This window comes from Kribbella sp. NPDC049584, from assembly GCF_040675555.1.
Classification (GTDB): Bacteria; Actinomycetota; Actinomycetes; order Propionibacteriales; family Kribbellaceae; genus Kribbella.
Map to the genome: position 1 here is coordinate 770,809 of NZ_JBFAPF010000002.1, position 226,346 is coordinate 997,154.

The 226,346-nt window shown below is 68.4% G+C and carries 220 protein-coding genes, 1 pseudogene and 1 riboswitch (1 of these 222 running past the window's edge); of the genes and pseudogenes, 121 read left to right on the forward strand and 100 right to left on the reverse strand.

Going from position 1 to position 226,346, the window contains the following annotated elements; all coding sequences use genetic code 11:
- The coding region (locus tag AB0J62_RS10390) for an NTP transferase domain-containing protein (RefSeq protein ID WP_363866963.1) at positions 1-396 on the forward strand (396 nt) is incomplete at its 5' end.
- A gap of 32 nt (positions 397-428) precedes the next feature.
- On the opposite strand, the gene AB0J62_RS10395 is transcribed toward AB0J62_RS10390, so the two are convergent.
- From AB0J62_RS10395 to AB0J62_RS10410, 4 genes are read right to left on the reverse strand one after another with little or no spacing between them, the layout of a single operon-like run.
- On the reverse strand, positions 429-770 hold the full coding sequence (locus AB0J62_RS10395) for an NUDIX domain-containing protein (RefSeq protein WP_363866966.1): 342 nt from the start codon (positions 768-770) through the stop codon (positions 429-431).
- Positions 771-773: 3 nt separating this feature from the next.
- Positions 774-923, reverse strand: a complete 150-nt coding sequence (locus AB0J62_RS10400) for a hypothetical protein (protein WP_363866969.1) — start codon at positions 921-923, stop codon at positions 774-776.
- The gene (gene nfi / locus AB0J62_RS10405; protein WP_363866972.1) at positions 916-1,572 is read right to left on the reverse strand and encodes a deoxyribonuclease V; all 657 of its coding nucleotides are present in this window, start codon (positions 1,570-1,572) and stop codon (positions 916-918) included. The genes AB0J62_RS10400 and nfi overlap by 8 nt, the downstream gene beginning before the upstream one ends.
- Positions 1,569-1,964: a VOC family protein gene (locus tag AB0J62_RS10410; RefSeq protein ID WP_363866975.1), complete on the reverse strand. Its 396-nt coding sequence runs from the start codon at positions 1,962-1,964 to the stop codon at positions 1,569-1,571. The genes nfi and AB0J62_RS10410 overlap by 4 nt, the downstream gene beginning before the upstream one ends.
- A gap of 64 nt (positions 1,965-2,028) precedes the next feature.
- Between AB0J62_RS10410 and AB0J62_RS10415 the strand changes: the two genes are divergently transcribed.
- The 6 genes from AB0J62_RS10415 to AB0J62_RS10440 all read left to right on the forward strand — a co-directional run bounded on the left by AB0J62_RS10415 (position 2,029) and on the right by AB0J62_RS10440 (position 7,332).
- Positions 2,029-3,123, forward strand: coding sequence for a glycerate kinase (locus tag AB0J62_RS10415; protein WP_363866978.1), 1,095 nt, complete (start codon positions 2,029-2,031; stop codon positions 3,121-3,123).
- A gap of 157 nt (positions 3,124-3,280) precedes the next feature.
- Entirely contained in the window at positions 3,281-3,637 is a 357-nt protein-coding gene (locus AB0J62_RS10420) for an iron-sulfur cluster assembly accessory protein (protein WP_130446795.1), read from the forward strand.
- A gap of 114 nt (positions 3,638-3,751) precedes the next feature.
- Positions 3,752-4,393 carry an ABC transporter permease gene (locus tag AB0J62_RS10425; protein ID WP_363866983.1) on the forward strand — a complete coding sequence of 214 codons (642 nt, stop codon included), beginning with the start codon at positions 3,752-3,754 and terminating at the stop codon, positions 4,391-4,393.
- Positions 4,386-5,555 (forward strand): ABC transporter ATP-binding protein, encoded by a 1,170-nt coding sequence (locus AB0J62_RS10430; protein ID WP_363866986.1) that lies wholly within the window; start codon positions 4,386-4,388, stop codon positions 5,553-5,555. The genes AB0J62_RS10425 and AB0J62_RS10430 overlap by 8 nt, the downstream gene beginning before the upstream one ends.
- Entirely contained in the window at positions 5,552-6,364 is an 813-nt protein-coding gene (locus AB0J62_RS10435; protein WP_363866989.1) for an ABC transporter permease, read from the forward strand. Before AB0J62_RS10430 ends, AB0J62_RS10435 begins: the two co-directional genes overlap by 4 nt.
- Positions 6,361-7,332, forward strand: coding sequence for a glycine betaine ABC transporter substrate-binding protein (locus tag AB0J62_RS10440; RefSeq protein ID WP_363866992.1), 972 nt, complete (start codon positions 6,361-6,363; stop codon positions 7,330-7,332). Before AB0J62_RS10435 ends, AB0J62_RS10440 begins: the two co-directional genes overlap by 4 nt.
- Here AB0J62_RS10440 and AB0J62_RS10445 read toward each other — a convergent pair.
- Entirely contained in the window at positions 7,319-8,767 is a 1,449-nt protein-coding gene (locus AB0J62_RS10445) for a DHA2 family efflux MFS transporter permease subunit (RefSeq protein WP_363866995.1), read from the reverse strand. The genes AB0J62_RS10440 and AB0J62_RS10445 overlap by 14 nt on opposite strands.
- Before the next feature lie 89 nt (positions 8,768-8,856).
- Here AB0J62_RS10445 and AB0J62_RS10450 point away from each other — a divergent pair, with 89 nt between their 5' ends.
- Complete coding sequence (locus AB0J62_RS10450) at positions 8,857-9,576, forward strand: TetR/AcrR family transcriptional regulator (RefSeq protein WP_363866999.1); 720 nt, start codon at positions 8,857-8,859, stop codon at positions 9,574-9,576.
- On the opposite strand, the gene AB0J62_RS10455 is transcribed toward AB0J62_RS10450, so the two are convergent.
- The 10 genes from AB0J62_RS10455 to AB0J62_RS10500 all read right to left on the reverse strand — a co-directional run bounded on the left by AB0J62_RS10455 (position 9,569) and on the right by AB0J62_RS10500 (position 22,077).
- Complete coding sequence (locus AB0J62_RS10455) at positions 9,569-10,381, reverse strand: MerR family transcriptional regulator (RefSeq protein WP_363867002.1); 813 nt, start codon at positions 10,379-10,381, stop codon at positions 9,569-9,571. The genes AB0J62_RS10450 and AB0J62_RS10455 overlap by 8 nt on opposite strands.
- A gap of 9 nt (positions 10,382-10,390) precedes the next feature.
- Positions 10,391-11,677, reverse strand: coding sequence for an amidase family protein (locus AB0J62_RS10460; protein WP_363867005.1), 1,287 nt, complete (start codon positions 11,675-11,677; stop codon positions 10,391-10,393).
- Between the two features lie 160 nt (positions 11,678-11,837).
- The gene (locus AB0J62_RS10465) at positions 11,838-13,016 is read right to left on the reverse strand and encodes a M20 family metallopeptidase (protein ID WP_363867008.1); all 1,179 of its coding nucleotides are present in this window, start codon (positions 13,014-13,016) and stop codon (positions 11,838-11,840) included.
- 17 nt (positions 13,017-13,033) lie between these two features.
- Positions 13,034-14,611, reverse strand: a complete 1,578-nt coding sequence (atzF, locus tag AB0J62_RS10470; protein ID WP_363867011.1) for an allophanate hydrolase — start codon at positions 14,609-14,611, stop codon at positions 13,034-13,036.
- Positions 14,608-16,560: a 5-oxoprolinase/urea amidolyase family protein gene (locus AB0J62_RS10475; protein WP_363867014.1), complete on the reverse strand. Its 1,953-nt coding sequence runs from the start codon at positions 16,558-16,560 to the stop codon at positions 14,608-14,610. The genes atzF and AB0J62_RS10475 overlap by 4 nt, the downstream gene beginning before the upstream one ends.
- A gap of 2 nt (positions 16,561-16,562) precedes the next feature.
- Positions 16,563-17,180, reverse strand: a complete 618-nt coding sequence (locus tag AB0J62_RS10480) for an urea amidolyase associated protein UAAP2 (protein ID WP_363867017.1) — start codon at positions 17,178-17,180, stop codon at positions 16,563-16,565.
- Positions 17,177-17,782, reverse strand: a complete 606-nt coding sequence (locus AB0J62_RS10485) for a DUF1989 domain-containing protein (protein WP_363867020.1) — start codon at positions 17,780-17,782, stop codon at positions 17,177-17,179. Before AB0J62_RS10485 ends, AB0J62_RS10480 begins: the two co-directional genes overlap by 4 nt.
- On the reverse strand, positions 17,779-19,362 hold the full coding sequence (locus AB0J62_RS10490; RefSeq protein ID WP_363867023.1) for an amino acid permease: 1,584 nt from the start codon (positions 19,360-19,362) through the stop codon (positions 17,779-17,781). Before AB0J62_RS10490 ends, AB0J62_RS10485 begins: the two co-directional genes overlap by 4 nt.
- Before the next feature lie 54 nt (positions 19,363-19,416).
- Positions 19,417-19,531, reverse strand: a riboswitch (guanidine-I (ykkC/yxkD leader).
- Between the two features lie 135 nt (positions 19,532-19,666).
- A complete protein-coding gene (locus AB0J62_RS10495; protein ID WP_363867026.1) occupies positions 19,667-20,605 on the reverse strand; it encodes an NAD(P)-dependent oxidoreductase in 939 nt (312 codons plus the stop codon).
- Between the two features lie 71 nt (positions 20,606-20,676).
- Entirely contained in the window at positions 20,677-22,077 is a 1,401-nt protein-coding gene (locus AB0J62_RS10500) for a serine hydrolase (protein WP_363867029.1), read from the reverse strand.
- Between the two features lie 36 nt (positions 22,078-22,113).
- Here AB0J62_RS10500 and AB0J62_RS10505 point away from each other — a divergent pair, with 36 nt between their 5' ends.
- Positions 22,114-23,010, forward strand: coding sequence for a diacylglycerol kinase family protein (locus tag AB0J62_RS10505; protein ID WP_363867032.1), 897 nt, complete (start codon positions 22,114-22,116; stop codon positions 23,008-23,010).
- On the opposite strand, the gene sigJ is transcribed toward AB0J62_RS10505, so the two are convergent.
- Positions 22,984-23,877, reverse strand: coding sequence for an RNA polymerase sigma factor SigJ (gene sigJ, locus AB0J62_RS10510; RefSeq protein WP_363867035.1), 894 nt, complete (start codon positions 23,875-23,877; stop codon positions 22,984-22,986). The two genes, AB0J62_RS10505 and sigJ, sit on opposite strands and share 27 nt — an antisense overlap.
- A gap of 86 nt (positions 23,878-23,963) precedes the next feature.
- On the opposite strand from sigJ, the gene AB0J62_RS10515 reads away from it, so the two are divergent.
- A complete protein-coding gene (locus AB0J62_RS10515) occupies positions 23,964-24,332 on the forward strand; it encodes a DoxX family protein (RefSeq protein WP_363867038.1) in 369 nt (122 codons plus the stop codon).
- Here AB0J62_RS10515 and pulA read toward each other — a convergent pair.
- The 5 genes from pulA to AB0J62_RS10540 form a co-directional block, all read right to left on the reverse strand.
- The gene (gene pulA / locus AB0J62_RS10520; protein ID WP_363867042.1) at positions 24,329-29,980 is read right to left on the reverse strand and encodes a pullulanase-type alpha-1,6-glucosidase; all 5,652 of its coding nucleotides are present in this window, start codon (positions 29,978-29,980) and stop codon (positions 24,329-24,331) included. The genes AB0J62_RS10515 and pulA overlap by 4 nt on opposite strands.
- A 73-nt stretch (positions 29,981-30,053) precedes the next feature.
- Positions 30,054-30,776, reverse strand: coding sequence for a Sir2 family NAD-dependent protein deacetylase (locus tag AB0J62_RS10525; protein WP_363867045.1), 723 nt, complete (start codon positions 30,774-30,776; stop codon positions 30,054-30,056).
- Positions 30,777-30,786: 10 nt separating this feature from the next.
- Entirely contained in the window at positions 30,787-31,362 is a 576-nt protein-coding gene (locus AB0J62_RS10530) for a GNAT family protein (protein WP_363867048.1), read from the reverse strand.
- 10 nt (positions 31,363-31,372) lie between these two features.
- A complete protein-coding gene (locus tag AB0J62_RS10535) occupies positions 31,373-31,585 on the reverse strand; it encodes a sulfurtransferase TusA family protein (protein ID WP_363867051.1) in 213 nt (70 codons plus the stop codon).
- Positions 31,582-32,697, reverse strand: coding sequence for an aminotransferase class V-fold PLP-dependent enzyme (locus tag AB0J62_RS10540; RefSeq protein ID WP_363867054.1), 1,116 nt, complete (start codon positions 32,695-32,697; stop codon positions 31,582-31,584). The genes AB0J62_RS10535 and AB0J62_RS10540 overlap by 4 nt, the downstream gene beginning before the upstream one ends.
- 94 nt (positions 32,698-32,791) lie before the next feature.
- On the opposite strand from AB0J62_RS10540, the gene coxB reads away from it, so the two are divergent.
- The 4 genes from coxB (at position 32,792) to AB0J62_RS10560 (ending at position 37,302) form a co-directional block, all read left to right on the forward strand.
- A complete protein-coding gene (coxB, locus tag AB0J62_RS10545) occupies positions 32,792-33,679 on the forward strand; it encodes a cytochrome c oxidase subunit II (RefSeq protein WP_363867057.1) in 888 nt (295 codons plus the stop codon).
- Entirely contained in the window at positions 33,676-35,448 is a 1,773-nt protein-coding gene (gene ctaD / locus AB0J62_RS10550; RefSeq protein ID WP_363867060.1) for a cytochrome c oxidase subunit I, read from the forward strand. Before coxB ends, ctaD begins: the two co-directional genes overlap by 4 nt.
- The gene (locus AB0J62_RS10555) at positions 35,445-35,840 is read left to right on the forward strand and encodes a cytochrome c oxidase subunit 4 (RefSeq protein WP_134098077.1); all 396 of its coding nucleotides are present in this window, start codon (positions 35,445-35,447) and stop codon (positions 35,838-35,840) included. The genes ctaD and AB0J62_RS10555 overlap by 4 nt, the downstream gene beginning before the upstream one ends.
- A gap of 220 nt (positions 35,841-36,060) precedes the next feature.
- Positions 36,061-37,302, forward strand: coding sequence for an Ig-like domain-containing protein (locus AB0J62_RS10560; protein ID WP_363867064.1), 1,242 nt, complete (start codon positions 36,061-36,063; stop codon positions 37,300-37,302).
- 1,457 nt (positions 37,303-38,759) lie between these two features.
- Here AB0J62_RS10560 and AB0J62_RS10565 read toward each other — a convergent pair.
- The 3 genes from AB0J62_RS10565 to AB0J62_RS10575 form a co-directional block, all read right to left on the reverse strand.
- A complete protein-coding gene (locus AB0J62_RS10565; protein ID WP_363867067.1) occupies positions 38,760-40,274 on the reverse strand; it encodes a DUF222 domain-containing protein in 1,515 nt (504 codons plus the stop codon).
- Between the two features lie 744 nt (positions 40,275-41,018).
- Positions 41,019-41,657 (reverse strand): hypothetical protein, encoded by a 639-nt coding sequence (locus AB0J62_RS10570; RefSeq protein WP_363867070.1) that lies wholly within the window; start codon positions 41,655-41,657, stop codon positions 41,019-41,021.
- Between the two features lie 38 nt (positions 41,658-41,695).
- Entirely contained in the window at positions 41,696-42,526 is an 831-nt protein-coding gene (locus AB0J62_RS10575; RefSeq protein ID WP_363867073.1) for an alpha/beta hydrolase, read from the reverse strand.
- Positions 42,527-42,567: 41 nt separating this feature from the next.
- Here AB0J62_RS10575 and AB0J62_RS10580 point away from each other — a divergent pair, with 41 nt between their 5' ends.
- Positions 42,568-43,032, forward strand: coding sequence for a MarR family transcriptional regulator (locus tag AB0J62_RS10580; protein WP_363867076.1), 465 nt, complete (start codon positions 42,568-42,570; stop codon positions 43,030-43,032).
- A gap of 45 nt (positions 43,033-43,077) precedes the next feature.
- Here the strand turns inward: AB0J62_RS10580 and AB0J62_RS10585 are convergent, their stop codons facing one another.
- Genes AB0J62_RS10585 through AB0J62_RS10600 form a run of 4 tightly spaced genes read right to left on the reverse strand, consistent with a single transcriptional unit; the run spans position 43,078 to position 47,324 of the window.
- Positions 43,078-44,751 carry a cytochrome bc complex cytochrome b subunit gene (locus tag AB0J62_RS10585; protein ID WP_363867079.1) on the reverse strand — a complete coding sequence of 558 codons (1,674 nt, stop codon included), beginning with the start codon at positions 44,749-44,751 and terminating at the stop codon, positions 43,078-43,080.
- Entirely contained in the window at positions 44,748-45,803 is a 1,056-nt protein-coding gene (locus AB0J62_RS10590; RefSeq protein ID WP_363867082.1) for a Rieske 2Fe-2S domain-containing protein, read from the reverse strand. Before AB0J62_RS10590 ends, AB0J62_RS10585 begins: the two co-directional genes overlap by 4 nt.
- Positions 45,796-46,665: a cytochrome c gene (locus AB0J62_RS10595; protein WP_363867086.1), complete on the reverse strand. Its 870-nt coding sequence runs from the start codon at positions 46,663-46,665 to the stop codon at positions 45,796-45,798. Before AB0J62_RS10595 ends, AB0J62_RS10590 begins: the two co-directional genes overlap by 8 nt.
- Positions 46,662-47,324, reverse strand: coding sequence for a heme-copper oxidase subunit III (locus AB0J62_RS10600; protein WP_134098092.1), 663 nt, complete (start codon positions 47,322-47,324; stop codon positions 46,662-46,664). Before AB0J62_RS10600 ends, AB0J62_RS10595 begins: the two co-directional genes overlap by 4 nt.
- Before the next feature lie 82 nt (positions 47,325-47,406).
- On the opposite strand from AB0J62_RS10600, the gene AB0J62_RS10605 reads away from it, so the two are divergent.
- From AB0J62_RS10605 to trpD, 3 genes are read left to right on the forward strand one after another with little or no spacing between them, the layout of a single operon-like run.
- Positions 47,407-48,324, forward strand: coding sequence for a cytochrome c oxidase assembly protein (locus AB0J62_RS10605; RefSeq protein ID WP_363867091.1), 918 nt, complete (start codon positions 47,407-47,409; stop codon positions 48,322-48,324).
- 45 nt (positions 48,325-48,369) lie between these two features.
- Positions 48,370-48,789, forward strand: a complete 420-nt coding sequence (locus tag AB0J62_RS10610; RefSeq protein ID WP_134098096.1) for a response regulator transcription factor — start codon at positions 48,370-48,372, stop codon at positions 48,787-48,789.
- Between the two features lie 3 nt (positions 48,790-48,792).
- Complete coding sequence (gene trpD / locus AB0J62_RS10615; protein WP_363867094.1) at positions 48,793-49,833, forward strand: anthranilate phosphoribosyltransferase; 1,041 nt, start codon at positions 48,793-48,795, stop codon at positions 49,831-49,833.
- Positions 49,834-49,885: 52 nt separating this feature from the next.
- Here trpD and AB0J62_RS10620 read toward each other — a convergent pair whose 3' ends face one another.
- From AB0J62_RS10620 to AB0J62_RS10645, 6 genes are all read right to left on the reverse strand, one after another.
- Entirely contained in the window at positions 49,886-50,530 is a 645-nt protein-coding gene (locus tag AB0J62_RS10620) for a hypothetical protein (RefSeq protein ID WP_363867097.1), read from the reverse strand.
- Positions 50,531-50,532: 2 nt separating this feature from the next.
- Positions 50,533-51,210, reverse strand: a complete 678-nt coding sequence (locus AB0J62_RS10625) for a hypothetical protein (RefSeq protein ID WP_363867100.1) — start codon at positions 51,208-51,210, stop codon at positions 50,533-50,535.
- 1,241 nt (positions 51,211-52,451) lie between these two features.
- Positions 52,452-54,404, reverse strand: a complete 1,953-nt coding sequence (locus AB0J62_RS10630) for a hypothetical protein (RefSeq protein WP_363867103.1) — start codon at positions 54,402-54,404, stop codon at positions 52,452-52,454.
- Positions 54,405-54,559: 155 nt separating this feature from the next.
- Entirely contained in the window at positions 54,560-54,691 is a 132-nt protein-coding gene (locus AB0J62_RS10635; RefSeq protein ID WP_363867106.1) for a hypothetical protein, read from the reverse strand.
- Between the two features lie 1,139 nt (positions 54,692-55,830).
- On the reverse strand, positions 55,831-56,118 hold the full coding sequence (locus AB0J62_RS10640; protein WP_130380065.1) for an Lrp/AsnC ligand binding domain-containing protein: 288 nt from the start codon (positions 56,116-56,118) through the stop codon (positions 55,831-55,833).
- Positions 56,119-56,137: 19 nt separating this feature from the next.
- Positions 56,138-56,929, reverse strand: a complete 792-nt coding sequence (locus AB0J62_RS10645) for a helix-turn-helix transcriptional regulator (RefSeq protein WP_363867110.1) — start codon at positions 56,927-56,929, stop codon at positions 56,138-56,140.
- 84 nt (positions 56,930-57,013) lie between these two features.
- Between AB0J62_RS10645 and AB0J62_RS10650 the strand changes: the two genes are divergently transcribed.
- Positions 57,014-57,424, forward strand: a complete 411-nt coding sequence (locus AB0J62_RS10650; RefSeq protein ID WP_363867113.1) for a hypothetical protein — start codon at positions 57,014-57,016, stop codon at positions 57,422-57,424.
- Here the strand turns inward: AB0J62_RS10650 and AB0J62_RS10655 are convergent.
- Positions 57,421-59,214 (reverse strand): DEDD exonuclease domain-containing protein, encoded by a 1,794-nt coding sequence (locus AB0J62_RS10655; RefSeq protein WP_363867117.1) that lies wholly within the window; start codon positions 59,212-59,214, stop codon positions 57,421-57,423. The two genes, AB0J62_RS10650 and AB0J62_RS10655, sit on opposite strands and share 4 nt — an antisense overlap.
- A gap of 183 nt (positions 59,215-59,397) precedes the next feature.
- Between AB0J62_RS10655 and AB0J62_RS10660 the strand changes: the two genes are divergently transcribed.
- The 7 genes from AB0J62_RS10660 to AB0J62_RS10690 all read left to right on the forward strand — a co-directional run bounded on the left by AB0J62_RS10660 (position 59,398) and on the right by AB0J62_RS10690 (position 67,579).
- Entirely contained in the window at positions 59,398-60,705 is a 1,308-nt protein-coding gene (locus tag AB0J62_RS10660; RefSeq protein ID WP_363867120.1) for an NYN domain-containing protein, read from the forward strand.
- An 81-nt stretch (positions 60,706-60,786) separates the two neighbouring features.
- A complete protein-coding gene (locus AB0J62_RS10665) occupies positions 60,787-61,044 on the forward strand; it encodes a hypothetical protein (protein ID WP_363867123.1) in 258 nt (85 codons plus the stop codon).
- Positions 61,045-61,259: 215 nt separating this feature from the next.
- Positions 61,260-62,315, forward strand: coding sequence for an NlpC/P60 family protein (locus AB0J62_RS10670; RefSeq protein WP_363867126.1), 1,056 nt, complete (start codon positions 61,260-61,262; stop codon positions 62,313-62,315).
- A gap of 86 nt (positions 62,316-62,401) precedes the next feature.
- Entirely contained in the window at positions 62,402-63,847 is a 1,446-nt protein-coding gene (locus AB0J62_RS10675) for a hypothetical protein (RefSeq protein ID WP_363867129.1), read from the forward strand.
- Complete coding sequence (locus AB0J62_RS10680; protein ID WP_363867132.1) at positions 63,840-65,084, forward strand: M48 family metalloprotease; 1,245 nt, start codon at positions 63,840-63,842, stop codon at positions 65,082-65,084. Before AB0J62_RS10675 ends, AB0J62_RS10680 begins: the two co-directional genes overlap by 8 nt.
- Positions 65,081-66,199 carry a glycosyltransferase family 4 protein gene (locus AB0J62_RS10685; protein ID WP_363867135.1) on the forward strand — a complete coding sequence of 373 codons (1,119 nt, stop codon included), beginning with the start codon at positions 65,081-65,083 and terminating at the stop codon, positions 66,197-66,199. Before AB0J62_RS10680 ends, AB0J62_RS10685 begins: the two co-directional genes overlap by 4 nt.
- 195 nt (positions 66,200-66,394) lie before the next feature.
- Positions 66,395-67,579, forward strand: coding sequence for an alanine--tRNA ligase-related protein (locus tag AB0J62_RS10690; RefSeq protein WP_363867138.1), 1,185 nt, complete (start codon positions 66,395-66,397; stop codon positions 67,577-67,579).
- On the opposite strand, the gene AB0J62_RS10695 is transcribed toward AB0J62_RS10690, so the two are convergent.
- The 3 genes from AB0J62_RS10695 to AB0J62_RS10705 are packed head-to-tail and all read right to left on the reverse strand — an operon-like array spanning position 67,572 to position 70,276.
- Positions 67,572-68,555 carry an EamA family transporter gene (locus tag AB0J62_RS10695; RefSeq protein ID WP_363867141.1) on the reverse strand — a complete coding sequence of 328 codons (984 nt, stop codon included), beginning with the start codon at positions 68,553-68,555 and terminating at the stop codon, positions 67,572-67,574. The two genes, AB0J62_RS10690 and AB0J62_RS10695, sit on opposite strands and share 8 nt — an antisense overlap.
- Positions 68,556-68,600: 45 nt before the next feature.
- The gene (locus tag AB0J62_RS10700) at positions 68,601-69,272 is read right to left on the reverse strand and encodes a hypothetical protein (RefSeq protein WP_363867144.1); all 672 of its coding nucleotides are present in this window, start codon (positions 69,270-69,272) and stop codon (positions 68,601-68,603) included.
- Positions 69,273-69,298: 26 nt separating this feature from the next.
- Positions 69,299-70,276, reverse strand: a complete 978-nt coding sequence (locus AB0J62_RS10705; RefSeq protein WP_363867147.1) for a DUF5937 family protein — start codon at positions 70,274-70,276, stop codon at positions 69,299-69,301.
- Between the two features lie 67 nt (positions 70,277-70,343).
- Between AB0J62_RS10705 and AB0J62_RS10710 the strand changes: the two genes are divergently transcribed.
- Positions 70,344-71,546 (forward strand): MFS transporter, encoded by a 1,203-nt coding sequence (locus AB0J62_RS10710; RefSeq protein ID WP_363867150.1) that lies wholly within the window; start codon positions 70,344-70,346, stop codon positions 71,544-71,546.
- Here AB0J62_RS10710 and AB0J62_RS10715 read toward each other — a convergent pair.
- Positions 71,506-72,255: an SDR family oxidoreductase gene (locus AB0J62_RS10715; protein ID WP_363867153.1), complete on the reverse strand. Its 750-nt coding sequence runs from the start codon at positions 72,253-72,255 to the stop codon at positions 71,506-71,508. The genes AB0J62_RS10710 and AB0J62_RS10715 overlap by 41 nt on opposite strands.
- 70 nt (positions 72,256-72,325) lie before the next feature.
- Between AB0J62_RS10715 and AB0J62_RS10720 the strand changes: the two genes are divergently transcribed.
- Positions 72,326-73,216 (forward strand): LysR family transcriptional regulator, encoded by an 891-nt coding sequence (locus AB0J62_RS10720; RefSeq protein WP_363867156.1) that lies wholly within the window; start codon positions 72,326-72,328, stop codon positions 73,214-73,216.
- A 63-nt stretch (positions 73,217-73,279) separates the two neighbouring features.
- On the opposite strand, the gene AB0J62_RS10725 is transcribed toward AB0J62_RS10720, so the two are convergent.
- The 5 genes from AB0J62_RS10725 to AB0J62_RS10745 form a co-directional block, all read right to left on the reverse strand.
- The gene (locus tag AB0J62_RS10725; RefSeq protein ID WP_363867159.1) at positions 73,280-73,711 is read right to left on the reverse strand and encodes an STAS domain-containing protein; all 432 of its coding nucleotides are present in this window, start codon (positions 73,709-73,711) and stop codon (positions 73,280-73,282) included.
- Positions 73,712-73,803: 92 nt separating this feature from the next.
- Positions 73,804-74,457: a response regulator transcription factor gene (locus AB0J62_RS10730; RefSeq protein WP_363867162.1), complete on the reverse strand. Its 654-nt coding sequence runs from the start codon at positions 74,455-74,457 to the stop codon at positions 73,804-73,806.
- Positions 74,450-75,688, reverse strand: a complete 1,239-nt coding sequence (locus AB0J62_RS10735; RefSeq protein ID WP_363867165.1) for a sensor histidine kinase — start codon at positions 75,686-75,688, stop codon at positions 74,450-74,452. The genes AB0J62_RS10730 and AB0J62_RS10735 overlap by 8 nt, the downstream gene beginning before the upstream one ends.
- A 25-nt stretch (positions 75,689-75,713) precedes the next feature.
- Positions 75,714-76,490: an ABC transporter permease gene (locus AB0J62_RS10740; RefSeq protein WP_363867168.1), complete on the reverse strand. Its 777-nt coding sequence runs from the start codon at positions 76,488-76,490 to the stop codon at positions 75,714-75,716.
- Positions 76,487-77,401, reverse strand: coding sequence for an ABC transporter ATP-binding protein (locus AB0J62_RS10745; protein WP_363867171.1), 915 nt, complete (start codon positions 77,399-77,401; stop codon positions 76,487-76,489). Before AB0J62_RS10745 ends, AB0J62_RS10740 begins: the two co-directional genes overlap by 4 nt.
- A gap of 217 nt (positions 77,402-77,618) precedes the next feature.
- On the opposite strand from AB0J62_RS10745, the gene AB0J62_RS10750 reads away from it, so the two are divergent.
- On the forward strand, positions 77,619-78,779 hold the full coding sequence (locus AB0J62_RS10750) for a helix-turn-helix transcriptional regulator (RefSeq protein ID WP_363867174.1): 1,161 nt from the start codon (positions 77,619-77,621) through the stop codon (positions 78,777-78,779).
- Positions 78,780-78,981: 202 nt separating this feature from the next.
- On the opposite strand, the gene AB0J62_RS10755 is transcribed toward AB0J62_RS10750, so the two are convergent.
- Positions 78,982-80,772, reverse strand: a complete 1,791-nt coding sequence (locus AB0J62_RS10755; RefSeq protein ID WP_363867177.1) for an AMP-dependent synthetase/ligase — start codon at positions 80,770-80,772, stop codon at positions 78,982-78,984.
- Between the two features lie 108 nt (positions 80,773-80,880).
- Between AB0J62_RS10755 and AB0J62_RS10760 the strand changes: the two genes are divergently transcribed.
- The 7 genes from AB0J62_RS10760 to AB0J62_RS10790 are packed head-to-tail and all read left to right on the forward strand — an operon-like array spanning position 80,881 to position 86,313.
- Positions 80,881-81,312 (forward strand): polyketide cyclase / dehydrase and lipid transport, encoded by a 432-nt coding sequence (locus AB0J62_RS10760; RefSeq protein WP_363867180.1) that lies wholly within the window; start codon positions 80,881-80,883, stop codon positions 81,310-81,312.
- A gap of 4 nt (positions 81,313-81,316) precedes the next feature.
- Positions 81,317-81,748 carry an SRPBCC family protein gene (locus tag AB0J62_RS10765; protein ID WP_363867183.1) on the forward strand — a complete coding sequence of 144 codons (432 nt, stop codon included), beginning with the start codon at positions 81,317-81,319 and terminating at the stop codon, positions 81,746-81,748.
- 4 nt (positions 81,749-81,752) lie between these two features.
- Entirely contained in the window at positions 81,753-83,072 is a 1,320-nt protein-coding gene (locus AB0J62_RS10770; protein WP_363867186.1) for an ArsA family ATPase, read from the forward strand.
- On the forward strand, positions 83,069-83,449 hold the full coding sequence (locus tag AB0J62_RS10775) for a hypothetical protein (RefSeq protein ID WP_363867189.1): 381 nt from the start codon (positions 83,069-83,071) through the stop codon (positions 83,447-83,449). The genes AB0J62_RS10770 and AB0J62_RS10775 overlap by 4 nt, the downstream gene beginning before the upstream one ends.
- Positions 83,440-84,411: an ROK family glucokinase gene (locus AB0J62_RS10780; RefSeq protein WP_363867192.1), complete on the forward strand. Its 972-nt coding sequence runs from the start codon at positions 83,440-83,442 to the stop codon at positions 84,409-84,411. Before AB0J62_RS10775 ends, AB0J62_RS10780 begins: the two co-directional genes overlap by 10 nt.
- A gap of 58 nt (positions 84,412-84,469) precedes the next feature.
- Positions 84,470-85,612, forward strand: coding sequence for an ROK family glucokinase (locus AB0J62_RS10785; RefSeq protein ID WP_363867195.1), 1,143 nt, complete (start codon positions 84,470-84,472; stop codon positions 85,610-85,612).
- Positions 85,609-86,313, forward strand: coding sequence for an endonuclease/exonuclease/phosphatase family protein (locus AB0J62_RS10790; protein WP_363867198.1), 705 nt, complete (start codon positions 85,609-85,611; stop codon positions 86,311-86,313). The genes AB0J62_RS10785 and AB0J62_RS10790 overlap by 4 nt, the downstream gene beginning before the upstream one ends.
- Here the strand turns inward: AB0J62_RS10790 and AB0J62_RS10795 are convergent.
- Genes AB0J62_RS10795 through AB0J62_RS10815 form a run of 5 tightly spaced genes read right to left on the reverse strand, consistent with a single transcriptional unit; the run spans position 86,310 to position 90,279 of the window.
- Positions 86,310-87,059: an enoyl-CoA hydratase-related protein gene (locus AB0J62_RS10795; protein WP_363867201.1), complete on the reverse strand. Its 750-nt coding sequence runs from the start codon at positions 87,057-87,059 to the stop codon at positions 86,310-86,312. The two genes, AB0J62_RS10790 and AB0J62_RS10795, sit on opposite strands and share 4 nt — an antisense overlap.
- Positions 87,060-87,076: 17 nt before the next feature.
- Positions 87,077-87,499 carry a nuclear transport factor 2 family protein gene (locus tag AB0J62_RS10800; protein WP_363867204.1) on the reverse strand — a complete coding sequence of 141 codons (423 nt, stop codon included), beginning with the start codon at positions 87,497-87,499 and terminating at the stop codon, positions 87,077-87,079.
- Positions 87,500-87,525: 26 nt separating this feature from the next.
- On the reverse strand, positions 87,526-88,755 hold the full coding sequence (locus AB0J62_RS10805) for a TIGR00300 family protein (protein ID WP_363867207.1): 1,230 nt from the start codon (positions 88,753-88,755) through the stop codon (positions 87,526-87,528).
- 53 nt (positions 88,756-88,808) lie between these two features.
- Positions 88,809-89,516 carry a hypothetical protein gene (locus tag AB0J62_RS10810; protein WP_363867210.1) on the reverse strand — a complete coding sequence of 236 codons (708 nt, stop codon included), beginning with the start codon at positions 89,514-89,516 and terminating at the stop codon, positions 88,809-88,811.
- Positions 89,509-90,279 carry an alpha/beta fold hydrolase gene (locus AB0J62_RS10815; RefSeq protein ID WP_363867213.1) on the reverse strand — a complete coding sequence of 257 codons (771 nt, stop codon included), beginning with the start codon at positions 90,277-90,279 and terminating at the stop codon, positions 89,509-89,511. The genes AB0J62_RS10810 and AB0J62_RS10815 overlap by 8 nt, the downstream gene beginning before the upstream one ends.
- Before the next feature lie 325 nt (positions 90,280-90,604).
- Here AB0J62_RS10815 and AB0J62_RS10820 point away from each other — a divergent pair, with 325 nt between their 5' ends.
- The 7 genes from AB0J62_RS10820 (at position 90,605) to AB0J62_RS10850 (ending at position 97,427) form a co-directional block, all read left to right on the forward strand.
- Entirely contained in the window at positions 90,605-91,369 is a 765-nt protein-coding gene (locus AB0J62_RS10820) for a lysophospholipid acyltransferase family protein (RefSeq protein ID WP_134098166.1), read from the forward strand.
- 35 nt (positions 91,370-91,404) lie between these two features.
- A complete protein-coding gene (locus AB0J62_RS10825) occupies positions 91,405-91,797 on the forward strand; it encodes a DUF2237 domain-containing protein (RefSeq protein ID WP_363867217.1) in 393 nt (130 codons plus the stop codon).
- A 43-nt stretch (positions 91,798-91,840) separates the two neighbouring features.
- Positions 91,841-93,214 (forward strand): class II 3-deoxy-7-phosphoheptulonate synthase, encoded by a 1,374-nt coding sequence (locus AB0J62_RS10830; protein WP_363867220.1) that lies wholly within the window; start codon positions 91,841-91,843, stop codon positions 93,212-93,214.
- Positions 93,211-94,233, forward strand: coding sequence for a GntG family PLP-dependent aldolase (locus AB0J62_RS10835; RefSeq protein WP_363867223.1), 1,023 nt, complete (start codon positions 93,211-93,213; stop codon positions 94,231-94,233). The genes AB0J62_RS10830 and AB0J62_RS10835 overlap by 4 nt, the downstream gene beginning before the upstream one ends.
- Before the next feature lie 122 nt (positions 94,234-94,355).
- A complete protein-coding gene (prs, locus tag AB0J62_RS10840) occupies positions 94,356-95,333 on the forward strand; it encodes a ribose-phosphate diphosphokinase (protein WP_134098173.1) in 978 nt (325 codons plus the stop codon).
- A gap of 132 nt (positions 95,334-95,465) precedes the next feature.
- The gene (locus tag AB0J62_RS10845) at positions 95,466-96,413 is read left to right on the forward strand and encodes a hypothetical protein (protein ID WP_363867228.1); all 948 of its coding nucleotides are present in this window, start codon (positions 95,466-95,468) and stop codon (positions 96,411-96,413) included.
- A gap of 93 nt (positions 96,414-96,506) precedes the next feature.
- Positions 96,507-97,427, forward strand: a complete 921-nt coding sequence (locus AB0J62_RS10850) for a hypothetical protein (RefSeq protein ID WP_363867231.1) — start codon at positions 96,507-96,509, stop codon at positions 97,425-97,427.
- A gap of 55 nt (positions 97,428-97,482) precedes the next feature.
- On the opposite strand, the gene AB0J62_RS10855 is transcribed toward AB0J62_RS10850, so the two are convergent.
- Together AB0J62_RS10855 and AB0J62_RS10860 are read right to left on the reverse strand one after the other, a co-directional pair.
- Complete coding sequence (locus AB0J62_RS10855) at positions 97,483-97,836, reverse strand: hypothetical protein (RefSeq protein WP_363867234.1); 354 nt, start codon at positions 97,834-97,836, stop codon at positions 97,483-97,485.
- A gap of 62 nt (positions 97,837-97,898) precedes the next feature.
- The gene (locus tag AB0J62_RS10860; protein WP_363867237.1) at positions 97,899-98,759 is read right to left on the reverse strand and encodes a hypothetical protein; all 861 of its coding nucleotides are present in this window, start codon (positions 98,757-98,759) and stop codon (positions 97,899-97,901) included.
- 252 nt (positions 98,760-99,011) lie between these two features.
- Here AB0J62_RS10860 and AB0J62_RS10865 point away from each other — a divergent pair, with 252 nt between their 5' ends.
- The gene (locus tag AB0J62_RS10865; protein ID WP_363867240.1) at positions 99,012-100,247 is read left to right on the forward strand and encodes a hypothetical protein; all 1,236 of its coding nucleotides are present in this window, start codon (positions 99,012-99,014) and stop codon (positions 100,245-100,247) included.
- A 384-nt stretch (positions 100,248-100,631) separates the two neighbouring features.
- On the opposite strand, the gene AB0J62_RS10870 is transcribed toward AB0J62_RS10865, so the two are convergent.
- Together AB0J62_RS10870 and AB0J62_RS10875 are read right to left on the reverse strand one after the other, a co-directional pair.
- A complete protein-coding gene (locus AB0J62_RS10870; RefSeq protein WP_363867243.1) occupies positions 100,632-101,060 on the reverse strand; it encodes a hypothetical protein in 429 nt (142 codons plus the stop codon).
- Positions 101,060-101,854, reverse strand: coding sequence for a hypothetical protein (locus AB0J62_RS10875; RefSeq protein WP_363867246.1), 795 nt, complete (start codon positions 101,852-101,854; stop codon positions 101,060-101,062). The genes AB0J62_RS10870 and AB0J62_RS10875 overlap by 1 nt, the downstream gene beginning before the upstream one ends.
- Positions 101,855-102,220: 366 nt before the next feature.
- Between AB0J62_RS10875 and AB0J62_RS10880 the strand changes: the two genes are divergently transcribed.
- Positions 102,221-103,840 carry a hypothetical protein gene (locus AB0J62_RS10880; protein ID WP_363867249.1) on the forward strand — a complete coding sequence of 540 codons (1,620 nt, stop codon included), beginning with the start codon at positions 102,221-102,223 and terminating at the stop codon, positions 103,838-103,840.
- 896 nt (positions 103,841-104,736) lie between these two features.
- On the opposite strand, the gene AB0J62_RS10885 is transcribed toward AB0J62_RS10880, so the two are convergent.
- A complete protein-coding gene (locus tag AB0J62_RS10885) occupies positions 104,737-104,886 on the reverse strand; it encodes a DUF2283 domain-containing protein (RefSeq protein WP_363867252.1) in 150 nt (49 codons plus the stop codon).
- A 381-nt stretch (positions 104,887-105,267) separates the two neighbouring features.
- Positions 105,268-105,573, reverse strand: coding sequence for a hypothetical protein (locus AB0J62_RS10890; RefSeq protein ID WP_363867255.1), 306 nt, complete (start codon positions 105,571-105,573; stop codon positions 105,268-105,270).
- Between the two features lie 230 nt (positions 105,574-105,803).
- Here AB0J62_RS10890 and AB0J62_RS10895 point away from each other — a divergent pair, with 230 nt between their 5' ends.
- Together AB0J62_RS10895 and AB0J62_RS10900 are read left to right on the forward strand one after the other, a co-directional pair.
- Positions 105,804-105,998 carry a hypothetical protein gene (locus AB0J62_RS10895; RefSeq protein ID WP_363867258.1) on the forward strand — a complete coding sequence of 65 codons (195 nt, stop codon included), beginning with the start codon at positions 105,804-105,806 and terminating at the stop codon, positions 105,996-105,998.
- Positions 105,999-106,313: 315 nt separating this feature from the next.
- Positions 106,314-106,514, forward strand: a complete 201-nt coding sequence (locus tag AB0J62_RS10900; protein WP_363867261.1) for a hypothetical protein — start codon at positions 106,314-106,316, stop codon at positions 106,512-106,514.
- 40 nt (positions 106,515-106,554) lie between these two features.
- Here AB0J62_RS10900 and AB0J62_RS10905 read toward each other — a convergent pair whose 3' ends face one another.
- The 3 genes from AB0J62_RS10905 to AB0J62_RS10915 form a co-directional block, all read right to left on the reverse strand.
- Complete coding sequence (locus AB0J62_RS10905; protein WP_363867264.1) at positions 106,555-107,157, reverse strand: hypothetical protein; 603 nt, start codon at positions 107,155-107,157, stop codon at positions 106,555-106,557.
- Between the two features lie 453 nt (positions 107,158-107,610).
- Positions 107,611-107,784, reverse strand: coding sequence for a hypothetical protein (locus tag AB0J62_RS10910; RefSeq protein ID WP_363867267.1), 174 nt, complete (start codon positions 107,782-107,784; stop codon positions 107,611-107,613).
- A 51-nt stretch (positions 107,785-107,835) separates the two neighbouring features.
- Positions 107,836-108,669, reverse strand: coding sequence for an ankyrin repeat domain-containing protein (locus AB0J62_RS10915; protein ID WP_363867270.1), 834 nt, complete (start codon positions 108,667-108,669; stop codon positions 107,836-107,838).
- 73 nt (positions 108,670-108,742) lie between these two features.
- On the opposite strand from AB0J62_RS10915, the gene AB0J62_RS10920 reads away from it, so the two are divergent.
- The 3 genes from AB0J62_RS10920 to AB0J62_RS10930 all read left to right on the forward strand — a co-directional run bounded on the left by AB0J62_RS10920 (position 108,743) and on the right by AB0J62_RS10930 (position 111,008).
- Positions 108,743-109,630: an aminoglycoside phosphotransferase family protein gene (locus AB0J62_RS10920; RefSeq protein WP_363867273.1), complete on the forward strand. Its 888-nt coding sequence runs from the start codon at positions 108,743-108,745 to the stop codon at positions 109,628-109,630.
- 69 nt (positions 109,631-109,699) lie between these two features.
- Complete coding sequence (locus tag AB0J62_RS10925) at positions 109,700-110,344, forward strand: hypothetical protein (RefSeq protein WP_363867276.1); 645 nt, start codon at positions 109,700-109,702, stop codon at positions 110,342-110,344.
- 16 nt (positions 110,345-110,360) lie between these two features.
- A complete protein-coding gene (locus tag AB0J62_RS10930) occupies positions 110,361-111,008 on the forward strand; it encodes a VOC family protein (RefSeq protein ID WP_363867279.1) in 648 nt (215 codons plus the stop codon).
- Here AB0J62_RS10930 and AB0J62_RS10935 read toward each other — a convergent pair.
- Both AB0J62_RS10935 and AB0J62_RS10940 read right to left on the reverse strand, forming a co-directional pair.
- Positions 111,005-111,397 (reverse strand): hypothetical protein, encoded by a 393-nt coding sequence (locus AB0J62_RS10935; RefSeq protein ID WP_363867282.1) that lies wholly within the window; start codon positions 111,395-111,397, stop codon positions 111,005-111,007. The two genes, AB0J62_RS10930 and AB0J62_RS10935, sit on opposite strands and share 4 nt — an antisense overlap.
- Positions 111,398-111,415: 18 nt before the next feature.
- Positions 111,416-111,769 carry a hypothetical protein gene (locus tag AB0J62_RS10940; RefSeq protein ID WP_363867285.1) on the reverse strand — a complete coding sequence of 118 codons (354 nt, stop codon included), beginning with the start codon at positions 111,767-111,769 and terminating at the stop codon, positions 111,416-111,418.
- A 56-nt stretch (positions 111,770-111,825) separates the two neighbouring features.
- On the opposite strand from AB0J62_RS10940, the gene AB0J62_RS10945 reads away from it, so the two are divergent.
- Together AB0J62_RS10945 and AB0J62_RS10950 are read left to right on the forward strand one after the other, a co-directional pair.
- Positions 111,826-112,722: an aminoglycoside phosphotransferase family protein gene (locus AB0J62_RS10945; protein WP_363867288.1), complete on the forward strand. Its 897-nt coding sequence runs from the start codon at positions 111,826-111,828 to the stop codon at positions 112,720-112,722.
- A gap of 62 nt (positions 112,723-112,784) precedes the next feature.
- On the forward strand, positions 112,785-113,249 hold the full coding sequence (locus AB0J62_RS10950; protein ID WP_363867291.1) for a cupin domain-containing protein: 465 nt from the start codon (positions 112,785-112,787) through the stop codon (positions 113,247-113,249).
- Here the strand turns inward: AB0J62_RS10950 and AB0J62_RS10955 are convergent.
- Positions 113,246-114,034: an alpha/beta fold hydrolase gene (locus AB0J62_RS10955; protein ID WP_363867294.1), complete on the reverse strand. Its 789-nt coding sequence runs from the start codon at positions 114,032-114,034 to the stop codon at positions 113,246-113,248. The genes AB0J62_RS10950 and AB0J62_RS10955 overlap by 4 nt on opposite strands.
- Positions 114,035-114,147: 113 nt before the next feature.
- Here AB0J62_RS10955 and AB0J62_RS10960 point away from each other — a divergent pair, with 113 nt between their 5' ends.
- Positions 114,148-115,269 (forward strand): Gfo/Idh/MocA family oxidoreductase, encoded by a 1,122-nt coding sequence (locus tag AB0J62_RS10960; protein WP_363867297.1) that lies wholly within the window; start codon positions 114,148-114,150, stop codon positions 115,267-115,269.
- Here the strand turns inward: AB0J62_RS10960 and AB0J62_RS10965 are convergent.
- The gene (locus AB0J62_RS10965) at positions 115,266-118,346 is read right to left on the reverse strand and encodes a DPP IV N-terminal domain-containing protein (protein ID WP_363867300.1); all 3,081 of its coding nucleotides are present in this window, start codon (positions 118,344-118,346) and stop codon (positions 115,266-115,268) included. The genes AB0J62_RS10960 and AB0J62_RS10965 overlap by 4 nt on opposite strands.
- A gap of 140 nt (positions 118,347-118,486) precedes the next feature.
- Here AB0J62_RS10965 and AB0J62_RS10970 point away from each other — a divergent pair, with 140 nt between their 5' ends.
- Positions 118,487-119,011: a hypothetical protein gene (locus AB0J62_RS10970; protein ID WP_363867302.1), complete on the forward strand. Its 525-nt coding sequence runs from the start codon at positions 118,487-118,489 to the stop codon at positions 119,009-119,011.
- A gap of 1 nt (position 119,012) precedes the next feature.
- On the opposite strand, the gene AB0J62_RS10975 is transcribed toward AB0J62_RS10970, so the two are convergent.
- From AB0J62_RS10975 to AB0J62_RS10985, 3 genes are read right to left on the reverse strand one after another with little or no spacing between them, the layout of a single operon-like run.
- Positions 119,013-119,504: an SRPBCC domain-containing protein gene (locus tag AB0J62_RS10975; RefSeq protein WP_363867305.1), complete on the reverse strand. Its 492-nt coding sequence runs from the start codon at positions 119,502-119,504 to the stop codon at positions 119,013-119,015.
- A gap of 33 nt (positions 119,505-119,537) precedes the next feature.
- On the reverse strand, positions 119,538-120,749 hold the full coding sequence (locus AB0J62_RS10980; RefSeq protein WP_363867308.1) for a hypothetical protein: 1,212 nt from the start codon (positions 120,747-120,749) through the stop codon (positions 119,538-119,540).
- Entirely contained in the window at positions 120,739-121,236 is a 498-nt protein-coding gene (locus tag AB0J62_RS10985; protein ID WP_363867311.1) for a SigE family RNA polymerase sigma factor, read from the reverse strand. Before AB0J62_RS10985 ends, AB0J62_RS10980 begins: the two co-directional genes overlap by 11 nt.
- 139 nt (positions 121,237-121,375) lie before the next feature.
- On the opposite strand from AB0J62_RS10985, the gene AB0J62_RS10990 reads away from it, so the two are divergent.
- On the forward strand, positions 121,376-122,446 hold the full coding sequence (locus tag AB0J62_RS10990; protein ID WP_363867314.1) for a glycoside hydrolase family 172 protein: 1,071 nt from the start codon (positions 121,376-121,378) through the stop codon (positions 122,444-122,446).
- A 19-nt stretch (positions 122,447-122,465) separates the two neighbouring features.
- On the opposite strand, the gene AB0J62_RS10995 is transcribed toward AB0J62_RS10990, so the two are convergent.
- The 5 genes from AB0J62_RS10995 to thiO form a co-directional block, all read right to left on the reverse strand.
- Entirely contained in the window at positions 122,466-123,668 is a 1,203-nt protein-coding gene (locus tag AB0J62_RS10995; RefSeq protein ID WP_363867317.1) for a glucoamylase, read from the reverse strand.
- Positions 123,669-123,677: 9 nt separating this feature from the next.
- Complete coding sequence (locus AB0J62_RS11000; protein WP_363867320.1) at positions 123,678-124,559, reverse strand: DMT family transporter; 882 nt, start codon at positions 124,557-124,559, stop codon at positions 123,678-123,680.
- Between the two features lie 43 nt (positions 124,560-124,602).
- A complete protein-coding gene (gene pknB / locus AB0J62_RS11005) occupies positions 124,603-126,561 on the reverse strand; it encodes a Stk1 family PASTA domain-containing Ser/Thr kinase (RefSeq protein WP_363867323.1) in 1,959 nt (652 codons plus the stop codon).
- 238 nt (positions 126,562-126,799) lie between these two features.
- The gene (locus AB0J62_RS11010; protein WP_363867326.1) at positions 126,800-127,759 is read right to left on the reverse strand and encodes a LysM peptidoglycan-binding domain-containing protein; all 960 of its coding nucleotides are present in this window, start codon (positions 127,757-127,759) and stop codon (positions 126,800-126,802) included.
- A gap of 167 nt (positions 127,760-127,926) precedes the next feature.
- Entirely contained in the window at positions 127,927-129,066 is a 1,140-nt protein-coding gene (gene thiO / locus AB0J62_RS11015) for a glycine oxidase ThiO (RefSeq protein ID WP_363867329.1), read from the reverse strand.
- Between the two features lie 43 nt (positions 129,067-129,109).
- Between thiO and thiE the strand changes: the two genes are divergently transcribed.
- The 3 genes from thiE to AB0J62_RS11030 are packed head-to-tail and all read left to right on the forward strand — an operon-like array spanning position 129,110 to position 130,601.
- Positions 129,110-129,748 (forward strand): thiamine phosphate synthase, encoded by a 639-nt coding sequence (gene thiE / locus AB0J62_RS11020; RefSeq protein ID WP_363867332.1) that lies wholly within the window; start codon positions 129,110-129,112, stop codon positions 129,746-129,748.
- The gene (locus AB0J62_RS11025) at positions 129,745-130,170 is read left to right on the forward strand and encodes a ribonuclease (RefSeq protein ID WP_363867335.1); all 426 of its coding nucleotides are present in this window, start codon (positions 129,745-129,747) and stop codon (positions 130,168-130,170) included. The genes thiE and AB0J62_RS11025 overlap by 4 nt, the downstream gene beginning before the upstream one ends.
- Positions 130,167-130,601 (forward strand): barstar family protein, encoded by a 435-nt coding sequence (locus AB0J62_RS11030; RefSeq protein WP_363867338.1) that lies wholly within the window; start codon positions 130,167-130,169, stop codon positions 130,599-130,601. Before AB0J62_RS11025 ends, AB0J62_RS11030 begins: the two co-directional genes overlap by 4 nt.
- Here the strand turns inward: AB0J62_RS11030 and AB0J62_RS11035 are convergent.
- Positions 130,584-130,937, reverse strand: a complete 354-nt coding sequence (locus AB0J62_RS11035) for a DUF4180 domain-containing protein (protein WP_363867341.1) — start codon at positions 130,935-130,937, stop codon at positions 130,584-130,586. The genes AB0J62_RS11030 and AB0J62_RS11035 overlap by 18 nt on opposite strands.
- 76 nt (positions 130,938-131,013) lie before the next feature.
- On the opposite strand from AB0J62_RS11035, the gene AB0J62_RS11040 reads away from it, so the two are divergent.
- On the forward strand, positions 131,014-131,433 hold the full coding sequence (locus AB0J62_RS11040; RefSeq protein WP_363867344.1) for a helix-turn-helix domain-containing protein: 420 nt from the start codon (positions 131,014-131,016) through the stop codon (positions 131,431-131,433).
- Between the two features lie 3 nt (positions 131,434-131,436).
- Here AB0J62_RS11040 and AB0J62_RS11045 read toward each other — a convergent pair whose 3' ends face one another.
- Complete coding sequence (locus tag AB0J62_RS11045) at positions 131,437-132,507, reverse strand: polyprenyl synthetase family protein (RefSeq protein WP_363867347.1); 1,071 nt, start codon at positions 132,505-132,507, stop codon at positions 131,437-131,439.
- Between the two features lie 58 nt (positions 132,508-132,565).
- On the opposite strand from AB0J62_RS11045, the gene metF reads away from it, so the two are divergent.
- Both metF and AB0J62_RS11055 read left to right on the forward strand, forming a co-directional pair.
- The gene (metF, locus tag AB0J62_RS11050) at positions 132,566-133,513 is read left to right on the forward strand and encodes a methylenetetrahydrofolate reductase [NAD(P)H] (protein ID WP_363867350.1); all 948 of its coding nucleotides are present in this window, start codon (positions 132,566-132,568) and stop codon (positions 133,511-133,513) included.
- A gap of 25 nt (positions 133,514-133,538) precedes the next feature.
- Positions 133,539-134,078 (forward strand): histidine phosphatase family protein, encoded by a 540-nt coding sequence (locus AB0J62_RS11055; protein ID WP_363867353.1) that lies wholly within the window; start codon positions 133,539-133,541, stop codon positions 134,076-134,078.
- Here AB0J62_RS11055 and AB0J62_RS11060 read toward each other — a convergent pair.
- From AB0J62_RS11060 to AB0J62_RS11070, 3 genes are all read right to left on the reverse strand, one after another.
- Positions 134,075-136,252: a UvrD-helicase domain-containing protein gene (locus tag AB0J62_RS11060; RefSeq protein ID WP_363867356.1), complete on the reverse strand. Its 2,178-nt coding sequence runs from the start codon at positions 136,250-136,252 to the stop codon at positions 134,075-134,077. The genes AB0J62_RS11055 and AB0J62_RS11060 overlap by 4 nt on opposite strands.
- A 136-nt stretch (positions 136,253-136,388) precedes the next feature.
- Complete coding sequence (locus AB0J62_RS11065; RefSeq protein WP_363867359.1) at positions 136,389-137,696, reverse strand: NAD(P)/FAD-dependent oxidoreductase; 1,308 nt, start codon at positions 137,694-137,696, stop codon at positions 136,389-136,391.
- Positions 137,696-138,292 carry a DUF4126 domain-containing protein gene (locus AB0J62_RS11070; protein ID WP_363867362.1) on the reverse strand — a complete coding sequence of 199 codons (597 nt, stop codon included), beginning with the start codon at positions 138,290-138,292 and terminating at the stop codon, positions 137,696-137,698. The genes AB0J62_RS11065 and AB0J62_RS11070 overlap by 1 nt, the downstream gene beginning before the upstream one ends.
- Before the next feature lie 188 nt (positions 138,293-138,480).
- Here AB0J62_RS11070 and AB0J62_RS11075 point away from each other — a divergent pair, with 188 nt between their 5' ends.
- Together AB0J62_RS11075 and AB0J62_RS11080 are read left to right on the forward strand one after the other, a co-directional pair.
- Positions 138,481-140,418, forward strand: a complete 1,938-nt coding sequence (locus AB0J62_RS11075) for an N-acetylmuramoyl-L-alanine amidase (protein WP_363867365.1) — start codon at positions 138,481-138,483, stop codon at positions 140,416-140,418.
- 10 nt (positions 140,419-140,428) lie between these two features.
- Positions 140,429-141,154, forward strand: a complete 726-nt coding sequence (locus tag AB0J62_RS11080) for a nucleotidyltransferase domain-containing protein (protein WP_363867368.1) — start codon at positions 140,429-140,431, stop codon at positions 141,152-141,154.
- Here AB0J62_RS11080 and AB0J62_RS11085 read toward each other — a convergent pair.
- Positions 141,147-141,617 carry a YbaK/EbsC family protein gene (locus AB0J62_RS11085; RefSeq protein WP_363867371.1) on the reverse strand — a complete coding sequence of 157 codons (471 nt, stop codon included), beginning with the start codon at positions 141,615-141,617 and terminating at the stop codon, positions 141,147-141,149. The genes AB0J62_RS11080 and AB0J62_RS11085 overlap by 8 nt on opposite strands.
- Before the next feature lie 10 nt (positions 141,618-141,627).
- A complete protein-coding gene (locus tag AB0J62_RS11090) occupies positions 141,628-142,191 on the reverse strand; it encodes a DM13 domain-containing protein (RefSeq protein WP_363867374.1) in 564 nt (187 codons plus the stop codon).
- A gap of 355 nt (positions 142,192-142,546) precedes the next feature.
- Here AB0J62_RS11090 and AB0J62_RS11095 point away from each other — a divergent pair, with 355 nt between their 5' ends.
- Genes AB0J62_RS11095 through AB0J62_RS11110 form a run of 4 tightly spaced genes read left to right on the forward strand, consistent with a single transcriptional unit; the run spans position 142,547 to position 145,097 of the window.
- Complete coding sequence (locus AB0J62_RS11095; RefSeq protein WP_363867377.1) at positions 142,547-143,077, forward strand: DUF6504 family protein; 531 nt, start codon at positions 142,547-142,549, stop codon at positions 143,075-143,077.
- Positions 143,074-143,547, forward strand: a complete 474-nt coding sequence (locus AB0J62_RS11100) for an SAV_6107 family HEPN domain-containing protein (protein WP_134098266.1) — start codon at positions 143,074-143,076, stop codon at positions 143,545-143,547. Before AB0J62_RS11095 ends, AB0J62_RS11100 begins: the two co-directional genes overlap by 4 nt.
- A gap of 36 nt (positions 143,548-143,583) precedes the next feature.
- Positions 143,584-143,832, forward strand: coding sequence for a hypothetical protein (locus tag AB0J62_RS11105; RefSeq protein WP_134098268.1), 249 nt, complete (start codon positions 143,584-143,586; stop codon positions 143,830-143,832).
- 53 nt (positions 143,833-143,885) lie between these two features.
- Entirely contained in the window at positions 143,886-145,097 is a 1,212-nt protein-coding gene (locus AB0J62_RS11110) for a DUF480 domain-containing protein (RefSeq protein ID WP_363867382.1), read from the forward strand.
- Positions 145,098-145,427: 330 nt separating this feature from the next.
- On the opposite strand, the gene AB0J62_RS11115 is transcribed toward AB0J62_RS11110, so the two are convergent.
- Positions 145,428-145,685: a hypothetical protein gene (locus AB0J62_RS11115; RefSeq protein ID WP_363867385.1), complete on the reverse strand. Its 258-nt coding sequence runs from the start codon at positions 145,683-145,685 to the stop codon at positions 145,428-145,430.
- A 495-nt stretch (positions 145,686-146,180) separates the two neighbouring features.
- Complete coding sequence (locus AB0J62_RS11120; protein ID WP_363867388.1) at positions 146,181-146,540, reverse strand: cupin domain-containing protein; 360 nt, start codon at positions 146,538-146,540, stop codon at positions 146,181-146,183.
- A gap of 196 nt (positions 146,541-146,736) precedes the next feature.
- Between AB0J62_RS11120 and AB0J62_RS11125 the strand changes: the two genes are divergently transcribed.
- Complete coding sequence (locus AB0J62_RS11125; RefSeq protein WP_137254523.1) at positions 146,737-147,483, forward strand: methyltransferase domain-containing protein; 747 nt, start codon at positions 146,737-146,739, stop codon at positions 147,481-147,483.
- 243 nt (positions 147,484-147,726) lie between these two features.
- Complete coding sequence (locus AB0J62_RS11130; protein ID WP_363867392.1) at positions 147,727-148,140, forward strand: DUF3040 domain-containing protein; 414 nt, start codon at positions 147,727-147,729, stop codon at positions 148,138-148,140.
- A gap of 508 nt (positions 148,141-148,648) precedes the next feature.
- On the opposite strand, the gene AB0J62_RS11135 is transcribed toward AB0J62_RS11130, so the two are convergent.
- From AB0J62_RS11135 to AB0J62_RS11145, 3 genes are all read right to left on the reverse strand, one after another.
- The gene (locus AB0J62_RS11135; RefSeq protein WP_363867395.1) at positions 148,649-151,009 is read right to left on the reverse strand and encodes a DUF3488 and transglutaminase-like domain-containing protein; all 2,361 of its coding nucleotides are present in this window, start codon (positions 151,007-151,009) and stop codon (positions 148,649-148,651) included.
- Positions 151,010-151,124: 115 nt separating this feature from the next.
- Positions 151,125-152,411 carry a DUF58 domain-containing protein gene (locus AB0J62_RS11140; protein WP_363867398.1) on the reverse strand — a complete coding sequence of 429 codons (1,287 nt, stop codon included), beginning with the start codon at positions 152,409-152,411 and terminating at the stop codon, positions 151,125-151,127.
- 3 nt (positions 152,412-152,414) lie between these two features.
- On the reverse strand, positions 152,415-153,320 hold the full coding sequence (locus AB0J62_RS11145; protein ID WP_238159790.1) for an AAA family ATPase: 906 nt from the start codon (positions 153,318-153,320) through the stop codon (positions 152,415-152,417).
- A 571-nt stretch (positions 153,321-153,891) separates the two neighbouring features.
- Here AB0J62_RS11145 and mraZ point away from each other — a divergent pair.
- The 13 genes and pseudogenes from mraZ to ftsZ form a co-directional block, all read left to right on the forward strand.
- Positions 153,892-154,323 carry a division/cell wall cluster transcriptional repressor MraZ gene (mraZ, locus tag AB0J62_RS11150; RefSeq protein WP_130446673.1) on the forward strand — a complete coding sequence of 144 codons (432 nt, stop codon included), beginning with the start codon at positions 153,892-153,894 and terminating at the stop codon, positions 154,321-154,323.
- Positions 154,324-154,554: 231 nt separating this feature from the next.
- Positions 154,555-155,520, forward strand: a complete 966-nt coding sequence (rsmH, locus tag AB0J62_RS11155; protein ID WP_363867401.1) for a 16S rRNA (cytosine(1402)-N(4))-methyltransferase RsmH — start codon at positions 154,555-154,557, stop codon at positions 155,518-155,520.
- Entirely contained in the window at positions 155,520-156,173 is a 654-nt protein-coding gene (locus tag AB0J62_RS11160) for a hypothetical protein (RefSeq protein WP_363867404.1), read from the forward strand. Before rsmH ends, AB0J62_RS11160 begins: the two co-directional genes overlap by 1 nt.
- Positions 156,174-156,177: 4 nt before the next feature.
- Entirely contained in the window at positions 156,178-158,379 is a 2,202-nt protein-coding gene (locus tag AB0J62_RS11165; RefSeq protein WP_363867407.1) for a penicillin-binding transpeptidase domain-containing protein, read from the forward strand.
- Positions 158,380-158,435: 56 nt separating this feature from the next.
- Entirely contained in the window at positions 158,436-159,974 is a 1,539-nt protein-coding gene (locus AB0J62_RS11170; RefSeq protein ID WP_363867410.1) for a UDP-N-acetylmuramoyl-L-alanyl-D-glutamate--2,6-diaminopimelate ligase, read from the forward strand.
- On the forward strand, positions 159,971-161,362 hold the full coding sequence (gene murF, locus AB0J62_RS11175; protein WP_363867413.1) for a UDP-N-acetylmuramoyl-tripeptide--D-alanyl-D-alanine ligase: 1,392 nt from the start codon (positions 159,971-159,973) through the stop codon (positions 161,360-161,362). Before AB0J62_RS11170 ends, murF begins: the two co-directional genes overlap by 4 nt.
- Complete coding sequence (mraY, locus tag AB0J62_RS11180; RefSeq protein ID WP_363867416.1) at positions 161,359-162,426, forward strand: phospho-N-acetylmuramoyl-pentapeptide-transferase; 1,068 nt, start codon at positions 161,359-161,361, stop codon at positions 162,424-162,426. The genes murF and mraY overlap by 4 nt, the downstream gene beginning before the upstream one ends.
- Complete coding sequence (murD, locus tag AB0J62_RS11185; protein WP_363867420.1) at positions 162,423-163,859, forward strand: UDP-N-acetylmuramoyl-L-alanine--D-glutamate ligase; 1,437 nt, start codon at positions 162,423-162,425, stop codon at positions 163,857-163,859. Before mraY ends, murD begins: the two co-directional genes overlap by 4 nt.
- A 15-nt stretch (positions 163,860-163,874) precedes the next feature.
- On the forward strand, positions 163,875-165,125 hold the full coding sequence (ftsW, locus tag AB0J62_RS11190) for a putative lipid II flippase FtsW (protein ID WP_363867423.1): 1,251 nt from the start codon (positions 163,875-163,877) through the stop codon (positions 165,123-165,125).
- Positions 165,126-165,147: 22 nt separating this feature from the next.
- Complete coding sequence (gene murG, locus AB0J62_RS11195; RefSeq protein WP_363867426.1) at positions 165,148-166,236, forward strand: undecaprenyldiphospho-muramoylpentapeptide beta-N-acetylglucosaminyltransferase; 1,089 nt, start codon at positions 165,148-165,150, stop codon at positions 166,234-166,236.
- Positions 166,233-167,705 carry a UDP-N-acetylmuramate--L-alanine ligase gene (murC, locus tag AB0J62_RS11200; protein WP_363867429.1) on the forward strand — a complete coding sequence of 491 codons (1,473 nt, stop codon included), beginning with the start codon at positions 166,233-166,235 and terminating at the stop codon, positions 167,703-167,705. The genes murG and murC overlap by 4 nt, the downstream gene beginning before the upstream one ends.
- A gap of 18 nt (positions 167,706-167,723) precedes the next feature.
- Positions 167,724-168,464, forward strand: coding sequence for an FtsQ-type POTRA domain-containing protein (locus AB0J62_RS11205; RefSeq protein ID WP_363867432.1), 741 nt, complete (start codon positions 167,724-167,726; stop codon positions 168,462-168,464).
- A gap of 114 nt (positions 168,465-168,578) precedes the next feature.
- Positions 168,579-169,604 (forward strand): annotated as a pseudogene (gene ftsZ, locus AB0J62_RS11210) (cell division protein FtsZ); the annotation flags it as partial.
- Positions 169,605-170,262: 658 nt separating this feature from the next.
- On the opposite strand, the gene AB0J62_RS11215 reads toward ftsZ, so the two are convergent.
- Entirely contained in the window at positions 170,263-170,778 is a 516-nt protein-coding gene (locus tag AB0J62_RS11215) for a winged helix-turn-helix domain-containing protein (protein ID WP_363867435.1), read from the reverse strand.
- A gap of 57 nt (positions 170,779-170,835) precedes the next feature.
- On the opposite strand from AB0J62_RS11215, the gene AB0J62_RS11220 reads away from it, so the two are divergent.
- The 6 genes from AB0J62_RS11220 to AB0J62_RS11245 all read left to right on the forward strand — a co-directional run bounded on the left by AB0J62_RS11220 (position 170,836) and on the right by AB0J62_RS11245 (position 175,216).
- On the forward strand, positions 170,836-171,819 hold the full coding sequence (locus AB0J62_RS11220; RefSeq protein WP_363867438.1) for a S41 family peptidase: 984 nt from the start codon (positions 170,836-170,838) through the stop codon (positions 171,817-171,819).
- A gap of 9 nt (positions 171,820-171,828) precedes the next feature.
- The gene (gene pgeF, locus AB0J62_RS11225) at positions 171,829-172,554 is read left to right on the forward strand and encodes a peptidoglycan editing factor PgeF (RefSeq protein WP_363867441.1); all 726 of its coding nucleotides are present in this window, start codon (positions 171,829-171,831) and stop codon (positions 172,552-172,554) included.
- Positions 172,551-173,264: a YggS family pyridoxal phosphate-dependent enzyme gene (locus AB0J62_RS11230; RefSeq protein WP_363867444.1), complete on the forward strand. Its 714-nt coding sequence runs from the start codon at positions 172,551-172,553 to the stop codon at positions 173,262-173,264. Before pgeF ends, AB0J62_RS11230 begins: the two co-directional genes overlap by 4 nt.
- A gap of 81 nt (positions 173,265-173,345) precedes the next feature.
- Positions 173,346-173,900, forward strand: coding sequence for a cell division protein SepF (sepF, locus tag AB0J62_RS11235; protein ID WP_134098306.1), 555 nt, complete (start codon positions 173,346-173,348; stop codon positions 173,898-173,900).
- A 50-nt stretch (positions 173,901-173,950) separates the two neighbouring features.
- Positions 173,951-174,256 carry a YggT family protein gene (locus AB0J62_RS11240; protein WP_130446657.1) on the forward strand — a complete coding sequence of 102 codons (306 nt, stop codon included), beginning with the start codon at positions 173,951-173,953 and terminating at the stop codon, positions 174,254-174,256.
- A 198-nt stretch (positions 174,257-174,454) separates the two neighbouring features.
- Positions 174,455-175,216, forward strand: coding sequence for a DivIVA domain-containing protein (locus tag AB0J62_RS11245; protein WP_134098310.1), 762 nt, complete (start codon positions 174,455-174,457; stop codon positions 175,214-175,216).
- Positions 175,217-175,315: 99 nt separating this feature from the next.
- On the opposite strand, the gene AB0J62_RS11250 is transcribed toward AB0J62_RS11245, so the two are convergent.
- Positions 175,316-175,774, reverse strand: a complete 459-nt coding sequence (locus tag AB0J62_RS11250) for a pyridoxamine 5'-phosphate oxidase family protein (RefSeq protein WP_363867450.1) — start codon at positions 175,772-175,774, stop codon at positions 175,316-175,318.
- A gap of 19 nt (positions 175,775-175,793) precedes the next feature.
- Between AB0J62_RS11250 and AB0J62_RS11255 the strand changes: the two genes are divergently transcribed.
- Positions 175,794-176,255, forward strand: a complete 462-nt coding sequence (locus AB0J62_RS11255; RefSeq protein WP_363867453.1) for a MarR family transcriptional regulator — start codon at positions 175,794-175,796, stop codon at positions 176,253-176,255.
- Positions 176,256-176,340: 85 nt separating this feature from the next.
- On the opposite strand, the gene ileS is transcribed toward AB0J62_RS11255, so the two are convergent.
- Entirely contained in the window at positions 176,341-179,493 is a 3,153-nt protein-coding gene (ileS, locus tag AB0J62_RS11260) for an isoleucine--tRNA ligase (protein WP_363867456.1), read from the reverse strand.
- A 472-nt stretch (positions 179,494-179,965) separates the two neighbouring features.
- Here ileS and AB0J62_RS11265 point away from each other — a divergent pair, with 472 nt between their 5' ends.
- From AB0J62_RS11265 to AB0J62_RS11300, 8 genes are all read left to right on the forward strand, one after another.
- On the forward strand, positions 179,966-180,667 hold the full coding sequence (locus AB0J62_RS11265) for a TraR/DksA C4-type zinc finger protein (RefSeq protein WP_363867459.1): 702 nt from the start codon (positions 179,966-179,968) through the stop codon (positions 180,665-180,667).
- 119 nt (positions 180,668-180,786) lie between these two features.
- On the forward strand, positions 180,787-181,263 hold the full coding sequence (gene lspA / locus AB0J62_RS11270) for a signal peptidase II (protein WP_363867462.1): 477 nt from the start codon (positions 180,787-180,789) through the stop codon (positions 181,261-181,263).
- Between the two features lie 32 nt (positions 181,264-181,295).
- Entirely contained in the window at positions 181,296-182,201 is a 906-nt protein-coding gene (locus AB0J62_RS11275; protein ID WP_363867758.1) for an RluA family pseudouridine synthase, read from the forward strand.
- Positions 182,202-182,331: 130 nt separating this feature from the next.
- Positions 182,332-185,880 carry a DNA polymerase III subunit alpha gene (gene dnaE, locus AB0J62_RS11280; RefSeq protein ID WP_363867467.1) on the forward strand — a complete coding sequence of 1,183 codons (3,549 nt, stop codon included), beginning with the start codon at positions 182,332-182,334 and terminating at the stop codon, positions 185,878-185,880.
- Positions 185,881-185,913: 33 nt separating this feature from the next.
- Positions 185,914-186,540, forward strand: coding sequence for a hypothetical protein (locus tag AB0J62_RS11285; protein WP_363867470.1), 627 nt, complete (start codon positions 185,914-185,916; stop codon positions 186,538-186,540).
- Between the two features lie 48 nt (positions 186,541-186,588).
- Positions 186,589-188,448: a DUF3352 domain-containing protein gene (locus AB0J62_RS11290; protein ID WP_363867473.1), complete on the forward strand. Its 1,860-nt coding sequence runs from the start codon at positions 186,589-186,591 to the stop codon at positions 188,446-188,448.
- A gap of 76 nt (positions 188,449-188,524) precedes the next feature.
- On the forward strand, positions 188,525-189,778 hold the full coding sequence (locus AB0J62_RS11295) for an amidohydrolase (RefSeq protein WP_363867476.1): 1,254 nt from the start codon (positions 188,525-188,527) through the stop codon (positions 189,776-189,778).
- 34 nt (positions 189,779-189,812) lie between these two features.
- The gene (locus AB0J62_RS11300) at positions 189,813-190,184 is read left to right on the forward strand and encodes a VOC family protein (protein WP_363867479.1); all 372 of its coding nucleotides are present in this window, start codon (positions 189,813-189,815) and stop codon (positions 190,182-190,184) included.
- Here the strand turns inward: AB0J62_RS11300 and AB0J62_RS11305 are convergent, their stop codons facing one another.
- Complete coding sequence (locus AB0J62_RS11305; protein WP_363867482.1) at positions 190,185-190,940, reverse strand: SDR family NAD(P)-dependent oxidoreductase; 756 nt, start codon at positions 190,938-190,940, stop codon at positions 190,185-190,187.
- A gap of 15 nt (positions 190,941-190,955) precedes the next feature.
- The gene (locus tag AB0J62_RS11310; protein WP_363867485.1) at positions 190,956-191,657 is read right to left on the reverse strand and encodes an SDR family oxidoreductase; all 702 of its coding nucleotides are present in this window, start codon (positions 191,655-191,657) and stop codon (positions 190,956-190,958) included.
- Between the two features lie 101 nt (positions 191,658-191,758).
- Here AB0J62_RS11310 and AB0J62_RS11315 point away from each other — a divergent pair, with 101 nt between their 5' ends.
- Complete coding sequence (locus AB0J62_RS11315) at positions 191,759-192,628, forward strand: LysR substrate-binding domain-containing protein (protein WP_363867488.1); 870 nt, start codon at positions 191,759-191,761, stop codon at positions 192,626-192,628.
- A gap of 26 nt (positions 192,629-192,654) precedes the next feature.
- Here the strand turns inward: AB0J62_RS11315 and AB0J62_RS11320 are convergent, their stop codons facing one another.
- The 4 genes from AB0J62_RS11320 to AB0J62_RS11335 form a co-directional block, all read right to left on the reverse strand.
- A complete protein-coding gene (locus AB0J62_RS11320; RefSeq protein ID WP_363867491.1) occupies positions 192,655-193,227 on the reverse strand; it encodes a dihydrofolate reductase family protein in 573 nt (190 codons plus the stop codon).
- Between the two features lie 81 nt (positions 193,228-193,308).
- Positions 193,309-195,141, reverse strand: coding sequence for a DNA helicase RecQ (gene recQ / locus AB0J62_RS11325; protein ID WP_363867494.1), 1,833 nt, complete (start codon positions 195,139-195,141; stop codon positions 193,309-193,311).
- A 71-nt stretch (positions 195,142-195,212) separates the two neighbouring features.
- Positions 195,213-195,638: a VOC family protein gene (locus tag AB0J62_RS11330; RefSeq protein WP_363867497.1), complete on the reverse strand. Its 426-nt coding sequence runs from the start codon at positions 195,636-195,638 to the stop codon at positions 195,213-195,215.
- Positions 195,635-196,477, reverse strand: a complete 843-nt coding sequence (locus AB0J62_RS11335; protein ID WP_363867500.1) for a helix-turn-helix domain-containing protein — start codon at positions 196,475-196,477, stop codon at positions 195,635-195,637. Before AB0J62_RS11335 ends, AB0J62_RS11330 begins: the two co-directional genes overlap by 4 nt.
- A 122-nt stretch (positions 196,478-196,599) precedes the next feature.
- Here AB0J62_RS11335 and ilvD point away from each other — a divergent pair, with 122 nt between their 5' ends.
- The 4 genes from ilvD to AB0J62_RS11355 all read left to right on the forward strand — a co-directional run bounded on the left by ilvD (position 196,600) and on the right by AB0J62_RS11355 (position 200,018).
- Positions 196,600-198,450, forward strand: a complete 1,851-nt coding sequence (gene ilvD, locus AB0J62_RS11340) for a dihydroxy-acid dehydratase (RefSeq protein WP_363867503.1) — start codon at positions 196,600-196,602, stop codon at positions 198,448-198,450.
- Between the two features lie 92 nt (positions 198,451-198,542).
- Positions 198,543-198,794 carry a hypothetical protein gene (locus AB0J62_RS11345; protein ID WP_134098349.1) on the forward strand — a complete coding sequence of 84 codons (252 nt, stop codon included), beginning with the start codon at positions 198,543-198,545 and terminating at the stop codon, positions 198,792-198,794.
- Positions 198,795-198,806: 12 nt separating this feature from the next.
- Positions 198,807-199,031 carry a hypothetical protein gene (locus tag AB0J62_RS11350; protein WP_363867506.1) on the forward strand — a complete coding sequence of 75 codons (225 nt, stop codon included), beginning with the start codon at positions 198,807-198,809 and terminating at the stop codon, positions 199,029-199,031.
- Complete coding sequence (locus AB0J62_RS11355; protein ID WP_363867509.1) at positions 199,032-200,018, forward strand: hypothetical protein; 987 nt, start codon at positions 199,032-199,034, stop codon at positions 200,016-200,018. It begins immediately after the preceding gene.
- Here the strand turns inward: AB0J62_RS11355 and AB0J62_RS11360 are convergent.
- From AB0J62_RS11360 to AB0J62_RS11370, 3 genes are read right to left on the reverse strand one after another with little or no spacing between them, the layout of a single operon-like run.
- Positions 199,990-200,292, reverse strand: a complete 303-nt coding sequence (locus AB0J62_RS11360; protein WP_130446637.1) for a type II toxin-antitoxin system PemK/MazF family toxin — start codon at positions 200,290-200,292, stop codon at positions 199,990-199,992. The genes AB0J62_RS11355 and AB0J62_RS11360 overlap by 29 nt on opposite strands.
- Positions 200,292-200,528: a YlcI/YnfO family protein gene (locus AB0J62_RS11365; protein WP_363867513.1), complete on the reverse strand. Its 237-nt coding sequence runs from the start codon at positions 200,526-200,528 to the stop codon at positions 200,292-200,294. The genes AB0J62_RS11360 and AB0J62_RS11365 overlap by 1 nt, the downstream gene beginning before the upstream one ends.
- Positions 200,529-200,586: 58 nt before the next feature.
- The gene (locus AB0J62_RS11370; RefSeq protein ID WP_363867517.1) at positions 200,587-201,258 is read right to left on the reverse strand and encodes an LON peptidase substrate-binding domain-containing protein; all 672 of its coding nucleotides are present in this window, start codon (positions 201,256-201,258) and stop codon (positions 200,587-200,589) included.
- A 102-nt stretch (positions 201,259-201,360) separates the two neighbouring features.
- Between AB0J62_RS11370 and hisD the strand changes: the two genes are divergently transcribed.
- The 5 genes from hisD (at position 201,361) to AB0J62_RS11395 (ending at position 206,521) form a co-directional block, all read left to right on the forward strand.
- Entirely contained in the window at positions 201,361-202,686 is a 1,326-nt protein-coding gene (gene hisD / locus AB0J62_RS11375) for a histidinol dehydrogenase (RefSeq protein ID WP_363867520.1), read from the forward strand.
- The gene (locus AB0J62_RS11380; protein WP_363867523.1) at positions 202,686-203,804 is read left to right on the forward strand and encodes a histidinol-phosphate transaminase; all 1,119 of its coding nucleotides are present in this window, start codon (positions 202,686-202,688) and stop codon (positions 203,802-203,804) included. Before hisD ends, AB0J62_RS11380 begins: the two co-directional genes overlap by 1 nt.
- A complete protein-coding gene (gene hisB, locus AB0J62_RS11385; RefSeq protein ID WP_134098362.1) occupies positions 203,801-204,400 on the forward strand; it encodes an imidazoleglycerol-phosphate dehydratase HisB in 600 nt (199 codons plus the stop codon). The genes AB0J62_RS11380 and hisB overlap by 4 nt, the downstream gene beginning before the upstream one ends.
- Positions 204,397-205,038 carry an imidazole glycerol phosphate synthase subunit HisH gene (hisH, locus tag AB0J62_RS11390; protein WP_363867528.1) on the forward strand — a complete coding sequence of 214 codons (642 nt, stop codon included), beginning with the start codon at positions 204,397-204,399 and terminating at the stop codon, positions 205,036-205,038. Before hisB ends, hisH begins: the two co-directional genes overlap by 4 nt.
- A gap of 91 nt (positions 205,039-205,129) precedes the next feature.
- Complete coding sequence (locus tag AB0J62_RS11395) at positions 205,130-206,521, forward strand: alkaline phosphatase PhoX (protein ID WP_363867531.1); 1,392 nt, start codon at positions 205,130-205,132, stop codon at positions 206,519-206,521.
- Here AB0J62_RS11395 and AB0J62_RS11400 read toward each other — a convergent pair.
- Together AB0J62_RS11400 and AB0J62_RS11405 are read right to left on the reverse strand one after the other, a co-directional pair.
- Positions 206,518-206,931 (reverse strand): ferritin-like domain-containing protein, encoded by a 414-nt coding sequence (locus AB0J62_RS11400; RefSeq protein WP_363867534.1) that lies wholly within the window; start codon positions 206,929-206,931, stop codon positions 206,518-206,520. The genes AB0J62_RS11395 and AB0J62_RS11400 overlap by 4 nt on opposite strands.
- Entirely contained in the window at positions 206,928-207,482 is a 555-nt protein-coding gene (locus AB0J62_RS11405; RefSeq protein ID WP_363867537.1) for a cell division protein FtsK, read from the reverse strand. The genes AB0J62_RS11400 and AB0J62_RS11405 overlap by 4 nt, the downstream gene beginning before the upstream one ends.
- Before the next feature lie 152 nt (positions 207,483-207,634).
- On the opposite strand from AB0J62_RS11405, the gene rimP reads away from it, so the two are divergent.
- The 9 genes from rimP to AB0J62_RS11450 all read left to right on the forward strand — a co-directional run bounded on the left by rimP (position 207,635) and on the right by AB0J62_RS11450 (position 216,940).
- Positions 207,635-208,180, forward strand: coding sequence for a ribosome maturation factor RimP (gene rimP / locus AB0J62_RS11410; protein ID WP_363867540.1), 546 nt, complete (start codon positions 207,635-207,637; stop codon positions 208,178-208,180).
- Position 208,181: 1 nt separating this feature from the next.
- The gene (gene nusA / locus AB0J62_RS11415) at positions 208,182-209,174 is read left to right on the forward strand and encodes a transcription termination factor NusA (protein WP_137254572.1); all 993 of its coding nucleotides are present in this window, start codon (positions 208,182-208,184) and stop codon (positions 209,172-209,174) included.
- A 45-nt stretch (positions 209,175-209,219) separates the two neighbouring features.
- On the forward strand, positions 209,220-209,531 hold the full coding sequence (locus AB0J62_RS11420; RefSeq protein ID WP_363867543.1) for a YlxR family protein: 312 nt from the start codon (positions 209,220-209,222) through the stop codon (positions 209,529-209,531).
- A gap of 194 nt (positions 209,532-209,725) precedes the next feature.
- Positions 209,726-212,917, forward strand: a complete 3,192-nt coding sequence (infB, locus tag AB0J62_RS11425; protein ID WP_363867546.1) for a translation initiation factor IF-2 — start codon at positions 209,726-209,728, stop codon at positions 212,915-212,917.
- 112 nt (positions 212,918-213,029) lie between these two features.
- A complete protein-coding gene (gene rbfA, locus AB0J62_RS11430; protein ID WP_363867549.1) occupies positions 213,030-213,467 on the forward strand; it encodes a 30S ribosome-binding factor RbfA in 438 nt (145 codons plus the stop codon).
- Positions 213,468-213,475: 8 nt separating this feature from the next.
- Positions 213,476-214,366 (forward strand): tRNA pseudouridine(55) synthase TruB, encoded by an 891-nt coding sequence (gene truB, locus AB0J62_RS11435; RefSeq protein ID WP_363867552.1) that lies wholly within the window; start codon positions 213,476-213,478, stop codon positions 214,364-214,366.
- 20 nt (positions 214,367-214,386) lie between these two features.
- On the forward strand, positions 214,387-215,157 hold the full coding sequence (locus AB0J62_RS11440) for a class I SAM-dependent methyltransferase (RefSeq protein ID WP_363867555.1): 771 nt from the start codon (positions 214,387-214,389) through the stop codon (positions 215,155-215,157).
- An 11-nt stretch (positions 215,158-215,168) separates the two neighbouring features.
- Positions 215,169-216,026: an LLM class flavin-dependent oxidoreductase gene (locus AB0J62_RS11445; protein WP_363867560.1), complete on the forward strand. Its 858-nt coding sequence runs from the start codon at positions 215,169-215,171 to the stop codon at positions 216,024-216,026.
- Positions 216,027-216,043: 17 nt separating this feature from the next.
- On the forward strand, positions 216,044-216,940 hold the full coding sequence (locus tag AB0J62_RS11450) for an NAD-dependent protein deacetylase (RefSeq protein ID WP_363867563.1): 897 nt from the start codon (positions 216,044-216,046) through the stop codon (positions 216,938-216,940).
- 40 nt (positions 216,941-216,980) lie between these two features.
- Here AB0J62_RS11450 and AB0J62_RS11455 read toward each other — a convergent pair whose 3' ends face one another.
- Positions 216,981-218,000 carry an SGNH/GDSL hydrolase family protein gene (locus AB0J62_RS11455; protein ID WP_363867566.1) on the reverse strand — a complete coding sequence of 340 codons (1,020 nt, stop codon included), beginning with the start codon at positions 217,998-218,000 and terminating at the stop codon, positions 216,981-216,983.
- A gap of 118 nt (positions 218,001-218,118) precedes the next feature.
- On the opposite strand from AB0J62_RS11455, the gene AB0J62_RS11460 reads away from it, so the two are divergent.
- From AB0J62_RS11460 to AB0J62_RS11480, 5 genes are all read left to right on the forward strand, one after another.
- Positions 218,119-219,081: a bifunctional riboflavin kinase/FAD synthetase gene (locus AB0J62_RS11460; protein WP_363867569.1), complete on the forward strand. Its 963-nt coding sequence runs from the start codon at positions 218,119-218,121 to the stop codon at positions 219,079-219,081.
- A 116-nt stretch (positions 219,082-219,197) separates the two neighbouring features.
- Entirely contained in the window at positions 219,198-219,470 is a 273-nt protein-coding gene (gene rpsO / locus AB0J62_RS11465; protein WP_134098392.1) for a 30S ribosomal protein S15, read from the forward strand.
- 285 nt (positions 219,471-219,755) lie between these two features.
- Positions 219,756-221,981, forward strand: a complete 2,226-nt coding sequence (locus AB0J62_RS11470) for a polyribonucleotide nucleotidyltransferase (RefSeq protein ID WP_363867574.1) — start codon at positions 219,756-219,758, stop codon at positions 221,979-221,981.
- A complete protein-coding gene (locus AB0J62_RS11475) occupies positions 221,978-223,291 on the forward strand; it encodes a pitrilysin family protein (protein WP_363867577.1) in 1,314 nt (437 codons plus the stop codon). The genes AB0J62_RS11470 and AB0J62_RS11475 overlap by 4 nt, the downstream gene beginning before the upstream one ends.
- Before the next feature lie 51 nt (positions 223,292-223,342).
- Complete coding sequence (locus tag AB0J62_RS11480; RefSeq protein WP_363867580.1) at positions 223,343-224,701, forward strand: FAD-binding oxidoreductase; 1,359 nt, start codon at positions 223,343-223,345, stop codon at positions 224,699-224,701.
- Here AB0J62_RS11480 and AB0J62_RS11485 read toward each other — a convergent pair.
- Together AB0J62_RS11485 and AB0J62_RS11490 are read right to left on the reverse strand one after the other, a co-directional pair.
- Positions 224,640-225,821 carry a cytochrome P450 gene (locus tag AB0J62_RS11485; RefSeq protein ID WP_363867583.1) on the reverse strand — a complete coding sequence of 394 codons (1,182 nt, stop codon included), beginning with the start codon at positions 225,819-225,821 and terminating at the stop codon, positions 224,640-224,642. The genes AB0J62_RS11480 and AB0J62_RS11485 overlap by 62 nt on opposite strands.
- Positions 225,818-226,346 carry the 3' portion of a hypothetical protein gene (locus tag AB0J62_RS11490; RefSeq protein WP_363867586.1) on the reverse strand. The gene runs 104 nt beyond the window's last position, so the window shows 529 of its 633 coding nt (coding positions 105-633); its start codon lies off the right edge, out of view — the gene reads right to left on this strand; it ends in the stop codon at positions 225,818-225,820. Before AB0J62_RS11490 ends, AB0J62_RS11485 begins: the two co-directional genes overlap by 4 nt.

Here is a 226,346-nt window from a genome sequence, read left to right on the forward strand (position 1 = left end):
TCAACCACGCCCGCCGCCTCCGCGACACCCACCTCAACCACGCCCACCGCCGCCGCCTCCTCCTCCGCCGCCGGCCGGTCGCCGGAGGTGGGGGGTGTGGTTGGGGCGGTTGTGGTTGTGCCGGTGGACCTGCCTGGGCTGACGAGTGCTGGTGTCCGGAGGGTCCTGGAGATGGCGAGCACGGATGCGCTGGTGCGGGCGACCTACGCGGGCTCGCCCGGTCATCCGGTGCTGATCGGGCGAACGCACTGGGACGGGGTCATCGCATCAGCTCACGCCGACGCAGGCGCCCGCGACTACCTCCGCAGCCACCGCGTCAACCTGGTCCCCTGCGACGACCTGTCCGACGGCACCGACGCAGACACCCCCGACGACCTCCCGAAAGGCCACGGCTGACCCCATGTCAGCCCTCAGCGCGCGCGACCCGGTTACGCGCTGGGCATGTCGAAGTACAACTCGCCCGCGAACACCGCAGGCAGGAGCGGCCGATGGCCGGCGATCACTGTCAGCTGGGCGGCTTCCTCGGCCGTGAACCACCCGGACTCGCTTACCTCCGCCGAAGTCCCGGCCTCGCCGCCGACTGGCTCGGCGCGGAACACCACGCCGACGATCTGCACGCGATTGCCGTCGGGGTAGACGACCACGACGTCCGGGTTGGAGTAGACGCCGATCAGACCGGTCACTCGCACGGACAGCCCCGTTTCCTCAAGGGTTTCGCGCTCGGCGGCCTCCGCGGGGCGTTCGCCGGGTTCGATCGCGCCGCCCGGCATGCACTATTCCCCGTTGTCGGTGCGTTTCGTCAGGAGCAGTCGCTCGCCGTCCATCACGGCTGCGGCTGCCCCGATCCGCAGTACGGCGGTCGCGCCGAGGCGATCGCCGTACTCGTGTCGCGTGTATCCGGGCACCCTTGGCGTGTCATCCATCCTGCAGTCCTTCCCGGCATGCTCGGTCCGCCGCGCGGGTTGTCTCTGGCAAGCGGTAGCGCGGTGCCAGGTGTAGGACGTGCTTGACGGCGGTCGGGAGACTCACGCGATGTCCGATCGACACGTACACCGGCTTGACTGCGGCCTGGGTTCGCAGCGCGGCCCCGACTACCTGGTCAGCGTCGATCAGCTCTGCGGTTGCGCCGCGTTCCGGGCCGGGCTGCCGGTGGGACCCGATGAAGGTGGTCTTAGCGGCACCGATGGCCGGGATGCCCGTCAGCACGCCGAGATGACAGGCGAGACCGAACCGCCGCGGGTGCGCGAGCCCGTGGCCGTCACACACCAACAGGTCCGGTGTCGTCGTGAGCCGGTCCAGCGCGGCGAGCAACGCCGGGACCTCCCGGAACGCGAACAATCCCGGCACATACGGAAACGTCGTCTCGCCACGCACGACCGCGCGGTCCACCTCGCGGAGCGTTTCCCGATCGAGTACGACGACCGCGGCCGCCAGCCGATCGCCGTCGTACGCGACATCCAGCCCCGCCACATACCGCGGTGCCGGGCCCACATCCACGACTTCCACCAGCCCGCGCATCTTCTCCTGGACAGCGATCGCCTCGGCCGCTGTGGTGGGCCACGTTGACGTCATTCGAACGTGGGCGGACCGCTGGGAGGCCACTCGACGAGTTCTATCCGGTAGCCGTCGGGGTCGAGCAGCCACGAGGTCTTCGGGCCCTCGGGACCGCCGGGCAGTTCAGGCTCGCCGGGTTGCAGGCCGGCCGCGATCAACCGTTCGAGAGTCTGTGAGAGCGACTCGACCTCGATCGCGAAGTGCTGGAATCCGCTGACCTCGACCGCGCCGTCAGCGGGGCGGTGGACCAGTTCGAGCGACACCGCCGGCTCGTCGGGAAGCCGCAGCCAGACCAGGCTCGACCCGTCGTCGAACGGAACCGTGCCCAGGTCGACGTACCCGACGGTGCGGTAGAAGGCGAGCGAGCGTTCCAGATCACTCACCCGGAGTGCGAACAGGACTGTCTTCATGCCGACCGATCCAACTGGCGGCACTCGACGACGTCAACGTCGGCGGGTGGGAGAGGATGGCGGCATGCGGATCCTGATTGCGCCGGACAAGTTCGCGGGCACGTTGACGGCTGTGGAGGCGGCTGCGGCCATCGAGGAAGGATGGCGGCGGCGCGATCCCGGAGCCGAGGTACTCGTCGCGCCAATGGCGGACGGCGGACCCGGCTTCATCGACGTACTGTCTGCGGTCGTCGACGGCAAGCTGCTCTCGGTCACGGTCCGTGGCCCGCTCGGCGAGGACACCCCGGCGACGGTCTTGATGGCCGGAGAGACGGCGTACGTCGAGACCGCTCAGGCGTGTGGACTGCATCTCGTGGAGCCGAAGGACCGTCGGCCCGAGGACGCGACAACGTACGGCGTTGGGCAGTTGATCGCCGCAGCGGTCGACGCCGGAGCGAAGCGGATCATCCTCGGCCTCGGCGGCTCGGGGACGAACGACGCCGGCGCCGGCATGCTCGCCGCGCTCGGGGCGACGGGTGAGTCTGGTCACTTGGATGGTGGAGCTGCCGGGCTCGCCGGGTTGACAGCTGTGGACCTGGAGCCGGCGCGCGACCGTGTCGCCGGAGTCGAGTTCGTCGCGGCCAGTGACGTGGAGAACCCGATGCTCGGGCTGCGCGGAGCGACCAACATCTTCGGCTCGCAGAAGGGCCTCGGGGACGATCGGAAGCCGGCGGTCGACGGTTGGCTGACGCACTTCGCGGAGCTCGCCGATCGGAAGACGGCTGACAAGAAGGGGGCGGGCGCCGCAGGCGGACTCGGGTATGCGTTGCTGCTGCTCGGCGCCGAGCGCGTCTCCGGAATCGACCTGGTGGCAGAGCTCACAGGGCTGAAGGAGAAGGCCGCGCGGGTCGACCTGGTGCTGAGCGGTGAGGGCGCGTTCGACTTCCAGTCCCGGGACGGGAAGGTGATCGCCGGCGTCGCGAAGGTCGCGAACGACGCGATGCGGCCCTGCGTCGTACTTGCCGGGAAGGTGCTGATCGGGTCGCGGGAGATGCGCACGATGGGCGTCGAGTCGGCGTACGCGCTGGTCGACGTGGTCGGCGAGGAGCAGGCGTTCGCGGACCCGCACGGCTCGCTCGCGACGGTCGCGGAGCGTGTCGCGCGCACCTGGGCACGTTGACCAGGGATCGGCCATTCGATGATGTGGTAGTTGATCCGTGAAATTGGTGTGCGACCATGGGAATGAGCGCGGACCGGGCTGTGTTGGTTCGTGTTGACAAGAGACTTCCGTGCTGACGAGCTGGCTGTCGGCACTTAGCAGATGACTGGAGTCAGGGATGACTGAAGCGCAGACCGAGCAGGCCGTCGCCACTGGTGTTCTCCTCACCGACGGGGCCGCCGCCAAGGTGAAGGCGCTGCTCGACCAGGAAGGCCGCGACGACCTCGCGCTGCGGGTCGCCGTGCAGCCGGGCGGTTGCTCCGGACTGCGGTACCAGCTGTTCTTCGACGAGCGTCAGCTCGACGGTGACGTGGTGGCCGACTTCGGTGGCGTGAGCGTTGTCACCGACCGGATGAGCGCGCCGTACCTCAAGGGTGCGTCGATCGACTTCGTGGACACGATCGAGAAGCAGGGCTTCACGATCGACAACCCGAACGCGACCGGCTCCTGCGCCTGCGGCGACTCGTTCAACTGATCTACCCCTGAAGCCCCTGGCGCCTCCTGGTGACCAGGGGCTTCGGCATGTCCGGACTCTGGTATGACCTGTCCCACCGTGTGAATCCAACGCTTGTTGGGTACGGCCTACCGCGTGTGGGACTACATCACTGAGCGTCATTCACAACTGCTCTACCAGAGCTACCAGCACCTGAGTCTGGTCGTTCAATGCGTACTGCTGGCCACCGTGATCGCGGTCGGGCTGGCAGTCGTCGTGCACCGTAATCCGCGGGTGGCGTCGCTGGCCGGCGCGGTCAGCGCGGTCGGCCTGACGATCCCCTCGTTCGCGCTGCTGGGCCTGATGATCCCGCTGGCCGGCATCGGCACCGCAACCTCCGTGATCGCGGTCACCTTCTACGCCTGCCTGCCGATCCTGCGGAACGCCGTCGTCGGCCTGTCCGGCGTCGACGCGACGCTGATCGAATCCGCGCGCGGGATGGGCATGGGCGCGGTCCGGACCCTGCTCCGGATCGAGCTGCCGCTGGCCTGGCCGGTGATCCTGGCCGGCGTCCGGGTCTCGGCCCAGATGTCGATGGGGGTCGCGGCGATCGCGGCGTACGTGCTCGGCCCCGGCCTGGGCAGCTTCATCTTTACCGGCCTGACCCAGATCGGTGGCAAGAACGCTCTGAACTCCGCGCTGGCCGGCACGATCGGCGTCGTCCTGCTCGCTCTGATCCTGGACGCCATGCTGCTGCTCGTCGGCCGCCTGACCACCTCGAGGGGTATCCGTGCCTGAAACCGAACCGGCCATCAGCGGCGTCGACATCGAGTTGACCGACGTCGTCAAGCGGTACCCGGGCCAGCGCAAACCCGCGGTCGAGGGCCTGTCCCTGCACATCCCGGCCGGCGAGATCGTGATGTTCGTCGGCCCGTCCGGCTGCGGCAAGACCACCTCGCTGAAGATGATCAACCGGCTGATCGAGCCGACGTCCGGCAGCATCCGGATCGGCGGCGAGGACATCAGCCGGCAGGACGACGACGATCTGCGCCGCCGGATCGGGTACGTGATCCAGGGCGGCAGCCTGTTCCCGCACATGACCGTCACGCAGAACATCGCGCTGGTCCCGGGGCTGCTCCGCTGGGACAAAGCCCGTACGGCCGAACGCGTCGGCGAGCTGCTCGAGCTCGTCGGCCTCGACCCCGACCGGTACCGCAACCGCTACCCGCGTGAGCTCTCCGGCGGTCAGCAGCAACGCGTCGGTGTGGCCCGCGGGCTCGCGGCCGACCCGCCGGTGATCCTGATGGACGAGCCGTTCGGCGCGGTCGACCCGATCACCCGGCAGCGGTTGCAGGACGAACTGCTCAGCATCCAGGAGGAGCTGCGCAAGACGATCGTCTGCGTCACGCACGACTTCGACGAGGCCGTGAAGCTCGGCGACCGGATCCTGATCCTGACCGATGGCGCGAAGATCGCGCAGTACGACACCCCCGAGGCGATCCTGGCGAACCCGGCCGACCGGTTCGTCGCGGACTTCGTCGGCGCGGGCGCCGCGCTCAAACAGCTCACGCTGAGCCGGGTCAGCGAGATCGAGTTGGGTCAGCCGACGGTCGCCGAGATCGGCGATCCGGCGCCCGACGTACTGCGGGCCGCGAACCAGGCCGGTGACGATTCGGTCGTCGTCCTCGATCGGCGACGGCGGCCGGTGGACTGGATGCGGACCACCGACCTGTCCGATGTCGACCGGGTGCCGGCGCCGCACGAGGACACCGACCTGGTCACGATCGACCGGCGCGCGACGCTGAACGACGCGCTCGACACGATGTTGATGTCGAGCCACGGCAGCGCCGTCGTCACGGGTCGGCGGGACGAGTACCTGGGCGTCGTCGACTTCCAGGCGGTGCTGGCCCGGATCCAGGACGGCAACGGTTCCGCGGACCCGGAGGAGGTCGCTCGGTGACAGTGACCGAGGAGCATCCGGCGAAGCAGAACCTGGCTGACACGAAGGCGGCGGCCGCCGGGCTCGCCGCTACCCGTGCGCGCCGCCCGTCGTGGGGCCTGCTGATCGGGCAGCCGCTGTTCGTCGCGATCGTCGTCGGGGTGTGGGCGATCTGGCGGTCCCAGGCCGAGCTCGACTCGATCGAGCAACGACAGCTCGAATGGAAAGTGGTCGGCCAGTTGACGCTCGAACACCTCGAGCTCACGGCTGTCGCCACGATCATCGTGCTGCTGATCGCCGTACCGCTCGGCATCGCACTCACTCGGCCCCGGTCCCGTCGCGCCGCCCCGCTGGTGGTCGCACTGGCGAACGCCGGTCAGGCCGCACCGGTGATCGGCCTGATCGTGCTGCTGGCGATCTGGCTCGGTTTCGGTTTCTGGACGGCGATCCTCGCCCTGTGCCTGTACGCGATCCTGCCGGTACTGCGGAACACGATCGTCGGCCTGCAAGGCGTCGATCCGACGCTGGTCGAGGCCGGCCGGGGGATGGGCATGTCGAGCGTCGCCGTCCTGGGACGGATCGAGCTGCCGCTCGCCGTACCGGTCATCATGGCCGGCATTCGTACTGCGCTGGTCCTGGTTGTCGGTACCGCAACGCTCGCGACGTTCATCGACGCCGGGGGATTGGGGAGTCTGATCACGACCGGCATTCGGCTGCTCAGGTATCCAGTGCTGATCAGTGGCGCCGTACTCGTTGCTGCACTGGCGTTGCTGATCGACTGGGCGGGGCGAGTGCTCGAAGAGGTCACCCGGCCGAGGGGGCTCGAATGAAGCGGCTGGTCGCGGCAGCGTCCGCGTTGCTTTTGGTCCTGTCCGGTTGCGGCCTCGGCACCAGCGGAGGTTTCGTGCCGACCGGTGCTCTTCAAGGTCAGCTGCGGTCGGTGAAGAGCCTGGACGGGCTGACGATCGCGATCGGGTCGAAGAATTTCCAGGAGCAGCTGATCCTCGGCAAGATCGCCGCGATCCTGATGCAGTCGGCGGGCGCCCATGTGCAGGACCTGACCAACATGCCGGGCAGCGACACGTCGCGGCAGGCGATGATCGGCGGCCAGATCCAGATGGCCTGGGAGTACACCGGCACTGCGTGGATCTCGTACCTCGGTCACGAGACCGGCATCCCCGACAAGCAGAAGCAGTACGACGCCGTGCGCGCGGAGGATGCGGAGAAGTACGGCCTGATCTGGCTGAAGCCGGCGCCGATGAACAACAGCTACGGCTTCGCGGTGACCCGCAAGGAGTCCGAGCGACTGCACCTGACCAAGCTGTCCCAGATCGCGTCGTTGCCGGCGAAGGAGCGGACGTTCTGCGTCGAGTCCGAGTTCGCGAACCGGAACGACGGGTTCGAGCCGATGCTCAAGCACTACGGCGTCCCGTTGGGTTCCGCCGTACCGCGGAACAACGTGCGGACCCTCGACACCGGTGCCGTGTACGCCGCGACGAGTCACGGGGACTGCTTGTTCGGCGAGATCTACACGACCGACGGGCGGATCAAGTCGCTCGACCTCGTGGTGCTGCAGGACGACAAGAAGTACTTCCCGGCGTACAACGTGGCTCCGGTGATCAGTAAGAAGGTGCTGGACAAGTACCCGCAGCTGCGGGATCTGTTGCAGCCGGTGTCGGACAAGCTGACGGACCCGGTGCTGATCGACCTCAACGCACAGGTCGACGTCGACGGACGTGAGCCCGCCGACGTCGCCATGGATTGGTTGGTGAAGGAAGGTTTCGTCAGCCGTGGCTGACCGCTGATTCGCGCGCCCGCTTCGGGAGGGCGAAGGTGACGGCGAAGCTGACCACGAAGAGCCCGATCGCGACCAGGACCGATGTCTTGGTGGCGCCGAGGAACGCGTGCGCCGGGAGCAGCTGGAAGAACACGGTGCCGATCACGGCGACGCCGATCGCTCCGCCGTACTGCTGCATGGCGGTGAGTACGCCGGACGCCGAACCGGCGGCCTGGTCGTCGATCGAGGCCAGGATGATGTCGAACAGCGGAGCGAACACCAGTCCGGCGCCGATCCCGGTCGCGAGCGTCGCCGGCACCAGGTTCCAGATCGTTGTCGCGTCGCCGTAGGTGTGCAGCGTGAACCAGACGCCGGCCATCGCCACGGTCATCACCGCCACACCGAGCTGCAGCGCCTTGCGGCCGAGCTTCGGGGCGAGCAGGCCGCCGGACAGCGGGGCGCCGATCGCGATGCCGAGTGAGAACGGCACCATCGCGAGGCCGGCCTTCAGCGGGCTGTAGTGCAGCCCGAGTTGGGTGAACAGGTTGAAGACGAGCATGAAGCCGTTCATCGCAAGGAAGAACGTGGTGATCACACCGAGGCCGGCGACGTACCCGCGGTTGCGGAACAGCGACGGGTCGATGACCGGGTTGCCGGATCGGCGCTCGCGCCAGCCGAACAGCGCAAAGACGACGATCGAGCCGGCCAACATGAGGATCGTCCACAGCGGCCAGCCGAGTTCGCGGCCCTGGACGAGCGGGTAGATCAGCAGCCCCGAGGCGAGGCTGACCAGCAGCACGCCGGCGGTGTCGAGGCGGGAGGCGCCGGGCGTCTTCACCTCAGGCATGAACTTCAGCGCGCCGACGAGGGCAGCGACACCGATCGGCACGTTGATGAAGAAGATCGTGCGCCAGCCGGCGTCGAACCAGTTCGCGTCGATCAGTACGCCGGCCAGGATCGGGCCGGCGACCGCCGACAATCCCATCACCGGTCCGAACATCGAGAACGCCTTGCCGAGCTCGTCGGACGGGAAGATCGACTTCAGGATCGCGAAGCCCTGCGGGATCATCACCGCGCCGAGCAGGCCTTGCGCGACCCGGCTGCCGATCAGCAGCTCGGGGCTGGTCGCGAGGCCGCAGACCGCGGAGGCGACGGTGAACCCGAGGGCGCCGATCACGAACAGCCGCCGGCGGCCGACCAGGTCGCCGAGCCGGCCGAAGGTGATCAGCCCGATCGCGAAGGCGAGCGTGTAGCCGGCCAGCATCCATTGCATGGCGGACTCGGAGCCGCCCAGGTCGGCGCGGATCGAGGGGGCGGCGATGTTGACGATCGTCGCGTCGACCAGGTCCATGATTTCGGCGATCAGGATCGTCGCGAGCACGATCCAGCGCCAGCGGTACGGCGTACCCCGCGCGACGCTTGTGGTTCCGGGCGGGTTGTCCAGTGCGGTGCTCATAGTTGCCCCCTCGAAGAAATTGCGAACGGTGTTCGTTGACGAACACTGTTCTACTACCGAACACTGTTCGCGTCAAGTACAGTGTTCGTATGACGCAATCCCCGTGGCAGCCGATCACCCCCGCGAAGCCCAGCCGCACGCCGAAGGAGCCGCTCAACCGGGAGCGGATCGTCGACGCCGCCATGCGGGTGCTCGTGGAGTCGGGGTACGAGGCGGTCTCGATGCGGAAGGTCGCGCAGGCGCTCGGCACCGGACCGGCCTCGCTCTACGCACACGTCGCGAACAAGCGCGAGCTGGATCAGCTCCTGGTCGAGCGGGCCGCGGCGCAGATGAAGTACGACGAGCCGGTGGATCCGGCCCGCTGGCAGGAGCAGTTGAAGGCGATGATGCGCGAGATGCTGCGCGCGATGCGGGCGAATCCCGGCGTCGCGCGGGCCGCGATCGGCGCCGTACCGCTGGGGGAGCGGGCGCTGATGAGCACGGAGCGGATGCTGACGCTGCTGAAGGCCGGCAACATCCCTGACCAGGCGGCGGCGTGGGCGGTCGACCTGATTCCGCTCTACGTGACGGCGGTCGCGTTCGAGGAGACGGTGCAGAGCGCGACGGACTGGACGCCCGACGATGTCGAGCGATTCGTCAGCGGTCTCCGGTCGTACTTCGAGTCGCTGCCGGCCGACCGCTTCCCGCTGACCGTGGCTCTGTCCGGCGCACTGACGTCCGGCGCCGCCGGTGACGAGCGGTTCGAATTCGGCATCGCGGTCATCGTTGCCGGCCTGGCATCACTCGCCGAGAAGGATCCGGCTAGCTGATCGGTTCCTGGAGTTCGGTGACCCAGTCGGCCGGGTCCTCCGGAGTGTCGAGGTAGAGCTCGCGCGCTGGTTCGACCGCGCGATGGTTGTTGTCGTCGATCCAGCGCGCCAACGCCTGCCACGCCGGCAACACCTGATCGATCGGTCCGCGGTGCACCAGCGTCGCGGCTCGCATCGCCGGCAGGTCGATCACGTCGAGTCCATTGAGGTTGCCCCCGGCCTCGACAGCGGCCGGGACGGTCGCCCGGACGAGGACCTCGTCCTCGGATTCCTGATTGCGTTCGTACAGACAGGTCAACCGGCCGGACGGACGTACGTCGGCATCGGGCAACCGTCGACCGAGCTCCGCGCAGAGCGGGCGCACCACCGGCGTGATGTCGTCGGGTGTGAAGCTCGCCGCGGTCGCCGTCAGACCAACCAGCCGCACGGCGGGGAGCTCTTTGACGACGATGTCCGCGGGCGGCACGTCGGCCTCCAGACCGCGCAGCCGCGACTCGACCTGCGCGAGTCGCGCGTAGCTCTCGGCCACGGTCGTCTGCAGTTCTGCTCGTCGCATGGTCAGCAATGCGCGCAGCTCGGCCGGACCGAGATTGTCTGCAATCAGCGCGCCGACCTGTTCGAGCGTGAAGCCGAGATCCTTCAGCGCGACGATCCGGTTCAGCTCGGCGAACTGCCCGGCGGTGTAACTGCGGTAACCGGTCGACGGGTCGACGTACGCGGGCCGGAGCAGGCCGAGGGCGTCGTAGTGCCGCAGCATGCGAATCGACACCCGTCCGTGCCGCGCGAATTCACCGATCGCGAACATGGGATGCAGTCAACCAGCCAGCAGTTCCGCGAAGGTGATCGCGGTGTCGTCTTCGTGCCACGGACCGATGACCTGAGCGCCGACAGGCAGATCGCCCTTGGTGCGACCGATCGGCATGCTGAGCGCGGGATGGCCGATCAATGAGGCGTGGGAGATCCAGAACACCTGCGCGTCGTACGGCTGCCCGTCGATTGTCGTCGAGCCGTGCGGGAAGGCGACGGTGAAACTGGTCGGACAGAGGAAGACGTCGACGTTCTCGAAGTACCGCTGCCACTTGGCCCGCGCGAGCATCCGCGCGCGTTCGGTCGCGAGCAGCTCGTCGACGGTCAGCTCCGTCGGTTCGCCTCCGTGCAGTGCGAAGAACAGACCGACCTGCCGACCGAACTCCTCAGCCTGTTCACCCGGATCCACCTCGTCCGGCCAGCCTTCGATGATCTTCGCGCCGCTCCGGGCAAGCCGGTCGACCGTGGCAGCCATCGCGTCGCCGACCTCGCCGGAGACCGGCGCTGACGGGTGATCGGTCACGACGCCGACGCGGAAGTCCTCGAGTCGTCGTTGGTGCCGCGGCGGCGTCAGTTGCCAGGAGTACGGCGCTTCGGGGCCGGCGGTCGCACGGAGAGCGATGCGCAGGTCGGCGGCGGAGCGGGCGAGTGGGCCGAGTGTCGACAGGTTCGGCAGTTCGCTCGGCAGGTACGGCGTACCGGGGACCTGGAAGCCGCGTTGCGGGACGAGACCGTTGGTCGGTTTGAGCCCGTACACCCCGCAGTACGCCGCTGGGAGCCGGATCGAGCCGACGAGGTCGGAGCCGTACTCGAGGTAGGTGAGGTCCGCGGCGAGTGCGGCCGCCCCGCCGCCGCTCGAACCGCCGGGCGTTCGACTGAGGTCGGCGGGGTTGTTCGTCCGGCCGTAGATCTCGTTCACGGTCTGCCCGAAGTCGGCGAGCATCGTGTGCACGTTGCTCTTCCCGACGATGATCGCGCCGGCGCGCTGCAATCGCTCCACCACGGTCGCGTCCTGATCGGCGACGTACTCCGCAAACGCCGGATTGCCCCAGGTCGTGTGCATGCCTGCGACGTTGAGGCAATCCTTGACCGTCATCGGCACGCCGTGCAGCGGTCCGACCGGCGATGTCGCATCCGCTCCATCCGCGGCGGCCAGGGCGTACTCGGGCCGGACCTCGACCACCGCATTGATCGTGTCGTCGTCGGCGATCCGATCTAGCAGCTGCTCAGTCACCTCACGCGACGAGACCTGCCCGCTGCGGATCCGCTCAGCAATCTCTCCAGCTGTCCTCATGCCGCCGGTCTACGACCTCACACAGTGTCAGAGTCAAACCCCACGCCGCGGTTTGCCTACGCAAGAAGCCGGAGAGCTGCCAGAGCGCACGTGCGGACCGCGGGGTGGCTACGCGAGAAGGTGGAGAGCGGCCAGAGCGTACGTGCGGACCGCGGGGTGGCTACGCGAGAAGGCGGAGAGCTGCCAGAGCGTACGTGCGGGCTGCGGTGACGAGTTCGGAGACGGGGACCGACTCGTCGGTGCGGTGGGCCTGGGTGGTGACGGAGCCGGGACCGAGGACGACCACTGGTATGCCGAGGTCGCGGGCGATATAGCCGCCGTCGCAGGCTGCGGTCCAGCCGGCCAGCGGCATCGGCTGACCGCCGCCGTCGAGGCGTGCGGCTTCGGTGACGCGAACCAGGTCGGCGTTGTCGGCGGTCTCGAAGGCGGGCATCTCCATGGGCATGGCGAGGTCGACGGTCAGGCCGCGATCCTCGAGGTGCAGGGCGGCGACGCGGCGGCCGAGGTCGGCGAGTACTTCGGCGGGAGACTCACCGGGGAGGAGGCGGCGGTCGGCGACGATCACGCATTCGGCGGGGACGATCGAGCCGCCGGTACCGCCGTTGATCTGGCCGACGCTCCAGGTCGCCGGGCCGAGCAGGGGGTGGGGTGCAGTCGCGAGCTCCGCATGCAGGCGTTCGATCTCGGCGACGACGGCAGCCGCACCGTAGATCGCGTTGGCGCCGCCATCCGGGTTGCCAGCATGCGAGGCACGACCATGCACGGAAACCTGAAGATAAGAGTCACCACGGGCGGCGATGATGGTCTGTAGATCAGTCGGTTCAGCGGTAATGCATCCGAAGTACTGCCGCTGCGAGTGAGCTATGTAGGCGCGGATGCCCTTGCCGGTTTCTTCTTCGTCTACTACTGCGGTTAGTTCGACGGGCCCGGACAGGGGTGTGTCGCGGAGGGCGGCCAGGGCGGTGAGGGCTGCGGCGAGGCCGCCCTTCATGTCGGAGGTGCCGCGGCCGTAGATGCGGCCGTCGCGGAGGAGGCCGCCGTACGGGTCGACCGTCCAGCCGTCGCCGACCGGGACGACGTCGGTGTGGCCGAGCAGCAGCAGGCCGGGATTGTTGCCTCCGGCAAGCGTGATCGTGACGTTGTCGCGGCCGGGTTCGACCGGTGACAGCTGCACGTCGAGCCCGAGCTCACGGGCCGCCGCGGCGAGGACGGCCGTGGTGGCGGCCTCCTCGCCGGGCGGGTTCTGCCCGTGGGCGCGGACCAGGTCCTGCGTGACCCGGACCAGCAGGTCCTCGTCGATCCGGTCCAGCACCTTCTGTTCGGCGGGAGTCAGGCTCATGCCCACCAACCTTAGGCTCAGCGCCCGGACAGGTACGCGCGCCAGCCTCCCGCTGAGGTGATGTCGCGGGCCGGGTCCGCAGCGTCCGCGGTGCATACGAAGCCGAAGACCTGTTGTCCGTCCGAGAGCTCCAGCGGCCCGATCGCCAGCGGCGGATCGATGGTCGCGGCGAATCCGCCCAGCTCAGTCGCCGGCATCCGCCAGACCTCAACCTCGATCCCCGGACCGTCCCCGTCCGTCAACGTCCTGGTCAACCCAGGCCGAGGCCCGTCGACCAGATACATCCGGTACGACGACGCGGTGCGCGCACCGAACGCGAGCCGAGCACCACGCCGTACCAGCTGGTCATTGAGCGGCTGTCCGGACAGATGCGCGCCCGCGACCGCCAGCAGGACGTCAGTCTCAACAGCTCGTGTCGGCACAGGTTCACCGCACCACAGCGCCGCCAGATCGATCAGCGCATCATCGTGCCCGGCCGGTGCCAGCAGTTGGATCCCGAACGGCAGGCCGTCGGCCCGATCCGGCCCCGGGAACGCGACCGCGCACAGATCCAGCAGATTGACCATGTTCGTGAACCGGCCAAGCCGGCTGTTCGCACCGATGGGATCCGCCGCGACCTCCGCCAGCGTGGGATGCCCAGGTGTGACGGGGAGCAGCAGCGCGTCGAGCTGCGTCCACAGATGCTCACTAGCCCGGGCGAGCGTCGCGAGCCGATCGAAGCCTGCGAACGCCGCGGACGCGGTTATCGCCGCGCCGCCCCGCACGATCGCCCGCACTGTGGGATCGACGGCCGGGTCATCGTCGAGCTTGTCCCCGAACGCGAGCCACCGCTCGGCCAGCCACGGCCCGGAGTACAGCAGCTCGGCCGCCTCCAACAGCGGCCGCACGTCCACCTTCACAACCTCACCAAGCCGATGAGCCTCAGCCAGCGTCTCCTGCCACGCGGCCTCGTGCAGCGGATCCAGGTCCAACCCAATATCCGGTACGCCGATCACGCGCCCGCCCCGAGGGCGAGGCAGATCCATGGCACGCCGCGACCAAGCGTCATCGGGGTCATAGGCAACCATCACGTCGTACGCCGCCCGCGCGGTCGCCACGTCCCGGGCCATCACCGTCACGCAGTCGAGCGAGCGGCACGCCGGTACGACGCCGCGCGCCGACACGAGACCTCGACTCGGCTTGATCCCGATGAGCCGGTTGAACGCCGCAGGCACCCGCCCGCTGCCGGCGGTATCCGTGCCGAGCGCGAAATCGACCTGCCCACTCGCGACGGCGACCGCACTGCCCGAGCTCGATCCGCCCGACACGTGCTGCTCGGAGAAGACCGAGTGACAAGCGCCGTACGGCGATCGCGTGCCGACCAGGCCGGTCGCGTACTGATCGAGGTTCGTCTTCCCCAGCGGTACGGCACCGGCCGCGATCAGCTGATCGACGACGAACGCGTTGCCCAAGGCAGGCTGCAAGTTGCGCGGGTCCCCGGCCGTCGTCGGCACCCCGGCGAGATCGATGTTGTCCTTGAGTGCCATCGTCAGGCCGCGCAGCGGCCCGTCCGCCGGCTCGACCGCGTCGACCCTGGTGATCCACTCGTTGTTCATGCGCCCCACCTGCCCCGCTCGGCCTCGAACGCGGCGCGGCGTCTGGCCCGCACGGTCGCAATGTCCACAGGTGCCTCCTGCTCGATCCGGCGTACGTCGGAGATCGAGAACGTCGCCGGGGTGGTCTTCAGGTCTGCCCGTCCGGCGGCGATCTCGGCCCGCTCGTGGGCGAGTTGCTCGGCGCTGACCGGCGTGAATCTGATCAGGTCGAACTGCCTCAGTAACCAAGGCTGCTCGTCGGAGGGGGACAGCCGCCAGACCGGGACGGTCCGTCCGACCAACTGGTACCCACCGGGACCCTCCATCCCGTACACGCACAGGTAGATCCCGCCGATCCCGACCGCGTTCTGCGGCGTCCACGTCCGGGCCGGGTTGTATTTCGTGGTGACGAGCCGATGCCGCGGATCGACCGGGACCGCGACCGGCGCACCGAGATAGACGTCGCCGAGGCCGACCACCAGGTACGTCGCGGCCTGGACGATCTCGAAGACCTCGTCCCGCGTGTCGAGGTCGTTGACCCGCCGGATGAACTCGACGTTGTCCGGGCACCACGGGGCGTCCGGCCGGACCGAGGTCGCGTACCGGCGCATCGCCTCGTGCGCCTCCGGATGATCGAACGCGATCGGCAGCACGACCTCGCGGGCCGGCAGCACCACGGTCTCGGGATCGTCCAGTCCGGCGGCGAGGAACGCGAGCCGTTCGGCGAGCGCGGCCAGTGACAGCCGGGACGAGTCGACCGCGACCAGCACGGACCGTACGCCCTCGACGATCTCCGCGACGCCGGCCGGCTTGTCCTCCCGCAGGGCTTGGGCCAGCAGGTGGATCCAGACCCGGACGGTGAGGTCGAGCTCGGCCGGTCCGGCCTCGACGAGCAGGTGTCGCTCACCGGCACATCTGATCGTGTACGACGGCGCCGTCGCGGACCGCTCGCCGTGGTGGAGGATCTCCGGACGACTCGGCGTACCGGTCGAAACGGCGACGGAGGTCGGCTCCTGGCGCAGATCCGTCAGCCACCGTCGGCGGTGCTCGATCGCCTCGGTCGCTGCAACTAGTGTCACCGGAACTAGTTGCACCGAGTCGCCGGCTCGCAACTGCCCGAGCATCCACCGGTCGGCCTCGATCACGACGGCGGGTACGACGAACCCGCCGAGGGACGGGCCGTCCTTCCCGACGATGACCGGGGTGTCGCCGGACAGCATGATGCCGCCGACCGGGTACGCCGAGTCGTGCACGTTCGACGGATGCAGACCGGCCTCGCCGCCGTCGGTCCGCGCCCAGCCGGGCGTCGGTCCGATCAGCCGGACGCCGGTGCGGTCGGACCGATGGTCGACGATCCAGCTGGTGGCAAAGAACTCATCGACGCCCTCGGTGGTCAGATGCTCGGGCGCTCCGTGAGGTCCGGGAATCACGCGCAGCTGCCAGGAGTCCGACATCGTCGGCAGCTCCACCGACAACGGGGACAGCAGATTCTCCTGCCGACCCAGTGGAATCTGATCGCCGGCCTCAAGCGGCTTCCCGCCGTGACCGCCGAAGCCGCCGAGGATGAACGTCGACCGGCTGCCGAGCACCCGTGGTACGTCGAGGCCGCCCTGGATCGCCACGTACCCGCGCATCCCGGGACCGTCGAGCGGGCCGATGTCCAGCACGGAGCCGGCCGGCCACCGGATGACCATCCCGGGCCTGATGCGCAGCTTGTCGACAGTCGCACTGCGGACCGCGCCGCCGACGCACACCAGCCGATCCTCGTCGCAGATGAGCACCGGTCCGGTGAGCACACACTCGAGTCCGGCCGCGGTGTCCGGATTGCCGACCGCGGCGTTGAGCAGGGCGAACGTCAGTTCGTCGGCGGCTCCGGACGGCGGTACGCCGACATCCCACAGGCCGGGCCGGCCGGCGAGATCCTGCACGGTGGTTTGGGTGCCTTGGGCAACTACTGTGATGACGGCCAACGTCACCACCAGCCCAGCAGCTGGATCGGCGTCGGGTCCCAGCCGTTACAAGGATTGTTGATCTGCGGACAGTTGCTGATCAGCGCGAACAGGTCGCGGCTCGCCGTGACCTCGACGTACTTGCCCGGCGCCGACAGCCCGTCCTCGAACGTCAGCCCGCCGCCCGACGTCACCGGTACGTTCATGAAGAAGTTGATGTTGTGGGTGAGCTGACGCTGGCCGATGCCGGCCTGCGCGCCGTACCGCAGGAACGTCTGCCGGCAGGCGTGCTGGTGACGCGTGAACTCGCCGTACCGGATGACGTTGCTCTCCTGGGAGCAGGCGCCGCCGACGGTGTCATGCCGGCCGCAGGTGTCGTCGGTGATCACAGCGAGCTCGTCGAGCCTGGTCGAGATCAGACGCGATCCGGCGGTCAGGAACACGGCGCGCTGCTCGCGGATCGTGTCGAAGGCGGAGTACCGGTTGTCGATGTCGTGGGCGTCGTAGAAGAGCGTGTCGACGGCTTGGTTCCCGCGCAAGTCGACGATCCGCAGGCGCCCACCGGCCGGCACGCTGACGAGTGCGCCGTCGCCGGCTTCGACCACGGAGTCGAGAGCGACGGTCGTCGCGGTGATGGTCATGCGATCAGCTCCCGGGTCAGACGCAGTGCGCGGACCGCTTCCTCGCGCAGGACGGGATCTTCAACGTGTGCAGGCGATTCGAGCTGTACGGCGATGCTTGCGGCTGGGCCGTCCGATAGTGCGTGGGGTGCGGTCGAGACGAAGATCAGGAGGTCCTGGTCGGCCCGGAGGGTGACGGTGTCGCCTACATGGGCGTGGTCGGGGATGTAGGCGAGTGAGGCCCGCGGGTCGTCCGCGACGGCGACCTTGCTGAAGAAGTTGATGCAGCCGTGCAGGTCCGCTTCAGCGAAGCCGTGCTTGGCGAGTTCTAGCAGGAGGACGCGGTCGGGCAGGGCGCCGGTGAGGCAGTCGTGCCAGTCGAGGGTCGAGGCGATGACGGTCGCCAGGGCGAGTCCGCGGTCCGACATCAGGACCATGCCGGGTTTGATCCGTGCGGACATCTGGGACTTCAGGGTGTCGGGGATGTTGAGGCGGTCGAGACGGTCGGCGCCGATGATCAGCACCGTCGCATTCGCGCCGTCGGCCAGAGCAGTCAGCGTGACGGTGCGTCCCGCACGAACAGGCACGGACCAGGCAGCACCGCCGGGAATCTCGTGGTTCACGCGCTGGCTCCTTCTGCCTCGACGGCCGGCGCGGCTGTGCGGAGCGGCACGCCGATGGAGGCGTAGTACGCGGTGCGCTGCGTCCGGTACGCGAGGAGCCCGCCGGCGGCGACGACGGCGAGGGTGATCAGCGGGAGGTAGTGGAGGTACCAACCGTCACCGGCCGGGTCGTAGACCTCGGCGCGCGGCCAGCCGAGGTTGATCGCCATCGCGAGCCCGTACGCGACCGCGACGGTATTGACAATCAGACCGAAGCGTCCGAGCGAGAACAGCGGCTTGCCGTTCTCGTCGACTCCGGCGGCCAGACCGCCGCCGGTCAGGCGGCGTACCAGCAAGGGCGCAGTCACCATCAGGTACGCGACGTACAGCAACATGATGCAGACGCTCGCGAGGCCCAGGAACAGGCCCGCGTTCCCTACGTTTACGACCAGGCAGACCGCGGCCAGCACGCCAGGGACGACGGTCGCGGCCACCGGCGTGCCGGTCCGCTCGGACACCTTGCGCAGTTGACGCGATCCCGGCAGGACGTTGTCGCGGGCCATCGAGAAGATCATCCGGGCCGCGGCAGTCTGGATCGCCAGCGTGCAGACACAGACCGCGAGAGCGACGTCGAGCAGCAGGAGCTTTCCGGGCGTCGTGCCGAGCCTGCTCGTCAGCACGTAGGGGAGGCCTTGCGTGGCCAGATTGCCGTCGGTCAACGAAGGCGCGGCCATCAGTGCCGCGACGATCAGGAACGCACCACCGATACCGGAGGCAACGACCGCCCGGATGATCGTCCGCGGTGTCGTCGCGCGCGGCTTGTGCGTCTCCTCGGAGAGCTCGCCCGCACTGTCGAAGCCGACAAGTACGTACGCCGCCATCAGCGCCGAGATCAGCAGCGGTACGACGTACCCGGTCGTGCTGTCCAGGTTCGTTGTGTGCAGTACGACGGACGGACCGCGCTCGGCGCGCATCGTCAGCAAAATGACGATCAGAACGACGCCGATCAGCTCACACGTCACCCCGACCGAGTTCACGACCGCGGTGATCCGCACGCTGGTCGCGTTCAGCACAGTGGTCGCGGCGAGCAGGATGCAGCCGAGCAGTACGGCGTTGGCGGCGCCGTCCTTCGACGCGAGCGCGGGGTCGCTGCCGACCAGCTGGAACCCGGGCCAGACCGCGGGCAGAACGACCTGCAGGGCGATCGCCGCGGTGGCCAGCGTGATGATCTGAGCGATCGCCATCGTCCAGCCCGCGAACCAGCCGACCACGGCCCCGCCGAGACGACGGGCCCACTGGTAGATCGCACCCGACAACGGGTACCGCGCCGCGAGCTCGGCGAAGCACAACGCCACCGTCAACTGTCCCGCGAGGACCGCGGGCCAGGTCCAGAAGAACGCCGTACCGCCGAAGCCGAAGCCCAGGCCGAAGAGCTGGAAGACCGTGGTGAGAATCGAGACGAACGAGAAGCCGGCCGCGAACGACGCGTAGCTGCCGACCCGGCGCGAGAGCTGCTGCGCGTAGCCGAACTGGCCGAGATCGCGCGCGCCGACCTGATCGATGGTCAGTGTTTCGGGGGATGCTGTGCTGGATCCTGGCATTCCGGCCTCCGCTGGTTAGGCCCGGAATGCACACAGCAACCCGGGGCCTTCAAGGCCTCCCGGGCTTTTGTCCCGCCGTGGAACGGCACTCTGCTGCGAGCACCGCCTCCCCTCTCGGACCAGTCCTGCCGTCAGCTCGACCAGCAGCGGAACCCTAGGGGCGCCCCGCCGTCCCGGCGGGTCTTGTCCAGTTCAGGACGTGCCGGTTTCAGCGGTCGTCCTCGCGTGTAACGCGAAAGTAAAGGAATCCTCTCACCGGATTCGGCAAACGGTGAGGGACCGAGATCCCCCACCGTCGGCTGCCTCACAACCCCTTGCGGAAGCCTTCCCGCCAGGACGCGTACCCGGGCTGCCAGCCGAAGGTCTGCTTCGCCAGCGTGTTGTCGGCCCCGCGGATCTCGGTGAAGGCGGCGACCCCGACATCGCCGACCGCGAGCCGCCCGATCCAGGCCGGCACGTGCCGCGGCGGCTTCGCGCCGAGAATGCGGGCGAACTCCGGCAACCAGACCGCCACCTGCGCCGGGTCGTCGTCCGCGATCTGGAACACCCCGGTCACGTCGCTCTCGACCGCCTTCACGGTCGCTGACGCCGCGTCGTCGTAGTGGATGAACGACCAGACCCCGGTGCCGTCGCCGATCAGCGGCAGGCGGCGCTTCTGGATCATCTCCACCATCGAGCCGCCCTTGCCGATGTCGCCGGTCGGGCCGTAGAAGCTGCCGTACCGCAGCGCGACGCCCTCGATCCCGTCGGCGTTCAGGACCGCCGATTCGAGGTGCTTGATCGCGGCCATCGTCTGCTGTTGCGCGGGCACCGGGTTCGGGTCGAGCGGGTCCGCCTCGGTCTTGGTGGCGGATCCACCGTGCTGCAAGTTCCAGCCGGCGTACGACTGGACGACGAACCGTCGTACGCCGGCAGCCTGGGATGCGGCGAGCAGGTTGTCGGTGCCCTCGGTCCGCAGCCGGTTCGTCATCGCGAAGCTGTCGTCGAAGTGCTTGAAGTCGATGCCGCCCTTGAGCGCGGTCATCTGGTGGACGACGACCTCCGGACGGACCTTCTCCACGGCCGCGCGGACCGCGGCGGTGTCGAGCCCGTCCGCGAGTACGGCGTCCGCCCCGAACGACCGCACGCTGCTCGCGCCGGACTCGGACCGGGTCATCCCGGTCACCTCGTGCCCGGCCGCGATCAGCTGCGGCACCAACGACCGGCCCAGTCCACCGGTCGCACCTGCTACCAAGACCTTCATGTCATCCTCCGTCGTCTGCTGTGACGACCCGGAGGACACGCGGCGACCTCAGCTTTGTGACATGACGCGGATCACACCTCGGACGTCAGCGTGAACTCGGTCGGCCCGAACGACACGTTGAGCTTGCCGTCGACGGTCATCGAATCACCGGCGACCCGACAGGTGAACGTGGCAACGAACGGCGTTTCGACCCAGCGGATCGTGGCCACGAACGCGTCGCCGTCGCCGTACGCGCTGGTCACGACCCGCATCCCGGCTTCGGGGCTTGCGTCGTTGACAGTGCCCGGAGCGGACTGCTCGCGCCAATCGCCGGGCGCGCAGACGATGTCATGCGATCCGCCCCCGCCGAACTCCTCGAAGGTGAAGACCCCGGTGCCGTCCGGGTCGAGCCTTACGGCGGTCAGCCCGGCATCGTTGGGACCGGTGAACCGGTACGTCCGCCCGTCGCCACCTGCCGGCGCTGAACCAGTCGGCGGCAACAACTCCAGCCGCGACGGGCGGGACACCGACGGGACGTCCTTGCCCTCGAGCGCGGGGAGCAGATACTCCCAGACCGTGTTCAGGATCCCCTGCATGTCGGTGGTCGCGCTGGTGACGATCAGCGCAGCGTCGTACTCCGGGAAGATCAGGCAGAACTGCCCGAACGCGCCGTCGCCGCGGTACGTGTTGTGCCGCCCGCGCCAGAACTGGAAGCCGTAGCCCTGCTTCCAGTCCGGGTTCTCCTCGGTGTCGTTGGGCACCTGCTTGGAGGTGGCCGCCTCGTACCACTCGGCGGGGACGAGTTGCTCGCCCTTCCACTCGCCGTGCTGCAGCAGGAGCTGCCCGAAGCACGCCAGCGACTCGGTGTTGATGCTGAGACCCCAGCCGCCGGTCGTGATGCCTTCCCTCGACACCTGCCAGGTCGCCTCGGTCGCGCCGAGCGGCTCGAACAGCCGCGGTCGCAGGTAGTCGAGCAGTCGCTCACCGGTCAGCCGCTGCAGGATCGCGGACAGCATGTAGGTCGCGCCGCTGTTGTAGACGAACACCGTGCCGGGCTCGTGGGCCACCTCGAGGCCGAGGAAGATCTTCACCATCCGGCGGTCGCGGCTGAGCGCCTCGACGGTGTCCTGCGAGTGCCCGGTCGTCATCGTCAGCAGGTGCCGGACCTTCATCGCGGCCAGGTTGTCGCTGACCGTCTCCGGCAGCTCGTCGGGCTCGAAGAACGAGATCACCTGGTCGTCCAGCGACAGCAGACCCGCGTCGATCGCCAGCCCGATGCCCGTCGACGTGAAGCTCTTCGACACCGAGAACAGCAGGTGCGGATCCTCCGGCCGGTACGGCGCCCAGGCCTCCTCGAGGACGACCTGCCCGTGCCGCAGCAGCATAATGGTCTGGATCTCCGGCTCGCCGGCGTCGAGCGCCCCGACAAAACTGTCGAGCGCCGCGGCGGACAACCCCTGGGCTTCTGGCGTACTCCGTGGAAGTCTGCTCACCCCGAGCACGCTATCTCTCCGAACGGACAAAAATAAGTGAGTCCTGCCAGGCGGGCAGCCGTCATCGTGAATCCCGTCAAGGTCGAAGGCGACGCGTTCCGGCGTAGCGTCGGAACCGCGCTGGCCGAGCGGGGGTATGCGGACCCGCTGTGGCTGGAGACGACCGAGGACGATGCCGGGGTCGGGATGGCCCGGCAGGCGATCGACGAACAGGTCGATCTCGTGCTCGTCGCGGGCGGCGACGGCACCGTCCGGGTGGTGTGTGCCGAGCTGGCCGGGACCGCGATCCCGGCCGCGGTGCTGCCCGGCGGGACCGGGAACCTGCTGGCCCGCAACCTCGGCATCTCGCTCGAGCTCGACGTCGCGCTGCACGAGCTGCTCGACGGTTCGGAGCAGCGGATCGACAGCGTGCTGATCGAGGGCGATCAGCTGCCGGGCGACCGGTTCGTGGTGATGGCCGGACTCGGGCTGGACGCCGCGATCATCGAGGACGCGCCCGACGACCTGAAGAAGCGGGTCGGCTGGGCGGCGTACGTCGTCTCGACGCTGAAGAACCTGAACCACCCGTTCGTCAACGTCGAGATCGTCGTCGACGACCAGCCGCCGGTACGCCGTCGCGCGCGGACCGTGGTGATCGGCAACGTCGGCACGCTGCAGGCGAACATCCCGCTCTTCCCGGACGCGACGCCCGACGACGGCCGGATCGACGTGGTCGTGCTCGCGCCGCGCCGGATCAGCCACTGGCCGCGGCTGGCGCTCGGTCTGGTGATCAAGTCCTGGCGCGAGCGCCATGTCGAGCGGTTCATCGGCAAGCGGATCCAGGTCCGCGCGGACCGGGTGGTAGGCCGCGAGCTCGACGGCGACGCGATCGCCGCGGGTACGTCGCTCGTCGCGGAGGTGGATCCGTCAGCGCTCGTCGTCCGCGTGCCCTGACGGCTGAACCGGCGCCGGCCCTGACGACTGCCCTGACGGCTGCATGTGGGTCAACTTGTCGGGGTTGACGATGCCGTGGATCGCGTTGATCCGGCCCTCGGCGACCACGAACGACCAGATCGCGACAGTGCGGTCGCTGCGGTCGTGGATCCTGAGCGCCGGTTGGCCGCCGACATGCACCGGCTCGGTGGTCAGCTCGCGGAACTTGCCGAACGCGCCGATGAGCAGGCGGGCGACATTGCCGGCGCCGTGCACCGGCCTCGGGAACCCGCCCTTGCCGCCGCCGTCGCCGGTGAACGTGACGTCCGGGGCGAGGAGTTCGACCAGGCTGTCCAGCTCGCCTTCCTGGGCGGCGGCGGTGAAGCGGCGTACCAACTCGTCTCGTTCGTGGGGCGAGGGATCGAAGCGTGGTCGGTTGTCGGCGATCCGGCGGCGGGCGCGGACGGCGAGCTGGCGGCAGTTGGCCGGAGTCTTGCCGAGGATTCCGGCGAGATCGTCGTAGGAGTAGCCGAAGACGTCGCCGAGCAGGAAGACCGCGCGCTGGTCGGGGGAGAGGCGCTCGAGGACGACGAGGAACGCGGTGGACAGCGAGTCCGAGAGCGCGGCCCGGTCGGCGAGATCGACGTACTCGTCGACGGCGGGCTCGGGCAGCCACGGGCCGAAGTACTGCTCGCGTTGGCGCCGTGCCGAGCGCAGCTGGTCGATCGCGAGCCTGGTGGTCACGGTGGTGAGGAATGCCTTGGGCGACGCAACGTCGGGCTCGCGGTGCAGGCGCAGGTACGCTTCCTGCACGACGTCCTCGGCGTCACCGAACGTGCCCAGCATCCGGTACGCGATCGAGAGCAGCAGCGGTCTGAGTTCCTCCATCACACCTTCACAGACGATCGACTGGTCTTCCCGGTGACAGTTCGTCGATTGTCACAGGAGTCGATTGTCGATCGTCTGCCATCGACATGAACACGATCACCTGGATCTTCACCGGCGTGCTCGCCGTCGTCTTCACGATCTCGGGCGTCCTGAAGGCCACAATGTCCCGCGCCCACCTGATCGCCAGCGGTCAGACCGGCATCGCACCGTTCCCGATGCCGCTCGTCCGCTTCGTCGCCGTCTGCGAACTTCTGGCGGTGGCCGGGCTCCTCGCTCCGTGGCTCACCGACAACGCGCGCGTCCTCACGCCGCTGGCCGCGGTCGGGCTGGTCATCGTGATGATCGGCGCCGCCACCTCACACTCCTCGCTCCGCGAACCACGCTCGACGGCCGCCAACGCCATCCTTCTGGCGCTGGCGGCCTTCGTAGCTGCTGCTCGGTTCGCCGGCCTCTAATGCTGAACGAGTACGGCGACTGTGCGCGGCGGGACTGTCGCCGTGCCGGTGGCGGCATTCCAGGTCGTCTGCTTGACGACGGCGTCCGACCCGCCGGCCTGTACCGGTGACAGCGAGAGGTTGGCGCCGCTCAGCCCCGGCACCTGCTGGGATACTGCCGATCCGGTGCTGTTGAACACCACGACCACGCCCTTCAGCGCTGGGTCGACATTCGGTCCCACTGTGTCGTCGATGCGCATCGTGATCACGCCAGGCGTCGTACCGCTCAGCGGGAAGCTGAGCTTCTGGTTGATGAGGTCGGCGGTGCCGAGCCGGAACAGCGGCGTCGAGAACCGCAGCTTCAGCAGCTCGGCCGCCGCCGCGGACGCCGTGGCCACATCGGCCGACGACGGCTTCAGCGCCGGGTTGGCCAGCAGCGGCTTCATGTACGGCCACTTGGCTTCGTTGTCGGCCTTCGGTGGGAGGCCGTGGCCGAAGCCGTTGTCCGCGCCGGTCCAGTCCAGGGTGTTGAACCAGTCGCCGGAGTCGTACGAGTTGCGGTCCAGCGACTTGCTCCGCAGCAGGTCCGCTCCCGCGTGCCAGAACGACGGCGTCTGCGCCAGCGCGGTCGTTGCCAGCGACAACGTGTTCATCCGGATCCGGTCCGGCATCGGCAGATCCGTCGGCAGCTTGTAGGTCAGCGTGTCCCACAACGTTTCGTTGTCATGGGCATCGACGTAGCTGATCACCTCGTCCGGCTGATCGGCGTACCCGGCCGGCGAGCCGTTGTAGTCGACGCCGTCCCCGCGCACCGTCGTACCCGATTCGACGGAACGGAAGGTGAACGAGCGCAGGTTTCCGGCCAGGCCGAGTTGGACCAGGTCGGTGTCGTGGGCCAGCCGCTTCGCGCGCTCGTCCGGCGTGCCGTTGATCGGGTCGCCGTTCGGGTCACTCGCCTCGCCGGAGCCGAAGCCCTGGATCCGCGGATTGTCGTCGAACGGCCCGCCGCCGCGCACCGCGTCGCGGAGACGGTCCGAGAACGTGCCGATCCCGGTCCCGCCGAGATTGCCCTGACGGGCCTGGACGAACAGCGCGTCGTTCGCGACCTCGCCGAAGTTCCAGCCCTCGCCGTACAGATAGATCGACTTGCCGTCGACGCCGTCCTTGGCGAGCGTCAGCTTGTCGAGCGCCGCGCGGACCTTCAGCATGTTCGCCTTGGAGTGATGGCCCATCAGGTCGTAGCGGAAGCCGTCGACGTGATAGTTCTTCGCCCAGCTCACGGTGCCGTCGACCATGATCTTCTCGGCCATCGCGTGCTCGGTGGCGATGTTGCTGCAGCAGGTCGAGTTCTCGACCTTGCCGGTGGCGTTCAGCCGCTGGTAGTACCCGGGCACGATCTGGTCGAGCACCGACGTCGGCGCCTCGCCGGCGGCCGGCGTGTGGTTGTAGACCTGGTCGAGGACGACGCGCAGCCCGGCCTTGTGCAGCCCGCCGACCATCGTGCGGAACTCCGAGACCCGCGCCAGCCCGTCCTTCTGGGTCGCGTACGAACCCTCCGGCGCGAGCCAGTGGTACGGGTCGTAACCCCAGTTGAACCCGTCCTTCGCGGCGACGGCCGTCACGCAGGCCTGCTGCTGGTCCGAGTCCGGCGGCAGCGCCTTCAGGTCACAGGCCGGAGTCTGCTGATCGGTCTCGGGGATTGACGCGATGTCGAACGTCGGCAAGAGATGCACCGTATTGAGCCCGGCCGCGGCGAGGGCCTTGAGGTGCTTGGTTCCATCACCGTCGTCGGCGAAGGCGAGGTAGGTACCGCGATGCCCGGCGGGAACCGTGTTGTCGTTGATCGAGAAGTCGCGGACATGCAGCTCGTAGATCGTCGAGTCGACACCCCGCGCAAGCTTCGGCGCGGGCGTCTTCGCCCACAACGCGGGCTGACCCGCCGGATCATTCAGGTCGGCGGCGACGGAGTACGTCGAGTCCGTCGTCAGCGCGACCGAGTAGGGATCCGTGACGACGTTCGTCTCCACCTTCCCGGTGCTCGGCGCAAAGACCGTCACCTCGAAGCGGTACGACGCGTTCTTCCACGAGCGGGATCCGCCGACTACCCACGAACCGTCGTCGTTGCGCTTCATCGGGACAGCCGCCGAGCCGACCAGCAATCGCACGTTCTGCGCGGTGGGGGCCCACAAGGTGAAGGTGGGCGCACCCGCGTGCCACGTCACGCCGTACGAACGGCCGGCCGCGCTCTTGTAAAGGTCGTCGAGGACTCCCGGTATCTGCACGCCGGTCGCATCGAGCAGTCGGCCCGTGTCGTCGTACTGCGCCAGACCGAGCTGCCCGGTGAGGATCTTGCGGGCGTCGGCGTTGTCCAGCCGGAGCGTCGTGTACCCAGGTTTCACGACCCGCGAGTCGTACCGCAGGGCTGTCGACGATCCACCGATGTCGTCCGCGTCGACCTTCAACGAGCCCGTGTCGGACCAGTGCAGCCGCCACCGGTAGCGCTCGGGGTGGGCGACGGCCGGTACGGCGAGCGTGTTGCGGTCCAGCCAGTACGCCTTGGCCTGGCTCAGGTCCGGCGTAGCACCGGGCTTGGACGTCGTCACCGTGAACTGGTGCGTCGCGAGCACGTACGAGAACGTGACCACGAGCCCGTCGCTCGGCACCGAGACCGGCACATTGTTCGCCGGATAGCTCTCGTCCCAGGACAGGTTGTGTGCGACCTTCGCCTCATAGTTGCCCGCTCCCAACTCGCTGGTGGACCAGGTATACGTCCCGTCCCCGTCCTCGTCGGTCAACCAGGGTCGCATGCAGGACGGATCCCAGTCGGCCGGACAGCCCAGCTCGGACTGGAACGAGCCGGGGACGGTGATGATCGGTCCCTGCGCACTGGACGTGACGTAGTGCCGTCCGTGCTCGTAGTAGAAGCTGACCGGTCCGTTCGGCGCTGTGTAGGAGATGTTCGCGCCGTTCGCGACACCGCCGGCGCCATAGTTCTCGTCCCAGGTCTTGTTGATCGCCGCCTTGTACGCGTGCTCACCGGCCGGGAGCGTGTACGTGCCCTTCCACACCTTGTCCTTCGGGTCGAGCGTCAACTGGGCCTGGTCGCAGTCCGGCGCCCAGTCCGCAGTACAACCCATCTCGCTGTTGTGGTCACCCGGCACCGACACGTTGGCAGGCTGGACGACCGGACCGGTGCCCCCACCGCCGCCACCGGCCGCGGGTGCGTCCCCGACGACGCCGTACGACCCGGACACCGAGTAGTTGCCCGCGGCATCCCGCAGTACGGCGCGGTACTCGAGCAGAGTGCCCTTCGCCAGACCGGACACGTCCTGGAAGACGCGGTACGGCGCGTTGTCGTCCGCACCGAGCCGCGTCCATGCCGTCGTACCCACCGGCCGGTAGCCGAAGGTCACAGTGACCGGGGTGTTCGCAGGAACCGCAGCGGCGATCTCAGCGCGCCCACCGACCGTCGCACCGAGCTCCGGCGAGCTCATGTAGACAGCAGGTGCCTTAGCAGGCTTCGGGACCTTCGTCTGGGCCTGGTACACCGTCACGGACAGCGGCGCCTGGCTGACGACCACACGGCCTTCGCGGTCGGTCTTCACAGACTTGGTGCCGCCGTAGACCGGCTTGAGCCACGTGTTCGGTCCGTACGTCGGCACTGTCGCCGACGCCGCGGTCTTCGAGTTGTTCGCGACTACCAGGTACTCGACATTGTCGCTGCCGAGTCGGCTGAACGCGTACAGGCCGTTGAGGTTGGAGGAGTAACGGTGCACCTGCCGTCCGTCCGACAGGGCCGGGTACTTCGCCCGCAGCTTCGCCAGCGCCGCGATGTGCTTGTACATCGGCGAGTTGACGTCGTACCGGTCCTTGCTGCCGATCGTCGTCGTACCGGTGCCGTCGACGACCTCGTCGTCCGCGTAGTCGGCGGTCTTGGTCGCGAACATGTCCTGGCGCGCGTCCTTGTCACCACCCGGACCTGTGAAGCCCTGCTCGTCGCCGTAGTAGACGACCGGCTGGCCGCGGGTCAGGTACATCAGCGAGTGCGCCAGCTCGTCCCGCGCGAGCAGCTCCTGACCGGCTGCGCCGCCCTGCTTGAGGAACATCCCGACGCGGCCCATGTCGTGGTTGCCGAGGAACGTCGGCAGCTCGTACGCGTTCGAATCCGTGTCGGTGTAGTAGTCGTCGTCGGCGTAGAAGTCCTGCAGCTTGGTACTCGGATCGCCCTTCGCATAGGCGACCGCGTTCTGCTGGAACCCGAAGTCGAGCGTCGCCTGCAGGTCGCCCTTGGTCGTGTACGTCGACATGAACTGCGGGTTCGCGTCGAAGACCTCGCCGAACATGAAGAAGTTCTTCGACCCCGCGCTCTTGGCCGCGGCCAGGATCTGCGGCGAGAACTTCTGCCAGAACTCGATGTTGACGTGTTTGACGGTATCGATCCGGAACCCGTCGATCCCGAACTCGGCCCAGGTCTTGTAGACGTCGATCATCCCGTCCCGCACGCGCGGCTGCTCGGTGAACAGGTCGTCCAGCCCGACGAAGTCGCCGTACTCCGCGCTCTCGCCGGCGAACGTCGAATCGCCGCGGTTGTGGTACAGCGTCGGGTCGTTCAACCAGACCGGCACCTTGACGGTCGCGTCGGCCGGGGTGCGGAACACCGGAACGTTCGGGAACGACGTGTTGGCGTCCAGCGGCGGGAAGGTGTCGCCGCCGGCGTACTGCTTGTCGTCGAAAACGTTGCCCTGAGCATCCTTGTACGGGGACGTCGACTTCGGGATGTAGCCGTAGTTGTGGGACTGGTAGTCGATCACGTCCGCGGTGTGGTTGGTGATGATGTCGAAGAAGACCTTCATCCCCTTGCGGTGCGCGAGGTCGATCAAGCGCTTCATGTCCGCGTTGGTGCCCAGGTGCGGGTCGATCTGGGTGAAGTCGGTGATCCAGTACCCGTGGTATCCGGCGCTCACGTCCGCCCCGGCCCCCTGCACCGGACGGTTCTTGAACGACGGGGTGAGCCAGATGGACGTCGTACCCAGGGACTTGATGTAGTCGAGCTTCTGCATCACACCGGCCAGGTCGCCGCCGTGGTAGAAGCCCTTGTCGGTCGGGTCGAGCCCGGTCTGCAGGCGGTCGCCGGTGAGTCCGCCGGCGTCGTTCGACGTGTCACCGTTGGCGAACCGGTCCGCCATCAGGAAGTAGAACCGTTCCTTGGTCAGGTCCGGCCGCAGGCTCGGTGATGCCAGCGTCTTGTCCGCGGCGGTGACCGTCGACCCCGCGAGATCGACCGGCTTCACCGTCACAACGTGACTAGTGTCGTCGTAACTAAATTGCAGCTTGGCCGGTCCCGCGATGGTCAGAGGGATGTTCGGCCCGTTCAGCACGCCGCCCGCGCCGTAGTTCTCGTCCCAGCCCTTGTTGATCGTGACCTTGTACTCGTACGTCCCCGCCGGCACGTCGAACACCTTCGTGTACGGCGCACCCGCCCCGAGACTGGTCGCGTCACAGCCCGGATCCCAGTCGGCCGCACACCCCAGCTCGCTCTGCAGCGACCCCGCCAAGGTGACGACCCGATCCACCGCGACCTGAGCCGGCGCCTGAGTCGCCGTACCCAGCCCGAGCACGACCACAGCGGCCGCGGTGAAACCTGCTGTCCAACGCCTGAACCCGCGCATCACGGTCCCCTCCCGCCGATTCACCTGCCGGGGACGCTAGCTGCCGCTTTTTACCCTGGGGAGGGCTCGAATGTCACGGTAAGGTCACGAGGTCCGGCAGGGTGGTCTCGATCGGGGTCCGCAGGACGGTCGCGGCCTGTTCGTCGTACGGCGTCGGCTGGGCGTTCAGGATGATCAGCGGCTTGCCGGCGTTCAGGGCGAGGTCGCAGAGACCTGCGGCCGGGTATACCTGCAGGGAGGTGCCGACGGCCAGGAACAGGTCGGCGGCTTCGGTGGCGGCGACAGCTCGATCGAGTACCTCGCGGTCCAGCGACTGGCCGAAGGACACCGTCGCCGACTTGAGGATGCCCCCGCAGACCTCACAGGCCGGGTCCTCGTCACCGGACTCGAGCCGGGGGAGCACGTCGGCCATCGGGATCCGCCGACCGCACTGCAGGCAGTCGACGTACCAGACCGTCCCGTGCAGTTCGTGGACGAGCGACGGCGACGAACCGGCCTTCTGGTGCAGGCCGTCGACGTTCTGCGTGATCAGACCGGTCAGCCGGCCCTGCCGCTCCAGCTCGACCAGTGCCAGGTGGCCGGGGTTCGGCTCGGCTGTCCACGCGGGCACGGCGAGCCGGTGCTTCCAGGTAGCCACGCGGACCTCACGGCTATCGACGTACTCGTCGATGTCGAACATCGCCTCCGCGGCCGGGTTCTTCGTCCACACGCCCTGCGGTCCCCGGAAGTCGGGGATCCCGGAAGCGGTCGAGATCCCGGCCCCGGTCAGCACGGCGATACGTTCGGCGTCGATCACGGTTCCGAACCTATGTCGAGACGCCGCGGGGGCTGTGCGCGGGGATCCATTCGGAGGCGAGGATCGACATGACGATCTCGTCGATCCATTCGCCGTCCCAGAGCAGGGCATCCCGTAGTACGCCCTCGACCTTGAAGCCGGCCTTCTCGTAGGCGCGCCGGGCTCGCGGGTTGAACGCGTAGACGCCGAGACTGATCCGGTGCAGGCCGATCTGGCCGATGCCGTAGCCGACGATCAGCCGGGTCGCTTCGGTGCCGAGTCCACGGCCCTGGCCGACGGCGCCGATCAGGATCCGGAAGTTGCAGTTCTTGTTGGGCGGATCCCAGTCGTTCAGCACGGCCTCGCCGACGACCTGGCCGGAGGCGCGGTCGACGATCGCCAGGTCGAGCCGGTCGGTCTGGTCCTTCCGGGTGCGCATCCACTCCCGGGCGCGCTCCTCGCTGATCTGCTCATGGCTCCCGGTCAGCCGGGCCACGTCCGGGTCGTCCATCGCGGCAGCGAGCGCTTCGTAGTCACCCTCGTCCAGCGGTCTCAGTACGACGAGATCGCCGGTCAGCGTCGGTTTGTGCGCGAAGTCGGTCACCATACCGAGTCTGTCAGCTGAGACGCCGTACGACGTAGCGTTTTTCGGCCGCTTCGACGAGCTCCTGGGATCGCATCCGGCACCAGGCAGGGATGTCGACGGCTGCGGCCGGGTCATCGGCCAGAACGGTGACGGTTTCGCCGACAGCCACGGTCGGTAGCGCCTTGGCCAGTTTGATCACCGGGAGTGGGCAGACCATGCCTTGGCAGTCCAGTTCGACGTTCACATCCCCACCTCCGCCCGGATCCGCTGCACTATGCCCGGCAGCACCTGGCAGAACCTGTCGACGTCCTCATAGGTGGTCTCACGGCTCAGAGACACCCGCACGTTTCCATGCGTCAGCACGCCCATCGCGGCCAGGACATGCGAAGGCTTGAGGGTGCTCGACGTACAGGCGGAGCCACTGGAGACTGCGAAGCCCTCCGCGTCCAGTGCGGTCACCAGTGCCTCGCCGTCGACGTACAGGCAGGAGAAGGTGAGGATGTGGGGCAGCCGGTCGTCCGGGTCGCCGACCACTTCCACATCCGGTACGTCGGCCGGCACACGACGCCGTACCTCGTCGATCCACGCCCGGTGCTGCTTGTTGAGCTCCTCGGCCTCACTCAGCCGGGCCTGCAGCGCTGCCGCCGCAGCCAGCGCATTCGGTACGTCGGGGAAGCCGGGGGAGAGCCCGTCCTCACGCTCGTCCATCGGCCACGAGGGCGCGATCCGCGCGCCCTTGCGCACCGCCAGCAATCCCACACCGGCCGGTCCGCCCCACTTGTGCGCACTGGCCGCCAGCAACGACCAGCCCTCGGGTATCACGTCGTGGCCGACGGACGCAGACGCATCAACAAACAGGGGTACTTCGCCACAGTTCTGTGCGATCGCGGCGATTGGTTGCCTAGTACCTACTTCGTGGTTGGCCGACTGGAGAGCAGCCACGGCGACGCCAGGCCGCCGTACTGCGTCTGCGAAAGCCTCCTGATCAACCCGGCCGCGGATGTCCACGCCGACCTCGACACCGTCGTCCCCAGCACTGTGCAGAACGGCGGAGTGCTCGACAGCGGTGTGCACCACCGTCCGGCCGACCCGCTGGCGCGCGGCCCGTACCGCGGACAGGCCGGCCTGGATCGCCGTCGTACCGGAAGTCGTCAGATAGAGCTCGTCCGGGCGTACTCCGATCGCATCCGCCAGCACCGCGCGGGCGTTGTCCAGCAGCAGCCGGGCGGTCCGTCCTTCGTGGTGCAGACGCACCGGATCGGCCCATCCGGAATCCACTGCCGACAGCAACATTTCCCGTGCTGCCGGGTGCAATGACTCCGCCGACGCCGCGTCCAGATACCCACGCTCGCTCACACGGGAAACGCTAAGCCCTACCTATGCGTCGGGACGCGAAAGGTGTCCAGTAGTGTTTGGTCGTCAGTCTCACTTGGGAAGGGAAAGGCGCCCCGTGGGTTCGAACGGCACGCCCGGAGTGGAGGAGCGACCGGCAGGTTCTGCCGGCGCCACACGACCGGCGAAGCGTCGCCTGCTGGTCGGCAGTGCAGTGGTGCTCGGCACCCTCATGCTGACCGGTTGCTCGACGGCGACCACTGAGCAGTGGAAACGACTCGGTCTCCCCGAGGGCGCGTCCGACCGGACCGAAGCGGTCCGAAGCCTGTGGATCGGCGCGTGGATCGCCGCGCTGATCGTGGGCGTGATGGTCTGGGGGCTGATCCTCTGGGTCTCCGTCCGGTACCGCAAGCGCAACGACGACGCACCCCGGCAGGTGCGGTACAACCTGCCGCTCGAGGTGCTCTACACGCTGGCGCCGTTCGCGATCATCGGCGTGCTCTTCTTCTACACGGTGGAGCACGGCAACAAGATCACCGCGATGTCGGGCACCCCGCAGCACACCGTGAACGTGGTGGGCCAGCAGTGGCAGTGGACCTTCAACTACAAGGACACCGTCGACGGGCAGCAGGGCGTCTGGGAGACCGGCACGATGGACCGGCCGGCCACCCTGTGGCTGCCGGTGAACGAGTCGGTGCACTTCGACCTGACCTCGCCGGACGTGATCCACTCGTTCTGGGTGCCGTCGTTCTACTTCAAGCTCGACGTGATCCCGGGCCGGACGAACAAGTTCGAGCTGACCCCGACCAAGATCGGCACCTTCGAGGGCAAGTGCGCGGAGCTCTGCGGGCTCTACCACAGCCGGATGGTCTTCAGCGTCAAGGTCGTCAGTCGCGACGACTACGACTCACACCTCCGTGAGCTGGCCGCCAGGGGCCAGACCGGCGCCGCCACCGGAGGCTCCGACGCCACCACCATTCCCGGCACAGGAGAGGGCGAGAAGTGACCGACTTCGCCGAGCGCACCGGCGCCATCGGTACCAGCACCGTATATCCGCGGCGACGCACCAAGGGTCAGATCCTGGTCAAGTGGATCACCACGACCGACCACAAGCTGATCGGGCACATGTACCTGATCACGTCGTTCGCGTTCTTCCTGATCGGCGGCGTGATGGCGCTGATCATTCGCGCCGAGCTGGCCAAGCCGGGCTTGCAGATCGTGAACGAAGAGACGTACAACCAGCTGTTCACGATGCACGGCACGATCATGCTGCTGCTGTTCGCAACCCCGCTGTTCGTCGGCTTCGCGAACGAGATCATGCCGATCCAGATCGGCGCACCTGATGTCGCGTTCCCCCGACTGAACATGTTCAGCTACTGGCTGTTCCTGTTCGGCGGCCTGATCACGGTGAGCGGCTTCTTCACCCCGGGCGGCGCGGCCGACTTCGGCTGGTTCGCCTACGCCCCGCTGTCCAACGCGGTCCGCTCGCCCGGTGTCGGCGGCGACCTGTGGATCATGGGTCTGTGGATGGCCGGTCTGGGCACCATCCTCGGTGCGGTCAACTTCGTGACGACGATCATCACGATGCGCGCACCCGGTATGACGATGTTCCGGATGCCGATCTTCACCTGGAACATCCTGGTGACATCGATCCTCGTCCTGATCGCGTTCCCGATCCTGGCCGGCGCGCTGCTCGTGCTCGAGGCGGACAGAGCCTTGGGAGCCCATGTGTTCGATGCCGCGAACGGGGGGCCACTGCTGTGGCAACACCTGTTCTGGTTCTTCGGACATCCAGAGGTCTACATCATCGCCCTGCCGTTCTTCGGCATCATCACCGAGATCCTGCCGGTCTTCAGCCGCAAGCCGGTCTTCGGCTACATCGGCCTGGTCAGCGCGACCCTGGGTATCGCGGTCCTCTCGGTGGCGGTCTGGGCACACCACATGTTCGTCACCGGCGCGGTGAACCTGCCGTTCTTCTCGTTCATGACGTTCCTGATCGCAGTGCCGACCGGCGTGAAGTTCTTCAACTGGATAGGCACGATCTGGGGCGGATCGGTCTCGTTCGACACCCCGATGCTCTGGTCGGTTGGCTTCCTGACGACCTTCCTCTTCGGCGGTCTGACCGGCATCATCCTGGCCTCGCCGGCCCTGGACTACCAGCTGTCCGACTCGTACTTCGTGGTCGCGCACTTCCACTACGTCGTCTTCGGCACAGTGGTGTTCGCGATGTTCGCCGGGTTCTACTACTGGTGGCCGAAGTTCACCGGCCGGATGCTGAACGAGCGACTGGGCAAGCTGCACTTCTGGCTGCTGTTCATCGGCTTCCACACGACGTTCCTGGTGCAGCACTGGCTGGGTGTCGAGGGCATGCCTCGCCGGTACGCCGACTACAAGGCCTCCGAGGGCTTCACCACGCTGAACGAGGTCTCCAGCGTCGGCGCCTTCATCCTGGGCCTGTCGATGCTGCCGTTCTTCTACAACGTGTACAAGTCGCGCAAGTCGCCGAAGGTCGGCGTCGACGACCCGTGGGGCTGGGGCCGGTCGCTGGAGTGGGCGACCAGCTCGCCGCCGCCGCGGCACAACTTCGAGAAGCTGCCGCGGATCCGTTCCGAGTCCCCGGCGTTCGACCTGCACCACGCGGAACTCGCCCTGGCGGAGTACCCGGACAACCGGGCCGGCACCGACAACCTGCTCGACGCGGGTGAGGACCAGGGACGCGTGGAGCATCTCGAGGAGATTGCCGATAGCGGGACCGAGGGGAAGGACAAGGCGTGAAGGTCGAAGCCTGGGTCTTCGGGATCCTGAGCGTTTTCGTGGTGGTCGTCACGCCGATCTACTGGCTGATGTCCAACGACCCCACCGGCACCACCGCGCTGGTGATGACGTTCTTCCTGTCGCTGCTGGTGGCGTTCTACCTGAGCGTCACGGCGCGCCGGATGGACGCCCGGCCGGAGGACCGCAAGGAAGCGGAGATCGCCGAAGGAGCCGGAGAGCTCGGCTTCTTCCCGCCGTACTCCTGGTGGCCGCTGTGGTGCGCGATGACGCTGGCGGTCGTCGTGCTCGGCATCGTCTTCGGCTGGTGGCTGTTCATCGCCGGAGTCGGGATCGGCATCGTCACGCTGAGCGGGTTCATCTTCGAGTACTACCGCGGTGACCACGCTCACTGAGTGTGCTGACGCTGCTCGCTAGTTGAGCATCGTACGAAAAACGCCGTCCGGGAACGAACCGGGCGGCGTCTTCGTGCGTCTTTAGGAATGCCACCGGTACGGACCGTTGTGGTCCGTACCAGTTCGGTGGCGGTGCGGTGCGAAGAAATGTCGCTGCGGCAGGTTACCCTTACCGCGGTTTGACTAAACAGGGGAGAGCTGGGGAATGGTGAGCGGTTCGGTGAGGAAGCATGGGCTTGCCGTGGCGGGGATCTGCGTGCTGCTGCTGGCCGGCACGGCCTGCAGTGACACGAAGGCCGACGGAGGTAACGGCAGCGGCGGTCAGTCGACCCCGTCCACGTCGCAGAGCAACTCACCCGGTGCATCGACCACCCCGGGCGACTCGACCACCCCGTCGGAGTCGCCCGCGGCCAACATCGCCATCGTGCCCGCCAAGGGTGCGTCCTCGGTGCAGCCGGACAAGCCGGTGACGGTGACCACGACGGCCGGCAAGCTGGCCGAGGTCACGCTGAAGGACGACGACGGTGACAAGGTCGCCGGCAGCTTCAACACCGACAAGACCCAGTGGACCTCGACGGACCACCTCAAGCCCGGCGCGTCGTACACCCTGAGCGGCTCCGCCGAGGGCAGCGACGGCGGCACCGTGCCGATCAGCTCGACGTTCAAGACGCTGAAGGCGTCCAAGAGCCTGAAAGCGTCGGTCGTCCCGCTGAACGGCGAGACCGTCGGCGTCGCCCTGCCGATCCAGATCTACTGGAACAACCCGGTCAAGGACCGCGCCGCGGTCGAGAAGCGGCTGAAGGTCACCACCTCGGTCCCGGTCACCGGCACCTGGCACTGGGTGAACAGCAAGCAGGTGAACTACCGCCCGATGAACTACTGGCCGGCCGGCACCAAGGTCTCGGTGAACATCGACACCCAGGGTGTCAACGCCGGCAACAACACCTGGGGTACCTCCAGCCGGAAGATCTCCTTCAGCATCGGCAAGTCGGTCGTCAGCTACGTCAACGTCAAGAAGCACTCGATGACCGTGATGATCAACGGCAAGCTGGCCCGCACGATCCCGATCACCGCCGGCAAGGACGGGTTCACCACCCGGAGCGGCGTCAAGGTGATCATGGAGAAGTTCACCACCAAGCGGATGGACGCGGCGACGATCGGCATCAAGCCGGGCGACCCGAACTACTACAACATCAGCGACGTGAAGTGGGCCCAGCGCGTCACCAGCTCCGGCGAGTTCATCCACGGCGCCCCGTGGTCGGCCGGCAGCCAGGGCAGCGCCAACGTCAGCCACGGCTGCGTCGGCATGAGCCTCGCGGACGCCCAGTGGTTCTTCAACCAGACCCTCCGCGGCGACCCCGTCACCGTCACCGGCACCTCCCGCCACATGGAGCCCGGCAACGGCTGGACCGACTGGAACACCACCTGGGCCGCCTACAAGAAGGGCTCCGCGCTCTCCTAAGCAGAGAGGGCGAGACGGCCGCCGGCAGAACAAGACAATTGAAGTCGCAGTTGGCTGGGCCGGACACCTCAAGGTGCCCGGCCCAGCCCATTCGACCGAGGAAGCTTCTTGTCGCCCCGGTCCCCACGCCTTGACGGCGAACAGTGCTGGTCGGGTCCATTTCCTCCATCGCGGTGGTGAGGATCTTGACCACGGTCTTCGCCTGCGCGAGGTCGACGAAGCACTGACACTGGCGGAGGTCGTCGCCGTTCAGCACGCACCCCAGGATGCCGGTGACCTGCAGGCGCCGCGAGCCGCCGCGATGAGTCGGCCGTCGCCGGGCAGCGGAATCTTGGTCACAAGCTCTCGAACAAGCCGCCACTCGAGCCGTTCGGTGCTTCGCAAGGCCCTGACGTTGTCTGCAAGCCCGCCGACCAGGTTGGGGTACTTCGCCCCGAGCTCGTCCGGGGTTGCCGGACGGGGCGGTCGGGTTGATCGGGCCGTTCCGGTGAGGATCGCCTTCGCGATGTCCAGCGAGAAACCGGCGACGCGGGTATTGCGTACGAGCCGCCCGAGGCTGTTGGACCCGACGTACTCGCTGGCTTTGCCCAACGACCTCGCGCCAGCCGTCCACAACGACGCTCGCGCAGACCGCCGGCCGCCGAATCGACCGTCTGTTGCCGCCGAATGCGCAGTTTCCAACTGCGTGCATTCGCCATCCGTGTTCCTCGACGCGCGGCGCAACCTTGCATGCCCGCCCCGAAACCTCCGAGACCTCCGAGACCTCCGAGACCTCCGAGACCTCCGAGACCCACGACACCCCCGAGACCTCCAAGACCCACGACACCCCCCGAGACCTCCGAGACCCACGACATCCCCGAGACCCACGACACCCCCGGACACCCCCGACATCCCCGACACCCACGGACACCCCGGACACCCCGGACACCCCGGACACCCCGGACACCCCCGAGTCTGCCCCGGTCTTGTTCGGCGGGGGGCAGCGGACCGGGCTGTGTTTGGCGGCGGTTCTCTTGCGGCGCGTTGACTCGGAGGGACCGCGGGTTGACCCTGGTGCGCCCTGAGGTGACAACGCAGCCGTCTGCCTTGACCGGTTCCTGCCCGGGCTGCCGTCCTCGGCTGCGGCCCTGCATCTCGGCTTAGGCGTAAGCGGCTCGGTCGCGCTCGGTGGACGGACGCACGGAGGCGAGGCCACGAGCGAGCTGCCGTTGGGTCGACGAGCGCCGGGCGATCGACGCCCTCCGGGTGGGTGCCGGGGTGGGTGAGTGTGCTTCGGGTGGGTGCCGGGATGGGTGAGTGTGCTTCGGGTGGGTGCCGGGGTGGGTGAGTGCGCTCCGAGTGGGTGACTGGCGTAGGGCAGGGTGATCTGGGTGGGTGACGGCGTGGGGCGGGGTGATCCGGGTGCCGTACGAGTGGCCGCGGATGGCCGTTCGGTCAATGGCGAGGCTGTTGTTCTGTCAGCCTGTCGCCAGGCCTGCCGAGGCGAAGGCAGCTGCTTCCTGGAGGATCGCGGCGTTGGCTCTCCACCGGGATCGGAGAGCTGCTGGCGCGACCGATCCGGCGGGATCACTGATGGGGTGATTGGTGGGGACACTCGTGGGGTCGCCGGCAGGATCGCCCGCCGGATCGCCCGCCGGATCGTCGGCGGGATCGCTGGCGGGATGGCTGGCGGTGGGGCTGCTGGTTGGCCGGTGGGTTGCGGGGGCCGGTTCGAGCTGGGGATGCGCTCGCCGGAGGTATTTTCGCTGCGAGCCGGGTGGTGGATCGGCCCACGTGGGGCGCGTGACCTTCACAATGCCGTTGGTAGTCGAGACAGTCCAGACGCCCTGGTGCAGATCGATGTGGTGGCGGCGGCAGAGGAGGGCGAGGTTGGACAGCTTGGTCTCGCCGCCGTCGATCCAGGAGACCAGATGATGGGCGTCGCACATGATCGGTGGCGCGCCGCAGATCACGCAGCCTCGGTCGCGGGCGTTGAGGGCGCGGCGGATGGCGCGGGTGACGAGTCGCTCGGAGCGGCCGACGTCCAGCGGTTCCGAATTTGACCCGAGCACCAGCGGGATGATCTTTGCGTCGCAGGCGAGGCGCCGGACGGTGGCAGCCGAGAGCCCGTCGCCGTACACCAGCTGCCCACTCGCCTCTGCCGTAGCCGCCTTCAGGTCCTCGAAGTCGATGGTCACCGTCAACGTCGCCTTGGCCCCCAGCCCCGGCACTGTGCCGACGGCGGGCCCACCCACCGAGCCGGCGCCGGCCGAGAAGCGGTCCGCCGACTGCCCTGTCGCGGGTGTCGGGCAGTCGGCCGGCGTTCCAGCCGTGAACGACCAGCGCTCCGCCGGCTGGCCGGCCCCGGATGACGGACGGTCTGCCGTGTGCCCGGCCCCGGATGACGGGCGCTCCGCCGACTGCGCTGCCGCGGGTGTCGAGCAGTCCGCTGGCGTTCCAGCCGTGAACGACCAGCGCTCCGCCGGCTGGCCGGCCCCGGACGACGAACGGTCTGCCGCGTGCCCGGCCCCGGACGACGGGCGCTCCGCCGACTGGCTGGCCGGGGGTGTCGCGCGGTCTGGCGACTGGCTGGCGGGGGGTGTCGGGCGGTCTGGCGACTGGCTGGCCGACCTCGAGCGGGCCGCCGACTGCCCGGCCCCGGACGACGGACGGTCTGACGTCTGGCCGGACTCGAGGGCGGCGGCTGCGATGCCGAGGGTGGTGGTTAGGGCGTCGGCCTGGCGCTTGTCGCGGGGGCGTGGGTCGGGGTCGCCGTCGACGGTCTTGTGGGGGCGGGCGCCGGCGTGGATCAGGGCGCGGAACAGCTCGGCGTTCTCGTTGGCGAGGTAGCCGCGGAACTTCACTCCGCGATCCGCGGGCGTCAAGGTCAGCGACTCGCGGTCGTACGCCTTGAGCTCCTCCGGCTCGGGGCCGTCGATATCGAGGATGTCCCGCATCTGGTTGCCCGCCTGACGCAGCTCTCGCGGTGACATGTGCGCGGCCCAGCTTCACCAGCTCCCGTTCGGCCGCGTCGCGATGGTCGATCGGCACGTGGGCCGGAACGCGCTCCAGCGCGGACACGATCGCATCTGCCTGCGCGGGCCGAAGCAACCATGCGTCAGCGTTGACAGCGTCTTCCTCGTCGGCAGCGTCTGCCTCGTCCACAGCATCCACATCGTCGGCGCGTCCAAGCGCATCTGGTGACGCGCCAGTCCGGTCGAGGGCGGCAGACACGGCCGGGTACTTCGACAACGCCCGCGCGAGTCGGAGCGTACGGCGGGCTGTCGGCGCGTCCTGGCGGTAGCGGAAGCGCAGGAGCTCCGCGGTGTCCCGAGCGCCGAGCTCAGCGGCGTACCCGGTGCTCTCGATGGTGGCGACCACACCCAGCCGGTAGGACTCCAGACGGGCGATCTCAGCGTCCACTGTGTCGAGAGTCGACAGCAGTTCGCCGCCGCTCATCGACCACACCGGCCGCTCGCCCAGGAGTTCCATACCTCGACCCTAGGCGCCCCCGCCGAGGATCAACGAACCAGAATCCCCTTATTCTGTGGGCAATTCGTGGGCCCACACAGTAAACAGACTGTCGAACACCACCTCCCAGTGACTGAGGTCGTAGATGGGCGGAGCCAGCACCTCGGGGTGTCCGGCCCGGCCCATTCGACTGAGAAGGCCCCTTCCCAGTCCTTACGCCTCGGCAGCGAACGATGCCAGTTGGGTCCAGTCCTCCATCGCGGTCGTCAGGAGTTTCTGACAGCAGTCTTCGCCTGCTCGAGAGCGAGATCGACGAAGCATTGGCAGCGACTGAGGTCGTCGTCATACATCAGGCAGAGCAGGATCCCGGTCACTTGCACACCGCGGGCCGCAGCGACGGCTTTGCCATCGAATGGAAGTGGAATGTGCTCGATCAGCTCCCGCGCGAACCGCTTCGCCAGCCCCTCCAAACCGAAGAGAGCAAGAATGCCGCCGCCGACCCAGCCGGCTAACTCATGTGCCTTGTCCTTGGCGGCGAGGATGAACTTTGCGACGTTCGCGAGCGCGGTGCAGTGACGTCGGCGCCTCGAGCGAACAAGCTTTGTGAACGTGTCCGATGACGCGTAGGAGGCGGCGCGCTCGGCCACAGCCTCTCGCCATCCGTCCGTGACGACATCTGCGCACATCTCGATGGCGCTGTCGGCCTTCTTCGTCTTGCCGTCGACAGACTGTTGTACGAGCGCTCCTCCGTCCGGCGTGCCTTCTGTCGAGTGCGTGAGCGTCCAGTGCTGCGCTTCGAGGTACGACGTGGTCGGCTTCCGGCGCTGCGGCGGCTGGCTGTCGATCGAGCCCGCGTCGACGCCGTACGCCCTCCTCGCTGACCGGGTTCTTGCAGCGTCGGCCATTCGGCTTGATCCACCTGGACCGCATCGAAAGCGGTGTGTCACTGGGCGTGATCGAGGAACTTCCCGAGCTCAGGTAGTAGCTCCTGGGCGTGGAGGGACGGTAGGGAGTGGTGGGAGGCGGTGTCGAGTTGTACGACGGTTGCGCCCGGCGACAGTGTGGTGACGCGGCGAGCCAGTCGGGCGGGGTCCTGGCTCTTGCTGTGGCCGGCGACGAAGACCAGGGGAGTGATGGTTCGTAGTTGGTCGTCGGTGGGGCGTTTGGGGCGGACGAAAGGCGTCGAGGGTTGTTCGGCGGCCAGGCCGGCCAGTTCGAGGACCTGAGGGTCGACGGGGAGGCCCTGCGTCTCCCAGCGGAGGAACGCGATGGTGCGCTTCCGGGAGGGGCGTACGAGGCTCGGGAGCGCTCGGAGGATGTAGGGGAGGCGTAGGCCGACGTAGCAGTCCGTCGGGTCGACCAAAGCCAAGCGGTCGACCCGTTCCGGATGGGCGAGGGCGTAGGTCAGCGCGATCCAGGCGCCGTACGAATGACCGCAGAAGGCTGACCGGTCGACGCCGAGGCCGTCGAGGACGTTGGTGAGCCACAGGTGCAGGTCGGCAGGCGTCTTCGGCGTACGGCCGGTGTTGGTACTGCGGCCGGCGTCGACGATCAGGTCGATCGCGTACACACGGTACTGCGAGGCGAGCCGCGGTGCGACGCCGAACCAGACGGGTGACGTCGCGCCGTGCCCTGGAAGCAGTACGACGGGCGGGCCGTCCGCGGGTCCGCAGGCGTTGACGTGCGTCGTACCGAACTCGTCGGTCAGCTCCAGCTGCTCGACCGGCACGTCCCAGCGGGTGAGGAGAGCGTCGTACGCGTGCTGGAAGGTCATGTCGCCGAGAATAGCTCACTGAGTGAGGTAATCTAGCGGGCATGCGTGAAGGAGTGATGCCGGCCGATCCCGAGCAGGCGGCCGCGCTGGAGTTGGTGCACCGGCTGCGGGACATCGTGCTCAGGTGGGAGTTCGCGATCGGGGAGTTCGCCAGGACAACCGGACTGCACGCCACCGACGTACGGGCCCTCGTGAGCCTCCTGGACGCCGAACGGGCTGACGTCGAGGCCACGCCCAGCTGGCTCGCTCAGCAGCTCGGAATGACGTCTCAGGCGACGACAGCCGTCATCCACCGCCTCGAGGCCGCCGGGCACGTCGAACGCCTCAGAAGCCGCACAGACGGCCGCAGTACCCGCCTCCAGGTCTCCGACAGTGCTGTCGACCTCGGCTGGCAGTTCTTCGGCCCGCTCCTCGACCGCATGATCGCCACTACCCGGACCCTGGACCCGGACCAGCAGAAGCTCGTGAAGGGCTATCTGACCGCGGTCTCCGAAGCACTGACATAACGAAAGGGCCCCGCCGTGGCGGGGCCCTTTGCGTTCGGTACTTCGTCAGCTGCGGTCGCTGGTGACCTCGCGGTAGGTCTCCGTGTCTTCCGTCAGCTCGTGGATCTCGTCGGGGTCGTGCGCGTGCTCGTGCGCCTCTTCGAGCTCCTGAGCGGTCGGCTTCTGCACCGCGTCGGCGAAGTAGAACCGGGACAACGCGGCGCGGGCCTTGTGCAGTGCCCGGCGCGGTGCGCGTACGCCGTTGTCGTCGGTCTCCGGACCGACCTCGTGGGGCACGACGCGGTCCCGTGCGGTGAGCGAGTACGCCTCGTACGTCGAGATCGGCTGGTGCTTCTCGGTGTACTTGCCCTCGGGCGAGCGCACGATCACACCGGTCTCGAGGCCGTGGGTCAGGCGGTCGTAGTCGGCCCGCTGCAGCGAGATCGCCCAGCGGCGCGCCACCCAGAAGGCCAGGATCGGCCCCAGGATCACCGCGAACCGCAGGAACCAGGTCACGTTGTTCAGCGAGATCCCGAAGTGGGTCGCGATCAGGTCGTTACCGCCGCCGATCCACAGCAGGGCGTAGAAGGTGATGAACGCGACGCCGATACCGGTCCGGGTCGGGACGTCCCGCGGCCGGTCCAGCAGGTGGTGCTCGCGCTTGTCACCGGTGATCCAGCCCTCGATGAACGGATACAGCGCGACCAGCGTGACGAACGCCGGTGGCACGATCAGCGCCGGGATCAGCAGGTTCCAGCTCAGGGTGATGCCCCAGAAGTGCGACTCGAAGCCGGGGAATATTCGCACCGAGCCTTCCAGCCAGCCCATGTACCAGTCGGGCTGCGAACCTGCCGTCACCTCGGCCGGGTTGTACGGCCCGTACAGCCAGACCGGGTTGATCTGCATCAGCGCGCCCATCAGCGCGGTGATGCCGAACACCACGAAGAAGAAGCCGCCGGCCTTGGCCGTGTACACCGGGAACAGCGGGTAGCCGACCACGTTCTTCTGCGTCCGGCCGGGTCCGGCGTACTGCGTGTGCTTGTGGTACACGACCAGGAACAGGTGGGCCGTGACGAGGGCCAGGATGATGCCAGGTATCAGCAGCACGTGGACGATGAAGAATCTCGAGACGAAGTCGTCGCCCGGGAACTCACCGCCGAAGATGAAGAAGTTCATGTACGTGCCGACCACCGGTGAGGCCTGGATCATGCCGTTGGTGATCCGCAGACCGGTGCCGGACAGCAGGTCGTCGGGGAGGCCGTAGCCGATGAAGCCCTCGACGATGCCGAGGAACAGCATCCCGAAGCCGATCAGCCAGTTCAGCTCACGCGGCTTGCGGAACGCGCCGGTGAAGAACATCCGGAGCAGGTGCACCATCATCGCGGCGATGAACAGCACCGCCGCCCAGTGGTGGATCTGGCGGACCAGCAGACCGCCGCGGACGTCAAAGGTGATGTCCAGCGTGGAGGCGTAGGCCTCCGACATGTGCAGACCCTTGAGCAGGCTGTACGAGCCGTTGTACTGGACCTCGGCCATCGACGGCTTGAACCAGAAGGTCAGGAACGTGCCGGTCAGGATCAGGATGATGAAGCTGTAGAGCGCGATCTCGCCCAGCATGAACGACCAGTGGTCGGGGAAGACCTTCCGCAGGTTCTTCTTCCCGATCTTCGCGATGCCGAGCCGATCGTCGACCCACTTGACCGGGCCGGGGAACTCTGTGTTTGTCGACACTGTTGTCACCCTCGTTCGAAGAAGCTCGGGCCGACCGGCTCGGTGAAGCCGCTCTGCGCAACCAGATAACCCTCGCTGTCCACTGCCAACGGTAGCTGAGGCAGTGGCCGGGCCGCAGGGCCGAAGACGACCTTGGCGCTGTCAGACAGGTCGAAGGTCGACTGGTGACAGGGGCAGAGCACGTGGTGGGTGGTCTGCTCGTACAGCGAGATCGGGCAGCCGACGTGGGTGCAGATCTTCGAGTAGCACAGGATGCCGTCGACGCCCCAGTTCTCCCGGCCGGGCTTGGTGCGGATCTCGCTCGGCTTGATCCGGACCACGATCACCGCGGCCTTGGCCTTGGCGTTCTGGTACTCGGTCGGGTTCTCCTCCTGCAGCGGGGCCAGGTTGGCCGGCGCCGCGTTGACCAGCTGGCCGACGATCAGGTCGGACGGCTTGATCGGGCGATCGGTGACGTCGTTGACGACCCGGATGCCCTTCGCCCAGATCGTGTTGTACAGCGACCGGCCCGGCAGCGGACCGAGGTCGCGCAGGAAGATGATGGCCGGCAGCCCGAGCACGCCCAGGGCGCCGATCAGCGAGTTGCGGATCATCTTGCGCCGGCCGAAGCCGGACTCGGCGGTGCCCTGCTTGAACGCCTCGGTGATCTCGGCGATCTGCTCCGGCGACGAGTGCGCCGGGTGCCGGTCCTCGGAGATCTCCTCGTCGACCATCAGCTTCTTGGCCCACTGGATCGCGCCGGCGCCGATCAGGAACAGCGCCAGCCCGATGCACAGGCCCATGACCATGTTGTTCGCGTTGCCGGACAGCGGACCGAACTGGAGGATCGAGTCCCGCGAGATCGCGAAGTACGCCACGCAGGCCCCGAGCACCAGCAGAGTGGCCAGGCCGAACATGGCCGAGACCTGCCGCTCGACGCGGTCGGCGGCCTTCGGGTCGATGTCGGTGATCCGCGGTTCGTGCGGCTCCAGACCCGGGTCCGGAATCGGCTCGGCCAGCTCGACGGCGCCGTGCTGCTCGCCGTCGTCCTTCACCGCCGGAAGGTTCTTGTCGTCACTCATGAGCCTTCGCTCCCTTGGCCTTGACGCCCTTGGCGCCGATCCAGACCGCTACGCACACCAGCAGACCGATGCCGACGAGCCAGCCCCACAGACCCTCGGAGACCGGGCCGAGCCGGCCGAGGCCGAAGCCGCCCGGGTCCTTCTGGGTCTGCAATGCCTTCAGGTAGGCGATGATGTCCGCCTTGTCCTGCGGCTGCATGACCTGGTCGGAGAAGACCGGCATCTGCTGCGGGCCGGTCAGCATGGCCTCGTAGATGTGCTTCTCACTGACGCCCATCAACGACGGCGCGTACTTGCCGTTCGGCAGCGCGCCACCGCGACCGGCGAAGTTGTGGCAGGCCGTGCAGTTGGTGCGGAACAGCTCGCCGCCACGGGTGATCTGCTCGTCGGTGGCCTTGCTCACGTCGTACGAGTCCTGGGCCGGGACCGCCGGGCCGGGGGCCAGCGAGGCGATGTAGGCGGCCAGGGCCTCGATCTCCTCCTGCGAGTACGCCGGGGTCTTGCGCGGGATCTGTGCGCCCGGCTGCATCGCGGGCATCCGGCCGGTGCCGACCTGGAAGTCGACCGCGGCCGCGCCGACGCCGATCAGCGACGGGCCGGCCATCTTGCCCGCGCCGTTCCCGCCGCCCTCGGCGTTCAGACCGTGGCAGCTGGAGCAGCCGACCGCGAAGAGCTTCTTGCCCTCTTCGATCTGCTGGGACTGGGCCGTGTTGTCCGCCACCGCGTCGTCAGGGGCGAAGGCGGCGTACGCCGAACCCACTGCCAGGAGGCCGAACAGGAGCACGACGAGGCCGGCGGACCGGTGCCGTCGTCGCGCGGAGAGAAAGCGCGCCGGTGACAAGGAAGATCTCTTCTCACTCATTTGAGCAGGTAGATGGTCGCGAACAGGGCGATCCAGACAACGTCGACGAAGTGCCAGTAGTACGACACGACGATCGCCGAGACGGCCTGTTCGTGGGTGAACTTTCGAGCCATGTACGTCCTGGCCAGGACGAACACGAAGGCGATGAGGCCGCCGGTCACGTGCAGCGCGTGGAATCCGGTGGCCAAGTAGAAGACCGATCCGTACGCGTTGGACGAGATCGTCAGGCCCTCCTGCACCAGCCCGGTGTACTCCGTCACCTGGCCGGCGACGAAGACCGCGCCCATCACGTACGTGAGGATGAACCACTCACGCATGCCCCAGTTGCGCGGGTTCGCCAGCGAGCCGATCCGGCCCACCTTGCCGTGCTCGGCGGCGAACACGCCGGCCTGGCAGGTGAACGACGACGCGACCAGGATGAACGTGTTCACCGAGGCGAACGGCACGTCCAGGTGCTCGGTCATCGCCTGCCACAGGGTCTGTGTCCCCGGAGCGGCGGCAGCGGTCGTCACCGACCGGATCGTGAAGTACGCCGCGAAGAGTGCGGCGAAGAACATCAGTTCGCTCGAGAGCCAGACGATCGTGCCGACACTGACCATGCTGGGACGGTCGTGGTGTCCGTGTTCACGAGACGCTGGGAGCGCGGTTGCAGTGGCCACGCGGTCATTATGTCGGTCCTCGCGTTCGGCGCTACGACCACCCCCGTGCATGTCGTGAACCGGGTGTTCCTACTGTGGAAGCGTGCTTCCCCTCCACGCCACGCCCGGCGACCAGATCGAGCCGCTGACACCGGTCCGGTTGCTGACGGCATGGACCTTCGAGCCGGTGTTACTCGGCGTGATCATCGTCCTCGGCGGCCTGTATCTGTACGGCGTCCACAAGCTGCGGAAACGCGGTGACAAGTGGTCCCGCGCACGGACGTTCGCGTTCGTCGGACTCGGGCTGGGGAGTGCCCTGATCGCCACCCAGTCGGCGCTCGGCACCTATGACACGGTCCTGATCAGCGTGCACATGGTGCAGCACATGATCCTGTCGATGCTGACGCCGCTGATGATGGCGCTCGGCGCGCCGATCACGCTGGCCCTCCGGACGCTGCCGCAGCGGCCTCGCAAATGGTTGCTCTCCGTGTTGCATTCGCGGATCGCCAAGGTGCTGTGCTTCCCGTTGATCGGCTTCACGCTGTTCGTTCTGAGCCCGTGGGCGCTGTACTTCAGCGGCTGGTACGACGCGACGCTGCACTCCGCCGTACTGCACGACTTGTTGCATCTGCACTTCATCCTGGTCGGCTCGCTGTTCTTCTGGCCGCTGCTCGGGCTGGACCCGGTGCCGGGCCGGGTGATCTATCCGTTCCGGCTGATGCTGACGTTCCTCACGCTGCCGTTCCATGCGTTCCTCGGGATCACGATCATGTCGGCCAACAAGCTGATCGCCGAGGACTGGTACACCAGCTTCGGTCGGTCCTGGCCCCCGTCGCCGCTGCGTGACCAGTACATCGCCGGCGGTCTGTTGTGGGGTTCGGGCGACCTCGTCGGCGTGGTGTTCTTCGCCGTGCTGTTCGTCCAGTGGGTGCGGGAGTCGCAGCGTGAGGCACGCCGCGAGGACCGGCGCCTGGACCGGTTGGAGGAACAGGCTCGCAGGGCCGAACAGTCGCCCCGGTAGCATTCCGGGTGTCCAGTCTTCTTTGAACAAGCTTGGGATGGATCGATGAGTTCAGAGCGTCCGCTGAAGGTGCTGCTCTACAGCGACGACCGTACGACGCGGGAGTCCGTCCGGCTGGCCCTCGGCAAGCGTCCGGCAGCCGATCTGCCCGAGCTCGAGTACGTCGAGTGCGCGACCGAGCCGGCCGTGATCAAGGCCATGGACAAGGGCGGGATCGACCTCGCCATCCTGGACGGCGAAGCGGTGCCGGCCGGCGGTCTGGGCATCGCCCGGCAGCTGAAGGACGAGATCTACCAGTGCCCGCCGATCCTGGTCCTCACCGGCCGTCCGCAGGACGCGTGGCTGGCCACCTGGTCGCGCGCCGAGGGCGCGGTCTCGCACCCGATCGACCCGATCCGGATGGCCCAGGTCACCGCGGACCTGCTCCGCCAGCGCCTGTCCAAGCTGCCCGCCACCACCGCCTGACCCATGGCCGCCTACACCTGGCCTCAGGTGCTCGGGCCGCTGCTGCGGCGCGAAGATCTGGAGGCCTCCGCCACTGCGTGGGCGATGGAACAGATCCTGTCGGGCGCGGCGACGCCGGCGCAGCTGGCCGGATTCGTGATCGCGCTGCGGTCCAAGGGCGAGACGGTCACCGAGGTCGAGGGCCTGGTCGCGACCATGCGCGATTTCGCCACCCCGATCACCGTGCCGGGGCGGACGCTCGACGTCGTCGGCACCGGCGGTGATCAAGCCCACACGGTGAACATCAGCACGATGTCGGCGATCGTTGCGGCCGGCGCCGGGGCGAAGGTCGTGAAACATGGCAACCGCGCGGCCTCGTCCGCGTGCGGCGCCGCCGACGTACTCGAGGAGCTGGGAATCCCGCTCGACCTCACCGGGCCGCAGGTGGCCGAGGTGGGGGAGCGGGTCGGGATCACGTTCTGCTTCGCGGCCGCGTTCCACCCGGCCCTGCGCAACGCAGCGGTGCCGCGGCGGGAACTCGGCGTACCGACGACGTTCAACCTGCTCGGTCCGCTGGCCAACCCGGGCGATCCGTCCGCGCAGGCGGTCGGGGTCGCGGACGGTCGGGTGGCCGGGCTGATGGCCGGCGTACTCGCGCGGCGTGGGATCGACGCGCTGGTGTTCCACGGCGACGACGGGCTCGACGAGCTGACCACGCGTACGACGTCGCAGGTGTGGGTCGTCGGCGGCGGGAAGGTCGAGGGTCCGGTCACGCTCGATCCGCGCGAGCTGGGGATCGAGCCGGTGTCGGCGGATGCGTTGAAGGGCGCGGACGCGGCGTACAACGCGAAGGTCGTCAGGGCGTTGGTCGATGGCGAGCCGGGGGCGGTGCGGGACGTCGTACTGCTTAATGCCGGGGCCGCGCTGGCGGCGTACACGCCGGAAGAGGGCTCTGTGACGGCGCGGATCCGGTCCGGGATGGACCGGGCGGCCGAGGCGATCGACTCCGGCGCGGCGAAGGACGTGCTGGACCGGTGGATCGCTGCTTGCGCTTCTGTGCGCTGACTGTTGGGAAGGGCCGGCGATCCGCCGGCCCTTTCGTTATTTGTTGCCTTGCTTACTTGTTGATGGCGATCTGGCTGACCTTGTAGCGCCAGACGTTCTGCCAGGCGGGGGTCGAGCCGGCGATGTCGGCGATCGCGACGTCCGCCGTACCGTCGCCGCGGTCGATCACCGCGATCATCACGGTGGAGTAGGTCTCGGCCAGCATCGGCACCTTGACGACGACCTTGGCGACGAGCTCGTGGCCGGGATGGCCGTTGACCGTGATCGCCTTGTGCGTCGTGCCCTTCATCACCTGTGCGTCCTTGTCGTACAGGTTGATGATCGCGCGCGAGCCGATCTGCACGGCGGCCTCCTTCAGGCCGGCCGCGGTGTTCTTGTACGGGATGTCCGGCGGTAGCTGGCCGAACGCGGTGTAGTTGCCCCAGGACGCGCCCTTGCCGTTGTAGTTCTTGTGCACGGTGAGCCAGATCGCGGCACCGCCCCACAGGCCGGTGGTCTCGCCGTAATTGCCCCACGCCGAGCTCATGATCGGCATCGTGTCGTTGTTCGAAGCAACCATCGCGGTCCCGAGCACCTTGCCGTACGGCGTCGGCGTCTCCGAAGGCTTCACCGACGGGCTGACAGTCTCGATCGACTTCACACCCGACGGCAGCGCAACCGGACTGACCGCGTCAGCCTTCGACCAGATCCACCCCACGCTCAAACCTGTAGTCGCCAGCGCCGCCACAACCAGCACAATCGCCCCGACCATCCGAGCCCGCCCACTAATCCCAGGCAGCGCCCCGCTCCCACCCTCCCCACCAGGCAACCGCCCCCCAACCCGATCCCCACCCGCCCCGCCAGCCTGCGAACCAGCTGCTCCGGCAGCATGTCCTCCAGCAACGTGAGAGCCTGCTGCGCCGACTGCGTGCCCACCGCCAGCTCCAGCTGCCTGCACACCGGCACCCACGCCAGCGTGTCCACCGCCAGCCGCGCCAGCGTGCGCACCGCCAGCCGCGCCTGCTCCTTCCCCGGCTGCCCGCGAGCTCGTCTGTCCGAATGACGGTTGCCCGGCTCCGCCAGCCTGCTGCGGCTGCCCAGCGTGGTGCCCGTGCTGAGGCCCAACAGCTTGCGTCTGCCACCCAACCTGCCGCGGCCCGCGCGACGCCGCACCTTGCGGCGGCCCCCACATCTGCCCACCCTGCGGCTGCCCGCTGTACGGCCGCCCACCTTGCGGCTGGCCCAGCTGCGGTTGCCCGCTTTGCGGGTGCCCGACGGGTGGCTGTTGCGGAGCGGCATGACCTGGCTGGCCTTGCACACCTGGTGGCTGACCAACAGATGGTTGCTGCGGACCTGGTTGGACCGGTTGACGCTGGCCTGGTTGTGGTTGCGCGGCATGGGCCGGACGAGCGTGCCCCGGACCCGATTCGCCTGAGCGCGGCTGCCCGCTGCTCGGCGTACCTGCCTGGGCCTGGTTCGCCTGTGGGCCGGCCGCGAACGGCTGCCCCGACTGCGGCTGCCCCGACTGCGGCTGCCCCGACTGCGGCTGCCCCGACTGCGGCTGACCCGACTGGGGCTGCCCGCCCTGACCGGTGACTACCTGACCTGCACCGGGCCGGCCTTCGCCCGGCTGGCCTTCGTGCGGTTGTCCGGCGTTGGTTGCAGCGGCCCGGGTGTCTGCTTGTGCACCTGGTTGGGTCTGGTTCGGCTGTGAGCCGCCGTCGACCGGCTGACCTGGCCCCGGCTGTCCGGCCTGACCCGCGCCCAGGGGACCTGCGCCAAGGGGACCTGCGCCAAGGGGACCTGCGCCAAGGGGACCTGCGCCAAGGGGACCTGCGCCAAGAGGACCTGTGCTCGGCTGTGACGGGCGTACCTGACCGGCGCCCAGAGGACCTGTGCTCGGCTGTCCCGGGCCTACCGGACCTGCGCTCAGAGGACCTGCGCTCGGCTGTCCCGGGCCTACCGGACCTGCACTCAGAGGACCTGCGCTCGGCTGTCCCGGGCCTACCGGTCCCGCGCTTAGAGGACCTGCGCTCGGCTGTCCCTGGCCTGCTTGACCCGTGGCTAGAAGACCTGTGCTCGGATGTTCCGGGCCCACCGGACCTGCGCTCAGAGGACCTGCGCTCAGAGGACCTGCGCCTGGCTGGCCTTGGCCTAGCTGACCTGCGCCAGGTTGACCTGCGGCTGGTTGCTGCGAGGGGTCGCCTGGGCGTGGCTGCGGGGTGTACTGCGCGGCGCGTGGTGGGGCTGCGTGGTGTGGGCCTGCGTGTTGGGGGTTCGACTGCTGGGCAGGTGGCTGTGCGCCCCACATCTGACTGCCCGCCTGCTGACTGCCCGCCTGGTGACTGTCCGCCTGGTGACCGGCCGGCTGCTGGCCGGATGACTGTTGTGGGGCTGCTGGTGGCGGCGGAGGCAGTTGCCAGCCTGGGTTTTGGGGGGAGGCGTGTTGGGGGCGGGTGGGAGGTGGTGGGGGTGGCGCGGGGGCGGGGGATTGGCCGAAGAGGGCGTCTGAGGGGTCGGACGGGGTTTGGGGCGTGTTCTGCGCAGGCTGGACCCACGGGTTGGCGACTGGGTCGCCGGGGGTGGGTACTGCGGGGGGACCGCCGTCGCCGGAGGTGGGCGGGGTCTGGTGTTCGTTCTCAGCCAACGTTGATTCCCTTGTAGGCCTGGCTTTCGGCCGCCTTGAGGTCTGGGCGGTTGTTGGGGATGCCGCTGATGTAGGCGACCGCCGTACCGTCGCCGAGGTCGAAAACGGCCACCGTCAGCGTAAGCACTCGATCGGTCACTGCCGCCGACTTCGCGGTCACGGTTTGCTGGTAGAACCAGCCCGACTTGTTCGTCCGTTTCACGGCGCCGTTCGCGACCGTCCGGTACGTCGCCGGGATCGACCCGTACATGCTCGTCCGCAGCTGCCCGGACAGCGTCGCCGCGGTCGCCTTCGGGTCGCCGTTGAAGCCCGACCCGGTGCCGAGCCCGCCGACGAAGATGTCCGCGGTCCAGTCGTCGGCGCCGTTCACGTTCTCCTGCAGGACGATGTGCTGCCCGCTGGAGTCGAGCAGTTGCTGGACCAGACGCTTGCGGTCCGACCACGGCGGGTTCCGGCGCGGGAACGAGATCGCGTCCGAGGAGATCCGGCCGATTCCCTCGTGCAGCTTGGGGTTCTTCGACTGGCCGGGCTTGGTGCTGCTCTGGTTCGTCGGCGTGCCGCTCGATTGCGTCGGCGTACCGGTCGGGGTCGGATCGGCCTTCTTGTCGTCGCCCCCGCCGGTGATCAGCACGACAGCCAGGACGATCAGCAACACCAACGCGATCCCGCCACCGACGAACAACGGCAGCTTGGCACCGGAACGCCCGCCGCCACCGCCACCAGAGCTCTTCGACTTCTTGGTCCCGACGCCAGTGCTCAGGTCGGTCTGCCCGCCCCACGCCTCGTTCTCGTCCTCACCCCAAGCCCGCGGCGCCTGCTGCTCCCCCCAAGCCTGCTGTACGCCGCCTTGCTGGCCGCCGTTCTGCTCTCCCCAAGCCTGCTGTACCTCGGCTTGCTGGTCGCCGTTCTGCTCTCCCCAAGCCTGCTGTGCGCTGGCCTGTTGGGCGCCGTCCTGCTGTTGTCCCCACGGCTGCTGCTCGCCCTGTCCGTTACCCCAGGACTGCGCGCCGTGCTGCTCAGGTGGCTGGTTCTGGTGGCTCTGATCCCAGCTCGGCTGTGGTGCCCAGCCGTTGCCGCTCTGCTGGTCACCGTTCTGCTCAGCACCCCACGGCTGCTGCTCGGCCTGCCCAGTACCCCACGACTGCGCGCTGTTCTGCGGCACAGGTGGCTGGTTCTGGTGGTTCTGGTCCCAGCTCGGCTCCGGCGCCCAGCCGTTGCCGGACTGCTGGTCGCCGTTCTGCTGTACGGGCCAGCTCTGGCCGCCCCATTGCTGGTCGCCGGCCTGCTGACTGTTCTGCGTCTCGCCAGTCGCCTGCGGACCCCACGGCCCCGACTGCATCGCGTGCTGGTCACCAGCTGCCCACCCGTTGTCCGCCGGCGGCGCGTCATTCCCCGCGTCCCCCTGCTGCGAACCCCAAGCCTGCTCAGCCCCCCAGCCCTGGCCCTGCTCAGCCTGCCCAGCGCCCCAGCTCTGGGCCTGGTCAGCCTGTCCGGCGCTCGACCCTTGCTTGTCCTGGCCGGTGCCCCAGCTCTGGCCTTGCTCGGCCTGCCAGGCACCCTGGCTCTGGCTCTGCGCGGTCTGCCCGGCGCCCCAACCCTGCTCGGCCGGGCCGGTGCCCCAGCTCTGGCCTTGCTCGGGCTGGTGCTGTTCAGGCTGCTGGGACTCCTGCGTGGGGTGTTGCTGGGTCGGCTGGTCGGCCCAGAGCTGGACCGGTACGGGCTGTTCCTGCGTCGCGTCGTCGGCGTTGGGCACGGTCCACAGCGGCGTGCGCGGATGGTCCGGCGTCTGCAGGTCCTCTTCGTCGCTGGCCTCGACACCCCACGACGGCTGGTCACTGGACTGCTGTTCCTGCTGGTCGCCTGCCTGGCTGCCCCAGTCCGGCTGCAGCTGCGCGGCAACCTCAGCCGCGTCCGCCGCCTGAACCTCCGCGTCCTGCTCAGTCACGTCCGCAGCAGACGCAGCGTCGTCGGTGGCTGGTCGAGTCGCGTCCGCAGCTGTGCCAGCGTTGTCGGTGGCTAGACGAGTCACGTTCCCAGCCGGGCCAGTCACATCTCCAACCGGCCCAGCGTCGTCCGCACCCGGCCTAGCAGCGTCCGCGGTCAGCCCGGCATCGTGGGCAGCTGGCCCGGCATCGGCAGCTGACCCGGCATCGTCGGCAGCTGACTGAGTACGGTCTGCGGCTGGCCCAGCATCGTGGGCAGCTGGCCCGGCGTCGGCGGGCGGCGCGGCATCGTGGGCGGGCTGGGCGTTCTCCTTTGGTGTCGGGGCGAATCTCGGCTGCTCTGTGAAGCTGACGTCCGACCAGCCGGTCTGAGGCGCAGGGTCACTCGGAGAAGGAGCGAGTTTGAGCGTCCAACTGGAAGCCGCTTCGGTCTGCGCAGTTGGTACGTCGGCAGTCGTCGTACCCAGCTCTGCCTCGAGCTCCTCCTGCGTGACCTCGCGCTGGGTCCAGTGCTCCGGGGGAGCGGGCGCGATCTCCGGGGCACCCCACGTCGCCTGAGCACGTTCGGCCGCCGTTGGTACCGACTCCTGAGCAGGCTCCTCGGGAGTCGCCGCACGCTCGGCCGCAGTTGGCCTCGCCTCCTGGGCACGCTCCTCGGGAGTCGCCGCACGCTCGGCCGCAGTTGGCCCCGCGTCGTGGGCAGGCTGTCCCGCGTCCTGGGCAGGGTCTTCAGGAGTCACCGCGCGCAGACGTGGGCCGCCGTTCGCCTGCGTACCGTCGTCGGTGGGCTCGAGGTCCCAGAGTTGCGGAGTGGCAGTCGGCTGCCACCAACCACCGGACTCCGCCTGGCCGTTGTCCGACTCCTGCACGGATCGCAACCCAGGACCGGAAGCCTCAGCCGCAACCGACTCCTGCCGCGCCGATTCCCGCGCCGATTCCCGCGCCGACTCACGAGCCGACTCACGAGCCGACTGAGGAGCCGATTCCCGAGCCGACTGAGGAGCCGATTGAGGAGGCGACTCACGAACCGATTCCGGCGCTGGCTCCCGTGCCGATTCCCGCGCCGACTCCCGTGCCGATTCACGGACCGATTCCGGCGCTGATTCCCGTGCCGACTCCCGCACCGGCTTCCGCGTCGACTCCCGAGGTGATTCCTGGGCCGAGTCAGGGTGTTCGGCAGCGTGCTCGGTGTCGGTTTGGTTGGTCCACTTCTGGCCGTTCCAGAAGCGGATGGTGTTGGGCTGGCCGGTGGGGTCGGGGTACCAGCCGGCGGGGGGATTGCTCATCCGCGTCCTCGCTCGGCTGCCGGCGCGAATGCATGCCGGGCAAACGCAACAGGCACGCCGTTGTCGGCACGGAACTGGCCCCGGACGTTCATGTGTTCACCGTAACTTCAGCTCGTGTCAGTCGGACCGATCAGACCGGTCGTCAGACACCGTTCTCTTCGCCGAGGCTGAAGGCCGCCTCCAGGTCGTGGCTGGAGTACGCGCGGAACGCGATATGCGTCTCGGTGCTGAGTACGCCGGGCACCCGGTTGACGTGCTCGGGGATGACCGTGGCCAGGTCGTCGTGCCGCGCGACCCGGACGAGCGCGATCAGGTCGAGTCCGCCGGTGACGGAGTACACCTCGCTGACGCCGTCGATCGCCGCCACCTGCTCGGCGACCTCCGGGATCCGTGCGACGTCGGCCTTGATGAACACGATCGCGGTGACCATGCCGTCCTCTCCTCGGAGCTCACACTTCAACCGGCTGAAGCATAGTGCGGTCGAGGCCCCGCAACGCCCTCGCCGTCGGTTCGTCCGCGGGCAGGAATGCCTCCATCCGCAGTTCCGACACCGTCACGTCGATCGCCGTACCGAACCTGGTCAGCGTGGTGATGAGGTGCAGGTCACCGTGGGGGGAGCGGAGGTGAAGCGGTACGGCGAGACCCAGGTGGTCCGGCGCCGGCCGCGGTGGGACGAGGGCGGTGAGCTCGTGGATGAGGGCGTCGGCCCCGGGCGACGGGTTCTGCGCGGCCTCACGGGCCAGCGCGTCGATGACGTGCCAGGACCATTGGGCGAAGTTGACGATTCGGGGAGCGAGGCCGCCGGGATCCAGCAGCAGGCGCGGGATGTTGATCGGCGCCGTCAACAGGCGATCCTCCACGTCGGCGGTGAGGATGTCGAAGGCGCGGTTGGCGAGGACCAGATTGCCGTTGCGGTCGACGACGACCGCCGGATATGGGCGGTGGCCTTCGAGGATCGCCTCTAGCGCGGTGCGGATCGCGCCGAGACCAGGTGCGCCGTACGGCGTCTCGTCGTACGCCGGCGCGTAGCCACCGGCCACGAGCAACTGGTTGCGCTCGCGCAGCGGCACCTGGAGCGACTCGGCGAGCCGGATGATCATGTCCCGGCCCGGCGCCGATCGACCGCTCTCGATGAAGCTGACATGCCGCTGCGTCGTCCCGGCACGGATGGCCAGCTCGAGCTGACTCACTCGTCGTCGGGTCCGCCACGTCCGCAGGCCCGCGGACAGCTCTGATGCCATACCGCAGTTCTAACGCACGCCGCCGACAATCCATACCCAGCAGGGAATTGTCCCCCCACGAACCCGCCCGGCAAGGTCGTACCCATGAACAGCAAAGACCTCGCAAACCGCTATGTAGCAGTTTGGAACGAGCCCGACGCCGACACCCGCCGCAAGGCGATCGAGGAGCTGTGGACGGAGGACGGCGTGCACCTCCTCGATCCGCCCGAGGAGATCGTCAAGCGCGCGACCGAGATCGGCGTCACCGCACACCTGGAAGCCCGCGGCCACGACGAGCTCGTACGTCGGGTCACCCGCGCGTACGACGAGTTCGTCGCACCCGGCCAGTACGAATTCGTCCCGCACGGCGAGCCGGCCGCCCTCCGCGACCTGGTGAAGCTGCGCTGGGCGATGGTCCCGGCCGGCGGCGGAGAGGCCCTTGCCATCGGCATCGACCTCCTGCTGCTGGCCCCCGACGGCCGGATCCTCACCGACTACCAGTTCGTCGAGGTCTAACCCACCCGAGCAGGACCCAGCGGGCGGAGGTGGCGGCGGCGTTCGGTGGGGTGGTGGTGGGCGTCGGAGTGGGAGTTGTCGAGGCGGGTGAGGTGACGTCCGGCGCCGCTGACCGGGCAGGTCCAGGTGCCGTCCATCTCGACCAGACGGATGCCGGGGAGCTCGAGCCAGCGCAGGATCAGCTCGATCTCTTCCGGTGACGCGGCCGCCACCGGGCCGATACCCGGCAGCACGGTCTCGGCGGAAGCCCGGAGCATCTCGAGATGTGGGCGCGGGTCCGTGCCGCGCGGCGCGAACCCGGCCGCCGCGAGCCGACCACGCCGGATGACATGCAGCTCCCAGCCGCCGTCCTCGGTCCGCCGGGCCGCACAGATCTCGGCACATCCGGTCACCGACGCCATCCGCTGCATCCGCGCCGAGCTCCGCACGAACGCGCTCAACCGATCCCGGTGTACGGCGGCGTCCTCGAACCGCTCGTCCGCCGACAGGAGGTCGATCCGCCGGTCCAGCGCCTCGACCACGGGCGTCGGATCCACGGTCAGCGCAGTCCGCAGCGCCGCCACGAATTCGCCGTACGAATCCATCGAGATCCGCCCGTCGCACGGCGCCACGCAGCGGCCCATCTCGGCCAGCACGCACGGCGACAAGGACGGGTGCTTGGACATCCGCGCGGTGCACTGCCGGATCGGGAACGCCTCGTGCAGCGCGGCCATCGCCCGCTCGGCCGTCTTCCGTGAGCTGAACGGGCCGAGATACCCGGCGTCGTCGTCACGCACCTGTTTGACCAGCGACAGCCGCGGAAACGGCTCGACCGTGACCTTCAGCCAATGCTGCCGCTCGGGGAACTTCGACCGCCGGTTGTACCGCGGCTTGTGCTCCGCGATCAGCCGCAGCTCGCGTACTTCGGCCTCCAGCGGCGTGCCGCACTCGATCCCGCGGACGCCGGTCGCGATGCCGACCATCTCGCCGATCCGGTTGCGGGTCTCGGAGGCGGTGAAGTACGACCGGACACGGGTGCGCAGGTCCTTCGACTTCCCGACGTACAGCACCTCGCCGCGGTCGTCGGTGAACAGGTACACACCCGGTGCGTGCGGCAACGACTCGGCCAGGTGGCGCTTGGCCCGCACCGCCGGCGCGACCCGCGACGAGTACGTCTGCAGGTCCTCCAACGTTTGCACGCCCAACGACCCGACACGCTCGAACAGCCCGTGCAGCACATCGACCGTCGCCCGCGCGTCCGACAGCGCCCGGTGGTTCGGCGTGACTGTGGTGCGGAACAGTTTGGCCAGCGTCCCCAGCTTGCAGTTCGGCGCCTCGTCCGGAGTGATCACACGCCGCGCCAGCAGCGCGGTGTCGACGACGGCGAAGTCCGGCCAGTCGTATCCGTGCACGAGGCTCTCGTGCTTCAGGAAGCCCATGTCGAACGGCGCGTTGTGCGCGACCATCACGCACCCATGGGCGAACTCCAGGAACGCCGGCAGCACCGACTCGATCCGCGGTGAGGTGGCAACCATCGAGTTCGTGATGCCGGTCAGCACGGCGATGAACGGCGGGATCGCCTCCGATGGGTTGACCAACGTCTGGAACTCGCCGATCACCTCACCGGCCCGCACCTTCACCGCACCGATCTCGGTGATGCCGCCCTCGCCGGGCGGATTGCCCGTCGTCTCGAGGTCGACGACGCAGAACGTAATGGCGTGCAGCGGCGTCCCCAGGTCGTCGAAGCTGTGCTGCACACCGCGGATCGGCATCGCTGAATCCGTGGCCTGTGCACGCCCTGGGCTGGTCATGGTCACGACGCTAAGAGCCGCCACCGACAATTCCGCAGGTGACACGCCTGCGAGTCGACTAGGCTCTCTGTATGCGTACACAGGCGATCACTGCGAATCCGGGCCGCATGCCCGTTCGCTGTGGTCTGCGTCACTGGTCAAGCAACAGCTGCCAGATCGTCGTTCCGGCCGGACTGCGGACCGGTGACTGAGGCCGGCACCGCCGCGAGCTCCGCCGCTACGACTTTGCCTGAACCGGTCCGGCAACGCGTCCTGACCCTCGCCGCGCACGCACTCGGCCAGCTCCCGGCCACCGACATCCCGGCACCGCTGCGCCGGTTCGCCAGCTTCGCGCCGGCGAAACGGGCCAAGCTGTCCGCCTCGGTCCTCGGCCCGATCCTCGAGACCGACGAGCACTTCCGCAAGCTGACCGCCTTCGAGGTACGACGGGAGCACCCGGAGCTCGGCGACGCCGTTGCCGAGGGCGTGCCCGTGCCCGCCGCCGATCCGGTCGAGGTGGCCGCACTCGCGTACCTTCTTCGCCCGGACGACTGGGAGCAGCGCATCGCAGCCGCCGCCCAGATCCCGGTGGAAAACCCGCGCGCCGACGACGAGGCCGTCCACCGGCTGGCCGACCAGCTCGATCAAGCCCGCACCGAGACCCGTCAGGTCCGCGAACGTCTTCGTGAACAGGTCAACGAGCTGAAGACCGAGAACGTCACGCTCCGCCGCAAGCTCAACGAAGCGCGGCAGAAGATCACCGGTCTGCAAACCGATCTCGAGCAACGCACCAAGGAGGCCGAGACCGCCGACGAACGCGTCGATGCGGCCCGCGCCGAGGTCGAGCGGGAGCTGCGCAAGCTGCGCACCCGGATCACCGAGCTGGAAGCGATCGAGCACGCGGCACGCCGTACCGCGGGACAGGAGCGGGAGCTCGCGTCGACGCGCACCCGGCTGCTGCTCGACACGTTGCTGGAGGCAGCGAGTGGACTGCGTCGCGAGCTGGCCCTGCCACCCGGGGGAGAGCTCCGCCCTGCCGACACAGTGGCCGGCTCTGAGCCCGAAGCGGCTCCGGTCGGACGTACGGCGCCTGAGGACGACCCGGCCTTGTTCGACGAACTGCTGGCGTTGCCGCAGGTGCATCTGATCATCGACGGCTACAACGTGACGAAGACCGCATGGCCGAACTCACCGCTGCATTCGCAACGTCAGCGCCTCGTCACGGCGCTGGGTGCGTTGGTCGCGCAACGTCGCGTCGAGGTCACTGTGGTCTTCGACGGCGCCGAACTATCGGGCCCTGTGCAACTGAATCCGCCGCGCGGGGTGCGGGTGCGGTTCAGCCCGGCCGGTGTGATCGCCGATGACGTGATCCGGCAACTTGTCCGCGCCGAGCCGCCGGGCCGCCCGGTGGTCGTCGTCTCCACCGACCGCGAAGTTGCCGACAGCATCATCAAACTCGGCGCCCGCGCACTCTCCGCGACCAGCCTCATCTCACGCATCGCTCGCAGCTAGCGACAAAAACTGTCGGCGGGGTTCTCTAGCGTCCTTCGTAGCCGGATGCAAGTCCGGGTGCTTCCCCACTTGGAGGATGTTGTGCTGATCGACTGCGACGCCTGTGCGATGAAGGGTCCCGGCTGTCAGGACTGCGTGGTGACGGTCGTCCTCGGATTCGCTGCCGAACGCTCCGGAAGTCTGCGGATCGACGACGACGAGATGGCCGCGCTGAACACGCTGGCCGATTCGGGCCTGGTGCCCCCGTTACGCCTCGTGCACGCCGTCAGCAGTGTCGAGCTCGATGCTGCTGCCCAAACCCCTTCCGACGAAGGCGAAACGATCGTTGGGTCGGGATGACTCTTCGTTAATTTTCGATCAAACCCGAGGGGCGAATTGCACTGGTCACGAAACGGTCACTACTGTTACGTCTCGTTGCCTCAGGGTGTCGGCTGTTCCGGCCGACCGGGCAACGGTAAGCCGAGGGAGTGATCCGGCGAAGCCGACGGACTGATCGTCCGTGGCGGGCCTGGTCAACGGGGACGGCGCGAGCAGAGGAAGGGACCGACCGGGCTGTGTCCATCGGACGCATCAACCGCACCAAGGGAATCGCCCTCGCCGCCATCACCAGCACCGCTGTCGCTGCGGGAGTGATCCTGATCCAGGGAGCGGCCAGTGCCGACCCCGCGCCCACGCTGGACGAGGCGAAGAAGCAGGTCGCCGAGCTGCAGCACCAGGCCGAGGTGTCCGGCGAGTCGGCGAACGACCTCCGTGGGCAGATCAGCGCCTCCGCCGCCAGGGTCAAGGCGCTGCAGACCGCGATCGACAAGCAGCAGGGCCAGGTCGACGGCGTGAAGCGGCAGATCGGATCCCTCGCGGTCGCCGGCTACCAGACCTCGGGCATCTCCACGACGGCGCAGCTGCTGCTGTCGACGAACCCGGACCAGTTCCTCAGCCAGGCCTCCACCGCCCAGGCCTTCGCCGGCCAGCAGAACTCCGCACTGCGTCGCTACCAGGTCGCCCAGGGCAAGCTCACCGACCTGCAGGCCAGCGAGCAGACCGAGCTGGCCGCGCTGCAGGCCGTGCAGGCGAAGCAGGACGCGTTCAAGAAGCAGCTCCAGACCAACCTCGACAACGCGGAGAAGGTGCTCGACAAGCTCAGCGCCGCCGACCGCAAGCGGATCGAGGAAGAGAACGCCAAGGAGGCGGAGAAGGCGCGCAGCGAGCGTCCGACCCGCGGCGGCGACCGGGAATCGACGGATCTGCCGAACGTGCCGGCCAGCGGCCGCGCAGCGATCGCGGTGAACGCCGCTCTGTCCCAGCTCGGCGACCCCTACGTCTGGGGCGCCGACGGACCCAACTCCTACGACTGCTCCGGCCTGATGATGTACGCCTGGGGCAAGGCCGGCGTCTCGCTGTCGCACTCGTCGAAGGCGCAGACCGGTGAGGGCCGCCCGGTCAGCAAGTCCGACCTGATGCCCGGCGACCTGATCTTCTACTACTCCCCGGTCAGCCACGTCGCGATGTACCTCGGCAACGGCCGGATCGTGCACGCTCCGCGTCCGGGCAAGAGCGTCGAGATCGCGCCGATGGACGAGATGCCGTTCAACTCTGCCGTCCGCCCGGGCTGACCTGCGCCCTTGACATACTCTGCGGCTCCGGGGGATCCCTCCTCCGGAGCCGATTCATGTGATGACGTAATGTCGGAGGAGGCCGGGTGTCCCGCCTGACTGGGGCAGGTGAGCAGCGAAGGGCCGAGGTGATCGACGATCAGGGCGATACGGTGCCGCTGCCAGTGACCCCGTCAGCCGGTGACCGACGGGAGCGGAGTGGCAACCGGCAGGCGCCGATCCTGAAGAAGGTCGCTCTCGGCGTCGCGGTCTGCCTCGTCGCCGGAGCCGGGTACGCCGGTCTGCGGCAGGTCGCCAACGCGCCCGCCGACCCGAACGGTTCGCCGGCGCACTCGCATCCGGCCACCTCCGCCACCCCGGACCAGGCCGAAGCCGGAGTACGGCGGGCCGTCGCGGGTGAGGCCGTCCTGCAGAAGATGACCGACGCGGTCGAGAACGACAACCGCACGGAGTTCCTGGACACCATCGATCCGAAGGCCACGGATTTCCGGGGCAGCGCGCGGACGATCTTCTCGAACCTGACCACGCTCCCGATCAGCACCTTCCAGTTGCGCTACGTGAGCGACGACGCCGGCGCCCTGACACCGGACCGGCAGACCCAGCTCGGTGGGACCCAGTCCTGGCTGGCCCAGGTCGAGGTGTCCTGGCAGCTCTCCGGGTACGACGTGAAGCCGGCCCGCGAGACCCTCCCGGTGACATTCGTCACCCGCGACGGGACGACGTACGCCGCCTCGTTCTCGGAGCGGTTTGCGGCTGGGCAGCGGCGACCGGTGTGGGCGCTCGGCCAGGTCGAGGTGGCCAAGGGCAAGCACAGCCTGGTGGTCAGCCTCGATTCGGAGGCGGAAGCGAAGAGCTACGTGTCGGTGGCCGACAAGGCGGTCGAGTCGGTCAGCAAGGTCTGGGGCAAGAACTGGCGGCAGAAGGTGATCGTCTACCTGCCCGCCAAACAGTCCCAGATGGAAGGCATCCTCGGCGCCCAGCCGAACACCTACACCCAGATCGCCGCGGTCACGTTCGCCGAGCTGGACACGCCGGCTATCGGCGCGCCGGTGCGGATCGTGGCCAACCCGAAGCTGTTCGAGGAGCTCGGCAAGCAGGGGCGCCGGATCGTCCTGACGCACGAGACCACCCATGTCGCGTCGACCGCGACCGCCTCGCCGGTGCCGTTGTGGCTGGCTGAAGGTTTCGCGGACTACGTCGCGTTCACCGCCGTACCCGTGCAGGACGAGTCGGCGGCGAAGGAGCTGTTCAAGGCGGTCCGCGCCGGGAAGGTGCCGACCACGTTGCCGACGCCCGAGGCGTTCGCCGCGTCAGCGACCGAGCTGCCGCAGGCCTATGAGTCGGCGTGGCTGGCATGCCGGCTGATCGCCGAACACGAAGGACAGGCCAAGCTGGTGAAGTTCTACAGGGCTGTGCACGCGTCGAAGAGCTCGACCGGTCTCGCGGACGCGTTCAAGTCGGTGCTGGGGATGACCGAGGCCGAGTTCGTCGCCGAGTGGCAGAAGTACCTCGAGAGGCTCGCCGGTGCCTGAACCGGCCGGCCGGTCGGCTCCCTGGATCGCCGCCGGCGTCCTCGCCGTCGCGCTCGTCTTCACGATCGCCGTCACCACCCCGTGGCACTTGATCGACCTGCCGAAACCGGACGCCACGCTCGACTTCACAACCGCCGAGATCGCCCGCCAGAACGCGTTCCGCCACGAGATCCTGCCGTGGTCGACGGCGTCCTGGATCATCTCGCTCGTGGTCCCGCTGGTCATCGGCTTCACCCCGCTCGGCCGCCGGCTGTACGACGCTCTGCACGTCCGGCTGTGGTTCATCGCCGTTCCGATCACGGTTGCCGGCGTCGTCCTGATCACGAGCCTGCTCACCGTCCCGACCGACGTGCTCGCGGAGCGGGTCAGCCTGAAGTACGGCCTGTCGGTGGAGAACTGGCGGCTGTGGGTCTGGGACCGCGGCGTCAACTGGGCCATCACCTCGGTCGGGCTCGCGGTGGTCGCGGTCGTCCTGATGGTGTTCGCGAAGATCTGGCGCCGGAGCTGGTGGTTGCCTGGGGCTATCGTCGCGGCACTGCTCGTGCTCGGCGTCTCATTCGCGTACCCGGTGCTGATCGAGCCGCGGTTCAACCACTTCACGTCGATGCCGGCCGGTGCCCAGCGCAACGAGTTCCTGGACCTCGCGAAGCAGGACGGCGTACCGGTCAAGGACGTCCTCGTAGCCGATGCGTCGAAGCGGACGACAGCCGTGAACGCGTACGTCTCCGGCTTCGGCTCGACCCGTCGGCTCGTCGTGTACGACACGCTCCTCAAGGACACCCCACCCGCGCAGGTACGGCTCGTCGTCGCGCATGAGCTCGGTCACGCGGCCGAGAACGACGTACTGCACGGCACGCTGATCGGCGTTCTCGGTACGGCGTTCGGCATCACGCTGCTGTATCTGCTGCTCGGGAACCGGATGGCCGATCCGCGGCGGTCGGCGCTGCTGGTCGCGCTGATCGCCGCCGCGACGACGCTGGCGAGCCCGGTGCAGAACCTGGTCAGCCGGAAGATCGAAGCCCGCGCCGATTACCACTCGCTCCGGCTGACGAACGATCCGCAGAACTTCGTCGCGCTGCAGCACGACCTGGCCGTGCAGAACATCTCCGGTCTCGACCCGAGCAGCTGGCGGTACTGGATGTTCGCCGACCACCCCACCCCGCCGGAGCGGATCGCGATGGGCCGGGCCTGGGGGACCGAGAACGGCGACCCGGTCCCGCCCCTGGTCAAGAGATGACCGTCCTGATCGTCACCAACGATTTCCCACCACGGCAAGGCGGGATCGAGACGTTCGTCCGCTCGTTGTGCGACGAGCTTCCGGACCCCGTCGTCTACACGTCGCGCGAGCCCGGCGACACCGCGTATGACGCCACGCTCCCGTTCCCGGTGATCCGGGACCGTTCGTCGATGTTGTTGCCCACAGCACGTACTACGCAGCGGGCGGTCGAGCTGATGCGCGAGTACGCCGCGGACCGGGTGCTGTTCGGGGCGGCGGCACCGCTCGGGTTGATGGGCCCCGCGCTGCGTCGGGCGGGGGCTCGGCGGATCGTCGCGATGACGCATGGGCATGAGACCTGGTGGGCCGGCGTACCAGGAGCTCGGCAGGCGCTGCGACGGATCGGGGACGCGGCGGACACGCTCACGACGGTGTCCTCGTGGTGTGAGGAACAGATCGTCCCGGCCCTGTCCCCGGCAGCCGCTCAACGCGTCCGAAGGCTGACGCCGGGGGTGGACACGCATCGCTTCGCCCCGGGCTGCGGTGGAGAGCAGGTGCGCAAAGGGCTCGGTTTGGAAGGCGTTCCGGTGGTCGTGTGTGTTTCGCGGCTGGCTCGGCGTAAGGGACAGGACACCTTGATCCAGGCGTGGCCGCGCGTCCGCAGGTCCGTGCCGGGCGCCACGCTGCTGCTCGTCGGTGGCGGGCCCGATCGGGAGTACCTCGAGGAGCTGGCCTCAGCGGTCGGGGTCGCGGAGGCGGTGGTGTTCACGGGGGCGGTGCCGTGGGCAGACATTCCGCCGTACATCGATGCCGGCGATGTGTTCGCTATGCCTTGCCGGACGAGGCGGTTCGGGCTGGAGCCGGAGGCGTTGGGGATCGTCACGCTGGAGGCTTCGGCGACCGGGAAGCCGGTGATCGTCGGGGACTCCGGGGGAGCGGCCGACACGGTGAAGCATGGCGAGACGGGGTACTTGGTGGATCCGCACAACCCGGTCGCAGTCGGCGTGCGCATCGTGGAACTGCTGACGAACGCGCAGCACCGTGATGCTTTGGGCGCGGCGGGGCGCAGCTGGGTCGCCGAGGAGTGGGGCTGGGAGAGGTCAGGGGCGGTGCTGCGGGAATTATTGGACAGCTGATGCGTTGAATCGTGTACTGTGAACGACATGCACCGGATGTTCCGACTTGCCGCAGCCGTACGAGCTTTCCGCTCCCCGGCTGCCGCTGCCTGACATCTGAGAAACTCCCACCGGCGACCGGAAACGGTTCGCCGGTGTTGTTGTTCCTGAGCCCGGTGGTCTGCTTTCCGGTCCGATCTTGACCAAGGACCCGAAATGACCATCAGCAGGACTTTCATCGACTTCTTCATCGACCGCGACCACGTCCCGACCACCGGTTCCACGCTCATCCCGCGGCTGGGTGATCCGGTCCTCTTCACGACCTCCGGCATGCATCCGCTCACGCCGTACCTGGAAGGTGAGCCTCATCCGCTGGGGCGCAGACTCGTGGGCATCCAGCGATGCCTGCGAACCACGGATCTCGACGAGGTGGGGGATCCGACCCACCTGACCGTGTTCGAGATGCTGGGCTCGTGGTCGCTGGGCGACTACGGGAGCAGCGAGACGCTCAAGTGGGGCTACGAGCTGCTCACCACCCGCTTCGGCCTCGATCCGCGGCGGATCTACGTGACCGTGTTCGGCGGTGACGAGCAGGTGCCGCTGGACCAGGAATCGCTGCGGACCTGGCAGGAGCTCGGCCTGCCGATCGAGCTGACCACCGAGGACAACTGGTGGTCGAACGGCCCGACCGGTCCCTGCGGCCCGGACTCGGAGATCTTCGTCTGGACCGGCGACGGCGAGCCGGAAGGTACGCCGACCACGGACGACCGCTGGGTCGAGGTGTGGAACCACGTGATGATGCGCTACCGCCGCCTCGACGACGGCTCGCTCGAGCCGCTCAAGCAGCAGACCGACTGGGGTGGTGGGGCGGGGAAGGAATGCAATATCGACACCGGCCTCGGTCTCGAGCGGCTCACCATGCTGCTCGAGGGCAAGCCGTCGGTGTACGAGACCTCGCTGTTCGAGCCGTGGATGCGGACGATCCCGAAGCTGTGGAAGCTCGACGAGCGGTCGCAGCGGATCGTGATCGACCACCTGCGGTCCAGCATCGTGATCGTCGGCGACGGCGTGCACCCGTCGAACACCGGTCGCGGCTACGTGCTGCGCCGGCTGATCCGCCGGATGCTGACCACGCTGTGGCGCGACGACGACTCGCGTTCGCTGTCCGACGTGCCGATCGAACTGTTCGAGCACACGCTGAACCACTTCCACCAGGGCGAGACGGTGACGCTGATCCGGCGGATCCTGATCGACGAGGAGATCCGGTTCAGCAATCTGCTCGACCGTGGCCGGAAGGTGCTCAGCCACGAGCGGTTCCACAAGTCGCTCGACGACACCGATTACGAGTACCTGCACGAGACCCACGGCCTACCGCGGGAGTTGGTGGATTCGCTCAGATGACGGGATCCAGTACGTCGGTGCGGGGAGTGTCGGAACCAGGATCCGCGTCGGGAATTTCCGGTGACGCGACCTTCCCCACCGACGACTGGGCCACGAACGCGCCGACCAGCACGATCACCCCGCCGATGATCTGGTTGGTCCGCAGCGTCTCGCCGAGCAGGATCAACGCGAAGATGCACGCCGCCACGACCTCGACGTACGCGACCGCTCCGGCGATCGCGGCGGACAGTCGTTGTACCGCGGCCGCGCCGGCCAGGTAGGCGACGACCGTACTCACCAGGATCAGCCAGGCGGCCATCAGCCAGCCGGGTGCGTGCCGGTGGCCGATCGCGATCGTGTCGACAAGCACGTGCCACGGCGTACCCCACGGTGCGGCGATCAAGGTGAGTACGACGGCACCAACCACGCTGCCGGCCGCGGTCATCACGAGCGGATCCGCGGCGCCGGTGAGCTTGTCGATCAGGATGAAGTACGTCGCCTGGCACGCGGCTGCACCGAGCCCGGCGAGCAGGCCGATCGGGTCGATCTGCAGCCCGGTCCAGATCTCGGCCACCGTCGCGAGGCCGACGACCGCGATGCTGACGCCGATCGCGGCCGACCGCGGTACGGCGACCTTCTGCCCGAACTTCAGCCACGCGACCACCAGGATCGGGCCGGAGAACTCGAGCATCAGCGCGACCCCGACCGGCAGCCGGCTCGCAGCGAGGAAGAACAGCGTCTGGCAGCCGGCGATCCCGGTCAGACCGTAGAGAACCAGCGCCTTCCAGGACGCCCGGGCCGCGCGGAGACCGGCGCGGCCGCGGAACGCCAGCACGAGCGGGACGAGCACGACGGCGGCGCCGAGGATGCGCAGCCAGGCCGCCTGCTCCGGCGTGAACCCGGCCGCGATCAGCGCCTTGGCGAACGGTCCCGACCCGCCGAACGTGATCGCGGAGAAGATCGCGAACCCCAACCCCACCGACTTCGTGCTGTACATGCGCATAACGCTCTCATGCTCATTACAGAACTGTCGAGAGAGATCTCAGAGGACGTTCACCGCCCGGGCCGCCACCACCGCGATCGTGAGCAGCGAGATCAGTGACTGGGCGCCCATCAGCGTCTTGGTGCGTGCGGTCAGCGGCATGGTGTCGGTCGGGCTGAACGCGGTCGCCGCGGTGAGCGAGACGAACAGGTAGTCGGTGAATCCGGGCAGCCAGCGCTCCCAGCCGGGCAGGTCGACGGTCAGTTGAGGGAACAGCAGGTCGACGCGTTCCACCTTGCGCTCGTGCTCGGGTGCCCGCGCGAACGGGCCGCCGCGGTCGATCTCCCAGTACCAGATCGCGAACGCGACGACGTTGGTCACCCAGATCACGACGGCGCCCTTCACCAGCACGTCGCCGTTGTTGGCGGCCCCGTGGTTCAGGAAGTAGATCAGACCGCCTAGGTACACCGCGTTGGCGAGGACCAGCACACCGACGAGCACGAGGGCGACCCAGCGCAGCCAGGGCTCGTCCCGGGACAGGTGGAACGGGTTCATCCCCACCAGCGGCAGCAGGAGCAGCAGCCCCAGGCTCGGCAGCAACCATTGCGGCAGCACGTTGATCTGCGTCGGCACGATCACTTGCAGGATCAGAGCCGCGCACACCGCCAGGGACGCCGGCCATCGCCGGATGTGACGCATCGTCGGTGCTGGGGCTTTCTGAACCTTGTCCACCCCCGCATTCTGTCCCCGAAGCCGTGCTAACCGACGGAGGCGTCGACGACGGCCTGTCCAACCTCGGTACGTCGGTAGTGGACCTGATGGCCGGTACGGCGACGTGTGGCGAGACCCGCGTCGTACAGGGCAGACAGGTGTTCGGCAACCGTTGCCAGCGCGAGGCCGTACTGGCTGGCGAGGGCGCTGGTGGTCGCCGGCGGGTCGAGCGCGACGAGGAGGGTGGCGCGGGTGCGACCGAGGAGACGGGCCAGTGGGTCCGGGGGAGCGGGTGCGTCGGACCAGAGCCGGGCGGCGCCGCGGGCCGGGTAGACGAGAGTCGGGTGGTACGCCGGGTCCGCGACGATGACGAGGTACGGCCAGGCGAAGACTCCGGGCACGAGCAGCAGGCCCTGACCGGTGAGGTCGCGGTCCTCGGAGCGGTACCGGGTCGCGATCAGGCGGTCGTCTTCCCAGGCGAGCGTGGGGTGCAGGTCGTCGAACAGGCCGGCGAGGCCGCCGTCGGTCAACTGCTGACCGCGGTACGCGATGTCGTCCTCGAGGACGCGGCTGATCAGCGGCCAATCGGGCTTGATCAGGGTCTCCCAGGCACTCTCGATCTCGTCCGCGAGGCGTTCACGCGTGCCGGCGAGGTCCTCGAGCATCTTGTCGATCTCAGGCCCGGCGGGATTCTTCAGTTCGTCCCGCGAGCGGATCAGTTCGGTCCGCACCGTCTCGAGCGGGGTGCTGCGGACGCGGGCGATCTCGGTCGCGAACTTCGCGCGGGACGCCTTGGGCGGCGGCGTCAGGAAGTCAGGCGTGAACCCGACTCGAGGCTGCACCGCCTTCAGCCCGCTCAGCTCGAGCGAGCTCGCCGCTTCGCGGTTCGCGTCGATCCAGTCGCCGTACAGCGGCCGGTGCTTCGACCCGTTCAGCACGCGTACCGCGGACATCGTCTCCCACAGTGGCGACGCCCCGAACCGGCAGCGCAGGGCATCCGCCTGTGTGAAGCGCAGTACGGTCATGAGCGCGAACTTTCGGCCACAACCAAAACTCTACGCCGCGCGGGCGCCGGTCGTGCACTCTCTCGGCGTGAGGTCCTACGGAGCCGTTCTGAGCGTTCCCGGCATGCGGGCGGTGTTCGGCGCGCATGCAGTGTCGATGCTCGGCACGGTGGGCGCGCAGGTCGCGTTGTCGATCCTGGTCTTCGAGCGGACCGGTTCGCCGTTGCTGTCGGCGCTCGTGCTGGTGTGTTCGTTCCTGCCGTACGCCGTGGGCGGCGTGCTGTTCTCGTCCGTGGCGGACCGCTTCCCGGCCCGGCGGGTGCTGGTCGTGTGCGACTTGCTCAGTGCGGTGTGCGTCGGCGGCATGCTGGTGCCGGGGATGCCCGTCGCGGGATTGCTCGCCCTGTTGCTCGGGACCGGGCTGATCGCACCGATCTTCGCCGGAGCGCGAGCGGCCAGTCTGGCGCACCTGTTGCCGGCGGACCTGTTCCCGATCGGGAGGTCGTTGCTGCGGGCAATCAGTCAGGTGACCGTGCTGACCGGCTTCGCGCTGGGCGGCATCGCGATGGCGGCGATCGGCGCGAACTGGCTCCTTGCCCTCGACGTCGTCACGTTCGTCGCATCTGCGGTGCTCATCGGCCTCGGTACGCCGTACAGCCCGCCGGGCGATCGTCAACGCAACACGGTCCGTGACTCGTGGACCGGCCTGCAGTACCTCTTCGCGAACCGCAAGCTACGCAGGTTGATCCTGCTGACCTGGATGGCGCCCGCCTTCTCGTCCGTGCCGGACGGACTCGCGGTTGCCTACACCGCCCAGGTCGGCACCGTCGCCGCGGCGGCCGGTGCACTCTTCACCGGATACGCCGTCGGCACTGTTCTCGGCGAGCTCGTCGTCGCGCGGTTTCCCCCTTCCGCGCGGCGACGGCTCGTCGTCCCGCTCCTGCTCACCAGCCAACTGCCCGCGATCGCCTTCCTGGCCGAGCCGTCGGTCCCGGTCGCGGCCGTCCTGCTCGCGATCGCCGGCGCCGGCTACGCGTTCAACCAGGGCGTCGATCCGCTGATCCTGCAGGCGGTCGAGCCGTCGTACCGCGGCCGCCTGTTCACCGTCCAGACCAGCGGCCTGATGGCGATCCAGGGCGTCAGTATCGCCCTGGCCGGCGTGGTCGGCTCATTCCTGGCGCCGAACCTCACGATCGCCGCAGCGGGTCTCCTCGGTACGACGACCATCCTGCTCATCGCCCGTCAGGCACTCACCACGGAGCAACCTCGTCCAGTGAGCCAGGTCCTCTGAACACTCCGGTCGGTCCGTCGGCGGGGAGCATCGCCAGGGCAACCGGGACAGCGGCTCCGTCGGTCACGGTGCGCTCGCCGCGCGGGACCGAGGCCTGCGTGTTGAGGTCGGTCGGGACGAGACCCGGGGTTGCGGCGTTCACCTTGATGCCGTCGGCGCGCAGAGCGCTGGCGTAGACGAGGGTGAGCGCATTGAGCGCTGCTTTCGAGGAGCTGTACGCGAGCAGGCCTTGGGTAGCGAGGCGGCCGTCCAGTTCGGAGAGCAGGTTGACGGAGCCGAGACCACTCGACATGTTCACGATCCGTGCGTTCGGCGACTGTCGTAGCAGCGGTACGAACGCGTGGATCGCGGACACCACGCCGAACACATTCACGTCGTACGCCGTGCGCACCTGCTCCGCCGTGATGTCCGCGACCGACGTACCCCACTCGGCGACGATGCCGGCGTTGTTCACCAGCACGTCCAGCCGGCCCGAGTCCGCCTCGACCTGCTTCGCGGCAGCGTCGACCGACTCCACGTCCGTCACGTCCAGCTGCACGAACCGTACGTCGAGACCCTCGTCCTTGAGCTCCGCCGCAGCGGCCGTGCCCAGCTCCGGGTTGCGTGCCGCCAGATAGACCGTGAGCCCGCGCAGTCCGAGTTGCCGGACGATCTCGCGGCCGATGCCTTTGTTTCCGCCCGTCACCAGGGCGACCTCGTTCTGATTCATGTCCCCAGTCCAGCGCGGAACCCCCGGCCCGGACCAACACCGATCGGGTGGTCCGCCATACCCTGGAGGTATGCCGGAACCTGAGATCCGCGAACTGCGGTACTTCCGCGCGGTCGCCGAGGACCTGAACATCACCCGCGCGGCCGAGCGGCTGGGGATCGCCCAGCCGCCGCTGTCGCGGGCGATGCGCCAGCTCGAACACCGGCTGGGTGTCGAGCTGTTCGACCGGTCGGGGACGCGACTCGAGCTGACGCCGGCCGGGGAGACCTTGCTCAAGGAGTCCGGGCCGGTGCTCGACGCGCTGGATTCCGCGGTACGCCGGACGCAGCGGGCCGGTGTTTCGTCCGAGGCGCTCGTGGTGACGGCGAAGCCTGGTGTCGCCACCGAGCTGCTGCATCGCATAGTCGCCGAGTTGCGCGAGGGTGGCGAGTTGCCCGGCATCCAGATCGTGGTGAGCGGGTTCGGGGAGCAGGCGGACATGGTGCGGGACGCGCGGGCGGATGTGGCGCTGGTCAGTCGGCCGTTCGACGACACCGGCCTGGAGCTGGAGGAGCTCTATACGGAGCCTCGGGTGGCTGCGTTGCCTGCAGGACATGAGCTGGCCGCGCGTGAGGTGCTGGTGGCGGATGATCTGGCCGGGATTCCGGCGCCGCGGTGGAGCCGATCCAATGTTGCCGAGCGCAACTACTGGTCGGCGCGGCCGGAGGATCCGGTCGAGGGACCGATCGTGCAGGACTCGTCGCAGTTGCTCGAGGTGGTCGCGTTCGGGCAGGCGGTCGCGCTGGTGCCCCGGTCGATGGCCGAGCGCAACATCCGCCCGGACGTCGTCTACCGACCCGTGACCGACGTCGAGGCCTACCGGATGTTCGTGGTGTGGCCGGCCGGCAGCCGCTCGAAGGAGCTGGCGCGGTTCGTCGAGGCAGCCATCAGGCACTCGAGCGGACGACCACCGGCGCCGTAACGAGACGTCCGGGTCTGCTGATCTTCTTCGTCGCCCAGAAGCAGATCACCAACGGCATCAGGTTCAGCGGTGGTAAGTAGCTCCGACTGCGGCCGGTCGGTAGGACGGGAGAGCCTCGGCCAGGGTTGCGTAGTGGTCGAGGGGGCGGCCGCTGCGGGTGGCCCGGATCAGATCGGCGAACCATTGGCCGGCTCCGGATGCGCGGAGCCAACCGCCGTTCTCGACGGCGAGGTCGTGGGCGTCGCTGAAGATGTCGAGGGCCGCCGCTTCCATCCGGGTGACCCGGCGCAGATCGACCACGAGGCGCGGGAGCTTGGTGGTGATCACGTGGTGGAGTTCGCCGGCCAACGTCGGTAGCGCGACGACGTCGATCGCGCCGGCGACGCGGACGACCGCGCACTCGCCGACGGCACTCCAACTGCAGACGAAGGGTCCGCTCACATCAGCCGGCTGGCGGCGGGAGCGGACCACCTGAGGTTTTGGGACTGGCTTCATGCGGTTCAGGTACCCCCGCACTAATCGCATTACTCAGGACATTCCCCGGCGGCGACCGCCGGGACCAGCTCGTGGCGGACAGAGCCCTTCCGCTAACGTCCGAGGATGCCCTGTTCGTAGCCTTTGGCGACGGCCGCGGCCCGGTCGGTGACGCCGAGCTTGGTGAAGATGTGGCTGAGGTGCGTCTTCACCGTCGCCTCGCTGATGAACAGCTCGCGGGCGATGTCGCGGTTCGGCGTACCCTTCGCGACCAGCTCCAGAACCTGCCGTTCGCGCGCGGCGAGCGGACTCGGTGCCGGCGTACGGACAGCCGTCACGAGCCGGGAGGCGACAGCGGGGGAGAGCACCGTGCGACCCTCGGCCGCTTGGCGGACGGCGTTGAACAGGTCGTCCTGCGGTGCGTCCTTCAGCAGGTAACCGGTCGCCCCGGCCTCGATCGCCGGCAGCGTGTCGGTGTCGGTGTCCCAGGTGGTGAGGACAAGCACCTTCGAGCGAATGCCGCGACGGGTCAGCTCGGTGATCGCGTCGAGCCCGCCACCGCCGGGCATCCGCAGATCCATCAGGATCACGTCCGGGTCGAGGTCCGCGGCCAGCTCGACCGCCTCCACACCGTTCGAGGCCTCGCCGAGCACGGTGAAACCCGGCACTGCCTCGAACATGCCCCGCAGGCCGTTGCGGACCACCGGGTGGTCGTCGACGAGGATCAGCGAGATCCCCGGACTGGCGTCAGGCAGGTTGTCAGGCATGGGGCACCAACGGTACGCGAGCCGACACCGCCGTACCGAAGCCTGGTTCGGCTTCGACGGTGAGGGATCCGGCGATGCGTTCGGCACGGGCCCGCATGCCGTCGAGGCCGAAGCCGCCGGTGTGGGTGCGGGCGGGGAGCGACAGCGGGTCGAAGCCCTTGCCGTCGTCGCGGACGTCCAACGTGACCTCGCTGTCCATGAAGCTGAGCGTGACGCCGGCCCGGGTGGCCGCCGCATGCTTCGCGACGTTCGCCAGCGCCTCCTGGGTGATGCGGAGGATCGTCGCCGAGATCTCACCGTGCAGGTGCTGCGGTGTCCCGGTGACGGTGAACTCCGCCCGTACGTCGGTGCGCTCGGACCACTGCGCGACGATCTTCCGCAGGGCTTCGGGGAGACCGTCGTTCGACAGGCCGACCGGGGCGAGGTTGTGGACCGAACGTCGCGCCTCGCCGAGGCTGTGCCGGGCCAGGTCGGTCGCGAGGCCCACGTGGTCCTTGACCGTCGCCGGGTCGGAGGTGTTCGCGACGACCTGGAGCTGGGCGATGATGCCGGTCAGACCCTGCGCGATCGTGTCGTGGATCTCCGCGGCCAGCCGGCGACGTTCGTCCGCGATACCGGCCTCGCGGGCCTGGACCAGAAGCTGTGCCTGCAACGCGGCGTTCTCGTCGTGTGCCTGCTGGAGCTCGGCGATGGTGGCGGCGCGCGCTCGGGACCGCTGCTCCTCCTGGTCGGCGAAGTGTTTCGCGACCGTCAGCAGCGCGTTGTTCGCGATCAACAGCCCCGCGAACACCAGCCAGCGTGCGGTGTCGTGCACCGGGATGCCACTGGCCTGGGCCGCGGAGATGGGGACGGAGCAGGCGAACAGCGCGAACCGCCTGGCCCGTCGCCCGGGGATCCTCTCGTCGGCGTCGTAGTAACCCGCCGCGGCGTAGAACGCGAAGAAGCCGTTCAGCAGGGTGAGCGCGAAGCCGATCGCCCAGCGCAGTACGTAGTACGTGATCGACAACCGGCTCGGAACCGTTTGGCGCCAGCCGATCCGGCTCCAGCACAGCTCCACCACCAGAGCAGCCGCCACCAGGATCGCGGCCATGGTGCGTTGGTCGTTGAACGGCGTGATCAAGCCGGCTGTCACCAAGGCGAGGAAGGTGCTCAGGCCGAGCAGGAAGTACGGCGCCCAGCGGCGGAAGACTTCCTGCCGCCGCTCGAGAACGTCCCCAGCCGCCGTGGTCACCGGTCCAGTTTGCATGACGTGGCGATCATTCCCACCGGAACCACTTGGCGGCGGCCGCGGACAGGAGCACAGCCCAGACCGCCAGCACTCCGAGGTGGGACCAGGACGGCCAGTCGCCGGTCGCTGCCTGACCGAGTGCGCGAGCCGCGGCACCGAAGGGAGTCAGCTCGACGATCTGACGCAGTACGTGCGGCATGGACTGCACCGGCAGCCAGACGCCCGCGCAGAACATACTCGGGAAGAACACGGCGGAGCCGATCGCGGTGGCGATCTTCGCGGTGCGGGCGAGCGCGGACACCAGTGCTCCGGCCGCCAGCGCAGCGGCTGCCGCGAGGAGCAACGCCAGCGCATAGCCGGCCGCCTGCTTCGGCAGCCGGACGTCGAACGCGAGGCGGCCCACCGTCAGGCAGACCAGCGCCGACACGACCGCGGCCGCACCGTTCAGTCCCATCTGCGCGGTCAGCAACGCGGACGGCTTGACCGGGGTCGCCGACATCCGGCGCAGGATGCCGCGCTCGCGGTACCCGGTGATGATCGGCGGCATCGTCTGCAGACCGGTCACGATCAGCGCGACCAGGACGAGGATCGGCACGTAGAGGTCGATGATTCGCAGCCCGCCGAGGCCCGGGTCGACCTTGCGGAACGACGGGATGCTCCCCAGGATCACCAGCAGCAGCGGCGGGAATCCGAGGATCCAGAACAAGGTCCCTGGCTCCCGACGGAACAGCCGGGCCTCGGCCCGCAGTACGGCGGCCCGAGGTGACGTGCGGCGTATCGGCGCGGTGGTGGCGATGGCGCTCATCGGGTGGCTCCTGTGAGATCGAGGAACGCGTCGTCGAGGGTGGCATCGGTGACGCGGAGCTGGTGGGCGGTGATGCGGTGGCGGGCGAGCAGCGACAGGACGGCGGTCACGGTCTCGTCGGTGCCGCCGAGCGTGATCCGGCCGTCCTTCTCCTCGATCGACCCGAGTGCGGGCAATGCGGCCAGCTCCGCGTCGTCCAGCGGAGCCGAAGGGGTGAAGGAGATGATGGTCGATTCCGCCGTACGGCTGATCAGACCTTGCGGTGTGTCGAGCGCGGTGATCTTGCCCTTGTCGATGACCGCGATCCGGTCACACAGCCGCTGGGCTTCCTCCATGAAGTGCGTGACCAGGAGGACGGTGACGCCGCGGGCGCGGACATCCTCGACGACCTCCCAGGTGTCGCGACGAGCGCGCGGGTCGAGGCCGGTGGTCAACTCGTCGAGTACGACGACCCGCGGGTTGCCGATCAGCGCGAGCGCGATGAACAGCCGTTGCTTCTGGCCACCGCTGAGTACGCCGAACCGCGACGTCAGCTGATCCGTCAGGCCGAGCCGCTCGGCCAGCGGCCGCCAGTCAGCCGGGTGCGGGTACAGGGCGGCGTACAGCTCGAGGGCCTCGCGCACGGTGAGCTTGGCCTGCAGCTCGCTCTCCTGGAGCTGCGCGCCGAGCACCTGGGTGACGGCCGCGTGGTCTGCGACCGGGTCGAGCCCGGCGACGCGGACCAGGCCGCTGTCGGGGACGCGCAGTCCCTCGACGCATTCGACCGTGGTGGTCTTGCCGGCGCCGTTCGGGCCGAGGATCCCGAAGATCTCGCCCTCGTCGACGGTGAAGGACAGGTCGTCGACGACGGCGCGGCCGCCGTACGACTTCCGCAGGTTGCCGACTTCGACGATCGGCCCGTTCGTGGTCATACCCCGAGCTTCGCCGAGCCACCATCCCGCGAGCATCGCCCAACAAGCTCGAGCCGTGATCAGCCAAATGGCTGATCCCGCCGTACGACTACACCTGTCAGCTAGTTGACGGACCGGTCCGGATCTTCGTCAGGAGATGATCTGCCAGCTCTGCGAGACGCAGCTCAGCACAACGGCGAAGCTCGCACGCCCCTGCGGTCTGGGTGAAACTGGTGGCGTGTCGTTCGGGAGTCGTCTGCGTGAGTACCGGGATCACCGTGGTTGGTCCTTGGCCGACCTCTGCAAAGCCACGAACTACAGCCGGTCCTACCTGAGCAACATCGAGAACGGCCGCAAGGCCCCGACCGACGATCTGGCCCGGCTGTGTGACGAGGCGCTGAGGGCGAAGGGCGAGCTGATCGCCGCCGCCCGCGAGGATGTAGCGGCGAAGCTCGACCGCACCCCGTGGCAGACCGCCGAACTGGTGCAGCGGATTCAGGCCAGCGACACGACCGCACAGACGTTGGAGACGCTTCAATCCACCATCGAGGAGCTGTGCTGCCAGTACAGCTACCGCGATGCGCTTGACCTGCGCCGAGAGGCTCATGAGTGGCTGCAGCACGTCGGCGGGATGCTCCGGCGGCCGGTCGGTCTCAGGGCACATCAAGAACTACTCGTGGCCGGTGGGTGGCTCGCGCTGCTGGCCGGGTGTGTGGAGTACGACCTGGGCATGCGGTCGGCAGCCGAGGCAACGCGTACGGCGGCATTGCAACTCGGGCGAGAGGCCGGGCACCCGGAGATCGCCGGATGGGGGCACGAGATGACCGCCTGGTTCGCGCTCACACAGGGCCGGTACCAGCAGGCCATAGACGCCGCCCAACGCGGTCAGGCGATCGCGCAGTCTTCCAGCGTCCACGTGCAACTCATGGCACAGGAAGCCAAAGCCAAAGCACGACTCGGTGAAGCCGGCCTGAGTTCGCTACTTGCCTCAGGCAAAGAACTGCTCGACCGGCTGCCGTACCCGGATCGCCCCGACAATCATTTCAAGGTCGACCCGGCGAAGTGGGACTACTACGCGATGGATGTGCATCGGATCGCCGGCGACGACGATCTCGCCATCGAGTACGCCACCACTGTGATCACCGACAACACCTCTCCGGACGGAATCGAACTCAGCCCGATGCGGGTAGCCGAATCCCGGATCACGCTCGGCATCATGGCGGGCCGTGCGGGCGACCTGGAACAGGCCGTGGACCTCGGCAGGACAGGGCTCAAGAGCGGCCGCCAGTCCAAGGTCCATCTGTTGATGGTCGCCGGAGAACTCGACCGCGAACTCAGGGACCGCTTCCCCGGCGAAGGGCTCGTGACGGAGTTCGAGGAGACGCTGCGGGCGGTCTGACGAGACTCGACGCGGCAGCGAGTCCCGGGCCGATGGAAGGACGTCTCAAACGCCCTCGAGGCTTGGCCGATCGGGCGTTCCGACACGATAACGGCATGCAGGAAACTCTCGTCGACCGCTGAAGCCAGCTACCACTCTATATTCTCTTTTATCTTCTTCTTTTTATGTTTTCTTTTCTTCAGTTTTTCTTGCCTCGCCCTGCCTACTTTGCGTACAGGGCCTCGACGTCGGATTCGTGGTTCTTCATGACGATGTGGCGGCGGAGCGAGAGTTTCAGTGACAGCTCGCCGCTCTCCTGGGTCCAGTCGATCGGCAGGATCGAGAACTTCTTGATCGCCTCGGCGTGCGAGACCGAGGCGTTGGCCTCGTCGATCGCGCTCTGGAACTCGGCGATCAGGTCCGCGTCCTGGGTCAGCTCGGCCGGGTCGGTCGGCTTACCACGCTCGGTCGCCCACGGGACGATCGTCTCGGGGTCGATCGTGATCAGCGCCGCGATGAACGGCTTGCCGTCGCCGACGACCATGCACTGGGAGACCAGCGGGTGCAGGCGGATCTGGTCCTCGAGCTGCGTCGGCGAGACGTTCTTCCCGCCCGCGGTGACCAGGATCTCCTTTTTCCGGCCGGTGATCTTGATGAACCCGTCGACGTCGAACTCGCCCAGGTCGCCGGTGTGGAACCAGCCGTCGGCGTCGATCGCGGCCGCGGTCGCCTCGTCGTTCTTCCAGTAGCCCTGCATCACCTGGCCGCCCTTGAACAGCAGCTCACCGTCGTCCGCGACGGCGACCGTTACGCCGGGAAGCGGCCGGCCGACGGTGCCGATCCGGATGTCGTCGGGCAGGTTCACCGCGACGGCCGCGGTGGTTTCGGTCAGGCCGTAGCCCTCCAGGACCGGTACGCCGATCCCGCGGAAGAAGTGCCCGAGCCGGTCACCCAGCGGCGCGCCACCGGAGACGGCGTACTGCACCTGGCCGCCGAGGACCGCCCGCAGCTTGGTGTAGACGAGCCGGTCGAACAGCATGTGCTTGGCCTTCAGCCCGAACGACGCGCCGCCCTTGTCCTGCGCCTGCGAGTACGCGATCGCGGTGTCCGCGGCGGCGTCGAAGATCTTGCCCTTGCCGTCGGAGTGCGCCTTCTGGCTGGCCGAGTTGAACACCTTCTCGAACACCCGCGGCACGCTCAGGATGAACGTCGGCTTGAACGCGCCGAGGTCCTCGACCAGGTTCTTCACGTCGGCGCTGTGGCCGACCTTGACCCGCTTCATCACGCAGCCGACCTGGATGATCCGGGCGAACACGTGCGCCAGCGGCAGGAACAGCAGCGTGCTCGCGCCGGTGGTGTCGAAGAGGCCGTCGAGGATCTTCACCGCGGGGCCGAGCTCGTCGAGGAAGTTCGAGTGGCTGATCTTGCAACCCTTCGGGCGTCCCGTCGTACCGGAGGTGTAGATCAGGGTGGCCAGGTCGTCGGCGGTGACCGCGGAGCGGCGCTTGTCGAACTCGGCGTCGCTGACGTCCTGGCCGAGCGCGGTGAGCTGGTCGACAGCACCGGCCTCGATCTGCCAGACCTCCTGCAACGCCGGGGCCTCGGCCCGGGCGGACTCGACGACCGCGCCGTGGGTCGCGTTCTCGACGACCGCGACGACCGCCTCGGAGTCGGAGAGGATCCACTGGATCTGCGAGGGGGAGGAGGTTTCGTAGATCGGCACGGTGACCGAGCCGATGCTCCAGATCGCGTAGTCGATCAGGGTCCACTCGTACCGCGTCGGGCTGAGCAGGGCGACCCGCTCGCCGGGCTTCACGCCGGCCGCCATCAGGCCCTTCGCGACGCCGGTGACCTGCTGGGCGAACTCGGCGGCGGTCACGTCCTGCCAGCCGCCGCCTGCCACCCGCCGGCTGAAGACCGCGGTGTCAGGATGGGAGGACGCGTTCGCCCACACCGGATCGCTCAGGCTCCCGCTGGCGGGCTCGGTCACAGCAGGAACGGTGTACTCACGCATCCGTGTCGTCTCCTAGTCGGTCACGAATTGTCGACTTCCGGCGCACGCTACAGTCACCTACCCACAAGTAGCCACCTTTATGTGACCCAAGGAACTAGGTTCGAAGCCATGCCCACGCTCGACATCAGTTGCGACGACCTGGTCGTTGCTGATCCAGCCTACGTCGCCGAGCGACTCGGTTCGGACACCCTCTGGCGCGAATGGTGGCCGGACCTGACCCTGACACCGTCCGAGCGCCGCGGCGCCGAGGGGGTCCGCTGGGCCGTCACCGGAGCAGCCATCGGTACGGCGGAGTGGTGGCTGGAACCGGTCCGCGACGGCGTCGTCGTGCACTGGTACCTGCGTGTCGACCCAATCCGGCCGGTCCGCGGCCGCGCCCTCGAACGGCTCAAGGAGCGGTACGTCGCGACGTACCGGGAGCACCTGTGGCGGTTCAAGGACGAAGCCGAAGCGGGCCGCGCGGCGGGCGAACGACGTACCTCGTCCGATCCCGCGATAGTCTCCGTTGAGGACACTGAGACCCGACCGGCGAAGAGGTGAATCGATGGCGGAACAGACCACCTCGACCATCCAGGTGAACGCGAGCCCCAAAGAAATCATGGCGGTGATCGCGGACTTCGCGGCATACCCGGAATGGGCCGACTCGATGCGGGAGACCGAGGTGCTGTCCACCGACGAGGCCGGTCGGCCGAACAAGGTCCGTTTCAAGGTCGACGCCGGCGCGATCTCCGACGAGTACACGCTGGCCTACGTCTGGTCCCGCAACGAGGTGACCTGGACGCTGGTCGAGGCCAAGATGGTGAAGGGGATGGACGGCGCCTATATACTGCGCGATCTCGGCGCGGAAGGCACTGAGGTGACCTACCGGCTGGCTGTCGACGTGGCGATCCCGATGATCGGCATGCTCAAGCGGAAGGCCGAGAAGGTCATCATCGACACCGCCCTGAAGGGCCTCAAGAAGCGCGTCGAGTCCTGATCCAGTGACTCGGGTTCTGCTGTATACGGGTAAGGGCGGCGTGGGCAAGACCACGTCCGCCGCGGGAACCGCCACGCTCGCCGCACTGCGCGGGCTGCGGACGCTGGTGCTGTCGACGGATGCCGCGCACTCGCTGTCGGACGCGTTCGACTCCGAGGTCGGCCCGGAGCCGACGGAGATCGACGATCTGCTGTTCGTCCAGCAGATCGACGCGCAGCGCAAGTTCGAGCGGTCCTGGGGTGACATCCAGGCCTATCTGCGCTCGGTGCTGCACATGGTCGGCGTCGACCCGATCGAGGCCGAGGAGCTGACCGTGCTGCCGGGCGCCGAGGAGGTGCTCGCGCTGCTCGAGGTGCGCGACCACGTCCGGTCCGGCCGCTGGGACGTGATCGTCGTCGACTGTGCGCCGACCGCGGAGACGCTGCGCCTGCTCGCGCTGCCCGAGGCGCTGAACTGGTACATGGACCGGATCTTCAACGCCGAGCGCAAGATGATGCGGACGTTCCGACCGTTCCTGAGCCGCGGGTCGGGCCTGCCGGTGCCGGACGACAACGTCTTCGATGCGTTGCGCCGGTTGCAGAGCGACCTGTCGGACATCCGCACGCTGCTGGCCGGTCCGGATGCCTCGGTGCGGCTGGTGCTGACGCCGGAGGCGGTCGTGGTCGCCGAGGCGCGGCGGTCCCTGACGAGGCTCTCGCTGTACGGGTACCGCGTGGACGGGGTCGTGGCCAACCGCGTCTTCCCGGCCGCCGGCGCGGACACCTGGCGGCGGCAGTGGGTCGCTGCGCAGCGGGGGATCCTGGAGGAGGTCGCCGACTCGTTCCGGCCGCTGCCGATCTGGGAGTCGCCGTACCGGGTGTGTGAGCCGGTGGGCGTCGAGGAGCTGGCCGCGTTCGCGGTGGAGATGTACGGCGGGGACGACCCGTTCGCCCGGGCCACCGACGAGACATCGTTGTGGGTGGATCGGCATATCGACACCGACGGACGCACCTACACGCTGACGATGCCGTTGCCCTTGGCATCGGCCAGCGAGCTGGAGCTGGCCCGGCACGGTGACGAGCTGATCATCACTGTGGGGTCGTACCGTCGGGTCCTGCCGTTGCCGGCGGCGCTGGCGCGTGGAGTGGTCGCTGGTGCCCGCCTCGACGAGGGGCGGCTGCAGGTGCGGTTCGCGCCGCGGGAGAGTGCGCGGCCGGTCGCCCCGGCCGAGGTCCCCAGCGGATCGGGCCCGTTGGAGTCGGCGCAGGAGCTGGCCCAGGGGCTGACAGCGGAGTACCACGAGCAGCTGGCTCGACGTACGGCTGCGATCGGGGAGGGCTTGTGAGTAAGGAGCCGGTCGGCTCGGTCGCGGAGGAGGCGGCCAAGCTCTTCGCCGTACTGCAGGACGCCGCCGGCACTCATCCGGTCGAGGAAGACAAACACGAGCACAAGCTCGGGCCTGACTGCGTGTGGTGTCCGGTGTGTCAGCTGATCCACCGGGTGCGCAACACCAGCCCGGAGACGATCGAGCAGCTGTCGACGGCGGCCGCGCATGTGCTGGGCTCGTTGAGATCTCTGCTGGAGGCCGCCGCGGACGCGGCCCGGCAGGCGCGGGAGGACGCAGCGTCGCGGCCGAAGAGCTCCGCGCAGCCCGAGGAGGAACCGGCCCCGCCCAAGGTGGACCGGATCGACGTGAGCGAGGACCCCGAACCATGGGATTGACGATCGGCATCGATGTCGGCGGTACGAAGATCGCGGCCGGCGTGGTCGACGAGTACGGCACGATCGGGGCCCGCACGCATCGCGAGACCCCGGCGGACTCCGTCGACGGGACCGAGGCGGCGATCTGCGACGCGGCCGCCGAGCTGATCGCCGGGCACGAGATCGAGGGGGTCGGGATCGGCGCCGCCGGGTTCGTCTCGTCGGACCGGTCGACCGTGCTGTTCGCGCCGAACCTGGCCTGGCGGGACGAGCCGCTCGGTGCGCGGGTGTCGGAGACGCTGAAGATCCCGGTGGTCGTCGAGAACGACGCGAACGCCGCCGCCTGGGGCGAGTTCGCGTTCGGCGCGGCGAAGGACGTCGAGCACATGCTCTGCATCACGGTCGGCACCGGCATCGGCGGCGCTGTGGTGAGCGATGGCGAGATGCTCCGCGGCGCTCACGGCGTCGCGGCCGAGCTCGGCCACATGCGCGTCGTACCCGGTGGGCATCGGTGCGGGTGCGGCTCGCGCGGATGCCTGGAGCAGTACGCGTCCGGGCGGGCACTGGTGCGTGAGGGGCGGGCGCAGGCCGAGTCGGGGTCGATCGCGGCGGCGCAGATGCTGAGCGTGTGCGGGATCACCGACCCGGCGGAGCTGACCGGGCCGATGATTACCGAGGCGGCGATGGCCGGCGACCCGTGTGCGGTGGAGCTGCTCGAGGACCTGGGCCGCTGGCTCGGCGAGGGCCTGGCGAGCCTCGCGACGATGTTCGACCCGACGCTGATCGTGATCGGCGGCGGCGTGAGCGCGGCGCGGGACCTGCTGATGAAGTCCGCCGAGGTCGCGTTCGAGAAGGTCCTCCCGGCCAAGTCGAACCGCCCCCATCCCACCTTCACCCTGGCCCAACTGGGCAACGACGCCGGCCTGATCGGCGCCGCCGACCTGGCCCGCCGGCCGGCTCCTGTCCAGGCTGCTGCTCGGTGATCTGGGATACTGGAAGCGGACCGGCGGGGGTCGGGGGTACCGCGAGGAAGGTCGAACCTTGGCTCTGACGCAGGCTTTGACGATCGGGATCGATATCGGCGGGACGAAGGTCGCCGCCGGGGTGGTCGACCCGGAGGCCAACATCCTGGACCGGGTGCGGCGGGACACGCCGACCACCGACCCGAAGGAGACCGAGAACGCGATCGCCGAGATCGTGCACGACCTGGAGTCGCGGCACGACGTGATCGCGGTCGGGATCGGCGCGGCCGGGTTCGTCGACGTGACCCGGTCCTCGGTGTTGTTCGCGCCGCACCTCGCCTGGCGGCACGAGCCGCTGCGGGACGCGGTCGAGCGCCGGCTCGGCCTGCCGGTCGTGGTGGAGAACGACGCCAACGCGGCCGCCTGGTCCGAGTGGCGCTTCGGCGGCGGGCAGGGCGAGAGCCACCTGGTCTGCGTCACGCTCGGCACCGGCATCGGCGGCGCGATCCTCAACGACGGCTCCCTGCAGCGCGGGAAGTTCGGCATCGCCGGCGAGTTCGGCCACATGCAGGTCGTCCCCGGCGGCCACCGCTGCGAGTGCGGCAACCGCGGGTGCTGGGAGCAGTACGCGTCCGGCAACGCGCTCACCCGTGAGGCCCGCGAGCTGGCGAGGTCCGGCTCGCCGGTCGCGCACAACCTGCTGCGTGCGGCCGGCGGCGACCCGGGCAAGATCAACGGCCCGATGGTGACCGAGCTGGCCAAGGACGGCGACCCGGTCGCGGTCGAGCTGCTCGAGGACGTCGGCCGCTGGCTCGGCATCGGCCTGGCCAACCTGGCCGCCGCGCTCGACCCCGGCACGTTCGTGATCGGCGGCGGCGTGTCCGACGCGGGCGAGCTGCTGCTTGCGCCGGCCCGCGAGGCGTTCAAGCGCACGCTGACCGGCCGCGGCTTCCGCCCGGAGGCCAGGATCGTCCGCGCGGTGCTCGGCCCGGAGGCCGGGCTGGTCGGTGCGGCCGACCTGGCTCGCGAAGAGGCGACCTGGTTGCGACGGGTCCGCGTCAAGACGACCGCGGTCACCGCGAAGACGGCCGCCGCACGCGGACGCTCGACCCGGTTGGAGCGGGCCGCCCGCAAGTCGGCGGCCCGGCGTACCGGAATGCGCGCCGCGGCTACCGAGACCGAGCTGCACCCGGCTGACATGAACGGCGACAACGAGGCATGAGCGACAGGCCGCCTGCAGAGGCGGTACTGCGAGTGCTGTCGTACAACGTGCACCGCTGGGGCGACGACCGTACGGCGCTCGCCAGGGTGGTGAAGGCGTGCGCGCCGGACGTGATGCTGGTGCAGGAGGCGCCGACCTGGTTCGGCACCCGGCGCAAGCGACGCGAGATGGCCGCGACCTTCGGCCTGCGGTACGTCGCGGCGTCGGCCCGCAACGCGATCCTGGTTGCCGACGGCATCCACCTGACCGGCATCCGCGGCCGGCGGATCCGGCGCCCGTTCGTCCGCCGCCGCCTGAACCTCGTCGCCACCCAGCTCCCCGGCGGCGCGGTCGGCGGCGTACTCCTCCTGGGCTCGACCCGCCTCGCGGTCGTCGTCTGCCACCTCGGCCTGCATCCCCGTGGCCGGGTCCACGAGATAGCTCAGGTCCTGGCCTTGTGCCGGTCCTTCGGCACCCCCTACCTCCTCGCCGGCGACATCAACGAAGAACCCGACGGCCCGGTGTGGAAACACCTCGCCGAAGAAGGCCTCCTCGACCTGAACGCCGGCCCCACCTTCGACTCGACCACACCCCACAAACGCATCGACGCCGCCGAACTCTCACCCCAACTCAACGGCCGCCTCCGCCACATCCCCGCCACCCGCGAAGACCTGTCCGCAGCCTCCGACCACTTACCACTCCTGGTGGAGCTCAAGCCCTAGCTCTTGCGCCGGTTGAGGAAGGCGCGCATGGCGTCCTGGGCTGCGGGGGAGCCGAAGAGGCTGGCTGACAGCTCGGCGAGGTCCTTGCCGTGGGCATCGATGTTGGCGAGGAGGTCGCGGTTGAGGAGCTTCTTCGTCTCCCGTAGACCCTGTGGGACGCCCTTCAGCAGGGCGTCGAGCACCGTGTCGACGGCCGCGTCCAGGTCGGCGTCCGGCACCGTCAGCGTGAGCAGCCCGAGCCGAGCCGCCTCCAGCGCGTCGAACCCGTTGCCAGTCAGGAAGGTGTACGCCGCCGCGCGGTCCGTCAGCCGGGGGATGACCGTGAGCGAGATCGTCGCCGCCGCGAGCCCCAGGCGTACTTCGGTCAACGCGAACGTCGCGCTCTCCCCGGCGATGCTGATGTCGGCCGCCGCGACGATGCCGGTCCCACCCGCCCGCACCGGCCCGGCCACCCGCGCGACCACCGGCTTCGGGTTCGCCACGATCGCGCGCTGTACGTCGACCATCCGCTGCGCCCCGACGCCCATGCCCACGGTCGTCGCCTCGGACATGTCGGCCCCGGAACAGAACACGTCCAACGCCGACCGGATCACGATCGCCCGCACCAGCTCGTCCGCCCCCGCCGCCTCCAGCTGCTCGAGCAACTCGCCCGTCAACTGCTGCGACAACGCGTTCTTGTTCTGCGGCGAGTCCAGCGTGATCGTCGCAACGCCGTCAGCCACGTCCAGGTGCACGAGTTCGGTCATGGCGCCATCCAACACCGTCACGGGCCGGAGGGGGAGGCCTTCGGGTTGAGGGGGTCGGCGTGGCGGTGGGTGATTTTCCACTCATCGTTCTCGGCGCGGAACACCATCGTGGCCCGGAGCACGTGCGGAACCGGCTCGGGCTGAGTGATGTGGTGCACCGTGCACCGCTCGATCGCGACCGTGTACGCCGTGTCCGCGCCGACGTGTTTCTCGAGGTACTCGAACTCGACCTTCGCGCCGGTGTCGCGGAACTGTGCCGACGCCCACTCGTACCGCGGCCCGATCTGCGTCCAGCCGACCTCGTGGCCGCCGAAGCCGCCGAAGATCGAGCTCTGCTCGCTGTGGGACACCAGCGGCATCCACAACGACGGGTCCCCGTTGACGAAGGCGGTGTTGGCCTCCTCGAACCGGCGCAGGAACGATTCGAAGTCTTCAATCACCGCCCCAGTCTCGCCCCTGGACAGGGTCACTTGCTGTCGGCGTACTCCGGGGACAGCTCGCGGGCCAGGTGCTCGATGAACAGGCCGACGTCGGTGACGATGCCGCGCGCCTGCGACGAACCGCGGTCGGCGAGCTTGGTCACCGTCGCCGGGTTGATGTCCACGCAGGTCAGCGGGATCGACGCGGGCAAGATGTTGCCGGTGGCAACCGAGTGCAGCATGGTTGCCGCCATCAGGCAGTACCCGACGCCGTCCAGCTCGGCCCGCATCGCGCGCTGTCCCTCGAGTACGTCGGTGTAGACGTCCGGCAGCGGCCCGTCGTCGCGCACCGACCCGACCAGCACGAACTTCCCGCCCGTCTTCACCAGGGCGTGCATCACGCCCGAGGTGAGGACGCCCTGCTCGACCGCGGCCTTGATCGAACCCGCCTTGCGGATCGTGTTGATCGCGCGGATGTGGTGCTCGTGCCCGTGCTCGACCCCCCGTCCGCGGGCGAGGTCGACGCCGAGCGACGTCCCGTAGAGCGAGGACTCGATGTCGTGCGTCGCGAGCGCGTTGCCGGCGAACAGCACGTCGACGTACCCGGCCTCGACGATCGCGACCATCGCCGGCGCGGCGCCGGTGTGCACGATGCCGGGGCCGCCGACCCACAGCACCTTCTGCCCGTTGGCCTTCGCCTCGCGCATACCGTCCGCGACCTGCTTGACCAGGACCCGCTGCGGCTTCTCCGACGACACGTCCGACTCCATGAAGCCGAACCCCTCCTCGGTGTTCACCACGATCGGGGGAGTGACCCGCACGCCCTGCGCGCTGGTGATGATCTTCATCCCCGCGCGTACGTCGGACATCGGGATCGTCCGTACTGCGTCGCCCTCGACGAGCAGACCGCAGTCCATCTCGGGGTTCTGCACCGGGACCCAGTGCCCGCCGAGCCGCACGCTCGTGGGGAGGTTCGTGGTCGAGTAGAACCCGTCCGGGAACACGCCGTCCTGCGAGACCTCGGTGATCTCCGGCGTACCGGGGTCGACCAGGTTCGCGCCCTTGGTCTGGATCCGCATCAGCAGCCGCTGCAGCGACTCCTCGTCCTCCGCGCCGACCGTCATCCGGACCGTGGACGGGTCGTCCTTGTCGTAGCCGAGGTCGAACTTGTCCAGCGTGTACTCACCGCCGTACCCGCGGATGTCGTCGAGGACGCGGGACAGCAACCCGGAGTCCATCAGGTGGCCGGTGATCTCGACCGTCTCGGTGACCTGCACGGGTGTGCCCTCCCTCGCGATTCGTCGGATTGTCCGACGATCCGCATGCTAGCTCAGACGACCGCCCCGTCGTCGCCCCCGTCACCTGGTGGAAGGCGGTCCTTCATCCGGAGCACCAGTGTCAGGAAGCCGCCGATGAAGCCCGCGACCGCGAGCGTGGTGATCCGGCCGGTGCCGAAGTCGAGGACGGCGGCCGCGATCAGCAGCAACGGACCGCCGAGCAGCCCGAGCCAGGCGAGCCGGGTGATCCAATCCAGTCGCGGGCCGCGCGGCGGCTCCGGCGGGACGAAGTGGTCGTGCGGATCGTCGTCCTTGCGCTTCGGCTTGGTGTCCTCGTCGTCATTGGCGGCAGGGGTGTCCTCGACGGTCAGCCCGGTCGGCACGTCGATCAGCGGCTCGTACTTGTCGTCGACGTCCTCGCTCGCCGGCCACCGCGGCACCGGATCCTCGCCGCCGTCGTGCCCCGGCGCGGACGGCTGGCTGAATTGCTGGACCAGCGACTCCCACTCCGCGTCCTCGGTACTGCGGTCGATCACCGGGCGGGCCTCGTCCACCGCCGCGGCGTCGACGAAGATCTCGTCGTACCCGACCGGAATGCGGACCGATTCCTCGGCCTCCTCCGGCGTCCGGGCCTCACTCTGGTTCTCGCAGTACGCCGCGATCCCGGCCGCGGCGAGCGCGTCCAGCACCGGCTCGGCGACCAACGGGTCGATCCCCCCGAGCGACGTGTACGACGCCGCGCTCAGTCCGTTGTCACGCATCGCTGTTACCGCTCAGCCGCTTGATGAAGGCTGATGAGTCCGCGAAGATCCGCGGGGCGTCGTTGTCCAGGGTTGCCACGTGATAGCTGTTCTCGAGCAGGGTTTCGGTCACGTCGCGGGACGAGATCGAGGACAGCACCGTCCGCCCCGAGCTCGGTTCCACCACATGATCGACAGTACTGCGGAACAACAGCACCGGCTGCGTGACTTCGGCCAAATCATCGCGGGTGAGCTTCCAGAGCTGCGACAGCGAACGCAGCGCGCGCAGCGGCATCCGGTCGTACGCGCCCTCGTCGACGTCCGGTTTCTTGATGTCGTTCGAGATGCCGGGGAACGCCGGCACCAGCTTGGCCAGCACCGGCAGCAGCGCCAGCCGCTTGTCGTCGGTGCGCACCGACGGGTTGATCAGGATCAGACCGGATACGTCCGTCCCGTGCTGCTCGGCCAGCCGCAGGACGAGACAGCCGCCCATCGACAGTCCGACCAGGAAGACCTGGTCGTGCTCCTTACGCAGGCGCTCCAGCTCGTTGTCGAGTACGGCGTACCAGTCGGGCCAGCCGGTCTTGTTCATCTCCTGCCAGCTGGTCCCGTGGCCGGGCAGGCGCGGCACGGCCACGCCGTACCCCTCGGTAGCGAGGTGCTCGGCGAAGGGCAGCATCGACTTCGGTGAGCCGGTGAACCCGTGGCTGAGCAGGACTCCGACGGCCGCGTTCGCCCCGCTTCCGGGACTGCGAAACTCCTCCGCGTGGGCTTGCACTGGCACGCTCGACTCCTCGCCGTTCCGTTCCTCACAGACGCCCGGACCGGAGACCGGCCAAGGCGCCACCCAATCGTCGCATCTGGGCTGCGTCCAGTCTGCATCCAGGTGACAACACGGTGAGCAACACCCACATTCCTGGCGGTGACATTGCCTGAGGGGGAAGCTGGAACGTAGTGTCCGCACCGGGACGGTCTGTGCGCCGAGAATGTCGCCTGGCCGCCACCGGCGGGCACTGGTGCCGGAAGAGGGTACGGCCGACGATGGGTTCGGTGAGCGTTGTCGGGTGATGCGAGTCGGTGTGTCGGGCGAGTGACGGAGGTCGAGGCGGATGCTGTACCTGTTCCTGAGACGGTTCCTGGTCGCACCACTGGTCAAGCTGCTCTTCCGGCCGAAGGTGACCGGCGTGGAGCACGTGCCGACCACCGGACCGGCGCTGCTGGTCAGTAATCACCTGGCGTTCTGCGACTCGATCTTCCTTCCGGTGTCGGTGCCGCGGCAGATCGTCTTCCCGGCCAAATCGGAGTACTTCACCGGTCCAGGCCTGAAAGGCAAACTGGTCGCCACGTTCTTCCGGTCGGTAGGCCAGATCCCGATCGACCGGTCCGGCGGGCGCGCCTCGCTGGCCGCGCTGAACACCGGGCTGCGCATCCTCGAGGAGGGCGGCCTGTTCGGGATCTACCCCGAGGGCACCCGCTCGCCCGACGGCAGGCTGTACAAGGGCAAGACCGGCGTCGCGCGGATGGCGATCGTGGCCGGTGTCCCGGTGATCCCGGTCGCGATGATCGACACCGAGAAGCTGCAGCCGCCGGGCAAGATCCGGCCGAACTTCTTCTACCGCGAGAAGGGCCGGCTGCTGCCGCGCCTGGTCCGCCCGGGCGTCGCGTTCGGCAAGCCGCTGGACTTCTCCCGGTACGAGGGCATGGAGCGCGACCGCTTCGTCCTGCGCTCGGTCACCGACGAGATCATGTACGCGCTGATGGAGCTGTCCGGCCAGGAGTACGTCGACATGTACGCCGACAAGGCCAAGGAGCTGATCAAAGCCGGCGAATCGGTCGACGAGCACCTGCGACTCGGCGACACCAAGGCGAGCTGACCCGGTTAGAGGCCGGTCCGGGCGAGGATGTCGCCATGGACAGCGACCTGAACGTCTTGGGCGGACCGCTGGAGGAGTGCGGGACCGACCCGGTCACCGGCTTCTACCGCGACGGCTGCTGCACGAGCGGCCCCGAAGATCTCGGCAGTCACACCGTCTGCGCGGTGATGACCGCGGACTTCCTCGCCCACCAGTCCTCGGTCGGGAACGACCTGATCACACCCCGCCCCGAGTACAACTTCCCCGGCCTCGAGCCGGGCGACCGCTGGTGTGTGGTCGCTGCCCGCTGGCTCCAGGCGTACCACGCCGGCGCTGCGGCTCCCGTCGTACTGGCCTCGACGCACGCCCGCACCCTCGACACGATCCCGCTCACCGTCCTGCGCGAGCACGCCGTCGACGTACCCTCCGATCCGGGCTCCCTGACCTGAGACGGTCACCTTCGGTTCCAGGCCCTGGCCTAGAGTTGGCCCCATGCAATTTGCGACGTTGACGGCTGGCGAAGTGCCGGGGGTTCCGAGTCTGGACGACCTGCGCGGGCTGAAGCCGCTGCAGCAGCCGGAATGGCCGGACGGGGCCGTGCTGGACCAGGTGATCGCCGAGCTCCGGACGCTGCCGCCGCTGGTGTTCGCCGGTGAGTGCGACGACCTGACCACGAAGATCGGCGCGGTCGCGCGCGGCGAGGCGTTCATCCTGCAGGGTGGCGACTGCGCGGAGACGTTCGCGGGCGTGACCGCGGAGAACATCCGGGCCAAGCTCCGGGTGCTCCTGCAGATGTCGGTCGTCCTGCAGTACGCCGCGAGCGTGCCCGTGGTGAAGATCGGCCGGATCGCCGGGCAGTACGCGAAGCCGCGGAGCTCCGGCGAGGAGACGCGGGACGGCGTCACGCTCCCGTCGTACCGCGGTGACGCCGTCAACGGCTTCGACTTCACGCCCGAGTCGCGGATCCCGGATCCGAACCGGCTCCGGGGTGTCTACAACGCGGCGGCCGCGACGCTGAACCTGACTCGCGCGTTCACGACGGGTGGGTACGCCGACCTGCACCAGGTGCACGCCTGGAACACGGACTTCGTGAAGTCGTCGCCGGTCGGTCGCCGCTACGAGCAGCTCGCGTCGGAGATCGAGCGCGCGCTCGCGTTCATGCGGGCCTGCGGCGCGACGTCGGACGAGTTCAGGACCGTCGACTTCTACGCGTCGCACGAGGCGCTCATCCTCGAGTACGAACACGCCCTGACGCGGATCGACTCGCGGACCGATCAGCCGTACGACGTGTCCGGCCACCTGCTCTGGGTGGGGGAGCGGACCCGTCAGCTGGACGGCGCGCACGTCGAGTTCCTGGCTTCGCTGTCGAACCCGCTCGGCGTCAAGATCGGGCCGACCACGACTCCGGAGTACATCCGGGCTCTGATCGACAAGCTGAACCCGAAGGGGATCGAGGGGCGGCTGACGTTCATCACGCGGATGGGGGCGGGCAAGATCCGTTCCGCGTTGCCGCCGTTGCTGGAGGCGGTCCGTGACCACGGTTCGCCGATCGCGTGGGTGTCCGACCCGATGCACGGCAACACGTACGAGACCCCGAACGGGTACAAGACCCGCAACTTCGACGACGTGATGGACGAGGTGCAGGGCTTCTTCGACGCGCACGAGCAGGTCGGGACGTGGCCGGGCGGCGTACACATGGAGCTGACCGGGGACGACGTCACCGAGTGCCTCGGCGGCGGTGAGGAGCTGGTCGCGGAGGATCTCGTGAACCGGTACGAGACGGCCTGCGACCCGCGGCTGAACCGGCACCAGTCGCTCGAGCTCGCCTTCCTGGTCGCCGAGCGTCTTCGGGGTGCCCAGGCGTGATCGACCTGCGTTCGGACACCGTCACGCGGCCGTCGGCGTCGATGCTCGCCGCGATGACGGCCGCGCCTGTCGGCGACGATGTGTACGGCGAGGATCCGACCGTCAACGCCTTGGAGGAGCACGTCGCGGGGCTCCTCGGGCACGAGGCCGGGCTGTTCACGGTGACGGGCTCGCTCGCGAACATGCTCGGCGTACGGGCGTTGGTCCCGCCGGGCGGCGAGGTGCTGTGCGAGTCGAGCGCGCACATCGTCCGGGCCGAGCTCGGGTCGCACGCGGCCGTGAGCGGGGTGACGTCCCGGACGTGGACGGCGCCCGCCGGTCAGATCGACCTGGAGCAGATCCGCGCACTGATCGCGGCCGACCTGGGTCCGTACTTCGTGCGGACGTCCGCGGTCTCGGTCGAGAACACGCACAACTTCGGCGGCGGCGCGATCCAGCATGGGTACGACGCGCTCGCCGACGAGCTCGATGCTCGCGGCATCCCGCTGCACCTGGACGGCGCCCGGCTGTGGAACGCCTCCGTGGCGTCGGGCGTGCCGATGGCCGCCTACGCTTCGCGGGCTGCGGCAGCCAGCGTGTGCCTGTCGAAGGGCCTGGGCGCACCTGTCGGCTCGGTGCTGGTCGGCTCCACGGAGCTGATCCGCGAGGCGCGGGTCTGGCGGAAGCGTCTCGGTGGTGGTTGGCGGCAGGCGGGTGTGCTCGCCGCGGCCGGGTTGTACGCCGTTGAGCACAACGTCGAGCGGCTGGCTTCAGACCACGCGAACGCTCGCGCGATCGCGGAGGTACTCGCGGACGCCGCACCGGGCTCGGTCAAGCCGGATCAGGTCGAGACGAACATCGTGGTCGCCGACCTTGCTGCCACCGGTCGCACGGTCGCCGAGGTCGTGGCGGCCGCGAAGGAGGCCGGCGTACTGGTCGGTGGTGTCGGTGCAACCCAGCTCCGGATCGTGACGCATCTCGACGCCTCGGCCGAGGACTGCCGAACGGCCGCGACGGTCCTCGCCCGTCTGGTCAGCTGAATCGGTCGGCGAAGTGTTGAGCTTTCCGCTCGATGCTGTCGCTGCCCGATGCCCTCGGCGTTCCCGGAGCGGCTGCGCCAGGTAGGCTGCCTGCGTCGGGGTCGCAGCGTTCGGGGAGAGCCGTGCGAGAGATCGTCGTGTTCAGCGGAAGTGCCCACACCGAGTTGGCGGAGCAGATCTGTACTGATCTCGGCGTACCGCTTTCACCGGTCGAGATCCACCGTTTCAGCAACGACTGCCTGCAGGTTCAACTCCAGGCGAACTGTCGGCAACGAGACGTGTACATTGTGCAACCGCTGGTGCCGCCGACCCAGGAGCATCTGATGGAGCTCCTGCTGATGATCGACGCCGCTCGCGGTGCGTCGGCCCAGCAGATCACCGCGGTCATCCCGCACTACGCGTACGCACGCTCCGACAAGAAGGACTCGTCCCGCATCTCGATCGGTGGCCGCCTCGTCGCGGACATGCTGACCACGGCAGGCGCTCATCGAGTCCTGACGATGGCGCTGCATGCGCCGCAGGTGCACGGGTTCTTCTCCGTTCCGGTCGATCACCTGACCGCGATCGGCGTACTCGCCGACCACTTCCGCGGCCGCGACCTCAGCGACACCGTCGTCGTCAGCCCCGACCTCGGCAACGCGAAAACCGCGACCCAGTTCGCCCGGTTGTTAGGCACGCCGGTCGCCGCCGGCAGCAAGCAGCGCCTGGCCGACGACCGGGTCGTGATCGACGCGATCGTCGGCGACGTCGCCGGCAAACGCGCGATCATCCTCGACGACGAGATCGCCACCGGCGGCTCCATCATCGAACTCCTCGACCGCCTGAAGGACCGAGGCTGTACGTCGGCCGCCGTAGCCTGCACCCACGGCCTGTTCGCCGGCCCGGCCGTCGAGCGCCTCCGCTCCCACCCGTCCATCACCGAGGTCATCAGCACCGACACCGTCCCCCGCCCCGACGGCTTCCCCGAACTCCAGGTCACCTCAGTAGCCGGCCTCTTCGCCGAAGCCATCAAACGAATCCACGACGGCGAATCAGTCAGCAGCCTCTTCGACGGCGTAGACCCCACCCACGCCCCACCCCAACCCAAACTCCCCTTCTAGCCGGGGGAGTCAGCCCCGCGTCCCGGGGGAGGGTGGCCGGGACGTTCGACGATGCGGTGTACTTCCGTTGGGTCTCGATCGCTCCTTATGACGTCGCCAACGGCGGCTAAGCCCCTCGAGAGGACAACACAAATGCTCCGCAAGACGATCGCCGTGGCGAGTGCGGCCGGTCTGGCGCTGACCCTCGGGCCGGTACTCGAACCGGCCCAGGCCGTCCCGACCGTGCGAACCGCGCACACCGCCGCCGCCGAGGTGGCCGCGGCCTGCGCGCTCGTGGTCGGCTCCTTCAACCAGACCTGGGGCCAGAACCGCGAGGTCGTCACCGCGACCGCACCACCGACCGAAGGCGTGGTGCTCAGCACGCCGAACATCTACCAGGCGCCTTTCGGTATCGGCAGCACGCCGACCACGTTCTCGGAGACTCCGATGACGGGCGGCCGGACGGCCCGGGTCGGGAAGCTGGTGATCAGCGGGTACCTGTACGACAGTTCGGCCATCGTCCGTTCCGACGGTTCGCTGGTGCGGGGATCGAACGTGCTGAAGAAGTACGGCGGTGGCTGGAGTGGCAAGCGTTTCGTCGTCCAGGCCCGCTACAAAGCCTCGGCAGCGAGCAAGCCGTCGCGTACGACGCTGTACGCGCAGGACACGTCCGGCCGGTTCGGGCGCTGGACCGATCTCGGCACGGGGTTCCGCAACACCGGGTACGTCGGCGGACTCAGCACGATGAAGGCGTTCGCACTGATCGCGACGACGGCGACGTACGACCTGTTCCTGGTGAACAACCGGGCCGGCGGCCTGTACACGCTGAAGATCCCGGCCACCAGCCCGCTCAAGCCGGTGGCAACGCCGGTCCGCACGACGAGCTGGCAGAGATTCGAGAAGATGACCGCGGCCCCGTGCGGAACCGGCTCGACCGTCCTCGCACAGGACCAGGACAACGGCAGCTACTACGTGTACGCCGTCGGCCACGCGAACGGCACCAGCACCGCGATCAGGAACCTCGGCAAGGTCACCCTCAACTGGGGCGACTTCGACCGCTTCCGCTTCGCCCCCGCCTACGACCCCCTCAACGGCGGCTAATTCCCCGACCGCCCGTCGTTGCGCAACTCCCGCTCTGGTTCAAGGATCGAGGTAGGAGGGGGATCGACGCCGGCCGACTGAGGGGAGCGGGAGATGTGGCGACAAGCAGCGAGTGTGGGAGCTGGGGTCGTCCTGACCCTGGCCGTGCTCACGCCGACTGCAGAGGCGGTCCGCACGGACGCGGGAGCTGCGACAGCGGCGTGCAACATCCAACTGGGGTCGGTCACGGCGGACGGCGGCCATACCCAGACCACCGTGGTGGCAACCACGCCGCCGGTCGTGCTGAAGACGCTCACGACGCCTGCGGTGTACGGCGCCGGGAAGGTGCGGCTGTCGGACAGCTTCGCCAATGAGCAGACGGTCAACGTCAACCGGCACCGCTACGGCCTCGTCGTGATTGACCAAGTGCTGTACAGCTCGTCGTATTACATCAACGGCGCCGGTCAGATCGACACCACGAAGCCGCGGGCCCTCGTTCGGATCGGGTCCGGCTGGTCGCCGTACGGGACGTTGGAGACGGCGCCGTACGCCCGGCCCGGTGGTGGTGGGGTCGAGCGGACGACGCACTACGCGATGCGGACCGATGGGACGCTGTTCCGCTGGAACGCCCGCTGGCAGCTCAGCGGGACGTTCTTCGGGTTCGCGTCGGTCAAGGCTCTGGCGCTGATCAGCAAGACGCCGACCTACGACACCTTCCTCGCCACCACGCGGGGTGGCCGGCTCTACACGATCCGGATCCCGCTGACGGCTCCGGCCCGGCCGGTCGTCACCGTGGTGCGGACGGCCACCTGGCAGCGGTTCGACGCGTTGGTCGCGAGCAGGTGCGGGCAGTACGGCACTCTGCTGCTGGCCATCGACCGGGACACGACGTCGGCGTTCATATACGCGGTCGGGCACACGAACGGTACGGCGACCGTGATCAAGGGGCTCGGTCAGGCGCCGGCGAAGTTCGTCGATCCGATCTACTTCCGATGGACACCCGGGCCCAGCTCCGATCCACTGAACGGCGACTAGGTCGGACTAGAAGGCCCAGCTGCGCGCGGGATCGCCGTCGTTTCGGGGTGGTAGGTCAGTAGTCGTGATGCTCGTGGCGTTCTGCTTCGTCGACGGTCAGGTCCGCGGCCGGATCCACCTCCAAGCGCTCGTCCGGAATGGGTAGACCGCTTTCGATCGACGTCCAGTACGTGCCGTCCGCCAACCGCTCGTCGGCTCGTGACAGGGCCTCGAGGCGGATCTGCAGACTGCGCACGACCGCGCTGTCGATCTCCCTGTGCTCCAACGGCTGCGCGCCGTCGGCGTCGTCGTCCCCTGCGTCCTTCTCGGCGACGTTGTCATCCAGGCGCGCGCCCACAGCGTTCCTCAACAACTCGGTGACCCGCTCGCGCTCCGCCGCGATCCGTTCCTTCGCCCGTTCGGGGTCCATGCAGTTCTCCTGTTTCTTGTCTATGTCCAGCAGGTCACTTCGATGCTCGCGACACGTACCCGTCACCGGCCCGCGAAGTATCCGTTCACTCGCGCCTGCACGTGACGACGCCCACGAGCCAGATCCCGCTGGAGCACGGAGGTTTCTCGGCCGAGCAGTCCACCGGCTGTCTGCAGCGAATGGCCTTCGATGTCCACCAGATACACCGCATCGCCCACATCCTGGGGCAGTTCGTCGAGGGCGGCATCGACGACGGAGTACAACTCGGACGTCTCGATCTCCGCGTCCGGACCCAGGAACCTGGTGACCGTCGGCCAAGCACTCGGTGGGCTGGTCCAGCCCTCTTTGCCGGGCCCGTCGCTGTAGAGGTCCGGGAACAGGAGCTCCGCCCGGTCGGCATCAGTGTCGAGCGCATCGAGATCAGCCAACTCCTCGAGGGAGCCGTACCCACCCGGATCAGGGGGCAGGTCGGACTCCGCGAGATCGGCCGCGTTGTGCGCGTGATGCGCCAGCAGGCTGTCTGCCCATTCGCCGGCACTGAGATCCTCGTGCTGGTGATCGTCACCGATGCGCTGCATCAGGTAACCGACGAGCTCGTCCCGCGCAGGGACCTCGCCCGGTTTCGCGCTGAGAAAGTGATCCCAGGTCTCTTGCACCAGGTCGTCTGCGTGCTCGGGGTCGGCCGCGCGCGCCAGCGCGGCAAGAACCCGCTGGCTCTGGTCGACCGTCTGCGAAGGGGTCTCGTGCGGGGCGCCCTGACCCTCGGCTGCTGCCGCCGCCGATCCGATCTTCCGTGTTCTGGGCCGGGCGCCGAGCACGGCAGCGGTCGTGGCCAGCTGGCCGACGTGTGCCGCACAACCACCGCAGTCCTGGATGTGCTGCGCGACATCGAGTATGTCCTTGCCGGGCAGATAACCGTCCAAGGCGAGGCTTCCATGGCGCGTAACGTCTCTGCAGTCAGCCATTCCTCATGGCATCGGAGACCCGATCACCGGTTCCGATGCCGCCTCCCTCCGGGTACGTGTTCGTCGTCGGAAGGTTCGTGTCCGCGCACAGCACCGGTCTTTCCGATCTGCCGCCGATCACCGATGTCGTCCAGAATGGGGCGATGCCGCTAGCCGGCGCCGTCCTGGACTTTGCGGGCGCTTCCAGGGGTGCGGTGATTTCATGGTGGTGTGGAGCATGATCAGGAAGAGCTTCTCGAGGTGGGGAGCGCTTCGAGACGTGGGCACCGGATCGCCGGGTGGGGCCTGATCCTGCTCGCGGTGCTGACCCTGATCGTTCTTCGCGCCTCGACGGGTCCGGCGCCGACGCCGCCGAATACCACCCCGTCCGAGCTGAACAGCGTCATCCCCGACGGACGGGCGGCGAACCCGTGGCCGACAACTCCGGGCGCGTGTGGAGCCGACGTCCCGCTGCCTATCGTGTCGAGTACGCCGCCGGCCGAGCGCACCGGGATCCAGGTGCTGCTCGGTGGAGACCAGCTACGGCTGGTCGACTTCGACAGCGGCCGGACAACGACGTTGCCTGACGAAGTCGTGCGGCCCGGCGAGTACGCCGCTGTGCTGGCCGGCGATCCGATCACGGCGTACGCGACCACCGGCTCCTGCGACGAGGCGGCTCCGTATGCGATGGTGCGCGTCGGGGTGGATGACCAGGTGAGTGTCATCCGGCCACTCCGTCCTACCGAGTCTCCCTTGACCGATGGCAATCGCGTGTGGATCGCGTCCTTTGCCAGCGACATCGACAACCCCTACGGAACGATTGCTCCGCTCGCCGGCGGGCAGCGGGTGCGGCTGCCGCTCGGTTTCTACGCGTCGGCCATCGTGGGCGACACCGTCGTCGGTCTGATGCAGCCCGATCCAGGAATCTCACCGACGTGGCTCGCGCTCGTCGATGCGCGCACCGGTCGGTTGCAGGCCAAGCTGGATCAGCATGTGGCACCGCTCGCGACGGGTGCAGGCCAGGTCTTCTGGACCAGTGGCTGCCACGACGACCCTGCAGCGTGCACGCTGCACCGCCGAGCCATCGCCGGCGGCAAGACCACCGCATCCCCGCTTCCGCGCGCCGCCTGCTGCGGCGTCATCAGCCCCGACGGCAAGACGCTCGCCTTCCTCCTCGACCGCCCCACGCCCGGGACCGAAGTCGAAGGCCACCCACTCCCGCCCCTCGACATCGCGACGCTGCATCTCGACACCGGCCGCCTGGAGATCGTCCCCGGCATCGAACTCCCCGCCAAATCCCAACCGGCCCTAGCCTTCACCAAAGCAGGCTGGCTGGTAATAGCCCTGGACGCAGGCTCCCGCACCCGCCTCCTGGCCTGGCACCCAGGCCTACGCCACCCCTACGAAACCACCGCCCTCCCAGGCATCGTCCACCCCCCACCAACCCTCGTCATCACCAGCCACTGACGCACGCGACTCACACTCCCACCGGCTCGAAGGGACTCGTCGCCGACGGAACACGCTCACCCACCTCACTCGTCACCTACCGGCGCGACCTCAAAACCATCTCCGTCCCGCCATCGGCGAACTCCACATCGCGGCCGCCCCCACCCAGCGCCTCGACACCGTCCTCACCAACATCAAGACCACGCCACCGCCAGAACATGCCGCGCCGTCATGTCCGGCGCCATGAAACTCGCCGTCCGCTGCGGCGCCATGTCTGTCAACCCGTCCGCGAGGTCGACACCATTGGAGCCAAACTCAAGAACCCGCCCCCAGCACTCACGGCTGAGGAAGTCACTCTCCTGAACGACGGCGATTCGGAGACGCCGTCCGCCGAAGTGACTAAGGTCAAACGTTCTTGAGAACCGTGGCGATACAGGTGTGCATCTCGTTCAGCAGCGAGTCCGCGCCAAGCTTGTGCGGCATTGCCCCGGCCTCGTGCATGTACTTGTTGCGCACGTTGACCAGGTTTCCCTGATAGCCCTTCTGCTCCACGGGCGTCAGAGCGCCGTACTTCGCCAGCGTGATCAGAGAGGCACCCAATGAACTCTTCGTCACGATCCACCCCTTGTGCGCGATGATCTCTGCGAGCATCGTGTCGAGGCTGCGCGTGGTATGGAGGACAGCCAACAGCCAGCCGTTGTGGGTGGACAATCGCCCGGCAGTGGTGATCCTGTTGAGCTCGCCAACGATCGCGTTCAGTTTCGGACTGCCTTTCAGCGCCCCGTGGTTAGCGGCGATCAAGCGGATGGTATCGACTCGCTTCTTGTACGGCATCAGGCCCCCATCACATGCGTGACATATCCGGCGAAAGCAGCAGCGCGCAGCGGCCGAAGCTCGTCGAATGCTCGTGTCTGCGGAACTTCCGAGAGGAAGTAGTGATGCAGCGCGAGGTGCGCGTCTTGGCTGGACAGCAGACTGCCGTAACGTCTGACGCCTTCCAATCCTCGCGACAAACCGTAATCGAGGTGCACCGCGTTCTCGATGGCGGTGGACATCCGTTGACCAAGGCGTGTTCGGCTCGGGGCCGGCGGTCCGTCGACCACCAGGCGGTCCGAGACCATGTGCCGTCGAACGAACAGACGCGGGTTCGATTCGTCCTCGAGCGACAAGGCAGCGGTCGACCTTCCCCGGCGCCCCCGCGTGCTCTCGACCGTCTGGCCGACTCCCTGGGTTGCTGCCCACGCTTCGGCAAACCGCTCGTGATGCTCCCAGCGGACGCTGTCAATCAGTTCCGCCGAGTCCGACCGCCGGAAAGGACCACTGGGCACTCGCAGAGACTCACGATCAGATGCGAGCTCGACCAGTTCGTCTGAAAGATAGGAATCGTTGTCGACCGCGCTACCGAACTCTTCGGACGCGACGACGATCCGAGTCCCTGCAGGCAATGCCAGGCGCGCAAGCATGATCCGGTCGTCCGCGGTGGACACTGAGTTGCGACCGACAAAGAAGTATGCCGTCAAGAAGCCCCGTACCGACGCCAGGATCGCCGGATTTCGCAGCAGCAGGGGATGATCCGGCGAGGTCACGTAATCAGCTCCTCGCGGCAAGGATTCGACGATCCTTCGCACCTGCGCACCTCGATTCATCGCCTGCGGTCCTTCCTCGGCATCGCACCCTTGTCCACGAGCACTGGAGCGCTTATGGCCCCCGAAAATACATCCCCCAGCTCAGATCGTTCCAGCCCAGCGCATCGACTACGTCATCGCGGGTATCTGACGGCAGGCGCCACGTACCCGCTAAGACCTGCCGGCTCGGCCGACCACCTATCGATCCCGCTGCAGGGGCCTCGACCGAGCGCATCCCGGTCCACGACCACCGATTTGTCGGCGGCTGACCGTACGGTTCATCCAGCGGCATGTCTTCGCCGTTCCGGCCTGCAAGGGCCGTCTGGGTGAATCGGAGAACTGGATGCTGAACTGGGCCGACCCGATCCGATGAAGGTCGAGCGGGCGATCAAAGCCCTGCTGCGTGACCTGCATCCTGGCCTTCGCAGCCTCGAAGGGTCAGGAGGTGACGGTGGCCGTGATGCCTTCCTAGTCGAACAAGACGGCACCATGTGCGTGTTCGAGATCAAGTCCTACGCCCGGCCCTTGAACAATGGGCAGAAGAAGAAGATCGAACATTCGCTGCGCAACGCCTTGACGCACGACCGCATCGGAGCGTGGGTACTGGTCTTGCCTCACGACCATACACCGACCGAAGAAACCTGGTTCGACCAGAAGATCGCCACGATCGCCGCCCCGGTCACCGTGCAATGGCTGGGTCGCGACTGGCTCGACAAGCAGTTCGCCCCGCGCGGCGACCTGCAGCGCTACGTCGAGGGGCCGGACAGCCAGCTTCTCAAACGCGCCCAGCAGCACTCAATGGAACAGGCAGTCCTGGCCGGTGGCCTGCCTGACCTGGCCCAGCGCCAGACCGCGCTGGGCCAACTGGCCGATGAGCTGTCCCCCTTCTGGCGGATCGAACCCGCAACGGTGGACGGGCAGACCACCATCCAGATCCGCCCCAAGCGGCCCGACTTCCCTGACGACGATCCGGTCGCCGTCGACGTCCGGTTCGGGGCAGCGAGCCCCGCCGACCGCTCGGCAGCACAGCAGGCACAGACCGCCTACGAGCAGGTCGTCGCCTTCGGCGGGCAGATCGCGATCGACCGGCGCTACCTCGACGGGATCGACATCACCGCTTCTACCGAGACCGCCTCGCTGTTCGGGAATCTTCTGTCCCGCCCAATCCAGTCAGTCGAGCTCAGCACTCCCTCAGAGCCCACCGCGCCTCTAACCGGCCAACTTGAGGCGATCTCATCGGCAAACCGCATCACAGCCAGCGCCCGGATCATCGCCGACCAGCGCCGCCGCGGCATCCGGGGTACTACTCTCTACGCCCGCGACGAGTCCGGTGGTGTCAGCCTCGCCATTCCCGTCCCCGATCAGGTCGACCCGGGCCACCCTGCCGCCTCGATGCGGCTAACCGTGGGGCCGTTCACCGGCTGCCAGCCCGACACCGCCCAGCACGTCCTCGCGGTCTTGCTGGCCGCCGGCAACGGAGACCGTTTACAAGTACGGTTCGGCCGCTCTCTCAAAGGACTCACGCAACTCGGCACGACCGTGGCTTCGCTTCCCGATCTGCACCACCTAGCCGAACTCGTCGCCGACCTCATCACCGTCCAGGATCACACCGGGCGCGACATCGCGATCCCAGGAGATTGCCCTGTGCGCGAACTCGAGGCGCTCAACACTATCGCCCGCGCGATCCGCGGTGAACGGGTCCGGCTCTCCATAGAAAGCTTGTCCTTCGAGCTCCACGCCGACCGCGTCGACGAGTTTCTCGCCGTCCACGCGGGCCGGCCAGAATCCGGGATGGTCATCAATCTCGACGGCCAACTCGACCTCACCAACACAACCTACCCGCTCGGACCGATCTCCTACCATGCACCCAACGTCGTGCTCGCCAACCATGCCGAACTCCTCGCCGGCAACTGGGACGGACAACCGGTTGCCAGATACACGACCAGCGGAGGCGAAGGTATCTACCTCCTCCCGATCCCCACACCCTGACCGAACCCGGTTCGCAGCGTCAAAGGGCTGCAGCTACCGACCCAGGAGTCATCGGCCTGCGAACCTGGAAGCCTAACGTCACTGCACAGACTGTGCGACGCCGTCTCAGCCACGGACAACGAAGACTCGTAGCGCCGGAGAGGTGATCGCGTCCCGACCCGGCCGGTGAAGTGGCCCCGGGACAGGTTCTGGTCACTTCGGTGATCTGTTTTGTCGATGACGCGATCGAACCACAAGTACGACGCACCGGCGGCGGTCAGGCCGGCAATGACACCTTCGGCGACAAGCCGTGCGCGCCGGTATCACCAGCGCCCGCAGTGTAGGCATCTTGCTGCTCGCCGCCCTGTACGGATTCGTCGTACTGGGCAGCGTGATGACCCGAGTCCGGAAGGTGTCTCGTCCCAACGTCTACGCCCGCATCAGTCGGCAGTACTGGCGGCGCTCGCTCAGCAGACGATTAGCCCTAATCTCATAGGATGCTCGGGCGGCACAACGGGCCGCGGAGCGTCTAGAGGGTAATGGAGTGGCAGGTGTGGCTGGCGCCAACGTTCGTGGGCGTAATCCTCGGGCTCGTTGTTTCGCTGCTCACCGCGAGCCAGACGCGGAAGCACGCGGAGAGGATGTTCCTGCTCGGACGTAAGGCAAAGCTGGCTGACGATGTCCGGGCGGCAGGTGTCCCGTTGGCAGGGCGTCTTGTGGACCAACTTGAGATCCTGCGGGAGAACCTGCCGTTTGTCATCTGGGTCGTTCGAGCAGGGCCACCATGAGCTGTGCGAGGCCGCTCTTCGCGACCACGAACTGCGGATGGTCGGGTGGGTCTAAGCCCGGCGGGTTATGCCCTCGGCCGCTCGGATGGACTCGTCCCGAAGTACCCGGCTCGCGCGGGGTACTTCGATTCAAAGGACTCGTCCCTCGGCATCGAAATCGACCGTCATCGATGCGCCGTCCATGTGGATATCAGCGCCGCGACTGTAGGCCACCTCCCCTCGGTTGATCTGCGCGCCCAAGTAGATGTAGGCGGCGTTCGCGTCAGAGTCGTAGGTCATTCGCACACCACGCATCGTGGGACGGCTCGTTCTCATCTGCCGTGCTGCAGCGTGCTGCGGCGAAGAGAGCGGATCCTCGCCATCAAACGCTCGACACGTTGTTATTGACCGATTTGAGGGAATGGTCGGCTACTCGTCTCGCTCAATGACCCGAGTTCCCTGGCTGGCCGTAGGCTCACGCATCGGCCCGCTAGCAATCATGGAGTTATAGGGTCCGGCCGGCACGTCTCGAGGGCACGTCGCTTCGGTCCTGAGGACGCTCGAGCTTGGCGCGCACCGGTCCGGAGGGCGGCAACTGATTGGGGGAGGCGCAGGGCTGCGCGTGCTTGATACGTACCTGTCGCTCGTATGCCCGTGCTCAGCAGGCGGCAACGCTCATGGCTACGATCCGAGCTCGGACTTGGTACCGAGAACCGTCATGCTCTCGAGGAACCGGAAATGCTGAATCTCCTCGTGGATGGCGGTGAGTTTCTGGACCGCCTCGATGTCAGGGTATTCCTCGACTCCGAACGCCTGCCATTGCTCTGATGACCAGGCGGAGTCGCAGAAGATCACCATCTTGCCGCCGACCTGCTCGAGGGCTTGCTCCAACTTCGCGAAGTGTTGATCACGCTCGGCTTCCGACAGCTGAAAGTACGCCTCTGTCGCCCGCTTCATCAGCCATAGCTTGTAGATTGGCTGTGTCACCGTAAGTCTCCCTCCCGTAACGGACACGACGATTCATGTCACCGTGGGACGAAATGGATGAACTCGTTGAAACCCGTCCGGGTCCATCCCGCTTCCTAGCTCGAGGTCGTCGGCCCTCATCTCGTCGAGCGGCTTGTCTCCGTCCCCCTTTGCACCGACGTCGCAAACGACCCACGCTCGCGACGTTGCGGTACCTGATTCGACGTTACGCGGAGGCGAGGACATGCGCCATGGCGGAAGCGGGCGGCATTCACCCGACGCCCCTGCAAAACAAGGCCATTCGTGGTGGCGTTGCAATCGCCTTGGCAACCTTGGTGCAATCGCGGCGACAGTTCTCAGCCAAGCCGGATCCGGTGGCTCCCGGTGGCTGGCGTGGTGATCAGCATCGCGATCACCAGGTGGTTCCTGTCGCGGCTGTCACGTGATGCCCATCCTGCGACACTGTGGGCATGGTCAGGTGGCGGCGGAGGAGGGTGCGGGACGTATCGCGGAACCCTGCAGCCGTTCGGCGGCAGAGAGCTGAGATCGTTGGCGTGACCATTGATCCTCGGCATGATCTCGCCAGTGGTGGGACAGGGCTGTATGAGTTCTGGACTGATCAGAGCGTCCCCGTGCGATTGCATGACATGGGGCTGGTTGGCGTTGAACTGCGGCCGATCGATCGGGTCCTGGTCCTTCAGTTTGAGTACACCGAGGCGCGGTGGACGCCCGCGGCAGCTGTTCCAACGCCCGTTGTTGTGATGCGGTTCGAGGGGGTCGCGATTCGGGAGTGGGAACACGACGGTGCAAGGTACGGCGGTGACGAGCCGCCGGCCGAGGCGTACGGCCAGGTCGAGGACTTCGAGTACGACGATGGGGAGACCTTCAAGCTGACCACCTATGCGTTCCACATCGCGTTCACTGCGTCACGCCTGACCATCACACCTGTACCTCGCCGATGATCATCCGCAGGTAGGGAACTCCGAGGCTGGTTTGCCGCGTTCAAGGTACGAATGTTGGGTCGGTGTAGCCCATGGCGCGCATCTTGGTGGCCGAGAAGACGATCATGACCTCGTCGCCCGGAATGGCGACTCGCTCCATCGACGGGTATTGCGGGATCGCGGCCACGAACCAGACAGGGCCGGTGCTGAAGTCCAGGCGCAGTGACGTAGGAACTTCGACTACATGCGCGGGCTCGACGATCTCGCCGGCTGACCGGATGGCTGGGCCGAGTTCGAGCCGCTCCCACGATGTCGTCGTACGCAGTACTGGGATGTTGAGGAAGCCTGTCCAACGAGATTCGCCGTCGGGGCCGTTCCGTTCCGCGCCGTCCTCTCCCAGACGGAGGTGGCGTTCGATGGGTTCAGGGAAGACCTCGACGCCGTAGGGGAAGAAGGTGTTGGTCCAGATGACGGTCACGGGGCCGGCGTCCGTGGATAGTTGTAAACCCATGACAGCGTGATGCCAGTCGCCGTAATCCCACCGGGCGGGCCCCGGCCCGGAGTTGCGAATGTCCCAATAGTCCACCGCGTGGATGCGAAGCCCTTCAAGCGCCTGCACCTTCCGGTCAAAGGTGGCTCGCGCGTCGGGGTCATCGACTGTCACCAGGTCATAATGCCCGAGCCGGGGCCCCGAGCATCGTCACGCCGAAGTGGCCGAGCGCTGCGAACATGCCCGACGCACATAATCCAACACTGATGAAGGTCTTGTGGGAGGGCGCGTCAGAGAGGCTCATCAGGAGGGTGGCCGCCGTGTTCGGGAGCTTTCCATCGGCAGTTTGATCGACGACAGTTGAGCCTGTGCCCAAGTCTTTGACCAACCGCCTGCTCCTTATCGTGATGGTTCTGGTAGCGATCCTCATCACGGTAGACGCCCTGATCGACGGCGGAGGTCGACAGCTCGTCCTGGGGCTGCTGTGCCTAGTTATTGCAGCGGTCTCTGCTCCGTCGCTTCGGCGGATCGAGCAGAAGCGAAGCCAGGGCTGACGCTGGTTGCCGACAGCCCTGGCCTTGGCAGGTCAGGAGGATGAAAAAGCTGTACGGGTGGGGACGGTGTCGGTCAGCGGCGGCGGCCCCAGCGGCGTCCTGCGCCGATGCCGGCCAGGTGGAGGGCGATGCACAGTAGGCCGGCCATCAGCAAGGTCTGCGGGGTGAAGGCGTCACTGACGCTGGCGTTGGCCCAGTCGAGAATGAGGGCCAACCCGAAGATGACAGCGGCGATGATCGCGAACATTGGGTGCTCCTTCGAAGGATCGGGCGGAAGTATCCTTCAAGTACCCATCTGCTATCGCAGACAGACCGGGCCCGGGGACGAAGAGGGCCTACTCGTTGCTTCGGTGAGGAGCGCGATGATGAGCTGCTGTTCGGCCTTTGCATCCTCCGAGCCGGTTCCGCCGCGGCCTGTTGTGAGGCGGGCGAGGTCGGAGGGCGTCGAGCCGTGGGCGTTAGTCAGGCGTGGGTCGGCGCCCGCGCGGAGGAGTTGATCCACGGCAGCTGAGCAGCGGTTGCGGACAGCTCGATGGAGGGGAGTGACGCCGCCGGCGGCGGTCGCGTCCGGGTTGGCGCCTGCTTCGATCAGCAACTCGATGACAGCTCGCTGAGCTGTTGGGTTCCAGTTCGTTGAGCCGGGTACGCCGATGACCGCGGCGTGCAAGGGTTCCGAGCCGCGGCGGTTTCGAGCGCCGATGTCGGCACCGCGCGCGATCAGTTCACGAGCGAGCTCGACGTCGTACGCGAATGCCGCTGCGTGCAGCGCTGTGTCGCCTTCGTACAGCTGGGCATGACACCGATCGATGAAGAACTCGTCGAGGCGCGCCAAGCGTGCCGTGACCAGCGACGGTACGGCGTCCAGCGCTGCCGTCACGGCCCGTCGGTCGCCTGTTGCGATGGCTCTCAGCAGGCTTGGCAGGTCTTCGATGTCAGCCATAAAGCACGTTACCTCGCCGGCGACTACTGCGCCCACCGCGAAGATCGCCTGAGGGTCACTCCATTTGTCCACGTCCAGCACGGTTTTCGGCAGGTTGCTGATGCCCGCCACGATCAGTGCGGTGGGAACCAGAGCGATGTACATGCTCAGCAGAAGCCACAAGATCTCGCTGAACTTGCACGATTCAGCCACAGAGATTGCCTCGGGCCCATGAATTGCAACCGCTCGCCGATTCGGCGCGACTTTCACTAACTAGGCTGTCGGTATGAGCCTCGACATTCCCGATCAGGTCCGCAAGACGGTCATTGCCGACGGGAACGAATCCTGGCTCGACGAGCTGCCGGGCGTGGTCGACTCGCTGGCTCAGGAGTGGTCTCTGGTCATCGGGTCCAGCTTCGCGGGCGGTCACGCCGCGCTGGTCGTCGAGGTGACGCTTGCTGACGGAACTCCGGCAGTCCTCAAGATCGGTGTGCCAGGTCGCGACGTCGGTCACGAGGCCACAGTGATGCGCCTGGCGAACGGAGACGGCTGCGCCAGGCTGCTCGGCGAAGACCTGGGTCGACAAGCCCTTCTGCTGGAGCGCCTCGGGGCACCGATGTACGACATGGTCGCCGACCCTGCAATCCGCCTCACCTTGTTGTGCGATGTGGCGCTTCGCCTGTGGCGTCCGATCGGTCCCGACATTGACCTCCCGACCGGCGCGAAGTTGGCCGAGCAGTACGCCGATCGGCTGCCAACGCTATGGGAACAGGCGGGGCGGCCGTGTTCACCAGCCACCGTGGCGGATGCGCTGGAGTGCATGAATCGTCGTCGCGTTGCCCACGACGATCGCTCCGCGGTTCTGGTCCACGGCGATATCCACGAGATGAACGCCCTGCAAGCCAGTGACGGCAGCTACAAGCTGATCGATCCAGCAGGCCTGCGGGCCGAACCCGCCTGCGATCTCGGCACCATTGTGCGCTCGAATCCGGGCCTCGGTGACGACCTCCGGGTGCGGACCGAGCAACTGGCTTCTCGTACGGGCGTGGATGCCACCGCCATCTGGGAATGGGGAACCATCCACCGAGTCTTCAGCGGCGTCTACGCCTGCAGCATCGGTTTTCAGCCCTTCGGCGATCTGCTGCTGGCCGAAGCCGACCGCCTCACGGCATAGCCATCGGATAGGCGCGTTGCGGATGCACAGCGCCTACAGGACGACCGCCAGTCTCGGTATCGTCGCGCTATGGCGGGTTGGGAGAGTCTGCGCGCGGACCTTCTGCGGTTGCGCGAGGAGTCACCCGACGCACTCGTGATGTGGCAGAGCCCCGAGAAGGAATGGCGACCCGAGCGGCAGTTTCTGATCGAGCTGGCGGCCTGGGCAACCGAGATCGCGGGCACGCTGAAAGCGACGTACGGCGACCTCGTGGATCTGCGGGTGGGGGCGATGCTCTTCCCGGCCAGAGAGCTGTGGGCGGGTGAGGCCGCGCGCCAGGTACCTGCACCTCGCGCCGAAGCCTTCGGGCTCGACGTAGAGATCGTGTCTCCGCTGTCGGTGCAGACTGGGCGATTCGCGCACAGGGAGGTACTGGTCACCAACAGGACCGACCGCGAGCAAGTGCTGTTCACCACGGGCGAGCTGGATTCGGTGGTGACCGACAGCTCCGGCATCGTGGTTGGGCGGTACGTCGGGCCGCGCTACGCGAAGCGGGTGGGATTCCCGGTCGAAGCGCGTCAGAGCCGTGCGGTGCCGGTGCTGATCGGCACCGCCTCGCTGGTTCCCGACCTGGGGTACGCGGTACCGCCGGGGCGATGGGGGCTGGTCATCGCAGTACACACCGACGAGGGCCACATGCGGTCGTCGCCGTTGGAGATCACCGTTACGCCGTAGACGTTGGGAGTTGGCCTTGAGCGAGCAGGGGTGGCAGCGGTTTCTGGCTGCGGAGGGTGGGGGCGACTGGGTGGTGCTGCACGGCGGCGCGGTGGCGGTCTTCCCGGTGGCGTCGCTGGTTGAGGCGGCGCGGTTGGCTGAGGCGGTGGCTCAGGTTGCCGAGGCGGACGTGATTCTGACCTTGACCGATCGCCAGCTCACTGTGCGGTTGACGCGTGGTGTCTTTCGGCTGGAGGAACGGCACGCCGAGGTGGCTCGGGCGGTTTCGGCGGTAGCTCGAGCGCACGGCGCGCAGGCTGATCGGAGTCTGGCGCAGGAGGTTTCGTTTGCTGTGGCGGCTCAGCCGGATGCGATCGACGTCGGGTTCTGGCGGGCGGTGCTTGGGTACGACGAACTGGACTACGACAACGCCGTTGACCCACTCGGCCACGGATCGACCGTCTGGATGCAGGACCTGGACCCGAACAAGTCGCTCCGGCACGCGATGCATGTCGACGTGTCAGTCGCCCGCGAAGAAGCCGAGAACCGTTTGGCCGCGGCCCTGGCTGCCGGCGGCCGAATCGTCGACGATTCCACCGCACCCGGCGCCTGGATCCTCGCCGACCGCGCCGGAAACAAAGTCTGCATAGCCGCCTGGCCAGACGGCGCTCCCGGCCTGGGCTAGGGGTGGGAGAGTTCCGAGGCCACGAAGACGCTGTCTTGGCCGGTGCAGGAGGACGTGACGTCGGCGTCGGTTGTGGCGACGGAGCCTCCTCCGAGAATTATCTCGTCACCTAGATGTGCGGCGGTTTGGCCGGTTGCGTCGATCAGGGCGGTCCTGTTGTCGTGAACTGCGACGGTCCAGCCGAACGGCCAGGCGACATCGATCAGGGTGTCGATGAAGGTGATGCCGCCCAGTTCGTCTATGTGGCCGAACGGGGTGCGGAGTACGAGACAGTTCGTCGCAGGGTCGACGTCGAGGGTTCCCGTCAGTTGGGCCTGCATATGCCAGTACGAAACCGTGCGCTGGACCGTCAACCCAGGCAGTCGAGCGTCGTCCTGCGACTCAGTCATCAGCGCGCCTCCGAAGGTCTAAATGCGTCGTGGGTGGTGGCCCACCCAGACGTGGTCTTGGCCTGTGCAAGAGGTGACGCCTGCGGTGGTTGTGGATATCCAGCCCCCGCCGACGGATACCTCGTCGCCCACATGGGCGACCGTTTGGCCGGTTGCGTCGATGAGGGCGGGTATGCCGTCGCGGATCGCAATGGTTGAGCCGAGGGGCCAGGCGACGTCGAACGGTCGTTCGGCGGAGGGGGTGCGGACCACGAGGCAGTTCGTTGAGGAGTCGATGTCGAGCGTTCCGATCAGCAGAGCCAACAGCTCCTCGAACAGGAAGGTGTGCTGGACCGTCAAGCTGGGCAGGCGGGTGTCGTCTGGATCGGTCATTGGAGCGCCTCCGAAGGTCGTGGGATCAGTATGGCTTGGTGGATAGGCTCGGTGGGGTGAGATGGCTGGAGGATGGGTCGGCGGAGGCGGTTGCGGAGGCGTTGGGGGAGGTTGGGCTCGGCGGGCACGCGGTGGTGGTCCGGGAGTCGTTGGAGGACGACCCGATGTGGTGGTCGGCCAGTGCGGTGGTCGGCGAGCAGTACGTCGTGAAGTTTGCGTGGTCGCAGCCCGCGGCGTTGAGGCTGGCGCATGAGATCGCTGTTCTGGCAGCGTTGAGGCCAGCGGTTCCGTTTCTGCCGGAAGTAGTTGCTAGTAGCACCGATCCGGTGTTGCTGGTGACGAGACTGGTGCCGGGTGAGGCGTTGTTCGACGTCGTGGACTCGCTTGACCGGGACCAGGTTGGACGCCAGCTCGCTGAGTTCCTCCGCGAGTTGCACAACCAACCAGGACATGACTATCCGGCTGCGTCGTTGCAGCCGGCCACGACCGACGTACTGCGGGAGCAGTTCCCTAGGTGGGCTCGTCCGGACCAGCGCGCCGATGTCATCAGCTGGTGCGACTGGGCGGACGACGTACTGCGGACGCCGGGGCCGCAGGTGCTGGTGCATGGCGACCTGCATGGCGGGAATCAGGTGTGGGACCAAGGAAAGCTCCGTGTGGTCGTGGATTTCGAGACGGCGGGTCTCGCTGATGCGGAGTACGACCTGCGGGCGTTTCCCGGAACCGGTCCGGGCGTCGAGTTGCTGACGGCCACCATCCGCCACTACGCGCAGCTCACCGGCCGGGAGTTGTCGGTCGAGCGGGCGATGGCGTGGCATCTCCGTACGGCGCTCGCGGACGCGTTGTGGCGGAGCGAGGGCGGCGTACCGCTGCCGGATGGCCGCACCCCGCAGGCCTGGGTCGTTGACCTCGCGGCCCGATTCGAAGCGCTGGGTATCAACCTCCGAGCCTGAAGTCCTTGTCCACGACCGCCGAAGAGTGGCCTACTGGAACGCATAGGGGGAGGGGAGATGCGATGAAGCCCTTTGCGGTGCACGCAAGCGACGCGGTGAGGCTCACGACTCCGACCAAGGGGTCGGTTGTGATCATGGCGGACACGCTGCAGACCAATGGTTCGCTGACGGTGCTGGAGCTGGAGATACCGGCGTACGACGGGCCTGCGGCACATACGCACCTGCGTGAGGACGAGGTGTGGTACGTCCTCGACGGTGACTTCCGGTTCAAGGCCGGCGACCAGATGCTGCGAGCCACGACCGGCGGCATGGCCTTCGGCCCACGTGGCGTGCCGCATGCTTTCCAGAACATCGGCGACACGGTGGGACGGCTGCTGATCATCACCACGCCGTCAGGGGTCGAGCGGTTCTTCGAGCAGGCCGGCAAGATGTCACACCCGATTGACCCCGAAGAGCTCGCCGAAATCGGCCGAGCCAACTGGGTCGAGTTCGGCGGCCCACCACTCGCCGTCTCCGACCCGCTCTAGCCCTGGCTCGACGAGGTCAGCTTGTTGGTCTCGAGCCAGTCGTCGATGTGGGTCATCGTGGTGTGGAGGATCTCGCCGAACAGGATCATGTGATCGGCGTCGAGGAGTTCCTGGTAGGTGGCGTTCCGGTACTTCGCGGCCGTGGCGCGGCACACTGCGGATACGACGGTGCGGTCCTGGGCGCCGCCGAAGATCAGGACCGGGCCGTCGATCGCGGAGTAGTCGACGCGGGACGCCTTGCGACGGTCGAGTTGGGGGAAGGCCATCTCGCAGTACGCGCGGCCCGATTCGCAGACGAGGTCGGCGAAGAGCGCGCGGGAGTCCTCCTCCGTCTGGGTGATCCGGCCGCCGACGTGGAACTTCTCCCAGGTCGGACGGAGCGGCTTGGTCCATGGGCGTGCCTGGAGGTAATGGCTCAGGAACAGGCGGCTCATCGACGGGTACATAGCGAAGATCCCGGCCGCCGGAGCTGGGCAGACGCCGATCAGGCCGGCGTGCTTGGTCCGGGCCGCGACGAGTTGCGCCAGCAACCCACCCAACGAATGCCCGAGGATCAGCGGAGGCGAGTCGAGCGACTCACACACCTCGACCAGATCGTCGACGTAGTCGGTCAGGCTCAGCCCCGCGATCTGCGCCGCGCCTTCCTCGAGGGGCAGTTCGTGGTGGCGCAGTGTCGGCGTATGAACCACGAACCCACGCTCTTCGAACGCGGCGCGGGCCTCATGGAAGTGACTCCCACGACCCCAGGTCCCGTGGATGAGAACAACATGCTCGACATCGCTCATGTCGCCGAAACCTATCCGACCGGAGTGTGCAGGCGCTCAAGCCGCTCCGGTCGCTGAGTGCCGGACTCACCGGGCCGGCGCACAGCGCGGCATTCGTTCATAGGATTGCTCGTATGGCGGACTCGGTGCGGATGGGTGTGGTCGGGGCGGGCAGCATCTCGGTGCGGGGGATCCTGCCGCATTTGTCCCAACCCGATCTGGCGGGACGGGTGACGCTCGCGGCCGTGTGCGATCCCGTGCCCGGGCGGGCGGAGGCCGCGGCGCAGAAGTTCGGAGTGGAGCAGGGGTTCACGGAGTACGAGGAGCTGTTGGCTCGGGGTGATGTGGACGCGGTCACGATTGCTTCGCCGATCGGGTTGCACTACGAGCAGGGGAAGCTCGCGCTGCTGGCCGGCAAGCACGTGCACTTCAACAAGACCATGACGCTGACCGTTGCCGAGGCCACCGAGTTGATCGAGCTCGCGGCCGCCAACGACCTGCGGATCGTTGCCTCGCCGGGGGAGATGCTGCGCCCGCACCACGTCCGGACGCGTGAGCTCATCGCCGAGGGTGCGATCGGCACGTTGTCGTGGGTGAGCTGCGGGGCGTCGTTCGGCACGTACCACGAGAACGAGTCCGTCCGCGGCGGCAACGACGTACTGAGCAATATCGACCCCTCGTGGTACTTCCGCAAACCCGGCGGCGGGCCGATGTATGACATGACCGTCTACGCGCTGCACACCGTCACCGGCATCCTCGGTACGGCGAAGCGCGTGACCGCAATGTCCGGCGTACGGATCCCTGTTCGCAACAGCGGAGGCGTCGACGTACAGACCGATGCCGACGACAACACCATCGTGCTGATCGACTTCGGCGACAACGTGTACTGCGTCGCGACGGGCACCGCCGCGGGCCCGATCCGCGGCGGTTTCGGCGGCGCGTACTACGGCACAGCAGGAACAATCGACGGCCTGCTGCTCAACGGCGAACCGTTCGACTTCCCCAACCGCGACCCCGCCGAGCTCGCGCCGCGCGGACCGGGCAACCAGGCGCTCCTCCCGCACGTCACCGGCGCCCACCGCGACATCGAGGAGCAGCACGTGTACGAGGACGTCATGCAGCTCGTCGACTGGGTCCGCGACGGCACGCCCTCCATCGTCACCGCCGAACACGCCCGCCACGTCATCGACATCATCGAGTCCGCGTACCGCGCCGCCGCCACCGGTCAGACCCAGGAGCTCACCACCGCGTTCTAGCCTTCACAACAGGCGCGATGAAGCCACTCGGGCTCGTGCCACCAGTAGGTGTCGTCGTGGGCGTGCGCCTGCTCGCGGGTCAAAGGTTGCGGGGCGTTGACTACCCGGACCGCAGGCTCGATCCGGTTGCCGACCTGGTAAGGCGCCAGCAACTCGTCAACCGTGTAGAGGTTGCCAGCGACAACGACCTGTGAAACGGCGGCCGCGGCGCGGATGTCCGCGAGCGGATCCCCGACCACGAACGACAGATCGGCCTGGGCTCCCGGTTTCACGACGCCGAGTTTGTCCTCCAGACGAAGCCAGCGCGCCGGATTGCGCGTCGCCGTGGTCAGAGCTTCGTACGGCGTGAACCCGCCGGCCACCATCGATCGCAGATTGGCGTGCAGCGAGACCGCCATGTTGTCCAACGGCGTATCCGTCCCGGAGATCACCAGCCCGCCGCCGCGATGGATCCGCAGCACCATGTCGACGTTGCCCCGCAGCAGCTCGCGAGTCGTGACGCCGGCAGGTCCACGAGCAGTGTTCACCTCGGCCATCAACGCGTCGTACTCCCACGACGGATACAGGGTCGTCGTACGCCGATCCGTCAGGAGCGACGGATCGTCGACATGGGCCATCGTCGAGTTGAACAACGTCGGCGTGACGGACAGCCCGGCCCGTGTGAACAGCGTGACCACATCGGCGTACGCGCGCCCGAGCCGACTGACCGTGTGCGAGTACCCGAGGCGGTTGGTCGCCCCGGTGTGCTCCATCCCGTCCATCCCGAGGTGCTCGGCCGGGTAGAGGTAGTGCGACGACAACTGCAACCCGAGCCGATGCACGAGCGCGATCGCCCGCCGCTGGTACTCGATCGGCAACCGCACATAGGTCTTCACCAAGTCGTACGCGAGCCCCTCGACCCGGTCGAGCTCCAGCCCGAGCTGCCGCAGCGACAAGGTCGGCCGCATGAAGTTGTAGTACACCCGCGACCCGTCGATCGCCTCGCCTGTCGCGAAGTACCGCGGCCCGCGCAACGCCCCACTCACGAGTGCCTCGCGCGTCTCCTGCATCTGGTACGCCGGGTCGCCCGGCGATCGCGTCGACGTGATGCCGTACGCGAGCCACAGGTTCCCCTGCCGCGCACCCCACGCCCGCCCGCGCAGATGCCAATGGTTGTGCGCATCAACGAGTCCCGGCATCACGGTGAGCTTCGACGCATCGACGTCGGCCCGGCCGTGATGCGGACGTAGGGCGGCGATCCGCGACCCGTCCAGTACGACGTCGACGTCGCGCCGCAGCGAGGTCGACCGGCCGTCCCAGAGCGCCCCGGCGTGGATCGTGACGTGCTGGTTGATCGTCGCCCGACGGTAGGACAGATCGATCCGGATCGTCTCCGGCCGGCCACCGTCGATCGTTGTCCTGCGCAACTTCCCGTTCGACAGGTACAGCAGCGTTTGAGCGTCCTGCCAGACCGGCGAGTCCGTGACCTCGCTCGTGATCGCACGTGGCGAGCCGGTGAACCGGCCGCGGGCGTCGATCGGTACGACGTACAGCAGGCTCTCGACGACGAAGACGAGGTGCTTGCCGTCGGGGGAGAAGACCGGGCCGTCGTCGCCGCGGGTGGCGAGCGAGCGGAAGGGCATCGGTTCGACGTACTCGAGCGCGCCGGTCTCGACATCGACGTACAGAAGTTGGCTCGTGCCCTCGCGGAATCGTTTGGAGAACGGCTTCACCGCAGCCAGGACGAGGGTACGACCGTCGCGCGACCAGCTGACCCGGCCGGGCTGGAAGAGCGTCGGCGTGACCTGACGAACCTCACCGGACGCGAGGGAGAGCACCCAGGCGATCCCGTCCTGGTCCTGGTAGGCGATCCGCTGTCCATCGGGAGAGAAGCGTGGGGCCGTCTGGGCGCCCGGCAGGCCGGACAGTTTGGTGTCCACGCCGGAAGCCAGCTCATGCAGCCAGAGATCAGCGGTACCGTCGCGATCGCTTGCATACAGCAACTTCTTGCCATCCGGCGAGAAGTCCGGATCCGAGTTGAAGTAGCCGTCAGCAACCAGTTTGCGCGGCGGTTCACCAGACCCCGTCAACCAGAGCGCGTTCAACGCGCGGAACGCGATCCAGTTCCCGTCCGGCGACACGGTCGGACTCGCAATCCCACGGACCGCGTGCTTGGCGGAAGACTCGAGATCGGGTGCCTTCGGCCGCGGCCGCTTCGAGGTCACCGGGACCGTCGCCTCGAACGGTACGACACCACGCTGGTAGCGATGGACCGTGCCGTCCCCGGTGTAGAAGAGGCCCGCGGACGTCCAGGACGGTGGCAGCGCGAACACATCCTCACCGGTCGTCACTTGTTTGCCATCCACAACGAGATCGCACGTCGGACCGGTCAGCCGCACGTACGCGAGCTTCCCGTCCGGCGAGTACGAAGGCCCGAACAAACTGATCCCGGTCTGCGCGGCGACAAGTGTCGTACGAGCGCCTGTCCTGAGGTCGAGTTCGACGATCGAGCTGGTGTCGACGGTGAAGGCGACCTTCGTACCATCCGGGGACACCGCCGGCTCGGCTTCCTCGCTTGCCTCGTCGGTGAGCGCCACGATCGTGCCGGTGGCGAGATCCAGGCGATGAATCCCGTAGCTGCCGCCGCGGTCCGACGAGAACACGATCGATCGGCCGTCAGGCGTGACGTGCGGCTCGCGGTCGTCGTACCGTCCGCTCGTCAACTGCCGCAGTCCGCTGCCGTCCGGCCGGATCGTCCACAGGTGGAAGTTCCCGTCCCGATAGGACTGGAACACGATGGACTTCCCGTCCGGCGACCAGCGCGGCCGGGTCGCGTCCTGCAGGTCATCGGTGAGCCGGCGCGAGGTTCCGCCCGTGGCCGGCGTCACCCAGATCGCCGTCACCAGGTCGAACGCCAGCCACTTCCCATCCGGCGACACCGACACCATGAAGTTGGTGCCTTCCCGGAGTACTGCCTGATTCCCGGCGGCTCGAGCAGGCGCGCTCGGCAGTTGTACGGCGCCGGCTGCGGCGACTCCGCCGCTGAGCTGCAGCGCGCGACGCCGCGAGATGCTCCACGATCCAGGGTTCTCGGTCATGATCCGGATCCAATCCCTAGGGGGCGGTGGGACCTCTCCGAATCTGCCAGGACCGTCAGCGCGGCACGATCCTGACCGGCGCGCCTCGCGCCCAACGGCCGCTAGCGTGCGACGAACGGTGAACGTCTATCGTCTCCGGCATGCAATCTCTGTCTCCACGGGCCCGGGCGCTCGGTGCGGCCGTGCTCTGCCTGGTGATCGCCGTCGGGGCCGGGCTAGCGGTGGACAGCCGGCTCGACCGGCACTGGATCCTGCGCGGGCTGACGGTCTCCCTCGCGATCTGCTGCGCGGCGCTGCTGCTGACCGATCAGACCCGGCGGCTGCGGCAGATCATCACGGCGATCGGGCTGGCGATGTTCGGCCTGATCATTCCGGTGTCGCAGACGACCTGGTCGAAGCCGCCGGAGATCAAGTTCGCGCTGCAGGTCGCGACCGACGCCAAGAACGCGGCCGAGAAGGCATCCAGCCGCAGCGTCACGGTCGCGAACGTGAAGACCGCGGCCGAGGCGCGCGGCGGCGCCATCGGCTCCTTCCCCACCGAGAAGAGCCCGCAGGTGCACGGCGCGGACGCCTTCCCGGTCATCGTCCGCGCCAAGCGCGACCAAGGCCGCCCGTGGGCCTGTGTGTCCTTCACGGGCACCACCGCCAAAGTCCGCCCCTGCTGACCTACTCGTAGGCGGCGACCAGTTCCTCGGCCCGGTCCAGCGGATCCCAGGTCACACTCCGGTCGTCGAGCTGAGCCTCGACAACCTCCAGCCCTGCTTCCCAGCCGGCAGCCGCAGGACGGGCGCCCGACGCGTCGGACAGCACGTTGGTGAAGACCAGGCGGCTGCCGTCCGCCGTACCGGTGATCTCCCAGGTCAGGATCTCACCGGCCCATTCGTACTCGAGCACCGACGGCGGCTCGTTCCGCAGCATCCGGCCGCTCGAGCCTTCGCTCATCCCGTACCGCCGACGCTGCTCATCGGTCACCCCGAAGAACAGCGCACCCCCAGCCGGCACGTCCAGGTCCACGACGGCCGGGAACCAGGCGGACAACTGACCAGGATTCGTGATCGCCCGCCACACCTTCTCCGGCGGATGCGGCAGCAACCGCACGAACCTGATCGCCACCCGCCCGGCCTCGGTCCCGAACACCGTCCCACGCCGACTGTCCATGCCCTTAATATAACCCACCAGGCATATACTGTGTCACGGAAGAGCGGTCGCCGCGTCGAACCAGGCGTCGGGGTTCTTCGGGCTCCTCGTCAGGTCCACGGACTCGGCAACCCGTCGAAGCACCTCCATCGACGGCTTCGCGGAGTAGCTGGTGATCACGAGTGCCACGCCCTTCGCTTCGAGGCGAAGCGTGTTCACGGGTCCCGACAGGCTGACCTTCGACGGATCTCTCTTCGAGTACACGATGTTCGCCGGGGTGTAGTAGGCCTTCATCCCGTGGATGACGACGTCCGCCCTGCCGCCCCGGATCGTGGTCATCTGGTTCCAGAACCTACTCGTGTCGTACCGGATCGACAGGTCGTCACCATTCACCGGGTCCCAGGCGTTGCCCGACACGAGCCCGGTCGGCTTGCGCGCCGGCGCCACGTAACCGGTGGCCGGGTTGCCGTCGCTCATCAGGAGGGCGAACTCCTCGCCGGCTCCCGCGACCCCGGGCACGGCTGGGCTGTCCTTGACCTGGCGTGCCGACAGGCCTCCCGGCAGGTCGCCGAGCTTGATCGGTGAGCCGAGCCGACTGGTCCGCGGGGAGAACGACTTGGCCAGCCTGGTGGCCAGGCCGAGGTCGGCCGCCAGTGGGGCATCGGTCGTGTCGTGGCGTTGCGACTCGCAGGTGAAGAGCGCCCACAGGCCGGCGACCGGCTGCCAGGCCAAGGTCTTGTCCGGCCTTGCCGCCAAGGAGAAGCGGTACGCCGGCGGACCTGGCATGAACGGTTTCCCGGCGGTCGACGTGACCACTCGTGCCTGGTGGCCGCCGATGTCGATCGTCGGACTGCCCGACGGGATCGTCGCGGGATTGAAGTCGCCGTTCCGGTGCAGCTGGAGCCAGCAGTACGACACCCAGGTCGTCTGGGTGACGTCGAACATTTCGTAGTCCTGGCGGTTCGCGGAGAAGTTCTGACCCACCACTTCGATGTTCTTCGGCAGGTTCAGATCGAGCCAGTGCGACCAGGCGCTGTTGCGCTCGTCCTGGGTCGCGAGGTCCGACCCGTTGTGCGGGATGACCTGCGGTACGACGACTGCCGCGACCGCCGCGCAGGCGGTGGCGACCGCAGTACCGATGATCGGTGCGGTACGACGCGATCGGCGCGCGCTGCGCGGTTGCAGGGCCGCGCGAATGTCGGTGGGGTCCGGTGCCTGGTCGGCCAGGTGGTCGAAGGCGTCCCGGAGGTCTGCTTCAGTACGCATGGTGGTGGTCCTCCGTCACCCGATTGCTGGTGAATTCGATCCGCAGCGTCGCCAGGGCCCGGGATGCGTGGGCGCGCACGGTGCCCGGCGTACAGCCGATGGTCTCGGCGATCTCGTTGTCGGTGAGGCCGCCGAAGTACCGCAGTACCAGGACGGCTCGTTGCCGCCGGGGGAGCTTGGCCAGTTCGCCGAGCAGTTGGTCATGGTCGGCGGTCTGCTCGGCGTGGTCCGGGCTGGTGCCGGACTCGACCTCGGCGATCGGCACGTACCGGGACCACTTGCGGCGCCAGGACAGGTACTCGTTGACGGTCATCCGCCGCAGGTACGCGTCCGGACTGTCGGCGGCCCCGATGCGTGCCCAGTTGCGCTGCGCCTTGATCGCGACGTCCTGGACCACGTCCTCGGCCAGGTGGGGAGAGCCGCACAGCACCGTGGCGAACCGGAGCAGCGGCACCAGCCCGGACCTGGTCCACTCGTCGAAGGTCACGTCGTCTCCACTCCCGGCCGGTGCAGCACCGGCCTACACCAGTACAGACGACGCCAGGTCCGGATCTGCTGAGTCGGGGTGAGTCCACGGCGTGGGCAATCGATTTCTCCTCGGCCCGATGACCGCTAGGGTCGCGGGCATGACTCTTGGGAATCTCACCGGTATCAGTGCGCTCGCCGATGTCGAGTCGCGGTCCATCAGTGCGGAGAACCCGACCGGCGAGCCCGGTCAGGGCGGGCGGCGGACCGAGGGGACCGGGGCGTATGCGGCCCGGGATCTCGGTCAGGGGTGGAAGGTCTCGCCGTCGATCGAGATCGGGCCGGGGGAGACCGCGACGCTCGCGGATATCGCCGGCTCCGGCTGCGTCACCCACATCTGGCTCACCACGCACGTCGACCACTGGCGCCGCCTGGTGCTGCGCGGGTACTGGGACGGCGACACCGCCCCGGCGATCGAGACGCCGGTCGGCGACTTCTTCTGCTCCGGCTGGGGCAAGTTCGCGCAGGTCAGCTCGCTGCCAGTCGCGGTGAACCCGAACGGCGGTTTCAACTGCTACTGGGAGATGCCGTTCAAGGAGCACGCCACCTTCACTCTGGAGAACACCCACGACGAGAACGTGGTCGTGTACTTCCAGGTGGACTACTGGCTCGGCGCAGTACCCGACAAATCGGCGTACCTGCACGCGCAGTGGCGGCGGAGCAATCCGCTCGAGTCGAAGACGGTCCACACTCTGCTGGACGACGTGGAGGGGCCGGGGCACTACGTCGGCACCTACCTGGCCTGGGGTGTCAACAGCACCGGGTGGTGGGGTGAGGGCGAGGTGAAGTTCTACCTGGACGCTGACGACGAGTTTCCGACCATCTGCGGCACAGGAACCGAGGACTACTTCGGCGGCGCGTGGAACTTCGACGTACCTCACCTGGGCGGCTACACCGAGTTCAGTACGCCGTACCTCGGCATGCCGCAGGTGATCCGCCCGGACGGGCAGTACCAGAGCCAGCAACGCTTCGGCATGTACCGCTTCCACCTGCCAGACCCGATCCGGTTCAAGGAGAAGCTGCGCGTCGATGTCCAGGCCCTCGGCTGGCGCTCCGGCGGCCGCTACCTGCCGCTCCAGGACGACATCTCCTCGACCGCGTTCTTCTACTCGGGCAAGACGAGTACGACGCGGCCGGACGCCCCGACTCACGACGTGATGGAGATCTGCTAGGTGGCGCCCTCGAAGCCGCTCAAGGCGTAGGCAAAGGGTTCTGGAGAGCTGTGTCGGCGAGGACGACGAGGGCTGCGGTCCACGCGAGTGGTGCCTCGCCGGCCGGCTCCAGATCCCGGTTCACCTTTTCCGGCAACGCGCCGGTGCGGGTCCGGTGCTGATCGAGCCAGGACAGCAGAGCGTTCGCCGTGGCCTGATCCCCGCGCGCCGCAGCGCTCAGCGCGAACAATGCGGTCTGCGGCGTCCACGACACCCCGTCCGCACGCCAATCCTCGCCGGGCGTCACGCCGCCGTTGGGCTGCGTGAGTACGGCGTGGGCTCGGTCGATCGCGGTCGAGACGATCGCACGCGCCGGAGCGAACGGCGGACCGAGTACTGTCACGATCGCGTCCGCGCCGCCGCCGATCCCGACCGGTTCGACACCCGGCTCGACGAAGCTGGTCGACGCAGCGGGAGTCCGCGGATAGTTCGGTCCGAAGACCCGATCGGTTGCCGCCGACAACGTTTCGAGCGCGGCCCGCCAGCGGGTCGCCTCGGCCGGGTGGTGCTGGTCGGTGGCGATCCGGACCGCGGAGCGAAGCCCGGTCAGCAGCGGGGCGACCGTGCCGAGCGTCAACGTCTTCTCGCGCCGCTCCCAGTAGTCCGACGACGGTGCGGGCAATCCGTCCGGCGCGAGCTCGGTGACGATCTGGTCGGCCGACTCCCGGACCATCTCCCAGTACCTGTCACCCGCCCGGCAGAACCACGTCGCCCACAACACCCACCCGGACCCGTCCAGCTGTGACGCACGGCCGTCGTCGACCCGCCCGCCGGTCTCGGTGTACCGCGCTTCCCATCGTCCCGTCGACGGCCGCACGCGATCCAGAAACGCCAGTACGTCGAGCGCTTGGTCGTACTGGCCGATCGCGCACCGGGCAACAGCGACGAACGACGCGTCGCGCGGCCAGACGTACCGCCACGGGCCGTTCCAGCCGGCCAGGGTCGCGCCGTTGGGGAGCGTGAGACCGTCCAGATCGGCCAGTGCGTGCCGAACCAGGTCGTCGTACTTCCCGCTGCCGAGGGCCGAGTCGGCGTGCGTCGCCGTACGGCCGGGGATGCCGTCGGCGACCAGGCGAGGCTGCGGGTTCCGGATCAGGTTGCTCGTCGTCCCGGCGGCCAGGATCGCGAGCAGAAGGGCAATGACGGCGTACGGGAACCAGCTGTGCCGGCCGCCGTCGCGCATTGTGCCCTCCTATTGAGCCAGGTGCTGCACTTCCGCCTCGAACTTACGCCGCGGCGCCAGCTCGACCAGGTACATCGCCGACACCACCAACGCTCCACCGACCAGCATCCGCCACGTGAGGCTGTCGGAGCCGAACAGTACTGCGAACGTCGAGGCGAACACTGGCTCCATTGTCATCGCAATCGCTGCCCGCGTGGGAGTCAGGTGTGCCTGCGCCCACGTCTGCACGATCAGCGCGAGCGCTCCGGCCACCAGCGCCATGTAGATCACTGCGACCCAGTCCCGGCCGGAACTCGGCACCGAGAACCCGCCTGGCAGCGCGCCGATCCCGCAGACGCACGTGATGACGATCATCTGCAGAGTCGACAGGCCGAACGCGTTCTTCGGTGTCGACCACGCACCCAGCCCGATGATGTGTAGTGCATAGAGCCCGGCAGAGGCCAGCGTCAGCAGCTCGCCGGTGCCCAGCGTGAAGCCGCGCAGCGACAGTACGCCGAGGCCGACCGTGGCGAGGATCACGGCGAACCAGGCCCAGCGACCGATCTTGTGGCGGAGGATGACCGCGCCGAGCAGCGGGGTGAAGACGACGTACATGCCGGTGACGAAGCCGGAGACGCTCGCCGAGGTGTGCCGCAGGCCCTCGGTCTGGACGAGCTGGGCGATGCCGTACGTGATGCCGAGGGCAACGGCCCGGCCGCGGTCAAGGCGGCTCAGCTTCGAGATCGCGGGCGGATGGATCAGCACCAGCGCGACCGAGGCGATCAGGAATCGCAACGCCAGGTAGTCGGCGACGTCCATCCTGGTGAGCAGGTCCTTGGTCAGGAAGAACGTCGACCCCCAGGCCGCCGCGACCGCGAGCAGGGCGAGGACAGCGATCCGGGGGTGGTTCACGCCGCACATCACATCAGACGCCTTCAGCAGAAGGCAAAACGGCCTAGAGCACTGTGATGATGACCGTGCTGCCCGGTTGCGCCTTCTTGCCGGCGCCCGGGCTCTGTGCGGCGACGATGTTCAGCCCGAGGTTGAACGGCGCCTTCTGCACCGTCACCTTGAAGCCGGCATCGGTGAGGATCTTCTGCGCGTCCGCGGTGGTCTTCCGCTTGACGTCCGGTACGTCGACCAGCGGCGGCCCGAGCGAGACCACCATCGTGACCTTGTCCTTGGCGAACAACGTGCCGCTGTTCGGGGTCTGGCTGATCACGTTGCCCTCGGCGACCTTCTCGTCGTACTGCGTGGTGCGGCCGACGGTGAAGCCGAGCTTGCGGAGCGCCTTGCTCGCGTCGTGGTAGGACTTGCCGGTCCAGTCGGGCACGGTGATCGGCCGTTTGCCCTTGCTGACCGCGAAGTTGACCGCGGTGCCCGGCTTCACGACCGTGTTGAACCGCGGGCTGATCGCTATCACCCGGCCCTGCGGCACGGTCTCGCTGTACTGCTCCTTGATCTGCCCGGTGATCAGTTTGATCGGGGACAGGGCCTGCTGGGCGGCGTCCAGTTGCAGACCGACGAGTTGTGGCACTCGGTAGCGTTCCGGACCCTTCGACACGGTGAGACCGATATCACCGTTCTTGCGGATCCGATCGCCCGCCGCGGGGTCGGTCCGCATCACGGCTCCGTTGGGCACGTCCTCGGAGTAGTCCTGATTGCTCAGACTCGTATGCAGGCCTGACTTCGCCGCTTCCGCTTCGGCGACAGCGGGCATCATGCTCACCAGGTTGGGCGTGGTGGTGTAACGGTGGATGCCGTAGTACCAGGCTGCGGTGCCGATAGCGATCGCCGCGGCCAGGATGACGATCAAAGCGATCGGGCCGCGACTGCGGCGCCGCTGCTCCGGGGGTGCGGCTGGTGACTTGGCCGGAGCGCCGGTCGGGCGACCACGATCCACCGGTACGACGATGGTGTCGTGGCGGAGCGGTTCGACCTCCAGCAGTGCGTCTCCGCGCGTGTAGCCGTCGTCGTACCCGCTGTCCTGCCGGATCTGCTGGATCGGCACTGTCAGGTCACCGGTCAGCTCCGGGTCGTCCGGAAGCCCTTCCTCGAGCGCACTGCGCACGCGGTGCACCTGCCGGCTGAACACCCGCGCGTCGGTCGGCCGCAGGTCCCGGTCCCTCGCAGTCGCCCGCTGCACGAGCGCATCGACGTACGGCGGGATGCTCGGCACCTCGAGCGACGGAGCAGGTACGTCCGCGTGGACGTGCGCGTACGCGACCTGGATCGGGGTGTCGCCGGAGTGGGGCTTGTTGCCGGTGAGCAACTCGTACAAGAGGATGCCGGCGGAGTACACGTCCGAGCGGGCGTCCGCACTGCCGTCGGTGACCAGTTCTGGCGCCAGATACGACACTGTGCCCATCAGGAGGCCTTGCGTCGCGGTGTTCCCGCTGGCGCTGACCGCACGGGCCAGACCGAAGTCGGCGACCTTCACAACGCCCTTGTCGGATATCAGCACGTTCTCGGGCTTGATGTCGCGGTGCACGATGCCGGCGTCGTGAGCGGCCGACAGTGCGGACAGGACCGGGGTGAGCAGGTCGAGCGCGCGGGCGGGGGGCAGCGGCGCCTGCTCGCGGATGACGTCACGCAGCGTGCGGCCCGGCACATACTCCATCGCCAGGAACAGCGTGCCGTTGTCGTCACCCTGGTCGAAGACCGCGACCACGTTCTGGTTCGAGAGGCGGGCGGCGGCCCGGGCCTCGGCCACGAACCGGCGGGCGAACTGGGCGTCGTCACCGAGTCCGTCGTGCATCACCTTGAGCGCGACGGTGCGGTCCAGGCGGGTGTCGAGGGCCCGGTAGACGGTCGCCATACCGCCCTTCGCGACACGCGCGTCCACGCGGTACCGGCCGTCGAGCAGTCGCCCGACGAGGCGATCGCTGACCTGCGTGTCCACGTCGTCCGTCACTTGCGGTGAGCCGCCTCTCCAAACGTTCTGCTCAGAGAGTGTAGATAACGGCTCAGCGTGACTGGGCCAGGCTGAGGGGGTGTCTTGGAACTGTCCGCCTACTGCGCGCCGCTCGGCGGGCACATCGCCGCGTTGGAGGACGAGGCACGGAGAACCCCACTCCGTGCCTCGTCCTCCGCCTTGCGCTGCACTCCGCCGAGCACCTGCTCGCGACGGCGGACAGTTCCAAGACACCCCCTTACCGCAGCGGGTCCCACCCGCGTTCGAGCTGAGCCTTGATCCGGAGCACATTCTGGACGTACAGCTTGGTGTCCGGATACACCCCGTTCTTCTTCACGCCGCCCAGGCCCTGGTAGTACCCGGCGACCGCGAGGTCGAGGCGGGCCGCTCCGGTCAGCCGGCTCAGGAGCACGACTCCGGCGGTGACGTTGTCCTGCGGCTTGAGCAGGTCGAGCCTGCGGCCGACGATGCTCGAGGCGAACGTGCCGGTCGACGGGATCACCTGCATCGCGCCGACGGCGTTGGCGGGGGAGACGACGCGCTGCTTCCAGCCGGACTCCTGCCAGCTCACCGCGAGCGCGAGTTGCGGGTCCACGCCGTATCGCTTCGAGGTCGTCACGATCAGTGACCGCATCTGCGTCCGGGTCGGCAGCTTGCGCTTCTTCAGGATGGCCCGGTTGCGGTTGGCCTGCGCGACGATGTGGTCGGCGTACGTGCGGCCGGCGAACGTGTTGTCGGTGCGCGCCTTCTTCGGCGGCTTCTTGGGGTGGAGCTTGACCGGGATCTGCAGCGGCTTGCCGGCGTAGATGTGGTCGCTGGCGCGCAGCCCGTTCGCGGCGAGCAGGTTGGCCTGGGAGCACTTGAACCGCTTCGCGATCTTCGAGACGGTGTCGCCGCGCTTGACGACGTACGTCACCCGCCCGAGCTGGGAGCGCCTCGCCGGCTCAGCTGTCCGCGTGGTCGAGCCTTTGGCAGGGACCTTCAGGACCTCGCCCGCGTAGATCGCGTTGCCGTTACCGGGCAGCTTGTTCAGGGCGACCAGCGTCTTGACCGACGTGCCGTAGCGGCCGGCGATGTGGCTCAGGGTGTCACCCTGTTTCACCTTGTACGCGCCGAAGCCGGGTGAGCCGGCGGTGATCACCGCCGCGGTCAGGACCGGTACGGCGAGCCCGCTCAGCACCCGTAAGACCTTGTGCATGGCAACCATCTCCCCGTGTGACGTCCTGTTGACCGTAAGCGCTGGTACAGATGTGACAACAGGGGGCCATGGGGTACGTGTTACGCCTGTAATGCAATGTTTACAATTCAAGGCTGAACTACATTGTTGTGGTTCACAAGCATCCGGTTGCTGCAGGCAACTGTGAGTCAGTGCCCGAACCGGCCGGCGAGGAAGGGTTTCGCGAGATCCGGCAGCGTTCCGGTGCGGACCGTCTCGGCCAGCACCTGCGCGGTGACCGGCGTCAGCAGCACGCCGTTGCGGTAGTGGCCCGTTGCCCAAAGCAACCGATCCAGGCCGGACGGTCCGAGGATCGGTGCGTTGTCGGGAGTCGCCGGACGGAGACCGGCGATCGCCTCGACCAGTTCGAGCTCGTCGATGATCGGCAGAACGGTTCGGGCGTCGCGCAGCAGTGCGAACACGCCACCCGCCAAGACGCGGGTGTCGTAGCCGAGCTCGGTGGTGGTCGCGCCGACGACGAGCTCGCCACCGGGCCGCGGCACCAGGTAGACCGAGAAGCCACGCGCGGTCGCCCGGACGGTGTGCCGCAGCGCAGGACGGTAGGCCTCGGGCACTCGCAGCCGCAGTACCTCACCCTTCACCGGTCGCACCGGTGGACGGAGCTCGTCGGGTACGCCGTCCAGCTGCGACGACCACGGTCCGGTCGCAGCGATCACGTGACCGGCGTGCACGGTGTCGCCGTTCTCCAGCAGTACGCCGACGGCCGTCGTACCGGACGTGATGACGCGAGCGACGCGTTGGCGGATGAGTTGAACGCCGGAGAGGTCGACGGCGCGCAGGAGAGTGGCGACGGCCTGCCTGTTGTCGACGGAGTGGTCACCGGGGACCCATACGCCGCCGGAGACGCCTGTAGCGAGTAGTGGTTCGCGACGGCGGGCGTCGCGGCCGGACAGCTCTTCTACCTCGAGTCCGAGCCGACGCTGGTAGTCGGCGAGCCTGCGGAGCACTGCTGCGTCGTCGACGTCATACGCGACCGACAGTGTGCCGGTCCGGTGCAGGCCGGCGGGCTGTCCGGTCAGTTCTTCCAGTTCCTCGGCGAATGCGGGCCAGGCGTTCACGGATGCCAGGTTGAGCGCGAGCAGATCGTCCTCGCCGAACTCGACCTCGGTGACCGGTGCGAGCATGCCGGCCGCGACGTTGGAGGTCTGAGCGCCCGGTGTCGGGTCGCAAACAACCACCTGAATACCGTCGGCGGCCAGCCGCCAAGCGGTCGCCAGGCCGATCAGCCCGGCGCCGATCACCACGACATCCGACGTCAGCTCAGGCATGCCCCAGAGCCTACGACCGAACAGACATGGCAGGCTTTGGGGTGTGACTGACCACACCGAACGACTCGACGACGCCCGCCTTTACCTGTGTACGGATGCCCGCGAGAAGCAAGGTGACCTCGAGCAGTTCCTCGACGCGGCCCTGGCCGGTGGCGTGGACATCGTGCAGCTCCGGCAGAAGGAGATGGAGGCTGCCGACGAGTTGGCTGCGCTGGAGGTGTTCGCCGACGCGTGCAAGCGGCACGGCAAGCTGCTGGCAGTCAACGACCGCGCTGATATCGCCTTCGCGGCGGGAGCCGACGTACTGCACCTCGGGCAGCGGGATCTGCCGGTGCACGCCGCTCGGGCGATCACGGGACCCGGGCCGATCATCGGGCGCTCGACGCACACGTTCAGCCAGGTGAACGCTGCGGTGGCCGAGGAGGGGTCGGACTACTTCTGTGTCGGGCCGACGTGGGCGACGCCGACCAAGCCGGGACGGCAGGCCGCCGGGCTGGAGTTGGTGTCGTACGCCGCTGGTCGCCGTCAGTCGAAGCCGTGGTTCGCGATCGGCGGGATCGACCTCGAGCGGCTGGACGACGTACTGGAAGCGGGCGCGACGCGAGTGGTCGTCGTCCGTGCGATCACCGACGCGGACGACCCGGGGGAGGCGGCCGCCGAGTTCAGTCGGAGGCTGCGGTGATCAACAACCCGAAGGCCGCGCGGATCGTCGCGGCCGTGGTGGTCGCCATGCTGGTGATCACCCTGGCGGCATCGCTGTTCGGGTGTGCGGCAGACACGAAGGCCTCCAACGGCGTCGACCTGGAGAGCGGTCTCAAGATCGTCGCGGTGGCCGACCTGCCGAAGGAGGCACAGGACACGCTGAAGCTGATCGACCAGGGCGGACCCTACCCGTACAGCCGCGACGGCGTGGTGTTCGGGAATCTGGAGAAGATCCTCCCGAAGCACGACCGCGGCTACTACCACGAGTACACCGTGAAGACGCCAGGCGAGAAGGACCGCGGTGCGCGCCGGATCGTGACCGGTAACGCTCAGGAGCGTTACTACACGGACGACCACTACAAGTCCTTCCGCCGCATCGCGGAAGACGGGGGAACCTCATGACCGATCTACGCGAGCTGCTGTCGGCCGGACTCCGTCCAGGCGTCTACCGCTGGCCGTCAAGAGCAATCGCCGACCAGGTACGCCGTGATGCCGCCACCGCCGGGTTCGGATTCGTTCTGCTCGACACCGGCGAGATCCACGACAAGACAGGGTTCCTGGACCTGTGTGCGACTGCCTTCGACCTGCCGCGCTGGTTCGGTCGCAACTGGGACGCGCTGGCCGATTCGCTCAGCGACCGGTCGACCGGAGAGCCCGAAGTCGTGCTGTGGCGCGGTCTACGGCACCTGCTCGAGCACGACCACGACACCGTCGACGTAGCTCTGCAGATCTTCGTCGAGGACACCACGAACTCCGGTCAGCTCCGGGTCATCATCCAGGACGAGCCCGGCGCCGAACCGCCGGACCTGTTGAGCTCACTGCCGGTCCTGTAGGCGCTCGGTGAGTTCGTCGACATCCTCGGCGAACAAGAGATTGCGGCCGCGGTTGCTCTCCCGGACCCAGTCGGCCAGCGGTTTGCTCGCCGCGATCCGCGACGAGATGTCGCCGACCACCGCAAGTCCCATCCGGTACGAGACGAACTTCTGCGTGATCGCACCGGCCCGCCCGGTCCGCAGTTCGAAGAACTGGTCACCGAGCTGCTCCGGCGTGAACGCGATCCACTCGGCCTGGTGCGCGTAGTACGCGTCGACGATGAGCTGCACGGCGTCGCTCTCGGTGGCGACGGCCGTGTCACTGACGAACACCTTCACGCCGGCTAGCTCAACCATGGGCTTCAAAATACCCTATCTGTCCCTACCTAGCCATTTATAGGGAATTCTAAGGAACTTGCCATAGTCTAAGGAGATGGCGCAGGAGCTGTACTCGGTCGAGCAGGTGGCGAATCGGCTGGGGCTGCACGTTCGCACGATCCGGAACTACGTCCGCGACGGCCGGCTCAAGGCCGTGCGGATCGGCAAGCAGTACCGCATCAGCCGCGAGGACCTCGAGAAGTTCACCGGCGCACCGACCGCGGTGGTCGACGTCGACCGGTCCGCCCGGCACGTCGAGGCGTCCAGCATCGTCCACATCGACGCCGTCGATCGCGCGACCGCGGACCGCATCACCACGCACATCCTCGGCGCCCTCAACCAGCCCGAGGCGGTCAACCTCAAGGCCGAGACCATCTACGACGAGGACCGGGCCGTCCTCAAGGTCATCGTCCTCGGCAACCTTCCGGCGACCGCCGACCTGCTGCGGCTGATCAACCTGATGGCCGACCAGTAACGGCTACACCGAGCGCGAGGTCGCCGCGATCGCCAAGTCTGTCAGGGCTTTCCGGGTCGCGTCATCGGCGAGCGGCGCCTCGTCCAGAGCGTAGAGGGCATCTTCGGTGCGGTTGGTGATCAGGTCCTCGCAAGCCTGTACGGCGCGGGAGTCCTGCAGGATCTCGCGCAGCAGCTGGATCTCGTCGTCGTCCAGATCCGGCCGCCCGAACAGCCGGTCGAACTCGGACAGCTGAACCTCGGACGCGTGATCGATCGCATAGGCGATCAGGACCGTGCGCTTGCCCTCGCGCAGATCGTCCCCGGCCGGCTTGCCGGTGACCGCCGGATCACCGAAGACTCCGAGCAGATCGTCCCGCAACTGGAACGCCTCACCCAGCGGCAACCCGTAGCCCGACAACGCCGAGATCAACCGCGAGTCGGCGCCGGCCAGCGCAGCGCCCACATGGAGCGGCCGCTCGACCGTGTACGTCGCGGACTTGTACCGCAGTACTCGCAAGGCCAGATCCATGTCGGACTCGCCGCTCGCCTGCGCGAGCAGATCGAGGTACTGCCCGGCGGTCACCTCGACCCGTACGGCGTCGAAGTACTGCTCCGCGCGGGCCAGCGCCGCTGCATCGAACCCGGAGGTGTGCAGCAGCTCGTCGGCCCAGATCAGGCACAGATCCCCGAGCAGGATCGCCGCGCCGATCCCGAAACCGACCGGGTCGCCGCCGTGGCCGCTCTTCTCGGCCCGCTCCCGCTGCAGCGCCTCGAACCGGCGATGAGCGGCCGGCGCACCCCGGCGTACGTCGGAGGAATCCATCACGTCGTCGTGGACGAGCGCGCTGACGTGGAGCATCTCCAGGCTGGCCGCGGCGGTCAGGATCGGCTGTGCCGGATCACCTCCGGCAGCCCGGAAACCCCAGTAACAGAAGGACGGACGCAGCCGCTTGCCGCCGCTGGTCGCGTCCCGCGCGGCCTGCACCTGCTCGGTCAGCTCCGGCCCGAGCGCCGCCAGCCGCTCCTCCTGCCGGTCCAGGAACCCGCTCAGCGCCTGCTGGATCCCACCCGGAATATCCACATCACCATCCACATCTCGGAGCGTAGTCGTTGGGCAGACACCGGCGAGCACCGCGGGTAACCTGTGCGGCATGGCGAACGGGCTTCCTTCGACGCGTCCCGGCGGGGCGCCGACGATCCGTGAACTGCTTGCGTCCGGAGACCGGTCCTTCTCGTTCGAGTTCTTCCCACCGAAGACGCCCGAGGCCGAGGAAGTCCTGTGGCGGTCGATCCGTGAGATCGAGCAACTGCGCCCGACCTTCGTGTCGATCACGTACGGCGCCGGCGGGACCACGCGGGACGGCACGATCCGGGTCACCGAGCGGGTCGCCCAGGACACGTCGCTGACCCCGCTCGGACACCTGACCTGCGTCTCGCACTCGCGGGACGAGCTGCGTTCGGTGATCGGCGCGTACGCCGGAGCCGGCGTACGGAACATGCTCGCGCTGCGCGGCGACCCGCCCGGCGGACCGAACCAGCCGTGGGTCGCGCACCCCGAGGGCCTCAACCACGCGGTCGAGCTGGTCGAGCTGATCCGCTCGCTCGGCGACTTCAGCGTCGGTGTCGCCGCGTTCCCGGACAAGCACCCGGAAGCGACCTCGCTGGAGGCCGACGCCCAGGTGCTCGCCGCCAAGGCGCAGGCCGGTGCCGACTACGCGATCACCCAGATGTTCTTCGGCGCCGACGACTACTTCCGATTGGTCGACCGCGCCGCCACGCTCGGCTGCGACATGCCGGTGCTGCCGGGCATCATGCCGGTCACGAACATCAAGCAGATCCAGCGGATGGCCGAGCTCACCGGGATGGCCTTGCCCGAGGCAGTGACCTCCCGGCTGCTCGCGGTCGAGGACGAGCCGGCGGCGGTTCGCGAGGTCGGCATCGAGATCGCGACCGAGCTCTGCGAACGTCTGCTGGCCGGCGGAGCACCGGGTATTCACTTCATCACTCTGAACAGGTCGACAGCGACCCGGCAGGTGTTCCGCAACCTCAGCTCCCAGCCCACAAGTCAGCCTTTTTCTTCTCTGACCACCAACGGCTGAGGCTGCTCGGTCGTATCCTTGCGCAATGGCTGACCCGTCGGACCTGTTGATCGACCGCACGCTCGTCCTGCTTCGGCACGCGAAGGCGGTGCCGCCCGAGTCGAGGCCGGATCTGCCCGACTTCGACCGCCCGCTCGCGGACCGCGGTCGCGCCGACGCCGCAGCGGCCGGCCGGTATCTCGTTGCCCAGGGCATCGAAGCGGACCTGGTCCTGTGCTCACCGTCGAAGCGCACCCGCGAGACCTGGAAGTACGTCGCCGAGGCCGGCGTCACCGCGGCCGACGTCTGGTACGACAAGCGGATCTACAGCGCCGATGCCGACGGACTCCTCGACGTCATCCACGAGACCCCGACCGAGGCCCGCACCGTGATCGTGGTCGGGCACGCGCCCGGGATCCCGTGGCTCGCCGACGAGCTGGCCCTGGACGGCACCAGCCCGGAGCGTGTCGAGCTCACCCAGAAGTACCCGACGTCAGGTCTCGCGATCCTGCACCTGACCTGCCGCTGGTCGGACCTCGCCCCCAACGAGGCCGACCTCGTGCAGTACGTCGTGCCGCGCGGCTAACTCGCCGCAGGCAACCAACGGGTCGTGCTGTTGATGGTGATCAGGCGTTGGGTCGCCCGGGTCAGCACGACGTACAGCGCGCGCACTCCGCCCAGGGTGTCGCTGACGATGCGGTCCGGCTCGACGACCACGACCGCGTCGTACTCGAGGCCCTTGGACTCCAGTGGGCTGAGTGCGACGACGCGTGGATCGCCCAGCTCGGCGAGCACCTGGTCGACGGCAGGGCGCAGCTTCGGCGGCACAATGACGCCGACTGTGCCCTCGACCAGCTGGAGCAGCTCGGCGGCCGCATCGGCGGCGGCCTCCGAGACCTTGCCCTCGTCGAAGATCCGGTGCTCCGGCTCCACCCCGGTACTGCGGACCGCGTTGGGCAGGTCCGCGTCCGGGATGGACTGCCTGATCACTTCGCCGGCGAAGGAGTAGATCTCGGCCGAGTTCCGGTAGTTGGTGGACAGCCGGAACGAGTGCCGCTGCAGGTGCGAGAGCATCGAGTCCATCGCGGCGCGTGCCTCGTCCGGGTCCGGCCAGGAGCTCTGCGCCGGGTCGCCGACGATCGTCCAGCTGGCCTGCGGTCCACGCCGGGTGACCATCCGCCACTGCATCGGGGAGAGGTCCTGCGCCTCGTCCACCAGTACGTGCGCGTACTCCTCCGGCTCCTCCGCCTCCCGGGCGGCAGCGGCCCGGGCGCGGCGCTCGGAGCTGGTCAGCACCTCGTTCACGCCGTCGCTCAGCCCCTCCAGCCAGTCGAACTCCTCATCGGTGTTCTCCTGCACCGGTGGGCGACCCAGGAACGTGCTCAGCTCGTCCAGCAACGCCACGTCGGCGATGGTGAACTCATCCGTCGTACGGATCCCTCTGGCGAGCGCGTCGATCTCCGCCGGGGTCAGGTCGTTCCGTGCCCAGCGCTGCAGCCGGCGTGGGTCACCCAGCCAGCGCAGCACGGACTCCGGTGTCACCACCGGCCACCACTGGCTGAAGAACGTCCGGAACGCCGGAGTGTCGGCCACACGATCGCCGAACGCCTCACGGTCGCCCAGTGACCCGCTGCGCAGGTCCTCCGGGAACCGCTGCCACAGCGCGGCGATCAACCCCTTGCGGGCCTCACTGGCTGCCTTGTTGCGAGCAGTCCGGCGCAGCGCGTTCCGGCGTACGTTGTCGAGCTGGTTGGCGTCCAGCTCGACCGTGGCACCACCGAGGAACACGCGAAGGTTGGTCGGTGCGTTCGGCACCCGGTCACGGGCAGCACGCGCCAGGATGGCGCGCATCCGCAGAGAGCCCTTGATCGCGGCTACGTCGGCCTCGTCGACCGCAGTGGCCTTCACACCGTCGACCAGCTCACCAACAGCACGCAGCGAGACGGTGTTCTCACCGAGGCTCGGCAGCACGCGCTCGATGTACGCCATGAACGCAGCAGACGGCCCGACAACAAGTACGCCGCCGCGCTCGAAGCGTCTGCGGTCGCTGTAGAGCAGGTACGCCGCCCTGTGTAGAGCGACCACGGTTTTACCCGTGCCCGGTCCACCACCGATGACGGTGACGCCACGGGCTGGTGCGCGGATCGCCTCGTCCTGCTCGGCCTGGATGGTGGCGACGATGTCGCGCATCGTGTGGCCGCGGGCCCGGGACAGCGAGGCCATCAGCGCGCCCTCACCCATCACCGGCAGGTCCTCGGGCGCGCGCTCCGGCGCCAGCAGGTCGTCCTCGAGCCCGACGATCCGCGGGCCCTTGTTCCGCAGTACGCGACGCCGGACGACCTTCTGCCGGTCCGTCGCCGTGGCCCGGTAGAACGGCTCGGCCGCGGGGGCACGCCAGTCGATCACCAGCGGCTCGTACTCCGCGTCGCGGACGCCGATCCGGCCGACGTACAGCTTGTCCAGGTCGGCCGCCGTCCCGGCAGGGGGCTCGTCGTCCCCGTGGTCGGAGTCGAGCCGGCCGAAGACCAGGCCCTCGTGCTCGGCGTCGAGCTCGGCGATCCGGCGGGCAGCGGCGAACACCAGCACGTCCCGCTCGTACAGGCCGGTCTGCTCCTCTTCGCGGACCCGGCCGACGTTCTGCGCCTGGCCACGCTGGTGACCCTCGACCGCGATCCGGGACGCGGACCGCGCGGCCTCCTCGACCCGGCCGTACACCCGGTCGATGTGTTGCTGCTCAGCCGCCAGCTCCGCCCGCTCCACGCTGTCAAGGTTGTCGTGATCGGCCGATGTGGGGGTTTGATCCACCGAGGTCCTCTCTACCGCCGGGCACCACCCCGACACAGAACACAGGAACAACCAATCTTAGGTTGTTCCCCTGTCCAACCCCACCGCGGCCTCAGGCCTTCCCGATGGCGTCGGCCACAATCGCGGCGCCGAGCGTGGTCGCGGGCACGCCGGAGCCCGGGTGCGCGCCCGCGCCGACGCAGTACAGGCCCTTCACCGGTGACACGTTCGAGGCGCGTCGGCGGGCGGTCCGGTAGCCCTCCCAGGCGACGCCGGCCCACCAGGACGGCGAGGTCTGCCGCGACACCACGTTGTCCCGGACGGGCAGCCCGCGGGCGACCAGCAGGTCCAGTACGTCGTCCGTGGGATAGCCATGGACGAGCACTGACCAGGCCTGGTGACCGGCGGGCGCCGTACTGCCGGTGCGCACGACGACCGTCGGTGTCCCATGCAGCACGGTCTCGAACGGCAACTCCGGCACCGGATCCTTCAGGCCGAGGTGGACGACGTACGCCGCCTGGGCCTGGTGGGTCGCGAGGATCCGCTTGCGGACCTTCTTGGCCGCCGAATCGGTCACGAAGCTCTCGTAGAGCACCCGCGGGTCGATGTCACTCACGACGACGTCGGCTGGGAGCTCTGTGCCGTCAGCGAGGCGTACACCGGTCACTGCGCCGCCGGTCGTCGTCACCGCGACCACCTCTGCGCTGGTGTGAACCGTGATCTTCCGCTCGCTCGCCCGCTGCACCAGGGCATCCGCCAGCGCACCGAAGCCACCTGCGATCGTCCAGCGGCCGAACGTGCGCTCCAAGTAGGACCACACGCCGACATACCCGGGCGTCAGAGTGGCGTCCGAACCGCCTTGGGCTGCGAAGTGCCGCAGGACCGCACGGGCTCGCTCGTCGCTCAGCTCGCGCTGGGCGACCTTCTCCAGCGACTGCCACGGCTTGAGGGCCCGGATCGTCTTGATCGGCAGTTTGTCTTCGAGCGGTGGCTCGAGTGAGGTCTTCCGCAGGATCTGCCACGTGTCGCCGTACGAGTCGACCAGTGCGGTCCACTGCTCGGCCACGGCCGCACCCGCGAGGTCGGTCCAGGCCTCCTCCTGCAAGCCGCGGTCGCTGATCGGCAGGTCGAGCACGGAGCCGTCGGTGAACATGTGCCTGCGTGGCTCGGTCACCGGTTCGAGCTGGACCAGACTCTCGATCGGACGGCCGCTTTTGCGGAACAAATCGCGCAGCGCGGCCGGCAGCGTCGTACTGGCTGCTCCGGCGTCCCAGGTGAAGCCGTCTGCTTCGACCCGGCCGAGCACTCCGCCGAGATGCTCGTTCTGCTCACAGATGGTGACCTGGTGGCCCAGTTTCGCCAGCCGCACCGCACTGGCCAGACCGGCCAGACCGGCCCCGACAACAATTACATTCGCCATCAGGCAGCAGTGCTCCCGGTCGCAGGGGCAGTTCGTCTCTCGCGCCACGCTTTGAACCTGCGATATCCGCGCCGGATGAACCGGAACGCGAAGTACACCCCGATCAGTCCGAGGATCAGCAGGACACCGGCGATGATCAGCGCGGCCTCGGGATGGAAGGCGGCCAGCGACACCACACCGGCGACCGCGACGTCCTCACCGGAGGACGCGGCGATGTTGGTGACCGGCTCGGGGGAGGTGTTGATCGCCAGCCGCAGACTGGCCTTCACCGTGTGCGAGAGGAGCGCCACCAGTCCACCGGTGGTCGCGATGATCGCCTGGTGCAGCGTGCTCGCCTGGCCGGACAACATCGCGGCCAGGATCGCGCCGATCGTCGGCCGGATCACCGTCGAGATCGCGTCCCACGCGGAGTCGACGTACGGGATCTTGTCGGCGACGAACTCGAACGCGAACAGAACACCCGCTGCGATCAGCACCGGTGTCGTGGTCAGTGCGTGCGGTACGTCGTCGGCGCCGGCGAACCGGCCCAGCAGACCGAGAATCAGCACGCAGACATAGGCATTCACGCCACTGGCCCAGCCAGTCGTGACTGCCAACGGCAGCGCTTCCAATGTCCTGCTCCGTAACCCTCAGTGGCCGTACATCGCGCCACACGTTTTCGTCAGTATCGAACCCTCGGTTGTGAGTTTTGGTTAACCGTTGACATCCGCGTCGCCTCGACTCACAGTGACTAGGCTGCCAGTCTGTGTGACCGGCACCCGCCCGAGGGGTTCAGGAGAACATCATGCTGCGTCGTCCGAAGATTCTTGCCGCACTCGCTGCGGTAGCGCTGCCGGCCGCCCTGGTCGGCGTGTCGATGGGAGGTCCACCCGCCGAGGCGTCACCACTGTCGGCCTCATCCGCGCCCGCGCCGTCCGCCGTCGCCGCCACGGCGTACAGCGCGGCCGCTGCGAAGTACGGCGTACCGGAGTCCGTGCTGCTGGCGGTCTCGTACGCCGAGTCGCGCTGGGACGACCACGCCGGCGCGCCGAGCACGTCAGGTGGCTACGGCCCGATGCACCTCACCTCGCTGGGTGCGTCCGAGGTGGCCGACCTGTCCGGCAAGCAGAAGGTCGCCACCGCCGAGTCGCTGCAGACGCTGAAGAAGGCGTCCGAGCTGACCGGGCTGGACGCGTCCTCGCTGCGCAACGACGTCACCGCGAACATCTACGGCGGCGCCGCGGTGCTGGCGTCGTACCAGAAGTCGCTCGGTCTGCCGGTCGGCGCGACCACCTCACCGGCCGAGTGGTACGGCGCGGTGGCGTCGTACGCCGAGGCCGGCGACAAGGTCGGTGCTGCCGGGTTCGCCGACGACGTCTACTCGATCATGGCCAAGGGTGCCGCGCGTACGACGAACACCGGCCAGCAGATCGTGATGCCGGCCGTCGCGGTCAAGCCGGACAAGGCGCAGGTCGCCAAGCTGTCGCTGCCGGCCGGCGTACAGCCGTCGAAGTCGGACGTGGAGTGCCCGCCGACGCTGGGCTGTGAGTGGCTGCCGGCGCCGTACTCCGAGTTCGGCACCGCCGGTGACTACGGCAACCACGACCTCGCCAACCGGCCGAAGACCGGCAAGATCGACTACATCGTCATCCACGACACCGAGGGCACCTGGCAGGGCGTGCTGAACCTGGTGCAGGACCCGACGTATGTGAGCTGGAACTACACCATGCGGTCGTCCGACGGGCACACCTGGCAGCACGTGAAGGCCAAGGACGTCGCCTGGCACGCCGGCAACTGGTACGTGAACATGCACAGCATCGGTATCGAGCACGAGGGCTTCGCGCCGCAGGGCGCCACCTGGTTCACCGAGTCGCTGTACCGCAACTCGGCCAAGCTGGTGAAGTACCTGGCCGCGAAGAACAACATCCCGCTCGACCGCGCGCACATCATCGGCCACGACCAGGTGCCGGGCACGGTCCCGTCGACGGTCGCCGGCATGCACTGGGACCCGGGACCGTACTGGGACTGGGAGCACTACTTCGACCTGCTCGGCGCCCCGATCTTCGGGCACAAGGGTGTCCCGGTCCGCGCCGGTTCGATCGTGACGATCAAGCCGGGCTTCGCGAACAACATCCAGGTCGTCTCCAACTGCGACGCTCCGAACACCACGTGCACGCCGCAGGGGACCAACTTCGTGTACCTGCGCCAGGCGCCGGACGACAACGCCCCGCTGGTCAAGGACATCGGCCTGCACCCGAGCGGGATCGACGGCACCACTGACGTCTCGGACATGGGCTCGCGGGCCGCGGCGGGTTCGCAGTACGTCGTGGCACAGCGTCAGGGTGACTGGGTGGCCGTCTGGTACCTCGGTGCACTGGGCTGGTTCAAGAGCCCGGTCAACGCACCGGATGCCTTCGCCAAGCCCGGTCTGGTCGTGAAGCCGAAGGCCGGTAGGACGTCGGTGCCGGTGTACGGACGTGCGTACCCGGAGCAGTCGGCGTACCCGGCCGGTATCCCGTACCAGACGGTCACGCCGCTGCAGTACACGATCGGTGCGGGTCAGTCGTACCCGGTCGGGGACCTGAACATCGAGACCGACTACTACCGGGCCGTGACGTTCGACGGGCAGCCGCCGACCGACCACGTCCAGGTGCTCGGCACGGACAAGTACTACCAGATCTGGTTCGGCCACCGGATGGCCTACGTACGGGCTGCCGACGTAGACGTCCGACCGGCGATCTAGTCTGTCGCACGTGGTCGACGAAGCCGTCCAGCAAGTGCTGGACGGCTTCGTCACGTCCGTACGCGAAGTCGCCGCCGTGGAGGCGGTCTGGTTGCACGGCTCACTGGCACTGGGGGACTACCAGTTGGGCCGCAGCGACCTGGACGTGATCGTGGTGACGTCGTCACCGCCGCCGGCTGCTGTGGCCGATGTGCACCGGCAACTGATGCGCGACTCGCCACTCGCGAAAAAGCTGCATTGCTCCTATATGACAGACCTGGCCGACGTGTCGGTGCGGCATCCGACGTTCGCCCAGGAGCGGTACTTCGACCGCCCGGTGACGCCGGTGACCCGCCGAGAGCTTGCCATCGGCAACCGCACGCTGTTCGGTCCGGCGCCCGCGGAGCTGTTGCCGGCGACAACCGACGAGGAGTTGTTCGCGTTCGTCCGCCGCGACCTGCGGGACTTCTGGCTCCCGGCGACGCGCAAGCGGACCAACTGGTACGCCGACATCTGGGTCGACCTCAGCCTGGTCACGCTCGCCCGCGCCCACGTCACGCTGGCGACCGGCGACCTGATCACCAAGCGCGCCGCGCTCGACGTACTGCCCGGCCTCGGGGCGCCCACGTCGGTGGTCGACGACATCAGGGCACGCCGCTACGGCCCAGTGCCTCGGACGTGGCCGTGGTGGCGGCACCGCCGGGGCGTGCTGGCCCGGCGGTTCACGAGTACGGCGATTCCCGCCGTACTCAGTTGACCGTGACGGGGGTCCCCTCGGTGAGCTTGAGCAGCTCGCCGTACGTCGTCGGGAAGACCGAGTGCGGGATCCCGGCCGCGGCCCAGATCACGTCGTACTGCTCCAGAGCGGTGTCCACGTACGTCGGGACGCGGCCCGGATGGCCGACCGGGGCGACGCCGCCGATCGACTGACCTGTGTGCTCCTTCACGAACTCCGGGGTGGCCCGCTTCAGCTTGGCGATACCGAGCTCGGCGGCGACCTTCGCGGTGTCCACGCGGTGGGCCCCCGAGGTGAGGATGAGAACCGGTGCGCCGTCGCCGTTGAAAATCAGGCTGTTCGCGATCGCGCCGACCTCGCAGCCGAGCTCGGCCGCCGCGGCGGCCGCCGTCGGCACTGCCTCGTCCAGGATCACGATCTCGCCGGTGGCGCCTGCCGCCGCGAGCGCGTCGGCAACCTTCTGCACATTGGGATGACTGCTCACCTCAGTGAGCTTATGCGAGCGGGGCCGCGCCGAACGACACGTTAAAGCGGTCGCACCAGATCACCACGCTGCGGAAGTCGCCGAGCTTCACGTCGGCCGGGATCGGATAGTTCTGGTTGCCATGGTTGCCCTTGAGGCTGCCCAGGCTCCGATAGTTACCGTCGTCGAAGACATGCCAGCGCGCGCGGCCCGCGACCACCTCGGCATCGCTCAGCCACACCTTCAGGTCGGGTCCGTCGGAGGTGTCGAGGTTCTCGATCCGCAGCACCCGGCTGCCGTCCGGCAGCGCGAGGACGGCGACCGTGCCGGACGTCCGGTGTTCGTGAGCGATCAGCTTCCCGGTCAGGAGAACCTTCGGCCGGGGCTTGACAACCGGCGTCGGTTTTGCCGCGCGCGGAGAAACTGTCGGTGGCGTGGTCGACGATGAAGTCGTGGAGATCGGAACAGTGCCGGGCAGCGACTCGTCGACGACCTTGTCGGTGAGCAGCCGCCACGGCTGGAAGAGCGGCAGCGCGACCGCTGCGACCACGACGGCAACCGCCGCCGCGGTGATTCCCGCTGCCCGTCTCCGCATCGTTCGTCCTTCCGTCCCGGGCTTCCCAGTCTGGCGTCCGGAGGCGTCGCGTGGCGGCGCGCCGGAATTACGGGCCGTTGACGATTGTCGGCGGGCGACGATACGCTTCCAGTGTTCGAACAGATGTTCGATTACCTCGGCCCCGGTTTCGTCGGGAGGCCGGACCGGGGTGAGCCGGACAGCTGGACGGCTCCGGTGCGGAGTTGCGGCCGCATCGGAATCCGGTGGTCCCGGCGGGCCGGGCACCGGGGTGGACCTCGACCCCCACCCCGGGCTCACCCGCCGGGCCTCGGACCCGGCAGTGAAACAGGGACTGCCATCGATTACAGGCGGCGTACAGAGGAGGCGATGGGCCATGTGGGAGTTCGACGACGCTGTCGAGGTGCACTCGGTGTTCGTGGACGGCATCGAGACCCCGGACCAGTTCCTCTGGCGCGGTCGCCTCTGGCGGGTCACCGCCCTCAAGTCCCAGTGGACCGAGACCGCCGTCTGGTGGGAGCGCGGCATCATCGGCCCCGGGACCATCCACGACCCACGCGCCCCGCGCCCGGCGCAGTCCGAAGCGTTGCCGGCCCGGATCGACGCGGCCATGGTCGCCGAAGCCTGCTCGGCGGCACGCAGCACCCGTCCGACCCGGGTCCACCCGGCCGGCGTGGCGGCGGCAGCGACCCCCCGCTCGCACGCCGCCGCCACGCTCTCCTCCGGGCAGCCGGCAGAGGGCGCGAGCCCGGCGGCCGTCGGAGTGCTGGATGCGGACTGGGGACCGGAGCGCACGGTGTTCCGGGTGGAAGCGGGCTCCGGTCGGTATGGCCGACGTGAGCTGTTCGATCTCGCCCACGACCCGGACTCGGGTCGTTGGCAACTGGAGAGGGTGACCGACCGATGACTGTTTCACCGGTATCGCCGGCAGCTGCCGGTGCGGCCAGCCGAGAGCTGTCCCGTGCCCGCGCCGCACTGGCCGAGGCCACGGAGACCACCGACCACCTGATCCGCTACTCGAGCGCCCACGTCGCGGCGCTCCGGGTCGCGGCCGCGGTGCTCGCCGTCCGCGCTCGCCCGGTCCGCTCGGGCAGCCGCCGCCGGGTCCAGCGCAACGCCTGGGTGCTGCTGGCCGAGGTCGCGCCGGAGTTCGGCGAGTGGGCGACGTTCTTCGCCGCCGGCGCCTCCCAGCGTGCCGCCGCCGAGGCGGGCCTGGAGCGTGCCGTCACCACCCGCGAGGCCGACGACCTGGTCCGCGCGGTCGACACCTTCTACGGCCAGGTGGAGGCCAGCCTGCGACTGTCCACCACTCCGGTGCTCACGGCCACCACCGACCCGCAGTCCGTTCTGACCCAACCCTGGATGCAAGCCAGCTGACCAGTCTGGCGCTGAGGCACTGAGGAGATCCCGACCGTGAACGAACAGCCGAGAGGCCTGGGCAAGGACCTGTGCGGTCGTGTGCACGCCCACACCGGCGCCGAGTGCTACCTGCCTGACACCCACTACCCGCGCCCCCACCACTCGCTGACCGATCAGACCTGGCATGACGGCCTCTGCACCCAGTGCGCCGGTTCCGGCATCCAGGCGGATGCCCTCTGCTCAGCCTGCAACGGCACCGCCTTCGAGCCATTGACGCTTCCCGAGACCTACCAACCCGGCTGATCACCCCGCCCGTTGTTCCTTGCTGGCACCTGGAGGGAACTAAGGTCAGCCACGTGAGTGACCTTCCTGTTCTGGATGCTGAGGACCAGCGGGTGCTGGGGAGCTTGCTGGAGAAGCAGGCGACCGTGCCGGCGTCGTACCCGCTCACCGCTAACGCGCTGCGGACGGCGTGCAATCAGACCAGCAATCGGGATCCGGTCGTCGACTACGACCAAGCGACGGTGGAGCGGGTCGCGCGGTCGCTGCGGGATCGCGAGCTGCTGCGGATCGTTTGGGTCGACACCGGTCGGCGGACGCTGAAGTACCACCAGACCCTCGACGAGAGGCTCGGGCTCGAGCCGGACGAGCGCGCGCTGATCACCGTGCTGTTGCTGCGCGGCGCGCAGGCGCCGGGTGAGTTGCGGACGCGGACCGAGCGGCTGCACAAGTTCGACGACCGCACCGATGTCGAAGCGTGTCTGCGGCGGATGGCCGCACGCCCCGAGCCGCTGGTGCGCGAGCTCGAGCGCCGCGCCGGTCAGCACGACCGCCGGTGGATTCACCTCCTCGGTCCGGTGCCCGAAGAGGAGGCTGTCGCCGCGGTCGAGTCCGTGGACCGCGACACGGTCCTCGCCGATGGCACCGAAGCGCGTGACGCCCGGGTGCGTTCGTCGTACGACGCAGTGGCCACGGCGTACGCGGATGAGCTGCTCGACGAGCTCGACGGGTTGCCGTTCGAGCGATGGCTGCTCGACCGGGTCGTTGCCCAGGCCAACGGTCTCCCGGTGGTCGAGGTCGGCTCGGGTCCCGGGCACATCACGGCGTACCTCGCGGAGTACGGCGTGGACGCCGTCGGTGTAGACATCTCGCCGGAGATGGTGGCCGAGGCACGGCGGCGCTTCCCGGATCGCACGTTCGAGGTCGGCGATCTCCGCCGTCTAGGTCGTCCACCGACCAGCTCAGGTTGGGCAGCGGTCCTTGCGTGGTACTCGCTCATCCACCTCGCCGCCTCAGAGCTCCCCGACGCGATCGCCGCACTCACTCGTCCACTCGACCCAGGCGGCTGGCTGGTCCTCGCCCTCCACGCCGGCGCAGAGGTCCGCCACGTAGACGAGTTCCTAGGCCACCAGGTCGATCTCGACTACGTCCTCCACGACCCGACCCAAATCGTGAACATCCTCGAGTCTGCAGGCCTCGTCAACATCGAGTGGTACCTACGCGGCCCCCTAACCACCCGCTCCGAATCCACCCGCCGCCTATACCTCATCGCCCGCACCCCGTCCTAACAAGCCCACGCCCGGAACCACCCCGTCGCCCGTCGCAGGGCCGGCAAGCAGCACATCATCCAGCCCGCCGCCTGCCGCTCGTACTTCATCGCCGTACACCGTCCTGACAAGTCCTCGCCCGGAACCACGTCGTCGCCCTCGCAGGGCCGGCGTGCAGCGCATCGCTCAGTCCACCACCCTCCACCCCGCGGCCTGCCGCCCCCCTGCCCTCCGCCCTGGCCTGCGCCGCTTATACACCTGCACGCCATCGCCCGCACGCCGTCCCGACACGACCCCCCGTGCCCGGATCCAGCCCGTCGTCCGTTTTGGGGGCGGCGGGCATCGCATCGTTCACTCCGCCCCTGCCGCCTGCCGCCTGCCACCTGCCGCCTGCCGCCTGCCACCTGCCGCCTGCCACCGGCTGCCTGCGGCTTGTAGGTCATCGCCGTACGTCGTCCTGGCGCGACGCCTCCGTACCCGGCCCCACTCCGCCGACCGTCGTGTGGCGGCGGGCAGCGCATCGCCGTCGCCGTCTGCCGTCGCCGTCCGCCGCGGGTACGTCGTCACCCGTACGCCGTCCTGACACGACGCCCCCGTGCCCAGATCCATTTCGTCGGCCGTCGTGGGGGGCGGGCGGGCAGCACATCGTTCAGTCCGCCGCCCGTCGTACGCTCCACGTCGGCCGCCGCCCGTCGCTCGTAGGTCATCGCAGTACGCCGTCCAGACACGACGTCTCCATGTCCGGATCCGCTCCGTCGGCCCTCGTGGGGCGGTGAGTAGCGCATCGTTCAGCCCGCCGCGCGCGGCTTGTAGGTCATCGCCCGTACGCCGTCCTGACACGACCCCATGCTCGGAACCACTCCGCCGACCGTCGCGGGGGCGGCGGGCAGCGCATCGTTCAGCCTGCCGCCTGCCGCCTGCCGCCTGCCGCCTGCCGCCTGCCGCGGCCGCGACCTGCCACCTGGACCCGCCTAACAGCCGCCCGCCTGCCCCTGCCAGCCGCCCGCCTGCCGGGGCCTGCGACCTGCCGCTTGCCTGCCTGCTGCGTGCCGCGCTCCGGCAGTCGCCTCGGCAGGTTTCAGCCGCAGACCGCTGTGTGCCCTGTCAGGCCTTCGCGTACGTCTCGGCCGCGAGGGACTCGAACTCCAGGCTGATGGCTGGATCGTTGCCTACGACCCACGCGTCGTGTCCGGGTTCGATGACGTACGCGCTGCCTGGTAGCAGTTGTGCCTTGGTGCCGTCGTTGTGGACGATCTCCATCTCGCCGGAGAGCAGCGTCCCCACATGGCGGACCTGGCAGGAGTCGCCGCCGATGACGGGCTGGATGCACTCGGACCAGCGCCAGCCCGGCTGGAAGGTGAGCCGGGCGACGCTGGCGCCCGGCAGCTTGACGACGTCGACTCTCGTCTTGTCCGGTGAACGTTGCTCGTCCGGCTCGTCGAACGACTTGCTGAAGATGGCCATGATCCCTCCCTGGTGATCGGCTCTCCCCTTCCGTTCACCATTACTCCGCTGCCTGGCGGGCGGTAGGTGTCAGGACTTATGGACTGCTTACGACCGGCGGCACAGCCAGCCGGACGGGATCCGTCTGCCGGACCGGGGGTGAGGTGGAAGTAGGGTGTGGCGCGGCGGTGCTGATGGGGGACTGGCTGGAGGGTTGATGGTGGATCGGCGACGGCGGAGCGTGCGTACGGCGTTGGTGGGCGAGGCGTTGCGCGTTGCGTTGGCGGGCCGGAGCCGGACCGATCCGGGCGGCGGGCTGGACATCGTCGACCTCGGCGGCGGCACCGGCGGGTTCGCGGTTCCGTTGGCGGTCGAAGGACATCGCGTGACGGTCGTCGATCCGAGCCCCGACGCCCTGGCCTCGCTGGAGCGACGCGCCAGCGACGAAGGCGTGAGCAAGCTTGTTCGTGGCGTCCAGGGCGACGCGGCCGAGCTTCCCGGGCTGGCGGGGGAGTCGAGCGCGGACGCCGTACTGTGCCATGGCGTCCTCGAGGTCGTCGACGACCCGGTGCAGGCTCTGCAGGCGATGGCGTCGGTACTGCGGGAGGGCGGCGTACTGAGTCTGCTTGTTGCCCAGCGCAACGCCGTCGTACTGGCACGAGCGCTGGCCGGTCATCTGGCCGAGGCGCGGATCGCGCTGCAGGATCCGGACGGGCGCTGGGGTGCGACCGATCCGATGCCGCGGCGGTTCGACGAGGCCGGGATCACCGCGCAGCTGGCCGATGCCGGATTCATGGTGCACACGGTGCACGGGGTGCGGACGTTCGCCGACCTGGTGCCGGCCGCGTTCGTCGACTCCGAGCCCGGCGCCGCGGACTCGCTGGCCGAGCTCGAGCGCGCCGCGAGCCAGCACCCGGCGTTCCGCGCGCTGGCCACTCAGCTGCACATTCTCGCCACGCGCTGAGCCGTACGCCGGAAGTCCGGCGGCGCGGCGATCGCGACGGAGGGTGACGGGCGGGCTACCTGAGGCACGGTCAGGGGGTCGTCGCTGTGAACCGGCTGTGAGCGACACGCCGGAATACATGGGTTTTGGGACCTGTTCTGCCGGGGCAGTTGCCGGACCGTGACGCGCTGGACAGGCGGTCAGGGTTTCGTGTCAGCCACCTGCGGCCTAGACTGAAGGCGGCCTATCGAGATCGCGCTCATCATGGAGGGATCGACGGTGCCCCTCTCGGAAGAAGAGCAGCGCCAGTTCGAGCAGCTCGAACGCGCCCTCGCTGCGGAAGACCCGAAGTTCGTTTCCGCCATGCGGGGAACCAATGTGCGCTTGTACTACAAGCGGCGGGCAGTACTTGCCGGCGTTGGATTTGTGCTGGGCATCGTGGTGCTGATGACCGGTGCGATCATCCCCAACACCATCATCGGCGTCATCGGCTTCGTGATGATGGTCGCGTGCCTGTACATCGCGGCGCTGAGCATGAAGCGGATCAGCAACGCGGGGGAGTCCGACGACATCCCACCGCCGTCGACCAAACGCCACCGGACCAAGCACGACTCCTCCGGCAGCTTCATGGAACGCATGGAAGACCGCTGGCGCCGCCGCCGCGACGAGGACCTCTAACACCACAACCTTCCCACCACACCCGTGCCCCCGCGGCACGGGTGTGGTGGTTTCTCTACCCCAGGTTGGCTGAGACGACCCAGCCGACCGGATGACACCGGCCCGCTGCATTCACCGTGAGCTCAAGCCAGCCCCGGGCCGGCGCAGGCCGACGTGCCCGACCTTCGGTCAACCCACGTCCAGCATGCTCAGCTGCACCTCCTGCTCGACCCTGAGCCGAGCCCGCTCAGCTGCACCTCTTGCTCTGAAGCCGCGGAGGGCAGGCTTGGGCGACCAGTCGCCGTCAACTTGCGGCGAGCAGGCTCAGCTGCACGTCCTGCAGTGAACCTGCGCCGAGCGCGCTCAGTTGCGTGTCCTGCAGTTGACCCGCGCCGAGCGCGCTTAGCCGCACCTCCTGCCCTGGACCCGCGCCGAGCGCGCTTAGCCGTAGCTCCTGCCCTGGACCCGCGCCGAGCAGGCTCAGCCGTGCCTTCTGCTGTGGACCCCGCGGAAGGCGGCCGCGGGTGGGTTAGTTGGTGTGGGGGCGGCGGTTGGGGAGGATCAGGGAGCGTAGGCGGGCTAGGAGGAGGTCGAATTCGTCGAGGAGGTCGGAGGCTTCTGTGCTGCCTCGGCTCAGGTACCAGCGCCAGGACGGCGGGAGGAAGCGTGCGCGCCAGCGGCGGCGGCGTGGGGCTCGGGTCCACAGTGCCTTGCGGATGGCGGATGCCTCGGGGCGGAGGTCCAGTTCGGGATCCGCGTCCCCGGCGTAGCGGAGTGCTTCGATGCCGCGGGCCAGCTTCCGGGCAGCTGGATGGGTCTCGTCGGGGAGCTTGGTGAGCAGCCACTGGCCGGTCTGGCGTGGTGTGGAGATCTCGGACCAGTCCAGCCCCAGATCTCGTGCCGTGTCGCGGATCTCCGCCCACAGCCCCTCGGCTCCTGCCCGGCCCGGCGGTCGCAGGAAGCGCCGTCGTCGGGTGGCCGCGCGGATCATCCACGGGATGCACAGCAGCAGGCCGACACCGAGTACGCCGGCGATGACCTGCCCGCCGCCGTTGGTGAACCAGTTGCCGGAGTCAACGATCGGGATGCCGCTCTGGTCCGGCAGGTTCGGGTCGTGCCGCGGCTTGTCGATTCCAGGGGTCTCGCCGGCGCCGGGAGTGGTCGGCACGGTGGTCGGCGCGGTCGTCGGGCTGGTCGAGTCACCGGTCGCGGGGACGGTCCAGTTCGGCGTGGCCGAGACGCGGGCGGACGGCGTCGGCTCGAACCGGACCCAGCCGATGCCCTGGAAGAACAGCTCCGGCCACGCGTGCATGTCGTGCATCCGGACGGTGAACTCGCCGTCCTTGCCGGCCTGCCCGGGCAGGAAGCCGATCCCGACCCGGGACGGGATCCCGATGATCCGCGCCATCAGCGCCATCCCGGTCGCGAACTGCTCGCAGTACCCGGTCTTGTTCTTCAGCAGGAAGTCCTCGAGCGCCGACATCCCGCTGCCCTTGGCGTTCGCGGTGCTGTAGGTGAAGTCGCCGCTGCGGAACCAGTTCTGGATCAGCACCGCGGCCTCGAACTTGTTGTCCCCGGCCGGAGCGGTGACCTCGAGCGTCTTCTGCTTGATGTCGTTCGGCGTTCGCTGCGGCACGTTCGACGTGTACTGGTCCGGGGCGCTCGTTGTGATCGAGTCGTGCAGCTGCTGCGGCGTCGGCTGCAGGTCGTACGACGTCAGCTTGTACTTCTTGCCCGCGACGATCGACCCGTCCGACGAGACCACGTCCAACGCGTCGGCGTCGTACTGCCAGTCGCGTTTCAGCGAGATCGAGTGCAACGGGTAGGGGACCGGCGCGAACTGCGAGCGGAACGTCCGGGTGACGTCGATCTCCATGCTGGTCTGCGGGACCTTGGACAGGTCACCGCTGTACCCGGGCGGGGCGGTCAGGTCACCGGTGATCTTGTGTGGCGAGTCGCGCTGCGAGATCCGCCAGGTGTTGCCGTCGAAGAGGTCGAGCGCGGTCAGCCGCAGGTACGTGCCGCCGGGCGAGCCGCCCTTGTAGGTAAGGGCGACGACGTTGTCGCCGCGCTTGAGGTTCTTGCCCATGTCGAGCATCGGGTCGGTCGACGAGATCGACGCCCCGAGCCCGTTGCCGGTGCCGCCACCGGCCAGACCGTTGCCGATGACACCTTCCGGCAGAGCGGGCAGCAACGCCGGCAGCAGTGCTGCGATCGCGACCACGGTCAGCCCGATCCGACGACCTGCCTGGCCGAGCGCCGACGCTTCGACCGGCTCTGCGGCGTCGAGGTGCGAGACGCCCGAGATCCGGCGGCCCCAGCGGCTGAGCCGACTGCGACCTTCCGCGGACAGCAGGACGATGTAGCCGATCGCGGGCGGGATGAACAGCAATGCGGGCAGTCCGCCGTGCACGGTTGCGGCCGGCACCGTGTACATGATCAGCAGCAGCAAGCCCGACCACGCGGCCTGTCGCAGCTGTACGGCGATGATGTGGATCAGGAGCCCGGTCGCTGTGATCACCGAGACCGCGAACAGCGTCAGATGCGGATCCTGCGGCAGCGGCGCGCTGAATCGGTTGATCGAGTCCATCGCGTCGACCATCTGCGAGTTGAACTCGAGCGCGGTCGCCTTCCACGGGATCAGCCCGAACTTCATCGTCCCGTGCAGGAAGAACAGCGACAGCAGCTCGACTAGCACGAACAGCTGGACGATCGGTACGACGATCCGCGGTGTCCGCAGGTTCTGCAGCAGGACCCCGATGCCCGTCACCAACGCGCACAGGAACGCGCTGATGAACAGGAACGGCCCGGAGAACACCGGAGTCAGGACGAGCGACCCGAGAACGGTCGCTCCCCAAGCAGCGATAGAGATCCTTGCGTGACCGGTCATGAGGCCTCCCGGCCTGGACTGAGGAGCGGAGGGAGCGAAGCGACCGGAGCGACGAGGGAAGGCCGGGAGTCACAGCCTCGTGACCCGCCGCGCCGGAGGCGTGGCATCAATACAGTCATGCGATCCGTCCGCTCCGTAGTCCTAGGCCGGACCACACGGTGGGGAGGTGGTCGCCGCGGCGGACTCTGGCTACTCGCCAGCCGTTACGGCGTAGTTCGTTCTCAGTAGCGTCAGTGGCGGCGGTGAGCCGGGCCGACTTCTCGGTCGCCTCGGCGCCGACCGCCCAGCTCGCGGCGTCGAGCAGCAGGGCGACTCCGGTGGCCTGGCTGGTCCGCCAGCGGTTCAGGGCGATGACGTCGTCGGTGCTGCAGGCGCCGAGGATCGCGATCACCAGGCTCGGTTCCTGCGCGTGCCGGTCGACGGTCAGCAGTGGTGCGAGCTCGGCGTACTTGTGCTCTTCGACGGTCGCGCACTCGGTCAGCAACTCCTGCTGGTTGAGTGGCTGGTGCACCGACGCGGAAGTCCGGTGAGTGATGGCGGACAGCGTGGTCGGGCCGCCGAGCATCGTGGTCACGTACCCGCGCCTGATCCGGTCGATGCCGGCCGATGCGGCCGCGCTGACGGCCCACTCCAGGCTGGACGACGGCCCGTGCCCGTGGTGCGAGATCGTCCGCGCGTCCAGAAACAGCGCGCATCGGCTCTGCCAGGGCTGCTCCTCGCGGCGGACCATCAGCTCACCGCGGCGAGCCGTGGACCGCCAATGCACCCGGCGCAGGTCGTCACCGTCGCGATACTCGCGAACCGTCGCGTCCTCTTCACCGGCAGAGGCGATCGCCCGCGGCCGGTTCTCGCCCGAGCCGGCGCGATCCGCACCCAGCCGGATCTCGGGGAGCCGGTAGACCCGCGGCGTGACCAGCAGGTGCTGGCTGCGCGTGAACGTCCGACTGGTCTCCACCAGCCCGAACGGGTCGGCCACCGTCAGCATCAGCGGCCCGACCTGGAACAGTCCGCGTACGTCGGACTTGACCGGGTAGGTGACCGTGCGACGCCAGTTCGGGCTGACGCGGTCCACGACGAACCGCGGCCGGTGACCCAGTACATAAGGTATGCGGTCCTCGAGTAGCAGCAGGCCCGCGGGCATCCGGCCCTGGTTGCTCAGGGTCAGCTCCACGGTGGCCTGGGTCCCGACCGGAACCTGGTCCGGCGCGAGGCTCCGCCGTACCTGCAGCCGCAGCCGCGTCCGGCCGACGACGAGAGCCGCGACGACCGGCAACGCCGCCAGCAGGATGCCGACGCGCAGCAGGTCCTTCTGGCCGAGCAACAGCGCGCACAGCGATGCGGTGAGACCGGCTGCGACGAACGCCCGCCCTCTGGTGGTCAGTCCGCGCAGTGCCTGCCGCATGTCTCAGTCCCGGCGGGTGCGGGGGAGGGCCACGCTGGACACCAACCCGGAGATGATGTCGGCTGCACCGCGCCCACCGAGATGCGCTTCAGCCGCTGGGAGCACCCGGTGCGCGAGGACCGGCACCGCGAGCTCCTGGATGTCGTCCGGCAGGACGAACTCGCGTGCGTCGAGCGCGGCCGCCGCACGCGCCGCCCGGATCAGGTGCAGCGTCGACCGCGGGCTGGCGCCGAGCCGGAGCTCCTGCGACCGCCGGGTCGCGCCGACCAGGGCGACGGCGTACTCCTTCACGGACTCGGACACGTGCACGGACTGCACCGTCTTCACCAGCCGCAGGATCTGCTGGCCGTCGGTGACCGGCTGCAGACTCAGCAGTGGGTCGTCGGCGGCGTGCCCGTCGAGCATCCGCAGCTCGGCGGCAGGCTCCGGATAGCCCATCGAGACGCGGGCCATGAACCGGTCGCGCTGCGCCTCAGGCAGCGGGTAGGTGCCTTCCATCTCGATCGGGTTCTGCGTCGCGATGACCATGAACGGGGAGTCCAGGTGGTACGTCGTGGTGTCGACGGTGACCTGCCGCTCCTCCATCGACTCCAGCAACGCGGCCTGGGTCTTCGGCGAGGCGCGGTTGATCTCGTCGCCGACGACGATGTTCGCGAACACCGCACCGGGCTTGAACTCGAAGTCGCGGATCTCCTGGTTGAAGACGGAGACGCCGGTGATGTCCGACGGCAGCAGGTCCGGCGTGAACTGGATCCGGCGCACGGTGCAGTCGATCGACTTCGCCAGCGCCTTCGCCAGCATCGTCTTGCCGACGCCCGGCACGTCCTCGATCAGCAGATGTCCCTCGGCCAGCAGCACGGTGATGGCGACCTCGACAACGTCGGGTTTGCCCTCGATCACCTGCTCCATGGCCCGGCGGACGCGGCCCGCCACCTCGGACAGCTCGTCGAAGTCCCCGGCTCCTGCCAGCGGCGAGCTGGTCGCGGTGGTGCTGCTCACTCTGTGTCCTCCCCATTCGTTGACTGCCGACACATTCTCACCCGCTGTAGGGGTCGGGCCTAGAGCGGCGGGGGTTTCGTTACCTGGCGTTTCGGAGTTCATCGGCGCACGCCCTCACGGGGTCGGAGTCGTCCCTCCAAGCGTACGGGCGGCAAAAGGATGCGTGCGCCGTACGACGTTCCGGGCCCGCACAAGGTTCACGATCAACCGCGCCGAATGGTTCATCAGTTCCCCGGTGGCGCTATGTGGAGGAGAGGGAGTGGAGCGAAGTGGAGGAACGGACGTGGGGCGATGTGGAGGACTCAACGGCTGAGCTGGCAGCGACACGCGGGAAAGCAGGCGCGGATTCACGCGGCACGGGGGCGGAATGGGGCGGAAGTTGGTTGACGGTGGTGGAAAGTGGAGTAAGGTGGAGCGCAGTGGAACTGAAGTGGTGGAAACACTCGCCTGAGTCGGAGAGTCCGCAACGGGGAGGTGGAGCGTGTTCCTCGGAACTCACTTCCCCAAGCTCGACGACAAGGGCCGGCTGTTCCTGCCGGCGAAGTTCCGCGACGAGCTGGCCGACGGTCTGGTGATCACGCGTGGGCAGGAGCGATCGCTGTCCGTGTGGCCGGAGCGTGAGTTCGTCCAGCTGACCGAGCAGTTGAAGCAGGCTCCGATCACCAACAAGGGTGCGCGGGACTACCTACGGATGTTGTTCGCCGGCGCCTCCAACGAGATGCCGGACAAGCAAGGCCGGGTCACCATCCCACCGATGCTGCGCGATTACGCGTCACTGGATCGCGACTGCGTCGTCATCGGGGCGATGAACCGGGTGGAGATCTGGAACACGGAGAACTGGAACCGGTACTCCGCGGAGCAGGAGCAGGCGTTCGCCGACCTCTCCGAGGAAGTGCTGCCAGGCATCTTCTAGCTGGACAGATGAACGATGGACAGCTGAACAGAGTGCGAGGACACACCGACCGTCCGGTGAGATCACGGGTCCGACTTCCGACCTGCCGTGTTGGCGCCACTTCCCCGGCGCCAAGACCATCAGGTACTTCCCCGGGAGGCGTACCCGCGATCTGACCGGACGGTGCTGTCTACGTACCACACAAGACCTGCGGGGGCAGGGGTCGCTCCCGCGGCGACGGGAAGGGTCGAGATGAACGCTGCGGAGCGGCATGTGCCGGTGATGCTGGAGCGCGTGGTCGCGCTGCTGGCGCCGGCACTCGCGCATCCGGGCGCTGTCGTCGTCGACGCGACCCTCGGTCTCGGCGGTCATTCCGAGGCGTTCCTGCGGGAGTTCCCCGACGTTCGGCTGATCGGCTTCGACCGGGATCCGGCCGCGCTGCGGCTGGCGGGCGAGCGACTGGCGCCGTACGAAGACCGGATCACGCTCGTGCATGCCGTGTACGACGAGCTTCCGCGCGCACTGGCGGATCTCGGGGTGCCGGCGATCGACGGGATCCTGTTCGATCTCGGCGTCTCGTCGATGCAGCTGGACGAGGCCGATCGCGGATTCGCGTACGCGCAGGACGCGCCGCTGGACATGCGGATGGACCCGACCGGCCCGACCACGGCGGCCGACATCGTCAACACCTACAGCGCGGCCGACCTGGCCCGGATCCTGTTCCAGTACGGCGAGGAGAAGTTCGCCCGCCGGATCGCGGACCGGATCGTGCGCGAGCGGGAGACCGAGCCGTTCACCAACAGCGCGCGGCTGTCCGAGCTGGTGCGCAACGCGATCCCGCAGGCGGCGCGGCGGACCGGGGGACACCCCGCGAAGCGGACATTCCAGGCGCTGCGGATCGAGGTGAACGGCGAGCTCGACGTACTGCGTCGTGCGCTGCCCGCGGCCCTGCAGGCACTGGCGTTGCACGGGCGGATCGTGGTGATGAGCTACCACTCGCTCGAGGACCGGATCACCAAGCAGGTGTTCGCGGCCGCCACGAAGTCCGACGTACCGGACGACCTGCCGGTGATCCCGGCCGGACATGAGCCCTATCTGAAACTGCTGACCCGCGGCGCCGAGCGCCCGACCGAGGAAGAGGTCGCGGCGAACCCGCGCGCCGCGTCCGCTCGGGTGCGGGCGGCGACACGAATCCGGGAGAAGGGACTGGTGGCCTGATGAGTACTGTCTTCAGTCCGCAGAAGGCGCGGGTGACGCCGGTCGCCAGTGGTACCGCGAAGAAGCGTTCGGAGCCGCGGCTGCGCGTGGTGTACGGCGCGCCCTTCCGGCCGCCGCGGATGCCGTTCGTCATCTTCGTGGTCTCGCTGCTGGCCGCCGGACTGGTCGGTCTGCTGCTGCTGAACACACAGCTGCAGAGCGGGACGTTCCAGGTGACCAAGCTGAGCAGCCAGGCGGATCAGCTCCGCGACCAGCAGGAGCAACTGGAGAAGCAGGTCCGCACGCTGGAGTCACCGCAGAACCTGGCCGACCGGGCGCTGCGGATGGGCATGGTGCCGAACCCGAACCCGGTGTTCCTGCGGCTGTCCGACGGGCGGGTGCTCGGTGTGCCGGCCGAGGGCAAGGCCGGGACCGGTACGGCAATGTTCGGCCCGGGTACTCCGACCGGCACCGCCACCAAGCCTCCGGTGGTCAAGCCAACCACGCAGACGCCGGTGAAGCCGACCACCACGACACCGGTGAAGCCCCCGGCCGCCACCACCAAGCCGCCGGCAGGCACCACCAAGCCTCCGACAGGTACGACGAAGCCGCCGACCGGGACGACGAAGCCGCCGGTCACGACGAAGAAGCCTGCTACGACCACACGGGGATGATCGGATGACGGATCGACGGGGAAACGAGCCGCCACGCAAGCGTGGAGCGACACCGGGCCGGGAGAACCGACTCCGCACGGCTCAACCCCGTCGTCCATCCACTACGGACAGTGCCCGTACGACGCCACCCCGCCCCGAGTCCACCCGCGACCGCCTCCTCCGCAAAGCTCGCGAAGAGGAGCAGGCGGCGGCGCGCCGTCCGGTGAAGAAGGCGGCGGCAGCGAATCCGCGGCCGGTGAAGAAGGCCGCTGCGAAGCGGCCTGCTCCCGGCGGTGCGGCGCCGCGCAAGCAGGTTCCCACCAACGGCGCGGCCAAGAAGACGGCCAAGCGTCCGGTGAAGAAGACCTCCGGCAGGAAACGGCCGCCGCAGAATCGGCCTCAGCCGCGGCCCAGGAAGCCGAAGGTACGCAAGGCGCCGCGGACGTTGCGGTTGGGGCGGCCGGCGGTTCGGTTGCGGGTGACGTTCGGCGTCATGGCGTTCGTACTGTCGCTGTTCGCCGGGCGGCTGGTGTTGCTGCAGGGCGTGGACCCGGACAGCTACGCGCAGGCGGCGACCCGGGAGAACACCAAACCGTTCATCCTGCACGCGACCCGCGGTGCCATCACCGATCGCAACGGCGTCGAGCTGGCCGTGTCCGAGGACGCGGTCGCGATCACCGCCGACCCGACGCAGACCAAGCCGGTGGCGCAGCAGCTCGCCTCGATCATCGCGCCGAAGGTGACCGGTACGACGTACGGCAAGCTGGTCGCGGCGATGACCGGCAAGGGCCGCTTCACGTATCTCGCGCATCAGGTGCCGCCGACGACGTGGAGCGCGATCCAGGCCGAGATCAAGACCGCGAACGCGACCATCGCCCAGCAGAACAAGGGCAAACCGCAGGACCAGGCCGCCCCGCTGCTGGCCGGGCTGTACACCGAGGACGACCCGATCCGCAGCCATCCGAACGGCAGCGTCGCCGCGACCGTGGTCGGCGTGACGGGTGCCGACGGCCAGGGGTTGTCGGGGCTCGAGTACGGGCTGAACGACAAGCTGTCCGGTCACGACGGCAAGGCGATGTACGAGGTCGACACCAAGGGCAACAAGATCCCGAACGCGAACCATACGGTCGAGGAGCCGAAGCCCGGCGTCGGCGTGCAGCTGACCCTGGACCGGGATCTGCAGTACTTCGCGGAGAAGCGGATCGAGGAGGCGGTCAAGCAGTACAAGGCCAGCTCCGGCACCGTCATCGTCGAGGACGTGAAGTCCGGAGAACTGCTCGCGATGGCGAACTACCCGACGTTCGACCCGAACAAGCCGTACAAGCCCAGCGACCTGAACAACCCCGCGCTGGAGCGCACATACGAGCCGGGCAGCGTGCAGAAAGTCGCGACCATGGCCGCGCTCGCCGACGCGGGCCTGATCGACCTGAACACCAAGCTGACGGTGCCGGGCAGCATCGAGGTGCAGCGGCGCAAGATCAAGGACCACTGGGACCACGGCCCGATGAACCTGACCATCGCCGGTGTGGTCGCGAAGTCGTCGAACGTCGGCACGATCATGGCCGCGCAGCAGATGCGGATCCCGCAGTTCGTGAAGTACCTGCACGACTTCGGGTTCGGCCAGCCGACCGGCCTGAACTTCCCCGGCGAGAGCAACGGCAAGCTGATGGACGGCGACGAGTGGCCGGAGATCACCCGGTCGAACGTCGCCTTCGGCCAGGGCCTGTCGGTGAACGCCGTGCAGATGACGGCCGCGGTGAACACGGTCGCCAACGGCGGCGTCTACGTGCCGCCGAAGCTGGTCCGCAACTACGTCGACGCGAACGGCACCGTGATCCCGAACCAGACCGCCGCGCCGCACCGGGTGGTGAGCGAGACGGCCGCCAAGGAGGTCGCCACGATGATGGAGGCGGTGACCGCGAAGAAGGGCACCGCGCCGCAGGCCGCGATCGACGGTTACCTGGTGGCCGGCAAGACCGGTACGGCGCAGGAGGTCGACTCGGCCTGCAGCTGCTACCGCAAGTGGGCCACTTCTTTTGCCGGATTTGCTCCGGCCGACAACCCACGCTTCGTTACCTACGTCGTACTGCACGACCCGAGTGACGGAGTTCGGGGTGGTGGCCTGCAAGGAGGACCGGTGTTCCGAGACGTGATGAGCTACGCGCTGCAGAAGTACGTTGTCCCGCCGACCGGAGCAAAGCAGCCCAACGTCCCGATCACCTGGTGATGGTGACGCAGGGTCAGGTAGGAGTCACAGGGTCCGGAGCGGTAGCCTCAGGGCCCGTGTCCACCCCTACCGCCGCAGGCGGCGCGGTCGCAGCGATCAGGCCACGGCACGTCGTGCCGGTCAGCCTCGCCGACCTCGCGAGCGTCGCCGGCGCCCATTCGATGGCAACGGTCCCGGCAGCGCCGCCGGTGTCCGTCACCGGCGTCACCCTCGACTCGCGCTCTGTCCTCCCCGGCGACCTGTACGCCGCTCTGCCCGGTGCCGTCACGCATGGTGCGGAGTACGTCGCGAAAGCCCAGCAGGCGGGCGCCGTCGCCGTACTGACCGATCCCGCCGGCGCTGACCGGGCCGCTGCGAGCGGTCTGCCGGTGCTGGTCGTCGACAACCCGCGCAGCGTGCTCGGTGCGGTCGCGTCCCGCGTGTACGGCGAGCCGACCAGCGAACTTCGGCTGCTCGGGGTCACCGGGACCAACGGCAAGACCACGACCAGCTTCCTGCTCGACGCAGTACTGCGGAGGCTCGGTCCGGCAGCGTTGATCGGGACGATTCAAACGCGTGTTGGCGACGAGGTCGTGAAGAGCGTCCGGACCACTCCGGAGGCCACCGACCTGCAGGCGCTGTTTGCGGTGATGCGGGAGCAGGCGGTCGCGTGGTGCGCGATGGAGGTGTCGAGCCACGCGCTCGCGCTGGGGCGCGTCGACGGCGCCCGGTTCGCGGTCGCGGGGTTCACCAACCTCTCGCAGGACCATCTGGACTTCCACAAGACGTTCGAGGACTACTTCCAGGCGAAGGCCTCGTTGTTCACCCCGGAGCGGTGTGACGTCGCGGTGGTGACCATCGACGACGAGTACGGGCGCAGGCTCGCGGCGCAGACCGTCGTACCGCTCGTGACCGTGTCGACCAAGGGGGACGCGGACTGGACGGTCGCCAATCTGCATCAGTCCGAGCACGGCACGACGGTGTTCGACGTCCGCGGGCCGGACGAGAGGCTGACGGTCGAGATCGCCCTGCCGGGAGAGTTCAACGTCTCCAATTCGCTGCTCGCGACCGTGATGTTGCGACAGGCTGGCGTACCCGCTGATGCGATCGCGGCAGGTCTGCGGACGGCGACCGTGCCCGGGCGGATGGAGCTGTTCACCCGCGAGGACGGCCTGGCCGTGATCGTCGACTACGCGCACACGCCGGACGCTGTCGAGCTGGCGCTGCAGGCGGCGCGTGGTGCGACCAAGGGCCGGCTGTTCGCCGTCGTCGGCTGCGGCGGCGACCGCGACCCGTGGAAGCGGCCGGCGATGGGCGCCGCCGCTGCCCGGACCGCGGATGTGGTGATCGTGACCGACGACAACCCGCGCAGCGAGGACCCGGCGGCGATCCGTGCTGCCGCCGTGCAGGGTGCGCGGGAGGCGGTCCCGGGCGTCGACCTGCACGAGATCGGCGACCGCCGGCAGGCCATCGCGTCCGCGATCGAGCTGGCCGGCCCCGGCGACACCGTCGTCGTACTCGGAAAGGGCCATGAGACCGGCCAGGACGTCGGCGGTGTGATCCACCCGTTCGACGACCGCGAAACCGTGCGTGACCTGTTGGAGGCAGACCGGTGATCCCTGTCAGTTGCGGCGAGATCGCCGACGCCGTCCGGGGCGAGCTCGTGGGTGTCGAACCCACGGCCGTCGTCGACGGCTCGGTGGTGATCGATTCGCGAGCCGCGGAACCGCGCGGGCTGTTCGTCGCCCTGCCCGGTGAGCGTGTCGACGGGCACGACTACGTCGGTACGGCGACCGCGGCCGGCGTCACCGCCGCGCTGACCAGCCGGCCGATCGAGGGGAGTCCGTGCATCGTCGTCGACGACACGCAGCAGGCCCTCGGCGACCTGGCCCGGCTCGTGGTCGGCAGACTCCCGGATCTCACCGTCATCGCGCTCACCGGCTCGTCCGGCAAGACCAGCACCAAGGACCTGATCGCCCAGGTCATCCGCCCGTACGGCGAGACCGTGTCGCCGGAAGGCTCGTTCAACAACGAGATCGGCCACCCGCTCACCGCGCTGCAGGCGACCGAAACCACGAAGTACCTGGTCGCCGAGATGGGGACCCGGCACCAGGGCGACATCGCCTATCTGACCGGGATCACGCCGCCGGGCATCGGCCTGGTGCTGAACATCGGCACCTCGCACATCGGCGAGTTCGGCTCCCAGGACAACATCGCGATCGCCAAGGGCGAGCTGATCGAGGCGGTGCCGGCGGGCGGCATCGCGATCCTGAACGCCGACGACCACCGGGTCGCCGCGATGCGGAGCCGGACGCAGGCCCGCATCCTGACCTTCGGCGAGGCGGCCGAGGCCGACATCCGCGCGGAGGGCGTCAAGCTCGACGCGGAGGGACGTCCGGCGTTCGCCTTGCACATCGGGGACTTCAGCGGCGACGTACAACTGCAGTTCATCGGCGAGCACTACGTGTCGAACGCCCTCGCTGCCGCGGCGGTCGGTACGGCGATCGGCCTGACGCCCGGGCAGATCACCGACGGCCTGAACGCGGCCACCCGGGTGTCTGCCGCGCGGATGGAGCTGACCGAGCGGGCCGACGGTGTGACGATCATCAACGACGCGTTCAACGCCAACCCAGACTCGACGCGCGCGGCGCTGAAGTCGCTCGTCGCCATCGGCCGGTCGCGCGGTGCACGGACCTGGGCGGTGCTCGGCGAGATGCTCGAGCTCGGCGACACCTCCGCCGACGAGCACGATGCGATCGGGCGCCTCGTCGTCCGGCTCGACGTGAACCGGCTGCTCGTGGTCGGTGAGGGAGCGAAACCGATCCACCTCGGCGCCTCGCTGGAAGGTTCGTGGGGCAACGAGTCCGCGTTCGTCGACACGATCCCGGAAGCACTCGAGCTGCTCAGGTCCGGGCTGCGCGCGGGCGACGTCGTACTGGTGAAGTCTTCGAAGGGCTCGAAACTGCGCAGCCTCGCTGACGCATTGCTGGAGGACGTGCAGTGATCTCGATCCTGTTCGGTGGCGCCGTCGCGATGGTGCTGACGCTGATCGGCACGCGCTGGGCGATCCGATGGCTGGCCAAGCGCGGCTACGGCCAGGAGATCCGCGCGGACGGCCCGACCTCGCACCACATCAAGCGCGGTACGCCGACCATGGGCGGCGCGGTGTTCATCGTCGCGACGATCGTCGGGTACTTCGCGGCGAAGCTGTTCACGATGACGCCGCCGAGCGCCTCGGCGATCCTGGTGCTGTTCCTGTTCGCGGGGATGGGCGCGGTCGGCTTCCTGGACGACTTCATCAAGATCTTCCGGCAGCGCAGCCTCGGCCTGCGCAGCAAGGCGAAACTGGCCGGCCAGACCTTCGTCGCGGTGGTGTTCGCGGTGCTCGCGCTGCAGTTCCCGGACGAGCGCGGACAGCGGCCGGCCTCGCCGTTCATCTCGTTCATCCGTGACATCGGCTGGCTGGAGCTGCCGGCCATCCTGGTGATCATCTGGATCCTGCTGCTGATCGCCGGTATGTCGAACGGCGTCAACCTGGTCGACGGTCTGGACGGTCTGGCGACCGGCGCGTCGATGATGGTGTTCGGCGCGTACACGCTGATCTGCATCTGGCAGTTCAACCAGAGCTGCGCGACCGCGAACGGTGTCGGCGCCAAGTGTTACGAGGTCCGCGATCCGCATGACCTTGCCGTGGTCGCCGCCTGTCTGACCGGCGCGCTGTTCGGCTTCCTGTGGTGGAACGCCTCGCCGGCGAAGATCTTCATGGGTGACACCGGTTCGCTGTCGCTCGGTGGCGCACTGGCCGGTATGGCGGTGATGACCCGGACCGAGCTGCTGGTGCTGCTGCTCGGCGGCCTGTTCGTGATCGTCACCGCTTCGGTGATCCTGCAGGTCGGCTACTTCAAGGCCACCAAGGGCAAACGCCTGTTCCGGATGGCGCCGCTGCATCACCATTTCGAGATGCTCGGCTGGGAACAGGTCAACATCGTGATCCGGTTCTGGATCATCCAAGGACTGTGTGTGGTGATCGGACTCGGGGTCTTCTACGCGGAATGGGTGACCGGATGACGCTCGAGACACGCACCGACGACGGCTGGGCGACCACACGATTCGTCGTGCTGGGCTTCGGTACCGCGGGCTATGCCTGCGCGGACTCGCTGATCCAGGCCGGGGCCGAGCACCTCGTCGTACTCGATGATCGCGACAACGAGGCGCTGCGCGAGAAGGCGGTGATCCTGGAGACGCTCGGCGCCACGATCACCCTCGGCCCGGGCAGTACGGCGGAGTTGCCGAAGGACGTCGACGTGGTCGTCACGTCTCCCGGCGTACCGCCGCATGCGCCGTTGCTCGCGCAGGCGGCCGAGCGCGAAGTCCCGATCTGGAGCGAGATCGAGCTGGCGTGGCGACTGCGCGACCCGGCGAGCGCCGCACCGTGGTTGTGCATCACCGGCACCAACGGCAAGACGACGACGGTGCAGATGCTGACCGCGATGCTGCAGGCCGCCGGTCTCCGAACTGTTGCCGCAGGCAACGTCGGGCTGCCGTTGCTCGAGGCCGTGATGGACCCCGAGCCGTACGACGTGATCGCGGTCGAGCTGTCCAGCTACCAGCTGCACTACACCCACTCGATGTCGGCGCACTCGGCCGCCGTGCTGAACATCGCGCCGGACCACGTCGACTGGCACGGCTCGCTGGACGCGTACGCCAAGGACAAGGGCCGCATCTTCGAGAACTGCCAGATCGCGTGCGTGTACAACGTCGCCGACCAGGCGACCGAGCAGCTCGTGATGGACGCGGACGTGATCGAGGGCTGTCGCGCGATCGGCTTCACCCTCGGTACGCCGGGACTGTCGATGCTCGGGATCGTCGACGACCTGCTGGTGGATCGGGCGTTCGTCGAGCAGCGCGCCACGTCGGCGCTCGAGCTGGCGATGATCTCCGATGTCACGCCGGCTGCTCCGCACAACATCGCGAACGCGCTGGCCGCGGCGGCGTTGGCGCGCTCGTTCGGCGTACCGGCGACCGCGATCCGCGACGGACTGCGGGGATTCCGGCCGGACAAGCACCGGATCGCGCACGTCGCGGAGGTTGCCGGGGTCAACTATGTCGACGATTCGAAGGCAACCAACCCGCACGCCGCGCAGGCTTCGCTGCTCGCGTACGAGCATGTGGTGTGGATCGCCGGCGGCCAGGCCAAGGGTGCGACGTTCGACGAGCTGGTGATCGCGGCTCGCGAACGGTTGCGTGCCGTCGTGCTGATGGGCCAGGACAAGCAGGTGATCGCCGAAGCTCTCGAGCGACACGCACCGGATGTCCCGAGGATCGTCGTCGAGGCAACAGACACTGGAGCTATGCAGATCGTGGTGGGGGAGGCGGCGAAGCTCGCACAGGTGGGTGACACCGTGCTGCTCGCGCCTGGCTGCGCATCCTGGGACATGTTCGCCAACTACGGAGCCCGTGGGGACGCCTTCACCGAAGCCGTACACGCGCTCGGCAACTGACTCGGAGGTGATCGCGTGACGTCGATCGCGGATCAGCCCGAGGGCAGGAAGACCGGCGAGCGGGCCTGGGTCGCGGCGATCCGGGACGTGCTCGACCGGCCGCTGACGTCGTACCACATCGTGCTCGGCGCGACCGGGCTGCTGCTCGTGCTCGGGCTGATGATGGTGCTGTCGGCATCGAGTGTGCTGTCGCTGCGCGTCAACGGGAACAGCTACACGATCTTCGTCCGGCAGCTGATCTGGGTCGTGGTCGGCCTGCCGATGGCCTACGTCGCCTCGCGGATGACGCCCCGGCACTTCCGTATGCTCGCGTACGTCGCGCTGCTCGGATCGATGTTCCTGCTGGTGCTGACCTACATCCCGGGCCTCGGCGTCGGCGTGAACGGCAACACCAACTGGCTGAACCTCGGCGGACCGCTGCAGATCCAGCCGAGTGAGTTCGCCAAGCTCGCGATGGTGATGTGGTGCGCGGATCTGTATGCCCGCAAGGAGAAACTGCTCACCCAGTGGAAACATCTGCTGGTCCCGATGGTGCCGGTCTGCGGTCTGGTGATCGCTCTGGTCGTCGGCCAGCACGACCTCGGGACCGCGCTGGTGCTGATGGCCGTGATGATCGGCATGATCTGGATCGTCGGCGCACCGACGCGGCTGTTCGTCGCGACGATCGTCGTGGTCGGCGCGGTGGCGACGTACTTCGTCAACGCGGAGAAGTACCGGATGCAGCGGGTCACGTCGTTCCTCGACCCGTTCTCGGACCCGATGGGCGTCGGCTGGCAGGCGTACCACTCGTTCTACGCACTCTCGACCGGCGGCTGGTGGGGCGTCGGGATCGGCAACAGCCGGCAGAAGTGGAGCAACCTGCCGGAAGCGCACACCGACTTCATCTTCTCGGTGATCGGTGAGGAGCTCGGCCTGGTCGGGTCGCTCACCGTGCTTGCTCTGTTCCTCACCCTGGCGTACGCCGGGGTCAGGATCGCGACGCGGAACACCGAGCCGTTCGTCCGCTATGCGGCGGCGGGGATCACGATCTGGATCATGGCCCAGACCCTCGTCAACCTCGGCGCCGTGATCGGACTGCTACCCATCGTGGGTATCCCGCTCCCGCTTTTGTCGTACGGTGGTTCCGCACTGCTGCCGACCCTCATCGCGATCGGCATGCTGCTGTCCTTCGCGAAGGCCGAGCCCGGCGCGCAGGCTGCCCTGAAAGAGACCAGGCGGCCCCGGTTCGGGTGGCTGCCTTCGCGGCGTACGCCGCAACACAAGTGAACCCGCGGGAGCGTTGAAAGCTGTGCCCAGCATCGTTCTGGCCGGCGGCGGTAGCGCCGGCCACACCTCACCCCTGATCGCCACCGCCGACGCCCTGCGCCGGATCGACCCGACCGTCGAGATCCTCGCGCTCGGCACCGAGCGCGGCCTCGAGACCCGCGTCGTACCCGAGGCCGGCTACCGGCTGGAGCTGATCCCGCCGGTGCCGCTGCCGCGCAAACCCACGCCGGCGCTGCTCGCCGTACCGGGGAAGATGCTGGCCTCGGTCAGCGCCGCCCGCCGGGTGCTCGACGAGGCCAAGGCCGACGTCCTGGTCGGGTTCGGCGGCTACGTCTCCACCCCGGCGTACGTCGCCGCCTGGCGGCGGAAGACGCCGATCGTCGTCCACGAGGGCAACGCGGTGCCAGGGATCGCGAACAAGTTCGCCGCGCGCTACTGCACGCAGTACGTGAAGACGTCGTTCCCGGGCAGCGAGCTGCCGCACGCCGAGTACGTCGGGCTGCCGATCCGGCGCGCGATCTCCACGCTCGACCGGGCCGCGCTGCGGGCCGAGGCGCGGCAGTTCTTCGGCCTGGACCCCGATGCGCCGACGCTGTTCGTGACCGGCGGGTCACAGGGCGCACGGCAGATCAACGAGGCCGTCTCCGGCGCTGCCACGGACCTGCAGGCGGCCGGCATCCAGGTCCTGCACGCGATCGGCCCGAAGAACACCCTCGAAGTGCCGCTGACCGGCCGCTACCCGTACGTCGTCCTGAACTACGTCGACCGGATGGACCTGGCGTACGCCGCGGCCGACCTGGTGGTCTGCCGCTCGGGAGCGAACACGGTCACCGAGGTGTCCGGTGTCGGACTGCCCGCGATCTACGTACCGCTGCCGATCGGTAACGGTGAGCAGCGACTGAACGCGAAACCGGTCGTCGACGTCGGCGGCGGACTGCTGATCGACAACGCCGAGATGACCGCGGACTGGATCCGGGCGAATGTGCCGCAACTTCTGCACGACCGCGAGCGTCTGACAGCCATGTCCACAGCTGCGACCGGTGTGATCCGGACGGATGCCGACGAGCGATTGGCGCGGATCATCCTGGATGTGGTGAGGTCTGCCTCGTGATCGTCACCGCACCTGACACGCTGCTGCCTGCCGAAAAGCTGGGCAGAGTGCACTTCGTAGGAATCGGCGGAGCCGGTATGTCCGGGATCGCCCGGATCATGGCCTCCCGCGGGATCGAGGTGTCCGGGTCCGACGCCAAGGACGGCAAGGTGCTCGCCGCGCTCCGTGCGCTCGGCGCGACCTGCTGGGTCGGTCACGCCGCCGAGCACGTCAAGGACGTCGACACCGTGGTGGTGTCGACCGCGATCCGCGAGACCAACCCCGAGGTGGTCGCCGCCCGCGAGGCCGGGATCCCGATCCTGCCCCGGGCCGCCGCGCTGGCCTCGGTGATGGTCGGCCGCCGCACGCTCGCGGTCGCCGGGACGCACGGCAAGACGACCACGACGTCGATGCTCACGGTCGCGCTGCAGCACTGCGGCGCCGACCCGTCGTACGCGATCGGCGGGAACCTGAACGAGTCCGGGTCGAACGCGCACGACGGCAACGGCGACCTGTTCGTCGCCGAGGCCGACGAGTCGGACAAGTCGTTCCTGACGTACACGCCCGAGGTGTCGATCGTCACGTCGGTCGAGCCCGACCATCTGGACAACTACGGCGACGAGGCCAGTTACCGCAAGGCGTTCGAGGAGTTCTGCGATCGCGTGCTGCCCGAGGGCTTCATGGTGATCTGCCAGGACGATGCCGGCGCCCGGCGGCTCGCGGAGTACGCGCGCGCCCGCGGCATCGACGTACGGACGTACGGCGAGTCGGAGGACGCGGATCTGCATGTCACCGAGATCACCGCGAACGGCGCCACGCAGTCGTTCGTGCCGGTGTACCGCGGGCGGAGGCTGCCGATCGTGCAGTTGCAGCAGGCGGGCAAGCACAACGCGCTGAACGCGTCGGCGGCGCTTACGGTCGGGCTCGGGCTCGGATTCTCCGCGGCCGACCTGGCCGAGGGGCTCGCTGCCTTCACCGGCACCGGGCGCCGGTTCGAGTTCAAGGGGCTCGAGGACGGCGTGCGCGTGTTCGACTCGTATGCGCACCACCCGACCGAGCTGGCCGTCGACCTGACCGCGGCGCGCACGGTGGCGGGGGAGGGACGCGTGATCGCGTGCTTCCAGCCGCACCTGTTCAGCCGGACGCGGATCTTCGCCAAGGAGTTCTCGGAATCGCTGGCGCTGGCCGACGAGGTCGTGGTGATGGACGTGTTCGCGGCCCGCGAGGACCCGGAGCCGGGCGTCACCGGGGCATTGATCGCGAACCACGTGCCGCTGAAGCCGGATCAGGTCCGGTTCGAGCCGTCGTGGTCCGCAGTACCGCAACTGGTCGCGGACCTGGCCGCGCCGGGTGACCTGGTGGTGACGCTGGGCGCGGGCGACGTGACGCTGATCGGCCCGGAAGTCGTTGGTCTGCTGGCCGAACGCGCCAGTGCTGGTGGATCTACCCGCGAGCCTGCCGAGTCAACGCCGGTAGCTGTGGTGGAGTAATTGGGTGGGGTTTGTTGAATGAGCCAGAGCGTTGATCTGGCTCGGGCACAGCAGCGGTTCGCGCGCCGGCAACGGCTGGTGCGCTGGCGGAGTTGGCTGCCGTGGGCGATCGGCGGCGGCCTCGTTGTCGTGGCCGGGCTTGTCGTCTGGCTGTTCTACTTCTCTTCCGTGCTCGCTGTCTCGGGTGTGCGGATCAGCGGCGCCGACACGGTGCCGCTGGCAACGATCGAGCAGACCGCGGCCGCACCGATCGGCACCCCGCTGGCGAAGGTGGACCTGCGGTCGATCGCCGACCGGGTGCGGACGATCCCGGCGGTCGCGGACGCGCAGGTGACCCGCGCCTGGCCGAACAAGATCGTGATCGTCGTCACCGAACGGGTTCCGGTCGTGGTCGTCACGGACGGCTCGCGGTACGAACTGGTCGACGCGACCGGTACGTCGTACCGCACCGTGCCCGACCGGCCGGCCGGACTGCCGGAGGCGAAGGTCACCGGCGTACGGCGCGACGTCACGATCCATTCGGTGGTGACGGTTTCGGCCGCCCTGCCGGAGACCTTGCGGGCGCAGGTGCGTTCGATCTCGGCAGCGTCGCCGGACTCGATCACGCTGAATCTCAGCTCGGATGTGAAGGTCGTTTGGGGTAGTTCCGATGACAGTGCGCGCAAGGCCGGGGTACTGAGCGTGCTGATGAAGCGCCAGGCGAAGGTGTACGACGTCTCGGCGCCCGATCTCCCTGTCACCAAAGGGGAAAAGCGATGAAATATCACATCCCGGGACAGTGTGGTTTCTTGGCGGCGAGGCGCGTGGACAGCGCCAGAACGCGTCACGTACCGTGCGGCGTAATCTAAAGTTGACATAAGTCTAAGCATTTACTTGAGGTTCAGTCTTTTCGCTGGACAACGGGAAAGCAACGAGGCGAGAGGCGCGGACGTGGCGGCACCGCAGAACTACCTGGCACTCATCAAGGTCGTTGGTATCGGCGGGGGCGGCGTGAACGCCGTCAACCGGATGATCGAGCACGGTCTGAAGGGCGTTGAGTTCATCGCCATCAACACCGACGCGCAAGCGCTGTTGATGAGCGACGCGGACGTCAAGCTCGACATCGGCCGCGAGGAGACCCGTGGTCTGGGCGCCGGCGCGAACCCGGCGATCGGGCAGAAGGCCGCCGAGGACCACGCGGAGGAGATCGAGGAGGCGCTCAAGGGCGCCGACATGGTCTTCGTCACCGCCGGTGAGGGCGGCGGCACCGGCACCGGTGGCGCGCCCGTGGTGGCGCGCATCGCCCGCTCGCTCGGCGCGCTGACCATCGGTGTGGTGACGCGCCCGTTCTCGTTCGAGGGCAAGCGGCGCGCGACCCAGGCGGAGGACGGCATCGCCACCCTCCGCGAGGAGGTCGACACGCTGATAGTGATTCCGAACGACCGCCTGCTGACGATCTCCGACCGGGCCGTCTCCGTGCTGGACGCGTTCAAGCAGGCCGACCAGGTGCTGCTGCAGGGTGTCTCCGGCATCACCGACCTGATCACCACGCCCGGTCTGATCAACGTCGACTTCGCCGACGTCAAGGCGGTCATGTCGAACGCCGGCTCCGCGCTGATGGGCATCGGCTCGTCCCGCGGCGAGGACCGCGCGGTCGCGGCCGCCGAGGCGGCCATCTCGTCTCCGTTGCTTGAGGCAAGTATCGAGGGTGCGCACGGCGTGCTGCTGTCGATCGCGGGCGGGTCCGACCTGGGCCTGTTCGAGATCAACGAGGCGGCGCAGCTGGTCTCGGAGTCCGCGCACTCCGACGCGAACATCATCTTCGGCGCGGTGATCGACGACGCCCTCGGTGACGAGGTCCGCGTCACGGTGATCGCGGCCGGCTTCGACGGCGGCATGCCCAAGCGTCGCGAGCAGGCGATGAACCAGGCGCGCCCCCAGTCCTCGCGCCCGCAGAGCTACTCGGCCCCGATGACCGGCACCTCAACCCCGCCGGCTCAGCAGTCCGGTCAGCCGACCACCCCGCAGCCAGGCAACGCCTACTCGGCCGGCCAGCCTGGCAACGGTGGTGCGCAGGCCCCGCAGGCCGGTGGCGCACAGGCAGCCGGCACTCAATCCACGCCCATCCAGCAGAGCTCACCTACGCAGTCAGTGCCGGGCCAGCAGTCGGGTCCGTCGCAGGCGGCACCTTCGCCGACCCCCACCGACGACACCGTCCCGGTGCCGGCTCCCACCGAGCCACGCCCGGGTGTGGGTACGACGAACTCCGCCCGCCCGCAGGCCGGCGACCCGGTCCGCACGGTCCAGACCGGCCAGCAGTCGGCCCAGCCCGCACCGCACACCCCGGCCTCGCCGTCGACCCAGCACTCCTGGCCCACGAACGGCCCGAGCACCTCGGCAGGCAGCCAGTCCAGCCAGCCCAGCCAGCCGGCGCAGTCCGCACAGCCGAGCGCGCCCAAGCCGAAGAAGCCGGAGCCCGAGGAAGACCTCGACATCCCCGACTTCCTCAAGTAACTCCCAACCTTGTGCACCCACCAACCACTTCGCGCTGGCGAAACTGGTTGGTGGGTGCACAACGTTAGGCCGTCGGGTCCGGCTGGCGCGGGCGGTAGACGGAGACCAGAACGCCGTAGCGGGACTCGGTTGGGCCGGCGTCGGTGAGGTCGTGGACCATCCGGTCGAGTGTCGCGGCGAGCTCCTCGGCTTGGGCGGCGGTGAGGCGGATGTTCCGCAGGTTGAACAACGGGTCGTCGTCCGCGCTCTCGAGCTCGGCGGCGACGGCCTGGAGCGCGACGGTGTTGGCTGCCCGGGCGCCTTCACCGACGAAGTCGAACCGGCGCGCCGACCGCCGGTAGTACTGCTCGGTCCCGCCGCGCACTTGCCGGGTCTCGGCCACGTGGACCATCCCGGCGTCACGCAGTACGCCCAGGTGGTGGGCCACGTTGCCTTTGGCGGTTCCGAGCGCAGCGGCCAGCTGGCTGATCGTGGCCGCCTCCTGCCCGAGCGCGAACAGCAAGCGGTGCCGCAACGGGTGCCCGAGCGCCTTGAACTGCGCGGCGCTCGACACCTCCAGGTGATCGAGGATCTCGGCCATGGATCAAGCGTCGAGATTTCTTGACGCTTTGTCAAACCGCATGCTCTACTGCTGCCCATGCACACCGAAGAGATCAGGGCCGTCGTCGGCCGGCTGGGCGCGCTCGTCGCGGAGTACTACGTCTTCCCCGAGATCGGCGCCGAGGTCGCGGACCGCCTCGCCGCCGCGGTCACCGAGGGTCGATACGACGACCTCGGTACGCCGGAGGAGTTGGCCGAGCGGGTCACGGCCGATCTGCAGGTCGGCAATCGCGACAAGCATCTGCGCCTCATCTTCCGCCGCGACGGACTGCCGGACGACACGGATCCGGTGGCCGAGGAAGCGCATTGGCGACGCCGCGCAGCGCTCGACGCCGGCGGGATGGCGCGCGTCGAACGGCTCGACGGCAACATCGGGCTGCTGGAGATCCGGCCGTTGCTCTATCCCCCCAATCTGGCCGGACCGGCGGTCACGGCAGCGATGTCCCTGCTCGCGTCGACCGACGCCTTGCTCATCGATCTGCGCCGCTGTGTGGGTGGATCGCCCGATCAGGTCGCCTTTGTCTGCAGTCATCTGCTCGACTCCGACGAGCCGATCCATCTGCAGGATCTGGTCAAACCGGCCGACGGTACGGTGCGGCAGTTCTGGACCACGCCGTACGTGCCGGGGCCGCGGTTCAGCGGGGCCAAGCCGATCTGGGTTCTGACCAGCCCCACGACGTTCTCGGGCGGCGAGGAGTTGGCGTACAACCTGCAGCAGTTCGGGCGGGCGGTCGTCGTGGGCGAGCGGACCGGCGGCGGCGCGCACCCGCGCGAGGGGTTCAAGTTGCACGAACAGCTCGAGGCGAGCGTGCCGGTGGCGCGTTCGGTGAGCTCGGTCACGGGGACCAACTGGGAAGGCATCGGTGTCGTTCCCGACCTCGACGTACCGGCGGATGAGGCGTTTGCCTACGCGTATCGCCTGGCCGCCGCGTATGTGCTCGAGTTGCCGTCCGAGCCCGAGCGGAACGGTGTGAGCGACGAGGCGCGGGCGGTGGTGGGTGCGGGCGTCGCCGCTGGGTAATCTTCAGTCGTGTTCGGCTACGACGAGGTTCTCTCCGCCGCCCGGGTCGTCTTCACCGATCGGTACGGCGGCGCCAGCAAACCGCCGTACGGCGAATTCAACCTCGGTGGGTACGGCGAGGACGCCGAGCGGATCGCCGAGAACTTCCGCCGGGTCGCGACCGCCTTCGAGGTGGAGCCCGACTCGATCGTCCGCGTCAGCCAGGTCCACGGCCGCGACGTCCACGTCGTCGGCCCGGACGACGACCTGCCGTTCGAGCAGAACCCAAAGGCCGACGGGCTCGTCACGACACGCTCCGACGTCGTGCTGGCCGTCCGCGCCGCGGATTGTCTGCCCGTGTTGCTGGTCGGGGACGGCGTGATCGGTGCGGCACACTCCGGGCGCAAGGGCATGTACGTCGGTATCGTGCCGGCGACCGTCGACGCGATGCGCGACCTCGGCGCCTCGCACATCACCGCCGTACTCGGGCCGTATGCCTGCGGGAAGTGCTACGAGGTGCCCGAAGAGATGCGCGCCGAGGTCGCCGAGCGCGTGCCGGCGGCGTACTCCGAGACGAGTTGGGGGACACCCGCGCTCGACGTGGCTGCCGGGGTGAAGGCGCAACTGGCCGAGCTCGACGTCGAGGTGATCGACGCGACCGCGTGCACGATCGAGTCCGGCAACCTGTACTCGTACCGGCGCGAAGGTCCGACCAGCGGCCGGATGGCCGGTCTCATCAAGCTGGTGACGCGATGACGGATCGCGCCGACGAGCTGCGCGGCAACCTGCTGCAGGTTCGGGAGCGGATCGAGAAGGCCTGTCAGGCGGCCGGGAGATCCCCGGATGAGGTGACCCTCGTCGCGATCACCAAAACCTTCCCAGTCAGCGATGTGCGGGCGCTGGCGGCCCTCGGAGTACGGGACGTCGGAGAGAACCGCGAGCAAGAGCTCAAGGTGAAGGCGCCGGAGTGCGCTGACCTCACGTGGCACTTCGTCGGCCAGCTGCAGTCGAAGAAGGCCAGGTCTGTTGTCCGGAACGCGTCGATCGTGCACTCCGTCGATCGATCGTCACTCGTCGAGGCGCTGTCCAAGGCCGCGGTCGCCGAGGAGAAGTCAGTGCGCTGCCTGATCCAGGTGAGCCTTGCGGCGTACGGATCGGCCGAGGCGGCGACCGGCGCGGGGCGTGGCGGCGTTGAGCCTTCCGACGTACCCGAACTGGCCGCGGAGATCGCGGCGGCGGACGCACTGGAGCTCGGGGGAGTGATGGCTGTCGCGCCGTTGGGATCGGACCCCGACGAAGCGTTCGCCGGGCTGCGCGACGTAGCGTCGCGGCTACGCTCCGAACACCCCGGTGCCGATTGGATCTCAGCCGGGATGACCGGTGATCTGGAGGCCGCGATCAAGCACGGCGCGACACACGTCCGGCTCGGGCGCGCCTTACTCGGTACGCGTCCTTCACTCGGTTAGTGTCGACATCGTGCAGGTTTTGCTTCCTGCTCACCGTTGTAGGTGAAGTCTCGTCGAACCGGATCGAGGTGCTGGAGGGCCATGAGCGGCGCACTGCGCAAGATGGGTGTGTACCTCGGCTTGGTCGAGGACGGGGAGCGCTACAACGCGCGGTACGACGACTACGAGTACGACGAGTACGACGACGACGCAGTCGACGATGTTGACGGGGACTCCCACGAGACCGAGCCGGTACCTGCCGGCCGGGAGAGCCGCGAAGCTCGCGAGCACCGCGAGGACCGTGAGAACACCAGCGGCGCCACGGTCAGCAAGTTCCCAGACCGGCGCGGGGTCGCGCCGTCCCCGGAGGTTACCGAGTTGGCCCGCATCACCACCGTGCACCCGCGCAGCTACAACGAGGCGCGCGTCATCGGTGAGCATTTCCGCGACGGCACCCCCGTCATCATGAACCTGACCGAGATGGATCACGCCGACGCCAAGCGACTGGTCGACTTCGCCGCCGGGCTGATCTTCTGCTGCCGTGGATCGATCGAGCGGATCACCACCAAGGTGTTCCTGGTCTGCCCGCCGAACGTCACGGTCGCCGCCGAGGAGAAGGAGAAGATCGCCGCGGACGGGTTCTACAACCAGAGCTGATGCTCTGGCTGGCTCCTGGCCTTCCGCCGTCTTCTACACTCATTGACGACATGTTTGCTCTAGCGCTCGTCCTCAGTGTTCTCAGCTGGGTGCTGCTCGCCTTCTTCCTGGTCCTGGTGGCGCGGTTCGTGCTCAGTCTGATCGTCATGTTCGCGCCCCAGTGGCACCCGAAGGGTCCACTGCTCCTGTTCTTCGAGCTGATCTACTCGATCACCGATCCGCTGCTGAAGCCGTTGCGGCGGATCCTGCCCCCGATCGGGGCGGGCGGGGTGCGGATCGACCTGTCCATGCTGATGCTGTTCGTCATCGTCTCGGTGGCGATGTCCATCAACTCAACGGCTTTACGGTCGTTGTGAGGGTGGGAACGGCGGGGACCGGGTAGGTAGAGTCTCGGGAAAAACGGGGCAGTGTCCACCGGGCCGCTCCGCTGGGTAGGACCGTTGTCGACCGCCCGGATTCCGTCATAAGACAACGAAGCGATAACGTGATCTACTGAGTCGCCGGGGTGCAACACCACGGGGACTCCGCCAAGACACAGACAAACGAGGTGAAAGATGCCGCTGACGCCGGATGACGTCCGCTCGAAGCAGTTCACGCCCGTCCGACTACGGGAGGGCTACGACGTCACAGAGGTCGACTCATTCCTCGACGAGGTCGAGGCAGAGCTCGAGCGACTTCTCGCCGAGAACGAGGAGCTGCGGGCCAAGCTCGCTGCGGCTCAGCGCGCGGGTGCGGACCAGCAGCGGCCGGTCGTCGACCAGACCGCCGCCCTGCCGCCTGTCGTGCAGCAGCCCAAGCCCCCGGTCGTCGTCGAGAAGCCGGAAGAGAAGCCCCCGGTGATGCCCGCGGTCGCGGCTGCCGGTGCGGCTGCGGCGGCCGGCTCGGTCGGCGACGCCTCCAGCTCGGCCGTCCGGCTGCTGGAGATGGCCACCAAGCACTCCGACGACCTGGTCCAGGAGGCGAAGGACACCGCCGACAAGATCATCGGCGAGGCCCGCGCCAAGGCGGAGCGCCTGGAGAACGAGGCGCGTGGCAAGGCCGACCGGATGACCGGTGAGGCCCGTGCCCGCGCCGAGAAGCTCGACGGCGAGATCGCGGAGCGTCGTGCGCAGATGCTCGGCACGCTGGAGAAGCAGAAGGGTCAGCTCGAGCGCACGATCGACGACCTGCACGCGTACGAGCGTGAGTACCGCAGCCGCCTGAAGACGTACTTCACCGAGCAGCTGAAGGCGCTCGGCAACGGCGACGACACGCTCAGCCCGCGCAACGGCTTCCGTCCGGAGGCCCGCGCCCAGGCTCACGGTCACGGCGTGTAAACAAAACCTCGTTGAGGAGGCGGTGCTTTCCGGCGGCACCGCCTCTTCGTCATGTCTGGACACGTTTGACACACCGTCCCAGCACGGTGACAGGGTGTGTCAGGGCCAGACGAGAGGTTCCTTCCGGCCGCTCAGCGTCTCGACGTCGCTGAGCCGCAGCCGGTAGGGCGCAAGTCTGAGTAGTGCGGGTGATTCCCCGGCCGGTCCATCGGGGAACACACCCCAGAAGTCGTAGCCGAGCGGCGCCGGAGCATCTCGATACAGCTCCCACACTCGCTGCCGGGTCGCCACGTCCGCGACCCACTCCGCCTCGCAATCCGCGATGGCCACCTCGTGACCGGGCTCCCAGTAGGTGCAGCTCAGGTACGGACTGTTCGCGAGATGCCGCACCTTCACCGGCGTCTTCCGCGTCACGATCCAGCCGGTCAACTCGTCGCCGTCGAGCTCCCAGATCGGGTGCAGGATCCGGCTCCGCGGCCGGTTGTCCCGCCCGACGGTCGCGACACCGCACCACACGATTCGGTGCGCTCTCTCGATGAACTCCTTTTGCACAACCATGGTTGTGTATTCTAGTGGCATGGAGCTGGATCTGTCGCTGGTCTCGTTGTTCGCGGGCTGGGCGTTGGCCGACGAGGTGCAGCGCCGACTGACCGACGACGGCTTCGGCGATGCGCGCTTCGCCGACGGCGTCGTGTTCCAGCATCTGGTCGGCGGGCCGGTGACAATCACCACGCTGGCGGAAAAGCTCGGCGTCACCCAGCAGGCCGCCTCGAAGACCGTCGCCGATCTGCAGGCGCGCCGGTACGTCGCCCGCCGTACCGACCCGGACGATGCCCGGGCCAAGCAGGTCCACCTGACCGATCACGGCCAGGCGGTGATCGAGGCCGCCCGCAAACACCGGGCGGCGATCGACCGGGAGCTGCGCAAGTCGCTGGGCGACCACCGGGTCGAGGAGGCACGGCAACTACTCGCCGACGTCATCGACGGCCTCGGCGGAGCGGCAGCCATCCGCACCAGAACCGTCCGCCCACCCCACTGACAACCCTCACGCGCCACCCCGGGGCCTCGCGCCCAACCCGCACCTCGCCCCGCGAAGCGGGGCGGGGTGCAGGATGAACCGGTCGTCAGGCCTTGGTGAGCCAGTACGTCAGCTGCAGGTCTTCTTCGGTGCCGGTGGCAACGTCGGCGGGCTCGGTCGGGGCGGACTGGTTCAGCTCGACGGCGAGGACCTCGCGGGAGATCTCGTCGGCGTGCTTGCCCAGGGCATCGGTCAGCTCGGCGTCGGTCGAGGTCAGCCAGACCTTGATCCGGTCCGAGACCTCGAGGCCGGCGTTCTTCCGCGCCTCCTGCAACGTCCGGACCACCTCGCGGGCCAGGCCGGCCTGCCGCAGCTCGGGCGTCACCTCGAGGTCGAGGGCAACGGTCTCGCCCTGCTCATTGACGACCGACCAGCCTTCCTTCGGCCGCTCGGACAGCAGTACTTCGGCCTCGCTCACCCGGACGTCCTCGCCGTCCACGACGACCGACGCCGTCCCGGTCTCCTTCAGCTCGACCGCGAGCGCACCCGCGTCCGCGGCGGCGATCGCGGCCGCGACCACCGGCGTCTGCTTGGCGAACCGCTTGCCGAGCTCACGGAAGTTGCCCTTGGCGGAGAACTCGACCAGGTCGGCGCCCGCCGCGGACAGCGGCTCGACCGCGCCCACATTGAGCTCGTCCGCGATCTCCTGCAGCAGCTCGGGCGACAGGTCCGCGATCGCGGCCGATCCGACGAGAGCGCGGGCCAGCGGCTGGCGCGTCTTCACCTTCGCCTCGGCGCGGGCCGACCGGCCGAGCTCGACGACCCGGCGGGCCATCGACACGTGCTGCGTCAGGACGTCGTCGATCAGCGTCTCGTCGTACGTCGGGAAGCTCGACAGGTGGACCGACTCGGGCAGCTCCGGCGTGACCGGGCGGAACACGTCCTGCCAGACCCGCTCGGTGACGAACGGCGTCAGCGGCGCCATCACCCGGGTCAGCACCTCGAGCGTCTCGTGCAGCGTCGCCAGCGCGCCGGCGTCACCGGCCCAGAACCGGCGGCGCGAGCGGCGGACGTACCAGTTCGAGAGCACGTCGACGAACGAGTTGATCAGCAGACCGAGCCGCTGGGTGTCGAACGCGGCGTACGCCTCGTCGGTGTCGCGGACCAGCCGGTGCGTCTCGCTCACCAGCCACCGGTCCAGCACCGAACGGTCGGCGACGGCCGGAGCATCCGTCGGCGACCAGTCGGCCAGCCGGGCGTACAGCGCGTGGAACGCGACCGTGTTCCAGTAGGTGAGCAGCACCTTCCGGACGATCTCGTTCAGCACGTTCGGCCCGATGCCGCGTGCCTTCCACGGCGAGCCGGACGCGGCCATGAACCAACGCACCGCATCCGCGCTGTGGTCGTCCATCAGCGGGATCGGCTCGAGGATGTTGCCCAGGTGCTTGGACATCTTCCGGCCGTCCTCGGCCAGGATGTGCCCGAGGCAGACCACGTTGCGGTACGACGATTCGTCGAAGACCAGCGTGCCGATCGCCATCAGCGTGTAGAACCAGCCGCGGGTCTGGTCGATCGCCTCGGAGATGAAGTCTGCCGGGTAGGTCGTCGCGAACTTCTCCTTCGACCCTTCCACCCACGGGTAGCCCCACTGCGCGAACGGCATCGAGCCCGAGTCGTACCAGGCGTCGATCACCTCGGGGACGCGGTGCGACTCCGCGCCGCAGGTCGGGCAGTCGAAGGTGATGTCGTCGACGTACGGCCGGTGCGGGTCGGTGGCGCTCAGGTCGCGCCCGGCCAGCTCACCGAGCTCGGCGAGCGAGCCGACGCACACCTGATGATCGTCGGCGCAGCGCCAGATCGGCAGCGGCGTACCCCAGAAGCGGGAGCGGGAGACGGCCCAGTCGATGTTGTTGCGCAGCCAGTCGCCGTACCGGCCCCACTTGACCGAGTCCGGGTACCAGTTGGTCTGCTCGTTCTCGCGGAGCAGCGCGTCCTTCACCTGGGTGGTGCGGATGTACCAGGACGGGAGTGCGTAGTACATGACCGGGGTATGGCAGCGCCAGCAGTGCGGGTACGGGTGCTCGTACGGCACGTGCTTGAACAGCACACCGCGCGCGTCGAGGTCCTTGACCAGGTCCTCGTCGGCCTTCTTGAAGAACTGCCCACCTACCAGCGGTACGTCGGCGTTGAAGTGACCGCTCGAGTCCACCGGGTTCACGACCGGCAGGTTGTACGCGCGGCCCACCGCGAGGTCGTCCGCACCGAAGGCGGGCGACTGGTGCACCAGACCGGTGCCGTCCTCGGTCGTGACGTAGTCCGCGAGTACGACGTAGTGGGCAGGCTCGTCGAACGGCACGAGCTCGAACGGCCGCTGGTAGGTCCACAGCTCCATCTCGCGACCGGCGTACTCGTTGGTGACCGTCCAGCCTTCACCGAGCCGGTCGAGCAGCGGCTTGGCGACGACCAGCGACTCCACGCCGTCGGTGGCGACGACGTACTCGACGTCGGGGTGTACGGCGACTGCCGTGTTGGACACGAGGGTCCACGGGGTCGTCGTCCAGACCAGCAGTGACGCCTTGCCGGCCAGCGGACCGGAGGTCAGCGGGAATCGGACGTACACGGACGGGTCGACGACGGTCTCGTAGCCCTGGGCGAGCTCGTGGTCGGACAGGCCGGTGCCACAGCGCGGGCAGTACGGCGTGATGCGGTAGTCCTCGACCAGCAGGCCCTTGTCGTGGATCTGCTTGAGCGACCACCAGACCGACTGGACGTACTCCGGGTCCATCGTCTTGTACGGGTGCTCGAGGTCGACCCAGTACCCCATCCGGACGGTCAGCTCGTTGAACGCGTCCACATGCCGCAGCACCGACTCGCGGCACTTGGCGTTGAACTCGGCGATGCCGTACGCCTCGATGTCGTTCTTGCCGCTGAAGCCGAGCTCCTTCTCGACCGCGACCTCGACCGGGAGGCCGTGGCAGTCCCAGCCGGCCTTGCGCTCGACCCAGAACCCCTTCATGGTCCGGTAGCGCGGGAACACGTCCTTGAAGACGCGGGCCTCGATGTGGTGGGTGCCCGGCATGCCGTTCGCGGTCGGGGGGCCCTCGTAGAAGGTCCACGGCTGACCGCCGGCGGACTGCTCCAGGCTCTTGGCGAAGGTGTCGTGCTCGTCCCAGAGGGTGAGCACCTCGCGCTCGAGCGCGGGGAAATCCACCTGGGCGGGAACCTGCCGCCAGGGGGTCTGTGAGTTCTCTGCCGCCATCTCATCGTCCTTCGTCGCCACTGACCTGCGGGACGAGGGACGAAGCACCGGCTCGGCGCCGGCACCGCGCGGTACCACCCTCCTTGGTATCCCTCCGCGAGATACCCACTTCCTTTTGCTGCCGCTGCCGGTTCTAATAGGTCCCTTACAGACCGTTCTTCCGGCGGCTCCGGGGTGATAGCCCCATCACTGCCTTGCGGATCGCGGTTGTCAGTGTACGGCGTCGTACGAGCTGACTACGAATCGTTAATCGTTCTTGGGGGAGATGCCGGTGAGCCGACTGAAACGTTCGGTGACATAGCGTAGTCGCTGAGACAGGGCTGTGACGCGCGGAACATCGAGCGGACTTGAAGAACCGACTACCGTATGTCCACGGTCTGCGCGTCGGGCTGGCACGTGGTGAGCACGTGGCCTACTGTCTTGCGACCAGTCCGCTTCAGTCTCCGACGAAGGCAGGGGGTAGCTGATCAGCATGGCTACATCGGCACAGAAGAAATCCGCCCCCCAACGCTCTGCCGCGGCCAAGAAGAGCGCTGCGAAGAAGACCGAGCCGGTCCAGAAGACGACGGCTCGCAAAGCCCCGGCGCGGAACACACCGACGAAGGCCTCGCCGGCCAAGAAGACTCCCGCGAAGAAGTCGGCGTCGACTTCCACCGCGGCAAAGAAGGCTCCGGCCAAGAAGATCCCTGCCAAGGAAGCCCAGACAAAGAGGGTGGCCATGAAGACGAACGAGAACAGGACCCCGGCCACTGCGCCGGCGAAGTCCGCTGCACATACGGCCGAAACCTTCAAGGTGAAGCCGGGCGAGGATCCGTGGACCGCTGCCGAGCTCGCCGAGCTCCGCGCGGAACTGGAGGGTGAGGTCGACCACCTCAAGGAGGAGATCCGCGACGCCGAGCAGGAGATCGCGGGCCTGTTCCGCGACGGCAGCGACGGCGCCGGGAACGACCAGGCCGATGTCGGGTCGACCACCCTGGAGCGGTACCACGAGCTGTCGCTGGCCAACAACGCCCGCGACATGCTGAACCAGATCGAGTTCGCGCTGACCCGGATCGACGACGGCACGTACGGCGTCTGCGAGAACTGCGGCAACGCGATCGGCAAGGGTCGGCTGCAGGCGTTCCCGCGTGCGACACTGTGCGTGTCATGCAAAGAACGCCAGGAACGCCGCTGAACGACCCTGCCTCGTCTCACCAGGTGGGAGACGCAGACACCACGGAACCGGCCGACGACCCGTCGGCCGGTTCTCCGTCGTCCCCGCCACCGCCACCGCCGGTTCGATCCTGGAAATGGATGGGGCTGTTCGGCGCCGTCGGCCTGGTGATCCTGCTGGTCGACCAGGTGACGAAGGCGCTCGCGCTGGCTCACCTCACGCCGGGTGAACCGGTGAATGTGGTCGGATCGCTGCTGAAGTTCAACCTGATCCGGAATCCGGGCGCCGCGTTCAGTCTCGGGACCAGTTACACGCCGTACATCTCGGCGATCCAGATCATTGTCGCGATCGGCGTGATCTACCTGTCCCGGCGGCTCGGATCGGCGGGCTGGGCGGTCGCGTTCGGGCTGCTGTTCGGCGGCGCGGTCGGGAACATCATCGACCGGATCTTCCGCGAGCCGTCGGCGTTCCACGGGCACGTGGTCGACTTCCTGCAGACGCCGCACTGGGCGATCTTCAACGTCGCGGACATGGCGGTGACGTCGGCCGCCATCCTGCTGGTGATCCAGACGCTGCGCGGGGTCAAGCTCGACGGGACGCGGGAGCAACAGAAGTGACATCCGGAACCTCAGGGACCTCCCGGACCGTGATGGTGCCGGACGGTCTCGCGGGGGAGCGGCTCGACGCGGCGCTGTCCCGGCTGTTCGGCGTGTCCCGGACGAAGGCGGCCGAGATGATCGAGTCCGGCCTCGTCCAGGTCGACGGATCGCCCGCGCCGAAGTCTGCGCGGGTCGCGGCCGGTGACCTGCTCGACGTCGAGTTGCCGGCGCCGCCGTCCGAGGTGACCGTCGTACCGGAGACCGTGGACAACCTGCGGATCGTGTACGACGACGACGAGATCGTCGTCGTCGACAAACCGGTCGGAGTCGCCGCGCATCCGTCGCCCGGCTGGACCGGCCCGACTGTGATCGGTCACCTGGCCGGCGCAGGCTTCACCATCTCCACGAGCGGCGCGGCCGAGCGCAAGGGCATCGTGCACCGGCTCGACGTCGGCACGTCCGGGCTGATGGTCGTCGCCAAGACGGAGTACGCGTACACCGTCCTCAAGCGCGCGTTCAAGGAGCGCACAGTCAAGAAGATCTACCACGCGCTGGTGCAGGGGCATCCCGACCCGTTCACCGGCACCGTGGACGCGCCGATCGACCGGCACCCGCACCACGACTACAAGTTCGGCGTGGTGGCCGGCGGCAAGCCGAGCGTGACCCACTACGAGACGCTCGAGGCGTTCCGGTACGCGACGCTGCTCGAGATCACCCTCGAGACCGGCCGCACCCACCAGATCCGCGTGCACATGTCGGCGATCGGCCACCCGTGCTGCGGCGACCTCACGTACGGCGCCGACCCGGTCCTGGCCGAACGCCTCGGCCTCACCCGCCAGTGGCTGCACGCCATGCGCCTCGGCTTCACCCACCCCGGCACCGGCGAGTACGTCGAGTTCACCTCGGAGTACCCAGCCGACCTCGACCACGCCCTGGACCTCCTCGTCGACGCATGAGGTCCGAGGGCGCCGACCGGATATCGGGCGGCCACGATGTGGGTCGGAGCGGCGGTTCAGAAAGTGTCGACGGCGCCGATTAGGCTGTTCCAGTCCATCTCACTCCGCGCCCTGGGAGGTCCGCGTCGATATGGCGTCCAGCGACAGTTTTGTGCATCTCCACGTGCACACCGAGTACTCCATGCTGGACGGCGCCGCGCGGATCGACGAGTTGTTCAAAACTGCCCAGGAGATGGGGCAGCCGGCCATCGCCACGACCGACCACGGCTACGTGTTCGGGGCGTACGAGTTCTGGAAGACCGCGAAGAAGTACGACGTCAAGCCGATCATCGGCGTCGAGGCGTACCTGACGCCGCACACCCACCGCTCGGAGCGGAAGCGGGTCAAGTGGGGCGACGCGAACTCCGGCCGCGACGACGTCTCCGGCTCGGGTGCGTACACGCACATGACGCTGCTGGCGAAGAACACCTCGGGCATGCACAACCTGTTCAAGATGAGCTCGCTGGCCAGCCTCGAGGGCTACTACTTCAAGCCCCGGATGGACCGCGAGCTGCTGAACACCTACGGCCAGGGCCTGATCGCGACCACCGGCTGCCCGTCCGGCGAGGTGCAGACCCGGCTCCGCCTCGGGCAGTACAAGGAGGCCGTCGAGGCCGCCGCGGAGTTCCGCGACATCTTCGGCAAGGAGAACTTCTACTGCGAGCTGATGGACCACGGCCTCGGCATCGAGCGGGACATCCAGAAGGACCTGCTCAGGCTGGCCAAGGACCTCGGCCTCCCGCTGGTCGCGACCAACGACCTGCACTACACCAAGCCCGAGGACGCCACCGCCCATGCGGCGCTGCTGTGCGTCCAGTCCGGCTCGACGCTGTCCGACCCCAACCGGTTCAAGTTCGACGCGAACGAGTTCTACGTCAAGACGGCCGCCGAGATGCGCGAGGTCTGGAAGGACCTCCCGGAGGCCTGTGACAACACGCTGCTGATCGCGGAGCAGTGCGACGTCAGCTTCACCGAGGGCGAGGGCCGGTTCATGCCGCGCTTCCCCTGCCCGGAGGGGCACAACGAGGAGTCCTGGTTCGTCGCCGAGGTCGAGACCGGTCTGCACAAGCGCTACCCCGCCGGCGTCCCGGACCACGTCCGCAAGCAGGCGGAGTACGAGATCGAGGTCATCACCTCGAAGGGCTACGCGGGCTACTTCCTGGTCGTCGCGGACTTCATCAACTGGGCCAAGCAGCACGGCATCCGGGTCGGTCCGGGCCGTGGTTCCGGCGCCGGTTCGATGTGCGCGTACGCGATGCGGATCACCGACCTGGACCCGCTCCAGCACGGCCTGATCTTCGAGCGCTTCCTGAACCCGGAACGTATGTCGATGCCCGACTTCGACATCGACTTCGACGACCGCCGCCGCCCCGAGGTGATCCGCTACGTCACCGAGAAGTACGGCGACGACCGGGTCGCGATGATCGTCACCTACGGCACGATCAAGGCCAAGCAGGCGATCAAGGACGCCGGCCGGGTGCTGGACTACCCGTTCGCGATGGGCGACCGGATCACCAAGGCGATGCCGCCGGCGGTGATGGGCAAGGACATCCCGCTGTCCGGCATCTTCGACTCGCAGCACAAGCGGTACTCCGAGGCGGGCGAGTTCCGGCAGCTGTACGAGGCCGACCAGGACGTCCGCAAGATCGTCGACACCGCCCGCGGCCTGGAGAACCTGAAGCGCCAGTGGGGCGTGCACGCGGCCGGCGTGATCATGTCCAGCGAGCCGCTGATCGAGCTGATCCCGATCATGCGCCGCGAGCAGGACGGCCAGGTCATCACCCAGTTCGACTACCCGAGCTGCGAGACGCTCGGCCTGGTCAAGATGGACTTCCTGGGCCTGCGCAACCTGACGATCATGGACGACGCGGTCAAGAACGTCGAGGCCAGCCGCGGCATCACGCTGGACCTGGACCAGCTGGCCAAGAGCCTGGACGACGGGCCCACCTTCGAGCTGCTCGGCCGCGGTGACACGCTCGGCGTGTTCCAGTTCGACGGTGGTCCGATGCGGGCGCTGCTGCGGCTGATGAAGCCGGACAACTTCGAGGACATCTCCGCGGTCGGCGCGCTCTACCGGCCCGGTCCGATGGGCGCGAACAGCCACACCAACTACGCCCTGCGCAAGAACAAGCAGCAGGAGATCAGCTACCCGCACGACGAACTCGCCGTCGCGCTCGAACCGATCCTGGGGACGACCTACGGTCTGATCGTCTACCAGGAGCAGGTGATGGCGATCGCCCAGCAGCTGGCCGGCTACACGCTCGGCAAGGCGGATCTGCTCCGCCGGGCGATGGGCAAGAAGAAGCGCGAGGTCCTGGACGCCGAGTACGTCGGCTTCTCCGAGGGCATGAAGGCGAACGGCTTCTCCGACCAGTCGATCAAGGCTCTTTGGGACGTCCTGGTCCCGTTCTCCGACTACGCGTTCAACAAGGCGCACTCCGCGGCGTACGGTCTGGTCTCGTACTGGACGGCGTACCTGAAGGCGAACTACCCCGCGGAGTACATGGCCGCTGTTCTGACGTCCGTGAAGGACGACAAGGACAAGATGGCCATCTACCTGAACGAGTGCCGCCGGATGGGCATCAAGGTGCTGCCGCCGGACGTCAACGAGTCCGACTCGAACTTCACCCCGGTCGGCACCGACATCCGCTTCGGTCTGTCCGCGATCCGCAACGTCGGCGTGAACGTGGTCGCCGAGATCGTCGCGGCCCGCGAGGAGAAGGGGCGGTTCACCGACTTCGTCGACTTCATCGACAAGGTGTCGCTGCCGGTCTGCAACAAGCGCGTGATCGAGTCGCTGGCCAAGGCCGGTTCGTTCGACTCGATGAACCACGCGCGCCGGGCCGTGGTCGCGGTGCACGAGCAGGCCGTCGACGAAGCCATCGACCTCAAGCGGAACGAGGCGCACGGCCAGTTCGACCTGTTCTCGATGGGGGACGACGAGGCCGACGAGGGCGAGGGCAACAGCCGCCTGACCGTCACCGTCCCCGAGATCGAGGAGTGGGACAAGGCGACCAAGCTGGCGCACGAGCGCGACATGCTGGGGCTGTACGTGTCCGACCACCCGCTGTTCGGCGTCGAGCACGTGCTCACCAACGGCAGCGACTGCACGATCGGTCAGCTGCTCGCCGACGAGGACCGTCCGGACGGCAGCCGGGTCACGATCGGCGGCCTGGTGACCGCGGTCCAGCGGAAGGTCAACAAGCGTGGCGACATCTACGCGATCGTCACCATCGAGGACCTCGAAGGTTCGATCGAGGTGATGATGTTCTCCTCGGCGTACCAGCTGCACGCGCACCTGCTCACCAACGACGCGATCATCCTGATGAAGGGCCGGGTACGCCGCCGCGAGGACCGGCTCGAGCTGAGCGGTGACGAGGTCGTCGTACCCGACCTCACCGAGGGCCCGAGCGGACCGGTCGTGATCACGATGGCGGCCAACCGGTGTACGCCGCCGGTCGTCACGCAACTGCGGGACGTGCTGAAGTCGCATCCGGGGATGACCGAGGTGCAGCTCAAGCTGCAGGCGCGGCAGAAGACCGAGATCTGGCGGATCGCGGATCAGTACCGCGTCACCCCGACGGCTTCGCTGATGGCGGACCTGAAGGCGCTTCTCGGTCCCTCCTGCCTGGCCAGCTGATCGGCGCTGGAGTCGATGCGGCACACTGTCGACGTGAGTCAAGAGTCGTCTCAGCCTTCGCCGTACGTGGCGCCGCCGTCGAGCAATCCGTTCGGCGCGCCGCCGGCGGAGGACCGCCCGCTGCCGTGGGCGAAGGCCGTGCTGGTGACGGTGGCGGTGTTCCTCGTCGCCGGTGTGGTGGCCGGCTGGGCGTGGCAGGAGTTCTCGCCGCTGGCGCAGTACACCGTGGACGAGCAGGGTGGTGCGCTGGGCGAGGAGCAGATGACCCGGATCTTCGGGCCGGACGGGACGTTCACCTCGATCGGATTCCTCACCGCGCTGGTGCTCGGCGGTGCGCTGTTCTGGTGGTTGCGGAACTACGGTCCGTGGTCGGTGGCGATTGTTGCCGTGGGCGCCTGCTTGGGATCGGGGATCTGCTGGGGCGTCGGCATGCTGCTCGGGCACGACGCGATCGAGCCGCGGTTGCGGGCTGCCCGGCCGGGGGATCTGGTGGCGGCTCCGCTGGAGTTGCATACCTGGACACCCGCGGCCGCCTGGCTGGTCGGCGCAGCGCTGGCCTGCGCCGTGATCGCGGCCACGACCTGGCGCGCGGACCCTGTTGCTCCGGTTGCAACCACTTCGCAACCTGCTGCGTCAGACCCTGCGCCCCCGGTCCACTAGCCTTTGCAGGTCCGGCGGGTGAGGCCACCGGAGCCAGCGAGGGAGCTTATGTCCGACCAGAACCAACCCCCCAACCCGCAGTACCCAGGCGCCGGCGGTCCGCAGTACGGTCCGCCGCCCGGACAGCAGCCCGGCCAGAACCCTTGGCCGCAGCAGGGCCGGCCGCCGGTTCCGCCGCAGCAGGGTCAGCCGCCGCGGGGGCCGCAGGGACAGCCGCAGTACGGACAGCAGCCGGGGTACCCGCAGCAGCCGATGCACCCGCAGCAGGGTCAGCCGCAGTACGGCGCACCGCAGCAGGGCCAGCAGCAGGGCCAGCAGCAGGGTCAGCAGTACGGACAGCAGCAAGGCCAGGGTGGACCGCAGTACAGTCAGCCGGGGCAGGCGTCGTACGAGCAGATGCACATCGGCGGTCAGCCGCCGCAGGGTCCGGGCTACGGCTATCAGCAGGGCCAGCCGCAGTGGCAGCCGGAGCCGAAGAAGAAGCGCGGCAAGGTGATCCCGATCATCGCCGCGCTGGCGATGGTCCTGGTCGTGGCCGGCGGCGGAATCTTTGCCTACGGCAAGCTTGCCGGCGGCAAGCAGCCGGCCGACGTCCTGCCGGGCACCGCCGTCGCGTACGCCCGCGTCGACCTGAACCCGTCCGCCGGCCAGAAGGTCGCGGCGATCCGGTTCATGATGAAGTTCCCGTCGGTGAAGGACAAGCTCGGCCTGACCGGCGACACGGACGATCTGCGGCAGAAGCTGTTCGAGCAGATCAAGAAGTCCTCCGGCGACGACCTCGCCGATGTCGACTACGACAAGGACATCAAGCCGTGGCTCGGCGACCGCGCCGGCATCGCCGCGCTTCCGCCGGCCGACGGCAAGCGTGAGCCGGACGTCGTGGTCGCCGTCCAGGTGAAGAACCAGGACGCCGCGAACAAGGGCATGGACAAGCTGCTGGCGAACGAGGACAAGAAGCCCGGTCGCGCGTTCAGCGACGGGTACATGCTGCTCTCGGACGACCAGGCGACCGTCGACTCGGCCGTCGCGACCGCCAAGGAAAACCCGCTGACCAAGAACGCCAAGTTCAGCGCGGACATGGACAAGCTCGGCGAGCAGGGCTTCCTGTCGGGCTGGGCGGACGTGAAGGGGATCGCCTCGATCACCGGCAAGGTCGACTCCGGTCAGATCGCCGGCCTCGGTGACGCTACGACGGCGGTCGCGCTGCGGTTCGACGCGTCGTACGTCGAGCTGAAGGGGATCGGCCAGGGCGACAAGAGCATCAAGGTGAACTCGGGCGCCGACGCCGCCGACCTGATCTCGAAGCTGCCGGACACCACGGCCGGCGCGATCGCGGTCTCCGGCGGCGACAACCTGATCGACACCGCGTGGCAGCAGGTGCAGAAGGCGGGCGGCGAGAACCTCAAGCCGATGCTCGACCGGATCACCGAGGAGACCGGCCTGACCCTGCCGGACGACCTGAAGAGCCTGGTCGGCAAGAACCTCGCGGTCGCGATGGACAAGGACACCGCGAACGGACCGAAGATCGCGGCCCGGATGGAGACCGACCCGGCGAAGGCCGAGCCGGTGGTGCAGAAGCTGACCTCGCTGCTGCGGCAGCGTTCGTCGGCCGACATCCCGATCGAGACCGCGAAGGACAACGACACGCTCGTGGTCTCGACCAGCAAGGAGTACGCCGACCAGGTGCTGCAGGGCGGCAACCTCGGTGGGACGGAGAACTTCAAGCAGGCGCTGCCGGACACCAAGGGCGCCATGATGATCGGGTACGTCGACTTCGAGGCGGCGGGCGCGCTCAGCGAGCGGTTCGCGGACGACAAGGACCTGGCGGCGCTCCGCTCGGCCGGTATCGTCACCCGCTCGACCGGCGACGGCCAGGCCGAGTTCAGCCTGCGGGTCGTCGCGAAGTAGCCACTCCCCGAAAAAGCCCCGGATCGTCCGCACGTGGACGGCCCGGGGCTTCTTCGCGACCGTCTACAGTGCGGACATGGACACGGACCTGGTGGCACGGTTGCGGTCTACCTACGAGGATCTGCACGCCCACCCGGAGCTGTCCGGCGACGAACACCGTACGGCGGGGGTCGTCGCAGGCTGGTTGCGTGAAGAGGGCTTCGATGTCCACGAGGGCATCGGCGGAGCCGGTGTCGCGGGGGTGTTGAGCCAGGGCGACGGGCCGACGGTGTTGCTGCGTGCCGACATGGACGCCTTGCCGGTCGCCGAAGAGACTGGTCTCCCGTACGCGAGCACGGTCGACGGTGTCATGCATGCCTGTGGCCATGACATGCACGTCACCTGTCTCCTCGGCGCCGCGGTCGAGCTGGCCGCCGCCCGTGACGCCTGGCGCGGGACGCTGGTGGTCGTGTTCCAGCCCGCCGAGGAGATCGGCGTCGGCGCTCAGGACATGGTCGACGACGGCTTGTACCAGAAGGTGCCGAAACCCGACATCGTTCTCGGCCAGCACGTGGCCCCGATTCCGGCGGGCACGCTGGGGTTGCGGCCCGGGCCGTCGTTCGCGTCCGCGGACACCCTGCGTGTCACCCTCTTCGGCGTCGGCGGTCACGGCTCGCGCCCGGAGGCGACGGTCGATCCGGTCCTGCTCGCGGCAACGACCACCGTCCGCCTGCACACCGTGGTCTCCCGGGAGGTGGCCGGCAACGACACCGCCGTACTGACGGTCGGGGCGATCAACGCCGGCACGAAGGCCAACATCATCCCCGACACCGCGGAGTTGCTGCTGAGTGTGCGCAGCTACACCGAGCAGGTTCGCGGCCGGGTGCTCGGAGCGATCGAGCGCATCGTGGCCGCCGAGGCACAGGCCGCCGGTGCCCCGCGACCACCGACCGTCGAGCGACTCGAGGGCGTGCCTGCCGTGATCAACGATGCTGCCGCCACCGAACGGACCCAGCAGGTCCTGGAGTCCGTCGTCGGGCCCGGACGGGTGGTCGACCCGGGCCTGATCACGGGCAGCGAGGACGTCGGCATTCTCGCCCAGACCGCCGATGTGCCGATCGTCTACTGGCTGCTCGGCGGGGCCGACCCGGCCGAGTTCGCCGGTGCGGAGTCGATGGAGCAGATTGTCCGGGTTGTGGCCGACTTGCCGTCCAACCATTCTCCGCACTACCGCCCGGTCCCCAGCCCGACGATCGAGATCGGCGTCGACGCACTCGTGACCGCCGCTCGCCACTGGCTGGATTCTTTGCCGGGTGATGTCGAAAAGCCGGGGTCGGGATCTACCTCCTGAGTGAAAGCACCTCTTCACGAGAAGGAGCACCACCATGAACCACATCAGCGAGATCCGGACCGTCGGCGTACCGGTGACCGACCAGGACCGCGCGGTCGCGTTCTACACCGAGACCCTGGGCTTCGAGGTTTTGATGGACGCCCCGCTGCCGCAGTTCGGCGGCCGCTGGATCCTCGTCGCGCCGGCCGGTTCGGCCGCGAGCATCGCTCTCGTGCCGGCGTCGGACGGCAACCCGGCCGGCGTCGACACCGGGATCCGCATGGGCAGCCCGGATGCCAAGGCCGCCCACCGGCACTTCCTCGACGCCGGAGTGGACACCGACGAACTCCTCGAGTGGCCCGGCATCCCGCCGATGTTCAGCCTCCGCGACCAGGACGGAAATCGGCTCTACATCTCCCAGGTCTGACTACAGCCGTACTCCGGTGAGCGAGGCGCATGCATCCAGAAAACCCTCCTGCGCCTCGCGATCCGAAGCCACCGGATGCGTCCGATGCGGCCGCTTGTGGTAGTAGTACCCACCGCTTCCTATGCCCGCCGCGGTCGCCAGCCACGCCTGAGTCAGGTGCGCCTGGCCGAGATCGCCTGGCGCGCCGCGGCCACCCATCTTGGTCGGCACCCAGCCCGGGTCAACCGCGTTCGACTGGACGTCCGGCCACAGCCGGGCGACGGCGAAGGTCAGCAGGACGTCGTGCAGCTTGGAGTCCGAGTACGCCTGCGCGCCGCGCCAGCGCCGCCGTACCCACTGCAGATCGTCGAGTACAAGATCCCCGCCGAGGTGCATGCCGGAGCTGAGATAGATCAGCCGTTCGGGTCGCTCGATGAGCGCGGTCAGCAGGTACGGCGCGAGCGCGTTGATCGCGAACACGTGCTCCAACCCGTCGACAGTCTCTCTTCGCGGCTCCTGGTAGCCGACGGCCGCGTTGTGTACGACGACATCGAACCGGCCGGACTCGTTCGCCTGCCGAGCCAGGTCCCGCGTCTCAGCGAGGCTCGCGAGATCGCCGACGAGTGCGTCGGCCGCTCCGCGCACGGCCGCGAGAGCATCGCGGGCACGGTGCTCGTTGCGGGCGTGCAGCACGACCTCGTGCCCTTGTGCGACCAGCTCCTGCGCGAGCAACTGCCCGAGACCGTCTGCCGAACCGGTGATCAGTGTGCGTGTCACAGGTCCCACTCTGCCTTAGACGAGCACGTGGCCGCCGTCGACTGACACGATCGAGCCGGTCGAGTAGGGCTGGTTCATCAGGTAGACGTACGCCGACGCGATGTCCTCGGGCTCGCCGACGCGTTGGACGGGCAGTTGGCGCGCGGTCTCGTCGTAGTCGAGGCCGCCGCGCCACAGCGGCGTACGGACGACACCTGGCTTGACGGCGTTGACGCGGATCGGCGCCAGCTCGAGGGCAAGCGCCCGTACGGCGGAGTCGATCGCGCCGCAGATGCTCGCGGCGACCGACCAGCCCGGTCCTGGGCGATCGCCGGCGGCTCCGGTGGTGAGTACGACGGAGCCGCCCGGCCGGATCTTGGATGCGGCCGCGCTGACCGCGCCCAACGCGGCGAAGTAGCGCAGTTCGAAAGCCTGCCTGGCCTTGCCGAGGTCGAGCGAGTCGATCTCGAGCAAGGTCAGCGCTTCGCCGGCCGTGAACACCAAGTGGTCGAAGGGCTCGATCCCGTTGAAGAAGGCTGCGACGGCGGCGGAGTCGGTGAGGTCGACGGCTTCACCGGACGCGGAGTCCGGAAGGGATTCGAGCGCACGCTTCACCGACTCGGGGTTGCTAGAGGCAACAATCACGGTCGCGCCCTGGTCGGCGGCGAGTCGGGCGGTGGCGAGGCCGATACCCGACGTACCGCCGAGGACGACGACGCGCTGGTTCTGCAGGGACATGACATGACCTTTCGTGGGTGGGGGATTCCTTTCCACGATGCGGCCGCCGGGCGGACGCCGTCCAAGACCTGTTCCGGCCGCTGTAATACCCTGAAGGTATTATGGACCTCGATCTCCGCAAGCTCCGGTACTTCGTGGCCGTCGCCGAGGAGCTGCACTTCGGCCGGGCGGCGGAGCGGCTGCACATCGCGCAGCCAGTGCTGTCCCGGCAGATCCGGGCGCTCGAGGACGAGGTCAGGGCTCAGCTGTTCGTCCGCACCAAGCGGGCCACCGAGCTGACCCCGGCCGGGCGGCAACTGCTCGACGATGCGCGGCCCCTGCTGTCCGCGGCGGACGCGACGCGTCGGCGGGTGGCCCGAGCGGCGCGTGGGTCGAAGACGTTCACGATCGGCTTCATGCCGGGCCTCACCGTGACCGAAGCGGTCCGCGCGTTCGGCGTGAGCCACCCCGACATCGACGTCGAGCTGATCCGGACCACCTGGAACGACCAGGTCGACGTACTGCATGACGGGCGGGTCGACGTGAGCATCGTCCGGCTGCCGATCGACCAGGCCGGGTTGACCGTCCGCCCACTGTTCGAGGAGCCGCGGGTCGCGATGCTCCCGTCCGATCACCGCCTCGCGGGCAAGCCCGTCATCGACATCACCGATCTCGCCGACGAGCACCTGCTCCAGGACCCGGACGCCGTACCGGAATGGCGCGATATCGCGCGTGAACTCCGCACCCGCACCGCGAAGCCGATCCCCGTGATGCGCAGTGTCGAGGAGAAACTCGAACACGTCGCCACCGGCCGCGGCATCTCGATCATCCCGCTCTCCGTCGCGACCTTCTACCAACGCTCCGACGTCGTCGCGGTCCCGGTCGACGACCTCGCACTCAACGCCGTCTGCCTGGCCTGGGTCTCCTCACGCCGGTCCCGCCTCATCCACGACTTCGCCGCAATAGCACCGCAGGTCGCCTGGACGCCTTAGCCTCGGACCTTGCAGCGGCCGGTGCCTCAGTGGCGGACACGGTAGCGGATGTGGGTTGCCTGTGGGGTGTCGATCACGCGCGCGATCTCGAGTTCGATGCGTTCCGGGAGTACGTCGAACAGCCGCATGCCGCCGCCGAAGAGCACCGGCACCTGGTCGATCTGCAGCTCGTCGAGTACGCCGGCCGCGAGCGCCGTCCGGCCAGTGACGGCGCCGTGCACCAGCACGTCCTTGTCACCGGCAGCTTCCTTCGCCTGGGCGATCGCGGTCTCGACGTCGCCCACGAACGTGACCTTCTCGTACGGCGAGGTCGCGGTCGGGTCGCTGGTGACCACGAAGATCGGTACGCCGTGGTGGTCGCCGCCGTAGAAGTCGACCTGCTCGCCCGTACGGCGGCCGACGACGACCGCGCCGGTCTCCTGGAGCTCGTCCCAGATCACGGCGGCCTCGCCCGCGGGCCGGCCGACCTCGCCGTCCTCGTTCAGGTACCACTGGTGCAGCCGCATGAACTCGTCGCCGCCCGGGTTCCCCACGCCGTCATTCGGGCCGGCGATATAGCCGTCGGCGGACATCGACATCAACAACACAGCTGAAGACATGAGCGCTCTCCTTAGCTCGGGGGCGCGGCCGGTCCGCACCCTCTCTGCCTTCGCGTCGAAGAGAACCGCCTGGATTCGACATCAGTCCGCGGCGAGTGTCTCCAGCACGCCGTCCCCGTACTTGGCCAGCTTGTTCTCGCCGACGCCGCTGATCCGGCCCAGCTCGGCCAGCGACGACGGCAGGTCGGTCGCGATCTGCCGCAGCGTCGCGTCGTGGAAGATCACGTACGCCGGAACGCCCTGCTCCTTCGCCACCGCGCCCCGCCAGGCGCGCAACCGCTCGAAGACCGGCGCCGCCTCCGGTGCCAGGTCGACCGCGGCCTTCTTCCCGCCGGACGACCTGGACGAGGAGCGGACCCGCTCGGGCTCACGACGCATCATCACCTCACGCCGCCGACCGAGCACCTCGCCGCTCTCCTCGGTCAGCACAAGCGTGCCGTAGTCGCCCTCGACGGCCAGCAACCGCAGCGCCAGCAACTGCCGGACCACCCCGCGCCACTCGCTGTCCTTCAACTCGGTGCCGATCCCGAAGACCGTCAGCTCGTTGTGCCGGAACTGCTTGACCTTGTCGGTCTCCTTGCCGAGCAGGATGTCGACCAGTTGCCCGGCGCCGAACTTCTGCCCGCGCTCGTGCTGGAGCCGATACACCGTCGAGAGCAGCTTCTGCGCCGCGATCGTCCCGTCCCAGGACTCGGGCGGCGTTAGGCAGGTGTCGCAGTTCCCGCACGTGTCGCCCTGTTGTCCGAAGTACGCAAGCAACTGCGACCGCCGGCATTGCACGGTCTCGCACAACGCGAGCATCGCGTCGAGGTGCGAACCGAGCCGCCGTCGATGCGCCAGGTCGCCCTCGGACGTGTCGATCATCTTCCGCTGCTGCACGACGTCCTGCAGGCCGTACGCGAGCCAGGCCGTCGACGGTAGACCGTCCCGCCCGGCACGACCGGTCTCCTGGTAGTAGCCCTCGACCGACTTCGGTAGATCGAGATGCGCGACGAACCGGACATCCGGCTTGTCGATGCCCATCCCGAACGCGATCGTCGCCACGACGACGAGCCCGTCTTCACGCAGGAAGCGCGACTGGTTCTCCGCGCGGGTCCGGCTGTCGAGGCCGGCGTGGTACGGAACGGCCTCGATCCCGTTCTGCGTCAGGAAGGCAGCGGTCTTCTCGACGCTGTTGCGGGACAGGCAGTACACGATGCCCGCGTCGCCGGCGTGCTCGGTGCGCAGCAGGTCGAGCAGTTGCCGTTGCGGGTTGTCCTTCGGGACGATCCGGTACTGGATGTTCGGCCGGTCGAAGCTCGCGACGAAGTGCTTGGCCTCGGACAGGTTCAGCCGGGTGGCGATCTCCTTGTGGGTTGCCTCGGTCGCCGTCGCGGTCAACGCGATCCGCGGTACGTCGGGCCAGCGATCGTGCAACTCCGACAGCATCAGGTAGTCGGGCCGGAAGTCGTGTCCCCACTGCGACACACAGTGCGCTTCGTCGATCGCGAACAACGCGATCTTGCCCTGGTCGAGCAGCCGCACCGTCGACTCGACCCGCAAGCGCTCGGGCGCGAGGTAGAGCAGATCGAGCTCGCCGGCGAGGAACGCCTGCTCGACCTCGCGCCGCTGGTCGAAGTCCTGCGTGGAGTTGAGGAATCCGGCGCGCACGCCGAGAGCGGTGAGCGCGTCGACCTGGTCCTGCATCAACGCGATCAGCGGCGAGATCACCACCCCGACGCCGGACCGCACGAGCGCCGGGATCTGGTAGCACAGCGACTTCCCGCCACCGGTCGGCATCAGCACCAGCGCGTCGCCGCCCGCGACCACGGTGTCGATGATCTCGGCCTGCTGACCGCGAAAGGCGTCGTACCCGAAGACGCGCCGCAGCACTTGCAGGGCTTCGGAGTCAGGCAGTCCGGTTGTCTCGCTCACCTCGGCGAGTCTAGTGAGATCGACCGACAGATGCCGACTCGCGCACCGCAGCCTGTGGATACTGCCCTGGACTACTGGGACATTGCGCCCGCATACGTGCCGACGCTCCACAGATTGCCCTCGAAATCGCGCACGGTGAACCCGCGCGATCCGTAATCCGTGTCCTCCAGCCCTTGGACCACGACCGCGCCCGCGCCGATCGCCCGGCCGATCAGGCTGTCCGGATCGTCGTGGACGAGATAGACCGACTGGCGCTGATCGGTCAGCGCGGTGAACTCGTCCGGCTCGGTCTTCGCGTCGGCCGAGCCCAGCATGATCCCGCCGCCGGTCGGCCAGGACAGCTCCGCGTGGGCGATCGAGCCCTCCACGGCGCCTTGGTACGACGCGATGACGGTGAAGCCGAGTCCTTCGGTGAGGAACTTCAGTGCTGCCTGTCCGTCCCGGTAGTGCAGGCCGGGCCAGACGCCGATCACGTTCTTGTCTGTCGCAGTGTTCATACCTTCGAGACTCGCGCCCCGGCGGGGATGAAGTCTTGAAGGTTTGGGAGTTCCTCGGTCATCCATTGTCGCGGCGAGCAGCCGGCGATCGCCTGGAACTCGCGGGTCAGGTGCGCCTGATCGGCGTACCCGGCCGCGGCCGACAGATCGGCAAGCCGGGTCCTCGGGTGGCGGCGGAGGTGTCCGGTGACGCGTTCGAAACGCAGTACGCGAGCCGCGACCTTGGGCGCCAGGCCGAGCTCGCGCGTGAAGCGGTCGGTGAGATGCCGCCGGCTCCAGCCGACCTCGGTCGCAAGCTCCTGGATGCCGATCGCTCCGCGCGATGCGCAGAGCCGTTGCCAGGCCCAGCCGACCTCCGGCTGAGCCGTGCCCGCGTTGCGTTGGCCGAGTTGCTCGAGCAGCAAGCCCTCGATCAGGTCGAATCGTCTGTCCCAGCTCGGCTCCTCGCGCAGCTGGTCGGTCAGCTCACGCGCCGTCCGGCCGAACACCTCGTCGAGACCGACCACGATCGACGCGAGCTGACCCGCCGGCAGCCCGAGCAGCTCACGGGCCGCCGGGGGAGTGAGCGAGACCTGCACTCCGGCCCGGCTGTCGGTCTGGCCGATGTGCACCGCGGTGGAGTGCAGCCCGCCGGCGAGGGCGTCGTACTTGTCGACCGGCCGGCCCGGCCACGCGACGCCGAGCGGCTCGTCGAGCGTGATGACGAGCGTCATGAAGCGTGATGGCAGGCCGCGGTGCAGCTCGGGCGGATACCCGTCCGACGCGTAGCCGATGAGGTCACCGACATACGGCCGCAGGGCAGGGTGCACCGGCCGCGTGTGGTGCTCCATCCCTGCCATGACCACAGGCTAGATCCAGCCTCGGACAGAATCACCTGCTCCACAATCCGGGACCCGCGTACCGCCATCCGGACGGGCGTGGCAACATCGGTAGCGTCGTTCTACTGCGAGGAGATGTCGTCGTGCCTGCTCTGAGGTCCCGTACCGTCACCCACGGCCGCAACATGGCGGGCGCCCGCGCGCTCATGCAGGCCTCCGGGGTAGCCCGCGAGGACTTCGGCAAACCGATCATCGCGGTGGCGAACAGCTTCACCGAGTTCGTCCCCGGCCACACCCACCTGGCACCGGTCGGGCGGATCGTCTCCGAGGCCATCCACGCGGCCGGCGGCATCGCCCGCGAGTTCAACACGATCGCCGTCGACGACGGGATCGCGATGGGCCACGGCGGCATGCTCTACAGCCTTCCGTCGCGGGACCTGATCGCGGACTCCGTCGAGTACATGGTCGAGGCGCACTGCTCGGACGCGCTGGTCTGTATCTCGAACTGCGACAAGATCACTCCCGGCATGCTGAACGCCGCGCTCCGCCTGAATATCCCGACGGTGTTCGTCTCCGGCGGCCCGATGGAGGCCGGCCGGGCCACGCTGGTCGACGGCACGGTCCGCAAGCTCGACCTGATCGACGCGATGTCCGAGGCCGTCAACGAGAACGTCTCCGACGCCGACATCCTGCGGATCGAGGAGAACGCCTGCCCGACCTGCGGTTCGTGTTCGGGCATGTTCACAGCCAACTCGATGAACTGCCTGACCGAGGCGATCGGTCTCTCGCTGCCGGGCAACGGTTCGGTGCTCGCGACCCACACCGCCCGCCGCGCGCTGTACGAGAAGGCCGGCGAGACCGTCGTACAGATCACCAAGCGGTACTACGACAACGACGACGCGACCGTGCTGCCGCGGAACATCGCGACCAAGGAAGCCTTCGGGAACGCGATGGCGCTGGACATCGCGATGGGCGGATCGACCAACACGATCCTGCACCTGCTCGCGGCCGCGCAGGAGGCCGAGGTCGGCTTCGACCTCGACGACATCAACGCGGTCTCGCGCCGCGTCCCGTGCCTGGCCAAGGTCGCGCCGAACGTCGCACCCGGCGGCACGTACTACATGGAGGACGTGCACCGCGCCGGCGGCATCCCCGCCATCCTCGGTGAGCTGCACCGCGCCGGACTGCTGAACGAGAACATCCACACCGTGCACAGCGACTCGATCGACGAGTGGCTGAAGACGTGGGACCTGCGCGGCGGCTCGCCGTCGCCGGAGGCCGTCGAGCTGTGGCACGCGGCGCCGGGCTGCAAGCGATCCGCGACTGCCTTCTCGCAGTCCGAGCGGTGGGAGACGCTCGACACCGACGCGGCCGGCGGGTGCATCCGCGATCTCGAGCACGCGTACTCGAAGGACGGCGGTCTCGCCGTACTGAAGGGGAACCTGGCCGTCGACGGCTGTGTCGTGAAGACGGCCGGGGTGGACGAGTCGATCTGGACGTTCCAGGGACCCGCGGTGGTGTGCGAGTCGCAGGAGGAGGCCGTCGAGAAGATCCTGGCCAAGCAGGTGCAGCCGGGTGACGTCGTCGTGATCCGGTACGAGGGTCCCAAGGGCGGGCCGGGCATGCAGGAGATGCTGTACCCGACGTCGTTCCTCAAGGGCCGCGGTCTGGGCAAGGTCTGCGCATTGGTCACCGACGGCCGCTTCTCCGGCGGTACGTCGGGACTCTCGATCGGGCACGCTTCGCCCGAAGCGGCGTCCGGCGGCACGATCGCCCTGGTCCAGGACGGCGACCAGATCCGTATCGACATCCCCGGCCGTTCCATCGAGCTGCTGGTCGACGAGGCCGAGCTGGCCGCCCGCCGGGACGCCCTCGGCGGTGTGTACGCGCCGAAGAACCGCGAGCGCAAGGTCTCCGCCGCGCTCCGGGCGTACGCCGCGATGGCGACCAGCGCCGACCGTGGCGCCGTACGCGACGTCTCCAAGCTGGGCTGATGCCCTGCGCAACTTCCCTTGCCGACTCATTGTGGCTGTACCGCTGCCGGGCGTAGCTTGGTTGCACGGGATGCCTGACCTGGGGAGGGGTCATGGGGGACGAGCGGGAGGAACGATTCCGTGCTGCGCTCGACGAGGGGCGCAAGCCGGCGGTGTTCATGTTCCAGCCGACGAGCTTCGAGCAGGTGACGCCGGAGCGGCTGTCGGAGTGGGAACGCAGTGTCCAGGAGGGTTTCGGCCTGAACACGTACGGGTTCGAGCGGGACGTGTTGCTGCGGTCCGCGTCGTGGTCGAACTGCGGCAACGGCCAGATCTGCGCCGACGACTCCGACTGGCACGAGTGAGGGGCCGGGGCGATGACGGAACCGAACGCGGGTAGCGGCAAGGCGCCGGTGGTCTTCATGTACCAGCCGTCGCGGTTCGATCTGGTGCCGACCGACAAGCTGCACGAGTGGGAGCAGCGCGTCCGCGACGACGTCGGGCTGCCGGTCGAGTTCGCGCGTAACGGCGGCGGGTCGGAGTGCCTGTCCGCGACGCTGCCGAACGACTGCATGGACGACTGCGACTACCTGGCCGAATAGATGACCCGGCCGTCGATCGCGGTGCTGACGTTCACCGATGATCTGCACGCGCTGGTGATCCAGGCACACCTCCGCCGCAACCGCGGCGCGCTGTGTGAGGTCGTCGAGGTGGACTCGATGGCGGATCGGCCCGATGGACTGAGCTGGTCGACGGATCCGGCCTTCGGTACGTCGGTGCCGACGCGCGACGGCGGCCGGCTCGATCTGGCCGGCTGCGACGCGATCTGGTTCCGGCGCTGGAACCATCCGCAGCGGGCCGGCCGCGAGCTGACCGAGGACGCGCATCGGGAGGTCGTCGACGCGAGCTGTGCGAGCACCTTGATGGGGGCCTTGCGCAACGAGTTCGACGGGCGCTGGGTGAGTCACCCGGACGCGACCAGACGGGCCGAGAACAAGCTGATCCAGCTGCGGGCGGCCGCGGACGCCGGGTTCGTCGTACCGCGGACGCTGGTCAGCCAGGATCCGGCCGAGATTCGGCGCTTCTGCTCGGCGCTCGACGGGCAGGTCATTCTGAAGGCGGTCCGTGGCACGCCGAGCAGTCAGCTCTACACGCTGCCGGTGACGGCCGAGCATCTGGCCGACGACGATGCGCTGCGGCTCTGCCCGACGATCTTCCAGGAGTACGTGCCCGGGACGCGGCACCTGCGCGTGTTGTGCTGCGGTACGACGGCGTACGCCGTGGCCATCGATTCGCCGGATCTCGACTGGCGGCGGAACCTCGACGTACCGATCGAGCCGGTGAGCCTTGACCCCGTGATCCAGCAGGCGCTGGCGCGGGTGCTGGAACTGCTGGACCTGCGCATGGGGGTGGTCGACCTCAAACTCGATCCCGACGGCCGGCCGGTCTGGCTCGAGCTGAACCCGCAGGGGCAGTTCCTGTTCGTCCAAGGTCTGACCGGCCTGGACCTCACAGCCGGCTTCGCCGATTTCCTCTGCGAAGAGGCCTTGAGCGGTGCAGTCAGAGCTCGAGGTCGAACGCCAGGTTGATCGCCTCGGCCAGGAGCGGCTCCTGGTCAGGGTGCAGGTGGCCGATCAGACGACCGAGCTGCGCCTTGGGAATAGTCTGGATGTTGTCACAGGAGATCGCGCTCGGGTGATCGAGCCCGTTGTCCGGACCGACCAGCACTTCGGTGGACAGCCCGCGGATCGTGCTGGTGATCGGCGCGACAGTGACGTTGGTGAGGCGAGGGCGGATCAGCTCGCGCGTCAACACCACCACCGGCCGCGGTTTGTCGAGCCGGGCGATGTGCAGCGCGCGCATCAGTCGAGATCGCTGAGCACAGTGCCGGAGGCGGCGGTCGCCAGGCCGTCCAAATCGTCGTACCCACCGTGCTCGCTCAGAATCGCAAGGTCGCGCGCGGCCAGCTCCCGGCGCCGCTCCCGCTCCATCGCCCGCGCAACCACAGACGCCCGACTAGTCGCCTTGTCAGTCGCGACCAGCTCATCCATAAAGTCCACCAGCTCATCCGGCAGCCGGACCGTAATCTGCTTACTCATACCAAAACCATACCGCCCCGGGATTCACTTCGGTAGGGCCGTCCGACCGCCAGGTGAATCAGTTGGGGGAGAGGGTGGACCAGCTGATGAGGTCGAAGGCGGGGAGGGAGGGGAGGGCGGTGATGGCGGCCAGTTCGTTGTCGATGAGGCCTACTAGTTGGGCCAGGCGGGTGGTGACGTCGGTGGCCTCGAGGAGTTTCTGGCGGTCGGGGGTCATGAGTTTCATGGCCGCGGACATCAGGTAGGACAGCGTGCTGGGGTCGTCGGGGAGCTCACCGAGGTGCAGGCCGGGGCGGCTGATCTCGCTGACCGCCTCGGCGTACTTCCGGAAACGCTTGACCGCGACCATCGCCGTACCGAGCGGGTCGTCGCCGAGATCGTCGTCCAGCCACTCGACGTCGGCGACCAGGTAGTCGCCGGTGCCGTCGAGCTCGGACACCTTGAAGCGCCGGTTGCCGGTCAGCGTCACCTCGACCGGGCCGTCGTCCTCGGCGTCGAGCGTGATCTCGGAGATCGTCGCCGCGCAGCCGGTCCCGTACAGCGACCGGAACACCCGCTCACCCAGCTCATACCCGTCCCGGACGGCGAGTGCCCCGCACACCAGCTCGCCGCCGTTCTCGACCAGGTCGCGGACCACCGCGCGGCCCTGGACGTCGGTCACCGGAATCGGGAGCACCAGCCCGGGAAAGATCACCGTGTCGACAGTGAGCAACGGCAGGCGGGAGTCCATACAAAGGAGCCTAGGCCATCGCCTTGGCCATTACGCGCGGTGACGGCCCGGCTTGTGGATACGGCGCGGAGGCGACGGGCCCCTCACCACTAGACTGACGGCATGATTCGCCGCGTCGACCTGCGGGGCCGAGTGGCGGCCGGAGAGGTTACCGACCTCCAAGCCGAAGTGAATGCCCTGGTCCCCCGAGCCGTGTTCGACGTCGAGAAGGCTCTCGACGTCGTCCGACCCATCTGCCTGGACGTCCGCCATCGCGGCCTCGAGGCGATCAGGGAGTACGGCGAGAAGTTCGACCATGTGCGCGTCGAGGACATCCGGGTCCCGGCCGAGGCGCTGAAGACCGCGCTCGAGGAGCTCGACCCGGTGGTGCGCAGCGCGTTCGAGGAGTCGATCCGCCGCGTCCGTGAAGTCAGCGAGGACGAGCTGACCCCTGACATCGCCTCCGAGCCCGCACCAGGCGGCCGGGTGACCCAGCGGTTCGTGCCGGTCCAGCGGGTGGGCCTGTACGTGCCGGGCGGCCGCGCGCCGCTGGCGTCTTCAGTGGTGATGAACGTCGTCCCGGCGCAGGTGGCCGGTGTGCCGTCCCTGGCTGTCGCATCTCCGCCGCAGAAGGAGTTCGGCGGCCTGCCGCACCCGACCGTGCTGGCCGTCTGCGCGCTGCTCGGGATCGACGAGGTGTACGCGATGGGCGGCGCCCAGGCGATCGCCGGTTTCGCGTACGGCTTCGACGGTTGCCGCAAGGTCAACCTGATCACGGGTCCGGGCAACATCTACGTCGTCGCCGCCAAGCGCGCGCTGCTGGGCGAGGTCGGCATCGACTCCGAGGCCGGCCCGACCGAGATCGCGATCCTGGCCGACGACACCGCCGACCCGAAGCACGTCGCTGCCGACCTGATCAGCCAGGCCGAGCACGACCCGATGGCAGCCAGCGTGCTCGTCACGCCCAGCGAATCCCTCGCGGCAGCAGTCGAAGCCGAGTTGCCGACCCAGGTCGCGCAGACCAAGCACCACGAGCGCGTCAGCGAGGCGCTGACCGGTCAGCAGTCGGCCGTCGTGCTGGTCGACGATCTCGACCAGGGCACCGCGGTTGTCGATGCGTACGCCGCGGAGCACCTCGAGATCCAGACCGTCGACGCGGAGGAGCGGGCCGGGCTGATCACCAACGCCGGCGCGATCTTCGTCGGCGGCTGGTCGCCGGTGTCACTCGGTGACTACTGCGCGGGGTCCAACCACGTCCTCCCGACGGCCGGTTGTGCGTGCCACTCGTCCGGCCTGTCCGTGCGCAGCTTCCTGAAGGCGGTCCACGTCGTCAACTACTCCCGCGACGCGCTGCACGAGGTCGCCGGCCACGTGCTCGCGCTCGCCCACGCCGAGGACCTGCCGGCCCACGGCGCCGCCGTTTCCGCCCGATTCCCCGGAGAGCACTGATGGGCCGTTTCGACGGGCTGCCGATCCGCGACGAGCTGAAGAGCTTCGAGCCGTACGGCGCCCCGCAGCTCGACGTACCCGTCCTGCTCAACGTCAACGAGAACCCGTATCCGGCGAGCGAGGAGACGGTCGCGGACATCGCCGCCGCCGTAGCTGTCGCGGCCCGGGGGATGAACCGCTACCCGGACCGCGAGTTCATGGACCTGCGCGCGGACCTCGCGGCGTACCTGGCGCGTGAGTCCGGCGCGCAGCTGGCGCCGGAGCAGATCTGGGCGGCGAACGGGTCGAACGAGGTCATGCTGCACATCCTGCAGGCCTTCGGCGGCCCCGGTCGTACGGCGCTGTCGTTCGCCCCGACGTACTCGATGTATCCCGAGTACGCGCGGGACACGAACACGGCCTGGGTCGCCGGCCGCCGGGCCGAAGACTTCACCCTCGACCAGAGCAAGGCGCTGGCCGCGATCTCCCGACACCACCCGTCGGTCGTGCTGCTGGCCTCACCCAACAACCCGACCGGGACGGCGCTGCCGATCGAGGTGGTCGAGGCCATCGCGGCCCGGACCGCGGCGCTGGGTTCGGTGCTCGTGGTCGACGAGGCGTACGCCGAGTTCCGCCGCGCCGGCACTCCGAGCGCGGTCTCGCTGCTGCCGTCGTACCCGAATCTCGCCGTCGCGCGGACGATGTCGAAGGCGTTCGCGATGGCCGGCGGGCGGGTCGGATACCTTGCCGCGAGCAAGCAGTTCGTCGACGCGCTGCGGATCGTCCGCCTGCCGTACCACCTGTCCGCGGTGACGCAGGCGGTCGCCCGGGCCGCGCTGCGGCACTCCGACGAGCTGCTCGGCCGGGTCGAGCAGCTGCGGATCGAGCGCGACGAGACCGTCGACTGGCTGCGCGCGCAGGGCCTGCGCGCGGTCGACTCCGACGCGAACTTCGTGCTGTTCGGCACGTTCGCCGACCGGCACGCGGTCTGGCAGGCGTTGCTCGACGACGGCGTACTGATCCGCGAGACCGGACCCGACGGCTGGCTGCGGGTCTCGATCGGCACCGGCGAGGAGATGGCCGCGTTCCGCGCTTCACTGGAGCGCATCCTCAAGACAGACACTGGAAGGCTGACATGACGCGCACTGGCCGGATCGATCGGGAGACCAGCGAGTCCAAGGTCCTGGTCGAGCTCGACCTGGACGGCACCGGTCGTGCCGATATCTCGACCGGCGTCGGGTTCTACGACCACATGCTCAACGCGCTGGCCAAGCACGCGCTGCTCGACCTGCACGTCAACACCGTCGGCGATCTCGAGATCGACGCGCACCACACCGTCGAGGACACCGCGATCGGCATCGGCCAGGCTTTGAAGGAAGCGTTGGGCGACAAGCGCGGCATCCGGCGCTTCGGGGATGCGACCGTTCCGCTGGACGAGGCGCTCGTGCACTGCACGGTCGACCTGTCCGGCAGGCCGTACTGCGTGCACACCGGCGAGCCCGACGGTCAGGTCTACGCGATCATCGGCGGCGACTACGCGGGTTCGCTGACCCAGCACGTGTTCGAGACGCTCGCGTTCAACGCCGCGATCTGCATCCACATCCGGGTGCTGTCCGGTCGCGACCCGCATCACATCGTCGAGGCGCAGTTCAAGGCGTTCGCCCGCGCGTTGCGGGCCGCCGCCGAGCTCGACCCGCGGCAGCCGGGCATCCCGTCGACCAAGGGCGCCCTGTGACGAAGAAGGTCGTCCTGCTCGACTACGGCTCGGGGAACATCCGGTCGGGGGAGCGGGCGCTCCAACGTGTCGGCGCCGACGTGACGGTGACGTCTGACTTCGATCAGGCGTGCAATGCCGACGGCCTGCTGGTTCCGGGGGTCGGCGCGTTCGAGGCCTGCATGACCGGTCTGACCGCCGTTCGCGGTGATGTCGCGGTGGATCGCCGGCTCACCGGCGGCCGGCCGGTGCTCGGCATCTGCGTCGGCATGCAGATCCTGTTCGCGCGCGGTATCGAGCACGGCGTCGAGACCGACGGCTGCGACCAATGGCCCGGCACCGTCGAGCGCCTGCAGCCCGAGGAGGCTCAGCCGGTCCCGCACATGGGCTGGAACACGGTCGACGTGCCGTCCGGGAGCACGCTGTTCGACGGCATCGAGAAGGACCGTTTCTACTTCGTCCATTCGTACGGCGTCCGCCGCTGGGAGCTCGTCGACACACGCGAGTCGGTGTCCCCGCTGGTCACTTGGACGACGTACGGCGGAGATCGCTTCGTCGCCGCCGTCGAGAACGGCCCGCTCACCGCCACGCAGTTCCACCCCGAGAAGTCCGGCGACGCCGGCGCCACCCTCCTGGAGAACTGGGTCCGCTCGCTGTGAACGAGTGACACTCGTTCACTTGCCGTTCGGTTGTTGTTTACCGTACGTTCTCTGGTCACCACTGCTTGTCATCGAGCTAGGAGGCCGCCCCATGTCCAACTTCCTCTCCAGACGTCAGTTCGTCGGCCGAGCGGCAGCTGCCGGCGTGGCGGTCAGCGTGGCCGGCTCGGTCGACGCGCTCTACACCGCGCAGCCCGCGCTGGGCACATCCGGCCCGAAGATCGGCTACGGCCCGCTGGTCGACGACCCGGACGGCATGCTCGACCTGCCGCGTGGGTTCAGCTACCGGATCTTGTCCCGTGAAGGCACGCTGCGACCTGACGGGCTGCGGACGCCGAGCCGGTTCGACGGAATGGGCGTCTTCCCCGACCGCAACGGCGGATCCCGCCTGGTCCGCAACCACGAGTGCAGTCCGACCTCGGCGATCAAGGTGGTCGCTCCGGCCGAGCGGACCTACGACCCGGCCGCCGCCGGCGGCACGAGCACCCTCGCCGTCGACCGGCACAACGCGACCACGAAGGAGTTCGTCAGCCTCGGCGGTACGGCGATCAACTGCTCCGGCGGACACACGCCCTGGCGCACCTGGCTGACCTGCGAGGAGACCGAACTCAAGGCCGGTGAGAGCGGCTACACCAAGGACCACGGCTTCATCTTCGAGGTCGATCCGTACGACGATCGCCGTAACGTCGGCCCGGTCGCCCTGACCGCGATGGGCCGGTTCCAGCACGAGGCGGTCGCGATCGATCCGCGCACCGGCATCGTCTACGAGACCGAGGACGCCTTCGTGGCGCCGCTCGGCGGCTTCTACCGGTTCCTGCCCGACCGGCCGCGTGGCGGCTGGGGGACGCTCCGGGCCGGCGGTGAGCTGCAGGCGATGCACATCCCCGGCCTGCCGGACCTGTCCGTGGTCCAGGAGGCCGGCGCCGAGTTTCACGACGTGCAGTGGGTCAAGGTCCCGGATCCGCTGGCGACGACCGAGTCCGTCCGCGCGCAGGACTACGCCAAGCCCATCACCGGCGGCTACAAGCTCGAGGGCTGCTGGTGGGGCGACCTGGACCGGTGCGTGTACTTCGTCTCGTCGTTCGCGCGAACTGAGCTCGGGCCGAAGGTGGACCACGACGGTCAGGTCTGGCGGCTCGACCCGCGCAAGCGGACGCTCCGCCTCGAGGTGATCTTCACCCGGCCGAAGCCCGGCTCGGACGACCCGGAGTTCGATGCTCCGGACAACATCACGATGTCGCCGTACGGCGGTCTGATGATGTGTGAGGACGGTCTCGGCGAGCAGCACATCCTCGGCACCACCGAGGACGGCGACGTGTTCAAGTTCGCCCGCAACCGGGTCAACCTCGGCACGCCCGAGGAGCCGTCGTACGGCGAACTGTCCGGGGTCGGCTTCTCCGCCGACGGCCGGACGATGTTCTTCAACGTCTACAACCCCGGGATCACCTACGCCATTACCGGGCCTTGGCGTCGCCGCCGTTAGGCCGTCGCGCCGGGGAAGGCCAGTGGCGCGCCGCCCCAGGTGAGCTGGCTGTTCGCAGTGGCCAGCAGGGCCTCGATGGCCCATGCGCGGACGGCGGGTTGTTCGGCGGCCTCGATGAGGTCGCCGTAGACCGCGGCGATCCGGCGCTCGATGACCAGGACCAGCGCGGTGGCCGTTGCGGCGTTCGTGACCGCTTGGGGGAGGTCGTACGCCGGTTCGGCCGCGACCGGCGTCTTGCCGGCGGCGACGAGTAGCGCGCGCAGGTGATCGCGGTTGTCGCGATGCCGGGCGAACGTGTCCGTGGCCTCCTGGAACCGGGCACCGTTGAGCTTGCCGCCGGCCACGCCCACGCCGTACAACGCCGCATGCTCACCGGCGAGCGCGGCCTGCAGGGCCTCCACCTGATTCACGATTTGTCCCTCTTCTTCGGCGGAGTCAGCGTGGAGCTCAGCTGGGTCTGGGCGGCAGCGATCTCGGCGAGCAGGCGGGCCGGTGCGCCGGACAGCTTGGCAGCGGCAGCTGCGTTCGTGGCCGCCGCGACCGCCTCCTGCTTGGCAAGCGTGGTCAGCGCGGCCGCCGAGGAGGTTGGCACCACGACTGCCTTCGCAGCCTTGGCCGCAACGCCGTCGGTCTCCTTCAACTTCACCAGGTGACTCGCGTGGTACTTCGCCCCCGCCGCGAGCCGGGCCCGCAGTGCGGGGAACTTGCGGCTGACGTTTGCGTAGAGCTGGGACAATTGAGTCACCTGGGTCGCCGCCACAGTGAGCGCCGCGACGACTGCCGGATCCACAGTCGGAGTCTCCCCGGCCGGGTCCTGGGAGGACGACGGCCCGCCGTTGACGGCACCCGGCGTACCGGCCCCCGCGGCAGCGTCGTCCTTGCAACCGGTCAGCGCGACCGCGCCGGGAACGAGGACGGCAGTCGCGACGGCGGCGCGTCGGGTCAGGCGGCGTTCGAGCACGCCGGAACGATACCCGGTGACGCGCCGACACCGGCCTGGGACGAGCCGGTGACCCGGATCGCGGGACCGGCCGGATATGGTGGGCTACTGCCCTTGGCGCGACCGCCTCGGGTGGAACGGGTGCACAACTGGAGAGAGAGGCAGGTCAACCTGTGAGCCGAAAGCCAGACCAGACGGGCCACACGGACACCACGAGCCTCGAGAACTTCCTGCGGCCGATCGTCGAGCAGTTCGGCTGCGACCTGGAGGCCGCGGACGTGACACCGGCCGGCCGCCGCCGGCTGCTGCGCGTCCTCGTCGACCGCGACGGCGGGATCAGCCTCGACGACGTCGCCGACGTCACGCGGGCCATCTCCAAGGCGCTCGACGCCGACGACATCATGGGCGACGGCGCCTACACGCTCGAGGTCTCGAGCCCCGGCGTCGACCGGCCGTTGACCCTGCCCCGGCACTGGCGCCGCAACGTGAAGCGCCTGGTCGCCGTCACGCTGAACTCAGGTGGCAAGGTGACCGGCCGGATCAAGTCCGCCTCCGACGAGGCGGCCGAGCTGGACGTGAACGGCAAGGCGCGGACGATCGCGTACGCCGATGTGGCCAAGGCCAAGGTCCAGATCGAGTTCAACCGGGCTGCCGGCAACGACACTGAGACATTTGACGGCGTAGAAACACCTGCCGACGGCACGGTGGAGGAGAACTGACATGGACATCGACATGGCCGTACTGCGGTCGCTCGAACGGGAGAAGGACATCGCCCTCGAAGTCGTCGTCGAGGCGATCGAGGCGGCGCTGCTGGTCGCGTACCACCGGACCGAGGGAGCGCAGCAGCACGCCCGGGTCGAGCTGGACCGCAAGACCGGCCACGTGACGGTGTATGCGCGCGAGCTGGCCGAGGACGGCACCCTGGCCCGCGAGTACGACGACACCCCGGCCGACTTCGGCCGGATCGCGGCCACCACGGCCAAGCAGATCATCCTGCAGCGGCTGCGCGACGCCGAGGACGAGGTCCGCTACGGCGAGTTCTCCGGCAAGGAGGGCGACATCGTCTCCGGTGTCGTCCAGCAGGGCCGCGACCCGCGCTCGGTGATGGTCGACCTCGGCAAGATCGAGGCCGTGCTGCCGGCGCCCGAGCAGGTGCCGGGGGAGAAGTACGAGCACGGCTCCCGCCTGCGGGTGTACGTCGTCGGCGTCCGGAAGGGTTTCAAGGGCCCGCAGATCACGGTCAGCCGGACCCACCCGAACCTGGTCAAGAAGCTGTTCGCGCTCGAGGTCCCGGAGATCGCCGACGGAACGGTCGAGATCACCGCGATCGCGCGTGAGGCCGGTCACCGGACCAAGATCGCCGTCCGGACGCTGAACCCGTCGGTGAACGGGAAGGGCGCCTGCATCGGGCCGATGGGTCAGCGGGTGCGCAACATCATGCACGAGCTGCACGGCGAGAAGATCGACATCATCGACCACAGCGACGACCCGGCGACGTTCGTCGGGAATGCGCTGTCCCCGGCGCAGGTTACGTCTGTCGAGGTGGTCGACGCCGCGGCCCGTGCGGCACGCGTCGTCGTGCCCGACTATCAGCTGTCGCTGGCGATCGGCAAGGAAGGGCAGAACGCCCGCCTCGCCGCCCGGCTCACCGGCTGGCGGATCGACATCCGGCCGGATACCGATGTGACGCCTGAGCCGGAGAAGGTAGACTGATCTCTCGGTCGGTCGACTGAGTCGCAACCACACCCTGAGGTACCAGTGACAAAGAGTGCGGACGCGCGCCCTGGCAACGGTAAATTTCACCAGGCCAGGGAGCGCACCTGCATCGGGTGCCGGAAGCGGTCCAGTCCGGCTGACTTGCTGCGGATGACGGTGTCCGGAGGACCAGGAAGTCTCACGGTTCTCCCGGATCCCGATCGTCGGGCACCCGGCCGCGGAGCGCACCTGCACCCGGCGACCGAGTGCTTCGATCTCGCCGTCCGGCGCAAGGCGTTCCCACGGGCCTTCAAGGTCCCGGGGCCGCTCGACGTGACCGGGCTGCGGGAGTACGTCGCGCAGCGTGATATGTAAGAAGCTGTAAGAAGTAAGCAAGACAAACGGCGGCCACCCGGCCGCCCACGACGGTGCGACCGTGCCGTCGTGACGACATGAAGGCGGGTCATCGACTCATGACCACTCGATGAGTGTCGAACGATGAGTGCAATGCGATGAGCATGTACGTCAACTAACGGTCCGCGCCCCAGGCTCGGACCAGAGGGAGAGTAGTGGCAAAGGTCCGGGTCTACGAGCTCGCGAAAGAGCTCGGAGTTACCAGCAAGGTCGTTCTGACCAGGCTGAACGACATGGGAGAGTTCGTCCGATCGGCGTCCTCGACGATCGAGGCACCCGTCGTACGACGGTTGGCGGAAGAGTTCGAGAAGAACCCGCCGAAGAAGCGCGCGGCCAAGAAGGCCGCCGCAAGCACGTCTGCCGCGCCGCAGGCGACCGCACCGGTCGCACCTGCAGCTCCGGCACAGAAGCCGGCCCAGCCGGCCACCCCGAAGGCTCCGGCGGAGCGCCCCGCGCCCGTCGCCGAGTCGGCTCCTGCTCCGGCCGCCGAAGCTCCGGTGACCAGGGCCGAGTCCGCTGCGGTGGCCGAGTCCGCGCCGGCAGTCGAGTCTGCCCCGGCGAAGGCCGCTCCGGCTCCCGGCGCCAGGCCGGGTCCGCGTCCGGGCCCGAAGCCGGGTCCGCGCCGCGAGACCGCTCCGGCCGAGGCCGCACCGGTCGAGTCCGCTCCGGCGGCCAAGGCCGAGACCCCGGCATCCCCGGCGACCCCGTCGTTCGAGGCTCCGGCCGCGGCGGCATCGGCTCCGGAAGCTCCGGCACCCGCCCCCCGTCGTACGGGTGGCGAGTCCGCGGGTCGTCCGGGTCCGCGTCCGGCCACGCCGGGCTCCCCGCGTCCGGGTGGCCAGGGCGCCGGTCCGCGTCCGGGCGGCCAGGGTTCTGCTCCGCGTCCGGGTGCGCCCCGTCCGGGTGCCCCGCGTCCCGGTGCGCCCCGTCAGGGCGGCCAGGGCGGCGGTCCGCGTCCGGGTGCTCCGCGTCCGGGCAACAACCCGTTCAGCTCGACCCAGGGCATGCAGCGCGGTGGCGCGCGTCCGGGTCAGGGCGGTGGCGGTTCCGACCGGCAGGGTGCTCCGAGCCCGGCCGGTATGGCCCCGCGTCCGCCGCAGGGTCGTGGCGGTAACGACCGCGACCGCGGTGGTAACGACCGGCCGCGCCCGAGTGGTGTGCCCGGCGCTCCGCGCCCCAACCCGGCGATGATGCCGAAGTCCTCTGCCGGCACGTTCACCGGCCGCCCGAGCGGTCCCGGTGGCGGCGGTGGCGGTGGCCGCGGTGGAGGCGGCGGTCGTCCAGGCGGCGGTCCGGGTGCCGGTCCGCGCGGTGGCGGCGGTGGCGCCGGCGGTGGCTTCCGTCCGGGTGGCGGCGGCCCCAGCGGCCCGCCCGGTGGCGGCGGTGGCCGTCCGGGTCCGGGCAACCGGGGTCGTGGCGGGACACAGGGCGCCTTCGGTCGTCCGGGCGGTCCGGCCCGTCGTGGCCGCAAGTCGAAGCGCGCGAAGCGCCAGGAATTCGACAACATGCAGGCTCCGGCAGTCGGCGGTGTCCGCGTCCGGCACGGTGACGGCGAGGTCGTGAAGCTGCCTCGTGGCGCCTCGCTGACGGACTTCGCCGAGAAGGTCGGCGTCGATCCGGCATCGCTCGTCCAGGTGCTGTTCCACCTCGGCGAGATGGTGACCGCGACCCAGTCGGTCAACGAAGAGGTGCTGGAACTGCTCGGCACCGAGCTGAACTACGACGTTCAGATCGTGTCCCCGGAGGACGAGGACCGCGAGCTGTTGCAGTCGTTCGACATCGACTTCGGTTCCGACGAGGGCGACGAGGGCGACCTGGCGCCGCGACCGCCGGTGGTGACCGTAATGGGTCACGTCGACCACGGTAAGACCAAGCTGCTGGACGCGATCCGGATGGCGAACGTCGTTGCCAAGGAAGCCGGCGGTATCACCCAGCACATCGGCGCCTACCAGGTGACGACCGAGGTCGACGGCGAAGAGCGTGCCATCACCTTCGTCGACACCCCGGGTCACGAGGCGTTCACCGCCATGCGTGCCCGTGGTGCGCAGGCCACCGACATCGTCATCCTGGTGGTCGCGGCCGACGACGGCGTGATGCCGCAGACGATCGAGGCACTGAACCACGCCCGGGCGGCGAACGTCCCGATCGTGGTCGCGGTGAACAAGATCGACGTTCCGAGTGCGGACCCGGCCAAGGTGCGCGGTCAGCTGACCGAGTACGGCCTGGTCCCCGAGGAGTACGGCGGCGACACGATGTTCGTCGACGTCTCGGCGAAGTCCCGGATCAACATCGACGGGCTGCTCGAAGGGGTCGTGCTGACCGCGGACGCGGCGCTCGACCTGCGGGCCAACCCGAAGATGCACGCCGAGGGCATCGCGATCGAGGCGAACCTCGACAAGGGCCGTGGTCCGGTGGCGACCGTGCTGGTTCAGCGCGGCACGCTGCGGGTCGGCGACTCGATGGTGGTCGGTCCGGCGTACGGCCGGGTCCGGGCCATGCTCGACGAGCACGGCAACAGCGTCGAGGAAGCGACCCCGTCGCGTCCGGTCCTGGTGCTCGGTCTGACCGCGGTGCCGGGAGCGGGTGACAAGTTCCTGGTGGTCGACGACGACCGGATGGCACGGCAGATCGCCGAGAAGCGTGAAGCCCGTGCCCGTGCGGCCGCCAACGCCAAGCGTCGCGCCCGTCGTACCCTCGAGGACTTCATGGCCTCGATGGAGAAGGGTGAGGCCCAGGAGCTGCTGCTGATCCTCAAGGGCGACGTGTCCGGTTCGGTCGAGGCGCTGGAAGACGCGCTGGTCCGGATCGAGGTCGGCGACGAGGTGAACCTGCGGATCATCGACCGCGGTGTCGGTGCGATCAACGAGAACGACGTCAACCTGGCCATCGCGTCGAACGCCGTCATCATCGGCTTCAACGTGCGGCCGGCAGGCAAGGCCGGGGACCTGGCCGAGCGCGAGGGCGTGGATGTCCGGTACTACTCGGTCATCTACTCGGCGATCGACGACATCGAGGCCGCCCTGAAGGGCATGCTCAAGCCGATCTACGAGGAGGTCACCCTCGGCCAGGCGGAGATCCGGGAGATCTTCCGCTCCTCGAAGGTGGGCAACATCGCCGGTTGCTGGGTGACCAGCGGCCTGATCAGGCGCAACGCGAAGGTCCGGTTGATCCGGGACGGCGCGGTCGTCGTCGACAACACCGAGTTGTCGTCGCTGAAGAGGTTCAAGGACGACGCAGCCGAGGTCCGCGAGGGCTTCGAGTGTGGTCTGACCATCAACAACTTCAACGACATCAAGATCGGTGACGTCGTCGAGGCGTTCGAGCTCCGCGAGAAGCCGCGCAGCTGATAGTTCGGTGACGGCCCGGGCCGGGAGGTCCGGGCCGTCGGAGTAACGTCCGGGGAGCCTGTACTGCACAGCGTCTCCCCGGACGTACTCATGAATGAGGGAGTGAGCCCTGATGGGTGAAGCAAGGGCGAAGCAGCTGGCCGACCGGATCCAGGTGCTCGTCGCGGAGCTGCTCGAGCGCCGGGTCAAGGACCCACGGCTGGGTTTCGTCACGGTGACGGATGCCCGGCTGACCGGCGACCTGCGCGAGGCGAGCGTCTTCTACACGGTGTACGGCGACGAGCAGGCTCGCGCGTCGACCGCCGCGGCGCTGGAGTCGGCCAAGGGACTGATCCGCAGCGAGGTCGGCAAGGCACTGGGGCTGCGGCACACGCCGAGCGTGGCGTTCTTCCTGGACGCCGTCCCGGAGAACGCCGGGCAGATCGAGGAGCTGCTGGCCAAGGCCCGCGAGGCCGATGCCGAGGTGGCCAAGTCCGCCGCGGGCGCCAAGCCGGCCGGCGACGCCGACCCGTACAAGCGCAAGGACGACGACGAGGACGACGAGGACTGAGTACTGCGTTGACCGGTTCCTTCACCCCCGCCTCCGACGGCATCGTGGTCGTCGACAAGCCGGCGGGGATGACCTCGCACACTGTCGTCGCGCGGATCCGCCGGATCGCCGGGACCAGGAAGGTCGGCCACGCCGGCACCCTGGACCCGATGGCGACCGGCGTACTCGTCGTCGGCCTGAACCGCGCCACCCGGCTGCTCGGCCATCTCCAGTTGGCGGACAAGTCGTACGACGCGACGATCCGCCTCGGCGCGACCACGACGACGGACGACGCCGAGGGCGAGATCGTGTCGACGTTCCCGGTCGATGGCGTGACCGCGGAAGCGATCTCGGTGGCGGTCGACGGCTTCCGCGGGGAGATCTCGCAGGTGCCGTCGAAGGTGTCCGCGATCAAGGTCGACGGCAAGCGTGCGTACGAACGCGTCCGGGCGGGCGAGGAGGTCGCGCTCAAGGCCCGCTCTGTCACGGTCTCGCGGTACGACATCCTCGACGTCCGGGTCGGCGCGGACGCGATCGACGTGGACGTGTCGGTCGACTGCTCCAGCGGCACCTACATCCGGGCGCTTGCTCGCGATCTCGGCGCCGAGCTCGGCGTCGGCGGTCACCTGACCGCGCTGCGCCGGACCCGCGTGGGCTCGTTCGACCTGAAGGCAGCCCGCAGTCTGGACTCGTTGGCCGAGTCCTTCGACTGGCTGCCGATCGCGGATGTTGCCGCCGGCACCTTTCCGCGGTACGACGCCGACGACGCCCAGGCCGCCGCCATCCGCACCGGCCGCCCGCTGCCCGGCCTGAATCTCGAGCCGGGGCAGACGGCCATGTTCGACCCCACCGGGACCTTCCTGGCCCTCTACGAACCTCACGGCCCGCTCGCCAAACCCACGGCGGTCTTCGTCAGCTGAGCCGGTGGATACTCGAACCCATGGGCGAGCAGGGGATGGCGGTCGAGTTCGGGACCGTCGCGGAATGGACGGCTGACGTCGTCGACGAGTTGGGCGACGAGTACGCGATCGTCGCCGGGTGCCGAGGCAGTGGCGATCCGGCGCTGCTGGACTGGTTGGCCCGGGCCTGCGAGGTAGGACCGGAGTCCGCGCTGCTCGATGTCGGTGCGGGCCTCGGTGGCGCGGCCGCCTGGGCGGCGGAGGCCTACGACGTGAACCCCGTCCTGGTCGATCCGATGGAAGCCGCATGCCGCGCCGTACGGCGAATGTTCGGCCGCACGGCGGTCTGTGCGAGCGGAGAGTCGCTCCCGTACGCCGACAACCGGTTCGATGTCGTGTGGTGCATCGGTGTGCTGTGCACGGTGCACGACAAGCCGGCGTTGTTACGCGAGCTGTGCCGCGTGCTGCGGCCGGGTGGTTCGCTCGGGATGATGGTGCTGGTCGCCGGTCCCGGATTGCACAGCGAAGCACCGGAGGGGAACGAATTTCCCCGTGCGGACGAGCTGCGACGGCTGGTCGCCGAGGCCGGCTTTGCGTGGCGGCAGCTGAGCGAGGCGCCGGCCGGGGCCGTGCCGACGGAGTGGAGGCGCCAGGCGGACCGGGTTGACGAGCTGCTCGCGAAGCGGCACGGCGACGACCCCCGGTGGCAAGAGTCCGAGCAACGGAGCCGGATGCTGTCGCATCTCCTCACCACGCGTCAGGTCACCGCTCAGCTCGTGCATGCGGTCAAAACTGTCGGCGCGGTCCCGTAGCGTGCCGAAGCATGAAATACGGATTCGTGATGGCGTACGGCGACGCGCGCGATGCCGCTGAACTGGCGGCGATCGCCGAGGAGAACGGGTGGGACGGGTTCTTCGTATGGGAGTCGATCTGGGGGATCGACGCCTGGGTGATGCTCGGCGCCGCCGCGATGACGACCCAACGGATCCGGCTGGGGACGATGCTCACGCCGGTGCCGCGACGAAAGCCGTGGGATCTGGCGGGGCAGGTGTCGACCGTTGACAACCTGAGCGGTGGGCGGGTGATCCTCGCGGCCGGCCTGGGTGTGACAGGGGACGAGCGGTTCTGGCTGTTCGAGGACGATCCGGGCCGCAAGGTGCGGGCGGAGCTGATGGACGAGTCCTTGGAGATGCTGACGCACCTGTGGCGCGACGAGCCCTTCGAGTACTCCGGGAAGCACTATCGCGCGAAGAAGGTCGCCGAGTTGATGCCGCCGGCACCACCGCCTCCGGTGCAGCAGCCGCGAGTGACCACCTGGATGGTCGGCGCGTGGCCGCGACCGAAGTCGATGCGCCGGGCCGCGCTGCAGGACGGCTGGTTGCCGAACTACATCGTCCCGCCGGGCGGGGAGCCGGGCGAGCTGACCCCGGCGCATCTGGCCGAGGGCGTCGACTGGATCCGCCGGGAACGCGCCACCCACGACCTGACCATGGACGGGTACGACGTCGTCGCCGAAGGCAGCACCCGCGCCGAGGACCGGAAGGCCGCGGACACGGTTCGTCCGTGGGCCGAGGCGGGTGCCACTTGGTGGATCGATGCGGACTGGTCCTCGATGGATCGCGACGTCGTCCGCGAGGCCTCTGAGCGCCGCCTCAAAGCCGGCCCGCCTCGTATCGACTGAGCACGTACGCTGGAGTGGTGCGTTCTCGTCCGACCTTGGCATGGGCCCCTGGGCCCGACGTGCTGGCATTGGAGCCCGGGTCGACGGATATCGGCCCGGTCGCGCAGACCGTGGCCGCCGGCGGAGTCGTCGTACTGAGCGGTGCCGGGATCTCCACGGAGTCCGGCATCCCGGACTACCGGGGCGAGAGCGGCAGCCTGCGGACCCACACCCCGATGACGTACGGCGACTTCGTGGCCAGCGAGTCCGGCCGGCAGCGGTACTGGGCGCGCAGCCACCTCGGCTGGCGCACGATCGCGCGCGCCGCCCCGAACGACGGCCATCGCGCGGTCGCCGCGCTCCAGGCCCGCGGTTTCCTCAGCGGCGTCATCACCCAGAACGTCGACGGCCTGCACCAAGCGGCCGGCGCCCGCGACGTGATCGAGCTGCACGGCAACCTCGACCGCGTCATCTGCCTCAGCTGCGGTACGACGTCCGCCCGCGAGGCCCTCGACCGGCGGCTGAAGGACGCGAACCCGGACTTCGAGGCCGAGGTCACCCGGATCAATCCCGACGGCGACGCGGAGCTCCCGGCCGAGGCAGTCGGCACGTTCCAGCTGGTCGACTGCACCAAGTGCGGCGGCATCCTCAAACCCGATGTCGTCTTCTTCGGCGAGAACGTGCCGCGGCCCCGCGTCGAGCGCTGCTACAGCCTGATCGACAGCGCGAACGCCGTACTGGTCCTGGGCTCGTCTCTCACGGTCATGTCCGGCTTCCGCTTCGTCCGGCACGCGGCCAAGTCGGGTACGCCGGTGCTGATCATCAACCAGGGGCTGACCCGCGGCGATCCGTATGCGATCGAGCGGGTCAATCTGCCGTTGGGCCGAGCGCTGACGGAACTGCTGGAAGAAACCACCGGGCCGAGCCACGCGTGAGGTGGCTCGGCCCGGAGTCCGCAGTACGGATTGGAAAGGGTCAGCGTTGCGCGCTGGTCCGTACGCGGTTCAGGGAGGCCTCGAGGGCCTGGGGTGATGCAGTGTTGGTCTCTTGGGAGGCCGCCTGCTTCGCCAGCGTCCGCGCCTTGGCGGCCCACGCGGACTCCTCCGCCGCGGTCACCGTAGCTGGCGCCCCGGTGAGCGTCTTGTAGGTGAGGGACGCCATGCCGGCCTCGCCCTCGTAGCGCGGGTGGTAGTTGAGCGCCCGGAGCAGGTTGATGTCCTTGCCCTGGATCCAGGCCTGCCCGTCCGGCGCGCAGGCGTCGTGCCCGGTGGACGGCCCGAACGTGTCGACGTATGTCGCTCCGCCGGCCGCCGCCGCGTTGGCGACAGCCGCGTTCAAGGCCTGCTCGATCGAGTACAGGTAGGCGTAGTCGCCGTCCGCGAACGGCAGCACCGACGGGCAGGTGCCGTGCTCCGGCGCGATCTTCGGGTAGCCGACCAGCAGGATCGTTGCCTTCGGCGACCGGGCTTTGATGCCCTGGACAACGACCGCGATCCGGGTCTGGGTCTGCGCGATCTTGGCCCGCAGCGTGTCCACCCCGTCGACGGTGAAGTGTGCCTTGCACGGAGCGCCGGTCGGATCGGAGGCCCGCAGTCCGGGGCAGGTGTCGATGATGCTGCCGAACACGCCGAAGTCGTTGCCGCCGATCCCGAGCGTCACGAGATCCGTGTCCGGCGTGAGCGCGTCGAACTGCGGCGCCGCCGTCCCGAGCACGGTGCTCTGCGGCTGGGTCATGTTGGTCGTGTCCGCGCCGCCGCAGCTGACGTCGGTGAGACGCACGTGCAGTGCGGCCGCGAGCAGCTTCGGGTAGTTGCTGTACGACCGGACGCACCCCAGCGACAGCAGGTCGGGGAGCGGGACGAACGGCGCCGACGTGTACGAGTCGCCGAGCGCGACGTAGTTGGTGAAGCGCGGAGCGGCCGAAGCGTTGGCAACCGGAATGCTGCCGAGCAGACCCAGTGCCGTGCAGGCAGCAAGCAGACGACGTAGCTTCACGAGACCTCCCCAAGGCTCACCAGTGCGCCGCCACCTTAAGTTGAGTCACCGCATGATTACAAGGGGTGATCCGTGGGCCGGTGGGACGGGACAACGACAAACATGGAATCCTGCTGCCATGCGTGTCTGGCACGGATTGGACCAGGTGAGCCCGGACTTCGGGCCGACGGTCGTCACGATCGGCAACTTCGACGGTGTGCACCGCGGTCACCAGGAGGTGCTCGCGCACGCCAAGGCGCGCGCGGCCGAGCTGGGCGGCCTACCGGTCGTCGCGCTCACCTTCGACCCGCACCCGATGCGGGTACTGCGGCCCGACCATGCGCCGCTGATGCTCAGCGAGCCCGAACAGCGCGCCGAGCTGCTCGGCCGGTACGGCGCCGACGCGGTGCTCATCCTCCCGTTCACCAAGGAGGTGTCGGGCTGGTCCCCGGAGGAGTTCATCGACCGGGTGCTGGTCACGGCGCTGCACGCGAAGGCGGTCGTGGTCGGCGAGAACTTCCGCTTCGGCCACAAGGCGGCCGGACACGTCGACACGCTCGTCCAGGCGGGCACGCAGCACGGCTTCCAGGTCGAGGGATTGAGCCTGGCGGGGGAGCAGCAACCCTGGTCGTCGACGTACGTGCGCGAGCGGCTCGCCGACGGTGACGTCGAGGCGGCCGCGGAGGCGCTCGGCCGGCCGTTCCGCGTCACCGGTGTGGTCGTCGAGGGCGACAAGCGCGGCCGCGAACTCGGCTACCCGACTGCCAACATCCCGGCCGACCCGGGCGCCGCGGTGCCGCAGGACGGCGTGTACGCCGGCTGGCTGACCGTGCTGACCCCGGCGCCCGGCGCTCCGGAGTACCCGGACCCGCTGCCCGCGGCGATCAGTGTCGGCAGCAACCCGACCTTCGACGGCGTGGACCGCCGGGTCGAGTCGTACGTGCTGGATCGCGACGACCTCGAGCTGTACGGCGCCAAGGTCGCGATCGACTTCGTCGCCCCGCTGCGCGGCACGCAGATCCGCTTCGACACCATCGACGACCTGCTCGTGCAGATGAAGGCCGACGTCGACGGCGCCCGCACCCTGCTGGCCAGGGATTAGGGTGACGCGTCCACGGACTGATACGCTGGCTGCTGCCGTCTGAACGGCCGCGGACAGAGAGTGCTCGGGTGAAGAATGCCCCGGTGCGCCGCGCAACGGAAATCGAGAGGAAACCTGTGTCATCTGTTGATGCCGCAACGAAGAAGCAAATCATGGGTGAGTACGCCCTGACCGAGGGTGACACCGGGTCCCCCGAGGTCCAGGTCGCGCTGCTGACGCACCGCATCGCACACCTCACCGAGCACCTGAAAGAGCACAAGCACGACCACCACAGCCGTCGTGGCCTGCTGCTGCTCGTCGGCCAGCGCCGCCGGCTGCTGAACTACCTGGCGAAGAAGGACATCAACCGCTACCGGTCCTTGATCGAGCGGCTCGGCCTTCGCCGATGACCTCGCGAGGAGCGGCCCCCGAAACCTGGGTGGCCGCTCCTGGCGTATCCGCGCCCGGGTGAGATCCCGGTCGCGGCACAACTGAATACAGACAAGACGTACGAGGCGACGCGAAGCGCGTAGCGGGAGGACGACCGGTCCTCGGTAGTGGCCTTCGGAATCCGACACAGTCGGAACACAGATTCCGCGGGCCTCGATCGAAGACCGGCACCCCGGCAGCTCGCGCCTCGCAGTCGTCACACTGTGAGAGAGGGGTATCCCGTGTCGGGATCCACAAGTGCGCCCATGGAGGGCGCCGAATTCGCTGAGGCCGTCATCGACAACGGCAGCTTCGGCACCCGCACCATCCGCTTCGAGACGGGCCGTCTGGCCCAGCAGGCCGCGGGCTCCGCGGCTGCCTACCTCGACGGCGACACGATGGTGCTGTCGGCCACCACGGCCAGCAAGAAGCCCAAGGACCAGTTCGACTTCTTCCCGTTGACGGTGGACGTCGAGGAGCGGATGTACGCCGCGGGCCGCATCCCCGGCTCGTTCTTCCGCCGCGAGGGCCGCCCGTCCGAAGAGGCGATCCTGACCTGCCGGCTGATCGACCGCCCGCTGCGGCCGTCGTTCGTGTCCGGCCTGCGTAACGAGATCCAGGTCGTCATCACGGTCCTGGCGCTGAACCCGGACAAGCTGTACGACGTGCTCGCGATCAACGCGGCCTCGATGTCGACTCAGCTGGCCGGCCTGCCGTTCTCCGGCCCGATCGGCGGCGTCCGCGTCGCGCTGATCGACGGCCAGTGGGTGGCGTTCCCGACCCACACCGAGCTCGAGGACGCGGTCTTCGACATGGTGGTGGCCGGTCGCGTGACCGACTCCGGTGACGTCGCGATCATGATGGTCGAGGCCGAGTCGACCCCGGGCACCTTCGAGAAGGTCGCCTCCGGTGTGCAGGCGCCGACCGAGGAGATCGTCGCCGAGGGCCTCGAGGCCTCCAAGGCGTTCATCAAGACCCTGGTCGAGGCGCAGGCCGACCTGGCCGCGCGGGCCGCTAAGCCGACCGGTGAGTTCCCGGTCTTCCCGGACTACGCCGACGACGCGTTCGCCGCGGTCGAGGCCTCCGCGAGCGAGGAGCTCGCCCAGGCGCTGACCATCGCCGGCAAGCACGAGCGTGACGACGCCACCGACGCGGTCAAGGCCGCCACGGTGGACAAGCTGGCCGCCGACTTCGAGGGCCGCGAGAAGGAGCTGTCCGCAGCCTTCCGCTCGCTGACCAAGAAGCTGGTCCGGCAGCGCGTGCTCAAGGAGAAGGTCCGCATCGACGGCCGTGGGCTGACCGACATCCGGCCGCTCAAGGCGCAGGTGCGGGTGCTCCCGCGCGTGCACGGCTCGGCGCTGTTCGAGCGCGGCGAGACCCAGATCCTGGGTGTCACCACGCTGAACATGCTCCGGATGGAGCAGCAGCTGGACACGCTCTCCCCGGAGACGCGCAAGCGCTACATGCACAACTACAACTTCCCGCCGTACTCGACCGGTGAGACCGGCCGGGTGGGTTCGCCGAAGCGCCGCGAGATCGGTCACGGCGCGCTGGCCGAGCGGGCCCTGGTGCCGGTGCTGCCGTCGCGCGAGGACTTCCCGTACGCGCTGCGTCAGGTGTCCGAGGCGCTCGGCTCGAACGGCTCGACCTCGATGGGTTCGGTCTGCGCCTCGACGCTGTCGCTGCTGTCGGCCGGTGTGCCGCTGAAGGCGCCGGTCGCCGGTATCGCGATGGGCCTGATCTCGGGCGAGATCGACGGCGAGACGCAGTACGTCGCACTCACCGACATCCTGGGCGCGGAGGACGCGTTCGGCGACATGGACTTCAAGGTCGCCGGCACGAAGGACTTCGTCACCGCCCTGCAGCTGGACACCAAGCTGGACGGCATCCCGGCCAGCGTGCTGGCCGGTGCGCTGACCCAGGCCAAGGACGCCCGCCTGACGATCCTGGACGTGATGGCCAAGGCCATCGACGCGCCGGGTGAGATGAGCGAGTTCGCCCCGCGGGTCATCTCGGTGAAGGTCCCGGTCGACAAGATCGGCGAGGTCATCGGCCCGAAGGGCAAGATGATCAACCAAATCACCGAGGACACCGGCGCCGACATCTCGATCGAGGACGACGGCACCGTGTACATCGGCGCGACCGACGGCCCGTCGGCCGAGGCGGCCCGGGCCGCGATCAACGCGATCGCGAACCCGACCATGCCGGAGAAGGGCGAGCGCTACCTCGGCACGGTCGTGAAGACGACCAACTTCGGTGCGTTCATCAGCCTGCTGCCGGGCAAGGACGGCCTGCTGCACATCAGCAAGCTGCGTCCGCTGGCCGGTGGCAAGCGGGTCGAGGCCGTCGAGGACGTGCTCTCGGTCGGCCAGAAGCTGCAGGTCGAGATCGCCGAGATCGACGACCGCGGCAAGCTCTCGCTGATCCCGGTCATCGAGGGTGAAGAGGGCAAGAAGGACGACGAGAAGAAGGCAGAGTCCGCGGCCGAGTGACTCGTGCAATCACCAGCACACTGCTGAGCCCGGAGGCGGGCGGTCCGGTCAAACGGACCGTCCTGCCCTCCGGGCTTCGTGTGCTCTCCCAATCCGTCCCAGGCTTCCGATCGGTGACGTTCGGGCTCTGGGTCGGCGTCGGCTCCCGGGACGAACCGGACCAGCTGGCCGGCGCCACACATTTCCTCGAGCACCTGCTGTTCAAGGGCACCGAGCGCCGCGACGCGCTGGAGATCTCCGCCGCGATCGATGCGGTCGGCGGTGAGATGAACGCCTTCACCGGCAAGGAATACACCTGCTACTACGCGCGGGTGCTCGACTCCGACCTGCCGCTCGCGGTCGACGTCATCTGCGACATGATCACCTCCGCCACGCTGACCACCGCGGACGTGGAGAGCGAGCGCGACGTCATCGACGAAGAGATCGCGATGCACGCCGACGAGACGTCGGACCACATCCACGACCTGTTCGCCGAGCAGCTGTGGGGCAAGTCCCCGCTCGGCCGTTCGATCACCGGTACGCCGGAGACCCTCGCCGGTCTGACCCGTCAGCAGGTCGTCGGCTGGTACCGGCGGCGCTACAAGCCGTCCAACATCGTCGTCTCGGTGGCCGGCAACGTCGACCACGCCGAGGTTGTTCGCCTGGTCCGCAAGGCGTTCGAGCGTCACTGGGTCACCGCCGAGGCCGAGCCGGTCGCCGTACGGCGCAGTCCCGGCAAACGCGTCCCGACGTACGGCGGTGTGCGGGTGCACCACCGCGACGTCGAGCAGGCACATCTGGTGCTCGGCATGCCCGGCCTGATCCGCAGCGACGAGCGCCGGTACATCGCCGGCGTACTGCACGGGATCGTCGGCGGCGGGATGTCGTCGCGGCTCTTCCAGGAAGTGCGGGAGAAGCGCGGCCTGGCGTACTCGGTGTTCACGTTCGGCTCGGCGTACGCCGACTCCGGCATGGTCGGCGTGTACGCCGGCTGCCTGCCGAAGAAGGCCCCGGAAGTACTCGACGTGATCCGCGGCGAGCTCGAATCGATTGCCAGCGGCAACATCACACCGGACGAACTGCTGCGCGGCAAGGGCCAGATGCGCGGCTCGGTCGTGATGGGCCTCGAGGACACCGGCGCCAAGATGACCCGCATCGCCAAGGCGGAGCTGGTCTACGGCGAGCTGCCCACCGTCGACGACATCCTGCACCGGATCGACTCGGTGACCCTCGACGACGTCACCGCCCTGGCCGCCGACCTCTACGCCGGCACACCGGCCCTGACCGTCATGGGCCCCTTCGACGAGGACACCACCGCCTTCACCGTGTAGCTCCCCGGTGGCAGACTGACAACTGGCCTGGGGGAGGCTTGGGGGCAGGTCATGGGCACGGTCGAGGACTTCCGGGGTGAGCTGATTCATCCCGGCGATCCGTCGTACGACGAGTATCGCAAGGTGTGGAACGGGTCGATCGATCGTCGGCCCGGGGTGATCGCACGCTGTACCGGGGTCGCCGATATCCGAAGTGCGCTCGCGTACGCCCGTCGTACCGGCGGGCCGGTCGCCGTGCGGGGTGGCGGGCACAGCTTCCCGGGGCACTCGACCTGTGACGGCGGGATCGTGCTGGATCTCAGCCTGCTGAAAGGGATCCGGGTCGATCCGGTACGGCGTACCGCTCGCGCGCAGGCCGGCGTACTGCTGGGCGAGCTTGATCGCGAGACACAGGAGTTCGGACTGGCGACGCCGGCCGGGATCGTCGCGCATACGGGACTCGCCGGGCTGACGCTCGGCGGTGGGATCGGCTGGCTGATGCGCAAGTACGGGCTGACGATCGACAACCTGCTCTCGGTCGACGTCGTCACGGCCGAGGGGGAGCTCTTGTCGGCGAGCGCGGACACCAACGCCGAGCTGTTCTGGGGAATCCGCGGTGGCGGCGGGAACTTCGGCGTCGTCACCGAGTTCGAGTTCCAGCTGCATCCGGTCGGCCCGACGGTGTACGCCGGAATCATCGCCTGGCCGATGGACCAGTCTCCGGAGATCCTGCGTTTCTATCGCGACTGGATCGCTGACGTGCCGGACGAGCTGACCACTGCGGTGGTGCACCGGTGTCTGCCTTCGCTGCCGACGATCCCGTCCGAGCTGCACGCCCGGCCGGCGGTGGTCGTGGTAGTGAGCTACTCCGGTTCTGTCGAGGACGGTGAGCGGGTCGTTGCGCCGCTGAAGGCATTCGCGCCGCCCATGCTGGATCTCTGCACGGCGCGGCCATTCCTCAGCCTGCAGTCGATGCTCGACCCGACCTTCCCGCACGGGCGCTGGTACTACACCCGCGCGTGCGATGTCGACGAGCTGACCGACGACGTGATCGATATCGCCGTCGAGCGAGGGCTGGCGATCGATTCGCCGTACTCGCTGTTCCCGATCTTCCACCTCGGCGGCGCCATCGCCCGGATGGACCCGGACAGTACGGCGTACGGCGGTCGCTCGCACGGGCACGCGTTCAACTTCGTTGGGGCGACCCTCGGTCCGGACGGGTTCGACGCGCAGCGCGAATGGGTCCGCGAGTCCTCCCGGGCGCTGGAACCTCATCAGGCCGGCGTGTACGTCAACTTCCTGACCGACGAGGGCAGCGACCGGATCCGGGCGGCGTACGGTGCGGCGACGTACGACCGGCTGCAAGCGCTCAAGCAGAAGTACGACCCCGGGAACCTGTTCCACCTGAACCAGAACATCCCGCCGAACTGAGCCGGACCGGCAGCGTTCGATAGCCGCGGAGGACAAGCCGGTCGCGGCGGGTGGCTGGTCCGGCCGACGAGATCGTCGGGAAGCGGTCGCGCAGGCGAGCGAAGGCCACCTTGGCTTCCAGGCGAGCCAGGCTGTTGCCCAGGCAGATGTGCGCGCCGGCGCCGAAGCTCAGCGGTTTGTTGTCGGCGCGCGCCGGATCGAAGCGATCGGGCTGCGGGAAGCGTGCCGGATCACGGTTCGCGGCGCCGAGCAGGAGGATGAGGTCGCTGCCCGCGGGCATCGCGATGCCGCCGGCCGACAGTCCGTCCGCGCGGGCGACGCGGGTCGTGACCTGCACGGGGGAGTCGTAGCGCAGCACCTCCTCGACGAAGGCCGCGGGATCTGAGCCGACTTCCGGCTGGCCGAGCAGGATCGCGAGACCGTTGCCGAGCAGATCAGTGGTGGTTTCGAAGCCTGCGACGAGTAGCAGGATCAGGTTGGCGAGCAGCTCCTCGTCGGACAGCCGTCCGTCGTCCGCGTCCCGTGCAGCGACCAGCGCGCTGACCAGGCTGTCGGGTGCGGGATCGCGGATGAGCTGGACGAAGTACGCGCCCAGCTCACGCGCCGCCGCGTCCGCAGCCTCGTCCGACGAGTCGGTGAGCTCCAGCGCCGCGGTCAGGTCGGATGCGAGCGGGCGGAAGCGATCCCGCTCGGAGGCCGGTACGCCGAGCAGCTCGCAGATAACCGTGACCGGCAACTGGAATGCGAACCGGTCCATGAAGTCCACCTCCGCCGGTAGACCGCCGAGCAGGTCATCGACCGCGGTCTCGATCACCGGCTGCAGAGCCGCGACGCGCCGGGGCGTGAAGACCTGCGAGATCAGCGACCGCATCCGCCCGTGATCCGGAGGGTTCGCCCGCAGGATCGATCGCTGCATCAACTCCAGCGCCGGTTGGCTCGACGGATCGGTCCGGATCCCGAAGCCGGGATTCCGCAGTACTTCGTTGACCGCCGCGTAGCCGACGATAACGAAGGCCGTGTCGGCGATCGGCAGCACCGGACCGAGACGATGCGCCTCGGCGTACAAGGGGAACGGATCGGCCCGGCCGGCCGGGGACAGCAGGGACTCGATGAGGTTCATGCTCGTCGCCCGAGGAGGATGTAGCCGACGGCGTACACGGTCGCGCCGGCAACCTCGAAGATCTGGATCAGGCCGAACTTCGGACCCGCGGTGAAGATGAACAGACCGCCGATCGTGTAGGCGAGAGCGCCGGCACCCAGCAGTACGCCGACCAGCCGTAGCCGGTTCCGGAGGGTCCAGCCCAGCCAGAGATAGCTCAGCGGGAAGACCAGCAACGCCGGGAAGACGATCAGCGCCGCGGGCGTGTCGAGATCGGCGGGTTCGTGCACCATGCTCGGCGCGTACTCCGCCCGGACCGGGTTGTGCGAGCCGTCGAAGATGATCAGCGCGAACCAGAGCAGCGTGCCGACCAACGCGGCGTACCAGGCGCCGAGATCGCGCCGGCGGGCGATTTGGTTGCCCAGCGCAATCATGCTGGCCAGGCAGACGATCTGCAGCGCCAGGCCGGCCGCCTGGATGTCGTGCGTCAGCCCGTAGCGCTCGCCGACGCTCGCGATGCTCCAGCCGTCGCGGGCCGGGTGCAGC

Bases quoted from the DNA above. Each gene is read 5' to 3' on its own strand.
- AB0J62_RS11165 (WP_363867407.1), top strand. From the start codon at position 156,178: ATGACGGATCGACGGGGAAACGAGCCGCCACGCAAGCGTGGAGCGACA.
- AB0J62_RS10725 (WP_363867159.1), bottom strand. From the start codon at position 73,711: ATGAAGCCAGTCCCAAAACCTCAGGTGGTCCGCTCCCGCCGCCAGCCG.
- AB0J62_RS10745 (WP_363867171.1), bottom strand. From the start codon at position 77,401: ATGACCACGAACGGGCCGATCGTCGAAGTCGGCAACCTGCGGAAGTCG.
- AB0J62_RS11300 (WP_363867479.1), top strand. From the start codon at position 189,813: ATGAACCACATCAGCGAGATCCGGACCGTCGGCGTACCGGTGACCGAC.
- pulA (WP_363867042.1), bottom strand. From the start codon at position 29,980: ATGCGCGGGTTCAGGCGTTGGACAGCAGGTTTCACCGCGGCCGCTGTG.
- AB0J62_RS11205 (WP_363867432.1), top strand. From the start codon at position 167,724: ATGAGCCAGAGCGTTGATCTGGCTCGGGCACAGCAGCGGTTCGCGCGC.
- AB0J62_RS10650 (WP_363867113.1), top strand. From the start codon at position 57,014: ATGAACAGCAAAGACCTCGCAAACCGCTATGTAGCAGTTTGGAACGAG.
- AB0J62_RS10440 (WP_363866992.1), top strand. From the start codon at position 6,361: ATGAAGCGGCTGGTCGCGGCAGCGTCCGCGTTGCTTTTGGTCCTGTCC.
- AB0J62_RS10720 (WP_363867156.1), top strand. From the start codon at position 72,326: ATGCCGGAACCTGAGATCCGCGAACTGCGGTACTTCCGCGCGGTCGCC.
- AB0J62_RS10640 (WP_130380065.1), bottom strand. From the start codon at position 56,118: ATGGTCACCGCGATCGTGTTCATCAAGGCCGACGTCGCACGGATCCCG.
- AB0J62_RS10940 (WP_363867285.1), bottom strand. From the start codon at position 111,769: ATGACCGATCCAGACGACACCCGCCTGCCCAGCTTGACGGTCCAGCAC.
- AB0J62_RS10900 (WP_363867261.1), top strand. From the start codon at position 106,314: ATGCGGTTCGAGGGGGTCGCGATTCGGGAGTGGGAACACGACGGTGCA.
- AB0J62_RS11120 (WP_363867388.1), bottom strand. From the start codon at position 146,540: ATGGCCATCTTCAGCAAGTCGTTCGACGAGCCGGACGAGCAACGTTCA.
- AB0J62_RS11040 (WP_363867344.1), top strand. From the start codon at position 131,014: ATGGCGCAGGAGCTGTACTCGGTCGAGCAGGTGGCGAATCGGCTGGGG.
- AB0J62_RS10415 (WP_363866978.1), top strand. From the start codon at position 2,029: ATGCGGATCCTGATTGCGCCGGACAAGTTCGCGGGCACGTTGACGGCT.
- AB0J62_RS11310 (WP_363867485.1), bottom strand. From the start codon at position 191,657: ATGTCCCTGCAGAACCAGCGCGTCGTCGTCCTCGGCGGTACGTCGGGT.
- murD (WP_363867420.1), top strand. From the start codon at position 162,423: ATGACGCTCGAGACACGCACCGACGACGGCTGGGCGACCACACGATTC.
- AB0J62_RS10695 (WP_363867141.1), bottom strand. From the start codon at position 68,555: ATGTACAGCACGAAGTCGGTGGGGTTGGGGTTCGCGATCTTCTCCGCG.
- AB0J62_RS11130 (WP_363867392.1), top strand. From the start codon at position 147,727: ATGGAGGGATCGACGGTGCCCCTCTCGGAAGAAGAGCAGCGCCAGTTC.
- AB0J62_RS10495 (WP_363867026.1), bottom strand. From the start codon at position 20,605: ATGAAGGTCTTGGTAGCAGGTGCGACCGGTGGACTGGGCCGGTCGTTG.
- AB0J62_RS10705 (WP_363867147.1), bottom strand. From the start codon at position 70,276: ATGACCGTACTGCGCTTCACACAGGCGGATGCCCTGCGCTGCCGGTTC.
- AB0J62_RS10655 (WP_363867117.1), bottom strand. From the start codon at position 59,214: ATGACCAGCCCAGGGCGTGCACAGGCCACGGATTCAGCGATGCCGATC.
- AB0J62_RS10575 (WP_363867073.1), bottom strand. From the start codon at position 42,526: ATGACCTTCCAGCACGCGTACGACGCTCTCCTCACCCGCTGGGACGTG.
- rbfA (WP_363867549.1), top strand. From the start codon at position 213,030: ATGGGTGAAGCAAGGGCGAAGCAGCTGGCCGACCGGATCCAGGTGCTC.
- AB0J62_RS10995 (WP_363867317.1), bottom strand. From the start codon at position 123,668: ATGCGCGACGGCGGCCGGCACAGCTGGTTCCCGTACGCCGTCATTGCC.
- AB0J62_RS11220 (WP_363867438.1), top strand. From the start codon at position 170,836: ATGCACACCGAAGAGATCAGGGCCGTCGTCGGCCGGCTGGGCGCGCTC.
- AB0J62_RS11335 (WP_363867500.1), bottom strand. From the start codon at position 196,477: ATGGCAGGGATGGAGCACCACACGCGGCCGGTGCACCCTGCCCTGCGG.
- AB0J62_RS11115 (WP_363867385.1), bottom strand. From the start codon at position 145,685: ATGGATCTGGGCACGGGGGCGTCGTGTCAGGACGGCGTACGGGTGACG.
- sepF (WP_134098306.1), top strand. From the start codon at position 173,346: ATGAGCGGCGCACTGCGCAAGATGGGTGTGTACCTCGGCTTGGTCGAG.
- AB0J62_RS10790 (WP_363867198.1), top strand. From the start codon at position 85,609: ATGAGCGACAGGCCGCCTGCAGAGGCGGTACTGCGAGTGCTGTCGTAC.
- AB0J62_RS11395 (WP_363867531.1), top strand. From the start codon at position 205,130: ATGTCCAACTTCCTCTCCAGACGTCAGTTCGTCGGCCGAGCGGCAGCT.
- AB0J62_RS11055 (WP_363867353.1), top strand. From the start codon at position 133,539: ATGGCTGACCCGTCGGACCTGTTGATCGACCGCACGCTCGTCCTGCTT.
- AB0J62_RS11275 (WP_363867758.1), top strand. From the start codon at position 181,296: ATGGTGCCGGACGGTCTCGCGGGGGAGCGGCTCGACGCGGCGCTGTCC.
- AB0J62_RS10450 (WP_363866999.1), top strand. From the start codon at position 8,857: ATGACGCAATCCCCGTGGCAGCCGATCACCCCCGCGAAGCCCAGCCGC.
- AB0J62_RS11350 (WP_363867506.1), top strand. From the start codon at position 198,807: ATGACGGAACCGAACGCGGGTAGCGGCAAGGCGCCGGTGGTCTTCATG.
- AB0J62_RS10975 (WP_363867305.1), bottom strand. From the start codon at position 119,504: ATGGACAGTCGGCGTGGGACGGTGTTCGGGACCGAGGCCGGGCGGGTG.
- metF (WP_363867350.1), top strand. From the start codon at position 132,566: ATGGCGAACGGGCTTCCTTCGACGCGTCCCGGCGGGGCGCCGACGATC.
- AB0J62_RS10455 (WP_363867002.1), bottom strand. From the start codon at position 10,381: ATGTTCGCGATCGGTGAATTCGCGCGGCACGGACGGGTGTCGATTCGC.
- AB0J62_RS11440 (WP_363867555.1), top strand. From the start codon at position 214,387: ATGGGCGAGCAGGGGATGGCGGTCGAGTTCGGGACCGTCGCGGAATGG.
- atzF (WP_363867011.1), bottom strand. From the start codon at position 14,611: ATGAACAACGAGTGGATCACCAGGGTCGACGCGGTCGAGCCGGCGGAC.
- AB0J62_RS10645 (WP_363867110.1), bottom strand. From the start codon at position 56,929: ATGGCATCAGAGCTGTCCGCGGGCCTGCGGACGTGGCGGACCCGACGA.
- dnaE (WP_363867467.1), top strand. From the start codon at position 182,332: ATGGCGTCCAGCGACAGTTTTGTGCATCTCCACGTGCACACCGAGTAC.
- AB0J62_RS11035 (WP_363867341.1), bottom strand. From the start codon at position 130,937: ATGGTTGAGCTAGCCGGCGTGAAGGTGTTCGTCAGTGACACGGCCGTC.
- AB0J62_RS10850 (WP_363867231.1), top strand. From the start codon at position 96,507: ATGTGGCGACAAGCAGCGAGTGTGGGAGCTGGGGTCGTCCTGACCCTG.
- AB0J62_RS10730 (WP_363867162.1), bottom strand. From the start codon at position 74,457: ATGCCTGACAACCTGCCTGACGCCAGTCCGGGGATCTCGCTGATCCTC.
- AB0J62_RS11290 (WP_363867473.1), top strand. From the start codon at position 186,589: ATGTCCGACCAGAACCAACCCCCCAACCCGCAGTACCCAGGCGCCGGC.
- AB0J62_RS10395 (WP_363866966.1), bottom strand. From the start codon at position 770: ATGCCGGGCGGCGCGATCGAACCCGGCGAACGCCCCGCGGAGGCCGCC.
- AB0J62_RS10530 (WP_363867048.1), bottom strand. From the start codon at position 31,362: ATGGTGACCGACTTCGCGCACAAACCGACGCTGACCGGCGATCTCGTC.
- AB0J62_RS10685 (WP_363867135.1), top strand. From the start codon at position 65,081: ATGACCGTCCTGATCGTCACCAACGATTTCCCACCACGGCAAGGCGGG.
- AB0J62_RS11380 (WP_363867523.1), top strand. From the start codon at position 202,686: ATGGGCCGTTTCGACGGGCTGCCGATCCGCGACGAGCTGAAGAGCTTC.
- AB0J62_RS10830 (WP_363867220.1), top strand. From the start codon at position 91,841: ATGCAATTTGCGACGTTGACGGCTGGCGAAGTGCCGGGGGTTCCGAGT.
- AB0J62_RS10580 (WP_363867076.1), top strand. From the start codon at position 42,568: ATGCGTGAAGGAGTGATGCCGGCCGATCCCGAGCAGGCGGCCGCGCTG.
- AB0J62_RS10855 (WP_363867234.1), bottom strand. From the start codon at position 97,836: ATGGACCCCGAACGGGCGAAGGAACGGATCGCGGCGGAGCGCGAGCGG.
- AB0J62_RS11355 (WP_363867509.1), top strand. From the start codon at position 199,032: ATGACCCGGCCGTCGATCGCGGTGCTGACGTTCACCGATGATCTGCAC.
- AB0J62_RS11460 (WP_363867569.1), top strand. From the start codon at position 218,119: ATGCGTGTCTGGCACGGATTGGACCAGGTGAGCCCGGACTTCGGGCCG.
- AB0J62_RS11370 (WP_363867517.1), bottom strand. From the start codon at position 201,258: ATGGACTCCCGCCTGCCGTTGCTCACTGTCGACACGGTGATCTTTCCC.
- hisB (WP_134098362.1), top strand. From the start codon at position 203,801: ATGACGCGCACTGGCCGGATCGATCGGGAGACCAGCGAGTCCAAGGTC.
- AB0J62_RS10990 (WP_363867314.1), top strand. From the start codon at position 121,376: ATGACTCTTGGGAATCTCACCGGTATCAGTGCGCTCGCCGATGTCGAG.
- AB0J62_RS10635 (WP_363867106.1), bottom strand. From the start codon at position 54,691: ATGCCGCGCCGCCCGCCGACGCCGGGCCAGCTGCCCACGATGCTGGGC.
- AB0J62_RS11230 (WP_363867444.1), top strand. From the start codon at position 172,551: ATGACGGATCGCGCCGACGAGCTGCGCGGCAACCTGCTGCAGGTTCGG.
- rsmH (WP_363867401.1), top strand. From the start codon at position 154,555: ATGAACGCTGCGGAGCGGCATGTGCCGGTGATGCTGGAGCGCGTGGTC.
- AB0J62_RS10400 (WP_363866969.1), bottom strand. From the start codon at position 923: ATGGATGACACGCCAAGGGTGCCCGGATACACGCGACACGAGTACGGC.
- AB0J62_RS11135 (WP_363867395.1), bottom strand. From the start codon at position 151,009: ATGACCGGTCACGCAAGGATCTCTATCGCTGCTTGGGGAGCGACCGTT.
- AB0J62_RS10410 (WP_363866975.1), bottom strand. From the start codon at position 1,964: ATGAAGACAGTCCTGTTCGCACTCCGGGTGAGTGATCTGGAACGCTCG.
- AB0J62_RS10570 (WP_363867070.1), bottom strand. From the start codon at position 41,657: ATGGCCGACGCTGCAAGAACCCGGTCAGCGAGGAGGGCGTACGGCGTC.
- AB0J62_RS11315 (WP_363867488.1), top strand. From the start codon at position 191,759: ATGGACCTCGATCTCCGCAAGCTCCGGTACTTCGTGGCCGTCGCCGAG.
- AB0J62_RS11160 (WP_363867404.1), top strand. From the start codon at position 155,520: ATGAGTACTGTCTTCAGTCCGCAGAAGGCGCGGGTGACGCCGGTCGCC.
- AB0J62_RS10970 (WP_363867302.1), top strand. From the start codon at position 118,487: ATGCAATCTCTGTCTCCACGGGCCCGGGCGCTCGGTGCGGCCGTGCTC.
- AB0J62_RS11125 (WP_137254523.1), top strand. From the start codon at position 146,737: ATGGTGGATCGGCGACGGCGGAGCGTGCGTACGGCGTTGGTGGGCGAG.
- AB0J62_RS10795 (WP_363867201.1), bottom strand. From the start codon at position 87,059: ATGACCGAACTCGTGCACCTGGACGTGGCTGACGGCGTTGCGACGATC.
- AB0J62_RS11215 (WP_363867435.1), bottom strand. From the start codon at position 170,778: ATGGCCGAGATCCTCGATCACCTGGAGGTGTCGAGCGCCGCGCAGTTC.
- AB0J62_RS10880 (WP_363867249.1), top strand. From the start codon at position 102,221: ATGAAGGTCGAGCGGGCGATCAAAGCCCTGCTGCGTGACCTGCATCCT.
- AB0J62_RS10810 (WP_363867210.1), bottom strand. From the start codon at position 89,516: ATGCGTGACAACGGACTGAGCGCGGCGTCGTACACGTCGCTCGGGGGG.
- AB0J62_RS11030 (WP_363867338.1), top strand. From the start codon at position 130,167: ATGACCGATCTACGCGAGCTGCTGTCGGCCGGACTCCGTCCAGGCGTC.
- AB0J62_RS10460 (WP_363867005.1), bottom strand. From the start codon at position 11,677: ATGAGGACAGCTGGAGAGATTGCTGAGCGGATCCGCAGCGGGCAGGTC.
- AB0J62_RS10910 (WP_363867267.1), bottom strand. From the start codon at position 107,784: ATGTTCGCGATCATCGCCGCTGTCATCTTCGGGTTGGCCCTCATTCTC.
- AB0J62_RS11265 (WP_363867459.1), top strand. From the start codon at position 179,966: ATGGCTACATCGGCACAGAAGAAATCCGCCCCCCAACGCTCTGCCGCG.
- AB0J62_RS10690 (WP_363867138.1), top strand. From the start codon at position 66,395: ATGACCATCAGCAGGACTTTCATCGACTTCTTCATCGACCGCGACCAC.
- AB0J62_RS10715 (WP_363867153.1), bottom strand. From the start codon at position 72,255: ATGAATCAGAACGAGGTCGCCCTGGTGACGGGCGGAAACAAAGGCATC.
- trpD (WP_363867094.1), top strand. From the start codon at position 48,793: ATGGCCGCCTACACCTGGCCTCAGGTGCTCGGGCCGCTGCTGCGGCGC.
- AB0J62_RS11360 (WP_130446637.1), bottom strand. From the start codon at position 200,292: ATGCGCGCGCTGCACATCGCCCGGCTCGACAAACCGCGGCCGGTGGTG.
- hisD (WP_363867520.1), top strand. From the start codon at position 201,361: ATGATTCGCCGCGTCGACCTGCGGGGCCGAGTGGCGGCCGGAGAGGTT.
- AB0J62_RS11090 (WP_363867374.1), bottom strand. From the start codon at position 142,191: ATGCGGAGACGGGCAGCGGGAATCACCGCGGCGGCGGTTGCCGTCGTG.
- AB0J62_RS11365 (WP_363867513.1), bottom strand. From the start codon at position 200,528: ATGAGTAAGCAGATTACGGTCCGGCTGCCGGATGAGCTGGTGGACTTT.
- AB0J62_RS10755 (WP_363867177.1), bottom strand. From the start codon at position 80,772: ATGCGTGAGTACACCGTTCCTGCTGTGACCGAGCCCGCCAGCGGGAGC.
- AB0J62_RS10625 (WP_363867100.1), bottom strand. From the start codon at position 51,210: ATGCCGCGCAACCACAACCAGGCCAGCGTCAACCGGTCCAACCAGGTC.
- AB0J62_RS10780 (WP_363867192.1), top strand. From the start codon at position 83,440: ATGGGATTGACGATCGGCATCGATGTCGGCGGTACGAAGATCGCGGCC.
- ileS (WP_363867456.1), bottom strand. From the start codon at position 179,493: ATGGCGGCAGAGAACTCACAGACCCCCTGGCGGCAGGTTCCCGCCCAG.
- AB0J62_RS10610 (WP_134098096.1), top strand. From the start codon at position 48,370: ATGAGTTCAGAGCGTCCGCTGAAGGTGCTGCTCTACAGCGACGACCGT.
- AB0J62_RS10820 (WP_134098166.1), top strand. From the start codon at position 90,605: ATGCTGTACCTGTTCCTGAGACGGTTCCTGGTCGCACCACTGGTCAAG.
- AB0J62_RS10895 (WP_363867258.1), top strand. From the start codon at position 105,804: ATGGCGGAAGCGGGCGGCATTCACCCGACGCCCCTGCAAAACAAGGCC.
- AB0J62_RS11445 (WP_363867560.1), top strand. From the start codon at position 215,169: ATGAAATACGGATTCGTGATGGCGTACGGCGACGCGCGCGATGCCGCT.
- AB0J62_RS11010 (WP_363867326.1), bottom strand. From the start codon at position 127,759: ATGCACAAGGTCTTACGGGTGCTGAGCGGGCTCGCCGTACCGGTCCTG.
- AB0J62_RS11140 (WP_363867398.1), bottom strand. From the start codon at position 152,411: ATGCGGCAGGCACTGCGCGGACTGACCACCAGAGGGCGGGCGTTCGTC.
- AB0J62_RS11345 (WP_134098349.1), top strand. From the start codon at position 198,543: ATGGGGGACGAGCGGGAGGAACGATTCCGTGCTGCGCTCGACGAGGGG.
- AB0J62_RS10920 (WP_363867273.1), top strand. From the start codon at position 108,743: ATGAGCCTCGACATTCCCGATCAGGTCCGCAAGACGGTCATTGCCGAC.
- AB0J62_RS11485 (WP_363867583.1), bottom strand. From the start codon at position 225,821: ATGAACCTCATCGAGTCCCTGCTGTCCCCGGCCGGCCGGGCCGATCCG.
- AB0J62_RS11245 (WP_134098310.1), top strand. From the start codon at position 174,455: ATGCCGCTGACGCCGGATGACGTCCGCTCGAAGCAGTTCACGCCCGTC.
- AB0J62_RS10515 (WP_363867038.1), top strand. From the start codon at position 23,964: ATGAACACGATCACCTGGATCTTCACCGGCGTGCTCGCCGTCGTCTTC.
- nfi (WP_363866972.1), bottom strand. From the start codon at position 1,572: ATGACGTCAACGTGGCCCACCACAGCGGCCGAGGCGATCGCTGTCCAG.
- AB0J62_RS10980 (WP_363867308.1), bottom strand. From the start codon at position 120,749: ATGCGTACTGAAGCAGACCTCCGGGACGCCTTCGACCACCTGGCCGAC.
- AB0J62_RS10955 (WP_363867294.1), bottom strand. From the start codon at position 114,034: ATGAGCGATGTCGAGCATGTTGTTCTCATCCACGGGACCTGGGGTCGT.
- AB0J62_RS10965 (WP_363867300.1), bottom strand. From the start codon at position 118,346: ATGACCGAGAACCCTGGATCGTGGAGCATCTCGCGGCGTCGCGCGCTG.
- AB0J62_RS10595 (WP_363867086.1), bottom strand. From the start codon at position 46,665: ATGAGTGAGAAGAGATCTTCCTTGTCACCGGCGCGCTTTCTCTCCGCG.
- AB0J62_RS10950 (WP_363867291.1), top strand. From the start codon at position 112,785: ATGAAGCCCTTTGCGGTGCACGCAAGCGACGCGGTGAGGCTCACGACT.
- nusA (WP_137254572.1), top strand. From the start codon at position 208,182: ATGGACATCGACATGGCCGTACTGCGGTCGCTCGAACGGGAGAAGGAC.
- AB0J62_RS11330 (WP_363867497.1), bottom strand. From the start codon at position 195,638: ATGAACACTGCGACAGACAAGAACGTGATCGGCGTCTGGCCCGGCCTG.
- AB0J62_RS11240 (WP_130446657.1), top strand. From the start codon at position 173,951: ATGTTTGCTCTAGCGCTCGTCCTCAGTGTTCTCAGCTGGGTGCTGCTC.
- thiO (WP_363867329.1), bottom strand. From the start codon at position 129,066: ATGCCTGAGCTGACGTCGGATGTCGTGGTGATCGGCGCCGGGCTGATC.
- AB0J62_RS10765 (WP_363867183.1), top strand. From the start codon at position 81,317: ATGGCGGAACAGACCACCTCGACCATCCAGGTGAACGCGAGCCCCAAA.
- AB0J62_RS10885 (WP_363867252.1), bottom strand. From the start codon at position 104,886: ATGACCTACGACTCTGACGCGAACGCCGCCTACATCTACTTGGGCGCG.
- AB0J62_RS10565 (WP_363867067.1), bottom strand. From the start codon at position 40,274: ATGTCACCGCGAGAGCTGCGTCAGGCGGGCAACCAGATGCGGGACATC.
- sigJ (WP_363867035.1), bottom strand. From the start codon at position 23,877: ATGGAGGAACTCAGACCGCTGCTGCTCTCGATCGCGTACCGGATGCTG.
- AB0J62_RS10445 (WP_363866995.1), bottom strand. From the start codon at position 8,767: ATGAGCACCGCACTGGACAACCCGCCCGGAACCACAAGCGTCGCGCGG.
- AB0J62_RS11095 (WP_363867377.1), top strand. From the start codon at position 142,547: ATGTGGGAGTTCGACGACGCTGTCGAGGTGCACTCGGTGTTCGTGGAC.
- AB0J62_RS10465 (WP_363867008.1), bottom strand. From the start codon at position 13,016: ATGAGCCTGACTCCCGCCGAACAGAAGGTGCTGGACCGGATCGACGAG.
- AB0J62_RS11470 (WP_363867574.1), top strand. From the start codon at position 219,756: ATGGAGGGCGCCGAATTCGCTGAGGCCGTCATCGACAACGGCAGCTTC.
- AB0J62_RS11295 (WP_363867476.1), top strand. From the start codon at position 188,525: ATGGACACGGACCTGGTGGCACGGTTGCGGTCTACCTACGAGGATCTG.
- AB0J62_RS10935 (WP_363867282.1), bottom strand. From the start codon at position 111,397: ATGACTGAGTCGCAGGACGACGCTCGACTGCCTGGGTTGACGGTCCAG.
- AB0J62_RS10740 (WP_363867168.1), bottom strand. From the start codon at position 76,490: ATGAGCGCCATCGCCACCACCGCGCCGATACGCCGCACGTCACCTCGG.
- AB0J62_RS11320 (WP_363867491.1), bottom strand. From the start codon at position 193,227: ATGTCTTCAGCTGTGTTGTTGATGTCGATGTCCGCCGACGGCTATATC.
- AB0J62_RS10925 (WP_363867276.1), top strand. From the start codon at position 109,700: ATGGCGGGTTGGGAGAGTCTGCGCGCGGACCTTCTGCGGTTGCGCGAG.
- AB0J62_RS10760 (WP_363867180.1), top strand. From the start codon at position 80,881: ATGCCCACGCTCGACATCAGTTGCGACGACCTGGTCGTTGCTGATCCA.
- AB0J62_RS11480 (WP_363867580.1), top strand. From the start codon at position 223,343: ATGGGCACGGTCGAGGACTTCCGGGGTGAGCTGATTCATCCCGGCGAT.
- AB0J62_RS11255 (WP_363867453.1), top strand. From the start codon at position 175,794: ATGGAGCTGGATCTGTCGCTGGTCTCGTTGTTCGCGGGCTGGGCGTTG.
- AB0J62_RS10845 (WP_363867228.1), top strand. From the start codon at position 95,466: ATGCTCCGCAAGACGATCGCCGTGGCGAGTGCGGCCGGTCTGGCGCTG.
- AB0J62_RS10870 (WP_363867243.1), bottom strand. From the start codon at position 101,060: ATGCCGTACAAGAAGCGAGTCGATACCATCCGCTTGATCGCCGCTAAC.
- lspA (WP_363867462.1), top strand. From the start codon at position 180,787: ATGGGGCTGTTCGGCGCCGTCGGCCTGGTGATCCTGCTGGTCGACCAG.
- AB0J62_RS11145 (WP_238159790.1), bottom strand. From the start codon at position 153,320: ATGGAGCAGGTGATCGAGGGCAAACCCGACGTTGTCGAGGTCGCCATC.
- AB0J62_RS11250 (WP_363867450.1), bottom strand. From the start codon at position 175,774: ATGGTTGTGCAAAAGGAGTTCATCGAGAGAGCGCACCGAATCGTGTGG.
- AB0J62_RS10825 (WP_363867217.1), top strand. From the start codon at position 91,405: ATGGACAGCGACCTGAACGTCTTGGGCGGACCGCTGGAGGAGTGCGGG.
- AB0J62_RS11075 (WP_363867365.1), top strand. From the start codon at position 138,481: ATGCTGCGTCGTCCGAAGATTCTTGCCGCACTCGCTGCGGTAGCGCTG.
- AB0J62_RS10490 (WP_363867023.1), bottom strand. From the start codon at position 19,362: ATGCCAGGATCCAGCACAGCATCCCCCGAAACACTGACCATCGATCAG.
- AB0J62_RS11065 (WP_363867359.1), bottom strand. From the start codon at position 137,696: ATGGCGAATGTAATTGTTGTCGGGGCCGGTCTGGCCGGTCTGGCCAGT.
- AB0J62_RS10960 (WP_363867297.1), top strand. From the start codon at position 114,148: ATGGCGGACTCGGTGCGGATGGGTGTGGTCGGGGCGGGCAGCATCTCG.
- AB0J62_RS10480 (WP_363867017.1), bottom strand. From the start codon at position 17,180: ATGACCATCACCGCGACGACCGTCGCTCTCGACTCCGTGGTCGAAGCC.
- AB0J62_RS10420 (WP_130446795.1), top strand. From the start codon at position 3,281: ATGACTGAAGCGCAGACCGAGCAGGCCGTCGCCACTGGTGTTCTCCTC.
- AB0J62_RS11100 (WP_134098266.1), top strand. From the start codon at position 143,074: ATGACTGTTTCACCGGTATCGCCGGCAGCTGCCGGTGCGGCCAGCCGA.
- AB0J62_RS10590 (WP_363867082.1), bottom strand. From the start codon at position 45,803: ATGAGTGACGACAAGAACCTTCCGGCGGTGAAGGACGACGGCGAGCAG.